Source organism: Cupriavidus sp. MEYA8 (genome assembly GCF_059278825.1).
In genome coordinates this window covers 1,574,172-1,801,902 of sequence record NZ_CM181222.1, presented here as the reverse complement: position 1 = coordinate 1,801,902, position 227,731 = coordinate 1,574,172, and the positions used below count along the sequence as shown (strand labels likewise).

The following is a 227,731-nucleotide window of genomic DNA, read 5'->3' as shown; positions in this document are numbered from 1 at the left end:
CATGTTGTCTGTCTCCACCAATGGATAGAAGTCTTGCTTGCCGGCGTGCCTTTGTGTGCTGGCCTGCGCGCGGCTTCGGGGCAAGGGCTTGCGCCCCGACCCGTCGATGCGTCAATAGCGGATCTGCGCCACCTCGCGCAGCGCGTCGGGCGTGGCCGTGCCGTAGCCGAAGAACTCCAGGTAGGCCGGGATCATCTCGAACAGCATGTCCGTGCCCACCTGCACCTTGCAGCCGCGGGCGAGCGCGGCCTGCAGCAGCGGCGTGTATTCCTGCTTCATCACCACCTCGCCGACCATGGCGCCGGGGGCGATGCGCGCCACGTCGAACGGCAGCGGATCGCCGGGCTGCATGCCCAGCGGCGTGGCATTGACCACCACGTCATATCCGTCCGGGTCGGCCGAGCCGGTGCTGACGCGCAACGCCGGGTAGTGTTCGGCGAGGCGATGCGCCAGGGCGCGCGCCGCCGTCTCGCGGGCGTCGAACAGCGCCAGCTCGGCCACGCCGGCCGCCGCCAGCGAGGCGGCGATCGCGCTGCCCACCCCGCCGCTGCCCGACACAATGGCGCGCGCGCCTTCCAGCCGGCAGCCCTTGCGCAGGATGCCGCGCACAAAGCCCTCGCCGTCGAACTGGCCGCCGACCAGCGTGCCGTCGTCACGCCGCAGCACGGCGTTGCAGGCGCCGGCGATGCGCGCGGCGGGCGTGAGTTCGTCGACCAGCTCGACGGTGGCGACCTTGTGCGGCATGGTCACCAGCGCGCCGCGGATATTGGTCATGCGGAACAGCGCGGGGAACACCGTCGCGTAGTCGTCCGGCTTGACCCCCATCGGGATTACGGCGGCATCGATGCCCTGCCGGTCGAACCAGGGGTTGTAGATCATCGGCGCCTTGAACGACTCCGTCGGATAGCCGATGTGGGGGATTAGCGTGGTCTTGCCGTGGATCATGTGTGCCTGGGTTCCGGTAATTCGCGCTACCCGGACTCCGGCATGCATGGCCTTCTGAGTTGGCCTTGGCGGAGGGACGGGGGCGCGTCGTTGACCGGAGATTAGTGGTCGCCAGGCGCTCCGCCAACCGTCTTTTTCGGCACTTTGGGCGATTAATGAACGACTATGCGCGATCAAGGCATCGAATGCGGGTTTCTACGAGGCCGCTGCGACAGGCGCCAATGCACGGCGAGCCGCGGCGCCGTTGCTACTATCGGTCGTCGCCGCAAGGCCCGGCACCGCCCCCGCAATACCCAGACAGGAGCCAAGACTATGAGCGCCGCACCCGCCTCTTCCTCACACGCCCCGCGCGCAGGGGATGCACAACCATGGGACAACCCGCTCGGCATCCGGGGCTACGAGTTCATCGAGTTCGCATCGCCAGATCCTGCCGCGCTTGGCCGGACGCTGGAACGCCTCGGCTTCGCCGCCATCGCGCGGCATCGCCACAAGGCGGTGAAGCTGTACCGGCAGGGCGAGATGAATTTCATCGTCGATGCCGAGCCGGATTCGTTCGCCACGCGCTATGCGGCGCGTTATGGATTGTCGATCTGTGCGATCGGGATCCGGGTCGACGATGCGGCGGTGGCGTTCGCGCGGGCGCTGGAGGCTGGCGCCTGGCCGTTCGAGGGCGGCACGGTGGGACCGATGGAGCTCAATATTCCCGCCATCCAGGGGATCGGGCAGTCGGTCCTCTATTTCATCGACCGCTGGCGCGGGAAAGAGGGTCGGCCGGGCGATGTCGGCGACATCTCGATCTACGACGTGGATTTCCGGCCGCTGCCGCCGGCCGGCGACATGTCCGACGCCGGCCTTCTGCGCGTCGACCACCTGACCCAGGCAGTCGATCCCGGCCACCTGGAAGAATGGCTGGAGTTCTACCGCAAGGTGCTGGGGTTCCGGAAACTGCGCAGCGCCGGCGAGTCACACGCGCTGGTTTCGCCGTGCGGCAGCATCCGCATCCCCCTATACGAGAAGGGAACGCCGCGGCACGACCAGATGCGGCATTACCTGTCGGATCAGCACGGCGAAGGCATCCAGCACATTGCCCTGGCCAGCGAGGACATTCTTGCCAGCGCCGCGGCACTGGCCAGCCATGGCGTGCAGTTCGTGCAGCCGCCGCCGGCTTACTACGATTCGGTCCCTGCCCGCGTGCCAGGCCATGGGCTGGACCTTGCCGGCCTGCAACGCTACGGCATCCTGATTGATGGCAGTGGCCCTCGCGAGTGCTTCCAGCAAGCCTTCCTGAAACGCGAGGCGGGCGAGTTCTTCTTCGAGATCGTCCAGCGTGACGGTCATCAGGGCTTCGGCGAGGGCAACCTGCCGGTGCTCGAAGCGCTGTCGACACGCTGACGCGCTGCGCCGCCACGTAGGCGCGGCGCCCTCTCTCCTGCCTTCCCCCTGCGCCGGCTCCCATGCCGGCGCTGTCTTGCTTTCCGCTCCTCCAACGCAAACGCTCTAGTGCCTCATCAGGCACTCATAACCGCTTTTTGTCTCATTTTTTCGCTAAATTCATTCCATAAACCAAAACTTCTTATTGACGCCGGCCGATCTTCCACCTACATTTCGACCAACGCATCAATTTTCCGGAACGAACTGTTCCACTTTATAACACCCCAACCAGGAGACACCCGCCATGCGCGACCTCGAAACCACCAAGCAGCCCGCCGTTTCCGGTGGCTCGGCCGCAGCGAAAGACAGCCAGGTTCCGGCTGGCCCGCAGACCATGACCCCGTCCGAAGCCTTCGTCGAAACGATGGTTGCCAACGGTGTAACCGATATGTTCGGCATCATGGGCTCGGCCTTCATGGACGCGATGGACATCTTCGCCCCCGCCGGCATCCGCCTGATCCCGGTGGTGCACGAGCAAGGCGCCGGCCACATGGCCGACGGCTATGCCCGTGTGTCGGGCCGCCACGGCGTGGTCATCGGCCAGAACGGTCCCGGCATCTCCAACTGCGTGACTTCGATCGCCGCCGCCTACTGGGCCCACAGCCCCGTGGTGATCGTCACTCCCGAAGCCGGCACCATGGGCATCGGCCTGGGCGGCTTCCAGGAAGCCAACCAGCTGCCGATGTTCCAGGAGTTCACCAAGTACCAGGGCCACGTCACCAACCCGGCGCGCATGGCCGAGTTCACCGCGCGCTGTTTTGACCGCGCCAAGGCCGAGATGGGGCCGACGCAGCTGAACATCCCGCGCGACCACTTCTACGGCAAGATCACCGCCGAGATTCCGAAGCCGCAGAACCTCGATCGCGGCCCCGGCGGCGAGCAGAGCCTGAATGAAGCGGCCGAACTGCTGGCCAATGCCAGGTTCCCGGTGATCATCTCGGGCGGCGGCGTGGTGATGGCCGATGCAATCGAGGAATGCAAGGCACTGGCCGAGCGCCTGGGCGCGCCGGTGGTCAACAGCTACCTGCACAACGACTCGTTCCCCGCCAGCCACCCGCTGTGGTGCGGCCCGCTGGGCTACCAGGGGTCGAAGGCCGCGATGAAGCTGATCTCGCGCGCCGACGTGGTGATCGCGCTGGGCTCGCGCCTGGGGCCGTTCGGCACGCTGCCGCAGCACGGCATGGACTACTGGCCGAAGAACGCCAAGATCATCCAGATCGATGCCGACCACAAGATGCTGGGCCTGGTGAAGAAGATCTCGGTGGGCATCTGCGGCGACGCCAAGGCTGCCGCCATCGCGCTGACCCAGCGCCTGGCCGGCCGCACGCTGGCCTGCGACGCCACCCGCGACGCACGCGCCACCGATATCTCCAACGAGAAGGCCGCGTGGGAGAAGGAGCTGGACGACTGGACGCATGAGCGCGACCCGTACAGCCTGGACATGATCGAAGAGCAGAAGCAGGAACGCACGCCCAACGGCGGCCACTACCTGCATCCGCGCCAGGTGCTGCGCGAGCTGGAAAAGGCCATGCCGGAAGATGTGATGGTGTCCACCGACATCGGCAACATCAACTCGGTGGCCAACAGCTACCTGCGCTTCGAGAAGCCGCGCAGCTTCTTTGCGGCGATGAGCTGGGGCAACTGCGGCTACGCCTTCCCGACCATCATCGGCGCCAAGGTCGCGGCGCCGCACCGCCCGGCCGTGTCGTACGCCGGTGACGGCGCCTGGGGCATGAGCCTGATGGAAACCATGACCTGCGTGCGCCACAACATCCCGGTGACCGCGGTGGTGTTCCACAACCGCCAGTGGGGCGCGGAGAAGAAGAACCAGGTGGACTTCTACAACCGCCGCTTCGTCGCGGGCGAGCTCGACAACCAGAGCTTCGCCGAAATCGCCAAGGCGATGGGCGCGGAAGGCATCGTGGTGGATCGCCTGGAAGACGTGGGCCCGGCACTGAAGCGCGCCATCGACCTGCAGATGAATCATGGCAAGACCACGATCATCGAGATCATGTGCACGCGTGAACTGGGCGACCCGTTCCGCCGCGATGCGCTGTCGAAGCCGGTGCGTTACCTGGACAAGTACAAGGACTACGTTTGATCCAAGCAGCACCCCTTTCTCTCGCGATGGGGTGCTCCCTCTCCCGCAAGCGGGAGAGGGGAGAACACCAAGGGCATAGCGCGCGGCGCTGGCCCTTTTTTCAGTTTCACCGAGCCAACCACCATGAAACCCATCCTCCGCATCATCGACCGCGCCCGCGCCGCCCCCCGCCGCATCGTGCTGTGCGAGGCCGAAGACCCGCGCATCCTGCAGGCCGCGCAGCGTGCCACGCAGGAAGGCATCGCCCGCATCGTGCTGGTCGGCAACCCGCGCCAGATCAACGCCGCCGCGGCCATCCACGGCATCGCGCTGGACGGCATCACGCTGGTCGATCCGGCCACCTCCGCGCTGACGCCCTCGTTCGCGCAACAGCTCTACGCCTTGCGCCAGAAGAAAGGCATGACGCTGGACGAAGCCAGGCGCGCGGTGCTGGACCCGCTGTGCTTCGCCAACCTGATGGTGCGCCTCGGCCATGCGGACGGGTCGGTCGCGGGGGCGGAACACACCACCGCCGACGTGGTGCGCAACGCGATCCAGCTGATCGGCCTGGCGCCCGGTTTCCGGCTGGTGTCGAGCTTTTTCCTGATGATGCTGTGCGAGCCCTTCCACACGCTCAAGGGCGGGCTGATCTTCTCTGACTGCGGGCTGGTGGTGAATCCCGATGCGGAAGAGCTGTCGGAGATCGCCATGGCCGCGGCCGACAGCGCGCGCGCACTGCTGAACGACGAGCCGCGCGTGGCGATGCTGTCGTTCTCCACCAGCGGCAGCGCGCACCACGCCGCCGTGGACAAGGTGGTGGCCGCGACCGAGCGCGTGCGCGCGCAGCGCCCCGGCCTGGCCATCGATGGCGACGTGCAGCTCGATGCCGCCATCGTCGCCGAGATCGCCGCGCGCAAGGTCGCGCACTCGCAGGTCAACGGCCGCGCCAACGTGCTGGTGTTCCCCAACCTGGAGTCCGGCAATATCGGCTACAAGCTGGCCGAGCGCGTCGGCGGCGCCAAGGCGATCGGGCCGATGCTGCAGGGGCTGAACAAGCCGGCCAACGACCTGTCGCGCGGGTGCGGCGCGGACGATGTGTTCCATGTCATCGCCGTCACCGTGGTCCAGGCGCAGGCCACCGCGGCACAGGCCGGCAAAGGCGAACAGGCGGCGGCATGAAGGCGGAATTGTTGTTGCCGCTGCTGGGGCTGCAAGCCCTGCTCGGCGCGGGTACCTACTTCCAGACGGTGACCGGCTTCGGCCTGGGCATGATCGTGATGGGCGCCACCAGCGGGCTGGGGCTCGCGCCGGTGGCCACCGTCGCGGCCGTGGTCAGCCTGGTGACGCTGGCCAACAGCGCCTGCGCGCTGCCCGGCAAGCTGGAGCATATCGACTGGCGCGCCGTGGGCGCTGCCGCCATCGGCATCCTGCCGTCGGTGCTGGTGGGCGTGCTGGTACTGGAGTACCTGAGTTCCAGCGCCGCCACGCTGCTGCAACTGCTGCTGGGCGCGGTGATCCTGTACGGCGGCCTGAGCGCCGCGTTCAAGCCCGAACCGCTGCCGCAACGCTCAGGCGATGGCAGCTTCTTCGTCAGCGGCGTGTTCGGCGGGCTGCTGAGCGGCATGTTCGGCGTGTCCGGGCCGCCGCTGATCTTCCAGTTCTACCGGCAGCCGATGAAGCCGGTGGAGATCCGCTGCGCGCTGATCCTGGTATTTACCGTCACGTCCAGCGTGCGCACGTTGTTCTCGGCTTGGCAGGGCCAGCTCGATGGCGCGATCTGGCTGCAGGCGGCGCTGGGCGTGCCGGTGGTGGTAATCGCCACGCTGCTGGGGCGGCGCTTTCCGCCGCCGTTCTCGCCGACCACGACGCGGCGGGTTGCGTTTGGGGTGCTGATCGGGATCGGCGTCAGCCTGATGCTGCCTGCGATCTCGGCGTGGGTTCGATGAGGGCGCGGGCAGCGCCCTCCCGGCGCGTTCAGGCGACCGTGCCTGCGGGCTGCGCCAGCGGCGCGGCGTCTTCTTTCTCGCCGCTGCCGCCGGCCTGCCCGAGATCCATACCGGTCGTTTCCGGCAGCAACACGGCGGCAACCACTACCATCGCATAGCCAACCCCGGCGACAATCGCGATCGCGATCGGCAGCGAGGTGTGCCCCGAACTCAGCCACCCGACCGATAGCGGGAACAGCGAGCCGATCACACGGCCGGCGTTGTACGAGACGCCATATCCCGTCGCGCGGATATCGTTGGGATAGGACTCGGAGATGGTCGCGCCGATGCCGGCGAACACGCCCTGCATCAGCACCCCCAGCGGGAAGCCCAGGAACAGCATCGACGTGTTCGACACCGGGATCACCATGTAGACCAGCGCGGCCACGAACGCCCCCGCCGCAAACACGATGTAGGTCAGCCGCCGGCCCCAGCGGTCCGTGGCATAGGCTCCCGCCACGTAGCCGACCAGTGAGCCGATGATGGTGACCGTCAGGTAGCTACTGGTGCCGAACACCGACAGCCCGCGCTCGGTCTTGAGGAAGGTCGGCAGCCACGTGGCAATGGCGTAGTACGCGCCCAGCATGCCGCCCGAAAGCAGGCTGCACAGCAGCGTCTTCGACAGCAGCGGCCCGCGGAACAGGCGGCCGAGCCCGGCCAGCGCGGAGCCTTGCCTGCCCGCCGCGCGGCTCTTCAGGAATATCTCCGGCTCCTCCAGGTTGCGGCGCAGGTAGATCACCACCAGTGCCGGCAGGATGCCGAGGAAGAAGCAGACGCGCCATGCCGTCTCCGCCGGCAGCACGCTGAAGGTGATCGCATACACGATCGCCGCCGCGCCCCAGCCGAAGGAATAGCTGCTCGCGGTAAAGCCCGAGTATTTGCCGCGGTGCGCGGGGTTGCGGATCATCTCCGTCACCAGCACCATGCACAGCGATGACTCGCCGCCGAAGCCCAGCCCCTGGATCATGCGGAACAGCATCAGTTGCTCCGGCGACTGCGCCAGCCCGCACAGGAAGCACGCGCCCGCGAACACGATGATGGTCCAGCGCAGCACGCGCACCCGCCCGTAGCGGTCGGCCAGGATGCCGGCGCCGATCGCGCCGACCAGCGACGACACCAGTGTCCACGTGACGATCGCGCCCGCCGTGGACTTGCTCATGCCCCACTGCCCCAGCAGCGTGGAGATGAGGAAGGAATAGATCATGAAGTCGAACACGTCGACGGCATGCCCCAGGAACGCGCCATAGAATCCCTTGCGCTCCATGCGCGACAAATCACGGAACCAATCGAACATGATTCCCTCCCCTGTGGTGGTGTGATGTGGTGTGGTTGGTGGTGGTGGTCCGCCGGTCAGGCGGCTGGCCGCGGCGGCGGCCGGCAGGCATGGCCCGCTTCCTCCAGCAGGCTGGCAAAACGCAAGGCGGTGAGATCCTGGTAGCGGCCGGCGACGATCTGCACGCCGACCGGCAGGCCGCTGGCGCCTGGCCCCATTGGTGCGATCGGTGTGATCGGCGCAACGGCCGAAGGCAGGCCGCACAGCCCGGAATGGCCGGCCCAGAACAGTTGCGTGGTCATCGGCTGCGGGCGGCCGTTGACGCTGATGGTCCGCTGCCAGGGCTCTCCGGCCTCGTCGATGGGAAATGCCGTGGTGGCCGCGGCCGGGCATAGCAGCACGTCGTAGCCGGTAAAGAAGCGGCGCCAGGCGGCGGCAAAGCGCTCGCGCGCGACCTGCAGGCGCAACCAGTCGCGGTGGCCCAGCGTCGCGCCGGTGTACTGCAGGGTTGCATAGCCATGGTCGCCCGCCGCGGCGGTGGCGCTGCGCGCCAGCGCATCGGCAAACGCGGCGTCGTCCATGTGCACAGAGGTGGTGGCGCGCAACAGCGTCACGTAGACATGCCAGAGCTCGCCGGCGTCGAAGTCCGGCCGCACATGCCAGTCGACGCGGGCGCCCTTGCCGGACAGCCAGTGACCCAGCTGTTCGATCTGCGTTGCAACCTCGGTGTCGGCTTCCGCCTGGGCATGGGTGGGCAGGACGGCAACGCGGAAATCCGCGAGCGTGCAGTGCGGGCATTCCGGCAACTGCAAGCGGTATGGCAATGCCTCGTCACCCGCCGGTCCGGCGATCGCGCGCAGCACCAGTTCCAGGTCGCGAGCGCTGCGGGCCAGCGGGCCGGCGACATTGATGTCCTGCTCGCCGAAACGCGCCGCGCCGGTGCCGTGGCCTGCCAGTGGCACCAGCCCGTGACTAGGCTTGAGCGAGAAGATGCCGCAGTAGTGCGCCGGGTTGCGCAGCGAGGAACCGATGTCGGAACCCACATCGAAGAACGACAAACCCGCGCACACCGCCGCCGCGCTACCGCCGGACGAGCCGCCCGGCGTGCGCGACGGATCGTGCGGATTGCGGGTCGTGCCATAGATGGCGTTGTAGCTCTGCCAGTCGCGCAGCCCGAGCGGGACGTTGGTCTTGCCGAGCAGGACCGCGCCGGCATCGCGCAGCCGTTGCACCACCACGGCATCCCGCTGGGCGACGTGCCCGCGCAAGGGGGGATTGCCGCAGGTGGTCGGCCAGCCGGCGACGTCGAACGATTCCTTGACCGAGAACGGCACGCCGTCGAGGACGCCGCGCGCCTGCCCGGCGCGGCGGCGCCGGTCGCTGTCGCGTGCCGCGGCGCGCGCGGCGCTGAAATCCGGCAGCACCAGCGCATTGATGACGCCGTGCCATCGCTGCCAGGCCGCCTCGCAGGCGTCGACAAGTTCCTCCGATGTAACCGTGCCGCCGGCGAGCCGTTGTGCCACCTCCCATAGCGGCGGAAAGCCGCCGGTCGTCCAGTCGGGCAGGTTCACATCGGCTCCTTGTCGTGATCCGCGCGGCTCGGCACGGGTGGGGGCATTATCAGGGGCTCAGGGACTGCTAATTGTGTTGGTATACTATATTCCGTCTTGCGCGCAGTGCAAGGCGAATGTGCGCGCGGGCACCACGGATGGCAAGCGCCAGGGGATGGACTATCGGGGGAAGTGCGACACGCAGAACGCGTGCCAGAAGGGAAGCGACGGCCACGAGCGGCGCGATGCGCCGCCCGCTCACTCAGGCTGGATCAGCAATGGCCGCGCCGGGGCGCGCGGCCGCCCAGCGCCTGCAGGAAGCGGCCGATATCGCGCAGGCGCAGCGGCACCAGCGGCGAGGCATGGCGCACGGCGTCGCGCGCGGCAAGGTGGTGCAGCAGTTGCTGACCTACGGGTTGCGACAGATAGCGTTGCTCGGGCGACTGCATGGTAAATCCCAATTGACCTTGAATGACTACAGTATACACATTCTTGGTGCAGTGCGTCATGCGCGGGCATGCAACGCCCTGTTGCGGGGCATGCAACGGAAATAGCAATCGCCACGCGGATTGGGAAAATACCGGCCGGCAGCGGATGACAGCCAGGGGCCGCAGCCTTCGCTCAGGCCGCCTGCGCCGCGCCCTGCCCGCCCACCGGCAGGTCGGCCGCCTTGGCGGCGCTGTAGACATGGCGCGCGGCCAGCAGCGCGGCAAGGTCGGCGTCGCCGGCGATCACGGCCTGCAGGATCTGGGCGTGCTCGTCCCAGTTCTGGCGCGCGCGCACCACGTTGGCGGGGCCGAACAGCACGGCGGTGCGCTCGCGCAGCGAGCGCATCATTTCCTGCAGCACGCTGTTCGCGGCGATGGTGCCGAGCACCTCATGAAAGCGGGTATTGAGCGCCAGCAGTTCATCCGCGCGGCCCTGCGCGGCGGCCTCCATGCCCTGGCGCAGCACCGTTTCCAGTTCCGCCACCAGCGCCGGGTCGCGCCGCTGCGCGGCGAGCTTGGCGTTGAGGCCTTCCAGCGTGGCGCGCACCTCCACCATCTCGCGCGCGATCACCGGCGACAGGCTCGCCACCGTGGCGCCGCGGCGCGGCTCGATCAGCACCAGGCCCTCGCTGGCCAGCGCGCGCAGCGCCTCGCGCACGGGAATGCGCGATACGCCCAGTTCCGCCGACAGCTTGTTTTCCACCAGCCGCTCGCCCGGCGCGTACTTGCCGTTCAGGATGCCTTCGCGCACCTTGTCGGTGACAAGGGCAAACAGCGGCGAGTGGCTGGCACCGAGGCTCAGCGGCTCGGCGGGCGCGGCGGGAGACGGAGTGAGGGACATGGGTCGGCAGAGGCGTAGGCGGAAAGGCTGGCGTCATTGTATACCAGCCATCCTTGCATACCGTCATGTCTTAACAAAGGTGCTGGAAGGTAAAGCTGTCCGCGTAGAGGTGGTCAGGACTGGCTCCGTGCGCCAGGAAAGCGGCACGGGCGTCTCGGATCATGTCGGGCGAGCCGCACAGGTAGATGGCGTGCTCGCTCAGGTCGCCCAGGTCGGCCAGCGCCGCGTCGTGCACATAGCCGCGCCTGCCCTGCCAGTCCGTCCCGGCGCGCGACAGCACCGGGACGTACTGGAAGTCATAGAGCCGTTCGCCCCACGCGGGGATGGCGTCGTGCAGGTACAGGTCGTGCGGCTGGCGCATGCCCCAGTACAGCGACACCGGTGGGCAGTCGGGATCGCCCATCAGCGATTCCAGGATCGCCTTGATCGGCGCCAGCCCGGTGCCGGTGGCCACCATCAGCAGCGGCCGGTAGTCGCGGGACCGGTAGAAGAAGTTGCCGAGCGGCAGTTCGACGTCGATTGCATCGCCAGCCCGCATGCGCGGCAGGATGCCGTCGGTAAAGGCGCCGCCCGGAATGCGCCGCACGTGCAGGTCGACCCGCCCGTCCCGCGGCACCGACGCCATCGAAAAGCTGCGCGCGAGCCCGTCGGTACTCACCAGCTTCAGGTATTGGCCGGGGCGATAGTCCAGCGTGCCCGCGTCCGGCACCTCCAGTTCGACGTGCATGACGTCCGCCGACAGCGGGCGCACCGCCTGCACCACCGCGCGGTGCCGCGCGGGCTCGGCGCAGGCCTCGCCCTCACGTGCGGTGCCGATGACGAGGTCGGCCAGCGGCTGTGCCTGGCAAGCGAGCGCGTAACCGGCGGCAGCCTCGTCCGGCGCGAGGCCGAACGGCTCCTCGTCGTAGCGCACCTGCCCGTCGAACAGGCGGATGCGGCAGGTGCCGCAGCCGCCCAGCTGGCAGTCGTGCGGCAAGGCGATGCTGGCGCGCTGCGCGGCCTGCAGCAGCGTCTCGCCGCGCTCGACGAAAAAGACCTGCTGCGTATCGGCGATCTGGATGCGGTACGACATGGAACCTCCGCTAAGACGAACTTGTACTTACTTCTTGATATCGGCCTGCACCAGCACCTTCAGGTCCTGCGGCGCAAGCAGTTCGGCCAGCGCCTGCAGCGCGGCCAGCCCGGCCTGCGTGTCCTGCTCGCCGTTGCCGCCCGACAGGCCGATGCCGCCGATCACCTCGTCGTTGACCACGATCGGGAAGCCGCCGACGAACGCCGCGAACTTGCCTTCGAAGCTCCACTGGATGCCGAAGGCCTCGTTGCCAGGCAGCGCCGGCCCGTTCGGCGGCGTGGTGAACAGGTGGGTGGAGCGCTTGTGGCCCGCGGCGGTGAACGCCTTGTTCCACGCGATCTGCGGCCCGGTGATGCGGGCGCCGTCCATGCGTTCGAGCGCGAGCGGGTAGCCGCCCTCGTCGACCACGCAGATCGACTCCAGCACGCCGATTTCCTCCGAGCGCCGGATCGCGGCGGCAACCATGTGGCGCGCTTCGCGCAGTTCCAGCTTGATGGCTTTCTTCATCGGTAAGACTCCTTGCGACGGCCGGGCTCAGGCGCCCCGGTAGACCGTCTTGACCTGCGTATAGAATTCCAGCCCGGTGCGGCCCGACTCGCGGAAGGTCGAGGTGCTAGACCTCTTGACCCCGCCGAACGGCGCGTTGACCAGGTTGCCCGTGGTGGTGCGGTTGATCTTGACCGTGCCCGCCTCGATGTCGGTGGCGAAGTGGTGGATGTAGCGCGGGTTGCTGGTGACGATGGCCGCGGCCAGCCCGTACTCGGTATCGTTGGCCTTGGCGATGGCGTCGGCGTAGCCGGTAAATCCGATGATGGCGATCACAGGCCCGAAGATCTCCTCGCGCGCGATCCGCATCTGCTGCGTCACGTCGGTGAACACCGTCGGCGCGACGTAATAGCCCTTGTCGAGATCGCCGCCGGTCAGCCGCGTGCCGCCGCACAGCAGCGTCGCCTCGGACTTGCCGATGTCGATATAGCGCAGCACGGTCTCCAGCTGCCTGGCCGAGGCCAGCGGCCCGAGATCCATGCCCGGCGTCATGCCGCTGCCGACCTTGAGCGTTGCGACTTTCGCCAGCAGGCGCTCGGTGTATGCCGCCTTCACGGATTCGGCCACCAGCACGCGGCTGGTGCCGGTGCAGGCTTGCCCCGACAGCGAGAAGCCGCCCTTGATGGTCAGGTCGACGGCGCGATCCAGGTCGGCGTCTTCCATCACGATCAGCGGGTTCTTGCCGCCGAGTTCCATCTGCGTGCGCGTGGTCAGCGGCGCCGCGCGGTGGATCTGCTCGCCGGCGCGCGACGACCCGGTGAACGAGATCGCGCGCACCGCAGGCGCTTCGGTGATGGTTGCGCCGATCTCGGCGGCGCTGCCGGTGATGAAGTTCAGCACGCCCTTGGGCAGCCCGGCCTTGACCAGCGCCTCGGCCAGCCGGTAGCCCGACAGCGGCGCCTCGGACGACGGCTTGAACACCACCGTGTTGCCGGTCACCAGCGCCGGCGCGAGCTTGCGCGCGGGAATCGATACCGGGAAATTCCACGGCGCGATCACCGTCACCACGCCCAGCGGCTCGCGCTGGCTGTAGACGAGTTGGTCAGCGTCGTCGTTGGGAAACACCTCGCCGGTGAAGGTCTGCGCTTCCACGGCATAGAAGCGCAGTGTCTGGGCCGAGCGCAGCACCTCGTCGCGCGCCAGCGCCAGCGCCTTGCCTTCCTCGCGGGTCAGCTCGGCGGCGATGCTGTCGGCGTTGGCTTCAAGGTGCTCCGCCGCGCGGTTGAGGATGGCGGCGCGCTTGCCGACCGGGGTCTTTCTCCAGCCGGCAAAGGCTGCCGCCGCGGCCGCCACGGCCGCCTGCGCGTCGACCGCGGACGACGCCTGGAAGCGGCCCACGAGGTCGGCGGTGTCGGCCGGGTTGACGTTGTCGAAGGTGCGGCCCGACTGGCAGGCCGTCCATTCGCCGTCGATATGGTTCAGGAATACGGTCATCGTCGATCCCGTTGCGTGGCGGCGCTCAGGCTGCCATGTCGAGTTCGGGCAGCGGCAGTTCTTTCTCGACGTAGTCGTGATAGAGCGCGGTGGTGTACAGCAGCCGCATCTGCGCGCCGATCTCGCAGATCTTCAGGCAGCGCTGCTGCAGCTCCGGCGTGTTGGCGTGCTCCAGCACGATCTGGTAGCCGCGCTCGCCGTGGATCTCGTCCGAGACGATATGCAGGTCGAAGAACTCGACCTCTTCGTCGGTGAACTGGTACTTGTCGCGCAGCGTCGGGGTCTGCTTGCGGTAGATCGACGGCACCTGCGATTCCAGCCCCACCACCAGGCCGGCCACCGCCACGATCGGGTCTTCGCGCATGGCCACCGCATAGCACCAGCTCTGCAGGCCGCGCGTGGTGGGCGACATGTTGTCCGGGTCGGTCACGCGCTCGCGCGTGGTGCCGCAGGCTTCGGCAAAGCGGATCAGCAGGTCGGTGTGGCGGTCGCCGCCGATCTCTTCCTCGTACATGTTCGCGAGCAGGAAATCCTTGGCTTCGGTATAGCGGTCCGGCGTGCGGGCGTAGATGTAGCCCAGGTAGTCCGCGAACGGGCCGACGTAGTGGTAGTGGTTCTCGGCCCAGCGCGCGAGATGGGCGCGGGTCAGCTTGCCGCTGGCCCAAGCCACGCTGAACGGCGCCTTGTTGGCGCTCTTGCCTTTGATGGCTTCTTCGAGGGCGGCACGGAAATCTTCGCGGTTCATCAGTTCGGCCATGACGGGGGCTCCTGGTTGGCGATACGGGGCGATTCGGTGGGTTGGATGCCGGGGCCGGCTCGCATGGCGGATCGGCCTCGGCATATTTGTATACTATATACAGTCAATCGGAGACGACAAGGGCTCTGTTGACTAATCACGTCGGTGTTTACCCGGCGCTGGAGCGAGCGACGGCGCTCAGGCGGCGCGGCGCTCTGCCCCGCCCGCGATGCGCGACCAGGCGAAACCAGCCAGCGCCACGTCTTCCAGCCCCACGCCGACCGACTTGTAGATCACGATGTCGTCGTCGCGCTGCCTTGGCGACGCCTTGCCGAGCACGACGTCCGCCAGTTCCACGATCTTGTCCGCCGGCAGCACTTGCGGATCGGCCAGCACGATATCGCCGGCCTCGCGGGTCGATTGCGGCCGCCACTCCACCACGACCGCGGCGGCGCGGCGCAGCGCGGCGTCGTCCAGTTCGCGCGTATGCGGCAGGCTGGAGCCGATGGCGGCCACGAAGGCGCCCGGCCGGATCGACGTGCCGGCGAACAGCGGCGTGGTCGCGCGCGAGGCCGTGACGATGATGTCGGCCTCGGCCACCGCCGCATCGGGCTCGGCCAGCGCCACCGGGATGCCGCACAGCGCCGACAGGCGCTCGGGCATGCCGGCGTCCGCATGCGGATCGGACACCAGGATTCGTTCCAGCCCCAGCGTGGCGCCGAGCTGGCGCGCGTGCTGGGCGCCCTGCGTGCCGGCGCCGAACAAGGCCAGCGTGCGCGCGCCGGGACGGGCCAGCCGCTGCGCCGCCAGCGTGGTGCACGCCGCGGTGCGCAGGCGCGTGATGGCGCCGGCGTCGAACGAAGCCAGCGGCCGGCCGTCTTCGGTCGAGAAGATCAGGATGACAAAGGAAAACTGGCCGTTGATGGTGGTGTAGACCTTGGCCCCGGCCACGCCCTGCTGCGGAATCACCGCCCCCAGCGTGGACAGCTTGACGCCGCCGGCCTCGGTGCGGATGCGCTCCTGCATCGCGGCGTCGCCGCGCCCGAAGCTGGAAAACGCCGCCTCCATGACCTGCCGGGCATCTTCCGGGGTGACGTGGGCATCGATCATCGCGTCTGTGATGTGCTGCATGGAAACTCCGCTGGTTAGGTTGAGCTGGAAAAATTCGGAAGCGCGGCGGGCCCGGCGCCATCAGGCAAATGCCGCGCGGCCGAGCACGCCCAGCGCGCCGGCCGCGCACAGGCCCAGCAGCAGGCGGCGCACCGCAGTGGGAGACACCCGCCCGCGCAGCCGGTTGGACAGCGCGAAACCGGCCAGCAGGAACGGCGCCAGCACCAGCGCCAGCACCAGTTGCGGCAGGCCGAAGCGCCCGGCCAGCGCCAGCATGGCGAGCGACAGCACCGCCCCGCCGGACAGGATGCAGCCCATGGTCGCGCGCAACGGCGCGGGCGCCATGTGCTGCATGACGAGCGCGAACGGCGGCGCGCCGGCCGAGGTGATCGTCCCCATGAAGCCAGACAAGGTGCCCGCCACGACCACGTTGCGGGTGCTAGGCAGCAGGCGCCAGCCGAGCAGGCTCAGCGCCACGGCGGCGAGGATCGACAGCGAGAACAGCAGCGCCAGCGGACCCGGGGCCAGCCACGCGATGGTCAGCACCGCCGCGGCGCCGCCCAGCGCACGGCCGGCCAGTGCAAGGCCGGCGATGTTCCAGACGATGGCCTCGCGCTCGCGCAGGGCGCCCATCAGCGACAGGCAGCAGCCCATCGCCAGCAGCGGCCCCGGCACGAGGTCAGGGAAGAAGATCGCGCCCAGCGGCGCCGACAGCATGGCAAAGCCGATCCCGCCCACACCCTGCAGGCAGGCCCCCGCCAGGATGAGCAGTCCCATCGACAGGTAGGCCGGGACGGACAGGCCGGCGGGGAGCATCGCGAGCAACGGATCGGGCATGGCGGAAACGGTAGTGGCGGGAATAGCCGGACGGCCAGGCTGAGTGGGCGGATTGCCCGGGAACGGGCATGCGTCCTGCTCATCTGGCTCGATTATCCCCCCGAAATCGATACATAACGGTATACAGTCTACATACTGAGGATGTGCCGGGCAACCGGCCCGCCGATGGGATGCACCAATGGGAGGACCGTGAAAGCGGGCGAATTCCCAATAAATGTGCGCCTTAGAGCGATCCGCACCATTCTCGCGTAAGCGTAAGTCCGGATGCGAAATCGCTTGGCGCGAAGACATTATGGAATATAGTATACCGAAACGGGTGCAGCGCAGCCCAGTCCATCCGCCCCACAAACCCTCCGCCCCCAGGGAGTCTTCATGTCACAACAAGTCGTGATCGGTGCCGCGCACTGGATCTATCTGTCAGGGGTAGCAGTCATCGTGCTGACGATGATCCTGCGCGCCAATGTTGTTGTCCCGTCGATCGTCGGCACCGCCCTGGTCGTCTTTGCGCTGACCGGGAGCCCGGTGTCGGCACTGGGCGGGGTGTTTTCCGCGAGCCTGGTTGCCGCCAAGGAGCTGTTCAATATCTTCCTGGTGATTGCATTCATGACGGCGCTGCTCAATGCGCTCAAGACGCTGCGCTCCGACATCCGCATGGTCGAGCCCTTCCGCGTGGTGATGAAGAACGGGCATTCGGCGTTCTTTATCCTGGCGGGCATCACCTACGTCATCTCGCTGTTCTTCTGGCCGACGCCGGCCGTGCCGCTGGTCTCGGCCATCCTGCTGCCCGCCGCGATCGCGGCGGGGCTGCCGCCGCTGGCGGGCGCGATGGCGATCGCCATTGCCGGTCAGGGCATGGCGTTGTCGTCGGACTATGTGATCGGCGTCGCGCCGGGCATCAGCGCCAAGGCCGCCGGTGCGGCGGTCAGCGCCGCGGTGGTGGCCGACCGCGCGCTGGCCCTGTCGATCATCACCGGCTGCATCGCGCTGTGCCTGGCGTACCTGTCGATGCGCAAGCACATCGTGCCGGCTTGCGGCACCCTGCTCGACCGCTGGCAGGCGCAGGCGGGCGGCACCGCCGAAGCGATCGACGGCGGCATCACCTTCGACAAGGCCGAGATCGCCAGGGGCACCGCCCACACCGAACCGCTTGCCACCGACAGCAATATCGAGGCAAGCCTGTCGATGGTGGCAAGGCGCCGGGTGAAGTGGTCGAAATGCTTTGCCATCGTGACGCCGGTTGCCTTCCTCGCGGTGGTCGCCGTGATGGTGCTGCCCAAGCTCGGCACCGGCGTGCAGGATCTGAAGGGCGGCGACGCGGCCGCGCTGGTCGGCGGCGTCGCGGCGGTACTGATGATGCTGGCGACGCTGGCGGCCGAAGGCCCGCGCCGCATGCTCGACGTCTGCCCGGAGCACATCACCGACGGCTTCGTCTTCGCCTTCAAGGCGATGGGCTCGGTGCTGCCGATCGCCGGCTTCTTCTTCGTCGGCGCCGGCGAGACCGCCGCGCAGATCCTCGGCCTGCCGCCGGGCAAGGCGCCGAGCCTGCTGTTCGAGCTGATTCAGGCCTACCAGCACATGATCCCGGACAACCACGTGCTGGTCGCCTTCGGCGTGCTGCTGGTCGGCATGATCACCGGCATCGACGGCTCAGGTTTCGCGGGCCTGCCCCTGACCGGCACGCTGGCCGGCGCGCTGGGGCCGGTGGTCGGCTTCGACCCGGCCACGCTGGCGGCCGTGGGCCAGATGGGCGCGGTCTGGACCGGCGGCGGCACGCTGGTGGCGTGGTCGTCGCTGATCGCGGTGGCAGGCTTCGCCCGGGTGCCGGTGCTGGAAGCGGTGCGCGCGCTGCTGATCCCGGTGCTGATCGGGCTGGGCTGCTCCACCGTGGCGGCGATGGTGTTGTGGTCGTAGGCGCCCGCAAGCATCGCTACCGCTGTTTTTCCTGACTTTTCCCAGACCTGACGATGCCCAAAGTCACCTTCCACAAGCTCGGCGAGACCTTTGTCGACGAGGTCAAGCCCCAGACCAACCTGGTTGTCCGCGCCGGCATCCGGCAGTTCCCCTACCCCAACCTGCGCTACGAGTGCGGCATGGGCAAATGCTCCAAGTGCGCCTGCCGCGTACTCGCCGGGGCCGAGCACCTGCCGCCGCCCAACTGGAAGGAAAAGAAGCAGCTCGGCGAACGGCTCGAGCAGGGTTACCGGCTAGCGTGCCAGCTCTGGATCGAGCATGACATCGAGCTGGCCCAGGACGACCTGCCGGCCCCCGCCGCCCTCGCCACGGCAAGCGCGGGAGCCTGACATGTTCGTGCTGCTCACCAGCCGCCCCGGCCAGTTCCGCACCGAGCCCACCGACGGCATGACCGCCGTCGAGGCATACGACTACGTGTTCTATGGCAAGCGCACTGCACGCTTCGTCATCGCCGAGCTGGCGGCCGATACAGCCGAAAGCAAGGTACGAGTGCAGGAGGAAGCCCCACCCGGCATCGTCAACCTGATATCGACCAAGTTCCTCGACAAGTACGCCACGCTGGAGGCCGCCCGCGCCGCGCTGCGCGAGCTGGCCAGCTTCGGCAGCATGGACATCGCCCTCGTGCCCACGCCGGTCGCCGCCTCCCACACGCACGCTACGCATTCATCGCCATGATCCAGATCACCTTCCTCACCAACCACGGCAAGACGGTCAGCGCGCCGGTGAACAGCAACCTGCTGCGTGTGTCGCTGCGCGAGCGGGGCGGCATCCCGTTCAAGTGCGGCGGCGGCCTGTGCGGCACCTGCAAGTGCCGCATCGACAAAGGCCGCGAGCATACCGACGCGGTCAAGCCGAAGGAAAAGAAACTGCTGACGGAAGAAGAACTCGCAGGGGGCTTCCGGCTGGCTTGCCAGACGTTCATCGAGGGCGATATCGCGGTGTCGTGGCAGCCCAGGGAGGCAGTGCGCGCCTGAATTCAGCGCCGCCGCGCGGCGATCAACCCCGCCACCTCGTCCAGCATCGCCATGTCCACCGGCTGCGTCAGGTCCAGCGCCAGCGTGTGCCGGTAATACGGGCTGAGATCCAGCCCAACCCCCAGCCCCAGCACCTCCACATCACGCAACGCCTCATGCCGCGCCACGACGGCCTTGAGGTGGTTGTCGAGATAACACGCATCGTTGGCCAGCCCTGTGGCGGTGTCCATCGGGCTACCGTCGGACACCACCAGCAGGATGCGGCGCGCCTTGCCGGTGGCGTGGAGCCGGGCGCAGGCCCACTCCACCGCCTCGCCGTCCATGCCTTCGCGGAACAGGTCGGCCTTGAGCAAGGCGGTCATGTCGGTGCGCGCACGGCGCCAGCTGCGCGCGGCATCCTTGAACACCATGTGACAGGTTTCGTTGAGCCGGCCGGGGTGCGCCGGCCGGCCGCGCGCGAGCCAGTCGGCGCGGGCGCGCCCGCCGTTCCAGGCGTTGGTGGTGAAGCCCAGCACCTCGGTGGCCACGCCGGCCTGGTCGAGGGCACGCGCCAGCAGGTCGAGCAGCAAAGTCAGCGGCTCCGCCCGCGCCTTCATCGATCCCGAGCAATCCACCAGGAAGCCCACCACGCAATCGGCGTGCGCCTTGTGCGCTTCGCGGCGGAACAGGCGCCGTTCGGCGGGCGAGCTGACCAGTTGCGCCAGCCGGCGTCCGTCGATGCGGCCGCTTTCCTCGCCGAAGGACCAGCCATCAACGCGCGGCTGCGCCAGCGCGGCGCGCATCTTGCGCGCGAGCCGCGCCACGTTGACGCCCGCGCGGGCGATGCGTGCGTCCAGACGCGTGCGGTACTCATCGAGCAAGGCGCGCCGCACCAGCGTGGCGGCGCGCACTTCGCGGTCGTAGCGCGTGGTGAAGATACGGTAGCCATCGGCTGCGTCGGCCAGCACGCGGCTGTGGCCGCTGTCGGCAAGCGCGAAGGCTTCAGCGGGCGGTTCGTCGAAATCGAGCCACAGCGCAAAGCCCGCGCGTGCCGATGAAACGGCGTTGTCGTCGTCCTCGCCGGCACGCGGCGCTTCGCTGCGGACCATGTCCCCGACGGCACGCGCCAGCGCCAGCGCATGTACGGCAAACGCGGACTGGTCGTGGCGCTGCGCGCGCAGGCCGGCCAGCGCCGTGCCCAGCACGGGAACGATGGCGGCGCGCGTGGCCTCGATCAGGTCTTCGGTCTCTTCCAGCACCGGCTCGCCGCTCAGGCGCGACCACGCCACCTGCGCCACCGTGTAGAGCAGGATGCCGAGATGGCCCTCGGTCAACCCCGAGCGATGGAACGCGCGCGACCACGCCATGAAGCCGTGCCGCAGGTTGGCTGCCACGCCGGCCATGCCGCGCGGCAGGTGGGTCTCGCAGCGCAGCTGCTCGAGCAGCTCGAAGAGCAGGCGCTCGACCGGATCGGCGGGGCAGAGGCTGCGGTGCAGCGCGGCATCGGAATGCGCCTGCCGCAGTGCCGCGCCGTCGGCGGCGCCGCGCAGGCAGGCAGCCGTGTCAGTGCCCGGATCGGTGCGCAGGTGCGGCGCATGCTGCGGCACCGGCCGCATCGCGCGCCAGAGCTGGCCGTCGCGGAAATGCAGCGCCGCATCGCCGGTCAGCGCGCGCACGGCGGCGCCGGAGAGTTCGTCCTGCCGCTGGCGCCGGCGCAGCTGCTGCGCTGCCGACGCCGTGGTCATCGCGCGGACTCCGACGCTGCCGCAACCGCGGCGGGGTCACCGGGCAGTTGCCCGAAGCAGCGCTGGTAATACTCCGCCACCACCGGCCGCTCGGCCTCGTCGCACTTGTTCAGGAAGGTCAGCCGGAACGCCAGGCCCGGATCGCGGAAGATCTGGCAGTTCTCGGCCCAGCTGATCACGGTGCGCGGCGACATCAGCGCCGACAGGTCACCCGCCGCAAACCCGCGCCGCGTCAGCCCCGCCATGGCCACCATGGCGTCGACCAGCGCGCGGCCGGCATCGTTGTCCAGCTCGGGCACGCGCGCGAGCACGATGCCCGCCTCTTCCTCGTGCGGCAGGTAGTCCAGCGTGGCGACCACGTTCCAGCGGTCGATCTGCGCGTGGTTGAGCAGCTGGGTGCCGTGATAGAGCCCGTTGACGTTGCCGAGCCCCACGGTATTGGAGGTGGCGAACAGCCGGAACGACGGATGCGGCCGGATCACGCGGTTCTGGTCGAGCAGCGTGAATTTGCCATCGCGTTCCAGGATGCGCTGGATCACGAACATCACGTCGGGACGGCCCGCGTCGTATTCATCGAAGATCAGCGCCACCGGCCGCTGCAGCGCCCACGGCACGATGCCTTCCTGGAACTCGGTCACCTGGCGCCCGTCGCGCACGACGATGGCGTCCTTGCCGACCAGGTCGAGCCGGCTGATATGCCCGTCCAGGTTGACGCGCACGCACGGCCAGTTGAGCCGCGCCGCCACCTGTTCGATATGGGTGGACTTGCCGCTGCCATGCAGCCCCTGCACCATCACGCGCCGGTCGCGCATGAAGCCGGACAGGATCGCCAGCGTCACCTCCGGGTGGAAGCGGTAGGCCGGGTCGATCTCCGGTACGTGGTCGTCGCGCAGGCTGAAGGCCGGCACCATCAGGCCGGAATCGATGCCGAACACCGCGCGCACCGGAATCATCCGGTCCGGCTTGCCATACTGCTCTTGCGTCACCTCATGCTCCTCGTTGGTCGCCATGCCTGCTATCACATCGGCACCGCGACCAGCGGGGCAACCCCGCGTGACGCCGTGCGCGCTATTCGTCCTCTTCGGCGCTATCCGCGCCGCCATGCCAGCTGCTGGCGCTTTCGGCCTCGATTGCCGCCAGCGCGCTGGCCGCGCGCTGCAGCGCCGGCAACAGCTGCACCACCTTGTCGCGCGCCACGCGCATGACCGGGGCCTGCAGCGCCAGCCCGAGGTTGGACTTGCCGCCGTCCACGGCCGGGACCAGCACGCCGATGCAGACCAGCCCGGGCAGGAACTCCTCGTCATCCAGCGCGTAGCCGTCGCGCTTCACGCGCTCCAGTTCCGCTTCCAGCTGCGCGTGGTCGGTCAGCGTGTTCTGCGTGTACCGCTCCAGCTCCGCATGGGCCAGCAGCCGCTGCCGCTGCGCCGGCGCCAGCTGCGCCAGGAACAGCTTGCCGGTGGCGGAGCAGTGCGCCGGCACGCGCGAACCCGGATGCAGGTAGAAGCGCAGCGGCGCCGCGGTTTCCACGCGGTCCAGGTACAGCACCTCGCCGCCCGAGAACGCGGTCAGGTTGCAGCTCTCGCCCACCTCTTCCACCAGCCGCCGCAGCACCATGTGGCGCGCGCCGTGCGAGGTGCTGTTGAGCAACAGGTTCTCCGCCAGCCGGCGCAGCCGCAGGCCGGTGCCGTATTGCCGCCCGTCGCCGTTGCGCTGGATCAGCCCCGCCGCCTCGAGCTGCTGCAGCATGCGGTGCAGCGTGGGCTTGGGCAGGCCGGTTTCTTCCACCAGCGCCTGCAGGTTGAAGGACTGGTCCTTCTCCGCGATGACTTCGAGCAGGCCGAACAAACGCAGTGCCGGCGTGTCTCCGTCCGGCCTGGCGTCACTTTTGGCGAGGCGCATATCGTTCATGCCTGGCTCCATCATAGGTAAGTTTCATTTTCAGAGTCAAATCATATCAATTATCGAAACTTCTGGTTGACCTTCCGCCGAGGAGGGCCTACATTCCGGTGAAACAATAAGTTTTCGGAACAACTGGTTCCGGATTTTTAAGTAGACACCGGAGACTAGTCGACATGGACGGATAAGCATCCCGTACCCGGGATTGCAAACACTGAACCGACCACGGCCCCGGCTGGCGTTTCCCGCGCCGCCACCTATACAGAAGAGAAGCCGTGGCGCCTGCCAAAAACGCTGGTCTGGCTGCAAGTAGCACCGGCAGCACGCGCAGCACAGGAGACACACCATGATCCAACAACCCGAGTCCGGCAACGGACTATCCCACGGCCTCAAGCAACGCCACATGACCATGATCGCGCTTGGCGGCGTGATCGGCGCCGGCCTTTTTGTCGGCAGCGGCGTCGTCATCAAGTCGGCCGGCCCCGGCGCGGTCCTTTCCTTCCTGATCACCGGCCTGCTGGTCGTGCTGGTCATGCGCATGCTGGGCGAGATGGCGTGCGCGCTGCCCGGCACAGGCGGCTTCTACGAGTATGCGCGCGAAGCCTGGCGCGACCGCCCCAGGGTGGGCAACCTCGCCGGCTTCCTGACCGGCTGGATGTACTGGTACTTCTGGGTCATCGTGGTGGCGCTCGAAGCCGTCGCCGGCGCCGACCTGGTGCGCTACTGGCTGCCGGACGTGCCCAACTGGATCATCAGCCTGGTGCTGCTGGTGATGCTGACGCTGACCAACCTGGTGTCGGTCAAGTCGTTCGGCGAGTTCGAATTCTGGTTCGCCTCGATCAAGGTCGCGGCAATCATCGTGTTCCTGTTCGTCGCAGGCGTGTACGTGCTGGGTCTCGCTCCCGGCGCCCACGGCATGCAGGTGGCCAACCTGACCGCCAACGGCGGCTTCATGCCGAACGGCATCGTGCCGGTGCTGACCGGCGCGGTCGCGGCCACCGGCTTCTACTTCGGCGCCGAGATCGTCACCATCGCCGCCGCCGAGACCGCCGAGCCGCAGAAGGCCGTGGCCAAGGCCACCAGCTCGGTGATCACGCGCGTGCTGGTGTTCTATGTCGGCTCGATCCTGCTAGTGGTATGCCTGGTGCCGTGGAACTCCAACAGCATCGCCACGCCGTACGTCAGCGCGCTGAACGTGATGGGCGTTCCCGCCGCCGCGCAGATCATGAACGCGATCGTGCTGACCGCGGTGCTGTCGGCGCTCAACTCCGGCCTGTACGCTTCGTCGCGCATGCTGTTCGCGCTGACCCGCCGCGGCGATGCGCCGCAGTCGCTGGCCCGCGTCAGCCGCAACGGCGTGCCGGTGCGCGCCATCCTGGTGGCCACGCTGTTCGGCTACGGCGCGGTGGTGATGTCCTATGTCTCGCCCGATACGGTGTTCGCCTTCCTGGTCAACTCGTACGGCACCGTCGCCATCTTCGTCTACATCCTGATCGCGATCTCGCAGCTGCGCCTGCGCTCGCGGCTGGAACGCGAGGCGCCGGGCCTGCTGCGCGTGCGCATGTGGTGCTTCCCGTATCTCACCTATGTCGCGATCCTGGGCATGCTGGGCATCGTGATCGCCATGGCCTTTATCCCCGACCAGCGCACGCCGCTTGCGCTGGGGGTCATCAGCCTGCTGATCCTGCTGATTGCCTACGGTGCGCGGCAACTGTTTCGCCGTGGCGCGGAGCCGGTAGTCCCGCTGGCCGAGATGCCAAGGCCCGATCTTCACAAGTATTGATGTGCCACGCGGCGCGCCAGTGCAGTAAGCTGGCGCGCTGTGTCGTTTGCAGTGTCGTTGTTATTGCCCCCGCACCATGAGCCTCAAGTCTCCCGCCACCATGTGGTTCCAGCTGTTCCAGCAGCACGCCCTGTCCGGACTGAGCCTGCAGGGCAAGATCCGCCAGATGCTGGTGTCGGCGATCCTCGACGAGCAGCTGCCGCAGGGCGAACCGCTGCCGAGCAGCCGCGAGCTGTCCGCGCAGCTGCGCGTGGCGCGCAACACCGTGGTGCTGGCGTACCAGCAGCTGGTCGATGAAGGCTACCTGGTGGCGCGCGAACGCAGCGGCTATTTCGTCAATCCCGGGATCCTTGGCACGCGCGTCAGCGGCGTAGCCTCGCTGCGCGGCGAGCCGGTGCCGGCGCGCGGCGGCGAACCGGACTGGGAGCGGCGCTTCGTGTTCCGCCCCACGCAGCAGCGCAATATCGTCAAGCGCGCCAACTGGCGCGACTACCCGTACCCGTTCATCTACGGCCAGTACGACCCCACGCTGTTCCCCACTGCCGACTGGCGCGAATGCTGCCTGAAGGCGCTCAGCGTGCTCGACATCCACGACTGGGCCCAGGACATGATCCTGCGCGACGACGAGTCGCTGGTGCAGCAGATCCGCACCCGCGTGCTGCCGCGCCGCGGCGTCTGGGCCGGCGCCGACGAGATCGTGGTCACCGTGGGCGCGCAGCAGGCGCTGTACCTGCTGGCCGACCTGCTGGTCAGCCCCGATACGCCGGTCGGCATCGAAGATCCCGGCTATCCGGATGCGCGCAATATCTTCGGCTCGCATACCTCGCACCTGGTACCGCTGGCGGTCGATGGCGACGGACTGGTGCTGTCCGACGCGCAGCGCGCGTGTGACTACGTCTATGTCACGCCCAGCCACCAGTGCCCCACCACCGTGACCATGCCGCTGGCGCGCCGGCAGGCGCTGCTGCGCCAGGCCGAGGAAGCGGACTTCGTGCTGATCGAGGACGACTACGAAAGCGAGAGCCGCTTCGAGGGCGACCCCACGCCCACGCTCAAGAGCCTGGACCGCAGCAACCGCGTGATCTACGTCGGCAGCCTGTCCAAGAGCCTGGCGCCGGGGCTGCGCATCGGCTATGTGGTCGGGCCGGCGCCGCTGATCGCCGAGCTGCGCGCGGCGCGGCGGCTGATGCTGCGGCACCCTTCGGCGTATATCCAGCGCGCGTTCTCGCTGTTCCTGTCGCTGGGCCACTATGACGCGCACCTGCGGCGCCTGTCGGCGGCGCACCGCGAGCGCGCCGAGGCGGTGCTGGCGGCGCTGGCCACGCATATGCCCGATTTCCGTCCGGTGCCGATCGCCGGCGGCGCGTCCTGCTGGATCGAAGGGCCGCCCTGGCTCGACGCCAACGCGCTCGCGCGCCTTGCCGAGCTGCAGGGCGTGCTGATCGAGCCCGGCCGCGTCTTCTTCATGGAGGAGCCGGCGCCTCGCAACGTGTTCCGGCTGGGCTACTCCTCGATCTCGCTGGACCGGATCGAGCCCGGCATCCGCGTGCTGGCGGGTGTCGCGCGTGAACTGCAGGCCACCCCCGGCGGCGCCGGCGCAGCCGTAGCGGACGCCACCGTCACGTCCCGCGCCCGCCCGGCGGCCTGAAACGGACCCGCTCCGGCTGGCCCAAGCGATTGTCCCGAACTGGCGCTACAGCGCCGCGGCCGGCTTCCCTATCCTCGAGTCATGGCCGGTTACCGCAGCGCCTTCTTGCGCGGACCGGTGGACAACACTCAGGAGACCAAGACATGTCCGATCGCAACACCGCCGCCGGCATCGAACTGCTGCAAGCCTTCAATGACGCCTGGAACCGCCATGACCTCGACGCCCTGATGGGCTTCATGGCCGATGACTGCGCCTTCCACGGGGTGGCCGGCAGCGAACTGCTCGGCCGCAGCTTTATCGGCCGCGACGCCGTGCGCGAAGGCTTCCAGCTCGCCTGGCAGACCTTTCCCGACGCGCAATGGGTCGATGGCGAGCATTTCGTCGTGGGCGACCGCGGCGTCAGCGAATCCACCTTCAAGGGCACCCGCGCCGACGGCGCCCGCATCGAGGCGCGCATGGTCGACGTCTTCACCTTCCGCGACGGCAAGATCGCGGTGAAGAACGCCTACCGCAAGGACCGCCCGCCCGTGGTTGCGCCCGTAGTGGCAGCGCAAGCCTGAACGCAGGAGACGCGCCATGGAAGCCGTAGTCCCCCGCAGTTCCCTGGGCGGCGAGCACACGACCGCGCCGTCGCGTCCGTACGACCCCGCCTACGACCCGCTGCATACCCCCACCCCTGGACAGGGCCGCGAGTACGCGCCCACCTACTGGATCGGCACCGCCGGCACGCCGCCCGCCGACGACGGCCCGATCACCCATGACATCGACGTCGACGTGGCCATCATCGGCTCGGGCTTCACCGGCCTGACCTGCGCGATCTTCCTGGCGCAGCAGTACGGCATCAAGGCCACCGTGCTCGAAGCCAACCGCGTCAGCTGGGGCTGCAGCACGCGCAACGGCGGCCAGGCGCAATGCGCGTCGGGGCGCCTCAAGCGTTCGCAGTGGATCCAGCGCTATGGGCTGGACACCGCGCTGCGCCTGCATGAAGAGGTCTGCGACGGCATGGAGACCTTCAAGGGGCTGATCAAGGACATCGACTGCGATCCGCAGCCGGGCGGCCACCTGTATATCGCGCACCGCGACAAGGTGATGCCCGGGCTGGAAAAGGAAGCAAAAATCCTGCGGGAAGTCTTCAACTACGACGCGCGCATCCTCGATGCCAGCACCGTGCGGCGCGAATACGTCGACGACAAGGAAGCCGCGGGCGCCATGCACGAGCCCGAAGGCATCGGCATCCACGCCGGCAAGCTGGCCTTCGGCTACCTGCGCCGCGCGCGCGAGCTGGGCGCCAAGGTGCATCCGTCCAGCCCCGTGACCGGCTGGGAAACGCGCAACGGCGTCCACTACCTGCGCACTCCCGGCGGCATCGTGCGCGCCCGCGCCGTGGGCGTGGCCACCGGCGGCTACACCTCGCAGTCGCTGCACCGCCAGCTCAAGAACCGGCTGTTTCCGATCCTGTCAAACTCGATCGTCACGCGCCCGCTGACCCCCGACGAAATTGCCGCGTGTAACTTCCGCACCACGCAGGTCATCACCGACACGCGCATCCTGCGCCACTACTACCGGCTGATGCCCGACGGCCGCCTGCAGATCGGCAGCCGCAGCGCCATCACCGGCAACGACGCGCCGCAGGACCAGTACAAGCAGAAGCTGATCGCCGACATGTACCGCAAGTTCCCGGCGCTGCGCGGCATCCAGATCGACTACTCGTGGTGGGGCTGGGTCGATGTCAGCCACGACATGATGCCGCGTATCACGCAGCCGGACCCGTCGCAATCGATCTACTACGCGATGGGGTATGGCGGCAATGGCGTGATGTACTCCGCGCAGGCGGGCAAGCGGCTGGCGGCGCTGATCGCCGGCAAGGAGTCGTCGCTGCCGCAGCTGCCGATCTTCCGCTCGCCGCTGCCGTTCCCGAACGTGCTCGAGATGGCGGAGTCGCGGATGTTCGCGCCGTTCCGCCGGATGGGGCAGCGGGCGCTGTATCACTGGTATCACTGGAAGGATGATGTGTTTTGAAGCGGCCACAGCACCGATGATGCCGGTTGCTTCCATCCAAAGGGACCGCTGCTAACTCATTCCTTTCTTGCAGGGATCAGGTCAAGACCATGTTCTTGAGCCGCTTGGACGTGCCTGGTCCCTCATTCATACCGCCGAAGAGTCTCCGGCCCGCTTCCCGGTTGGGCATCTCACTCCGAGACCCCCACTCGCGCGAGGCATACGCAACCAGCGCAGCAGGCATCACATTCTCGCGTTCACTAGCACCGGCGATGCGATGTCCTTGTGATCGTATTTCTAAGGCGCTGAAGCAAGCACTAATCGTACGGTACAAACTTCCCACACGAGCCGGACTGGCATACCCCTCGCAGGGATAACTCGTAGCGTGCGTTGCATCGCGCACGACCCATTGCCACGCGCAACACACAATCTAGCAGTACGACAGAAGGCGCCATAGCGTGCTGCCGAGTCTGCGGCTTTTTTAGATGTCGCTGCAAATTCTGATTTTTCCGATTGAGTTCCGTTGCCAATCCGGATTCATTAGTTACTCAGCAAAAAAACCGACTCAAGGAGCAACGATGCGCTCCCGCTTATTACCCTGTTCGCATACAAGGGGCAGTTATGGTCGACAATCGCTGCGCGCTCCGAAACGGAGACAAGACCAGTACGAACGGCGTGCTTATCGCGACAGGCCGCAGTGTATTCCACCGTGACGCAATCGTAGGTGTAGAAGGCGATCACGCAACATGCCCCGCCTGCAAGGCTGGCGGGCCGGTCATGAACGGCTGCTACCCGGCCTTCGATATTGATGGCAAGCAGGTATTAGTAACAGGAGCGCGTGTCCACTGCAAATGCGCTATCAACCCGATCGTCACTCACTCACGCAGCGATTTCGTCATCGAAGTAAACCGGAGTGGTCGGCAGGCATTACTTCGGCCAGAGGCCTCGCCACTGGCCTCGTCAAAACCGGCTCAGCCTGCCTCGGCCGATTATGACGAACAAGTGCACCTGGTAGATGAAATTACACAGAAACCCTTGGCTGGCGTCGCTTATGTCATTGATGTGTCGGACGGGACCAGCTACAGCGGCCACACCGACGAAGACGGTTTCTGCCAACGCATCATGACAGCAAAGGCTGAAACGCTGACGATTTATACTGGTGACGATGCCGAGCCACGGATGTAACGTATGACCCATACTGCCAAAACCAATACCAAAAAGGGCTCCGTTCATGCGCTAGCCCGCAAGGTACGTCTTTTGTTGTGGGGCGGGGCCTATGCAACAAGTGACAACCATACATTCGAAAGAGCCAAGCGCGAAGTGACAAAGGATTACAAGCAATCCGATAACAATACACTGGAAATCATTGATGTGCAAATCGATTCCGCACAGGAATTCATTGCGACGATAAACAAGCAAAAGGTCAACAGCATTCGATCACTGGACGTATTTACGCATGGCGGGCCGGATCACCTCTATATGGTATCCGTGCGCGAGGAAAATAATGGAGGTTTTAACAATTTTCGCTGGTACCGCTACGCTGTCCACAATGCATCTCTTTCGCGCCCCGATCTTTCGAAAATTCAATTTTCAAATTTCACCAACGAGGCGAAAATCGAGTTCCAGGGATGCCAGACAGCCGCCAATCCAACAGACGAAGACAATATTGCAGCAGATTTCTCGAGACGACTGAAAGAGGCGGGAAAGATCAAGTCGTCCGTAATCGGCCACACGACGAACGCCGTCCCCGGAATTGACGCTGACGACAAACCAAGACAGGACTACAGGCACGACAGCCGAGCGATTTTCAAGGGCGGCCGACTAATAAAACTAACAAAACAAAAAGGCGCAATAGACGAAAAATGGTTGACACAATGAAAATCCCAAAAATAAAAATGCTTCGGTTTTTTTGCGCAATGGCCTGTATCGCGGGCGGTGCATGCGCGATATCAATCTATCCCTTCCCCTTATCTGAGCCGAACATAATTATAGAAACCCGCCACATGTCTTATGCTTGCGGAGAATGTTATGTACAAGAACGAGTTACCCGGGTCCTTGACAAGGATAGCGGAAATTTCATTGACAAACATGATTACGAATCAGAAAGCAATACGCCATTTCGCTACCTCGGATGGGACGTCGTCGTAAATTACAAGAGAAATACCGATGGATTACTGAATTCCCTCGACACCATATCAAGGAACGGCCCATATTGCGCATGGCCAGATTTTAGATTGAGAGGTCAATTCAAGCGCCGCATAATTTATTCGCATTATTTCAGGGGCGATCATTATGATGGGATCTATTTCGATACAGACGACGCGACGGCAATCTATTCATCAAACATGAACTGCCCAGAGGTGAAGCTCCCATAGGGTGCCAACTCCCCGCCGCCACCGCATCAGTTGGCGATCAATCTTGCACGCCTTGTCGGACCACCACCGACACCCAAACCGGACCCCGCCGCCTCCTCACCCCGCATGCCGCCGCAGTATGATGCCCAAGTCTCCCGCCCCGGGAGCATCGCAGCCGCATGGCGGCCGCAGTGCATCAGGAGGCACGCTTGGACCAGCCCCGGCCGTTTCCGTCCGAACCCGCGCGCCCCGGCGACCTGGTCGTCGCCCGGCCCGAAGGGTTGTATTGCCCGCCCGGCGATTTCCATATCGATCCGTGGCGCCCGGTCGAGCGCGCCGTCATTACCCACGCCCACTCCGACCACGCCCGCTTCGGGCATGCGCACTACCTCTGTTCAGAACCAGGCCGCGGCGTGCTGCTGGCGCGCCTGCCCGGCATCCACCTGAACACCCTGCCCTACGGCGAACGCATCACCCACCACGGCGTCACGCTGAGCCTGCATCCGGCCGGGCACGTGCTCGGCTCGGCGCAAGTGCGGCTGGAATATGGCGGCCAGGTCTGGGTGGCCTCCGGCGACTACAAGCTGGAGGCCGACGGCACCTGCGATCCGTTCGAGCCGGTGCCGTGCGATACCTTCATCACCGAAAGCACCTTCGGCCTGCCGATCTACCGCTGGCCGTCGCAGGCAACGCTGATGGCGGAGATCTTCCACTGGTGGCGGGCCAATGTGCAGGCCAGCCGCGCCAGCATCGTCTACGCCTACAGCTTCGGCAAGGCGCAGCGCATCCTGCATGGGCTGCTGCACCATGCCGGCGTCGACGGCCTGCCCGGGCCGGTGATCGTGCACGGCGCGCTGACCACGCTCAACGCGGCCTATGCCGACGCCGGCGTGGCGCTGCCGCCGATGGCGCTGGCGTCCGAACTGCCGCCGCGCAGCCCGCTGCTGCGGCAGGCGCTGGTGGTGGCGCCGCCGTCGGCGCAGCGCTCGCCCTGGCTGCGGCGCTTCGGCGATGCGTCCGATGCCTTTGCCAGCGGCTGGATGCAGCTGCGCGGCACGCGCCGGCGCCGCGGCGTCGATCGCGGCTTTGCGCTGTCCGACCACGCCGACTGGCCGGGGCTGCTACAGGCGATCAGCGCCACCGGCGCGGGCCGCATCATCGTGACCCACGGCAATGTGCCGGTGATGGTGCGCTACCTGAATGAACGCGGCTGGCAGGCGCAGGCGTTCGAGACCGAGTACGGAGACGACGATGAAGCGGTGCGCGTGGAGGCGCAGGCCGAAGCCGTGAGCGAAGCCACCAACGAAGAAGCCGCCCCATGAAGGCCTTCGCCGACCTCTACGCCGCGCTCGACGGCACTACCTCCACCAAGGCCCGGCTCGCAGCATTGGTCGACTACCTGCGCGCCGCCCCGCCGCAGGACGCGGCGTGGGCGGTGTACTTCCTGGCCGGCGGCAAGCCGCGGCAGATCGTGCCGGTGTCGGTGCTGCACGAACTCGCGCGCGAGGCCGCCGGCCTGCCCGACTGGCTGTTCGAGGAGAGCTACCAGGCCGTCGGCGACCTTGCCGAAACCATCGCCCTGCTGCTGCCCGAACCCATGGATGCCGACCACGCCGGCCTGGCCGAATGGGTCGAACAGCGCCTGCTGCCGCTGCGCGGCCTGCCGCCTGAAGACCTGATGCCGCGGCTCGATGCGCTGTGGCGGCCGCTGGACGCGCAAGGCCGGCTGGTGCTGTTCAAGCTGATCACCGGCGCCTTCCGGGTCGGCGTGTCGCGCCTGCTGGTCACGCGCGCGCTGGGCGAGGTGGCGGGCATCGAGCCCAAGCGCGTGGCCGAGCGCATGGTCGGCTACACCGACCTGTCGGCGCGCCCCGATGCCGCGCGCTTCCTCGCCCTGCTGGCGCCGGAGAGCGATGACGACCGCCAGTTGCGCGCCGGCGGCCAGCCCTACCCGTTCTTCCTCGCGCATCCGCTGCAGGCGCCCGTCGAGCAGTTCGGCGACGTGCTCGGCGCGCCTGGCGGCTGGCTGGTCGAGTGGAAATGGGACGGCATCCGCGCGCAATTGGTGTGCCGCGACGGGCAGACCTGGCTGTGGTCGCGCGGCGAGGACCTGATCACCGAGCGCTTCCCGGAGATCATCGACGCCGCGGCGGCGCTGCCCGACGGCACCGTGCTCGACGGCGAGATCGTGATCTGGCAGGACGGCCGCGTGCAGCCGTTCGCGCTGCTGCAGCAGCGCATCGGCCGCAAGACGCTGGGCGCGAAGCTGCTGCGCGATGCGCCAGCGATCCTGATGGCGTACGACCTGCTCGAATGGCAGGGCGAGGACTGGCGCGCGCGGCCGCAGGCGGAACGCCGCGCGCGGCTGGAGCAGGTGGTGGCCGGCCACATCCACCCCGCGCTGGAGCTGAGCCCGCTGGTCGACGCCGGCAGCTGGGAGCACTACGCGCGGCTGCGCGATGCCTCGCGCGACCTGGGCGTGGAAGGCTTCATGCTGAAGGCGGCCGATGCGGCCTATGGCGCCGGCCGCACCAAGGACGTGGGGGTCTGGTGGAAATGGAAGATCGATCCCTATTCGGTCGATGCGGTGCTGATCTACGCGCAGCGCGGGCACGGCCGCCGCGCCAGCCTCTACACCGACTTCACCTTCGCGGTGTGGAACGCGCCGCCGGGAACGCCGGGCCGCGCGCTGGTGCCGTTCGCCAAGGCCTATTCCGGGCTGACCGACCAGGAGATGCGCGCGGTCGACGCCATCATCCGCCGCACCACGGTCGAGAAATTCGGCCCCGTGCGCAGCGTCGAGCCGACGCAGGTGTTCGAACTCGGCTTCGAAGGCATTGCCCGCAGCGGCCGCCACAAGAGCGGCATCGCAGTGCGCTTCCCGCGCATGCTGCGCTGGCGCACCGACAAGCCCATCGAGGAAGCCGACACGCTGGCCACGCTGGAAGCCATGCTGCCTGGCGCTGCCACGCCACGGGAGGATGCCGCATGACCCCGCCGCGTGCCGCGCGCAAGCCGGCGGAGGACGCCACCGAGCCGCTGACCGTCGCGCAGGGCCTGCAGGCACTGTTCGATGCGCGCGGCTGGCAGCCGTTCGCGTTCCAGCGCGAAGTCTGGACCGCGATCGCGCGCGGCCAGAGCGGCCTGCTGCACGCCACCACCGGCACCGGCAAGACCTATGCGGCATGGCTGGGCGCGCTGATGGCATTCGGCACGCCGCGCGCCGCGCTGTCGCACGACAAGCCCGCGCCGCCGCTGACGGTGCTGTGGCTGACACCGATGCGCGCGCTCGCCGCCGACACCACGCGCGCGCTGCAGGCGCCGCTGGCGGAACTCGATCTCGACTGGACCGTGGCGCTGCGCACCGGCGACACCGGCAGCGCCGAGCGTGCCGCGCAGCAACGCCGCCTGCCGACCGCGCTGGTGACCACGCCCGAAAGCCTGACGCTGATGCTGACCCTCGCCGACGCGCACGAAACCCTGCGGCGCGTGCGCATGGTGGTGGTCGACGAATGGCACGAACTGATCGGCAACAAGCGCGGCGTGCAGGCGCAGCTGGCGCTTGCGCGGCTGCGGCAATGGCAGCCGGCGCTGATGGTGTGGGGGCTGTCGGCCACGCTCGGCAACCTGCCGCATGCCGCCGACGTGCTGCTGTGCGGCGTGCCGGAAGACCTGCGCGTGCTGGTGCACGGCCACACCCCCAAGCCCCTCGTCATCGACACGCTGCTGCCCGGCAATGCCAGCCGCTTCCCGTTTGCCGGCCACCTGGGCCTGTCGATGCTGCCGCACGTGGTCGAGGAGCTCGGGCACAGCGGCACCACGCTGGTCTTCCTCAACACCCGCTCGCAGGCCGAGCTGTGGTACCAGGCGCTGCTCGATGCGCGCCCCGACTGGGCAGGACAGATCGCGCTGCACCATGGCTCGCTCGACCGCGCGGTGCGCGAGTGGGTGGAACTGAGCCTTAAGAACGGCGAGCTGCGCGCGGTGGTCTGCACATCGAGCCTGGACCTCGGCGTCGACTTCCTGCCGGTGGAGCGCGTGCTGCAGGTCGGCTCGCCCAAGGGCGTGGCGCGGCTGCTGCAGCGCGCCGGGCGCTCCGGCCACGCGCCGGGCCGCGCGTCGCGCGTGACGGTGGTGCCCACGCACAGCCTGGAACTGGTGGAAGCCGTGGCCGCGCGGCATGCGGTGCAGGCGGGCCGGATCGAGGCGCGCGAGTCGCCCGACAAGCCGCTCGACGTGCTGGTGCAGCACCTGGTGACGGTGGCGCTGGGCGGCGGCTTCCGGCCCGAGGCGCTGCTGGCCGAGGTGCGCGGCGCCTGGGCCTACCGCGGCCTGACCGATGCCGAATGGCAGTGGTGCCTGGACTTCGTGCGCCAGGGCGGCGCCACGCTGTCCGCCTATCCCGATTTCCGCCGCGCGGTGCCCGACGATGAAGGCGTCTGGCGCGTGCCCGACCTCGGGCTGGCGCGGCGCCACCGCATGAGCGTGGGCACCATCGTCAGCGACGCCACCATGCAGGTGCGCTACTGGAGCCGCGCCGGCAGCGGCGGCGCCTCGCTGGGATCGGTGGAGGAAGGCTTTATCGCCCGGCTGGCGCCAGGCGACTGCTTCCTGTTCGGCGGCCGCCTGCTGGAGCTGGTGCGCGTGCAGGAGATGACCGCCTACGTGCGCCGCGCCACCGGCAGGCGCCCGGTGGTGCCGCGCTGGAACGGCGGCAAGATGCCGATGTCGACCGAGCTGGCCGAAGCGGTGATCGACACGCTCGAAGCCGCCGCCGCGGGGCGGCTCGATCCGCGCACCACGCCCGAGCTGCCGCTGATCCAGCCGCTGGTAGACCTGCAGGCGCAGTGGTCGGCGCTGCCCACGCGCCAGACGCTGCTGGCCGAGTCGCTGCACTCGCGCGAGGGCTGGCACCTGTTCCTCTACCCCTTCGCCGGCCGCTCGGTGCACCTCGGGCTGGGCAGCCTGCTGGCATGGCGGCTCGGGCAGAAGGTGCCGGCGACGTTCTCGGTCGCGGTCAACGACTACGGGCTCGAATTGCTCGCCTCAGCGCCGATGGACTGGGGCCACTGGCTGCCGCAGGTGCTGGCCGAGGAGCGCCGGCGCGACCTGGCCGCCGACGTGCTCGGCAGCCTCAATGCGGGCGAGCTGTCGCTGCGGCGCTTTCGCGAGATCGCGCGCGTCGCCGGGCTGATCTTCCAGGGCTATCCGGGCGCGCCCAAGAGCGCGCGGCAGCTGCAGGCGTCGTCGAGCCTGTTCTACGAGGTCTTCCGCAAGCACGATCCCGGCAACCTGCTGCTTGGCCAGGCCGAGCGCGAAGTGCTGATGCAGGAACTGGACGCACACCGGCTCGCTGAAACCCTCGAACGGCTGGCAACGCTCAGGCTAGACCTGCACGCCCTGAAGCGCCCCACGCCGCTGTCGTTCCCGCTGGTGGTGGAATTCCTGCGCGAGAAGCTCAGCACCGAGAAGCTGGCCGACCGCATCGCGCGCATGCTCGCCGAGCTGGAACTGGCCGCTGGCGCCGAGCCCGGCGAAGCCGCCGGCATGCAGGCCGACGCCGTGGCAGAAGCGGCGCGCTTCGGCATGGCCGACCACGCCGGTCCGTCCGGCCGCACGCCGCGCAAGCCGCGTCGCGCGCGCAAGCCCTCCAGACCCTTGCCGCTGCTATGACACCGGATGCCGGCACCCTGCAGGCCAACGGCGCCTGCCCCATTCAGGTGGCGGGAGAAACGCTGTGGCTGCTGCCCGAGCACGCGGCGTGGTGGCCGGCGGCGGGCATGCTGATGGTGGCCGACGTGCACTTCGGCAAGGCCGCGGCATTCCGCGCGCTCGGACAACCCGTGCCGCACGGCACCACCGGCGACAACCTCGGCCTGCTGACGCAGCTGACGCGGCAGTTGCCCATCGAGGAGCTGGTCTTCCTCGGCGACTTCCTGCACGCCCGCGCCGCGCGCACGCCGGCGGTGCTGGCGGCGCTGGACGGCTGGCGCCGCAGCCTGCCTCCGCCGGTGCGCTGCACGCTGGTGCGAGGCAACCATGATGCGCGCGCGGGAGACCCGCCCGCTTCGCTGCAGATCCGCGTAGTGACGGAGCCGGCCGCGGCGGGCCCGTTCGCGCTGTGCCACATGCCCGGGGCATCGCCGCTGGGCTACGTGCTGGCCGGCCACCTGCACCCGGCGTGCCGGCTGCGCGGTGCCGGCGCCGACAGCCTGCGCCTGCCGTGCTTCCTGTTCGGCCCGTGCGGCGCCATCCTGCCCGCCTTCGGCGCCTTCACCGGCCACGCCACGGTGCGGCCGCAGCCGGACGAACGCGTCTACGTGGTCGGCGGCGGCCGTGTCTGGCCGGTTGGCCGCGCGCCTTAGTACAGCGCTCAGAGCAGGCCTCAGAACAGCGTGTAGCCGCCGTCGATGACGAAGGTGTCGCCGGTGTGGTAGGCCGACGCCGGGCTCATCAGGTAGACCGCAATGCCCGCGAAATCGCTGCCCTCGCCCCAGCGGCGCATCGGCACGCGCTTGTGCACCATCTCCTGGAAGGCATCGTTGGCCTGCGCGGCGCCAGTCATCTCGGTCTTGATCCAGCCGGGCAGGATCGAATGCGCGCGGATGCCCTTGCGTGCATATTCGACGGCCAGGCCGCGCATCATCGAGATCACGCCGCCCTTGGTGGCGGCGTAGTGCTCGGTGCGCGGCGCGCCTTCGATGGCCGCGACCGACGCGGTGCTGCACAGCACGCCGCCCTCGCCCTGCACCAGCATCTGCCGCACCGCGGCGCGCAGCGTGAAGAAGGCGCCATCCAGGTTGACGCGCATGGTCTTGCGCCATACCTCGGCCGTCATCGCATCGAACGGCCCCTTGTTGCCGCCGATGCCGGCGTTGGCAAAGCAGCCATCGATCCGCCCCAGCGCCGCTACCGTGCGCTGCATGGCGGCATCGACCGCCTGCTCGTCGCCCACGTCGCACACCTCGGTGTGCACGCGTCGGCCATGCTGCGCCAGCCGGTCGGCGGCCACGGCGTTCTTGTCCGCGTTGGTGCCCCAGATCGCGATGTCCGCGCCGGCCGCGGCCAGGCCCTCGGCGATGCCCAGCCCGATGCCGCCGTTGCCGCCGGTCACCAGGGCCACTTTTCCTGCCAGGTCGAAGGGGTGCTTGCTCATGTCTGTCTCCTCGGATGGTGGGTCGCTGCCTCGACCGGACATTGTTGACCCGTCACGCCACAAAGCTCGTCGTCGGAACCGATGAGTTTGGATGCGCGCCGGCGCACTTCCGGGCCGCTAAGGATTTCCATGATTGACGCTGGCCCGGGCCACCGCTCCGCCCGGCCTGTCGCCATTTCCGGCGCCGCGGCGAGGCTGGCCCCAGCGAATCCGGCCAACTGGTCCTATAGAGCTGGATCGGCGCTCACCTATAAAGCCGAGACCTTCAACCCCTTTCCTTTCGAGGAGCAGAACCATGCGGTGGATCAAGCGACTTGCGACGTATTTCGCCCTGGCAGCAGCACTGGTGCCAGCCGCCCACGCGCAAAGCAAGGATGTGGTCATTGCTTACCAGGACATGGTGGTGCCCTGGCGTTATGCGCAAGACATGAAGGAGCTGGAGAAGCAGACCGGCTACAAGGTCTCGTTCCGCCAGTTCGGCGGCGGCGGCGACGTGATCCGCGCGATGGCGTCGGGCCAGATCGCGATCGGCGAGGCGGGCACTTCGCCGATCGCCTCGGCGCTGTCGCAAGGACTGGACGTGGAGCTGTTCTGGATCCTGGATGACATCAACGCGGCCGAGGCCATGGTCGCGCGCAACGGCAGCAAGATCGCCAGCATCGGCGACCTGAAGGGCAAGCGCGTGGGCGTGCCGTTCGTGTCGACCACGCACTACCACACGCTGGTCGCGCTGGAGCGCGCCAGGGTCAATCCCAAGGACGTGCGCATCGTCAACATGCGCCCGCCCGAGGTCGCGGCCGCGTGGGAGCGCGGCGACATCGACGCGACCTTTATCTGGGATCCGGTGCTGGCCAAGCTCAAGCAGTCGGGAACGGTGCTGACGACCTCCGGGCAGATCGCCGCCGATACCGGCAAGGCGACCTTCGACGGGATGATCGCCAACAAGAAGTTCGCGCGGGAAAACCCGGAGTTCATGGTCAAGCTGGTGCGCGTGCTGGCCGCCGCGGACGACAACTACCGCAAGAACAAGGCGTCATGGACCGCCGATTCGCCGATGGTCAAGGCGGTGGCCAAGGTCTCGGGCGCCAAGGCCGAGACGGTGCCGGCCAGCATGGCGCTGTATGCCTTCCCGACGCTGGAAGAGCAGGTCTCGGAGCGCTGGCTCGGTGGCGGCGCGGCGCGTGCGCTGCAGTCGGCGGCGCAGTTCCTGAAGGAGCAAGGGACCATCCAGACAGTGCTGCCGGACTACAGCAAGGGCGTCAATGCGGAATGGGCCAAACGAGCGCTGCGGTAACGCGCGCGGTGTGTGGAACGGCAACAGCAGCGGAAATCGTCATGAACAAACTTGAAATCGATAACCTCAGCGTGAACTACGGCGCCGCCGGCGGCGCCCGCACGCTGGCCCTGTCGCAGGTCAATCTCACCATGGAGCGCGGCGATTTCGTCGTCGCGCTGGGCGCCTCGGGCTGCGGCAAGACCACGCTGCTGTCGTGCATCGCCGGCTTCATGGAGCCGTCGGAAGGCGAGATCCGGCTGAACGGCAAGGCCGTGCGCGGACCCGGTGCCGAGCGCGGCGTGGTGTTCCAGAAGCATGCGCTGATGCCGTGGCTGAGCGTGGCCGACAACGTGGCGCTGGGCCTGCGCCTGCGCGGCGTGCCGCGCGCCGAACGCCTGCGCATCGCCCGCGAAAAACTGGCCGCGGTGGGACTGGATGCGGCGGCCGCCAAGCCGGTCTACCAGCTCTCCGGCGGCATGCAGCAGCGCGTGGGGATCGCGCGCGCGCTGGCCTGCGATCCGGCCGTGATGCTGATGGACGAGCCGCTGGGCGCGCTCGACGCCCTGACGCGCGAATCGATCCAGGCGCTGATCCTCAGGCTGTGGGCGAAGGAGCAGAAGATCGTGTTCTTCATCACCCACAGCGTGGAAGAGGCGCTGTTCCTGGCGACGCGACTGATCGTGATGACGCCGTCGCCGGGCCGCATCGCGCATACCTATGAACTGCCCTTCGCGCGCCGCTTCATCGAGTGCGGCGATGCCCGCCAGGTCAAGTCCGACCCGGAATTCATCCGCTACCGCGAAGAGATCGTTGACCTGATCCATGCCACCGCCTGAGGAATTCAAGATGCCCGCTTCCGCCCAACGCATCGAACCCGCGCCGCGCGCAGCACCTGCGGCCGTGCCTTCCAGCAAGCCGATGAAAGCCGTGTCGGGCTACCGCCTGCCCGGCGAAGGCTCCAGCTCGCGCATCTCCACCGTAACCGTTGCGAGCCTGCTCGTCCTGTGGTGGGTCGCCAGCCACCTGCGCTGGCTGCCGCCGCTGTTCCTGCCCACGCCGGAATCGATCGTCACCGCCTTCATCGATGCTTGGCAGGGGAACCTGCAAGGCGGCCAGCCGCTGACCGAGCATTTCACCGCGAGCATGGTGCGCGTATTTGGCGCGTTCGGGCTGGCGGTGGTCACGGCGGTGCCGATCGGCGTGCTGATGGGCGTGTCGCGCATCGCGCGCGGCATCTTCGATCCGCCCATCGAGTTCTACCGCCCGCTGCCGCCGCTGGCGTACCTGCCGCTGATCGTGATCTGGTTCGGCATCGACGAGACCTCGAAGGTGCTGCTGATCTTCCTGGCGTGCTTCGCGCCGCTGGCGATGTCGGCGCAGGCGGGGGTGCGGTCGGTGACCATCGAGCAGATCAATGCCGCCTACTCCATGGGCGCCACGCCGTGGCAGGTGGTGCGGCACGTGGTGCTGCCCGCCGCGCTGCCGGACATCCTGACAGGCATGCGGATTGCGATCGGCTTCGGGTGGACCACGCTGGTGGCGGCCGAGATGGTGGCCGCCACCGCCGGGCTCGGGCAGATGGTGCTGAACGCGTCCAACTTCCTGCGTACCGACGTTGTGATCATGGGGATCGTGCTGATCGGGTTGATTGCTTATGTGTTTGATCTGCTGATGAGGAAGATGGCGAAGTGGTTGGTGCCCTGGAAGGGGAGGATGTAAGGGGGGTGGGCATTTTGCTGGCCGCCGGGATTCTGTTCCTGGCGGCTGGCATCTGGCGGTGATTGATACGCCCGGTTCCGCCCGATCAGCCGCTTGCCGAAATGCAGCGCGCCCTGCTCCCCCGCGGCGCGCGTGTGCCCTCAATGCTACGCAACGCCGCCCGGTCCCGTCACTTGTACGAAAGCCCGCCTTTTCGAGCCAGCAAGGCCGGTTACGCACTATCATCGGCACATTCCCAACCGCCAGTTGCCAATCATGGACAAAGCCCGCGTCCTCACCCTCTTCATCGGCGTGGTACGCGCCGGCAGTTTCCAGCGCGCCGCGGTAGAAGCCGGCGTGACCCCGCAGGCCGTCAGCAAGGCGGTGCGCACGCTGGAAGACGACCTCGGCGTGCGCCTGCTGCACCGGACCACGCGCAAGCTCAGCCTCACCACCGAAGGCGCGCGGCTGTTCGAGCTGGCCGCGCCGGGCATGCGCCAGCTGGATGAGGCGCTGGACCAGGTGCGCAGCAGCAAGAGCGACGACGACGGGCTGATCCGGCTGACCGCGCCGCCGTCGGTCGGCAGCCGCGTTCTGGTGCCGCTGGTGCGCGCCTTCCGCGGGCTGCATCCGGGCATCACCTTCGACGTGGTGCTGAGCGACCTCTTCACCGACCTGGTCGAGTCCCGCATCGATATCGGCTTCCGCGCCGGCACCAGTCCCGGCCAGAACCTGGTGGCGCGCCGGCTGTGCGACCTGCCGCTGGTCATCTGCGCCGCTCCCGATTACCTCGCACGGCACGGCGAGCCGGCCACGCTGGACGAACTGCTGCAGCACCAGTGCACCGGCTTCCGCCGCCCGGCCACCGGGCGCATGGTGCCGTGGGAGCTGCAGGTCGACGGCGCGCTGGTCTACCAGGAGGTGCCCGCCGTCGCCAGCTTCAACGACGTGGAAACCGAGGTCGAGGCGGTGCGCGCCGGTATTGGCATCGGCCAGCTGTCCGCCTACATGATCCACGCCGACCTCGTCAGCGGCCGGCTCAAGGCGATCCTGACGGAATTCAGCAGCAGCAATGTCGGGCTGTACATGTACTACCCGCACCGCAGCCAGATGCCGGTGCGGGTACGGCGCTTCATCGATTTCGTAGTGGAAGCGGGGCGCGGCGCGGAGCAATCGCTGTCGCGGCTGGTGGGCCTGGTGCCCTGAGCCTTCCGGCGCGAAGCAGCCCCACCCACACTTCCTTCCAACACCCTTCTCCTGACGCCCTGCGCCGGCCCTTCGTTTGATTTTTTCTCAAGCGAACGCGCCGGAAATGTCGTTTGTCGCACGCGCCGCCAGCGACAACCATTACGCCAAGGCCCACCAACACAGGAGACTGCCGTGTCAGACCAAGCCTATCCGCTCTGGAGTGCGGACCCCCTTCCCCACCTGATCGCCTCGCGCCACCGCGCCACCGGCGAATGGATCTTCCCGGCAGTGCCGGCCAATTCGCCGCTCGCCGCCGAGCATGACCCCGTCGCCATCCGCGGCTCCGGCGTGGTCTACAGCTTCACCGTGATCCATCCCGCGCCCAAGAGCGGCCAGCCGCCGTACGCGCTGGGCTATGTCGATTTCGTCGGCCCGGTGCGCATCTTCGGGCGCCTGCAGGGCAAGGCGCGCCCGGCGATCGGCGACCGCTATGAAGCGCGCCCGGACGCCGAGTTCGGCTATGTCTTCGAGGCCGTCACGGCCTGACCGATCGAAAAAAGGAAAGGGAAAGCAACATGCAGGACATCTACATCCACGGCGGCGCGATGACGCCGTTTGGCCGCCACCCCGGCGTGCTGGCGCCGGAACTGGCGCAACAGGCCATCCTCAAGGCGCTGGCCGACGCCGACGTGCCGCTCGGCCGCATCCAGGCGGTGTATTGCGCCAACGTGATGGGCGGCATGATCCTGGGCCAGCTGATTGTGCGCGACCTGGGGCTGAAGGGCATCCCGGTCTACAACGTCGAGAACGCCTGCGCCAGCGGCGCCACCGGCGTGCACCTGGCGCGGCACGCGCTGCTGGCCGGGCAATACGACACCGTGCTGGTGTTCGGCATCGAGCAACTGACCGCGCTGGGTGGCGGCACCATCCCGCTGCAGCGCAACGACCACAAGACGGACCTCTATGCCAAGGCCGGCATGGTGCTGCCCGCGGTGTATGCGATGCGCGGGACGCGCTTCCTGCACGAGCGCGACGCATCGCCCGCCGACCTGGCGGAAGTGGCGGTCAAGAACCGCTACAACGGCTCGCTCAACCCGTATGCGCAGCAACGCAAGGCCACCACGCTGGAAGAAGTGCTCGGCTCGCGCATGATCGCCGACCCGCTGACGCTGCTGCAGTGCTGCCCGTCGCAGGTCGACGGCGCCGCCGCGGTGGTGCTGAGCACGCGCCGTCCGGCGCAGGCGCGTCCGGTCAAGGTGCTGTCGTCGGTGGTGGTCTCTGGCCTGCGCGAAGAGGCCGATGACGACATCCTAGATGCCGAGATCACCGCGCGTGCCGCGCGCCAGGCGTACGAGCAGGCGGGGCTGGGGCCGCAGGATGTCGACGTGGTCGAGCTGCACGACGCATTCACCATCGCCGAACTGCTTTACTACGAAGCGCTGGGCCTGGCCGAGCCAGGCGAAGCGGTGCCGCTGCTGAAGTCCGGCGCAACCCGCTTGGGCGGCCGCGTGCCGGTCAACCCCAGCGGCGGCCTGCTGGCCAAGGGTCATCCGCTGGGCGCCACCGGCGTGGCACAGATGGTCGAAATCCTTTGGCACCTGCAAGGGCGCGCCGGCGAGCGCCAGGTCGAGAACGCGCGCGTCGGGCTGACGCAATGCACCGGCGGCGGCATCGCGGGTGTCGACCACGCCGCCTCTTCCGTCCACCTGCTGGGAGTCTGACATGGGTACGCAACGATTCGATCCCACGCATGTGGCCGTGGTCACGGGCGCCGCGCGCGGCATCGGCCTGGGCATCGCCACGCAACTGGCGCGGCAGGGGCTGACCGTGGCGCTGCTGGACCGCGATGGCGGTGCGCTGGACGAGGCCGTCGGCACGCTGGCCGCCGCAGGGCTCAATGCCTTCGGCGCCACCGCCGACCTGACCGATTCCACCGCGGTCAACGACGCCTTTGCGCAAGTCGCGGCCCGCGTCGGCCGCGTCGACTACCTGGTCAACAACGCGGGGGCAGTGCGCGACATGCGCTTCCTGAAGATGACCGACGACGACTGGGACCTGGTCATCGATACCAACCTGCGCTCGCAGTTCCTGTGCTGCCGCGCGGCGCTGCCCGGCATGGTCGAGCGCGGCTACGGGCGCGTGGTCAATATCTCGTCGCGGGCTTGGCTGGGCGGCTTCGGGCAGGCCAACTACTCGGCGGCCAAGGGCGGCGTGGTCAGCCTGACGCGCTCGCTGGCGATCGAGTTCGCCGGCAAGGGCATCACCGTCAACGCGGTCGCGCCCGGCATCGTCGATACGCCGCTGTTCCGTGGCTTTGCGCCGGAGGTACAGGCGCGGCTGCAGAAGTCGGTGCCGGTGCAGCGCATCGGCACCGCCGACGATATCGCCAATGCGGTCAGCTTCTTCCTCGATCCGCAATCGTCGTACGTAACCGGCCAGACGCTCTACGTCTGCGGCGGGCGCAGCCTGTCGTCGCCCAGCGTGTAAGGAAGCCATCATGACCATCCAACGCCACATCGAAGGCGCGGTCGCGGTGCTGACCATCGACCGGCCCGACGCGCTCAATGCGCTCGACGTAACCACGCTGCGCGAACTGCGCGCGCACCTGGCCGAGGTGCGCGACCGCGACGACCTGCGCGTCGCGGTGCTGACCGGCGCCGGCACGCGCGCCTTCTGCGCCGGCGCGGACCTCAAGGGCACGCGCACCTCCGCCGCCACCTACCCCGAGGCGCTGTTCCGCGCGCCGGAGCATGCTGCTGACCTTGGGCTCTATATCCGGCTGATGGACCTGACCGACCTCGGCCTCGGCAAGCCGCTGGTCGCGGCGGTCAACGGGCACTGCCTCGGCGCGGGGCTGGAGCTCGCGCTGCAGTGCGACTTGCGGATCGCGTCGACACAGGCGACCTTCGGCCTGCCCGAAGTCGCGGTCGGCTCGATCCCAGCGGTGTCCGGCCTGCACCGGCTGCTCAAGGCGGTGCCCGCGGCGCATGCGATGCAGATGGTGCTGACCGGCGAACGCATCGATGCCGCGCACGCCGCGCGCATCGGCCTGGTCACCGAGACGATGGCGGCCGATGCCCTGCCCGACCGTGCGCTGGCGCTGGCCGCGCGCATCGCCGCCAACGCGCCGCTGGCCGTGCAGGCGGTCAAGAAGCTGTCGCGCCAGACCAGCCACCTCAGCGAGGCCGACGCGCAGCAACTCACCGAACTCTACTGGGGCGTGCTGCGCGATACCGCCGACCGCGCCGAAGGCCGCCAGGCCTTCGCCGAAAAGCGGCAGCCCCACTACACGGGACGCTGAGCGGACCGACAAGAACCACGCAGGAGACACAACCATGGCAGGTATTTCCCGAATCATGCGCGCGGCAATGGCCGGCGTGCTGGCAGTCACGGCGCTGAGCACAGCGGCACAGGCACCCTACCCCACGCAGAAGCCGATCACGCTGGTGGTGCCGTTCGCCCCGGGCGGCGGCAATGACATCCTGGCACGCGCCATCGCACCCAAGATGAGCCAGCTGCTGGGCCAGACCATCGTGATCGAGAACAAGCCCGGCGCCGGCGGCAACCTGGGCGCCGACTACGTCGCGCACGCCGCGCCGGACGGCTACACGCTGGTGATCGCGTCGAGCCAGATCACGATGAACCCGTTCCTCGGCATGAAGGTCCCGTTCCAGGTCGAGCGCGACTTCGAGCCGGTCGGGCGCATCGCGTCGGTGCCGATCATGCTGGTCGCCAATCCCGACCAGCCGTTCCGCACGCTGCAGGAGTTCATCCAGTACACCCGCGCCAACCCGGGCAAGCTCAGCTACAGCAGCCCGGGGCCCGGCACGCCGCAGCACCTGGCGGGCGAGGTCTTCGCCAAGCTAAACAAGACCGAGCTGCTGCACGTGCCCTACCGCGGCACCGGCCCGTCGATCAGCGACCTGATGGGCGGCCAGGTGCAGATCTCGTTCGCCACCTTTGCCTCGTCGATCCAGTTCGTGCGCGCCGGCAAGCTGCGTGCGCTCGGCATCGCCGGCAAGAAGCGCAGCGCGCTGATGCCAGACCTGCCGACCTTTGCCGAGGCCGGCATCGTCGGCTACGACGCGGAGCTGTGGTACAGCCTGCTGGCGCCGGCACGCACGCCGAAGACCGTGGTCGACAAGGTCAATGCCGCGCTGGTGGCCGCGCTGAAGTCGCCCGACGTTGCCGGGCAACTGGAAAAGCAGGGCTTCGAGCCGCAGGCCTCCACGCCGGCCGAGCTGAAGGCGCATATCGGCAAGGAAATGTCGCGCTGGCAGCGCGTGATCCAGGACAACAACATCAAGGTGGCGCTGTGAACGCGCCGATTGAACACCCCATGGTGCCGCCCACAGACAACCCGCTGCTGGACTACCTTGGCATCCGCCTGGCCAGCGTCGGCGACGGCCGCTGCGCCTTCGAGCTCGACATCGAGCCGCGCCACCTGAACCGGCAGGGCAGCGTGCAGGGCGGCGTGATCGCCACGCTGCTCGACGCCGCCTGCGGCTACGCCGGCCTGCCGACGGGCCCCGACGGCGCCCTCGGCCACGCGGTGACGGTAATGCTGGCCATCAGCTACCTCAGCAAGGCCAGCGCGGGCCGGCTGCGCGCCACCGCCACGGTGAGCCGCGCCGGCAAGAGCCTGTACTTTGCCACGGCCGAACTGGCCACCGATGCCGGCGTGCTGGTCGCCACCGCGCAGGGCACGTTCAAACGATCCCGCATCCTTCCGGAGACATGACATGCTGCGCGATGCACTAGACGGCCTGACCGTCATCGACTTCACGCAGATCGGCGCCGGGCCGACCTGCACCATGCTGCTGGCCGACATGGGCGCCAGGGTCATCAAGGTCGAGCCGCCCGGCGGCGAACTGGGCCGCGGGCTCGGCCCCGGCTGGCTGGGCGACGACAGCGCGCTGTTCCACGGCTTCAACCGCAACAAGCTGGGCGTGGCGCTGGACCTGAAATCCCCCGAAGGTCTCGCCGTGGCGCGCCGGATGGCGGCAGAAGCCGACATCGTGGTGGAAAGCATGCGCCCGGGCGTGATGGATCGCCTCGGGCTGGGCCATGCCGAGCTGTCGGCGCTGAACCCGGCGCTGGTCTACTGCTCGATCTCCGCCTATGGCCAGGACGGCCCGTATGCCGGCCGTGCCGGCGTCGACGGCATCATCCAGGCCGATTCGGGGCTGATGAGCCTGATCGGCCTGCCCGACGGCGAGCCGTGCAAGGTGCAGGCGCCGGTGGTCGACGTGATGACCGGCTACGTCGCCTGCGTCGGTATCCTGGGCAAGCTGGCGCAGCGGGCACGCGACGGCCAGGGCGGGCATCTCGACGTCAGCCTGCTCAACGCCGCGCTGGCGCTGCAGCAATCGTCGCTCACCAGCTATTGCGCCGACGGGCGGCTGCCGGAACGGGCGGGCAGTGCCGCGCCCTATTCGGCGCCCAACCAGGCCTTCCGCACCGCCGACGGCTGGATCATGATCGCCGCTTACATGCCCGAGCGCTGGCGCCGGCTGTGCGACGTGCTGGGCCTGCCGGCGCTCGCCGACGACCCGCGCTTCGCCACCTCGCCGCTGCGCGTCGCCAACCGGGCGGCAATGGTCGAGGCGCTGACCAGCGTGTTGGTGACGCGGCCGACCGACGCGTGGCTGGCCGTGCTGCAGGACGCCGACATCCTGTGCGCGCGCGTGGCCACCTATGAAGACCTGATGGCGCACCCGCAGGTGGCGGCCAACCGCATGGTGCAGCGCATCCCGCACGAGACGCTGGGCGAGGTCCGCATGCCAGGCTTCCCGATCAATAGCGTCCAGGAAAACGCGCTGCCCGCGCGGCCGGCGCCGGCGTGCGGACAACATACGCAAACGGTGCTCGCCGGGCTTGGCTTTAGCGCGGCACAGATCGCCGCCTTGCAGGCGCGCGGCGCGGTCCATTGTGCCGATACCATCGAGGCACCGCTCACGGCAACGGCATCATGAACCGCGCCGACATCATCGCCGCGCTCCACGCCCGCCGCAGCGTGCGCGGCTTTCTCGATACGCCGGTACCGCGCGAGACCGTGGCGGCAATCCTGGCCGACGCGGCGCGCAGCCCGAGCGCGTCGAACACCCAGCCATGGCGGGTCTACGCCTGCGCCGGTGCCGTGCGCGACCGGCTCAGCGATGCCCTGCTGGCGCTGCACGACAGCGATGGCGGCGGCCATCGCGAGGAATACGTCTACTACCCGCCGGCGTGGCGCGAGCCCTACCTGGCGCGCCGCCGCACACTGGGCAAGGCGCTGTACGGCCTGCTTGGCATCCCGCGCGGCGACGCCGCCGGCATGGCGCGGCAGTATGCCCGCAACTACGCGTTCTTCGGCGCGCCGGTGGGGTTGTTCTTCACCATCGAGCGCGGGCAGGGACAGGCGGCGTGGCTGGACCTCGGCATGTTCCTGCATGCGGTGATGTTAGCGGCGCTGGGGCACGGCCTGGAAACCTGCGCGCAGCAGGCGTTCGCGCGCTACCACCGGGTCATCCGCGCGCAGCTTGCCATTCCCGACCATGAAATCCTGGTGTGCGGCATGTCGCTCGGACACGCCGATCCCGCCGAGCCGGCCAACCGGCTGCGTACTGCGCGCGAGCCAGTGGAGGGATTTGCCTGCTTCGCCGGCTGGTGACCGGCGAGCGCCGCGCTAGCTTTGCGTCTCGCACTGCGCCAGCAGCCACTCGCGGAACACCGCCATGCTGGCGCTTTCCTTGCGGTCCGCCGGCGTCAGCAGGTAGTAGGTGAAGTCGCCCATGTCGACGCTCTGGCGGAACGGCGCGACCAGCCGCCCGGCCTCCAGGTCTCCCGCGACCAGGAAGCGCTGGGCGATGGCGAAACCCTGCCCTTCCACTGCCGCCGCATAAGCCATGGCGGAACTCTGGAACGTCATGCCACTGCGCGCGTCGACCTGCGCGTCGGCGCGCGCCGCCTTCAGCCAGTGCGCCCAGTCGTCCGGACGCGCAATCGAATGCAGCAGCGTCTGGTGCTGCAGGTCGGCAGGCTTTTTCACCTTCGGGTTGCCGGCCGCAACGCTGGGGCTGCAGACCGGCACCAGGATGTTGGACACCAGCCGGTAGGTATTCACGCCGCTCCACTTGCCGTCGCCTAGGCGGATCGCGCCATCGATGTCTTCCTTGCGGAAATCGACCGGGTCCAGCGAGGCGGTCAGCAGCACCTCGATGCCGGGATTGGCCGCATGGAAGCTCGACAGCCGCGGGATCAGCCAGCGCATGGCGAAAGTAGTGTAGGCGCGCACCTTGAGCTGCTTGCGCCTGGCCCGCTTGCCGAGCCGCCGCGTGGCCTCGCGCAGGTCGTCCATGGCCCGGGTCACGGCGCGGTAGTAGTCCTCGCCGGTGCGGGTCAGCGAAATCTGCCGGTGGCCGCGATGCAGCAGCTGCACGCCCAGGCCTTCTTCCAGCGAGCGGATCTGGCGGCTGACGGCGCCCGGCGTCACGTGCAGCTCTTCCGCAGCGGTGGTGATGCTCAGGTGCCGGGCCGCCGCTTCAAAGGCGCGCAGGGCGTTCAGGGGAGGCAGTTTGTCCATGCCGGCGAGTCTGCCATACGGTTGAGAATTGCTCAATCGACATCGCTCGCATTTATTGACAACTTCTGGTTGTCTTTGAAACGGAATTACACCGCCTAGTGTTGCTGACCGAGCGCGCCTAAATTTGTCTCCGTGGCCCCCGCCATCAGACACCGAAGTCAAACCGAGCAAAGGAGATTCACCATGTCCGCCAACACCACCATCGCTGCCAACACCGCCACCAACGCCACCAACGTCACCAACGCCGCCGGCAAGGTCTGGTTCATCACCGGCGCCTCGCGCGGCTTCGGCCTGGAACTGACCCGCGCCGCGCTGGCCCGCGGCGACCGTGTCGTCGCCACCGCGCGCCGCCCCGAAACGATCACCGGCGCCGTGGGCGCGCATGACAACCTGCTGCCGGTGGCGCTCGACGTCACTAGCGAAGCGCAGGCCATCGCCGCGGCCGAGGCCGCCGTGGCCCGCTTCGGCCGCATCGACGTGCTGGTCAACAATGCCGGCTACGGCCTGCTGGGCGCGGTGGAGGAAGCGTCGGCGCGCGAAGTCGAGCAGCAGTTCGCCACCAACGTCTTCGGCGTGCTCAACGTGACGCGCGCGGTGCTGCCGCAGATGCGCCGCCAGCGCAGTGGGCATGTCGTCAATATCTCGTCGATCGGTGGCTATGCGGCCTATCCCGGCTGGGGCGTCTACGGCGCCACCAAGTTCGCGGTGGAAGGGCTGACCGAAGCGCTCGACGCCGAGCTGGCGCCGCTGGGCGTGCGCGCCACCGTGGTCGAGCCGGGCTTCTTCCGCACCGACTTCCTCGATGCCAGCTCGCTGGTCCGCGTCGGCACCGAGATCGCCGAATACGCCGAAACCGTCGGCGCGATGCGCGGCCACATGGCGTCGGCCAACCACCAGCAGCCCGGCGATCCCGCCAAGCTGGCTGTGGCGCTGCTCGCCCTTGCCGACAGCGACAACCCGCCGGTGCGGCTGCCGCTGGGCTCCGATACGGTGGCCCGCATCGCGGAAAAGAACCGCAAGGTGGAAAGCGAACTGGCGGCATGGCATGCCGTGGCGGTCTCGACCGACCACGCCAGTGCCTGATCTGTTGCGGCGCAGCAGTCTTATTGAATCCTGGATTGCTGCGCTACAGCCATGCGCGAGGCGCGGGTTGCCGGCCGGGCCCAAGCGCCGCATGCACCACTTCACACCCTTGCGCCTATCAGGCTTTGTCCCGATGCCGACACTGGCATATGTCGTTTCCGGCGAATTTCGCCAATAATGCCCTGACAGCCATTGCCGGACGAGAGAGCCACCATGCACGACAGTCCCGATGCCATCCGCACCGTTGCCCTGCTCGGGCATGCGGGGAGCGGCAAGACCTCGCTGGTCGAAGCACTGCTGCACAAGGGGGGTGCGCTGCACACCCCGGGCAGCGTGGAGCGCGGCTCGACCGTCAGCGACAGCGATCCGCTGGAGCGCAAGTACAAGCGCTCGCTCAGTTCCGCCATCACCCACGTCGACTTCCGCGACACCCGCATCTACCTGCTCGACACGCCGGGCTACCCGGATTTCTCCGGCCTGGCGATCAGTGCGCTGGCGGCGGTCGAGACGGCGGCCATCGTCATCAACGCGCAGACCGGGATCGAAATGACCACGCGCCGCGCCATGGCCTGGGCGCAGGCGCGGCAACTGTGCCGGATGATCGTTATCAACGGCATCGACGGCGAGAAGGTCGACCTGCCGGGGCTGCTGGCCGAGATCCAGGAGGCGTTCGGCAAGGAGTGCCTGCCCATCAACCTGCCGGCCGGAAACGGCGGCAAGGTGGTGGACTGCTTCTTCAATCCGGCCGGAGAGTCGGATTTTTTATCGGTGGCGTCGGCGCATGAAGCGCTGATCGACCAGGTGATCGAGATCGATCCGGAGCTGATGGAGGTGTACCTGGAGCAAGGCGAGGCCATCACGCCGGAGCAACTGCACGCGCCGTTCGAGCGTGCGCTGCGCGAAGGCCACCTGGTGCCGATCTGCTTTACCTCGGCCGCCACCGGCGCCGGTATCGCGGAACTGCTCGATGTCTTCGTGCGGCTGCTGCCCAATCCCACCGAAGGCAACCCGCCGCTGTTCTACCGCTCGACCGGCACTGCCGAGGATGGTACCGAGAAACGCAAGGCGGTGCGCGCCGAGCCGGTGCCGGACAAGCACGTGCTGGCGCATGTGTTCAAGGTGGTAGTCGATCCCTATGTCGGCAAGCTGGCGGTGTTCCGCATCCACCAGGGCACGGTCACGCGCGACAGCCAGCTCTATATCGGCGAGGGCCGCCAGCCGTTCAAGGTGGCGCACCTGCTGTTGCTGCAGGGCAAGGAGACGCAGGAAGTGCAGCGCGCCGGCCCGGGCAATATCTGCGCGGTGGCCAAGGTGGATGAACTCGGCTTCGACGCGGTGCTGCACGACGCCACCGAGGATGGCGACATCCACCTGACGCCGCTGGAGTTTCCCACGCCGATCTACGGCCTGGCGATCGAGCCGGCGCGGCGCGGCAACGAGCAGCGGCTGGCCGAGGTGCTGCACAAGCTCAGCGCCGAAGATCCCTGCCTGCGCATCGAGCATCCGGCCGGCACCAACGAGACCGTGGTGTTCGGACTGGGCGAGTTCCATTTGCGCTGCGCGCTGGAGCGTTTGACCGAGCAGTACAAGCTGGAAGTCGCCACGCGGCCGCCGAAGATCGCGTATCGCGAGACCATTGCCGGCAAGGCGGAGGGCCACCACCGCCACAAGAAGCAGACCGGCGGTGCCGGCCAGTTCGGCGAAGTGATGCTGCGCGTGGAGCCGCTGCCGCGCGGCGAAGGCTTCGAGTTCATCGATGCGGTCAAGGGCGGCGCGATTCCCGGCCAGTTCATCCCCGCAGTGGAGAAAGGCATCCGCCAGGTGCTGGAAAGCGGTCCACTGGCCGGTTTTGCGATGCAGGACGTGCGCGTGACCGTGTACGACGGCAAGAGCCACCCGGTCGATTCCAAGGAAGTGGCGTTCGCCACGGCCGGACGCAAGGCGTTTATCGACGCGGTGATGAAGGCGCGCCCCAGCGTGCTGGAGCCGATCGTCGAGATCGAGGTCACGGTGCCGGGCACCGCGATGGGCGATGTCATCGGCGACCTGTCCGCCAAGCGCGGCCAGGTGCATGGCACCCGCACCGGCGCCGCCAACAGCGTGATCGTTGCCGGGCAGGTGCCGCTGTCGGAGCTGAACGACTACCAGTCACGGCTGAACAGCATGACCGGCGGCCACGGCAGCTACACCATCCAGTTCAGCCATTACGACAACGTGCCGCCGGGACAGCAGGAGAAGATGGCGTCCCGCCACAAGGCGCAGCAGGACACCGACTGACCAGCCCGGTGCTGGCCTGGTTTTCAGTGCTGGCTGGCACCGGCCGCGCCGATGCCGGTCATGGCGCGCACGAACTGCGCGCCGTAGCGCTGGCGTTCGGCGCTCCCCCGCGCCGAGCGGTCCAGCACCGACACCAGCCAGGCGGCGGCAAAGGCCAGCGTCATCGAGAACAGCGCCGGGTTGGCATATGGGAAGATCGCCTGCTGGTGCTTGAGGATCCCCACCCATACGGTCGGGCCCAGCACCAGCAGCAGCACCGCCGACACCAGCCCCGCCAGGCTGCCGGCCACCGCACCGCACGTGGTCAGCCCCTTCCAGAACATCGACAGGAACAGCACCGGGAAATTGACCGACGCGGCGATCGCCAGCACCAGCCCGGACAGGAAGGCGATGTTCTGCTTCTCGAACATCACGCCCAGCACCATCGCCAGCAGGCCGATCACCAGCGTGGCGAGCTTCGACACGCGGATCTCGTCTTTCTCGCTGGCCTGCCCGCGGCGGAACACGTTGGCGTAGAGATCGTGCGACACCGCCGACGCGCCCGACAGCGCCAGCCCGGCCACCACCGCCAGGATGGTCGCGAACGCCACCGCCGAGATGAAGCCGAGGAACAGGTCGCCGCCGATCACGTGCGACAGGTGCACGGCCACCATGTTGCTGCCGCCGATCAGCTTGCCGGCCGCGTCCCGATAGGCCGGGTCCGCGCCCACCATCACGATCGCGCCGAAGCCCACCACCAGGATCAGCACGTAGAAGTAGCCGATGAAGCCCGTGGCGTAGAGCACGGACTTGCGCGCTTCCTTCGCATCCGCCACGGTGAAGAAGCGCATCAGGATGTGCGGCAGACCCGCGGTGCCGAACATCATGCCGACGCCGAGCGAGATCGCATCGATCGGGTTGGACACCAGCCCGCCCGGCGACAAGATCGCCGTGCCCTTGTCATGCACCCTGGCCGCGCTGGCGAACATGGCTTCGGGGCTGAAGCCGAAATAGGCCAGTACCATCACCGCCATGAAGGTCACGCCGCCGAGCAGCAGCAGCGCCTTGATGATCTGCACCCAGGTGGTGGCGAGCATGCCGCCGAACATCACGTACAGCACCATCAGCGCGCCGACGATGACCACCGCCGATTCATAGCTGGTGCCGAACAGCAGCTCGATCAGCTTGCCGGCGCCGACCATCTGCGCGACCAGGTACATGATGACCACGGTCAGCGTGCCGCACGCTGCGGTGATGCGCACCGGCTTCTGCGCCAGCCGGTACGAGACCACGTCGGCAAAGGTGTAGCGGCCCAGGTTGCGCAGCCGTTCGGCGACGATGAACAGGATGATCGGCCAGCCCGCCACCACGCCGAGCGCGTAGATCAGGCCGTCGTAGCCCTTGTCGAACATCATGGCCGAGATGCCAAGGAAGGACGCGGCCGACACCATGTCGCCGGCGATCGCCAGGCCGTTCTGGAAGCCGGTGAGGCCGCCGCCGGCCGCATAGAAGTCCGACGCCGAACGCGTGCGCCGCGCGGCCCAGCGGGTGATGCCGAGCGTGAACAGCACGAACAGCATGAACATGACGATGGCGCTCCAGTTCAGCGGCCGCTGCGCGGCCTCGCCCTGGATCGCGGGGGCTGCAGTGGCGGCGCTGGCTGCCAGAACGCACAGGGCGGCGCCGAGGGAAAGGTGTACCGGCTTCATGCTTCGCACTCCTTGCGCACGCGTTCGTTGAGCGGATCCAGGTCGCGGTTGGCGCGGTGGACGTAGATGGCGGTCAGCAGCACGGCGGCAACGATCACTGCAACGCCTACGGGGATGCCCACCGTCATGACGCCCCCGGCGACCGGCGTGCCGAGCGTGGCGGGCGAAAAGGCCAGCAGCAGGATGAAGCCGAAGTAGACCGCCAGCATGACCAGCGTCAGCGACCAGCCCAGGCGCGTGCGGCCGTGGATCAGGCGGATAAAGTCGGGGTGGTTCTGGATGGTTTCCAGTTGTCGCGCGTCCATGGTGTCTCCTTTGGCGCAGGGGGGGTGGTGTGGCGGCTCTGGTGGCTGCCATCAGTTTGGTTCTTGGTTGGGGGCGTCGATCTACCGACGGTTTGCTCCCCTCTCCCGCTTGCGGGAGAGAGGAGCCTATGCCAGCGGTGTGGGTGAAAAGCAGCGCCTCAGATCGCGCCAACCGGCTGCTCGTGTGTAACCTTCGGCCGCATGTCCACCACGCGCCTTGCCTTGCCGACCGTGGTGCGCTCGATCCCTGCAGCCGCCACCACCTGCACCCGCGTGGTCACGCCGACATAGGTCTTGATCTGGTCCTTCAGATCCCGCTCCAGCGCCGCCCGGTCATCCGCCGACAGCGACGCGGAGCGCTCGGGCCGCGCCTCGACCCGCACCTCCAGCTTGTCGAGGTGCCCGTCGCGCGTCACCACCAGCTGGTACTGCGGCGCCAGCGCCGGCGCCTTCAGGATCAGTTCCTCGATCTGCGACGGGAACACGTTGACGCCGCGGATGATCAGCATGTCATCCGAGCGCCCCGTGATCTTGCCGATGCGGCGCATCGAGCGCGACGTCGGCGGCAGCAGGCGCGTCAGGTCGCGCGTGCGGTAGCGGATCACCGGCAGTGCTTCCTTGGTCAGGGAGGTGAACACCAGCTCGCCCTCGGAGCCATCCGGCAACACCTCGCCGGTCACCGGGTCGATGATCTCGGCATAGAAATGGTCTTCCCAGATCACCGGGCCGTCCTTGCTCTCGATGCATTCGCAAGCCACGCCCGGCCCCATCACCTCGGACAGGCCGTAGATGTCCACCGCGTCGATGCCGGCACGCGCCTCGATCTCCGCGCGCATCGCGTCGGTCCAGGGCTCGGCGCCGAAGATGCCGACCTTCAGCGAGCTTTCCGAAGGATCCATGCCCTGGCGCTCCATCTCCTCGATCAGGTTCAGCATGTACGACGGCGTCACCATGATGATGTTGGGCTCGAACTCGCGGATCAGCTGTACCTGTTTCTCGGTCTGTCCGCCCGACATCGGGATCACCGTGCAGCCCGCCTTCTCCGCGCCGTAGTGCGCGCCCAGCCCGCCGGTGAACAGCCCGTAACCATAGCTGACATGGACCAGGTCGCCGGCGCGGCCCCCCGCGGCGCGAATCGAGCGCGCCACCACGCTTGCCCACGTGTCGATGTCCTTCGCGGTATAGCCGACCACGGTCGGCTTGCCGGTGGTGCCGCTCGACGCATGCACGCGCGCCACCTGCTCGCGCGGCACCGCGAACATGCCGAACGGATAGTTGTCGCGCAGGTCCTGCTTGGTCAGGAACGGGAACTTCGACAGGTCGGACAGCGACTTCAAATCGTCCGGGTGCACCCCGGCCGCCTGGAACGCCTTGCGGTAATGCGGCACGTTGTCATAGGCATGGCGCACGCTCCATTTGAGCCGTTGCAGCTGCAGCGCCTGCAGTTCGTCGCGGCTGGCGCGCTCGATCGGCTCCAGCTCATTGGGGTTGGGGTTGCGTTGCACCATTGTCTACTCCATCTCGTTATGATGGCGCCGCGTACGAAGGGGGGCCGGCGCCGGGGTACTGCAGGCCTTGCGATCAGATATGCGAGCGGCTCTGGACCACGCGGAAGCGGTTTGCGACGAAGGCCGCATCCGACAGCGATGCATTGGCCGCGGGGTTGGCGCCGGTAGCGTGGAAATCGCTGAACGCGGCCGACTGGTTGACGAACACGCCGCCGGTCAGGTTAAGCGACAGCGCCACGCCAGCGTCTTCCGCGGCATCGCGGATGGTTTCGGTCACGCCCGCGTCGGTGGTGTATGCGGACAGCGTCAGCGCGCCGTGTGTCTTCGCGCCGCGGTGCGCCAGTTCAATGCTGTGCGCCGTGTTGTCGGTCGCCACGACGAAGGAGATGGGGCCGAACAGTTCCTGCATGATCTTCGCCTCGTCGCTGGCATCGACCTTCAGCACCAGCGGCGTGCGGATGCGCGCGCCCGGAAACTCGGGATGTTCGAGCACACGGCTGTCGGCAACGATCTCGCCCAGCGCGCGCGACGCTTCGATCCGTTCCGCCACGCCGTCGTTCTGGATCGCACCGATCAGTTCGACCGCCCTGGCCGGATCGCTGGTCAGCTTGCCAACGGCCTCGCCGATCGCCGAGGCAACCTGGTCGAAGCTGATGCGCCCTTCCGGCGTGTCGATGCCGTCCTTCGACACATAGATGTTCTGCGGCGCCGTGCACATCTGGCCCGAGTACAGCGACAGCGAGAAAGCGATATTGCGCACCATGCCCTTGAAGTCGGCGGTGGAGTCGATCACGATCTGGTTGACGCCTGCCTTCTCGGTGTACACCTGCGCCTGGTGCGCGTTGCGCTCCAGCCAGTCGCCGTTGGCGGTGCTGCCGGTGAAGTCGATCAGGCGCACTTCCGGGCGCAACGCCAGCTTCGACGCCATGCGCTCGCTCGGGTCGTTGGCCACCAGCGTGACGATGTTCGGGTCGAAGCCGGCTTCTTCCAGCACTTCACGCGCCACCTCGACGGTGATCGCCAGCGGCAGGACCGCGCCCGGGTGCGGCTTGACCACCACCGCATTGCCGGTCGCCAGGCTGGCGAACAGGCCGGGATAGCCGTTCCAGGTCGGGAAGGTGCAGCAGCCGATCACCAGGCCCACGCCGCGCGGCACCACGGTGTAGCGCTTTTCCATGCGCAGCGGCTCGTTCTTGCCCTGCGGCTTCTCCCACGTGGCGAGCTTCGGGATGCGGCGCAGTTCGTCCCAGGCGTAGGCCACGGCTTCCAGGCCGCGGTCCTGCGCGTGCGGGCCGCCGGCCTGGAAGGCCATCATGAAGGCCTGGCCGGTGGTGTGCATGACCGCGTAGGCAATCTCGAAACTGCGGCGGTTCAGGCGCTGCAGGATTTCCAGCGATACGCCCACCCATGCCTCCGGTCCGGCCTTGCGCCATGCGGGCATGCCCCTGGCCACGCCGGCAAAGAGCTGATCGAGATCAGGCCGAGGATAAGTGATGCCCAGTTCCGGGCCATACGGCGAGACTTCCTTGCCGGCCTGGCCGACGGTGCCGGGCTGCGACAACGCGAACGGCTGGTCCAGGCGGGCCTCAAAGGCGGCCTTGCCATCGGCATTGGCGGTCTCGCCATAGACCTTGGGGCTCGGCATTTCAGCGAACGGGCTCCAGTAGCCGCGCGTGGCAATGGCTTGGGTGGCTTGTTCCAGCAGCGCCTGGTGGCGTTCGAAAAACGGGTGGGACACGGCTTGCTCCGGGGGCGAGATTGAATCTGGGTATTGGGAATGGCAGGAAAACGCTTCAGGTTTCCTGGTCGAAATCGATCACCAGCTTGTCGCTGACGGCGTAGCTCTGGCAGCTCAGGATGAAGCCGCGCGCGACTTCGTAGTCTTCCAGCGCGAAGTTGACGTCCATGTCGACCTCGCCTTCGATGCGCTTGCAGCGGCAGGTCGAGCAGACGCCGCCCTTGCAGGAGTACGGCAGCTCGATGCCCTGCGCCAGCGCGGCGTCTAGCACGGTTTCCTTGTTCTTTTCCAGCGTGAAGGAACGGGTGCGGCCGTCCTGGATCACCGTCACCTCGCACTGCTGCTGGCCGACCTGCTTGTGCGCATGCGCGGCGGGCCGCGCCGCGGGGATGCTGGTGGCGAACAGCTCGCGCTTGATGCGGGCCTTGTCGACGCCGTTGTCGAGCAGCGCCTGCGAGACTTCTTCCATCATCGACTGCGGGCCGCAGATAAAGGCGACGTCGATGTCCTGCGGCCTGACCCAGTGCTTGAGCAGCGCGTTGACCTTGCCGCCGTCGATGCGGCCGTTGAACAGGTCGATGTCGAGCTGCTCGCGGCTGAGCACGAACACCAGGTTGAAGCGCTGCAGGTAGGTGTCCTTCAGGTCTTCCAGCTCTTCCTTGAACAGCACCGACGACGAGGCGCGGTTGCCGTAGAACAGCGTGAAGCGGCTGTCCGGCTCCGCCTGCAGCGTGGTCTTGATGATCGACAGCATCGGCGTGATGCCGCTGCCGGCGGCAAAGGCGACGTAGTGCTTCGCGTGCGTGGCGGACAGCGGCACGTGGAAATGGCCGGACGGCGGCATCACTTCCAGCTTCATGCCCGGCTGCAACTGCTCGTTGGCCCAGTTGGAGAACAGCCCGCCGTCGACACGCTTGATCGCCACGCGCAGCTGCGCATCCTGCGCCGCCGAGCAGATCGAGTACGAGCGGCGCACGTCCTCGCCGTCGATACCGGTGCGCAGCGTCAGGTGCTGGCCCTGCACGTAGCGGTAGGCGTCGGCCAGTTCGTCCGGCACGGCGAAGGTCACGGCCACCGCGTCACGGGTTTCGCGCGTGACCGAGGCCACCGTCAGTTCATGGAATTTGCTCATCTCCCCACCTTTCCTTCTCAGTGAGCCTTGAAGTAGTCGAACGGCTCTTTGCAGTCGCCGCAGCGGTACAGCGCCTTGCACGCGGTCGAGCCAAACTGGCTGACCAGCCGCGTATGGCGCGAGCCGCAGTGCGGGCAGGCCACCACCAGGGCCGGCGCCGCTTTCCGGCTGATGCCGCTGATATCGATCACCTGCTGCGCCGGCGGCGCGATGCCATAGCCGGTGAGGCTGGCCTTGCCACGCGGGGTCATCCAGTCGGTGGTCCACGCCGGCGCCAGTTGCGTCCGCACGCGCACCTTGTCCACGCCCTGCGCGGCGAGCGCGCTTTCGATGCCTTCGCGGATCACGGTCATGGCCGGGCAGCCTGAATACGTCGGCGTGATGGTGACGACGCAGGCATCGCCTTCCCACGCCACGTCGCGCACGATGCCGAGATCCACCACGGAAATCACTGGAATCTCAGGGTCCGGCACCGCGTCGAGCCAGGTCCAGACCTGCTCCACGGCGGGACGCGCCAGCGCTTGCGCGGTCATGATGCTCACCACTGCGCGCCGGGATAGGCGCGCTGCAGGAACTGCATCTCGGCCAGCAGGTAGCCGAGGTGTTCGGTATGGCGGCCGTGGCGGCCGCCGCTCTGCGCCCACTGGCTCGCAGGCACGCGCAGCGTGGCTTCCTCCAGCACCTCGCCGACATGACGCTGCCAGGGCTCGGCCAGCGTGGCGGGATCGGGGATCACGCCTGCGCGCGCCAGAGCGGCCTCGGCCGCATCGGCTTCGAACAGTTCGCCGGTGAACATCCACAGGTCGCCGAACGCATCCTGCATGCGGCGGTGGCTTTCTTCGCTGCCATCGCCCAGGCGCACCACGAGGTCGGCGCTGCGGCGCACGTGGTAGGTCACTTCCTTGAGCGACTTCGCGGCGATTTCGGCAATGCGCGCATCGGTTGATCGCTGCAGCGCTTCGAGCTGGAAGTAGTGCCACGTATCGAACAGGAACTGGCGCGCCAGCGTATCGGCATAGCTGCCGTTGGGCTGTTCCGCCAGCAGCAGGTTGCGGAACTGGTGCGCGTCGCGCAGGAAGGCCAGCTGGTCGGCGCTGCGGCCGGCGCCCTCCACTTCGGCGGCATAGCCCAGCCACAGGCGGGTCTGGCCGATCAGGTCGAGCGCGACGTTGGTCAGCGCGATGTCCTCTTCCAGCGCCGGGCCGCGACCGCACCATTCCGACAGGCGCTGGCCGAGCACCAGCGTGGAATCGCCGAGGCGCAGCAAATATTCGAGCTTGTGGTTCGTCATGGTCCGGGCCGCCTCAGATGTGCTTGACCGCTTCCGGCATCGGGAAGAACGTGGGGTGGCGGTAGACCTTGCTGTTGGCGGGCTCGAACAGCGGGCCCTTGTCGCCGGGGCTGCTGGCCATCACGTCGCTGGCCTTGACCACCCAGACGCTGACGCCCTCGTTGCGGCGCGTGTAGACGTCGCGGGCGTTGTTGATCGCCATTTCGCCGTCCGGCGCGTGCAGGCTGCCCACGTGCTTGTGGGCCAGGCCGTGCTGGCTGCGGATAAAGATCTCCCAAAGCGGCCACTCTTTCATGGCAACCTCCTGTGTAAAGCGATTCGATGTGGGGAGCGGCGCGCTGCGCCGCGTGCGATCAGGCGGAAATCAGGCGGCGGCTTGCTGCGCCTGCTTGCCGGCCTGCTTGTCCGCGTGGGCCACCAGCGCGTTGCGGAACCATGCGCCGTCGTCCCAGGCCTTGACGCGGGTGCGCAGGCGCTCGCGGTTGCACGGGCCGTTGCCCTGGATCACGTTGTAGAACTCGGACCAGTCGATCTCGCCGAAGTCATAGTGGCCGCGTTCTTCGTTCCACTTCAGCTTCGGGTCAGGGATGGTCAGGCCCAGGTATTCGGCCTGCGGCACGGTCTGGTCGACCATCTTCTGGCGCAGTTCGTCGTTGGAGAACAGCTTGATGCGCCATTGCATCGATTGCGCGCTGTTGGGCGAATCGCCGTCGGACGGGCCGAACATCATCAGCGCGGGCCACCACCAGCGGTTGAGCGCATCCTGCGCCATCCGCTTCTGCTCGGGCGTGCCGTTGCACAGCTTCAGCAGGATGTCGTAGCCCTGGCGCTGGTGGAACGACTCTTCCTTGCACACGCGCACCATGGCGCGCGCATACGGGCCATACGAGCAGCGGCACAGCGGCACCTGGTTGATGATGGCCGAGCCGTCGACCAGCCAGCCGATCATGCCGATGTCGGCCCAGGACAGCGTGGGGTAGTTGAAGATGCTGGAATACTTGGCCTTGCCCGAATGCAGGTCGCCCAGCATCTGGTCGCGCGACACGCCCAGCGTCTCGGCGGCGCTGTACAGGTACAGGCCGTGACCGGCTTCATCCTGGATCTTGGCCAGCAACACCGCCTTGCGCTCCAGCGTGGGGGCACGGGTCACCCAGTTGCCCTCCGGCAGCTGGCCGACGATTTCCGAGTGCGCGTGCTGGGAGATCTGGCGGACCAGGGTCTTGCGATAGGCCTCGGGCATCCAGTCCTTGGCCTCGATCTTGATGCCGTCATCCACGCGGGACTGGAACGCGCGCTCCTGCGGGTCCATCTCTTCCATCGCGCGGAGCCTTGTTGCTCCTGTCTCCACCAGCTGTGCGTACATGCCTGCTCCGCTTTTGTAAGGGCCTTGTCTGAAGCTTGACGGGCGCTTGATTTGCATCAAGCTCGTCAGTTGCAATGGATGGTAGTGATACAATTTGATTCAAGCAATCGGCGAATGTGTATCACTTTCGAGAACCATCATGGCGCTTTCCCCGGCTCCGGAACTGCCCTCCCCGCGCATTGCCCGGCTGGCACGCGGCCTGAAGCTCGGGGCCAATGCCATGCTGTCGACGCTGTTCGGCGACGTGGTGGCGCCGCGGCCACAGGCGATCTGGCTGGGCAGCCTGATCCGCCTCGCGGCGCCGTTCGGCATCAATGACAGGCTGGTGCGCACGGCCACTTTCCGCCTTGCGGCGGACGACTGGCTGGCCGCGACCCGGATCGGGCGGCGCAGCTACTACGGGCTGTCGGAGGCCGGCCTGCAGCGCATGCTGCACGCCGGCAAGCGCATTTATGCCGGCGAGGCGCCTGCCTGGGACGGCCGCTGGACCATGGTGCTGGTGCGCGGTGACGTACGCGCCACCATCCGGCAGAAGCTGAAGCGCGAATTGCTGTGGGAAGGCTTCGGCGCCATCGCGCCGGGCGTGCTGGCGCACCCCAACGCGGACCTGGCCTCGCTGCGCGAGATCGTCCAGGCGGCGCGCGCGCAGGAGTATGTGGCAGTGATGGAGGCGAGCAGCCTGGAGGCGTTCTCGCTGCGCCCGCTGCAGGCGCTGATGCACCAGACCTTCAAGCTGGGCGATGTGGCGCACGCGTGGCAGGCGCTGCTGCGGCGGTTTTCACCGCTGGCGGACGAAGCGGCAGACTTGCCGCCGGTGGATGCCTTCTTTGTCCGGACGCTGCTGGTCCATGAATACCGGCGCGTGCTGCTGCGCGACCCGAACCTGCCGGAGGCGCTGCTGCCGCAGGACTGGCCGGGGCGGACGGCGCGGGGGATGTGTAGTGGGATGTATGGGGCGTTGCTGGAGGCGAGCGAGAAGTACCTGCATGAGGTGGTGGAGGTGGCGGAGGGCGGGTTGGCCGATGCGTCCAACGAATTGCGCAAGCGGTTCAAGCATGCCTGACATCCCGGCGAAGGCCGCCGGTTTGCTCCCCCGCAAGCGGGCGAGGGGAGCCTGTGCGAGCGGCGATGGCGCTATCTGCGACGCCTCGCCTTCAGTACGTCTCCAGATGCAACCGCCCTTCTCGCTTCAGCCCTTCAGCCAGCGCTTCCCAATGCAGGCCCGCCTGCTGCGCCACATCGCGCAAGGCCAGCACCACGCCCTCCTCCATGCTCTTCAGCCCGCAGACATAGAAGTACGTATCCGCTGAAGCCAGTAGCGCCACGAGGTCGGCCGCGCGTTCGCGCATCAGGTCCTGCACATAGCGCTTGGGCTGCCCCGGCGTGCGCGAAAACGCCAGGTTGATGTCGATGAAATCCTTCGGCAGGTTCTGCAGCGGCCCGAAGTACGGCAGCTCTTCCTTGCTGCGCGCGCCGAAGAACAGCATCAGCTTGCCGCCATCGAACTTGCCGGCCTTGCGCAGCCGCCGGCGCCATTCGGTCATCGCCCGCATCGGCGCGCTGCCGGTGCCCGTGCAGATCATCACGATGTTCGAGCGCGGATGGTTGGGCATCAGGAAGCTGGCGCCGAACGGCCCGATCACTTCCACCTTGTCGCCCACCTTCAGGTCGCACATGTAGTTCGAGCCGACGCCGCGCACGGGGTTGCCGTCGTGGTCCTGCAGCACGCGCTTGATTGTCAGCGACAGGTTGTTGTAGCCCGGCCGCTCGCCGTTGCGCGCGCTGGCGATGGAGTACTGGCGCGCGTGGTGCGGGCGGCCGCCGGCGTCGGTGCCCGGGGGCACGATGCCGATCGACTGCCCTTCGAGCACCGGGAACGGCGTCGCGCCGAAATCCAGCACGATGTGGTGCGTGTCGTATTCACGGCCGACTTCGGTCACGCGCACGTTGCCGGTCACCGTGGCGGTGATGGTCTTGTGCGCGGACTTGGCGCCATAGAGGTTGGTGTAGGCATGCGCGGCGGACCAGGGGGGCACGGTGGCGCCGTAGCGCGCGCTGTTGAAGGTATCTTCGCCGGTGCCGGCGAGCGGCGACGTGGCGGGAATCTCCGGAGCGGCGGTCTGCGTTCCGGCGCCGGGGGCCAGGTCGGCCAGTTGCTCGGGCGAAAGCTCTGCGGGCAGCGTGTCCCAGGTCAGCTGTTCTTCGATGCTGTAGGCGCGCAGTTTCGGCATGTCGCGCCAGTTGTCGATCGAGCCGGTCGGACACGGGGCAATGCAGGCCATGCACAGGTTGCACTTGTCGGCGTCGACCACGTAGTTGCGCGAGTCATGGGTGATCGCGCCCACCGGGCAGGTGGCTTCGCAGGTGTTGCAGCGGATGCAGATCTCGGGATCGATCAGGTGCTGCTTGATGACTTGAATTTCTGCCATGTCCATGGCGGTCTCCAGAATCAGAGTGCTTCGCGGGCACTGCGCTTGAGCTTGCCGAGGCCCGCCGCGGACGCTCCCCTCTCCCGCGCAGTGGGAGAGGGGAGCAAACCGAACGCGGTTGATGACGCCGTGGCTCAGTTAAACCGCACGTACTCGAAATCCACCGGCTGGCGATTGATGCCCATGACCGGCGGCGCGATCCAGTTGGCGAACTTGCCGGGCTCGACCACGCGGCCCATCAGGCTGGCGACGAAAGCGCGGTCGCCTTCGGTGGGCAGCCACTGGTCGCGGAAATCGCGCCATTCGGCGTCGGAGACCACGCGGCCGTCGGGCGATACCTTCACACCGGCGAGCGCGCCGATATTGCGGTGGAAGGCCTTGTGCGGCACCTTCAGGCGGAACGGGATGCCGGCCTTCTCGATCACCTTGTTCCAGCGCTCGACGCCGGCCATGCTGTCCTTGATGTAGTCGTCGCGCAGCACCTCGTTGAGCGCGTTCAGCATCGGCACTTCCTTCTCGGTCAGCTGGCCGTTCTGCGCCTGCAGGATGCGGTAGGTCTGGCCCTTGAGCACGTGGTCGTCCATGCGCTTGCCTTCTTCGTAGCGGCCCTTCAGGCCGGTGCTGTAGAAGGTGGCGGCGTTGCTCGACTCATCGGCGCCGAACAGGTCGATGGTGACGCTGTAGTGGAAGTTCAGGTAGCGCTGGATGGTCGGCAGGTCGATCACGCCGGCGGCGCGCAGCTTTGCCGGGTCGTCGGTCTTCAGCTCGTTCATCACCTGGCAGGTGCGCTGGATCACGCGCGACACGCCGCTCTCGCCGACGAACATGTGGTGCGCTTCCTCGGTCAGCATGAACCTGGTGGTCCGTGCCAGCGGGTCGAAGGCGCTCTCGGCCAGCGCGCACAGCTGGAACTTGCCGTCGCGGTCGGTGAAGTAGGTGAACATGAAGAACGACAGCCAGTCGGGCGTCTGTTCGTTGAACGCCTGCAGGATGCGCGGGTTGTCCTGCTGGCCGCTGCGGCGCTCCAGTAGCGCTTCGCCTTCTTCGCGGCCGTCGCGGCCGAAGTATTTGTGCAGCAGGTAGACCATGGCCCACAGGTGGCGGCCCTCTTCCACGTTCACCTGGAACAGGTTGCGCAGGTCGTACATGCTGGGGGCGGTCAGGCCCAGGTGGCGCTGCTGCTCCACCGATGCCGGCTCGGTATCGCCTTGCGTCACGATGATGCGGCGCAGGTTGGCGCGATATTCCCCGGGAATGTCCTGCCACGCGTCTTCGCCCTTGTGATCGCCGAAGTGGATCTTGCGGTTGGCCTCGGCCGGGTTCAGGAAGATGCCCCAGCGATAGTCCGGCATCTTGACGTGGCCGAAGTGGGCCCAGCCCTGCGGATCGACGCTGATCGCGGTGCGCAGGTAGATGTCATGGGTGTGCGACCCTTCCGGGCCCATGTCGTTCCACCAGCTCAGGTAGTTGGGCTGCCACTGCTCGAGCGCGCGCTGCAGGGTGCGGTCTTCGCTCAGGTTGACGTTGTTGGGGATCTTGTCGCTGTAGTTGATGCCGGACATGGTGGTCTCCTGGGGAGGACGATTCGGTTGTCGTTGGGTTCGCGGTGGGTGCGGGATCAGACGCGGTTCCAGTCGAAGGCGGCCTTGTCGCCCTTGCCGTAGACCTTGAGCGCCCCCTTGTCGCCGACGGCGTTGGGGCGCTGGAAGATCCAGTTCTGCCACGCGGTCAGGCGGCCGAAGATGCGGGTAAACATGTTTTCCTGGCCATTGAAGCGCAGGTTGGCCTCCATGCCGGTGAGCGCGTCGGGCGACATCGCCACGCGCTCTTCCAGCGCGATGCGGACTTCGTCGGTCCAGTCGATATCGTCGGGGTTGGCGGTGACCAGTCCCAGCGCCCAGGCGGCGTCGGCATCGAGCGGCTGGCCGGCCTTTGCGCGCACGGCATCGAGCGCGGGCTGTTCGTCGTAGAAGCGCCGTCCCAGTCGGCTCTGGCCGGTGGCCATCGGGTACAGGCCGAAATTGACTTCGGCCGCGGTAATCTTCGGCGCGCGCGCCTCGTCGTCGGGCAGCGCCAGGTGGTAGCTGCGGTCGCAGGCCAGCGCCAGTTCCAGGAAGGTGCCGGCAAAGCAGGAGCCCGGCTCGATCAGCGCGAACAGGCTGCGCGACGACACGTCAAGGCGGCTCAGCGTGCGGCGCAGCAGGCCGATGGTCTCGCGCACGAACCAGTGGTCCTTGTGCGCCAGCAGCGTTGCGTCGTTGGCCAGCACCGCGGCGGCGTCGCCGCTGGTCTTGATCAGCCAGGTGCCGATGTCCAGCTCATTGGTGCGCATCGACAGGATCGCGTCTTCCAGTTCGCGCGCCAGTTGCAGCGGGTACCAGCTGGCGCCGGCAGCGACAATCGCTTCAATATCCTGCGGCTGCGCACCGGTGGGCGCCTTCACCGTGAAGGTGGCGGTGCGGCCGGCGCGGTCGATCTCGACCGTCACATGCGTGTAGCGCAGCGCATCGGCTTCGATGGTCCGCTCGATCGGCGCGAGCGCGACGCCCTGCGCATCGGCCGGGCGGTCGCTCTGCGCTGCCAGCGCCAGCGCGCGCTCCTGCACCTTCTGCGCGAACACCGCCGGCTTGGCGATATCGTCGACCAGCCGCCAGTCCTTGGCGCGCTGGCCGCGCACGCCTTCGGTGGTGGTGCAGAAAATATCGGCGAGGTCGTGGCGCACGTGGCGCTTGTCGGTCACGCGGGTCAGGCCGCCGGTGCCCGGCAGCACGCCCAGCAGCGGCACTTCCGGCAGGCTCACCGCGGACGAGCGGTCGTCCACCAGCAGGATCTCGTCGCAGGCGAGCGCCAGTTCATAGCCGCCGCCGGCGCAGGCGCCGTTGACCGCGGCCAGGAACTTCAGGCCGCTGTATTGCGACGAGTCTTCGATGCCGTTGCGGGTCTCGTTGGTGAACTTGCAGAAGTTGACCTTCCACGCATGGCTGCTGACGCCGAGCATGAAGATATTGGCGCCCGAGCAGAACACCTTGTCCTTGCCGCTGGTGACGACCACGGTGCGCACTTCGGGGTGTTCGAAGCGGATGCGGTTGAGCGCATCGTTCAGCTCGATATCGACGCCGAGGTCGTAGCTGTTCAGCTTGAGCTTGTAGCCCGGACGCAGGCCGGCGTTCTCGTCGATATCCACCGCCAGCGTGGCGACAGGGCCTTCGAACTTCAGCTTCAGGTGCTTGTACTGGGCGGGGGTGGTCTGGTACTCGACGCGGGGGGCGGTGGTCACGGCGGTGTCTCCTCGGTGGAACTGCACCATAGTGCATGAACTGGAATCTGGTGAGGCGAACTATAGTTCATCGCTCAGATTTTATGCAAGCACTATTGTGCAGATTTTTAGGAGGGACGGAAAACGCACCCGACCGGCTTGCTCCCTGCAGGCGGGAGAGGGGCACGCAGTCGGAAATTGCGGGGATTACACCCCGGGTGACGGGCGAACCCTCAGCCCGGCATCTGCAACGCCGAGCGCACCAGCTCGCGCAGCGCCGCGAAGGTTGGCTCCAGCGGCTGCGCGCTGGTATTCAGCGAGAACTCCGCCTTGGAATAGAACGCGGCGCGGCCGGCCAGGATGTGGCGCAGGTCTTCCATCGCCTCCCTGCTCGCGGCCATCGGGCGGAAGTCGCCCTGCGCCCGCACCCGCTCCATATGGTCTTCCGCGTCGGCCTGCAGCCAGACCGTGGTGCAGTGGGCCAGCAGCAGGTTGAAGGTGGCCGGGTCGGACACCAGGCCGCCCGGCGTGGCGATGACGGCTTCGGGATAGATCTGGATGGCCTCTTCCACCGCCCGGCGCTCGTAGCGGCGGTAGGCATTCATGCCGTACAGCCCCTGGATCTCGGCAATGCTGCAGCCGGCGAACTTCTCGATTTCGCGGCTCAGTTCGACGAACGGGAAATCCAGGTCCTCGGCCAGCATGCCGCCCAGCGTGGTCTTGCCGGCGCCGCGCAGGCCGATCAGCGCCACGCGCGGGCTGCGCGCCGCCTGCGCGGCATTCTCGCCGCCGGTGCCGAGCATCTCGCCCACGGCGATGCGCACGCGCCGCAGCGTGGCTTCGTCGCGGTGCTCCAGCAACTCGCGCAGCAGGATCCATTCCGGCGAGGACGTGGTGACGTCGCCCAGCAGCCCGGCCAGCGAGCACTGCAGCGCGTCGGCAATGTGCTGCAGCACCAGGATCGACGCGTTGCCGCTGCCATATTCCAGGTTGGCCAGGTGCCGCTCCGACACCCCGGCCGCCTGCGCCGCCGCCTTGCGCGTCAGGCCGCGGCGCGCGCGCAGGTCGCGCACGCGCTCGCCCAGCGCCACCAGGAAGGGGTTTTTCTCGGCGCCGTTGGCGGCCGCCGCGCCTGAATCATCTTGCAGGCGTTCATCCCGGGTTAACCCAGATTCATGCAATATAGTGCTTGACATGATTTCTCGGTGGTCCTATTTTTCATACATGCACAATAATGCATGAAGCCTTCGATAGCAATGGCTGAATCAGACGGAGCCCCCTGGATGTCCCTCACCCTCTCTCCAAAGCATTTCCGCGAGCAGATTGCGCAACTTACCGCGCAGCTTGCCGGCCGGCCGCTCGATACCGCGCTGGACGCGTGGCTCAATGCCGAGCACGGCGCCGGCAGCGCTACCTACCAACAACTGAAGGCGAGCTGCGAGGCCGGCGTGGCCGAAGGCTGGTTGTGCGACCGCGAAGGCGGCGGCATCCGTTACGGCCGCATCTTCAAGCCCGCCGACGACCTGCACGGATTTTCAGTCGATGTGGTCGACATGCAGGACATTGCCGGTCCGCACCATACGCATCCCAATGGCGAGATCGACCTGATCATGCCGCTGGACGGCAGCAATGCGCAATTCGACGGCCGCCCCGCCGGCTGGCTGGTATGCCCGGCGGGCAGCGCGCACCGCCCCACTGTCAGCAACGGCCGCGCGCTGGTGCTCTACCTGCTGCCGGAAGGCCTGATCGACTTCACCCGCGACTCCACCCGCTAAGGACCGCCATGACCGAACTGCTTTCCAACTACCTCGGCGGCAAGTGGCAGGCCGGCAGCGGTGCCGGCACGCCGCTGTTCGATCCCGTGCTGGGCGATGAACTGGTGCGGGTCGATGCGGCCGGCCTGGATCTCGCCGCCGGCTTTGCCTTCGCGCGCGAACAGGGCGGTGCCGCGCTGCGCGCGCTGACCTACCGACAGCGCGCCGCGCTGCTGGCCGACATCGTCAAGGTGCTGCAGGCCAACCGCGATGCCTATTACGAGATTGCCACAGCGAACAGCGGCACCGTGAAGAACGACTCCGCGGTCGATATCGATGGCGGCATCTTTACGCTGGGCACCTATGCCAAGCTGGGTGATGCGCTCGGCGACCGCCGCTTCCTGCCCGACGGCGAGGCCGCGCGACTGGGCAAGGATCCGCTGTTCCAGTCGCAGCACGTGCTGGTGCCGACGCGCGGCGTGGCGCTGTTTATCAATGCCTTCAACTTCCCGGGCTGGGGACTGTGGGAGAAGGCTGCGCCCGCGCTGCTGGCCGGCGTGCCGGTCATCGCCAAGCCCGCCACCGCCACGGCCTGGCTGACGCAGCGCATGGTGCGCGACGTGGTCGAGGCCGGCGTGCTGCCGGCGGGCGCGCTGTCGGTCGTCTGCGGCAGCTCGGCGGGATTGCTGGACCAGTTGCAGCCGTTCGACGTGGTGTCGTTCACCGGCTCGGCCGATACCGCGGCGGTGATCCGCTCGCATCCGGCCATCGCGCAACGCTCGGTGCGCGTGAATATCGAGGCGGACAGCATCAACAGCGCGGTGCTGCTGCCGCAGGCGGGGCCGGACACCGCCGCGTTCGAGCTGCTGGTGAAAGAAGTGGTGCGCGAGATGACGGTCAAGTCCGGGCAGAAGTGCACTGCGATCCGCCGCGTGTTCGTGCCCGAGGCGCTCTACGGGCAGGCCGCCGAAGCGATCGGCGCGCGGCTTTCGAAAGTCATCGTCGGCAATCCACGCAACGACTCGGTGCGCATGGGCGCGCTGGTCAGCCGCGCGCAGTTCGATGCGGTCACCGCGGCGCTGGCGGCATTGCGCCGGCACGCGCAGGTGCTGCACGACGGCACGCGGCAGCCGCTGGTCGACGCCGATCCGGCCGTGGCCTGCTGCCTCGGGCCGACGCTGCTCGGCGCCAGCGATGCCGATGCGGCCGCGGCGGTGCATGACACCGAAGTATTTGGCCCGGTCGCCACGCTTCTGCCCTATCGCGATACCCCGCATGCGCTCGCACTGGTGCGCCGCGGCCAGGGTTCGCTGGTGGCCTCGCTCTATGGCAGCGATGCCGCTGCGCTCGGCGCCGCCGCGGTCGAACTGGCCGACAGCCACGGCCGCGTGCATGTGATCTCTCCCGACGTCGCGCAGCTGCACACCGGCCACGGCAACGTGATGCCGCAATCGCTGCATGGCGGCCCCGGCCGCGCCGGCGGCGGCGAGGAGCTGGGCGGCCTGCGCGCGCTGCATTTCTACCATCGCCGCAGCGCGATCCAGGCCAGCACCGAGGTACTTGGCACGCTGGCCTGAGCGCCGGTTCCACACGCCTTCACCCCTCCTTCACCGCGCCGTCCTCGCATGGCGGCGCGCAGCACACCGTACACCAGTAACGGGGAGACAAGCATGACCGCCACCACCGCAGACGTCCCGGTGCAGCCGCCGGGCGCGTCCTTCAACTTTGCCGCGCACCTGCTGGCGTGCAATGCCGGGCGCCCGGACAAGACCGCTTATATCGATGACGATGGCCGGCTTACCTACGGCGAGCTGGCGCAGCAGGCGCGGCGCCTGGCCGCCGCGCTGCTCGGCGCCGGCGTGCGCCGCGAGGAACGCGTGCTGCTGCTGATGCACGACTGCACCGACTGGCCCGTGAGCTTTTTGGGTGCGATGTACGCCGGTGTCGTGCCGGTGGCGGTCAACACGCTGCTGACCGCGGATGACTACGTCTACATGCTGCAGCACAGCCGCGCGCAGGCGGTACTGGTGTCGGCGGCGCTGCTGCCGGTGCTGCGGGACGCGCTGGCGGTGCCCGGGCATGAGGTGGGCAAGGTGTTCGTGTCGCGCGCGCAAGGGCAGTTGCCCGAGGGCATGGTGCCGCTCGACACGGTGCTCGCCGCGCAAACCCCGCTCGCCGCGCCCGCCGCGACCAGTTGCGACGATCCGGGCTTCTGGCTGTATTCGTCAGGCTCGACCGGACAGCCCAAGGGCGTGGTGCACAGCCACGGCAACCCGTACTGGACCGCCGCGCTCTATGCCGGCCCGGTGCTGGGCCTGCGCGAGGACGACATCTGCTTCTCCGCGGCCAAGCTGTATTTCGCCTACGGCCTCGGCAATGGCCTGAGCTTTCCGTTGAGCGTTGGCGCAACGGTGGTGCTGATGGCCGAGCGGCCCACGCCCGAGGCCACCTTCCGCCGCTGGCTGGAACACAAACCCACGGTGTTCTTCGGCGCGCCCACCGGCTACGCCGGCATGCTGGCCAACCCCGCGCTGCCCGCGCGCGCCGACGTGGCGCTGCGGCTGTGCTCGTCGGCCGGCGAAGCGTTGCCCGCCGAGATCGGCCAGCGCTTCACCGCGCATTTCGGCTGCGAGATCATCGACGGCATCGGCTCCACCGAGATGCTGCATATCTTTCTTTCCAACCGCCCCGGTCAGGTGCGCTACGGCACCACGGGCTGGCCGGTGACGGGCTACGCCATCGAGCTGCGCGACGAATGCGGCCAGCCCGTTGCCGACGGCGAGATCGGCGATCTCTATATCCAGGGCCCCAGCGCCGCGATGATGTACTGGGCCGACCGCGAGAAATCGCGCGAGACCTTCCGCGGCGGCTGGACCAAGAGCGGCGACAAGTACGTGCGCAACGCGGACGGCAGCTACAGCTACGCCGGCCGCAGCGACGACATGCTCAAGGTCAGCGGCATCTACGTCTCGCCGTTTGAGGTCGAGGCCACGCTGGTGCAGCATCCCGCCGTGCTGGAGGCCGCGGTGATCGGCGTGCCGGACCAGGAAGGGCTGGTCAAGACCAAGGCCTTCGTGGTGCTGAAGGCCGGCGCGCAGCTGGGCGACGGCGAGCTGAAGGCCTTCGTCAAGGAGCGGCTGGCCGCGTACAAATACCCGCGTGCGATCGAATTCGTCGACACGCTGCCCAAGACCGCCACGGGCAAGATCCAGCGCTTCGTGCTGCGCGAGCGCGAACTGAAGGCCGCCGCAGAGCGCGCCATAGCAGTGGCGTAAGCACGCGCCATCCCACCCTACCGGAGACAACCATGCGTCAGATCGATGTCCACCAGCTGGCCGACGAGGCCCGCTTCAACCGCTTCCATGCGCAAATCCTGTTCTGGTGCGCGCTCATCATCATCTTCGACGGCTATGACCTGGCCGTCGCCGGCATCGCGCTGCCGTCGATCATGAAGGAGATGGGCGTCACCGCGACCAGCGCTGGCTTCATGGTCAGTTCCGCGCTGTTCGGCATGATGTTCGGCGCGATCTTCCTCGGTACCATTGCCGACCGTATCGGCCGCCGGCGCGCCATCGCCATCTGCATCGGGCTGTTCAGCGTGTTCACCGCGGCCGCGGGCCTTGCCAGCGATCCGGTCGCGTTCAGCGTCACGCGCTTCCTGGCGGGGCTGGGTATCGGCGGCGTGATGCCCAACGTGGTGGCGCAGATGACCGAGTACTCGCCGCGCAAGCTGCGCGGCACGCTGGTGACGCTGATGTTCAGCGGCTATTCGGTCGGCGGCATGCTGGCCGCGCTGCTGGGCAAGGGGCTGATCGAAAGCTATGGCTGGCAGTCGGTGTTCCTGGCCGCGGGGCTGCCGGTGCTGCTGGTTCCGCTGGTGCTGCGCGCGCTGCCGGAGTCGATGCCCTACCTGATCCGCACCAGGCAGACCGCCACGCTGCAGGGCGTGGTAGCACGGCTGGTGCCATCGCACCGCCCGCAGGCCGGCGACGTCTTCACGCTGCCCGCCGACGACAAGTCAGGCAGCGCGCCGATCCGCCGCCTGTTCCAGGACGGCCGCGGCTTCAGCACGGCCATGTTCTGGGTGGCGTTCTTCATGTGCCTGTTCATGGTGTATGCGCTCAGCTCGTGGCTGACCAAGCTGATGGCCGCCGCCGGCTACAGCCTGGGCTCCGCGCTGACCTTCGTGCTGGTGCTGAACTTCGGAGCGATGATCGGCGCCGTGGGCGGCGGCTGGCTGGCCGACCGCCTGCCGATCAAGCATGTGCTGATCGGCATGTACGCGCTGGCAGCGATCTCGATCACGCTGCTGGGCTACCCGATGCCGACCGCCGCGCTGTTCGTGGTGGTGGGACTGGCCGGTGCCTCGACCATCGGCACGCAGATCGTCACCTATGCCTATGCCGGCCAGTTCTACCCCATGGCGGTGCGCGGCACGGGCATCGGCTGGGCCTCGGGCGTGGGCCGCAGCGGCGCGATCCTGGCGCCGATCGTGATCGGCGTGCTGGTGGGGATGTCGCTGCCGCTGCAGCAGAACTTCATGGCGATCGCGATCCCGGCGGTGATCGCGGTGCTGGCGGTGTCGCTGATCGACCACCGCCGGTCGGCCTCGGCGCAGGGCGAGGTCGATCGGGAGCCAGTGGGGGGCGCGGTGAAGCAGGCTTGAGTGTTATCTCGCCCGTCGGCACATCCACGGGCATACCCACGGCCTGCCCTCTCCCCCCTGCCCCTCTCCCCTGCCCTCTCCCGCAAGCGGGAGGGGAGCAAACCGGCAGTCCTGCAGGCAATGCGGATTATTTCCCGCCCTTCACCGTCGTATATGCCGTGATCAGGTTGCGGTAATCGGGGATATGGTTCGAGAACAGCGTGCCCAGTCCCTCGATATCGTTGCGCCAGTCGCGGTGCAGCTCGCAGGCCACGCCGAACCACGTCATCAGCTGCGCGCCGGCCTCCGACATGCGGCGCCACGCGGAATCGCGCGTGATTTCGTTGAAGGTGCCGGAGGCATCGGTCACGACAAAGACGTCGAAGCCTTCCTCGATCGCCGAGAGCGCCGGGAATGCCACGCACACCTCCGTGACCACGCCCGCGATCAGCAGCTGCTTCTTGCCGGTGGCGCGCACCGCCGCGACAAAGTCTTCGTTGTCCCAGGCATTGATCTGGCCCGGCCGCGGGATGAACGGCGCGTCGGGGAACATCTGCTTCAGCTCGGGCACCAGCGGACCGTTGGGGCCGTCTTCGAAGCTGGTGGTCAGGATGGTCGGCAGCTTGAAATACTTGGCCAGGTCGGCCAATGCCAGCACGTTGTTCTTGAATTTGTCGGGTTCGATATCCCGGACCAGCGACAGCAGGCCGGCCTGGTGGTCGACCATCAGGACAGCTGCCTGGCTCTTGTCCAGGCGCTTGTAGGTCTTGCTCATGGCGTGCTCCTGTGAAAACGGGCACGGCCGGAGGATTTCTCACCGGCCGCTTCCGTGGGTAAAAGCCTTGCCTGTGCGAACAATGTCAGCGTTGGGAGTCCAGCACCTCGTGCTTCTTCTCGACGTCCTGCGCCTTCATGTAGCTCTCGATCAGCAACTGGTAGGCGGGGAAGATCTTAGTATAGACCTCGGCCCATTGCTGCGCGTCCGGGCGGTTCCAGCTCTGCCGCAACTCGGAGGCGACCGCGGCGGTATCCATCGGCACCACGCCGGCCTGGACGATGCGCGCCAGCGTGATTTCCTGCGCCATCTTGGAATAGGTGCCGGAGGCATCGACCACGGCGAACACCCTGTAGCCGTCGGCGACCGCGCTGATCGACGGGAACGCCATGCAAACGCTGGTGATGGTGCCGGCGATGATCAGCGTCTTCTTGCCGGTTTCCTTCACCGCGGCAACGAAGTCGGGGTTGTCCCACGCGTTGATCTCGCCCTTGCGCGCGACATACCGGGCATGCGGGGCGTTCTCGTGGATCTCGGGAATCAGCGGGCCGTTGGGGCCTTGCGGCACCGAGGCCGTGGTGATGACGGGCAGCTTGCACAGCGTTGCCATCCTGGCCAGCGCGGCGGCGCGCAGGCGCAGCTCGGGCATCGGCATGTCGCCCACGGTCTGGAACAGGCCGCTCTGGTGGTCGATCAGCAGCATGGCCGTATCGGCGGGATCGATTGCGGGGCGCTTGCCATTGAAATTGGCGGGGGTGGTCATCTCGCTTTCTCCTTGCACAGTGGACTGGGATACGGTGGCCGTGGCGCCGACGCCGTGGAACCGACCGTGTGGCAAGAGCATAGGTCTTGGCAGATTGCCCCGGTAGGCTTGAAAATCCGCCCTCAGCGTCCTACTGGCAGGACGACAGGAGCCGCCGTTGCATCCGGACCTCAACGACCTGTATTACTTTGCGCAGGTAGTCGACCACCAGGGCTTTGCTCCGGCGGGGCGCGAGCTAGGGATCCCCAAGTCCAAGCTGAGCCGGCGCGTGGCCATGCTGGAAGAGCGGCTGGGCGTGCGCCTGATCCAGCGCTCCACGCGCCGCTTTTCCGTGACCGAACTGGGGCAGACCTACTACGCGCATTGCAAGGCGATGCTGGTCGAGGCGGAGGCCGCCGAGAGTGTGATCGAGCGCACTCGCGCCGAACCCAGCGGCCTGGTGCGCATGACTTGCCCGGTGGCGCTGCTGCATACCCGCGTGGGCGAAATGATTGCGGATTTCATGGCCGCCAACCCTAAGGTCACGGTGCACCTGGAGGCCACCAACCGCCGCGTGGACGTGGTCGCCGAAGGCGTGGACCTGGCTATCCGCGTGCGCGTGCCGCCGCTGGACGACGGCGACCTGGTCATGCGGGTGCTGGCCGAGCGTGCCTGGTGCATCCTCGCCAGCCCCAGGCTGGTGGAGGGCCGGCCCCCGCTGCTGACGCCGGCCGACCTGAACCCGCTGTCGACGCTGGACCTGGGTCCGCCGCGCCCCACGCATGTGTGGGCGCTGCACGGCCCCGACGGCGCCAGCGCCGAACTGCACCACAAGCCCCGGCTGGTCACCGACGACATGATCATGCTGCGCACCGCCGCGGTGGCCGGCGCCGGGCTGGTGCAACTGCCGGTGATGATGGTCAGCGACGAACTGCGCGAGGGCCGCCTGGTCCGGGTGCTGCCCGGCTGGTCGATCAAGGGCGGCGTGATCCACGCGGTGTTCCCGTCGCGGCGGGGACTGCTTCCCTCAGTGCGCGAGCTGATCGATTTCCTGTCGCAGCGGTTCGCGCAGATCAGCGAAACCTGAGCGTCTGGCAGGGCGCGCGCCACGTGCGCTGTCCGGCATGCGGGAACGGCCCGCGCCAGAAGTGGTATCATTCGGTTTCGTTCGCACGGATCGGCAACGCCCGACGCCAGTGCGCCCGCCGCAGGACCATCCCACAAAAAGTACATCGGCGGTGGCCGGGCCCGATCCCGGCATTCCCAGGGCGGCAACGCCCCTCACCCTATCCGACCGGCGGCACGCCCGCTCCGCAACCGGTGCGCCCCTCGCAGCGCACCGGTTGCGCAGGCATGGTCCACTCCCGCCAGACTCCCTGCCTGCGCCGCGCGCGGGCCCCGACGCTGGCCTACAGCAACGGCGAACGGTCGCCAATCCTGCGCCGCCTGCATCGGACCGATGCACCGCGCCGCGCGCGGCCGCGCCTCTTGAACGGACAACACATTGAAGCCACACAACCACCACCACAACCAACGCCTCGACAACCGACTCAGCCAGGACCCGTACACCGTTTCGGTTTATCCGATCCAGCAGGAACCCGGCCTCTGGTTCGCGACCTACATGATTGCCGAATACCGCAACGGCGCCGAGCGCATCGTCGCCAACGTGGCCATGCGCCACGACACGCACCGCACCGAAGCCCGTGCGTGCCTGGCCGCGCGGCGTGCCGGGGAACGCGCCGCGGCGCGGCTGCGCCTGCGGTAACCACCGATCTTCCGGCCTACGGGCCGTCACAACGGCGTGCGCCATCCCGGCGCCGCTCTCGCAAGGAGCCTCTTTGGCAAAAGAAGAACTGGTGGAATTTGGCGGCAAGGTATCCGAGGTGCTGCCGGACAATCGCTTCCGCGTCGTGCTGGAAAACGGGTTCGAGGTCTGGGCCTATTCGTCCGGCCGCCTGAAGAAGAACCGCATCCGCGTGCTGGCCGGCGACCGCGTCACGCTGGAAATGTCGCCGTACGACCTGACCAAGGGACGCATCAACTATCGACACAAGTCGTAGGCCGCGTTTTCCGCCATGGCATGTGCCGCACCGGCGCATGCCACCCCAACACGTCATTTCATCGCATAGGAGAACCGACCATGTCGACCATCGAAGAATGGGAAGCCCTGCACCTGACGCCGGAAGGCTGGCAGGCAGGCACCTACCGGCACTCACCGTGGCAGGAGGTACAGATCGCGCCGCCGGCCGCCGGCGTACTGACGGTCAGGCGCCACGTGACCGCGACCTATTGCGGCCCGTCGCGCGCGGTGGAAGACCGCACGCCCGAAATCGCCGACATGGCGCTGATCGAAGCGCTGCTGGAGCGCCACGGCGCCCCGGTGTTCAAGATCTGACAGGAATCGCGCCGTGTTGCCGCGTGCCGGCACGAGCGGCCTGAGCGCCCCTGAGCGTCGCCTCAGCCCACTACGCGCACATGCGGCCGTCCGGCCCGGACGCCGCTGCCGACCGGCCTCAGTTCGCCGTCCCACGGCGCAGCGCCGAGGTCCAGCACATAGTCGCCTTCCCGCGCCTTGTCATGCAGCTGGTCGCGTACCACCTGGCCGATGGCCAGCCGGCACAGCGCTTCGCCGCTGGCGCCAAGCTGGTCCGGCAATGCATCGGCTTCGGCCAGCACGGCGAATGCGCGCCGCCCGACCCCGACAAAGCTGGTGAAAAGCACACCGGTGGGCCGCTGCGCATCGATGAAGCAGACCGCAACGTGGTAGGTGATGCCCTTGCCCTCGCCGGGCAACGTGCACAGAAAACCGGATGATCCCGAACGTATGTCCATGTACGAATTCCCTGCTGGCTGACGGATGCTGCCGCGCACGCTGGCGCCGGCGGCATCGTGCCGCGTTGATGCGGAGGAGTATTCTTATTGCGCCATGACCAGCGACACCCCAGGCACCGTGCCGTTGATGATGTCCTCGGCATAGCGCAGTGCACCGCGGCGCGCGCCGCCCACGTTGTCCCAGGGGGCGGCATCCAGGCGGAACGTGCGTGCCTGCGCGCTTTCAGGCGATTCGCCGGCGAGGCAGATAACCACCGCGGCATCGAAGGAGCGGTCGGGCCTGGGCTCCGGCCACACCCGCGCGACGGCATGCTTGTACACCAGGGGATAGACGTCGTATCCCTTGTAAGTCGCAGCTGGATAAACATCCATGTCGGCCTCCGGCGGTTGGTGGTGTTCCCCTCACTCTACGCCTGTTGCAACGTCAAGAGTGGCTTTATTTCATGCCGGTACAAGATAGCGCCACACAAAACAAAAAAGCTCCGCGCTGGCGGAGCTTCTTGACTGAACCGGCGCCGAGGCGCTCAGTGCAATGGCAGTCGTTCAGACTCAGATCGGCTCGATCTTGGTCGCGGCCGGGCCCTTCTGGCCAACGCCGGCGACGTAGCGAACCTTCTGGCCTTCTTGCAGCGACTTGAAACCGCTGCCCTGGATTTCGGAGAAGTGCGCGAACAGGTCGTTGCCGCCTGCTTCAGGCGTAATGAAGCCAAAACCCTTCGAATCGTTGAACCACTTAACGGTACCGGTTTCCATGCTGGATTCCTCAAAAAGTATTTCCTGCCTGGCAAAAGCGCCGGCAAGGCATGACGATCAAGGAAGTAACTTGGAGAGAAAGTGGCGCCGTGTGGGCAAGCACCTGGACTTCGAGATTGCTGCTTGAAAGACCTGCATCCACCCTTATACAGGTGCCGCTACCCAGGGTCAATGCACTTCGGCAGATCGGCAGGAAATTGCGGCAATAAGCGCCGCATGCGCTGGCTGCGGGCCGCGCTGTCCGTGCATGCTACAGTGCCGCATCAAACGGACAAGAACGGATGACACTCTGCACTGCCTGCCAGGCCATCGAACGCCACCGCCGCGGCGCCCCCGGGCACGCCGCGCTGCGCATTACCGATACCCAACGTATCAAGCCGCCCGGGTCAGCCGCGATCACCATCAGCACCTTTGTGTGCCAGGACTGCGGCGCGCGCTGGACTTACCGCGACCAGAAAAAGGGCACGGAACAAGGCTGGGAAGTACAACAGGACACTTAGCCCGGAAAAGAAAAAACCCCGGGGACCTCGTCCCCGGGGTTGCGGCGCTGCTCCGGCCCGTCATGCGGGCCGGCATCCATCAGGCCGTGACCGACGCCAGCGCGGCGTTCAGCGTCTGGCTCGGGCGCATCGCTGCGCTGAGCTTGGCTGCGTCCGGCTGGTAGTAGCCGCCGATGTCGACCGGCTTGCCTTGCACCGCGGCCAGCTCGGCCACGATGTTCTGCTCGTTGTCGGTCAGCGTCTTGGCCAGCGGCGCGAACTTGGCGGCCAGGTCCGCGTCGTCCGACTGGGCGGCCAGTTCCTGGGCCCAGTACATCGCCAGGTAGAACTGGCTGCCGCGGTTGTCCAGCTGGCCGGTCTTGGGCGACGGGCTCTTGTTGTTGTCGAGCAGCTTGCCGGTGGCGGCATCCAGCGTCTTGGCCAGGATCTTGGCGCGGGCATTGCCGGTCTTGATGCCGACGTCTTCCAGCGACACCGCCAGCGCCAGGAACTCGCCCAGCGAATCCCAGCGCAGGTGGTTCTCTTCCACCAGCTGCTTGACGTGCTTCGGAGCCGAGCCGCCGGCGCCGGTTTCATACATGCCGCCGCCGGCCATCAGCGGAACGATCGACAGCATCTTGGCGCTGGTGCCCAGTTCCATGATCGGGAACAGGTCGGTCAGGTAGTCGCGCAGGATGTTGCCGGTCACCGAGATGGTGTCCAGGCCGCGGATCACGCGCTCCAGCGTGTAGCGCATGGCGCGCACCTGCGACATGATCTGGATGTCCAGGCCGTTGGTGTCGTAGTCCTTCAGGTAGGCCTCGACCTTCTTGATCAGCTCGGCCTCGTGCGGACGGTACGGGTCCAGCCAGAACACGGCCGGCATGCCCGAGTTGCGCGCGCGCGTGACGGCCAGCTTGACCCAGTCGCGGATCGGCGCGTCCTTGACCTGGCACATGCGCCAGATGTCGCCCTGCTCGACGTTCTGCGTCAGCAGCACTTCATTGGTGGCCAGGTCGACGATATTGGCAACGCCGTCTTCGGTGATCTCGAAGGTCTTGTCGTGCGAGCCGTATTCCTCGGCCTTCTGCGCCATCAGGCCGACGTTCGGCACCGTGCCCATGGTGGTCGGGTCGAAGTTGCCGTTGGTCTTGCAGAAGTTGATGATCTCCTGATAGATCCTGGCAAAGGTGCTTTCCGGGATCACGGCCTTGGTGTCCTTCGGACGGCCGTCGGCACCCCACATCTTGCCGCCGATGCGGATCATGGCCGGCATCGAGGCATCGACGATCACGTCGTTCGGTGCGTGCAGGTTCGAGATGCCCTTGGCCGAATCCACCATCGCCAGTTCCGGGCGATGCTCGTGGCAGGCGTGCAGGTCGCGGATGATCTCTTCGCGCTTGGAGCTGGGCAGCGACTCGATCTTCTCGTACAGGTTGACCAGGCCGTTGTTGACGTTCACGCCCAGTTCGTCGAACAGCGCGCCGTGCTTGGCGAAGGCTTCCTTGTAGAAGATCTTGACGGCGTGGCCGAACACGATCGGGTGCGACACCTTCATCATGGTCGCCTTGACGTGCAGCGACAGCATCACGCCGGTCTTGCGCGCGTCTTCGAACTGCTCTTCATAGAAGGCGCACAGGGCCTTCTTGCTCATGAACATGCTGTCGATGATCTCGCCGTCCTGCAGCGAAACCTTGGGCTTGAGCACGATGGTCTTGCCGCTCTTGGTGATCAGCTCCATCTTGACGTCGCGGGCCTTGTCCAGCGTCAGCGACTTTTCGCCATGGTAGAAGTCGCCGTGCTTCATGTGGGCCACGTGCGTGCGCGAGGCCATGCTCCACTCGCCCATGCTGTGCGGGTGCTTGCGCGCGTAGTTCTTGACCGCGGCCGGGGCGCGGCGGTCGGAGTTGCCTTCGCGCAGGACCGGGTTCACGGCCGAGCCCAGGCACTTGGAATAGCGCTTCTGGATGGCCTTCTCTTCGTCGGTCTTCGGGTCTTCCGGATAGTCCGGCACCTTGTAGCCCTTGCCCTGCAGCTCGCGGATGGCGCTGACCAGCTGGTGCACCGAGGCGCTGATGTTGGGCAGCTTGATGATGTTGGTGTCCGGCTGCTGCGTCAGCTTGCCCAGCTCGGCCAGGTTGTCCGGCACGCGCTGTGCTTCGGTCAGGAATTCGGGGAACTCGCCCAGGATACGGGCGGCCACCGAGATGTCGCTGGTGGTGACGTTGATGCCGGCCGGCTTGGTGAAGGTCTGGATAATCGGGAGGAACGCACTGGTCGCCAGCAGCGGAGCTTCGTCGGTCAGCGTGTAGATGATGGTGGGTTGCTGGGTACTCATTGCTTCTCTCAGATCCTCTATCGGTGGGTGGGACTTCTGCCTGCCGGGTCACGGCCAGGGCGACAAACTAGGCGAAAGATGGAATTTTGCCTCAGTTTGCTTTCAGTAGTCTGAAAACCAGCGCATTTTGCGCGGCAATCGGGCAGAAAATCAGGCCGGCGCCGGTCCGGTGGCGCCTGGTTTCGCCCGTTGCACCCGAACGGTGCCAGCCCGGCGCCCGAATTGACATTTCGGGACAAGCTGGGGTCAGGCCACCGATGCCCCAGGTGCGCCCGACGGATCACAGAGTTGTCAAACTTGGCGCCGACAATGTCGTCTTTTGTCCTCTCAACGCCAAGGAACCGATCATGTCCCGACCTTTGCCTGCCCTGCCGCTGGCCCGGCTCGCCGTGGCCGCAGCGCTGCTGGGCGCCCTGCCGGCGTGGGCCGATGCGCCCGAAGCCTTCCCCGCCACGCTCGCCGGCCATGCGGTGCTGCCCGCGCAAACCCTGCTGGCGGCGCCCAAGGACGCCCCGGCGGATTTGCAGGTCAGCGGCAAGTTCACCACCGCGCAGCGCACCGAGGCGCTGGGCTCGATCGAAGGCAAGTCCAGCGGCCGGCCGACCGGCGTCTCGCTGCCGTTCCGCGGCCAGCCGGCCCAGGGGCACTCCGGCATCAAGCGCATGGCCGACGGCAGCTTCTGGCTGCTGACCGACAACGGCGCGGGCGCCAAGGCCAACTCGCCTGACTTCATGCTGTACCTGAACCAGTACAAGGTGGATTTCGGCACCGGCCAGTTCCGGCGGCTGAAGACGATCTTCCTGCACGATCCGGACAAGAAGGTGCCATTCCGCATCGTCCACGAGGGCACGAAGCAGCGCTACCTGACCGGCTCGGACTTCGACACCGAGAGCTTCCAGTTCGCGGGCGGCGCCATCTGGATCGGCGACGAGTTCGGTCCGTTCCTGATCAAGGCCGACATGAGCGGCAAGGTGCTGGCGGTGTTCGAAACCATGGCCGGCGGCAAGCTGGTGCGCTCGCCCGACCATCCGGCGGTGACCACGCCCGGCGCGCCGGACGCCGGCATCAAGTTCCAGGTAAAGCGCTCGAAGGGCTTCGAGGGCATGGCATCGTCGCCCGACGGCAGCAAGCTGTATGCGCTGCTGGAAGGCGCCCTGTGGAACGAGGACGCCAGGGCCTATGAGAGCGAGGGCGGCAAGCCGTACCTGCGCGTGCTGGAATTCGACGTGAAGCAGCAGGCCTGGACCGGCCGCCACTGGAAGTACGTGCTGGAAGGCGCCAGCCACGCCATCGGTGACTTCAACATGATCGACGCCAGCCACGGCCTGATCATCGAGCGCGACAACGGCGAGGGCACGCCGGACAAGGCCTGCCCGGCCGGGCAGAAGCGGCCGGATTGCTTCGACGATGTGGCGAAGTTCAAGCGGGTCTACAAGGTCGAGCTGACCGACGCCAATGCCGGCGGACCGGTGCGCAAGGTCGGCTACATCGACATGCTGCGCATTGCCGATCCGCGCAAGCTGGCGCGCAAGCCGCTGACCGATGGCGTGCTGGCGTTCCCGTTCTTTACCATCGAGAACGTCGAGTTGGTCGATGCCACGCATATCGTGGTCGGCAACGACAACAACCTGCCCTTCAGCAGCAGCCGCGAACCGAATCGCGCGGATGACAATGAGCTGGTGTTGCTGGAGGTGGGGGAGTTTTTGAAGGCGCGGTAAGGCCAGCGCCGGGGGGGAGTGCTCCCCTCTCCCCCGCCCCCCTCCCAGGGGGAGAGGGGGGAAAACCAGCGGATCACCGTCAGGCCACCAGCCTGAACGTCGCCACCGCCTCCTTCAACCGCTGCGCCTGTTCCTCCAGCGAACCCGCCGCCGCAGCCGCCTCTTCCACCAGCGCCGCGTTCTGCTGCGTCACCGTGTCCATCTGCGTCACGGCCTGGTTCACCTGCTCGATCCCCGAACTCTGCTCGGCCGACGCCGCGCTGATCTCGCCCATGATGTCGGTCACGCGCTTGACCGCCGCGACGATCTCTTCCATGGTCTGGCCCGACTGCGTCACCAGCATGGAGCCCTTCTCGACGCGATCCACCGAATCCCCGATCAGCGCCTTGATCTCCTTGGCCGCGGTCGCGCTGCGCTGCGCCAGGCTGCGCACTTCGCCCGCCACCACGGCAAAGCCGCGGCCCTGCTCCCCGGCACGCGCCGCTTCCACCGCCGCGTTCAGCGCCAGGATATTGGTCTGGAAGGCAATGCCTTCGATCACGGCGATGATGTCGACCACCTTCTTCGACGCGCCGTTGATCTCTTCCATGGTCTCGGCCACCTTGCCCGCGACTGCGCCGCCCTTCTCGGCGATATCCGAGGCATTGACCGCCAGCGTGCTCGCCTGGCGCGCATTGTCCGCGTTCTGGCGCACAATGCTGGTCAGTTCTTCCATGCTGGCCGCGGTCTGCTGCAGCGACGAAGCCTGCTCCTCGGTGCGCTGCGACAGGTCGGTGTTGCCGGCCGCGATCTGGCTGGTGCCCGACACGATCGACTCGGTGCCCGCGCGCACCTGGCGCACGATGCGCAGGATATTGGCGTTCATGTCGGCCAATGCCTGCAGCAACTGGCCGGTCTCGTCGCGGCTGTCGACGTCGATGCGGCTGGTGAGGTCGCCGGAAGCCACGGTGCGGGCCACCGCCACGGCGCGGTGCAGCGGGCGCGTGATGCCGCTGGTCAGCCACACCGAGAATGCGATGCCGATCGCCAGCACCACCACGCCCAGCCCGATCAGGCTGTTGCGCGCGTTGACGTAGATATCGTTGATCTCGCGCGCGGTGGCGTCGATGCTGGTGCGCTGGATGTCGAGCAGCTTCTGGATCTCGGCCAGGTAGGCGTCGCCGGCGGGGACGAATTCCTTCTCCAGCACCTGGTTGGCCTCTTCGGTCAGGCCTTCCTGCTTGAGTTTGGTGATCTTGTCGCGGCCGTTGTTATACGGGTCGCGCACGCTCAGGATCTTCTGGAACGCTGCCTTTTCCTGCTCGGAGCTGAGCATCGGCTGCAGCTTGTCGCGCAGCTGCGCGATGCCTTCGATCGACGCCTTGGTCTCGGCGGCAAAGAACTGGCCCAGCGAAGGGTCGGCGCTGCGCGCCACCGCGGTGGTGCGGCGCACGCTGGTGTGCATGAGCCGGTACCAGTCGCTGACCAGCCGCTCCTTGGTCAGCGGCTGCTGCATCATCGCGTGGGTGCGCTCTGCCACCTGCTGCAGGCGCATCATGCCGAATACCGTCATGAGCGCCGACAGCAGCAATACCACCCCAAAACCGATGCCGAGGCGGACCCCGATTCCTAGATTCTTCATGTCTTCTACCTGATTAGGACTGGTTACGGCGAAGTGCCGGCGCCCGGTGGGCGCTGCGTTCTCCGCTCTTGTCGTCCGCGGGCGGGCCCGACGGGCCGGCGCAGGCGCGGGCTATGGATGGCAACGGCATGGGGGACCGAAACTTTAGGGTCTTCCTCGATTGACGGCTAGAAGTGTGCGGATTCCGGCTATAGTGGAGTGAAATCCGGCGCAGGGCCGTCCCGCGGCCCGCTCCACCCCTGCTCACACTTCCCCCACCAGGAGATCCAGCATGGCCACGCCTCCCAATCCTTTTGCCGATTTCACCAAGCTGATGGAACAGTTCCGCGTGCCGGGCCTCGACATGAACGCCGTGATCGAGGCGCGCCGCAAGGATATCGAGGCCCTGACCGAGGCCAACAAGCTGGCCTACGAGGGCATGCAGGCCGTGATGCAAAAGCAGCAGGAAATCTTCATGCAGACCATGCAGCAACTGCAGGCCGCGGCGCAGCAGTACGGCACCACGGGCAATCCGGCCGAGGCCATGGCCAAGCATGGCGAGCTGGTGCAGCAGGCGCTGCAGCGGGCGTTCGAAAACATGCGCGAGCTGGCCGAGACCGCGCAGAAGGCGCAGGCCGAGGCGCTGACCGTGATCGGCAAGCGCGCCGAGCAGAACGTCAAGGAGGCCGGCGCACTGTTCCAGCAGCCCGGGAAAAAGGGCTAGCGGCCGGCCCTGGTATCGGACGGCCCACTATCCCAGAGCCTGGCTCCGGTGGGCCTCCGTCGTGCCGACGGCCGGCATTGCACCGGCCGCGTCCGGGTCAGATCGTCAGATCACCCCTTGCGCCAGCATGGCATCCGCCACCTTGACGAAGCCGGCAATGTTCGCCCCTTCCACGTAGTTGATATACCCACCCGCCTTCTGCCCGTGGTGGATGCAGTTCTGGTGGATGTCCTTCATGATCGCGTGCAGCTTCTCGTCGACCTCGGCGTGGTGCCACGACAGGCGCATCGCGTTCTGCGACATCTCCAGGCCGGAGGTCGCCACGCCGCCGGCGTTGCTGGCCTTGCCCGGCGCGTAGAGGATCTTCGCGTCGACGAAGCGGTCCACCGCTTCCAGCGTCGACGGCATGTTGGCGCCTTCGGCCACGCAGATCACGCCGTTGCCGAGCAGGGTTTCGGCATCGTTGCCGTCGAGCTCGTTCTGCGTTGCGCACGGCAGCGCGACGTCGGCGGGCACGTGCCACGGGGTGCGGCCGGCTTCGAAGCGCATGCCGTGGCGGTCGGCAAAGTCGAGCAGGCGGCCGCGTTCTTCGTTCTTGAAGGCCATGACTTCGGCCAGCTGCGCCGTGGTCATGCCTTGCGGGTAGTGCAGCACACCGCCGGAGTCTGACAGGGTCAGCACCTTGGCGCCCAGCTCGATCGCCTTCTCGGCAGCGTATTGCGCCACGTTGCCCGAGCCGGAGATCAGCACGCGCAGGCCGTCGAACTCGCGGCCGCGGCGGTGCAGCATCTCCTGGGCGAAGTAGACAGTGCCGTAGCCGGTCGCTTCCGGGCGCATCAGGCTGCCGCCGTAGGCCAGGCCCTTGCCGGTAAAGACGCAGGCGGACTGGTTCGACAGCTTCTTCATCATGCCGGCCATGAAGCCGACTTCACGCGCGCCCACGCCGATGTCGCCGGCCGGGATATCGGTGTCGGGGCCGAGGTGGCGGTACAGCTCGGTCACCAGCGCCTGGCAGAAGCGCATCACTTCGCCGTCGGACTTGCCCTTGGGATCGAAGTCCGAGCCGCCCTTGCCGCCGCCCATGGGCAGCGTGGTGAGCGCGTTCTTGAAGGTCTGCTCGAAGCCCAGGAACTTCAGCACCGACAGGTTCACGGTCGGGTGGAAGCGCATGCCGCCCTTGTACGGGCCGATCGCCGAGCTGTGCTGGACGCGGAAGGCGCGGTTGACCTGCACCTGGTTGCGGTCATCGGTCCAGGCCACGCGGAACTGGATCACGCGCTCGGGCTCGACCAGGCGCTCGAGCAGGGCCTGGTCGGCGTAGCGCGGATTGCGCTCGACGAACGGCCAGAGCGTCATCATCACTTCCTTCACGGCCTGGAGGAATTCAGGTTGATTGGGGTCGCGGCGGGCGACCCCCGCCAGGAATGCGTCGAGGGAAGGAACGTTCACGATGTCTCTGCTGTGCTGGTGCTGTGTCTGGTCTGACGGCCCTGCCGGCTGGTGCCGGTCTCTGGAGCCGTTTGGCGTTGCGCCGGGGGGAAGGTGGGTGGCCTCCAATTGTCCAGACATTGACGGCATGCCGTGCCTGTCTGGCAACCCGAAACTGTAGCACCAGCATGGGGCATGTGGCAGTCAAAACACCTGTGACTGCCACGTGAAGGCTACATTTTGGTGCGAACAGCGGGGCTTTTCGTTCGATCAGCGCACAGATGCGATCGAAAAACGACTTGCCGCGCGGCTAGGCAATTAGCAGCTTGGCGCCGCGCTCCTTCAGCGCCGCCCCGATTTCCGGCTCGGGCGCCATGTCCGTGATCAGCCAGGCAGCCAGGTCGAAGTGCTTGATCGTCACGCCGGTGTTGCGGCCGAACTTGGTGTAGTCGGCTACCACGCATGGGGTGTCGGCAGCCATCAGCATGCGGCTGCGCAGTTCGGCCGCGGCGCGCGAGAAGTCGCAGATCTCGCCGCGGGGCGTGACGCCGCCGATGCCGATAAAGGCAAAGTCGGTGTGGTAGCGCGACAGCTGCTCGATGGTGTCCCAGCCGTGGGTCGCGTCTTCATTGTCCTGCAGCTCGCCACCAAGCACGATCACGCGGTTGCCGTTGCGCCGGCCCAGCAGCTGGGCGATGGCAAGGTCGTTGGTGTAGACCAGCAGGTTGTGGTGGCCGTGCAGCGCCTGCGCCACCGCATGGGTGGTGGTGCCATAGTCCAGGATCAGCGATGCACCGTCGCGCACCAGTTCCGCGGCGCGCACGCCGATGGCGCGCTTGCCTTCGGCATTGACCGCGGCGCGGGCCTGGGTGTCGGGCTCGGTGCGGTCCGAGGCCAGCGCGCCGCCGTGGGTCAGCACCAGCAGGCCGCGGCCGGCGAGCGTGTTCAGGTCGCGCCGGATGGTCTCGCGCGAGACGTCGAGCTCGGCCACCAGCTCGCTGATGGCCAGGGCGCCGGTGGCGGAGAGCTGGTCGAGGATGTATTTCTGCCGTTGTTCGGCGAGCACGGGGACTCCGGGAGCGTGTTTAGCTGAGCGGTGATTCTAGCGCGGGTGTGATTGGCATAGTGGCAGCCAACTACCGCGGACCTGCTCGCTCTCCCGCTTGCGTGAGAGCGAGCAGGTCCGCGGTCGAATCAACGCGCTTGATACTTCACGCCCACGGCAACGTCACCGTCTTTAAATTGGTAAAGCTCTTGGCCGCTTCCTGCACGCCTTCCTTGTAGCCCAGCCCCGAATCCTTGATGCCGCCGAAAGGCGTTAGCTCGATGCGGTAGCCCGGCACTTCCCACAGGTTCACCGTGCCGACATGCAGCGAGTTGGCGATCTTCGTGAACGCCTCGATATCGTTGGTGCAGACCCCCGACGACAGGCCGAACGCCGTGCCGTTGGAAATCCGGATCGCATCATTGATATCGCGGAAGGTGATGATGGGCGATACCGGCCCGAAGGTCTCCTCGCGCACCACCGTCATCGCCGGGTCGACGCGGTCGATCACCGTCGGCGCGTAGCTGGCGCCGATGCGCTGGTTGCCGGCCAGCAACCGCGCGCCCTGCGCCACCGCCTCGTTGACGCGCGCCTCGAACAGCATGGCGGCCTCTTCGTCGATCACCGTGCCCATGTCGACGCCACGGTCCATCGGGTTGCCATACGTCCACGCGCGGGTCTTCTCCACCACCATTTCGGTGAAGCGCGCCGCGACCGCCTGGTGCACCAGCATGCGCTTGACCGCGGTGCAGCGCTGGCCCGAGTTCTTGTACGAGCCCTGCACCGCGAGGTCGGAGGCGCGCTCGAGGTCGGCGTCGGCCAGCACGATCAGCGGATCGTTGCCGCCCAGCTCCAGCACCACGCGCTTGTAGCCGGCCTTGCTGGCGATGTACTTGCCGATGGCCACGCCGCCGGTGAAGGTGACGAGGTCGACGGCCGGATGGGTGATCAGCTCATCGGCGATCTCGCGCGGGTCGCCGGTGACCACCTGCAGCATCTGCGGCGGCAGCCCGGCCTCGTACAGCAGGTCGGCAAGGTAGTACGCCGACAGCGGCACCTTTTCCGACGGCTTCAGCACCATGCGGTTGTTGGTCGCAATCGACGGCGCCACCTTGTGCGCCACCTGGTTCATCGGGTGGTTGAACGGCGTGATGGCGCAGATCACGCCGAGCAGCGGCTCGCGCTGGGTCAGCACGCGGCGCTTCTTGCCGTGCGGGGTCAGGTCGCAGGAGAACAGCTGGCCGTCGTCGCGCAGCGCCTCGGTGGCGGCGAAGCCGAGCACGTCGGCCACGCGGCCGATCTCGTACAGCGAGTCCTTCTTGGACAGGCCGGACTCCAGCGTGATCAGGTCCGACGCTTCCTCGGTGCGCTCGCGCAGCAGCGCGGCGGCGCGGTTCAGGATGGCGGCGCGCTCGTAGCGGGTCAGCTTGGAACGGTACGCCTGCGCCACGCCGAAGGCGCGGCGCACGTCGTCGAGCGTGGCCTTGGGCACGGTGCCCACCAGCGTGCCGTCATACGGGTTGCGCACCTCGATCACGCGCTCGCGCACGATCTTCTGGCCATCGATGCGCAGCGCCTCCGCGCGGAAGTGCGGGCTGACGGTGCCTGCAGGGAAATGGGGGGCATTCATGGGATTTCTCCGGTCAGTACGGGAGCAACGGCCCGCTGCGGGCCGCGGTGCAGCTCTCAGTGCAGGTCTCAGTGCAGGTGATTGAGCGCCACGTCGAAGATGTCGAAATTGCGCATCACGGTCTTGCCCGGGATGCCGGCCGTCGGACGGTTGAACACCAGCGGCACGGTCTGCTCCGAGACGCCGCCGTGCGAGCGCAGCGGCGCATCGAGCCCGGACAGGTCGTGGCGGCTGCGGCTGGTGCCCAGCACCACGTGCTTGTCGCTAGTCACCACCAGGTCGCCCACGCGGTCGGACGGCAACTCGAAGCGCGCGCAGGCTTCGGTGTTGTCGAGCACGCTTTCCACGCCCGGCAGGTCGGACAGCCGGGCCTTGAGCGCGTCGCGGTCGGCGCCTTCGGGCAGGTAGACGGTGGCGTACGAGCCGAGCGCGCCGTGGTGGACCACATAGGGATCCGTGATCGGCAGGATCACGCGCGCCCCGCCCTCGTCAACGCCGCGGCCAAGCCATGCATCCAGATGGTCCTGCAGGTAGATCACGTTGGGCGCCTTGGTGGCATCGTCGTGCTTGGCGTTCATGCCGTGGTCGGCCGTCAGCGCCACCACGCAGCCGAGTTCATCCAGGCGCGCGAGGTACTTGTCCATCATCGCGTAGAAGGCGTTGGCGCCGTCCGAGCCGGGTGCGAACTTGTGCTGGATGTAGTCGGTGGTGGACAGGTACATCAGGTCGGGGCGGCGCGTTTCCATCAGCCGCACGCCGGCGGCAAAGACAAACTCGGACAGCTCGGCGCTGTAGACATCGGGCACCGGCATGCCGACCAGTTCCAGCACGCCGTCGATGCCGTTCTCCGCCACCGTGGCCTGGTCGGCCTTCTCGGACGAAAAGCAGATGCCGCGCATGCCGTGGCCGAGCAGGCGGCGCAGCTTGTCCTTGGCGGTCACCACCGCGACGCTGGCGCCGGCGCCGGCAAACGCGGCCAGGATGGTGCCCGCGCGCAGGTACTTGGGGTCGTTCATCATCACTTCCTCGCCGCGGCCGTCATTGGCGCTGCGGTCGAAGAAATAGTTGCCGCAGATGCCGTGCACCGCGGGCGGCGCGCCGGTGACGATGGAAAGGTTGTTCGGGTTGGTGAAGGTGGGCACCACGCAAGCGCCGCGGAACGACGAGCCGCTGGCGAGCAGTTGCTTGACGTAAGGCGCGCTGCCGCTGGCGGCTGCGGCCTCAAGGTAGTCGAACTCGCAGCCGTCGACGCAGACCACCACGACGGGCTGCTGCATCCAGCGGTAGCAGCGCTGGTTGACGGTAATGGTGCGGGCGGGAACGTTGGTATCGGGCATGGTGGCGGTCCGGTGTGCGAGTGTTTGGGAATCGATGGTTGTGGTCGTCAGTCGGCCGCACCGGTGCCGGCGGTACCGGCGGTATCGGGATCGACAGCGGCATGCATGCGCGCGCGTCCGCGCTCGACGTGCTCGCGCATCAGCCGCGCCGCCAGCTCGCCGTCGCGCGCGGCGATGGCCGAGACGATGGCGCGGTGCTCGCGGGTGGAATCGGGCATGGCCGCGTTGCTGCCCGACAGCGCCTCGCGCCGGAACAGCGTCAGCTCCTTGACCAGGCGCCGGTAGGTGTCGAGCAGCTTGCCGTTGCCGGCCAGCTCGACCATGCGGTCGTGGAAGGCAAAGTTCAGGCGCGCGTATTCGTCCAGGTCGCGGGCAGCGCTGGCGGCGCCCAGCGCCTCGACCAGCGCGCGCAGTTCGCGCAAGCCTTCCGCCGTGATGCGGGCCGCCAGTTGCCGGCCGACGAATTCATCGAGCACCGCGCGAAGTTCATAGATCTCGTCGGCTTCCCGCACCGAGATGGCACGCACGAACACGCCGCGGTTCTTTTCGGTGCGCAGCAGGCCGGCCTGCTCCAGCGCGCGGAACGCTTCACGCACCGGGCCGCGCGAAACGTTGAGCTGGCCCGCGACTTCGACCTCGTTGAGCTTGGCTCCCGGCGGCAGTTCGCCGGACATGATCCGCAGCTCCAGTTCGCGCTGGACCAGCGTGGTCAGCGACTGGCTCTGCAGGATGGTGATTTCGCTCGCCAGCGGGACTTGGCGTGACATGAAAAACTCCCGTTTGTGACGGATTCAGCAATATCGAAAATCCTTGTTGCGATTAAAGCAAGCGGTTTGTATATTGTCAACAATCAAGACATCGGTGGCACCAACAGGGTGACGCAAAAGCTGGAAATAGCCGGGCACATGTCTTGCGAGTGTTGTAGAACAAGGGTTTCAAGGTGATACATGGCTGTGAAACGCCGCGCCACACGTTGCAACATATTCACCAAAATGACACATATCTCCACCTACAATGCCGGAAAACGGAGGCCTCGTGAAACTGTCCATCAAGTCCGCCCTGCACACCGCCGCCGCCCTGCTCGCACTGGGCGCCGCCAGCACCGCGCTGGCGCAGAAAACCACCCTGACCGTCTACACCGCGTGGGAAATCGAAACGCTGAAGCCATACGCCGAAGGCTTCGCCAAGGTCGCGCCCGACATCGAGCTGAAGTACGTGCGCGACTCCACCGGCGTCATCACTGCCAAGGCACTCGCTGAAAAGGCCAATCCGCAAGCGGACGTGATCGCCGGCCTGGCCGCATCCAGCCTGGAGCTGCTCAAGCAGGAAGGCATGCTGATGCCCTACGCCCCCAAGGGCTTCGAAAAACTGACGCGCCATTACAGCGACCAGGCCACGCCGCCGTCGTGGGTGGGCCTCGATGTGTGGGGCGCGACGGTCTGCTTCAACACGATCGAAGCCAGGAAGCGCAACCTGCCCCGCCCGGAAAGCTGGAAGGACCTGGCCAAGCCGGTCTACAAGGGCGCCATCGTGATGCCCAGCCCGGCGTCGTCCGGCACCGGCTTCCTCGACGTGACCGCATGGCTGCAGCTGTTCGGCGAGCAGGAGGGATGGAAGTACATGGACGCGCTGCACGAGAACATCGCCCAGTACACGCACAGCGGCTCCAAGCCGTGCAAGCAGGCGGGCGCGGGCGAGTTCCCGATCGGCATCTCGTTCGAGCTGCGCGCGCACAAGACGCTGGCCTCGGGCGCGCCGATCGAGATGATCTTCCCGAAGGAAGGGCTGGGCTATGACATCGAGGCCGCCGGCATCGTCAAGGGGACCAAGAAGCAGGAGGCCGCGCAGCGCTACCTGGACTGGCTGGCGAGCAAGGAAGCGGCGCAGCTGTTCGCCAGGGACTGGGCCATCGTGACCTACCCGGGTGTGGCCCGGAAGGTCGAGACCATCCCTGCGAACTACGAGCAGATGCTGGTCAAGAATGATTTCAGCTACATCGCCAAGAACCGCGAGCGCGTGCTGAACGAATGGCAGAAGCGGTACGCCGGCAAGTCGGAAAAGCAGTAATCCGGGAACGCCTGGGCCCGGCGCGCGAGCGCCGGACTACTGCCACGACAACATCGCCGAGGATCCCACGCCATGCATTCCCCAACCTCCACGGCTGAGACCTATCTCAGCCTGAAAGGCATCCACAAGCGCTTCGGCAGCGGCGCCAGCCCTTTTGTCGCGCTGCATCACATCGACCTGGACGTGCGCCAGGGCGAGCTGCTGTGCTTCCTCGGCCCGTCCGGCTGCGGCAAGACCACGCTGCTGCGCATCATCGCCGGACTGGAATCGCAGAACGCCGGCACCATCCACCAGGGCGGGCGCGACATCTCCACGCTGCCGCCGATGGAGCGCGACTACGGCATCGTGTTCCAGTCGTATGCGCTGTTTCCCAACCTGACCGTGGCGGACAACGTCGCCTACGGCCTGGTCAACCGGCGCATGCCGCGCGACCAGCGCCGCGCGCGCGTCGATGAACTGCTGACGCTGGTGAGCCTGCCCGACCGCGGCAGCCAGTACCCCGCGCAGCTCTCCGGCGGCCAGCAGCAGCGCGTGGCGATCGCGCGTGCGCTCGCCACCTCGCCCGGCCTGCTGCTGCTGGACGAACCCCTGTCCGCGCTCGACGCACGCGTGCGCGTGCGGCTGCGCAGCGAGATCCGCGCGCTGCAGCAGCGCCTGAACATCACCACCATCCTGGTCACGCACGACCAGGAAGAGGCGCTGTCGATGGCGGACCGCATCGTGGTCATGAACCAGGGCGTGATCGAGCAGGTCGGCACGCCGGCGCAGGTCTACCAGCGACCGGCCACGCCCTTTGCGGCGGACTTCGTCGGCAAGACCAACATGCTGGGCGCGCGCGTGGGCAGCGACGGCGCGCTGCATCTTGGCGGCGTGCGCATGCACTGCCACGCACCGGCCGGCTGCGGCGCGGAGGAAGCGGTGCAGGTGTTCTTCCGGCCGGAAGACGTCTGCGTACGCGGCGTCGAGCAGCACGGGCCCAATGTGCTGGAGGCCACCGTAGACAAGATCGAGTTCCTGGGCGCGTTCTCGCGCCTGACGCTGCGACTGCCCGATGCCGCGTCGGGCACGCTGTGCGCCGACCTCTCGCTGAATGACCTGCACGAACTGCGCCCGAATACCGGCGACCGCCTGCGCCTGGCCATCCCCGCCGACCGCCTTCGTATCTTCCGCCACGCATGCGCCTGAGCCTCTCGACGGCGCCGGCCACTGCGCCGGCTACCGATACCGCCCCGGGCGCCGTGCCGGCCGGGATTTCCAGTCCCGGCACGAGGCCTTCCCTGCCGGCGCCACCCGCGTTCGTTGCCACCTCGGTGCGTGCGCACTGGAGCGACCGGCTCGCGCACCTGCTGCTGGCACTGGCCGCAGTCGCCCTGCTCTGCTTCGTGCTGGCTCCGATCGCGATGATCCTGGCCAAGAGCGTGCAGAACCGCGACGGCTCGCTGGCGGGGATCGCACATTTCCGCGCCTACTTCGAATCGCCGGCGCTGCTGCGCTCGGTGTGGAACAGCCTGTGGGTCTCGGCGCTGGCCACCTGCATCACCGTGCCGCTGGCCTTTACCTTTGCCTACGCGCTGACGCGCAGCCGCATTGCCTGCAAGGGGCTGCTGCGCAACCTGGCGCTGATCCCGCTGCTGGCACCGTCGCTGCTGGCAGCCATTTCCTTTATCTTCTGGTTCGGCAACCAGGGGTTGCTCAAGCCGTGGATGGGCAGCACGCAGATCTACGGGCCGCTGGGGATCGTCGCCTCGCTGGTGTTCGCCACGTTTCCGCATGCGCTGATGATCCTGGTCACGGCGCTGTCGCTGACCGACGCGCGGCTGTACGAGGCGGCCGACGCGCTGGGCACCTCGACCGTGCGCAAGTTCTTCACCATCACCGTGCCGGGCGCGCGCTATGGCCTGGTCAGCGCGGCGATGGTGGTGTTCACCTATGCGATCTCCGACTTCGGCATCCCCAAGGTGATCGGCGGCAACTTCCATATGCTGGCCACCGATATCTACAAGCTGGTGATCGGCATGCAGGACTTCTCGCAGGGCGCGGTGGTGTCGCTGATGCTGCTGGTACCGGTGGCGGTCACCTACTGCGTCGACGCGCGCGTGCAGAAGCGCCAGATGGCGCTGATGTCGGCCCGCTCGGTGCCCTACGTTCCGCGCCGCAGCCGCCGCTTCGACCTCGCCATGGCATCGTTCTGCTGGCTGACGGCGGCGCTGATGGTGGCGGTGATGGGCATGGCGATCTATGCGTCCTTCGTCAAGCTGTGGCCGTACAACTTCTCGCTGTCGCTGAACCACTACCGCGTCGGGCTGGTCGAGGGCGGCGTGGTCGATTCCTACCTGAACAGCGTGCGCATGGCCGCGCTGGCCGCGGTGATCGGCCCGGTGTTTATCTTCGCCACCGCCTACCTGCTGGAGAAGACGCGCGGGCTGGACTGGCTGCGCGGCTTCGTGCGGCTGATGGCGGTGCTGCCGATGGGCGTGCCGGGACTGGTGCTGGGGCTGGGCTACATCTTCTTCTTCGTGCCGCAGGCCAACCCGCTGCATGGCCTGTACCAGACGCTGGGCATCCTGGTGCTGGTGACGATCGTGCACTACTACGCGTCGTGCCACCTGACCGCGGTGACCGCGCTCAAGCAGCTCGACAGCGAGTTCGAGGCCGTGTCCGCATCGCTGAAGGTGCCCTTCTACAAGACCTTCTTCAAAGTCACTGTGCCGGCCTGCCTGCCCGCCATCCTGGAGATCTCGCGCTACCTGTTCATCAACGCCATGACCACGGTGTCGGCGGTGGTGTTCCTCTACGGCGCCGACACCAAGCTGGCCTCGGTCGAGATCGTCAACCTGGACGAGTCCGGCGACATCGGCCCGGCGGCGGCCATGGCCACGCTGGTGGTGGTGACCTCCGCGCTGGCCTGCCTGCTCTATTACCTGCTGCAACGCGTGCTCGACCGCAAGACCCAGGCATGGCGCCAGGGCCAGGCAAGCGACTGAACTCTTCCAATACGCAATTTCTCCTTCCCCAATCTCCTTCACAACGAGGAGTTCCCAATGATCCGCGGCAACGACCCGATCCTTCTGACCCCCGGCCCACTCACCACCTCGCTCGCGACCAAGCAGGCCATGCTGCGCGACTGGGGATCGTGGGATGCCAGCTTCAACAGCATCACGCGCAGCCTGTGCGATGACCTCGTGCGCATCGTCCACGGCGAAGGCACCCATGTGTGCGTGCCGATGCAGGGCAGCGGCACCTTTTCCGTGGAAGCCGCCATTGCCAACGTGGTGCCCCGCGACGGCAAGGTACTGGTGCCGCAGAACGGGGCGTACTGCCAGCGCATCCTGAAGATCTGCAAGGTGCTGGGCCGCGCCGGCGTGGAACTGCCGCTCCCCGAAGACCAGCCGGCCACGGCCGCGCTGATCGAGCAGGCGCTCGCACGCGACCCGTCGATCACGCACGTGGCGCAGGTGCATTGCGAGACCGGCGCCGGCGTGCTGAACCCGCTGCCGGAGATTGCAGCGCTGTGCCAGCGGCTTGGCAAGGGACTGATCGTCGATGCGATGAGTTCGTTCGGCGCGATCGAGATCGACGCGCGCACCATGCCGTTCGATGCGCTGGTGGCTGCCACCGGCAAGTGCATCGAGGGCGTGCCGGGCATGGGGTTCGTGCTGGTGCGCAAGGATGTGCTGGAAGCCAGCCAGGGCAACAGCCATTCGCTGGCGCTCGATCTGTACGACCAGTACGTCTACATGCAGAAGACCACGCAGTGGCGCTTCACGCCGCCCACGCACGTGGTGGCGGCGTTCCGCGCGGCGCTGGACCAGTTCCTGGAAGAAGGCGGGCAGCCAGTGCGCGGGGCGCGCTATCGCAAGAATTGCGATGCGTTGATCCGAGGCATGGGCGAGCTCGGCTTCCGGCCGTTCCTGCCTGCGGCGGTGCAGGCGCCGATCATCGTCACCTTCCATGCGCCGGCGGATGCGCGCTATGACTTCAAGACGTTCTATGGCAAGGTGCGCGAGCGCGGGTACATCCTGTATCCGGGCAAGCTGACGCAGGTGGAGACGTTCCGGGTTGGCTGCATTGGCGCGATCGACGACAACGAAATGCGCAATGTGGTGACGGCGGTTGGCGAGGTGCTGCGAGAAATGGGGATTGACATGCAGGCACCGCTGGCGCAGGCGGCATGATCGGTTTTACCTCCCAACGCTAGCAGCAGGCTCCCCTCTCCCGGCCCCTCTCCCGCGCGCGGGAGAGGGGCCGGGAGAGGGGAGCAAACCCCGGGTCCAGACACACTTCCGATGCCCCTCCCCACCGACTTCCACGGCGTCGCCTTTGCCGCCGTGATGCTGTCCGCGCTGATGCACGCGTCCTGGAACGCCATCGTCAAGATCGGCGGCGACCGCCTGTCGTCGATGGCGCTGATCGACACCTTCTGCCTGCTGGTGGCGATTCCCTTCCTGTTCCTCGTACCCATGCCAGCGCCGCAGGCCTGGCCCTTCCTGCTGGCCACGGTGGCGCTGGAAGTGGTCTACAAGCTGGCGCTGGTGGCCGCCTACAACCGTGGCGACTTCAGCCAGGCCTATCCGCTGATGCGCGGCTCGGCGCCGATGATGGTGGCGGTCCTGTTGTTGCTGACCGGCACCGAGCGGCTCGGCCCCGGCGGCTATGCCGGCATCGCCCTGATTTGCTGCGGCCTGGTCAGCCTGGTGCGCTGGCGCCGGCAGTCGCCGGACCTGCTCGGCTTTGCGCTGCTGGCCGGCGCGTGCCTGGCCGGTGGGACCGTGATCGACGGCACGGCGGTCAAGCGCTACGGCGAAGTCTTCACCTACATCGTCTGGCTGCAGGCGATGTCGCACATCTTCATGCCCGCCTACGCGCTGAACCGGCGCGGCAGCGCACTACTGACGCTGCTGCGCGCGGAATGGAAGCGCGCCTGGATCGGCGGCATCAACCGCGTGGGCTCGTACGCGCTGATGCTGTGGGCGATGACGCTGGCGCCGGTGACCAAGCTGGCGGCGCTGCGTGAATCGAGCGTGATCTTTGCCGCGCTACTGGGTCATTTCCTGCTGCGCGAACCGTTCGATCGCCGGCGGCTGATCGCGACCGGGCTGGTGCTGGCCGGCATCCTGACGCTGCAGCTGGCACGCTAGACGCCACACGCGGGCGGGGTGGGCGCCCCGCGCCGCGCCCGGGCCATTCGCACCCCACCCCGCCTTCGGCGCAACCCGCTGTTTTTCCACGAAAGCCGCCGCGTCCGCCGGGTCCGCGGCGCCCCACCCCCGCTCCCGCCTCCCCCCCCTCCTCCCCCGCCGTGCCGCCGGTTGCAAGGCCTGGCCGGCCTGGCCCGCTTGTTGCACATTGGGTTGGCCAACCCGCCCCACCCGCGACAGCCACGATATGGTCGACAGCTCGGTCTCAGGCCTTGACCCCAGTGCAGCCGCCGTGGCGCTGCAGGTGGTCCGGTATGTGCGCCGCAATCCGCGGGCCGCCGATACCTGCAACGGCATTGCCCGCTGGTGGCTGCCGGCCGGCGCGCAGGCCGACCCTGCGGTGGTACTGCGGGCGCTGGAGGCGCTTGTGCGAGACGGGATGCTGCAGGCGAGGCGCTTGCCCTCGGGAGACTTCCTCTACAGCGCCGCCGCCGCTTTCGGCAACGGCAACGACAGCGCGCCGCGCAACGGGAACTGAGCGATGAAGACAGCGATACGCGATGCCTGCCAGAGCCTGCGCCGCCATATCGAGCAGGCGCTGCGCGACGACCCGGACTTGTCGCCGTACTTCGATCCGGCCGACCCGATGCCGGACGCGATCGGCACCATGATCGTCTCGCTGGACACGCCGCAAGAGCTGGAAGAGCGCGATCGCGAAGGCCTGTCGCTGTGGCTCTACCTGGTCCAGCGCGAGGAATTCACGCTCAACCGCCCGCCCCGGCGCAGCGCCGCCGACCGCATCGAACATCGCCCGCTGCCGCTGCGCCTGCATTTCCTGGTCACGCCCCAGGTCGCGGATGAGCGCGAAGACGCCACCGACCTCGAGCACCTGATCCTGGGCAAGATCCTGCAGCTTTTCCACGACGACGCCAGCCTGAGCGGCGCGCGCCTGGCCGGCACGCTGGCCGGCTCCGGGCTGGAGTTCTTCGTGCGGCTGGAGCCGCTGTCGCTGGAGGAGATCACGCGCGTCTGGGACGCGCTCGACAAGCCCTACCAGCTTTGCGTGTCGTTCGAGATGAGCATCGTGCCGATCGCCTCGGGCCACGATCCGGAGCGGGTCACGCCGGTGGACTCGGTGCTGTCCGAACACGGCATCGCCAGCGTGCAGGAGCCGGCATGATGGACTGCCGCCCGGAAACCATCGGCGCCGCCACCTGGCACCTTTGCCCCGACCCGCTGCAGCCGGCGGGCGCAAGATTGCGCGCACTGGTACAGGCGCGGCTGATCGATGAGATCACGCAGCGGCCGGTGCAGGCCAGCCGGGTCGGCACGACCGACCGGCGCCTGGCCTTGCACGTGGCCCAGCGCATCACGCGCGATGGCCTGGCGGGTCTCGCCGGCTGGCCGGCCAGCGTCTTCCCGGCCCTGGCATCGGGCGCTGCCGCGATACCAATGCGGATCGAAGCCCACGGCTACCTGCCACTCGACCTCGACGGCACGCTCGGCCCGTTCCCCGCCTTCCCCGGCGACTTCACGGCGCTGGACCACGGCGATGTCTTCCTGCACCGGACCGGGGTCGCCTGCAAAGGCCGCGTCGTGCGGCGCGACACGGCGGCCAACTTGCCCCTGCCCGGCGCGACGGTGGAGATCGACGGCGTATGGCCGACCTATCCGCCCGCTGGCGTGATGCCTGCCGCGGTGATGGAACCGGCCAACCTGGTAGCGCTGTCGCCTGGGCTTTACCGCAGCCATGCGGTGGCCGCACTGGCGCGCTGCGACCTGGTCGAAGACCTGCCGCAGGCCAAGCGCCTGCTCCAGCCCGCCGCGCCGGGCGCGCGCCGGCTGCGGCTGGACAATCGCGACACACTGGCGCCCGGCATGCCGCTGGTGATCGACGCCGGCGATGCCGAACGCCGGGAAGTGATCGGCATCCATGCGGTCGATACCAGCCTGTCCGCCGACCAGCCGGCCTGGGTTGAACTCGACTACCCGCTCAGGCACCTGCACCGGCGCCAGGCGCAGGCAGTGCCCGCCAGCATCCCCGCCACGCACGACCCGCGCAACCTGTCGCGCGCGGCGCAGGCGGGCGACCCATGCGCCTTCCTGGCGGCGGCCGCGCCGTGGCCGGCGTTGTCGCTGGTGCAGGTCGACGACGGCGCCAACCCGCCCGAATACCAGCGCATCGAGCACTACGCCACCGCCGCCGACGCCGACGGCTATTTCCGCCTGCCGCGCATCTCGCGGCTGGCCCTGTTCCGGCTGCGCGCCACGCACCCCGCGCCGCCGCAACCGCTGCTGCTGACCATCGAGCCCGACTACGGGCTGGCCGAGCAGGTCCTGCCGGTGGCTTTCGAATGACGCGAATGAACTACGCCCTCCTGTTCCGTCCCGCAACCGCATAGGGGAACCAATATGCCCGAATATCTCGCACCCGGCGTCTACGTCGAGGAAACCCAGGCGAGCAACAAGCCGATCGAGGGGGTCAGCACCAGCACCACCGGGCTGGTCGGCGTGACCGAGCGCGGCCCGCTGAACGTGCCGCAGCTGGTCACCAGCTTCGGCGAGTTCCAGCGGCTGTTCGGCGGCATGCTGCCAGCGGACGAGTTCACCGGGCCGGGCGCACGCGTGCACAGCTACCTGCCACATGCGGTCGAGGGCTTTTTCCTCAACGGCGGCAAGCGCGCCTGGGTCACGCGCGTGCTGCCGGAGCAGGCCGAGCGCGCGCGGCGCGACCTGTTCCACCTCGACCTGGCCAATGCGGCCATCGGCGGCAGCGTACTGCTGCGCCCGGCACTGCAGGACACCGGCACGGCCATCAACCTGCCGCGCCTGTACGTGCTCGATCCCGGCAACTTCGGCGTCGGCGACTGGGTGCGCGTGGGTGACGGCAGCCGCGCCGACTACCGCCAGGTGCAGGCGCTGGGTGCGGCGCCGGCCCATACCGCGCTGACGCTGCCGCTGTATTTCTCGCACGCGGCCGGCGCGCCGACGCGCGATATCGCCGTCACCGTGAACGCCACGCTCAGCCCCTTCACGCTGCGCGACGACACCCGCGCCGGCGCCACCGAAGTGGTGCTCAGCGGCACCGCCGCGCTGATCACCACACTGCTGCCGCTGACGCACCAGCTGCTGCAGGTCGATGGTGCCGAGTACGTGTTTGCCGCCGCGGTGGTCGGGCTAAGTACGACCGAGGCCCGCGTGCTGCTGGAAACCCCGCTGCGGCTGCCGCATGCGCGCGGCGCGCAGGTCGACGGCCTCGACATCCCGGCCGGCGCCAACGTCAACCTGGACGTGGCGGCCAGCGCCGGCGGCCTGCTGCTGTTCGGGCCCGGCTTCAGCACCGCGGGCAACCTGGTGGTGGTCGGCGTGGGCAGCGCGCAGGAAGAAGTGCAGCGCGTCGGCACGCTGGCGCAGCTGCCGCTGGACGTGCCCGCCTACGCGCCTTACCCGGCCGGCACCATCGGCCAGCTGGTCACGCTGGACGACGACGCGCGCACGGTCGTGGACCTGCCGACCAATGTGGTGGTGCCGCTCGATACCGTGGCCGGCATGAGCGCCGGCATGACCTTCACCTTCGGCGCCAACAACCAGGTGGTGGCGGCGGTCAACCAGGCCCTCGGCCTGGTGCGCCTGGCCGCGCCGCTGCCAGGCCCGGCGCTGGCCGCCGGCGATGCCGTGCAGGTGGGCGCGATAGCGGCCAGCGTGGTGGCCTATCCGACCGAACGCGTGGTGCCGCTCGACAGCGTCAACGGCGTCGAGACCGGCATGACCTTCGACAATGCCGGCGATACCGCGCTGGTTGCGACCGTGCTGCCCGACCTGCGCGCGGTGGTGCTGGCGACCGCGCTGGCGGCGGCGCCTGCCGCCGGCACCGCGGTCACGGTCGGCGGCAATGCCAATACGGCGCAGTCCCTGCTGCGCCCCGACGTGATCCCGCTGGACGATGTCGACGGCCTGGCGCCCGGCATGTCGATCACCATCGGCGCCGATACCGGCACCATCAGCGCCGTCAACACCACGGTGGGCGCGGTCGCGCTTCAGGCCCCGCTGCCCGCGGCGCCCGCCGCAGGCGCCACCGCCAGCTTCGCGCTGCGCCACACCACCCAGGCCGCCGGCGCCGGCGCCGCGACGCTGGCGCTGGACAACCGCCTCGGCCTCGATGCCGGCGACGTGCTGCGCATCGGTGCATCTCCGGACGAGGAATACGTGACCATCGCGCGCATGCTGGGCGAGCGCGGCGTCTCGCCCGACGCCGGCGTGGTCCAGCTGGCGCACCCGCTGAGCGGGGGCCATGCCAGCGGCGTCGAGGTCGCGCGCCAGGACGTGGTGGTCGACACCACGCGCCAGCCGGCCACGCTGGTGCTGTCGCCCGCCGACGGCAGCGATCAATTGCTGGTTGGCGACGGCACCACCTATGGTGCGGTGCTGCCGGAAGTGGTCCGCTTCACCACCGCGGACGGCATTGCCTACTTCCACCGCCTCCACGGCGCCGCGGCCAATGCCAGCCCGCTGGAGATCGAACTGGACGACCGCCTCGACTTCAGCCACGCCGCGGGCGCGGTGGTGGCCGAGCGCAACCGGCTGTTCGCGGTGCAGGCGCTGGACGCCGGCGGCTGGGGCGACCGGCTGATGGTCGCCGCGGCGGACGAGGCCAGCAGCCTCGCGGCCAACGCCAATGTGCTGGCCGCCAACCCGCCGCCGGGGCCGGGCATGTTCTCGTCGCTGCAACTGGCCACGCTGACCGGCATCGAGCCCGGCACCATCCTGGAGCTGCTCGCACCCGACGGCGCGCCGGTGGCCGGCGCCCCGCTGCTGAAGGCGCGCGCGGTAGACCGCGCCAGCCGGCTGGTGCTGCTGGACCCGCCCGGGCTGCAGGCAGCACATATGAACGCCGTCAACAACGCGCTGATGGCCGGCCTCAACGCCCGTGTGCGCTCGCGCGAGTGGAGCCTGACGGTGCTGCTGCGCCAGCGCCCCGACCCCGCCGTACCCACGCGCAACGACAACCTGCTGGACCAGGAGAGCTTCCGCCAGCTGTCGATGGACCCGCGCCACAGCCGCTATTTCGAGCGCGTGATCGGCGCCACCTTCACGCCGGGAGCGCCCGCCGACGACGCCGGCAACCCGCTGCGGCGCTGGGACCGGCGCTCCGAAGGGGCGTCGCAATATATTCGCGTGCTGGACCTGGAGCCGGTGATCGCCAACCGCACCGCGATCCGGCTCGGGCCGGAGGCCTTGCTGGACGTGCTGCCTTCCGGCCTGGTGCGCCCCGCGCGCCTGCCGCTGTCCGGCGGCAGCGATGCCGTGCCGCTGATGGGTGATCCCATGTACGCCGGCACCGACAACAACGAGCCCGACCTGCGCACCGGCCTGCAGGCACTGAAAAACCCGCAGAACATCTCGCTGGTCGCGATTCCCGGCCAGACCACCGCGGCCCTGCAGCAGGCGCTGATCGACCAGTGCGAGGCGATGCGCTACCGCTTCGCCGTGCTCGACGGCCCGCCGCCCGACAACGACACGCTGGCCGACGTGCAGGACCTGCGCAGCCGCTACGACTCGCGCTACGCCGCGGTCTACCACCCGTGGCTGACCATTCCCGACCCGTTCCCGCAGAGCCTGGCCAACCTGCGGCAGGTGCCGATTCCCCCGTCCGGACACATGCTCGGCATCTATGCCCGCGTGGACAACGAGCGCGGGGTGCACAAGGCGCCGGCCAATGAAGTCGTGCGCGGCATCAGCGGGCTGACGCGCTACTTCAGCAAGGGCGAGCAGGACATCCTCAACCCGTATCCGGCCAATATCAACGTGGTGCGCGACTTCCGGCCCAACAACCGCGGCCTGCGCGTGTGGGGCGCGCGCTGCATCACCTCCGAGAGCGAGTTCAAGTACCTGAACGTGCGCCGCCTGCTGATCTTCCTGGAAGACTCGATCGACCGCGGCATGCAGTGGGTGGTGTTCGAGCCCAACGCCGAAGAGCTGTGGGCGCGCGTGCGGCGCAGCATCACCAACTTCCTGACCACGGTGTGGCGCAACGGCGCGCTGGAAGGCACCACGCCCGAGCAAGGCTTCTTCGTCAAGTGCGACCGCACCACCATGACCCGCGACGACATCGACAACGGGCGCCTGATCGTGGTGATCGGGGTGGCGCCGGTCAAGCCGGCCGAGTACGTGATCATCCGCATCGGCCTGTGGACGGCCGACGCGGAGCAATAAGCGAACAATGAGCGAAAGCCGAGGAGCAAGGCCATGGCCGCCACCGACATCCGCATCGATCCCTTCCCGGTCTTCAACTTCCGCGTCGAGCTGGACGGACTGATCGTGGCCTCGTTCAGCGAGGTCAGCGGCCTGACCGCCGACGGCGACGCGATCGACTACCGCGAGGGCAAGGACCCCACCAACAACGTGCGCAAGCTGCAGGGGCTGCGCAAGTACACGCCGCTGATGTTCAAGCGCGGCTACGTGCAGGACGACACGCTGTGGCAGTGGTACCGCCATATCGCCGACGGCGCCAACGAGCGCCGCAACGGCAGCGTGATCCTGATGAACGAGGCCCACCGCGACGTGCTGAGCTGGAACTTCGTCAACGCGTGGATCAACAAGATCGAGGGGCCCAGCCTGACCGCCACCGGCAACCAGGTGGCCGTGGAAAGCATGGAGCTGCACCACGAGGGCCTGACCATCGAGATCATCAGCACCGCGCCCTGAACGGAACCGCAACCCCAGCACCGGAGACCGCCATGCGCCACGGCATGCCCGCCGTCAGCATCGAACGGACCGACGCCGCCAGCGACGGGCCGGTGGTGCTGCGCACCGACATCGCCGCGTTTATCGGGCTGGCCGAGCGCGGCCCGCTCGATACGCCGGTGGCAGTGGAATCGTGGCGGCAGTTCCAGGCGCACTTCGGGCGCCCGTTCGGCAGCGCCTACCTGGCGTGGGCGGTGCGCGGCTTCTTCGACAACGACGGCCTGCGCTGCTGGGTCGTGCGCGTGGCCGCGCGGCAGTTTGGCGACGATGGCAACGAGGCCGCGCCGGGCGGCGGCGCACGCAGCGCCGGCGTGCTGCTGGCGGACACCGCGGGCGTGCCGCGCTGGCGGCTGTCGGCCACCTCTCCCGGCAGCTGGGGCAACGAACTCAGCATAGCGTGGCGCCGCGAGCGGCCGCTGACGCAGCGCGCCTTGTCGGCCGACAGCACCAGTGCACGGCTGGCCGCCGTGGCCGGCTTTGCACCCGGTGAGCTGGTGCGGCTGGCGCAGCCGGCGGCGAGCGCGCATCGCGTGCTGGTGCATGTCGACGCGGCGGCGGGCAAGCTCTACTGGGTCCATCCCGATCCGCGCCAGCGCGGCGCCGACCAGCTCGCCTGGAGCGCGCTGGACCCTGCCCAGCCGCTCATGGTGGAGCGTGTCGCCTACACGCTCGACGTCTGGCGGCGCGACGCCTTTGCCGCGCAATACCCCGACCTGCACCCGTCGCCGCGGCACCCGCGCTACTTCGGCACCGTGCTGGCGCCGGCATATGGCAGCGGGGCCGAACGGCTGCGCCTGCCGCCGGTGAATCCCGGCGCCCTGCCCGTGCCGCCCGGACTGGTCGAGATCGCTGGCCTTGCCCCCGCGCTGCCGCCGTTGCCCCTGGCGGCAGCGTCCGGCGAGCGGCTGCCGCTTGCGTCCGGCGCCGACGGCCTGGCCGCGCTGACCGCCAGCGACTTCCTCGGAGAGCCGTACTCGCCGCGCGACAGCGACTTCGCCCGACTACGCAAGGCGCGCGGCCTGCAGGCGCTGGCGGAGATCGACGAAATCTCGCTGGTGGCCGCGCCCGACATCCTGATCCGGCCGCAGCCGGACCCCGACTACGAGCCGCTGCCGCCTGATGCCGCCAATCCCTGCCTCGCCTGCCCGCCGCCCGCGCCGCCGCGCCGCGTGCACCAGCCGCGCGCCGTCGCCGAGCTGCCGCCGGTCTTTGCCGAGGCCGACATCCTGCGCGTGCAGGCCGCGCTGATCGCCGACTGCGATGCGCGTGGCGACCGCTTTGCCGTGCTGTCCGCGCCGTTCGAGCGCGCCACCAGCCGCGCCCGCGGTATCCGCGCGCTGGCCGAATGGCGCCGCATGCTGGTCGAGCAGCAGCCCGCCCGCGCCGCCGCGCTGTACGCGCCGTGGCTGGCGGTGGCCGAGAACGACGGCGCCGCGCCACCCGTTGCCGGCAGCGTCGCCGGCGTCAGGATCGTGCCTGCCTGCGGCCACGTTGCCGGTGCCATCGCCAGTACCGACCTGGCGCTCGGCGTGATGCGGGCGCCGGCCAATGTGCCGGTGCAGCGCGTGGTCGACGTGCACAGCGCGGTCAACGATGCCCAGCATGGCGAACTCAACGATGCCGGCGTCAACGTGCTGCGCGCCGAATTCGGCCGCGCGCCGATGCTGCTGGGCGCGCGCACCGTCAGCGACGAACCGGAATGGCGCTATGTCAGCACCGTGCGCATGCTGATCGCGCTCAGGCGGGCCTGCGACATCGCGCTGCGCTGGGCCGTGTTCGAGCCCAACGACGCGCCCACGCGCGCCGCCGTGGCCACCACGCTGATCGCCATCCTGACGCTGTTCTGGCAGCGCGGCGCCTTTGCCGGCGCCACCGCGGCGGAATCGTTCTTCGTGCGCTGCCAGGAGGACCCCACCGAAGACACCACCAACGCCGACGCGCGCGAGCACGGCCAGCTGATCGCGCTGGTCGGCATCGCGCCGGTGGCGCCGGCCGAGTTCATCGTGCTGCGCGTGGGCAGGCAGGACAACCTGCCGGTGTTTTCGCTGTTCGAACGCAAGGAGTTCGCATGAGCCTCGCCACCCGCCGCGACCCGCTGCTCGGCTTCAACTTCCTGGTCACGCTGTATGACTCGACCGCTTCCACCGGTTCGGCGGTGACACGGATCGCCCTGTCGCCGCTGATGCCTGCGCCGGTGGCCGGCTTCAGCGAATGCAGCGGACTGGAGATGACGATGGAAACCGACGACTACATGGAGGGCGGTCTCAACGGCACCGTGCTCAAGTTCCCCAAGCGCATCCGCAACACCGAGATCGTGCTGCGCCACGGCGTGACCAGGAGCACCGAGCTGTTCGACTGGTTCTACGCCTTCACGGCGGGCGCCGGCAAGCGCAAGGACGGCCTGATCACGCTGTGCGACGCGCGCCACAAGCCGCACACGGTATGGGGCTTCCGCCGCGGCCTGCCGACCAGGTACAGCGGGCCGCAACTCAATGCCCAGCAGAGCGCGGTGGCGGTCGAAGCCGTCACCATCACCCACGAAGGCCTCTACCAGCTGGGCGGCGCGGCCGCGCTGGCCGGCGCCATCGGCGAGGCCGCCGGAGCCATCGGGAGCCTGTTTTGAGCGACGTCATCATCGAAAGCGTGGTCAGCCGCGTGCGCATCGTCGACGGTGCCGGCGGGTTGTCCGAGCAGACCGTGCGCAGCATCGTCGCGGCGATCCTGCCCGCGGTACAGCAGATGCTGGCGCATCAGCGCCAGGTGTCCAGCGAGACTTCGACCGGCAATGGATACCTCGACTGGATGGAAGGCGAGACCGGTTCCGGCGGACCTGACGGAGCAACGCCATGACGATACCGGCCAAGGGCAAGTTCAAGGTGCGGGTGGGGCCCAAGCCTTCCGACACCATCAGCTACCCGGTGCAGTTCAACCCCACCGAGCTGCAGTTCGACAAGCAGGTGCAGATGGCGGAGATCGGCATTCCCGGGCTGGATGCGCCATTGCAGCAGTTCGTGCGCGGCAATGCCGAGAAGCTGACGCTGGAGCTGTTCTGCGACAGCACCGACAAGGGCATGGGCATCGGCGCGCAGTCGGTGACGAAAGAAGCCGACAAGTACTACCAGCTGGTCAAGATGATCCCGGCGCTGCATGCGCCGCCGGTGGTCACCTTCATCTGGAACGACCAGTTTCCCGGCAACGAGGTCGGCAAGGCCTGGGGCGGCAGCCAGCGGCGCACCAGCTTCACCGGCGTGGCCGAGAGCGTGCGCAGCCGCTTCACGTTGTTCAGCCCCGAAGGCATCCCGCTGCGCGCCACGGTCAACCTGGTGTTGCGCGAGTGGCGCCCGATCGAGCAGCAGCTCGGCAAGCAGAACCCGAGCTCGCCCGACCGCAGCCACGCCCACGTGCTGCGCCGTGGCGACACCCTCAGCGCGGTCGCGGGCGACTACTACGAGCGCGCCGGCGAGTGGCGCGCCATTGCCGACGAGAACGGCATCGAGGACCCGCGCCGGCTGGCGGCGGGATTGCGGCTGACGGTGCCGTCGATCCGCTAGGGGCGATGCCATGGGCGCGAGCGAATACCTGACCCTTGCCGGCGAATCCGCCCGCAGCGAAATGGGTGGCCTGCGCGTGCCGCGCTTCGAGCTGACCATCGACGGCGTGCGGCCGGAGAACAGCGTGCTGCGCGACATCGTCGACATCACCTACCGCGACAACATCGACCAGATCGACGGCTTCGAGCTGACCGTCGGCAACTGGGATCCGGCGCGGCGCCGCTACAAGTACATCGGCTCGGAAGACAGCAAGAGCGCGGCCGATGCCACGCTGCATGAGCTGGAGACGCTGTTCGAGCCCTGCTCCAAGGTGGTCCGCATCAGGATGGGCTACGCCAGCGAACTGGTGGAGATGCTGACCGGCAACTTCACCACCATGGAGCCGACCTTCTCCACCGGCGGCCCGCACACGCTGGCGGTGCGCGGCCTGAACCGGCTGCACCGGCTGCGGCGCAAGCGCTATGACGGCAACTGGCACGACACCACCGACAGCGCCATCGCCCGCAGCTTCGACGGCCTGACGGACCCCGACTGGCGCAACAGCGGCCAGGACGCACGCCGCATCCCGATGCCGATCCGCACCGACCCCGACAACGAACCGCCGCTGGTCTTCGTCGGCCAGAAGAATGAATACGACATCGATTTCCTGTGGCGGCGCGCGCGGCTGCGCGGCTACGTGGTAACGATCGAGCAGGACCCTGCCGACGGCAGCGACAGGCTCTACTTTGGCCCGTCCACCAAGGGCGGGCCCAGGCCCTACCGGCTCGACTGGGGTGCCGGCCTGGTGGACCTGAAGGCCACCCTGACCACCGCCAACCAGGTCAAGAAGGTGACTGTGCGCGGCTGGGACCGCGCCGGCCAGCGCGCCATCGAGGAAACCGCCGACCTGGAAGACCCGCGCTTCCTGCGGCGCAACCCGCGCCTGCTGGAGATCGTCAGGCAGTGCGACCCGCGCGAGGAACGCGTGGTCACGCGCCCGGTATCGACCCGCAACGAGGCCCGGCGGCTCGCGCTCGACATCCTCACCGGCCACGCGCAGGAACTGGTGAAGGTGCAGGCCAGCGTGGTCGGCCTGCCGCGGCTGCGCGCCGGCTCGCACGTCAGCATCCAGGGCATCGGCGCGCGGCTCTCGGGCGAGTTCTTCGTCACCGAGACCACGCACACGATCAACACCAGCGGCTATGTCACCCGCTTCACCGCGCGCCGGGAAGACCCGGACACCGGGTTGCAACTCGCCCCCGGAGGAGGCACACCATGAACCGCAGCGAACGCAGTGCAGGCATCGTCATCGGCAAGGTGATCGCGGTACGCGACCCGGAGCGCCTGGGCCGCATCCAGGTCAACTACCCGTGGCTGTCCGGACCGGAGCAGCGCTGGGTGCCGGTGGCCGCGCCGATGGCCGGCGGCGACCGCGGCGCGTTCTTCATGCCTGAGGTGGACGACGAGGTGATCCTCGCCTTCGACCAGGGCATGTGGGACCACCCCTATGTGATCGGCTTCCTGTGGAACCCGCGGCAGCGGCCGCCGTCCTCCGACGAGCGCCAGCGCATGATCCGCTCGCGCAACGGGCATGCGCTGCGCATGGTCGACTCCACGCCGGTGGCCGGCAACAAGGGCGCGCTGATCATCGAGGACGCGCACGGCAATACCGTGGTGATGACCAACACGCATATCAGCATCAACACGCGCGGCGCGCTGGCGATCAACGCGGTCGGCAGCATCACCATCAACGACCGGCTGGTGCGGCCCGCCGGCGGGCCGATCTGAAGGCTGGCCCTGCCGGCTGGCCCTACCGACGCAGACCACACCGCGAGGCAAGCATGGACGTCCCGATCGAGGTACCGCTGCCCGAATCCCTGCAGAAGGCGCTGCAGAAGCCGGTCTGCATCCCGCTGCCCAAGCCCGGCAGCGCGCAGATCCAGCTGCCCACCGGCGGCACGCTCAAGGGAATCGTCGATATCACCAAGGGCATTCCGGACGACTGCTCGCTCAACTTCTCGCTGGTGCTGCAACTGGCGCCGGTGATGGCGAGCATCGAATGCCTGGTCAAGGTGCTCAAGCTGATCAAGCCGCTGATCGACGTGGTCAAGGCGCTGGGCCCGCCCGACCCGCCCACGCTGATCAAGGTGGTGCCGGAGTTCCTGCAGGCGGCCGAGGCGGTGCTGCCCTGCCTGGCGGTGCCAACGCCCGTGGTGATGATCCCGTTCGTGCGCGACGTGCTGCTGCTCATCATCAAGCTGCTCAGGTGCATCATCGGCCAGCTCAAGAGCGTCCTGGCGCTGATGGGCGGTCTGGCGCTGCAGATCTCGTCGGCGCAGGCCGAGGGCAACAGCGAGCTGATGGCCGCGCTGGAATGCGCGCAGGCCAACGCCAATGCCTCGGCCCAGCACATGATGTCGGCAATCGACCCGGTGCTGGTGCTGCTGTCGCTGGCCGAGCCCTTCATGGGCATTGCCGGGGTCGATCCTATCAAGACGCCGACCATCGGCGCGGCCGAGGACATCGAGAGCCTGCAGAACGTGGTCACCACGCTCGACGAGCTGACCAAGGCGCTGCAGCTCGTCGCCGACGCGCTGGGAGGCTGAGATGGCACAGGACTTCCTCGGCACCGGCTTTGCCTTCCCGCTCTCGGTCACGCCGCGCGGCAAGCTGGCGCTGGCGCGCGCCGGGCAGCGCATCGAAGAATCGATCTACCTGATCCTGGGCACGCGGCTGGGCGAGCGCCTGATGATGCCGGCGTTCGGCTGCGCCATCCACGACCTGCTGTTCGCGCCCAACGACCCCATCACGCGCACCGAGGCGGTCGACGCGGTGCGCGAGGCGCTGGCGCTGTGGGAGGCGCGCATCGACGTGCTGGCCGTGACGGCCGACTTCGACCCCGCGCAGCCCAGCCTGCTGCTGATCCGCGTCGACTACCGCATCCGCGCCAACAACGCGCTGGCCAACCTGGTGTACCCGTTCTACATCAACGAATCCTACGTCTAGGGCCAGGATCATGCCGCTCAGGAACGAATACCCGGTGATCGACGACAGGCGCTACGCCGACCTGGTGGCCGAGGCGCGGGCGCGCATCCCGCGCTACACGTCGGAGTGGGACGACGTCAACGACAACGAGCCCGGCATGGCGGTGGTGCAGCTGATGGCCTGGATGAGCGACCTGCTGCTGGCGCGGCTGGGACGCGTGCCCAAGCTGAACTACCTGAAGTTCCTGGAGCTGCTCGGCATCGAGCTGCTGCCGGCGCGGCCGGCGCGCGCCGAGCTGAGCTTCCCGGTGCAGGCGACCTACGCCGAGCCGACGCTGATCGTGCCGCTGCACACGCAGGTCGCTGCCGAGGTGCCGGGCGAAGACCGGCCCGTGGTGTTCGAGACCGAGAAGGCACTGGTCGCGCTCAGCGCCCGGCTCGATGCGGTGCAGGTCGACCTCGGCCTGCAGACCACCGACGTCAGCGCCGCCAACGCGGAGGTCCAGGCCGGCTTCCTCGCCTTCGGGCCGGCGGTACGGACAGGCAATGCGCTGATGCTGGGATTCGACTCCCCGCTGGACTTCCCCAGCGTGCCGATCGACCTGGCGGTGTGGATCGCCCGGCGCGATGCGCGCGCGCCCTTCTATGTCGACAGCCCGCTGGCCACCGCGCCGCCGGCGACGCTCGCGTGGGAATACTGGAACGGCAAGGACTGGTACCCGCTCGACACGCTGCGCGACGACACCGCCGCCTTCACCCGCAGCGGCCATGTGCTGCTCGGCGCCGCGCCCCGCAACGGCCCGCAGCGCGCGGTGCTGGGCAAGGTGGCCGCGCCGCGCTACTGGCTGCGCGCGCGGCTGGCCGGCGGCGCCTACCAGCGCCCGCCGCGGCTGCTGGCGGTGCGCACCAACACGGTCCCGGCGATCGCCGCGCAATCGGTCGATGCCGAGATCGCCGGGCGCAGCACCGGCATGCCCGACCAGGTGTTCCAGCTCGCCCAGCACCCGGTGCTGGCCGGCAGCCTGGCGCTTGAAGTCGACGAAGGCGACGGCTTGCAGCCGTGGCAGGAGGTGGCGGACTTCCTGGCATCCGGGCCGGACGACGCGCACTACGTGCTCAACCGCACCACCGGCGAGATCCGCTTCCACGGCATCGGCGGCCGCATCCCGGTGGCCAACCCGAACCGCCCCGCCAATATCGTCGCGCGGCGCTACCGCGTGGGCGGCGGCGCGCACGGCAATGTCGGTGCCGGGCTGATCGCCACGCTGCGCGGCAGCCTGCCGGGCATCGACACCGAGGGCGTCGGCAACCTGTTCCCGGCCTTCGGCGGTGCCGATGAAGAGACGCTGGAGGCCGCGCGCGAACGTGCCGCGGCCACGCTGAAGAGCCACGAGCGCGCCGTCACCCGCGACGACTTCGAGCTGCATGCGCGGCAGGTCGGCGGCGTAGCGCGCGCGCGGGCGCTGCCGCTGTTCCATCCGTCCTTCCCCAATGTGGAAGTGCCCGGCGTGGTCAGCGTGGTGGTCGTGCCCGAGGCCAGCAACCCGCAGCAGCCGCTGGACGACCCCGCGCCGCAGCCCACCGAAGGCCTGCTGCGCGAGGTCTGCGCGCAGCTGGACCAGCGCCGCCTGGCCACCACCGAACTCTATGTGCTGGCACCGGCCTACCGGCTGCTCCGGCTCTCCGCCACGCTCACCGTGGCCGGCGCTGCCGACCTGGCCGCGGTCAAGCAGGCCGCGCTGCTGGCGCTGCGGCGCTACTTCCATCCGCTGGTCGGCGGCGAAGACAGCAAGCCGGATGCCGACGGCAGCGGCTGGCCGTTCGGCGGCGACATCAACTACTCGCGCGTGGTGCAGCGGCTGCTGCTGGCCGGCGTGATCAGCGTGGACGACCTGCTGTTCCGGCTCGACGACACCGACTACCCGGCCTGCACCAATGTCCCGGTCGGCGGCGGCGCGCTGTTGCGGCTGGCCGACGACTCCCTGGCGCTCAGCGTCCGCTACGAGGCCAGCGAGGTGGATGCATGACCCAGCCCTGCACCTTGCCCGCCGCCACGGCACCGGCGGGGCCAGCCTCGCACGCGCCCTACCTGCCACCGGTACCGCGCCCGCCGCACGATCCCCTGACGCTGGTGCTCAACGGACAACTCGGCTGGCAGGCGCTGCCCGGCAAGCCGCCGGCCGTGCCGGCCGCCACCATCGGCCCGCTGGGTCAATGCGGCGCGCTGACGCTGCTGCCGCTGCCGGGTTCCGGCCGCACGCTGCCGGAAGCCAGCGGCAGCTTTGGCGGGCTGGTGCTGCCACGGCATATGGCGCTGGCCACGCTCGGGCCTTGCCAGCAGGCGCTGTTGCTGTTCGATGCCACGGGCCGGCGCCTGCTGCGCTTCGACCCATGCGCCTGCGTGTTCACCGACGCCTTCTGCCTGCGCCCGCAGGATCCTCGGCTGCCCTCGGGCCCGGCCACTCTGGCCGCGAGCTGCGGGCGTCTCTACCTGGCCGATCCTGCCACGCGCCGCGTGGTCGTGCTCAACGCAGCCACCGGCGCGGCACGCGGCGTGTGGCGCGCACCGCTGGCCACGCCACCGTGCGATGCCGGCAGCCGGCTCGACGACTGGCAGCCCGCGGCGCTGGCGGTGGCGCCCAACGGCGATATCTGGGTCGGCGACCGCATGCACGGCCTGCTGCTGCGCTTTGCCGCGTCCGGCTGCGTACTGGAGCGCCATAACGGCTTCGGCGCCGTCGCCGCGCTGGCCCCCACCTGCGACGGCAGCCTGCTGGTCGCCACGGATGGCGCCGAGGCGGTGGTGTTCTACGATCCCGCCACGCGCAGGCGTCTCGATCCGCCGCTGCGCCCGGCCGACCTCGCCGGCGCCTTCGCGCCGCTGCCGCTGACGGTGCATGCCGACGGCTCGGTCGACCTGTCCGCGCTATGCAGCCCGCCATGCGCCGCGCCGTGCGTGTTCGACCCGTCCGGCACGCTGCTGGACGCGCCGCCCGACGATCCACCCGATGCCTGGCCCTCCACCGGCACGTGGCACTCGCAGGCGCTCGACAGCGGCATCTCGGAGTGCATGTGGGACCGCATCGTCCTTGGCGCCACGCTGCCCGCGCATACCCGGCTTGCCATCGACGTGCTCACCGCCGAAACCGCGCTGCAAGCGTCAGACCTGTTCGAGAGCGGCGACTGGCAGCCCGCGCTGGCGCTGCATCCCGAGCCTGAAGGCGCCACCGCCTTCGACGGCATCGACTACATGCTGCGGGCCCGCCCCGGCCGCTTCCTGTGGCTGCGTTTGCGGCTGGACGGCAACGGCGCGGCGACGCCGTCGCTGGCCTGCGTGGCGATCGATTTCCCGCGCATCAGCTGGCGCCGCTACCTGCCGGCGATCTTCGGCGCCGAGCCGGTCAGCGCCGAATTCACGGACCGCTGGCTGGCGCTGTTCGACCGCCAGTTCCGCGACATCGAACGGCAGATCGACACACAGGCGCGCTTGTTCGACCCGAATTCGGCGCCTGCCGGCGGGCACCAGGATTTCCTCGGCTTCCTGGCCGGCTGGCTCGGCCTGGGCAGCGGCCTGTCGGCGCTGCCGCTGGCCCGGCAGCGCGCGTTCATCAAGCATGCGGCGCGGGCATTTGCCTGGCGCGGCACGCCGCGCGGGCTGACGCACACGCTCTACCTCTTTCTCGGCCTGCAGCGCTGGTGCGGATACAGCGCCGGCGCGGCGCCCTGCGTACCGTGCGCCAGCGACATTCCCGAACGCTTCCGCTGGCGCCCACCGCGGCTGCTGCTGGAGCACTACATCCTGCGGCGCTGGCTGTTCCTGGGATTCGGCCGGCTGTCCGACAACGCGCGCCTGTGGGGCGAGCGCATCGTCAACCGCAGCCGGCTGGGCGCGGGCGCGCCGCCGGCGGCGATGCCAGGCTGCCCGCTGCCGGGCCGTGCCGGCAGCGAAGGCGGCGATGACTGCGAGCCGTGCGTCGGTGCCGTCCATGCCGGCCGGCACGGCGCCGCCAGCCCGGACGAAAGCGCGCGTCTCGGCGTCACCCAGCTCAAGACCGCGCAGGACCCGTGGCGCGATCCCTTCCATGTCTATGCGCACAAGCTGTCGGTGTTTGTGCCCGCGGCGTGCGTGCGCGATCCGGCGCTGGCACGCGCGCTGGCACAACTGCTCAAGGCCGAGGTGCCGGCCCACGTGCAAGCCACGCTGGTGCCGGTGGAGCCGCGCTTCCGCATCGGCGTGCAGGCCATGCTGGGGCTGGATGCCGTGATCGGCTACCGCGCCGCGCCGGCCGCGCTGGATGCGATGCGGCTGGGACGCGGCACCGTGCTGGGCGGCGCCGACCGCGACGGCGGCGCGCGCGCCTTGCGTGTGGGCACGCGGCGCGTGGGGATGGACACCACCATGCAGTAATGGCTGTAGCTGGCCACCAGAGCGGATCAACGACAGCTGCCAAACGACGAGAGGTCTGAATTATGGGCAACGCAATGCATACCCCGACTGGCTGCTGCGACGCACCCTGCCCCGGCTGCGAGGTGCAGACCCCGCTGCGCAACCACTACTTCTTCGGCAAGCTGATGGACGTGCCGGACTTCGACGTGGAACAGGCCTACGTGGTGGAGAAATTCCGCCGCCACCATGCACGGTTGCACGGCACCGGCGTGATCTGCGGACTGGAAGTGGCAGCACACCCGAACCCTGCCTGCCGCGACCGCTACGTGGTGGTCAGGCCCGGCGCGGCGCTCGACTGCTGCGGCAACGAGATCCTGGTGATCGACGAGGAAACGCTGGACATCACCTGCTTCCCGGCGGTCCGTGCGCTGACCGAGCAGCCCGACAACGCGGACCACCTGTTGCTGCTATGCATCCGCTACCGCGAATGCCCCACCGAGGAAGTGCCTGTGCTGTACGACGAATGCGGCTGCGACGACTCCCGCTGCGCGCCGAATCGCATCCTGGAAAGCTACGAGTTTGACGTGCTGGTTGACCCGGAGCTGCCGGCGGTACCGCCCGCGCAGCCGCAGCCGCCCACGCTGACGTGGCAGGCCAGCGTCACGCTGGCCGGCGCGCGCGCGGTGGCGCTGCATGAGGCGAGCCAGCGCGCCTATCTTGCGGCGGACTTGTCGGGCGGCGGTGGCACGGTGCAGCAGTTGTGGCTGTCGAACCAGGCGTATATCGCCACCCACAATTTCACCACCGCCGTGTCCGGCATCGCCGTGAGCGGCGACGGCACGCTGCTGGTGGCGCTGGTCGCCGGCGCCACCGCGGCGGACCCGGCACGGCTGGCGCTGCTGGATACCACATCCGCCGGCGATTTCGCCGGTGCCGAAGACGCAACGCTCGACCTGCCGGGCACGGCTGGTGCCACGCAGGCCTGGGTAACGGCGATCGGTCCCAACCGCGTGGCCGCGCTCGTGGTCGGCGGCGGCGACAGCCTGCTATTCACGGTCGATCTCGCGCCGGGCACGCTGACGGCCGTGCTCGACGCCACGCTGAGCGGCTTTGCCGCCACCGCCTGGGTGCTTGGCAGCGACGGCAAGACGCTGTACCTGGCGCAGGCCAATGGCGCGATGCAATCGGTCGACCTGGCCGCGGCAGCACTGACGCCGGCCGCGCTTGGCCTGTCCGGCACCAGCGTCAGTGCGCTGGCCACGGTCAAGACCGATGCCCTCGACCTGCTCGCCTGGACCGACCAGGCCGGCCAGCGCATCGCATTGTCCAAGCCGGACGGCACGCTGCTGCACCAGGATCCGCTGCCCGCGCCTCCCGTGGCGCTGGTCGCCGAAGCGGCCGGCCGCTTCGGCTATGTGCTGATGCAGCCCGCCACCGGCAACAGCCGCATCGTCGCGGTAGACCTGCGCCGCATGCAGCAGGGCCAGCCGGCGCTGCTGTCCAACGCACTGGAAATCGGCCCGGGCGGCGACGCGCTGGCGCTCGCCGGCGAGCGGCTGTGGGCAGTGTATGACGACGGCGCCGCGATCGCCGCCATCGAAGCTACCCATTGCGAGGACTTCCTGGATCCGCATCCCTGCCCGGCCTGCCCCGCGCCGGACTGCGTGACGCTGGCCACGATCGCCCGATACCGCCCGTCGCGCAAGCTCGAAGACCCGACCGTGCCGCCCAGCGACCCGCTCGCCGACACGGCGGCCAATATCGCCCGCCTCGACATGCTGACGTGGCGCGCGGACGTGCCCAGCGTGGCCGACCTGGCGCTGGCGGTGCGCTGCATGCTGGAGCACTGCTGCGGCGGCACCAGCGCCAAGGGCGAGCAGGGCGACCCTGGCCTGCCCGGACAACAGGGTGAGAAAGGCGAAAAGGGGGATAAGGGCGACAAGGGCGACCCCGGCGATCAGGGCGAGCCAGGCAAGCCCGGCGACGGCCTGGACTGGGCCCTGCCCCACATCTGCGACATCAACTGGAAGCATGCCGAGCGAATCCCCTTCGACGCCATCGCCAGGGGACTGGTGGTGGCGTTCGACACGCCGGTGATGGCCGGGGACCTGCATGCCGACTCGATTCACCTGCAGGTGCAGCACGAGGGCCGCCTGGTCGAACTGCCACTGCAATGCTGGTGCGACCTGCCACTGTCGCGCGAAGACCTGGAACCCGGCCGGCTGGAACGCGACTGCGATGCGCAGACCCAGTTCGACCCCGGCGTCGACGCCAACGGCATGGCCACCGCGGTGCGCATCGGCCAGCAGGTCCTGCCAAAGCTGTTTGGGGCCATGCAGGGCAAGCCGGTCAAGCTGCGGCTGCTGGTCAACGGAGACTTTATCCGCGGGCTGCACCATGACACCAAGCAGCTGCGCGCGCTCGACGCCGACCACATCCCCAAGCTGGTCCCGCCGTCGCCGCCCAATCCGCCGCAGCCCGGCGCAGTGCCGGAGTGGCTGCAGCCTCAGGACGAACGCGTCAGCGGCGACGGCATCGAGGGCGGCACCTTCGAAAGCTGGTTCACCATAGAGCAACGATAGGGAGCACCAGGCCATGAACACCGTGAACGACCTCTATCGCAAACGGCAGGGGCAGAGCCCCACCGCCTGCCCGCCCGAACCCTGCGTCTGCGGCACTTGCAGCATGCTGGAATGCCTGTGCCGGCCGCGCTTCTTCGCCGGCCAGGTGCTGACCGCCGACGACCTCAACCGGCTCGACGGCTATATCCGCGGCAAGCACCGGCTGCACAACCGGCAGCTGCACGGCTGGGGCGTGGTCAACGGGCTGGAAGTCACCTGCAACCCGTGCGGCGACGGCGTCGCGGTCGGCTGCGGCTATGCGCTCAGCCCCTGCGGCGACGACATCGTGGTGTGCGAGGCGGTCAGCGTCGATGTGTGCGAGCTGATCCGCCGCTGCAAGGACGCGGAGCACCGCTGGCAGCAGTGCGAGCCGATGAAGCATCCGCCGCCGCAGCAGTGCGATGCCGGCGAGGAGGAGTGGATCCTGGCGATCCGCTACGCCGAGGCGCCGGCGCGCGGGGTCAAGCCGCTGCGACCAGCGCCGGACTGCACCGCCAACAGCTGTGCCTGCGGCGGCAATGGCGGCAAGTGCGGCTGTGGCGGTGCCTGCGGCGGCATGAAGTGCGGCTGCAACGGCGCCACGCTGGCCAGGCCGCGCGGCGCGCCGGTGCAGTGCGAGCCCACCGTGATCTGCGAGGGCTTTGCCTTCGAGGTCTACCGCAAGCCGCCCGACAAGGCCCCGGACCCGGTCGGGACCAGCGACAGCACCGTCGGGGGCGCGGCTGGCAACAACCAGGCCTTCAACCCGGACTCCGAACTGATGCAGCGCTTCCGCTGCTGCGTCGAGCTGCTGGTCACGCAGATGCCCAAGCTGCCCGGCGCGCTCAAGGTCCCCGCCACCGCCGCCGAAGCGCTGGCGTGGTACCAGTGGCTCGGCGCGGCGCGCATGCAGCTGCGGCGCTATTTCGGCAGCCACGGCAGCTACAACTGCGACCTGATGGCACAGTTCAATGCCATCTCCTACCCCGCCGCGGGCACGCTCGCCAATGCGGGCGCCATCTACCTGGCGGTGGTGCTGCTGATGATCGTGTGGCTGGACGCCATGCTCGCCTGCTTCTGCTCGGCGCTGCTGCCGCCGTGCCCGGCGCCGACGCGCGAGGTGCGCGTGCCGCTGGCGTCGCTGCATGTCGCCGGCGGCTGCGGGGCCCAGTCCTGCCGCGTGCTGCGCGTGTGCAACTGGACCGTGCACCGCAAGTTCGCCACCACCTTCCCGTCGCTGCAGTACTGGCTCGGCATCCTGCCATTCGGGAAGCAGTTGCGGCAGTTGCTGGAGAACCTGTGCTGCTTCGATATCGGCGGCATCCTGCCCGACAACCGCCTGCAGGACAGCGCGGCGGGCGCGCAGCCCGGGCTCTTCGCGATGCGCGCGGAGGTGGTGCCCGATATAGCCCCGAACATGGCGCCTGACAACGCGGCCGGGAATGGCAACGGCAATGGCAACGGCAGCGGCAGCGCCGACATCAAGCTGGCCGATGCGGCCTACCAGCGCGCCAACGACCTGCTGAACCCGGCCGTGGCCGAACCCGAACGCATCGCCGGCGCCACCGGGCTGCTGCGCGCCGCGCTGGCGCGCACCGGCAAGACGCTGGAGTTCAGCACGCTGGCCGAGAGCATGATGGGGCCCGGCAGCCCCGGCAATGGCCGGGACCGGCTGTCCCCCGCGGAGACGGCCAACCTGCCCCAGTTCGTGATCGCCAACCAACTGATGCGTCCGAGCGTCGCGGCCGCGATCGCACCGCTGCTCGACGCCGCGCTGGGCCTGTCGCTGCGCGCCACGGCCTTTGCCGGGGCAGCGCCGGAGACGGCCGCCCCCGATGCCATGGCCATCCTGCGCGCCGACATGGACGCGTTGCGCGACAGCGTCAAGGCGCAGGCCGCCGAGATCGAACGGCTCAAGGCAGCGGCCAGACCTGCGCCCAAGCCCGCGCCTGCCACCAAGCGCGGCGGCCGCAAACCCGGCTAGGAGGAGTGCGCCATGACCACCGAATTTGCCGAGCGTCCGCGCTTCTTCGAGGGCCAGTATCTCGGCGCCGAGGACCTGCAGGCGCTGCTGCGCTACTTCAGCACACAGCTGGCGCGCCACCACCTGGGCAGCCACAGCTGGGGCATCGCCTCCGGCATCGAGCTGGTCTACCAGGATTCGCCGCAGGGCGCGGTCGAGGCTTACCTGACGCCGGGGCTGGCCACCGACGGCTATGGCCGCGCCATCGTGGTGGCCGAGCCCTTCCCGCTCGACGCCGGCCTGTTCGCGGGGCAGCCAGCCGGGCTGGTCAACGTATGGATCCGCTATGACGAGGCCGCCGGCCAGGGCGTGCGCCCCGGCTTCGAGGTATGCGGCGCCACCGATGCCTATGCCCGCGTGGTGGAGTCCTTCCTGGTCGAGGTCGGCGAGCGCAAGACCATCGAAACCCGCCAGGGCGGCGTGGCGCTGGGCGACGACAGCTACGGCGACGCGCGCGAGGCGCCGGGTGCGCTGCTGCCGCTGCAGCCGCTCGCGCCGGATGGTTCGGTGCCGGCGCAGCGCTTTCCCGGCGACGACGATCCCAGCCTGTGGCTGATCCCGGTCGGGCGCGTGCTGTGGCAAGGCGGCACGCTACAGAAACCGACGCCCGCCAGCGCCACCCAGTCGCGCCTGTTCCGCCGGCATTCCGGCTGGATCGGCGAGGCGCTGCACGGCACCGGCGGCCTGCTGCGGCTGCGCGGCCGCTGGATCCCGCGCGCGGGCGCCACGCCGGTCGAGCAACTGTGCGAGGCCGACCAGCTCGCCGCCGCCGACCTGGTGTTCTGCGCCAGCGACCCCGACACGCCGCACTTCCGCGAACCGGTCTGGCTCGACGCCGACACGCGCGCGCGCGGCCACCTGCGCTACTACGGCACGCGCGCCGAGTGGGTCGATGCCGGCGGCACCGACTACCTGGCACAGGGCACCGTCACCGCGCTCCAGCGCGCCGCGCCCAGTGCCGTCGACGGGGTCGACCTGCGGGTGCTGCTGGGGCAGCCGCAAGGCAGCGCCGGCCCGACCCGGCTCACCCTCGGCGCCGCCACCCCGACCGGCACCGATCCCTGCGCGATCGGATTCAGCTATACCGCCGGCGTGGCGATCCAGCACGACGGCCGTGTCGGCATCGGCAGCACCGACAAGGCGCTGGCCTTGCCGCTGACAATACGCGCGCTCGCGGCCAATGGCGGCCTGGTCGGGCTGGAAGGCACCGGCGGCGCGCTGGCGTGGCAGATCAACATGGGCCCGGCAAAGAACGGCCTGAACGTGACCCAGTCGGATCCGACGCTGAGCAACCTGTTTATCGAGGCGGCCAGCGGCAACGTCGGCATCGGCACGCTGACGCCGGGCGCACGGCTCGACATCCAGGGCGTGCCGTCGCCGCAGGGCAATGCGGTGGGCAACGGCAAGTGGCTGCAGATGGGCAGCAGCACCGCCCCCGATGCCGGCCAGGCCTGGTTCCAGTACGGCCCGCAACTGGCGCCGCTGCTGGTGCTGAGCGACTTCGACGATCCGCCCCGGGTGCAGTTCCAGCAGGTCGGCAACGGTAACGAGGCGGCCGCGCAATTCTCCAGCTGGATCGGCCAGGCCCGTGGCAACTCGTCCGACCTGGCATTGTTCGGCGGCAGCGTCGGCATCGGCACGCTGACGCCGTCGCGCACGCTGCACGTGCTCGGCAGCGAGATCCACAGCGGCGGCGGCGGCGCCGGGTTTTCGTTCGAGAACCGCGAGACCGGCGCCTTTGTCGGCAACCCCGGCAACGGCGAGCGCTGGGTCTGGTACGCCAGCGGCGGCAATGCGCGGCTGTGGAGCAACGGCGACAAGCTGACCGTGACCCCGGCCGGGCGCATGGGCCTGGGCACCGCTGCGCCCGCCAGCACGCTGGAAGTGCGCGGCGCGATCCGGCTCGGCGACAACGGCGACTACTTCGCGGTAGGCGGCCTGGCCGAGATGCGCATTGTGGCCGGGCAGGCCAGCGCGGGTGGCGGCTCCGCCGGCACAGGGTGGAGCGCGACGCGCACCGGCACAGGCCAGTACACCGTGAGCTTCGCGCCGGCCTTCACCGCGACGCCGGTCATCGTCGCCAGCCTGGTCGACTCGGCCAACGACGACCAGGTCTGCACCGTGCGCAACGTCGGCCCCGGCGGCTTCACGCTGATCGCCCGCGACGTCACGCCGCCGTCGGAAGGCAGCTTCGTCGACAACGCCTTCCACTTCGTCGCCTACGGGCCCCGCACCTGAAAGGAGCCGCCATGGACCACGCCACCGCCAATGCGCCCGCGGCATCCGCCGCGCCCATCGAACGCAGCCTGCTGCAGGCGCGCCTGGCCACGCTGCGCGGCGAATACAGCGCGGGCCAGCGCCTGCTGGCCGAGGCCGAGGCGCGCGCCGCCACGTTGCGCGAGCAGCTGCTGCGCATCGGCGGCGCCGCGCAGGTGCTGGAAGAACTGCTGGCCGTCGATGCGCATCCGCCTGCAGCGGCCGTCACTGCGCAGGCTTAGCCATGGCCCACCTGCGTATCCGCCAGTGGCACAACGCATATGCGGTGCCTGCCGCGCACCCCGCGCCGGCCGCGCTCGGCCACCAGCTCGACGCGCTGGCGCCGCAGCTGGCGCAGGCGCTGGCGGATCAGCTCGACGCACTCGGGCTGGATGACGACGCCGTGGTGCTGCTGCCGCGGCTGGAGATCGCCTGCGAGATCGATACCGCGTGCCCCGCCGGGCAGATCGTGCGGCACTGGTCGCGCCAGCTGGCGCTGGCCTTTGCGCGCGCGCTGGCGGATCCAGCCGGCGACGCCATCAGGATGCCCTCGCGCGCGGCTTACCATGCGCGCTTTATCGAACGGCTGCTGCGCGGCGACGGCTGGGACAGCTGGCTCTTCCACCGCTTCGCCGGCCTGCGCATGCTGCCGGCGGGCGCGGCCATCCGCACCCTGCTGACGGAAGACGCCGCCACGGGACGCGCCACGCTGGCGCTGCTGGACAGGGCAAGCTGGCCCATGCTGCTGGCGGCGCTGGGCGAGCGCGAGGCGGTGCGCATCCTGTCCCGCTGGCACGAACAGGAGAGCGAGGCCACCGACGTGGGCCCGTTGGAGCCTGCCGCCAGCGCATGGCGGCAGGCGTCGCCCGGCCGCGTCGCGCCCGCGCTGCTGGCACTGTGGCTGCTCGCGCATGGCGGCGCGGCGCAGCCGGCTGGCATCGGCGCGCTGTGCTGGCTGGCGGCGTTGCTGTCGATGCCTGAGGACATGCCTGCCACCGTGCTGGCGCGTCTTGCCGCGCACGGCGTCATCGATGGCAAACCTGTCTGCGCCACGGATCCCGACTGGCTGGTGCTGCTCGCCACCACGCCGCAGCCTGTGCGTGCGGCAATGGCATCGCTGGCGGCACAGGCCAGGCAGGTGCAGCAAGAGCGCGCGCCATCCACACCCGATGCCGCTGCGGAACCGCTTGACGCGCCATTCGGCGGCCTCGCGTGGCTGCTGCCTGCCCTGCATGACCTGTTCGACGGCGGCTGGGCCAGCGCACTGCCCGCGCCGCCGGCCGGGGCCGGCAGCGCGCGCGACGTTGCCGCGCTGCTGGCGCTGGCGATCGCCGCCGGCCATCGTGGCGAACGGGTGTGGCGCGACCCGTTCTGGCGCACCTTCCTGCAGGTGGCGCCAGCCTTTTCACTGCCAGCGCTGCACGACTGGCTGGCCGCCACGGACGCCGAAGCGCCGGCCCTGGCACTCGCCGCCTCGTTGCGCCGCTGTGCCTTCACCGGCGTCGCGCGGCTGCGGGTGCCAGCCGGCGCGATCCGCACCGAGGTATGGATCGAACCCGGCAGCGCCTGCCGCCTGCATGCCACGACGCCACCGGCTGGCCTGGCCGAGTCCGCGCCGCTGCCGCTCGCCATGCGGCTGCGCCTGACACGGTTGCTGCGCCAGGATCTTGCGCTGCTGGGTGCCAGCCCGGTGCTGGCGGCGCTGCCGCCGGCCTGGCGGGACATCTTCGCCACGCTGGCGCAGGCCGCGCTGCGGCGCATCGCCTTCCGCATTCCGGGCGCGGCCTGTTGCACCTTGCCGTACCTGTTCGCCAACGTGCTCGATACACGCGGCGAGGCCCACCGCGGCGGTGCCGGCGCCGCAACCGGGACCGCCTGGACCCTCTCGCTGCGGCGCCCGCCGCTGCACGTGCTGCTGAGCCTGAACGGCATGGCGCGGCTGCGCGTGGCCTGGCCGGGCCGGCGCGAGCTGAGCCTGCACTGCACGGAGTGAACGCATGCGCCGCGATCTCGACCCGCTCATCGCCGGTGGCCGGCAAGCACCGATGCCGGCGCCATGGCCGCAGGCGCATCCCTTCGGCAACGAACGGCTGTGGCTGGACTGCCTGGTCGAGCGCGAGATCCTGCGCCTGCGCGCACGCTACGAACTGTCGCTCGACGAACTGCGCGGCCTCTACATCTCCGACCGCCAGGTCGATGCGCTGCTGCGCCAGCAGGCCGGGCAGCTCGGCCAACCCGATGCCGATCCCGCCGGCGCGCTGACGCGCCAGGCCGCGCAGTGGCGCGAGCATTTCAACGCGGGCTCGCCGCTGGCGCTGCTGGGCGAGCGGCTGGCGCTGGCGCCGGACGATCTGGAGTTGCTGTTCGTGGTGCTCGCGCCTGAACTCGACCTGCGCTACGAAACGCTCTACGCCTACCTGAACAACGACATCGCGCGCAAGGTCGCCACCGTCGACATGGTGTGCCGGCTGCTCGGCGCCGACGTGGTCCCGCATGACGCCGCCGCGCTGCGCGGCCGCGTCCGCGCGCTGGCCGCGGCCGGCATCCTGGTGCTGGCCGACAGTGACGAACAACGCAGCACGCTCGGGCAAAGCCTGGCGCTGGCGCCGCCGGTCGCGCAATTCCTGCTCGGCATCCCGCCCGCCGCGCAGGAGACGGCAGACGCGGACGAACCCTGGCTGGAAGCCGTAGCCGACGCCGTCGGCGCGCCAACCGCCTGCAGCGAGTTGATCGCCTGCCGCAGCGACGACCCCGAACGCCAGGCCGGCTGGGCGCGCCGCCTGCTGGCCCTCCGCGGCCGCCACGCGCTGCACCTGGCGCCGCACGCCCTGCTGGCCGGCACATCGCCGCTGCTGGCCGCCCGGCTCGCGCACGCCGCGCTGGTGCTGCATGATGCCGCCGGCACCAGCCGCGACGCCGCCGCGGACGAACGCCTGGCCGCCGCGCTGCGGCGCACGCTCGACGGCGGCCTCGACGTGCTGTGGCTGGTGCCGCCGAACTGGCGCCCCCTGCCCGCGCTGTCGCGCCTGCCGCTGACCACCTTCACGCTGCCGGCCGCCACCGGCGCCGAGCGCGCACGGGAATGGGCCGATGCCATCCGCGACGCCCGGCTGGCCGATGCGGGACAGCCGGCCGCGAGCCTGGCCGACACGCTCGCCGCCCGCTTCTCGCTGTCCGGCACCCGCATCCGGCAGGCGGTGCGCGCCGCGCAGGCATTGTGGGCGGCCGACCCGGCCATCGCCAGCGGCCACGAGGCCCTCGACCGCGCCGCGCGCCAGCTCGCCGCGCAGGGGCTGGCACAGGTGGCCGAGCTGGCCACGCGCCCGCACCGCTGGCCGCAACTGGTGCTGCCCGCCACCACGCTGCAGCTGCTGCATGAAATCGGCGCCGCCATCGCCTGCCGCGAGCAGGTGTTCCGCGACTGGAACATGCAGGGCCGCACCGGCCGCAGCGCGGGACTGATGCTGCTGTTCGCCGGCGCCTCCGGCACCGGCAAGACCATGGCCGCCTCGGTGCTGGCCAACCACGCCGGGCTGGACCTGTTCCGCGTCGACCTGGCCAGCGTGGTGTCGAAGTACATCGGCGAGACCGAGAAAAACCTGGAGCGCATCTTCAGCGCGGCGCAGGATGCCGACGCGATCCTGCTGTTCGACGAGGCCGACGCCCTGCTCGGCAAGCGCGCCGAGGTCAGGGACGCGCACGACCGCTACGCCAATATCGAGGTGGCCTACCTGCTGCAGCGCATGGAAACACACGACGGCGTGGTGATCCTGGCCAGCAACCTGCCCAAGAACCTCGACCCTGCCTTTGCGCGGCGCATGCACTACACGGTGGAGTTCGGCCGCCCCAACGCAGTGTTGCGCGAGCAGCTCTGGCGCGGCATGTTCCCGGCCGAGGTGCCGCTGGCGGGCGATATTGACTATGCCTTTATCGCCGAGCAGTTCGAGCTGACCGGCGGGGACATCCAGGCCATTGCGCTGGAAGCCGCGTTCCTGGCGGCCGGCGAAGGCAGTGCGGTGGGCATGGCGCAGCTGATGCGGGCGCTGTCGCGGCGGCAGACCAAGCATGGCGACGCGGGCACGGCAGCGCGTTTTCGCGCGCACCAGGACGCCGCCGAACACAGGCGTGCCTGACGGCGGTAGCCATGAAGACACGCGACAGCCGCAAGGCCGCGCCGCATCCCGACGCCAGCCGGACCAGGCAGCCGGACGGTAGCGCAGGTGCGGGCAAGGGTGCAGGCCATCACGGCCCGGCCCCGCTGGCGGTGCTCGGCAACCAGGCAGTGCAACACTTGCTGGCCCCGCCGCCAGTCAGCGCCACCGTCAGCGCGACCGCCATCCCCGCAGCCAGCGCGGCCCGGCCGGATGACGGGCTCGAGGCCGCCGCGGCACAGGCATCAACGGTATCCGGCCAGCCGCTGCCTGCAGCGATGCGCAATGCCGCCGAGGGAACGCTGGGACTGTCGCTCGGCCATGTCCGCCTGCATCACGGCAGCGCCGCCGCCGAACTGACGGCGGGCAGCCGCGCGGATGCGCTGACCTGGCGCAATCACGTCTTTGTCCGGCCCGAACAGTGGGCACCGGATACCCGGGCCGGCCGCGCCCTGCTCGGGCACGAGCTGGTGCATGTCGCGCAAAACCAGGCGTTCGGCCCTGGGCGCCTGCGCAGCCTGAGCCGCCACGACGATGCCGCCGAACGCGAGGCGCATGCGCTGGGCCCGCGCGTCCTGGACGGTGCGCGCGGCGCGGCGCGCCCGGCCAGCGGTCAGGTCGCCGCCATCGGCCGGCAGGAGACCAGCACGCCGGACACGCCGTCCAGCATGCCGCCGCCAGCATTCTGCTCATCCGACGACGCAAGCGGGGGGACGGTCGCCACGTCCTCGTCCTCGTCATCGTCATCGACCTCGCCGGCATCCTCCGCGGTCCCGTCGGCGCCTGCCGCGTTCGATCCGGCCAATGCCGATGTGCGCACGCTGACCAATGCCGACCTGATCGCTCGCGATCTGGAGGCGTCCACGTTCCTCGCGCAAGCCACCGCCACCAGCCCGCGAACCGCCGGCTGGCAACGGCTGCAGCGCGCGATCGCGGCGGAGCGGACACGGCGCATCGCGCGCGGCTTTGTGTTCCTGGCTGAACGGACCGACACCACGCCTGCGGCGCTCTACCAGATGCGCGGCAGCGCGGCGCCCGGCATCATCGAGATTGTCACTACCAACGCCGCGGCGGCGATGGGCGCTGCGGATGTCACGCTGGGCGGCGCAATCATGACGCAGCGGCAAGTGCGCGCCTACGTGGCGACCCTGGGCTACCGCACCATCAGCGGTCCGCAGGCTGACGGGATGATCGCCAACCGCGCCGACCTGATCCAGCGCGCGATCGCCGCCGAGCGGCAACGTGGCCTGTCGCTGCCGACGCAGGGCGGGATCGGCCGTACGCCGTTTCTCGACTACCGCCTGGCAGGGGGGTTTCATCCCTATGGCCCGGGCACGGCCCCGGGACAGCTGCCGCTGGGCCTGGCCGACGCCAATTTCCGCGGGCGCATCGGCGAGATCGGCATGGGCAGCGACTGGCGCACCGGCTGGGGCACCGGCCTGCAGGACCTGAACCGCGTATCCTGGGTCGATGTGACCGGCCGCACGCAGACCGGCAACTTCCCCGTGGTGGATTTCGGTCCGGGCGAGGGACGGGTACCGCGCATCCTGGATATCCAGCCGATCTCCGTGACCACCAGCGGTGCCGCGGACTACGACACGCGGCAGCAGCAATACACCATGAAGATCGAGGCGCTGCTGGACGTGGCAGGCCGGCGCGCGACCTCGCCCGCCAGCACGGACCTGGTGCTGCGCCACCTTCAGCAGGCGAGCGGCGATGCCACGCTGGCGCCCGGCACGGCCGCGTACCAGCAGGCGCAGGCGCGCTTCCTGTCTGACACCATGTTTGCCGTGCCCGACGCCGACCTGGCCAGCCTGCGCAGCGCCATTGCCAACCCCAACGCCGCGCCGCCCGGGGGGGCCAACCGGATGATCGCGCGCCCCGGCGGCTTGCGCGCGCTGTACACCGACGCGCTGCGCGCTGCGCCGGTCCGGCTCACGCTGCGCGATGGCAGCACGGTGATGTGCAGCAGCCTGGCTGAACTGGCGGCACGCGCGCCGGCGGCATCCAGCTTTAGCGTGGCGGGATCAAGCCTGTCCTACCCGCCGAACCAGCGTATCTCCACCGCCGAGTTCAACCGGGCCATGGCCGAGCTGGGCCGCACCGCCGCCAGCCGCATCGTGCCGATCGGCAGCGCGCCGGCCATGGCTGCCGCCGCGGACGCGGCACGCCCGCCCCCCGTCGGCCCCACCATTGCCACGCCGACTCGCATCCTGGAGATCGACAGCCACGATCTTGGCTACATCGGCGAGCGCATCGGCCAGGGCCTGGCGGACGCGCGCACGGCCGGCGCGCCAGGCAGCGGCGGCGCCCGCTGGACCACCGCGGCGCAAGCCGACCCGGTGCTTTCGGCCGTGCGTGCCATGACCGGCAATCCGTCCCTGCAGCGCGGCACGCCGGAATTCGACGCGGCGCGCCAGCAGGTCCTCGGCAACGCCCTGCTGGCGATCAATGCCGACGATGTGCGCGCCTTCCAGGCGACGCTGCACAGCGACGCGGCCTGGGACGGCCGGCTGCGCACCAGCTTCGGCGCCGCCATGGCGGACAGTCCCGTCACCGTCACGACCGCTTCCGGCCCGCGCACGTTCCACTCCCCCGCGGAACTGGACGCGGCGCGCGCGTCCATGACGCCGGAGCAGTACAACCAGGCGCGCGCGCAGGCGCAGGGCCTGGTCGCCGGCCGCGTCACCGGCAGCGGCGTGACCACCGCCCAGCTCAACCGGCTGGAGGGATTCCGCGACGTCGCAACCGTGGCGCTGGGCGACCAGGCCGGCACGGTGCTGCAGCCGGATGTGCTGTCCCACGTCCGGCTCGGCTCTGCCCGGGCTACCGCCGAGAGCTTTGGCCGGGGCGGCCTCGGCGGCATGATCGTCGGTGTGGTGACCACCGCCGGCACGATCTACGTCGACACCCAGGAACACCCTGACTGGGCGCAGGAACTGGCGCTGGCCGGCGGCCGCGATTTTGCGCTGTCGGGCACCCAGTCGGCACTGGAGAGCCGGCTGACGTACTACATGGCACAGCGCGCCATCGCCACTGGCGCACCGCTGAGCGGGCTGGCCCGCTTTGGCGCGCGCGCCGGGCCTACTGCGCTGTTCTCGGGCGGCATCGAGATCTACAACATCAGCCAGGAACAGCGCCCGCATAGCGGGCTCGAGGTCACCACGCGGGTCGGCCGCGCGGTGGGCATCGCCATCGTCTCGATGGAAATCGGGGCGGCGGCAGGCTCTGTCGTGCCGGGCGCCGGCACCGCGGCCGGTGCGGTGGTGGGCTTCATCGTCGGCGCGATTGCGGGCGGCGTCTCCGCCTACATCCTCGACCAGGTGGTGCCGGGCAGCGCGGAATCCTGGAATGCCGACGCCGCGGCCGCCGAGGCGCGCCGCGCACGGGAAGCCGAAGCGCTGCGGCAAGCCATGGCGCCGCGCGTGGTCGCCACCATCGGCGAAACCACCACGCTCGAGCCGATGATGTCATCGTCGGAGATCTCCACGGAAGAGCAGCAGGCCATCGCCCGCTGGGTCACGCTGCTGACCATGGCGCGGCGCGAGCCTCCGCCCGCGGCCGGGAGCGGGCCATGAGCCCGACCTCACGCAAGCCGCCCGCGCCGGTCCGTGACGCCGACTGCCCCGATGCGCCTGCCAGGGGAAGCGGCCGCGCGCACGGGAGGCGCGAGCCGCAACGGCAAGCGGGGAATCTGGCGATGCAGGCGCTTTGCGCGCGCGGTGCGATCCGTGCCAAGCCGGTGCTTGGCGTCGCGTCCGACACCGCCGAGCTGCAGGCCGACCAGATGGCCGAAGCCGCCGTCAGCGGCGCGCAGCCTGTCCCCGCAGGCTGTACCTGCACATCGGGCGAGCCCCCCTGTTCCGCGTGCCAGGCCAGCGCCGGCGCCACCTTGCGGCGCAAGCCGCGCGGCCGGGACTGGCTGGCCGAGACCCCGGACCTCGCGCCGGGTCCCGGGCGTGCGCTGGATGACGGCACGCGCCGCTTCTTCGAGAGCCGCTACCAGGCAGACTTGTCGGCAGTGCGCGTTCATGACACTGCGCAGGCGGCCGCCAGCGCTGCACGGCTGGATGCGCACGCGTTCGCCATCGGCTCGAGCATCGTCTTTGGTGCCGGCGAGTACCAGCCACACACCAGCGCAGGCAAACGGCTGATCGGGCACGAACTGGCCCATGTACTGCAGGACGACGCGCAAGCCGGGCCCACGCTGCGGCGCGATCCCCTGTCTTCATCCACATCGTCCGCATCCACCGGTTCCGCGTCCTCCCTGCTAAGCCTGGCCCCCGCCGACGACGCGTCCCAGGTCTGCAGGGCCGAGGAGCCGGCCGAGCCGCAGATGTGCATGGCGGCGCCGGATCCTGCCAACCCGACCGTCCTAGACCTCACCGGCTCGCTGGACGAGCGTGTCGCGTCGTTCAAGGAGCTCGTAAAGACCACGGCAATCCACCGGCTGCTGTCGAACAAACGCAATCTCGGCATGTGGGCAGTCCTGGTCGAGGACATGATCCCCAGCGAGGACATCGCCGCGCTGGGCATGACGCAATCCGGCGCGTCGCGGCCCTACTTCGAGCTTCAGGACATGCGCGACCCGCAGATGCGGGAGCTGCGCGCGCGGCAGGCCTTTGGCCAGTTCCGCGCCTGCACCGGTTGCCATCTGGAAACCCAGATCTCCGCGTCGCGCACCGAACGCGAGGCACTGAGCCCCTATGGCTGGGCCACGCCCAACGAAATGCGCGCCGGTATCCGCCCGCCTTCGCGCTTCGAAACACTGGCCCGCTTCAGCAGCCCGCCGGACCTGGCCGGGCCTTATGGGCTTGCGCCGGCGGCGCATCCGGCCATGGAACTCGCGCGGCCGGGCCTGTACCGGCCGCCGGCCGGCACTGCCGAAGCCGAGCTGCACCAGCTGTTCCCCGATCCCGAGGCAACCCGGCAGGCGCTGGCACGGGTCGGGCCGATCATCGGCGCGCTTGGACCATCGGGCTACAAGGTGCTGCCCGAAGGGATGCTCAACACGTTGCGCACCGGCACCGCGCAGGATATCCGCGGGCAGATCCTGTCGGCGATCACCACGCGCAAGGGCAACTACGACGAACTGATGGCCAAGATCCGGGCCAACGAAGTTGGCTATGAGCACTTCGGCCCGGTCATCAGAAGCCTGTTGCCTCTCGCCGACGAGACGGTCCGTACCGCCATCCAGGACGAGATGGACAGCAACGCGTTCTGGGACAAGGTTGAATCCGTGGTGGTCGCGGCGCTGTCGGCGCTGGCATTGCTGCTGACCATCTTCCCGCCCACCTCCGCCGCGGGCATTGCGTTCTTTGCCGCGCTGGAGATCTCGCTTGGCTACTACAGCGTGCAAAAGGGCCAGGAAGCCATGCGCATTGGTTCCGCCTACCGGCTGGGTATCGGCGCACACGATGTCTTCACGCCTGAGCAGCAGCAGGCTGGCGACGCGATGGTGCTAAACGGCTTCGTCAGCGTGGCCACCGGTTACCTGGGCATGTTCAGCGGTGCCCTGCGCGCCGGCACCGCCATGCCGCGCGCGGCGCCGCTGACACAGGGTGGACTGGCGCTGTCGGGCCGTGGCGCCACCGCCGCACGCACCCTCGAACACGGCGAGTATGTCATCACCATCGGCGAGGACGGCGCCATGTTCGTGACCGTTGCCTCGCGTCCGGACCTGGTGATCATGGTGCGGGGAGAAACCGCAACCTTGTACCAACTGCTCGAAGGCGGCGGCATGCGGGTGGCCGCCAGTGCCACCGTGCCATCGCGCGGCGCCGGCAGTGCGCCGTTGATGCTGGAGGCCGGCAGCGGCACCGGGGCGGCAAGCACGGCGCTGGTCCCGGTGGGCCCGCAAGCGCTGGTGCCGTTCTCGCCCACGGCGCCGGGGTCGACGCTGGCGCCGCTGTCGACGGGCAGCCAGCCGGCGCGTGTGCTGATCACGCCGCCGCCGCGCGAGCCGCTGATGCTCGGGCCGGGCAATGCCACCACGTACACCTGGGACGAGATCAGCCGCATGCGCCAGCCCATGCTGTGGCAAGAGCGCGAGACATACCTGCAGCAAGTGTACGGCGCGCCGGGACAACAGCACTTCCCGGTGCCGAATACCGGCGGGCGCTACGTGGACGTACCCGTGCCGCAGGCCGGCGGCGGCGTGCTGGCGGGCGAGGCAAAATCGTACACGCGCTGGATCGGCGTGCCCGGACAGCGCGGCGGGATTCCGAACCAGGTCGAACTCACCGACCGCATCCGCGAACAGATCCAGCGCGATGTCTGGCTGCGCAACAACGTCCCGGGCTATGATCCACGCTGGATGTTCACCGACGCCCCGCCCTCTGCAGCGTTGCGGCAGGCGCTGCGGGACGAGGGCATCGTCTTTATCGAGTACAGCTTTTGACCGAGCCCGCCCAACCCCTCCCTTCGCTGGCCGCCCGCCGCGCCTGGCTGGACACGCTCAAGGCGCGCCAGCGCGACATGCTGGACGAACTCGCGCAGGTCGCCGGCATCGTGCCCCACAGCGCCCTGTCGGACGACCCGCAGGGCCAGTTCGCGCGGCTCGCGGCCTTTGTCGATCGCACCGACCTGCAGGCGGCGACGGACGACGCGCGCACCTGGCTGCTGAACCGGCTCGGCCTTTACCTGGCGCACTACGTGATGGCCCGCCACGGCGGCCAGCTCACGGTGCAGGACAATCCGCAGCAGCGCTTCTATCTTGCCTTTGTGGTCACCGGCATGGACGCGCCGGTGCCGGCCGGGGCCAGGCTTGACCCGTTCGCGCTCGCATACGACGCGATCCACGCACTGCCGCGCATCCCGCTCGGCACGCTGCTTGCCACCGCCGAACACGAGCTGGCCTGAATCGGCCCCCTGAATCGGCCCGTATCGCAAGCGCGCCTGCAAGCCGGCTAGGAGAACTCGGCCCGATCGATGCCGTGCTTCTTCAGCAACCTTCCGAAGACCCGTCGCTCCTTGCCCGCCTCACGCGCCGCCGCTGACACGTTGCCGTGGCTGCGCGCCAGCGCCGAGCGCAGGTAGGCCGCCTCGAATGCCGCCAGGGCCTGGTCGCGCGCCTCCTTGAATGGCTGCATGCCGGGCGCAGCCTCGCTGGCCAGGTCGACCGTGCAGGGCGTCGCCGGGCAGCCTTCGGCATGCACCACGCGCCCGTCGCACGACAGCAGGCAGCGCTGCACGAAGTTCTCCAGCTCACGCACGTTGCCCCGCCACGGCTGTGCCAGCATCCACGCCAGCGAGGCCTGGTCGAACCGGCAGCCGGGCCAGCCATAGCGGGCACAGAAGCGCGACGCAAACAGCTCGACCAGCGGCGGGATGTCTTCGGGACGCTCCCTCAGGCTGGGCATGCGCACGTTGGCCACGTTGAGCCGATAGAGCAGGTCTTCGCGGAACCAGCCATCCTGGGCGCCCTGCTTCAGCTCGCGGTTGGTGGCGGCGACGATGCGCACGTCGGCCTTGCGGCTGTGCGGGGCACCCAGCGGCCGGTAGCGGAAGTCCTGCAGGAAGCGCAGCAGCGACGCCTGGCTGCGCAGGGACAGCGCATGGATTTCGTCGAAGAAGAGCGTGCCCCCTTCTGCCTGCGCGACCAGGCCGGCGGCATCGCGGCGCGCATCGGTATAGGCGCCGCGCACGTGGCCGAAGAGTTCGCCTTCGAACAGCGTTTCGGGCAACGCGCCGCAATCCACGGGGACGAAGGGCCGGTCGCGGCGCCCGCCGCGATAGTGCAGGCTGCGCGCCACCAGCTCCTTGCCGGTGCCGGTCTCGCCCAGGATCAGCACGGGCACGTCGACGCGGGCCAGCCGGGCCACCACCGCCATCGCCTCCCGGAACACCTGGCTGGATCCCAGCAACCCGCCGGGGTCCTCGCCGTCCGGCATGACGCCGTCCTCCCCTGCCTGCGCGATGCCGGCAGGCGCGAATTCTTGCTTCGGAGACATCTTTCCCTCCCCCCGGCGCCGGCAGCGCAGCGACAAGCATCGCGCGTCACGGGCCCAAATGCCTCACCCGGCGCCTTTGTGCAGGGCAGCAGCAAGCGGCGGGATGGCTACACACTAGCCCATGGCGGCCGAAACGCAATTAAGTTTGCCGCAGATCAGCTTTCACACGGCATTTGCAGCTTGTATTCAAGGATTTAGGCGTTTCGCAGGGCGACGCGAAAGCGCATTTTTGTTGCCTTTTGTGTTGTTTATTGGCATTTTGTGGAATAACATCAAGCCTCGATCCGCGCCCCTCGAGTCCCGCCATGCCTATCCCCCTCCCCGCCCAAACCCGCGTCGTCATCATCGGCGGCGGCATCATCGGCTGCAGCGTCGCCTACCACCTGACGAAGCTGGGCTGGAAGGATGTGGTGCTGCTCGAGCAGGGCCAGCTGTCGTGCGGCACCACCTGGCACGCCGCCGGGCTGGTCGGCCAGCTGCGCTCGCAGGAAAGCATGACGAAGCTGATCCGCTACTCCACGCAGCTCTACAGCGAACTGGAAGCGGAAACCGGCCTCGGCACCGGCTGGAAACAATGCGGCTCCCTGTCCGTGGCGCGCACCGCCGAGCGCATGACGCAGCTGCGCCGCACCGCGGCGGTGGCGCGCGCCTATGGCGTGGCGTGCGAGGTCATCTCCCCTTCGCAGGCCGGCGAGCTGTGGCCGGCGATGCGTACCGACGACCTGCGCGGCGCGGTCTGGCTGCCCGGCGACGGCAAGGCCAATCCCACCGACCTGACGCAGGCGCTGGCGCGCGGCGCGCGCAGCCGCGCCGCCATCATCGCGCAGGACACGAAGATCACCGCGATCCATAGCGCCGACGGCCGCGCCACCGGCGTCAGCTGGCGCAACAAGAACGGGGACGAGGGGCGGCTGCAGGCCGAGATCGTGGTCAACTGCGCCGGCCAGTGGGCGCGGCAGGTAGGCCTGATGTGCGGCGTGACCGTGCCGCTGCATTCGGCCGAGCACTACTACATCGTCACCGGGCGCATCGCCGGCGTGCACCCCGACCTGCCGGTGATGCGCGACCCGGACGGCTTCATCTACTTCAAGGAGGAAGTCGGCGGGCTGGTGATGGGCGGCTTCGAGCCTGACGCCAAGCCTTGGGGCATGCAGGGCATTCCCGAGCCGTTCGAGTTCCAGCTGCTGCCCGACGACTGGGACCAGTTCCAGGTCCTGATGGAAAACGCGCTGGTGCGCGTGCCCGCGCTCGAAACGGCGCAGGTCAAGCAGTTCTACAACGGCCCGGAATCCTTCACGCCGGACAACAACTTCATCCTCGGCGAGGCGCCGGAGCTGCGCAATTTCTACGTCGGCGCGGGCTTCAACTCGATGGGCATCGCCTCCGCCGGCGGCGCCGGCATGGCGCTGGCGGAATGGATCGTGGCGGGCGAACCCACCATGGACCTGTGGCCCGTCGATATCCGCCGCTTCGCCGGCTTCAACGGCAACCAGAACTGGCTGCACGACCGCGTCAAGGAAACGCTCGGCCTGCACTACGCGATGCCGTGGCCGAACCGTGAGCTGGAGACCGCGCGCCCGTTCCGCCGCTCGCCGCTGTACGCGCACCTGCGCGATGCCGGCGCGAGTTTCGGCAGCAAGATGGGCTGGGAGCGGCCCAGCTTCTTCGCGCCGCCGGGCGCATCGCCGCGGATCGAATATGCCTTCGGCCGGCAGAACTGGCTGCCGTGGAGCGGTGCCGAGCACCGTGCCTGCCGCGAAGGCGTGGCGCTCTTCGACATGAGCTCGTTCTCCAAGTACCTGGTCAAGGGTATCGATGCCGAGGCGGTGCTGCAGTACGTGATGAGCAACGACGTGGCGGTGCCGCCGGGGCAGGCCGTCTATACCGCGATGCTCAACCAACGCGGCACCTATGAGTCCGACCTGACCGTGACGCGGCTGGCGCACGACCAGTACCTGGTGGTGACCGGGTCGGCGCAGGCCACGCGCGACTTCAGCTATATCGAGCGGCTGATCCCGTCCGACAAGCGCTGCGTGATCGTCGACATCACCGGCCAGTACGCGGTGCTGGCGGTGATGGGGCCGCGCTCGCGCGAGCTGCTGCAAAAGGTGTCGCGCGCGGACTTCTCCAACGAAGGCTTCCCCTTCGGCAGTTCGCGCGAGATCGACCTCGGCTATGCCACCGTGCGCGCGACCCGCCTGACCTACGTGGGCGAGCTGGGCTGGGAACTGTACGTGCCGGTGGAATTCGCGGTTGGCGTCTACGAGACGCTGCATGAAGCCGGGCGCACGCTCGGGCTGGTCAATGCCGGCTACTACGCCATCGAATCGCTGCGGCTCGAAAAGGGCTACCGCGCGTGGGGCCGCGAGCTGTCGCCGTCGGTCAACCCGTTCGAGGCGGGACTGTCGTTCTCCTGCAAGCTGGCCAGCGGCATCGACTTCCGCGGCCGGCAAGCGCTGCTGCAACTGCGGCAGGCGGGCGCGCCCACGCGGCGCATGGTGGTCGTGACGATGGATGGCGCGAGCGACGCCATGCTGTGGGGCGCAGAGGCCGTGCTGCGCACCGGCCCCGACGGCAGCGTGCGCGCAGTGGGATCGCTCAGTTCTGCCGCATTCGGCCACACGCTGGGCTGCCCGGTCGGCATGGCCTTGCTGGCGCGCGAGGATGGGCCGGCCGATGCGGCGTGGCTTGAAGCCGGCACGTACCACGTCGACCTGGCCGGCGAACTGCTGCCCGCACGCGTACACCTGCGCGCGCCCTACGATCCGGCATCCGCGCGCCCGAAGGCTTGAACAGGGCCGGGGGAACAAGGGCGACCTGCTGCGACGAGAATAGGTGTTCCAATCTGGAACAACCGCTGTCACGCGCTGGCACACCGCCGCCGGCGCGTGACACATTCCTGGCTCATTTCCGCGGATATTCCTCCCAATTCCCCCGCGTTTCCGTCTTATCGCGCCCCGGCACACCTCTTGCGATCTGCTCCCGTGCGCACGGTCCCACGCCGTGACGACACGACACAAATCCTTCGAACGGAGCGAGACATGAACATGGCGGAAATCGCCCAGCTGGGCGTCAGCAACCCCTACAAGCAGCAGTACGAAAACTACATCGGCGGCCAGTGGGTGCCGCCCGCCGGCGGCGAGTACTTCGAGTCGGTCACGCCGATCACCGGCAAGCCGTTCACGCGCGTGCCGCGCTCCAACCAGCAGGACGTCGATGCCGCGCTCGATGCCGCGCACGCCGCCAGGGCGGCATGGGGACGCACCTCCACCACCGAGCGCGCCAACATCCTGAACCGCATCGCCGACCGCATCGAGGCCAACCTGACGCTGCTGGCGGTGGCCGAGACCATCGACAACGGCAAGCCCGTGCGCGAGACCACCGCCGCCGACCTGCCGCTGGCGGTCGACCACTTCCGCTACTTTGCCGGCTGCATCCGCTCGCAGGAAGGCGGCATCTCCGAGATCGACGGCGACACTATCGCCTACCACTTCCATGAGCCGCTGGGCGTGGTCGGCCAGATCATCCCGTGGAACTTCCCGCTGCTGATGGCCACCTGGAAGCTGGCGCCGGCGCTGGCCGCCGGCAACTGCGTGGTGCTCAAGCCGGCCGAGCAGACGCCCGCGTCGATCCTGGTGCTGATGGAGGTGATCGGCGACCTGCTGCCGCCCGGCGTGGTCAACGTGATCAATGGCTTCGGGCTGGAGGCGGGCAAGCCGCTGGCATCGAGCCCGCGCATCAGCAAGGTGGCCTTCACCGGCGAAACCACCACCGGCCGGCTGATCATGCAATACGCGTCGCAGAACCTCATCCCGGTGACGCTGGAGCTGGGCGGCAAGTCGCCCAACATCTTCTTCGAAGACGTGCTGGCCGCCGACGACGCTTACTTCGACAAGGCGCTCGAAGGCTTTGCCATGTTCGCGCTGAACCAGGGCGAGGTCTGCACCTGCCCGTCGCGCGCGCTGATCCAGGAATCGATCTACGAGCGCTTCATGGAACGCGCGCTCAAGCGCGTGGCGGCGATCCGCCAGGGCCATCCGCTCGACCGGGGCACCATGATCGGTGCGCAGGCATCGGCGGAACAGCTCGAGAAGATCCTGTCGTACATCGACCTGGGCCGCAAGGAAGGCGCGCAGTGCCTGGCGGGCGGCGAGCGCAATGCGCTGGACGGCGACCTGGCGGGTGGCTACTACGTCAAGCCGACCGTGTTCGCGGGGCACAACAAGATGCGCATCTTCCAGGAAGAGATCTTCGGGCCGGTGGTGTCGGTCACTACCTTCAAGGATGAGGAAGAGGCGCTCGCCATCGCCAACGACACGCTCTACGGCCTCGGCGCCGGCGTGTGGACGCGTGACGGCGCGCGCGCATTCCGCATGGGCCGCGGCATCCAGGCGGGCCGCGTGTGGACCAACTGCTACCACGCTTATCCCGCGCATGCCGCATTCGGGGGATACAAGCAGTCCGGCATCGGCCGCGAGAACCATCGCATGATGCTTGACCACTACCAGCAGACCAAGAACCTGCTGGTCAGCTACAGCCCCAACGCACTCGGGTTTTTCTGACGACGCTCAAGGCATGGCGCAATGGCCGCCTATTGCGGCCCTGCCCGTGCCATGATCCGGTTGTGCCCCGCGGACGCGGGGCCATCCCGGACAAGGAGTCATTGAAGGAGTCGAGATGCCTGCAACCATGAAAGCTGCCGTGGTGCGCGAATTCGGCGCGCCGCTCACGATCGACGAAGTTCCTGTTCCCCAACCCGGCCCCGGCCAGATCCAGGTAAAGATCGAGGCCTCCGGTGTCTGCCATACCGACCTGCACGCCGCCGACGGCGACTGGCCGGTCAAACCCACCCTGCCCTTTATCCCCGGCCACGAAGGCGTCGGCTACGTTTCCGCCGTGGGCAGCGGCGTGACCCGCGTGAAAGAAGGCGACCGCGTCGGCGTGCCCTGGCTCTACAGCGCCTGCGGCTATTGCGAACACTGCCTGCAAGGCTGGGAAACGCTGTGCGAGAAGCAGCAGAACACCGGCTATTCCGTCAACGGCGGCTACGGCGAATATGTCGTCGCCGATCCCAACTACGTGGGCCTGCTGCCCGACAAGGTCGGCTTTGTAGAGATTGCGCCGATCCTGTGCGCGGGCGTGACGGTCTACAAGGGTCTGAAGGTGACCGATACGCGGCCGGGCCAGTGGGTGGTGATTTCCGGCATCGGCGGCCTCGGCCACGTGGCCGTGCAGTACGCGCGTGCCATGGGTCTGCGCGTGGCCGCGGTCGATATCGATGACGGCAAGCTCGCGCTGGCGCGCAAGCTCGGCGCCGAAGCCACCGTCAACGCACGCACCACCGATCCCGCCGCGTGGCTGCAGAAGGAAATCGGCGGCGCGCATGGCGTGCTGGTCACCGCGGTGTCGCCGATTGCATTTTCGCAGGCGATCGGCATGGTGCGCCGCGGCGGCACTATCGCGCTCAACGGGCTGCCGCCGGGCGAGTTCGGCACGCCGATCTTCGACGTGGTGCTCAAGGGCATCACCATCCGCGGCTCGATCGTCGGCACGCGCAGCGACCTGCAGGAATCGCTGGACTTTGCCGCGCATGGCGACGTGAAGGCGACGGTGTCCACCGCGAAGCTCGACGACATCAACAATGTGTTCGGGCGCCTGCGCGACGGCAAGATCGAAGGCCGGGTCGTGCTGGACTTCAACGCCTGACGAGGAGTGGGGTCATGCCGGCTTCCGCATCTGCCGTCCCGTCCGTCGCCCGCGTGGTGGCAACGCCCGCCGCGCTGGCGCTGATCGCGCAGCTGGCCGCGCGGCATGGCCCGCTGATGTTCCACCAGTCCGGCGGCTGCTGCGACGGCAGCGCGCCGATGTGCTACCCCGACGGCGAGCTGCTGGTCGGCCCGGCCGATGTCCGGCTGGGCGAGATCGGCGGCGCGCCGTTCTACATGACGCGCGCGCAGTTCGAGTACTGGCAGCACACGCGGCTGGTGATCGACGTGGTGCCGGGCGCGGGCGGGATGTTTTCGCTGGAGGGGCGGACGGGTCAGCGGTTCCTGACGCGGTCGGAGTTGTTCAGCGATGAAGAGGCGGCGTGGCTGGCGGCGCAGCCGGCTCCGTGATGCGTCTCAGGTATCGCCCAGGTCTTTCAAGCGCCTGTAGATCGTGTTGCGCGACACACCCAGTTCGCGCGCAGCGTGGCTGACATTGCCCTTGTGCCGTGCCAGCGCCTCGCGGATGACCCCGACCTCCCAGCCACGCAAGTCGCGAGCATGGCTTTCACGTGAGGCAGGTGCTGCCGCGGCGGTCGCGGACGGCGCCCCTTCCACCGGCCCGCCGCACTCCTGCTCAAACCCCTCCGGCAGGTGCTCACACCCGATCTCCGCCTCGCCCTCGGCCAGTATCGCCGCCGTGCGCAACACATTGGCGAGCTGCCGGATATTCCCCGGCCACGGATGGCTGCGCAGCGACGCCAGCACCTGCGCGCTGACCTGGACCGGTGATCCGGGCCCGGCCTCTTCCCGCTGCCGTTGCAGGATCCGCTCCACCAGCACCGGCAGGTCGCTGCGCTCGCACAGCGCCGGCAGCGTCACCACCAGTGCATTGATGCGGTAATACAGGTCTTCGCGGAAGGTGCCGTCGGCGATCATGGCGCGCAGGTCGCGGTGGGTGGCGCAGACCACGCGCACATCGACCGGCACCGCGTGCGACGCGCCCAGCGGCGTCACCGCGCGCTCCTGCAGCACGCGCATCAGCCGCACCTGCTGCGCCAGCGGCATGTCGCCGATTTCATCGAGGAACAGCGTGCCGCCATGCGCCTGCGCCAGCTTGCCGGCGCAGCCGCGGCGGCGCGCGCCGGTGAAGGCGCCTTCTTCATAGCCGAACAGCTCGGCTTCGATCAGCGTTTCGGGGATGGCCGCGCAATTGACGGCGACAAAGGGACCCCTGGCGCGCGGCGAAGCGGCGTGGATGGCGCGCGCCAGCCACTCCTTGCCGGCGCCGGTGCGGCCCTGGACCAGGATCGGGATATCGCGGCCGCTGACCTTGCGCACGCGGCGCAATACGGCCGCCACGGCGGCGTCGCCGGTGTCGAGCGCGGCCAGCGCGGGCGGCAGCGGCTCGTCCGGCAGCGGCTGGCGCACGCTGACCGGCACGGCGCGGTATTCGATGCGCGCGAACACCTGCACGCGGCTGGGCAGCGTCAGCACGTGCAGCGTTCCGGCCGCGCGCGCCTGCATCGCCATGCGCACCGGCTGGCCGAACAGCTCGGCAAAGCCTGACAGCGCCAGCGCGTGCGGCGCCAGCCCGAGCTGGAACAGCCCGCTGCGGTTGGCGGCCAGGAAGGCGCCGTCGGGCGTGAATGCCGCCATGCCCTCGAACAGCGTGCCGACGAATTCCGGCCGCGCATGGAAGCGCACCAGCACGGCTTCGGGGAAATGGTTGGCGAACAGGTGGTTCTCGATCATCTGCGCCGACATCCGCACCAGCGCCATGGTGTGGCGATGGAAGCCGCGGTGGTCGCCGCTGACGTCGAGCGCGCCCAGGATCTCGCCGGTGGGGCCGGCAATCGGCGCGCACGAGCAGGTGAGCTGGTGGTTGGCCTGCAGGAAGTGCTCGCCGGCGTGGACGATGGTGGGGCGCGCCTCGGCCAGCGCGGTGCCGATGGCGTTGGTGCCCTTGCTGGGTTCTGACCATGACACGCCCGGCGCCAGCGCCACGCGGCGGGCGCGCGCGACGAAATCGCCGTCGCCCAGGCTGTGCAGGATCACGCCGCTGCTGTCGGTCAGCAGCACCATGCTGTCGGTGTTGGCGATCTGCGCGTGCAGGGTTTCCATCACCGGCAGCGCGTGGCGGTACAGGTCGCGGCTGGCGTCGACCAGCTCTCCCAGGGCGCGTGCGGCAAGGGCCTCGTAGCCCGGCGCGTGGCCGGCATCGAGCCCGAAGCCGGCCGAGCGCGCATGCGCGCGCGCGATCAGCGCGGCGCGATCGGTGTCATCCGGATTTGCGCCTGCTTCGGCGCCGTGGCGCTGGACGCCGGAAAGCGCTAGGTCTGCGGCGGGATCTGCAGCGGGATGGGCGGCACGGTGCATGACGGCGGGTCTCCAGTGGCGGCTGGCGGCTCGCGTGGCGGCCGCTGCCTTGCCGTCCCCTTGCACACATCGTGCAGGCCGCGCAGGCGGACGCTGCGGCAGGCCGGGCGGCTGTTGTCCGGCAACCTTATCACAGCGGACTGGCCGTGTACGGGATCCGCGCCGCCCAGGGCGCTGGGTCAGCGTTTTTCGTCGAGCAGGTCGTTCAGGATCTCGTCGAACGCCGCCTGGGCGTCTTCCAGCGCCTGCAGCGCCGCATCGAAGGTCTGCAGCGCGAGCTTGGATGGCTTGCCGCTGCCTTGCGGCGGATAGTGACCCTGCAGCGCGGTGAATGCCACCTGTACCTGGCGCGTGGCCGCGACCACGCGCTCCATGGCCTGCGCCTCTTCGGCGCGGAACTGCTCGTCTTTCTGCTCGCTCATGTGGTTTGCTCCCTGGGCGCGCCGTCGGCCGGGATGCCGGTGGGGGTGGGCGCGCGTGTGCGTGTATGAGGCATATCGTACAAGAACTGCGCGGCCCGGCTTGCGCCGCGCGGCCGCGCCTGTCAAAAATGAGGTAGGCTGCGCAGCTTGGGCGGCATGGCCGGCGCCCCCCGGCGCCACGCCCGCCGCGCACCTGAAGACTTGCCATGCGATTCAAGACCCGCCACGCGCTGGCCGCCGCGCTGATGACTGCCAGCGGCTTCGCCTGCTACTGGACCTACCTGACGCTGAACCAGGACCGCCTGCTGTTCGACGCGCGCCGGCGTCCGCCGCGCGACCTGCCGGACGGCATCATCGGGTATTCGCACAGGATTCCCGGCGGGGTGGTGCGTGGCTACATCTACCAGGCGCCCGGCGACAGCGTGGGCGACCTGCTGTTCTACCTGCCCGGACGCGGCGAGGATGTGCTGGAAACGCTGCAATTCGCACGCTGGCTGCCGGCAGGCATGGCCTTCGCCACCTATGACTACCGCGGACTGGGCCATTCCGACGGCCGTCCGTCCGAGGCAGGGGCCGTCGCCGATGCCAGCCAGTTCCTGCTGCATGTCCGGCGCGTGTTTCCCGACACCCGCGTGCACGTGGTCGGGCGCAGCCTCGGCACCGGCGTCGCGATCCAGCTGGCCGACCTGCAGGAATTCGAGAGCCTGCAGCTGATCACGCCCTACGACTCAATGCTGGAACTGGTGCGCAAGCGCTTCCCGCTGGTGCCGCTGCGGCAGCTGATGCGCCACCATTTCGATTCGATCTCGCACTGCAAAAAGGTCGTGCAGAGCACCAAGGTGCTGCTGGCGGAGTCGGACGAGGTCGTGCCACATGCCTGCTCGGAGCGGCTGATGGCAGCATGGCCCGGGCCGGTCGCGCTGCAGACCATGCCCGGCACGGACCACTTCACCATCATCGAACAGCAGCAGACCTGGCTGTCGCTGTTCGAGTTCGCGCGCCAGCACAGCGAGGCCCGGCTGCGCATGGCCGAAGCCGCGCCGGCGCAGCCGGAACCGGACAACGCCGCCGCTACCGCGCCGGCGCTCCATGCCGTGCCCGACGCCATGCCGGACGCCATCGCCCCGCCCGCCGAGCGGGACGACGACGGCAGCCCGCTGCCGCTGGCAGCCACCCGATGACCGCCCCGCCGGTTCGGCGACCCGGAGCAGGTAGCGGAGCAGGTAGAATGCGCGCATGAAAAAAATCGCAGTCAAGGCAGGCGGCGCCATACTGGCGCTGGCTGCGGCCGCCAGCCTGCTCGCCGGCTTTGCCGCGGTGCTGAGCCTGCGGCAGCTTCCACCGGTCGACGCCCTGCGCGACTATCGCCCCGATGTCCCGCTGCGGATCTACACCAGCGACAACGTGCAGATCGGCGAATTCGGCAGCGAGCACCGCGAATTCATCCCCTTCGAGCAGATTCCCCCGCGCATGGTCCAGGCCCTGCTGGCGGCCGAGGACGACCAGTTCTACCAGCACGAGGGCGTCGACATCCCCGGGCTGTTCCGCGCCGCGCTGGCCAACCTCGGCCAGGGCTACGCACAGGGCGCGTCGACCATCACCATGCAGGTCGCGCGCAATTTCTACCTGTCGCGCGAGAAGACGCTGGCGCGCAAGTGGTATGAAATGCTGCTGGCATGGCGCATCGACCAGTCGCTGCCCAAGGACCGCATCCTCGAGCTGTACATGAACCAGGTCTACCTGGGCGAGCATGCCTATGGCTTCGGCAGCGCGGCGCATGCGTATTTCGGCAAGCCGCTGGCGGCGCTGTCGCTGGCCGAGAGCGCGATGCTGGCGGGGCTGCCCAAGGCGCCGTCGACCATGAACCCGGTGGCCAACCTGCCGCGCGCCAAGCGCCGCCAGGAATACGTGCTGGGCCGCATGCTGGCGCTGGGCATGATCAGCCAGGACGACTACCGCGCGGCCCGCGCCGAGCGCCTGGCCATCTCCGGCGAAACGCCGGGCAGCTTCGCCGGCCATGCCGAATACGTGGCCGAACTGGCGCGCCAGCTGGCGCGCGAGCGCTTTGGCGACGAGGCCTACACGCGCGGACTGAACGTCTACACCACGGTGTCGTCGGTGCGGCAGACGCTGGCCCACGATGCCGTGAGCGGCGGACTGCAGCGCTATGCGCGCCGCCACCGCAAGGCCGTGCCTGAGCTGGCGCAGGGGCCGCAGGCGGCGCTGGTGTCGCTCGACGCCAGTACCGGCGCGATCGAGGCGATGGTGGGTGGCGCGGACTTCGGGACCAGCCGCTTCAACCACGCCACGCAGGCGCTGCGGCAGCCGGGCTCGACCTTCAAGCCCTTCGTTTATGCCGCCGCGCTGGAACGCGGCGTGTCGCCGGGCACGGTCATCAACGATACGCCGCTGGCCAATTCGTCGCGCTGGCAGCCGACCAACGACGACGGCCGCTTTGTCGGCCCCGTCACCGTGCGCCAGGCGCTGGCCGAATCGCGCAACCTGCCGGCAATCCGCACGCTGCAGGCGATCGGCATCCCCTATGCGGTGGAGTTCGCCAGCCGCTTCGGCTTCTCGCCCAGGCGGCTGCCGCGCTACCTGCCGCTGGCGCTGGGCACCGGCACCACCTCGCCGCTGCGCCTGGCCGCGGCCTACGGCGTGTTCGCCAACGGCGGCCAGCGCGTGGAGCCCTACCTGATCGAGCGCATCACCGACAGCGAGGGCAACGTGCTGTTTGAAGCAAGCCACACCAGCGCCAATGGCGCCGCGGCGCCGACGCGCGTGATCAGCGCGCGCAATGCCTTCGTAATGGACAGCCTGCTGCGCAGCGTGGTCGACGAAGGCACCGGCGCGGGCGTGCGCCGCTACCTGCGCCGCGACGACGTGGCCGGCAAGACCGGCACCACCAACGAAGCCATGGACGGCTGGTTCGCCGGCTACGCCGGCGGCGTGGTCACGGTGGCGTGGATGGGCTACGACGACAACCGCAGCCTGGGCGAGCATGAGTTCGGCGCCACCACGGCGCTGCCGGTGTGGGCAGCGTACATGGAAGGGCGGCTGGCCGGCGTCCCCGAGGCGCAGCCGGATGCCCCGGCCGGCCTGGTGCGCGCGAACAACGACTGGGTGTATGCGGAATATGCGGACGGCAGCCGTGGCATCGCCTCGCTCGGCTTCCCGCTGCCGCCGGCGGATGCGCCGGTGACGCCGGCAGCCGATCCGGTCGTGGCGCCGGTGGCAAGCAACGCCGCCAGCCCGGCCACCCCGGCCAGTCCCGCCACATCCCCGGCGCCGCCGGCCGCGGGCACGCAGCTTCCCGCCACCGCCATGCCGGCGCCCGCCGCCGTGGCCGCGCCCGGCGTTTCCATCAGCCGGGACGGCCTGTAAACTCCTCGCTTTCCCGCCGCCTCACCCCACTTCGAGCCCATCCCGATGTCCAGCCACAGCCCGCTGCTGATCTGGTCGGTCGCCGCGCTGACCACCGCCGGCGTCCTGTTCCGCCCCTTCCGCCTGCCCGAGGCATTCTGGGCCGCCGCCGGCGCCCTGCTGCTGTGCGCCACCGGACTGCTGGCGCTGCCCGACGCATTCGCCGCGGTCATGCGTGGCTACGACGTCTACCTGTTCCTGGCCGGCATGATGCTGATCTCCGAACTGGCCCGCAAGACCGGCCTGTTCGACCACGTCGCCGCGCTGGCGGTGCGCCAGGCGCGCGGCTCGGCGCTGCGGCTGTTCCTGCTGGTATATGGCTTCGGCACGCTGGTTACGGCATTCATGTCGAACGATGCCACCGCGGTGGTGCTCACGCCCGCGGTGCTGGCCGCCACGCGTGCGGCGCGCGTGCGCCATCCGCTGCCCTACCTGTACGCGTGCGCGTTCATCGCCAACGCGGCCAGCTTCGTGCTGCCGATCTCGAATCCTGCCAACCTGGTGATCTTCGGCGAGCGCATGCCGCCGCTGGCGGGATGGCTGGCGAGCTTCGCGCTGCCGTCGCTGGCCGCGATACTGGCGACGCTGGCCGCGCTGTGGTGGACCCAGCGCCATGCGTTGGCCGAGCCGATCGGCAGCGACGTCCCGGTGCCGCCGCTGTCGCTGCAGGCCTGGCTGACCGCGCTGGGCATCGTGCTGACCGGCATCACGCTGCTGGTGGCGTCGCTGCGCGGCAGTGAGCTGGGCTGGCCCACCTGCGCCGCGGGCGTGGCCACGCTGCTGCTGGTCTGCGCCACCCGGCGCGACCTGCTGCTGCCGGCGCTGGGCGAAGTCTCGTGGAGCGTGCTGCCGATGGTGGCCGGCCTGTTCGTGCTGGTGGCCGCGCTGGAACAGACGTCGGTGATCGGCTACCTGGCCGATGCGGTCGCGGCCGCCTCGCGCGATGGCGGTGCGCTGGCGCTGCTGGCGGTGGGCGGGCTGGTGACGCTGGCGGGCAATATCGCCAACAACCTGCCGGCGGGGCTGATCGCGGCGTCGGCGCTGTCCGCGGGCGATGCGTCGCACGCGGTCACCGGCGCGGTGCTGATCGGCATCGACCTGGGCCCGAACCTGTCGGTGACCGGCTCGCTGGCCACGCTGCTGTGGCTCACCGCGCTGCGCCGCGAGGGGCATATGGTCAGCGCCGGCCAGTTCCTGCGCCTGGGCGCGATCGTCATGCCGGCCGCGATGGTCCCGGCGCTGGCGCTGCTGCTCTGGTAGGTGTTGCGGGGCGCCTGAACGGGTCCGGCACGCTGCCGCGCGCCTCAGCCGGTGGTGGTACGCCCGCCGGTCGGCACGCGTGCGCCCACGGCGATCGGCCGCCGCAAGCCGGGCTTGCCCGCACGGGCCGCGCTGGCGTGATGCTCCGCCACACCCGTTTCCACCGGCGTTGCCGGCAGCGGTACCGTCACGACATGGATCAGCATCAGGCTGCTGCACGGAAAGGCGATCGGCAAGGTCACGTTGTTCCCGACAAAAAGTAAGGCCGCAACTTGCGGTACGCCCGCCATCGAGGTGGCGGGCGGCTCATGTTTGCGGACATTATGTGCGTTTGTCGGCGTCGCGCGGGACGACGACGAGCGTTGTCACGAACTATTCACGGAGGCACGCGGGAGTGTGCGCTATGCGGCGCGTCCGGCAGTGGGCAACGGTCCTCGGGACGCGCGGCAGCGTAGGTTGTCGGGCCACCGCATCTGCCATATAGTGAATCCGGCACACCCGCCGGCGCCCATGCCGGAACACTCCGGGACCACTCCGGAATCCATCCGCAACCACCACGCTACCCATGAACAGCAAGGACGCGGCACGCCGCGCGCATGATCTCCACCCGGCCGACGCGGCGGCCGGCGACCCGGCCTCCTCCGTCTCGGAGCGGATCCGCGCGCGCCTGCTGGCGGCGCAGGAACGCTACCACGCCAACGACAATATCGCCCGCTATATCGAGCCGGGCGAGCTGGAGCAGCTGCAGGCCGAGGTCCAGTCCCGCATCGAAGGCGTGCTGCGCGCACTGGTAATCGACGTCGACAACGACCACAACACGCAGGAAACCGCGCGGCGCGTGGCCAAGATGTACCTGAAGGAAATCTTCGCCGGCCGCTACGCGAAGCCCCCGGCAGTGACCGAGTTTCCCAACGTCGGCCAGCTCAACGAGCTGATGATCGTGGGCCCGCTGCGCGTGCGCAGTGCCTGCTCGCACCACTTGTGCCCGATCCTCGGCAAGCTGTGGATCGGGGTCATGCCCAACCAGCATTCCAACCTGATCGGCCTGTCCAAGTACGCGCGGCTGGCGGAGTGGATCATGTGCCGGCCGCAGATCCAGGAAGAAGCCGTGGCGCAGGTGGCCGACCTGCTGCAGGAAAAGATGAATCCCGACGGCCTTGCCATCGTGATGGAGGCCGAGCACTTCTGCATGCACTGGCGCGGCGTGCGCGACACCGACGCCAAGATGACCAACAGCGTGATGCGCGGCTCCTTCCTGAAGGACGACAGCCTGCGGCGCGAATTCCTCACGCTGCTGAACAACAACCGCGGCTAGGTGCCCCGTCTCCGCACCAGCCTCCGCCCCTTCCCCATTACGGAACCGCCACGACCATGCTAGTCCGCCTGATCTATGCCAGCCGTGCCCGCCAGGCCATCGACACGGCCCTGCTCGATGCGATCCTGGCCACCAGCCTGGAACGCAACCCGCGCCACGGCATCACCGGCGTGCTGTGCCACGGCAACGGCATCTTCCTGCAGGCGCTCGAAGGCGACCGGCAGGAGGTCTCGCAGCTGTTCCAGTCGATCACGCGCGATCCGCGCCACCAGGACGTGACGCTGCTGCATTTCGAGGAGACCTGCACGCGCGACTTTGCCGGCTGGGCCATGGGGCAGGTCAACGCGGCGCGCATCAACACCGCGACGCTGCTGAAGTTCTCGGCACACGCCGAACTCGATCCGTTCCGGACCAGCGGCGCGGCCTCGCTGGCACTGCTCAAGGAACTGATTGCCGGCGCCTCGGTAGTGTCGCGCCTGGGCGAGCGCGGCCGGCACTGAGCCGCGCTGCCAGCGGTGTCTTGCGCCCCTCGGCGCTCTTCTCCCGGCGCTCCCGCGCTACGCCGCCACGCGCCCGAACAGGCCGCATTCGAGATCGCTCTCGAATTCCTCGACCCAGGCCGAACCCGGCCCGGCCTCATAGACGCTGACCGCGTCCGTGCCCAGCCGCTTCACGCTGACGCGGCGTCCCTCGCCGCCGCCCTCGTCCGTGATCTGGAACGCCTCGGTTGCAATCCCGACATGCATGCAAACCTGCGTTACCTGTTGCTGCTCGTCGGCGGGAAACTGGGAAAACGGTCTCGTGGCCATGGCATCCTCCGTCAAGGTTGAGATCGCCGCTTGCGCGCAGCGCGAACGCGCGTGGCGGTGCATGCGCCACGCATAAAAAACCACTCGGCATCCCGCCGGCTTTGTCCGGCGGCATGCACGCCAGCGCCCCGCTGCGGCCTCGCGGCGGAGCGCAAATCTCCTGGGACGTTGCTGTTACGGCTCAGCTCTTGCGCTGGGTCACTGCCACGAACGGGGCCGGCGCGTGCTGGACGGACTGGCTGCCGCATTTCGGGCAATTCGGATGGGCAGAGACATGTTCCGCGAGATGCTCGGTTTTCTCGAACACATGACCGCACTTCTCGCAGCGGTATTGATAGACGGGCATGGCAAATTCCCCCACGCGGCACGCGCCGCAAGCGCCACCCGGCGCGAGCCGGGCCTGCGCGGCATGATGGCCGCGGGCGCGTGTCAGGTTCATTCTAGGACAGCGTGCGCGGGCCAACGTGAAAGTTCGATGGCTGCTGCTGCCGGCGCGCCGGCATATGTCGCCGGCAATCCACTTCCTCGGTAAGGACACTGCTGCGCCATGCGTTGATGTCCCGCAAATGCCATTGCGCGCGATCCGCGGAAAAATCGCGCAGCCTTCGCGCAGTTCGCCGTCAATGCATGTGGGGTTCAGGCCGTACCCTTGTATTCCACCTGCCCGTCCGTACGACCGCAGTGACCGCGAACTAGCCGAATTGCGATTCAGGGGCGCCGGGAACATAGCCAGAATGCGGATTTTGGGTGACGCCGCGGCGCCTGCAGGGGCCCCGGCCAGGCAAGCGCCAAGAACCCGGAGGACTAGAAAACGATGTACGACCGAATCATCCGTGTCGCCCTGGCGGACGACCATCCGCTGGTCATGGTCGCGCTGCAGGACTGCCTGCAGCGCACGCCCAACTTCCAGGTCACCAGCAACTGCGGCAACGGCACGGAACTGCTGGCCGCGCTCGACCGCGAGCCCGCCGACATTGCCATCACCGACTTCTGCATGGGCCGGGGCGATGCCTCGTCGGACGGCTTCAACCTGCTGAACCGGCTCGCGCGCCGCCATCCGCTGACCCGCATCGTAGTGGTCAGTGCCCAGGCCAATGCCGCCATCATCCGCCGCGCCATGAAGCTGGGCGCGCGCGCCTACGTCAGCAAGGAAGACCCGATCGATGAAGTGGTGCGGGCCTGCCTCCAGGTTGTCGCCTGCGATGGTCGCTACCACTCGCCTGCGGCGCAGGCCATCCTTGACAGCGCCGCGCTCGCCGCGGCGCCGGCGACCGAACTGACGCTGCGCGAACTGGAGGTGGTCAGGCTTTATGCGCAGGGGATCCAGCTCGCGGACATCGCCGGCAAGCTCGGGCGCTCGGTCAGCACCATTTCCAGCCAGAAGACTGTTGCCATGCGCAAGCTCGGGGTGCAGACCAACACCGGCCTGATCCGCTACGCGTATGAAAACGGCCTTATCTGAACCCCTGGCAACGTAGACCCGCGCCGATGCAGCCATCCCTGGAACGCACGCGCGAATCGCTGGCCAGCGCCTTTGACGCCCTGGCCGAGCAATCCCGCCGGCAGCAGCAGCGCTATGCGGCCACCATCGCTGTACTGGTCGCCATGGTGGTGTTCTCGGGCCTGCTGCTGGCCGGGCTGGCTGCCGCCAGGCACCTCGACTACCGGCGCGGCCACGCGGCGCAATACGTCGCGTCGCTGACGCAGCTGCTGCAGAACGAGTCCTCGTTCCTGCGCCGCAGCGTGCTGACGCTGCGCTACCAGCGCGATACGCCAGCCCCGGATCCGGTCCGCGATCCCGCGTTCGAGTCGTTTCTGCGCACCGGCGCGGCCAGCGTCCATGTCGAGGCGGTGCACAAGGACTACCACCTGCTCGCTGCCGAGGCCACGCGCCAGGCCTGGGGAGCCAGGCTGCCTTCGGAGTTCGCCCGCCTGCGCCAGCTGGCCATGGCGACCATGGCCACACAGCAGGCGTTCAACCTCGACCACGACGCCTTCGCGGTGTCGCTGGACGAGGACAGTGCCGTCGTCATCCGCCAGCCGGAATCCGGGGCGCGCGCACCGATGGCGCTCGACCCCACCCTGATCCCGCTGCTGCGCACGCGCCTGAACGAAGCCTTGCTGGACCGCACTGGCCATGCCGTCCCGGCCCCCGACCGGCAGGTGTGGCTGGGGCCGCTGCGGCATCCGGTCGACGACAGCGCGATCATGGCGCTGGCCAGCGCCGCCTACGCGGGCGATATCCCCACCACGCTGGTCGCTGCCTGCATCCCGGCCCAGGGATTTCTCGCGGCACTGCAACGGCCATCCGACCCGGCGCTGCTGGTGCTGCTCAACGAATCCGACGACATTATCGACATCTCGCCGCGCGACGGCATGATCCCCGCGGAGACCTTGCACAGCCTGACCGGGCGCGCTCGCGACCGGCCACAGGATTCGCTGCAATACACCGGCTCGGGCGTGCTGCTGGTGCAACCGCTGCAGGCCGGCCTTGGCCGGCTGGTCTATTTCCTGCCGTACCGGTTGCTGGCGGACGCATTGGCCCCCGAGCTGGCCGGCATTGTCGCCGCCATCCTGGTGCTGGTGGGCGGCATTGTCCTCACCGCGCGCTACTGGAGCCGGAACCTGCTGCGGCGCATGCATGCCGATGCGTCGCGCGCGCTGGAAAGCGAGCTGATGAACCACATTCTCGTCAGTGCCACGCCGGTTGGCCTGTGCATCGTGCGGCGGCGCGACTACGCCGTGCTGATGTCAAACCAGCAGGCCGATACCTTGCTGCAGCGGCAACCGTGCGGGCCCATGCCGCAGCCGCTGGTGGAGGCCTTCGGCAGGCAGCCGCGCGATGGCGGCAAGAGGCCGGACGCGATCGCCAGCTTCACGGTCGCAACGCCAGCGATGGCACCGTCCGCCGATGCCGGGCGCTTCCTGCAGGTCACCTATGCGCCTGCACGCTACCGCGACGACGACGTGCTGTTCTGCGCAGTGCACGACTGCACCGCGCAACAGGCGCTGCAGGACCAGTTGCGCTCGGCGCAGCAGGCAACCGAGTCGATGATGCGCGCGCGCTCGACCTTCTTCGCCGCCATGAGCCACGAGATCCGCACGCCGCTCAATGCGCTGCTGGGCAACCTGGAACTGCTTGCGCGCAGCCCCGGGCTGGAGCCGCATGCGCCCAGGCTGAAGGTCCTCGACACGGCGGCCGAAGCGCTGCGGCGCATCGTCAACGACGTGCTGGATTTTTCCAAGATCGATGCCGGCAAGCTCGAACTGGTCGAGGAACCGTTCCGCCCCGTCGACGCGCTGGAGAGCGTGGCGCTGGCCTATGCGCCGATGACGGCCGGGCGCCCGCTGCACTTGAGCCTGCACCTGTCGCCGTCGCTCGACGTGGACATCACCGGCGACCGTACACGCCTGGTGCAGGTGATCAACAACCTCCTCAGCAATGCCTTCAAGTTCACCACCAGCGGCCGCATCGCCCTCAGCGGCGAGCTGGTGGCGAATGAACACGGCGTGCCGCAACTGGTCTGCCGCGTCAGCGATTCGGGCATCGGCATGCCGCCCGCGCTGATGGAGCGGGCATTCCAGCCGTTCGTGCAGGGCGATGGCGCCGGTGCCAGCCGCTACGGCGGCACCGGCCTCGGGCTGTCGATCTGCGCGCGCCTGTGCGAACTGATGGGCGGCAGCATCGCGGTGGCCAGCGTGCCTGACGTGGGCAGCGCCTTCACGGTGACCATCCCGGCCCGCGGCGTGCAGGCGGTACCGGCGGCGGCCGGGGCTGCAGCGCGGCGCGGAAACGGGCGCGGAAACGGGCCCGGACACGGGCGCGGCCACGTCATGGTGCTGTGCCAGGACGCGCGCACCGCCGCAAGCCTGGACGCGTGGCTGCAGTCTGCCGGCTGGCACACCAGCGTGCTGGCGTCCGTCGAGGCAGCCCGGGAATATCAGGCCTTCACGCCGGTCCGGGCCATCGTGGCCAGCGACGATTTCACGCTGGCATCACTGGACGCGCTGCGCGAAACGGTGCCCGCCACCGTGGCGTGGGTCACGCCGGACGGCCCCCATCGGCCGCAACAGCGGGCGCCCGGCATCCTGGAAGTCACCGCGTTCAGCCACCGCGCGCTGCTGGCGTGCGTAGCCGAGGCTTGCGAGAACGCTGCCGCGGGCGTGGCATTGCATGCCGGCGAAGGCGGCAACGCGGCCGGGGCAGCAACGCCTTCCGCTGACGCGGCCGCAACCGTGCCGACCATCCTGGTGGCAGAAGACAATGCGCTGAACCAGGCCCTGATCGCCGAACAGCTGCAGGCGCTCGGCTGCCAGCCGATCGTCGTAAGCCACGGCAGGCAGGCGCTGGCCGTGCTGGAGACCACGCCGGTCGACGCCGTGCTGACCGACATCCGGATGCCCGGCATGGATGGCTATGAACTGCTCGAAGCGGTACGCGCCCGGCATGCCGGCGTGCCGGTGCTGGCGTTCAGCGCGTTCGCGCGCAGCGAGTGGTTGGCCGACTGGCGCCAGCGCGGGTTCGCCGGCTATGTGTCCAAGCCGGCGTCGCTGCAGGACCTGCAGGCATGCCTGCGCAACCTGCCCGGTCGCGGCCGGGCACAAGCCGCCCCACCCGCCGGCGCCGGCACGGATCCCGCCGCCGCCGACCGCGAGCGCTATGAAGCCATGCTGCGCTCCCAGCTGCGGCAGGACCTGCCCGAGCTGGAACGCATCATCGCGCAGTGCGAGCTGCCTGCGCTGCGTTGCTGGACGCACTCCGTGGCCGGCGCCTTCATGATCGTGCGGCGTAACTCGATCGTGCGCGAGTGCCGGGCACTGGAAGCGCTGTGCGCCGCGGCCGGAGGCTGGACACCCGCGATCGCCGCGGCGGCGGCGGCGCTGCGCGAAAGGCTGCGCGGCTATATGCAGGACACCGCCGTGGCAGCCTGAGCGTTGCGCGCGGGACGCCTACCACAATTCGCGGATTTGCGAGGACCGCGACGCCGGACGATAATGGGCGAGGCCGCGCCAGCGGCCAGCCATCCGGGTCTTCATGCGGTTTTTCCGCGGCCCGGCATTGTCTCCAATGTCTTTCCCGATGCAGCCAGAACAAGGCCTCCCCCAGCCGCAACGCACCTGGGCGATCCTCACCGTTTTCTTTGGCCTGATCATGGCCGTGCTCGATGGCTCGATCGCTAACATCGCCCTGCCCTCCATCTCGCGCGAACTGCACGCGGAGCCGTCGAGCACCATCTGGGTCGTCAACGCGTACCAGCTCACGGTGACCGTGTGCCTGCTGCCGCTGTCGTCGCTGGGCGACATCCTCGGCTACAAGCGTGTGTACCGTGCCGGGCTCGCAACCTTCCTGGTCGGCTCGCTGCTGTGCGCGCTCTCGGTCAACCTGCCGATGCTGGTGGCGGCGCGCGTGCTGCAGGGCATCGGCGGCGCCGGCATCATGAGCGTCAATACCGCGCTGGTGCGCTTTATCTACCCGCCCACGAAGCTGGGCCGCGGCATCGGGCTGAACGCGCTGGTGGTGGGCGTGACCATTGCGGTGGCGCCTTCGCTGGGGGCGATCATCCTGGCGGTAGCCAGCTGGCAGTGGCTGTTCGCGGTGAACGTGCCGGTGGCCATCCTGGCGCTGGTGCTGAGCCGGCGCGCGCTGCCGGCAACGCCGCCGCAGCCGCGCGAGTTCGACTATCCCAGCGCGCTGCTGTCGGCACTGGTGTTCGGGCTGTTTATCCTGGGCGTGGACGGGCTCGGCCATGCAGCCTGGCGCGCGGCCGGCGTCGCGGGGCTTGCCGCGGCGATCGTGCTGGGATGGCTGCTGGTGCGGCGCCAGCGCGGCCGCGCCGCGCCGCTGGTGCCGGTGGACCTGTTTGCCAGCCGGGCCTTCGCGCTGGCGGTGGGCACCTCGTTCTGCTCGTTCATGACGCAGATGCTGTCCTTCGTGGCGCTGCCCTTCTACCTCGAATACCAGCTTGGCCGCTCGCTGCAGGAGACCGGGCTGCTGATCACGCCGTGGCCGACGATGGTGGCGGTGATGGCGGCGCTGTCGGGGCGGCTGTCGGACCGCTACCCGGCCAGCATCCTCGCCGGCCTCGGGCTGGCCATGCTGGCCGGCGGGCTGGTAGGGCTGGCAACGCTGGGAGCGGATGCAAGCAGCCTCGACATAGCGTGGCGCATGGCGCTGTGCGGTATGGGCTTCGGCTTCTTCCAGTCACCTAACAACCGCGCCATGATCGGCGCCACGCCGCCGGCACGCAGCGGCGGCGCCAGCGGCGCGCAGGCGACCACGCGGCTGCTGGGCCAGACCACCGGCACGGCGCTGGTGGCACTGCTGTTCAGCCTGGCGCCGGACGGCGCCGCGCGCATCGCGCTGTATGTGGCGGCGGCGGTCGCAACCGTCGGCGCCCTCATCAGCCTGAGCCGGCTGCGCGATCCCAGCGGCGAAGGCAATGCGCAGGCGGCGGCGGAGCCGGACGCCTGAAGCGGGCCGCCGGGCCCGCGCGCTTACACCGCGATGCCGCCGAACTCCTGCATCACCTTGTCATGCAGGCGCCGCATGCCGCGCAGCCAGCGGTCGTAGTCCTGGCCCTTGCGGCGGTAGTACTCCAGCACTTCCGGGTGCGGCAGGATCAGGAAGCGCTCGTGGGCCACGCCTTCCAGGGTCGCCGCGGCCACGTGCTCGGCGGTAACCGAGCCCTCCTGCAGGAAGCCCTTGCGCTCACCGTTCTCGCCGAACAGCATATTGGTCTGCACGCCCTGCGGGCAGATGCAGCTGACCTTGATGCCGCGGTCGCCATAGGTGATCGACAGCCATTCGGCAAACCCGATCGCCGCGTGCTTGGTCACCGCGTAGGGGGCTGAGCCGATCTGCGACAGCAGCCCTGCCGCCGATACCGTATTGACGAAATAGCCGTCGCCGCGCTCGAGCATCTGCGGCAGCACCGCGCGCGCCGCGTGGATATGCGCCATCACGTTGATTTCCCAGATGCGCTGCCATTCGTCGGCACCCGCGTCGAGGCCCTTGCGCAGGATGATGCCGGCGTTGGAGCAGAACACATCGACCTGTCCGAAGCGGCGCGTGGCCTCGTCGGCCAGTGCCTGCACCGCGGCGGCATCGGCAACGTCCACCGCTTGCGCGAACACCTGGCACGACGGCACTGCCTGCTGGACTTCGCCGGCGACCTTGGCGGCGCCGGCCTCGTTCAGGTCGGCCACGGCCACGCCACGTGCACCGGCCTGGGCAAACGCCAGCGCCAGCGCGCGGCCAATGCCGGTGGCCGCGCCGGTCACCACTACGGTCTTGTTACGTATGTCCATGCGCTATCTCCTCATCGATCCTTGTTGATATGGTCTGCCACCGCGTCATTCGTTGGCGGCTCGCTGGCCGGCGGGACATGCGCCCGCCTCGGGCCCATCCGCTGGCAGGCGCATCGAAGCGCGCGCGCCGCCGGGCTGCCACAGGCGCGCCTGCAACGTCTCGGCCAGGTCGCGGATGCGCGGGCCGAGATTGCCTTCCAGGATCTCCGGCGACAGCCGCGCCGCGGAGCCGCCGATATTCATCGCCAGCACTTCGCTGCTGCCCGCGAGCCGCAGCGGCGCCGCGGCGCCGCTGACGGTGCGGTCCCATTCCGCGTGCGCCACGCAGAAGCCGCGGCGGGCGTAGTCGTGCAGCGCGCGCTCGATGCCGCTGCGCATGGCAGCCCAGCGCGCGCCGTAGTGGCGCGCCAGCTCGGCCAGTGCCGCTTCGCGCTGGCCGGGGTCGAGCCCTGCCAGCCAGGCGCGCCCGATCGCCGAGGTGGCCATCGGCAGGCGCGCACCCGGCGCCAGCCGGATCACCAGCGCGCCGCGCGGCTGGCAGCTTTCCAGGTAGACCATGGCGTGCCGGTCCGGCATCGCCAGCGCCACGGTGCAGTCGGTGGCAAAGGACAGCGACTGCATCAGCGGCTGCGCGATCTCGCGGATGCCCGCGCCCGCGATGTAGCGATGGCCGAGCACCATCGCGCCCTGCCCCAGCCGGTATTTCTCCGTGCCCTCGATATAGGTCAGGTAGCCGAGCGTGGCGAGCGTGTAAGTCAGCCGCGACACGGTCGGCCGCGGGATGCCGGTGCGGCGCGACAATTCGGCATTGCCGAGGTAATCGTCCTGCGGCCCGAAGGCCCGCAGCAGTTCCATGCCGCGCGCCAGCGCCGTGACGAAATTGCGGTCCTCGCAACCGGAGTTCGCCTGCGCGTCGACCGGCGCAAGCGCGTGGGCGGCATCGGGCGGCGGAGTCGGGATGGTGGTGGAGCGCTTCATCGGGCAGGCGGCTACGGCGTGCGGCAACGGCAAAGGACTCTTGATAGCAGTTCCCGGCCGAAGCTGGCATCGGTATGTAGCGAAATCATGTGCGCGAGAGACGGCGTTCATGGGCACGAATCCGCACGTTCGCGCGACCATTGCCGTTGACCGCGGGAGCAAAAGCCTGCCGAGCCGCCGGACAAACTAGGACCGCGCCAACACCAGCATGCCGTAGAACAGCATGGCCAGGAACAGCGTTTCCAGGACCATCAGCGCCACGGGCTTCCACCCTACGGACAGAATGTCCTTGAGGTGAGTCTTCATGCCGATTGCGACCATGGCCATGACCAGGCACCACTGCGACGCGAACTGCCCCGCCTTAACCAGTCCCGCAGGCAGCCAGCCGGTGCTGTTGATCGCCACCAGTACCGCAAACGCCACGGCAAACCACGGCAGCAGCGGCGGACGCGGCCCCTTTCCGGCTTCTCCCTGCGCCCGCTGATGCCGCTGCGACAACCACGCGGCCAGCGCGATCACCGGCAGCAGCATGGCCACCCGCATCAGCTTGACCAGCGTGGCCGCATCGCCGGCTTCGTGCGAGATGCTGTAACCGGCCCCAACCACCTGGGCCACGTCATGGATGGTCCCGCCGATAAAGGCTCCGGCCTGCAGGGAAGGCAAGGCCAGCAGTTGCGCGATCATCGGATACACCACCATCGCCATCGTCGACAGCGCGCTGACGGAGATCACCGTGAACAGCGTCGCGCGCTCCTTTAGCGGATGCTGGGGCATGGCCGCCGACAGGGCCAACGCCGCGGAAGCCCCGCAGATTGCCACGGCGCCGCCGGTGAGCAAGCCGAAGAAGGTCTGGAATCCCATCAACCGGGCCAGCACGATGCCGCACAGTATGGTCAGCGCCACCGCCAGTATGACCATGGCAACCGAGTGCCAACCCAGTGCCGCCACCTGCGACGCCGTGATGCGCAACCCCAGCAAGGCCACGCCCAGCCGAAGCACCTGCTTGGCGCTGAAGTCGATGCCTGCGGCGCCGGAGGATTCCCGGGACAGGAAGTTCAGCGCCATGCCTAACAGCAGGGCGAACAGCATTACCGGCGCCTGGTAATGCGCGGCGAGCGACATGGCTGCCACGGTTACCACCGCGCTGATGACCATGCCGGGCAGGTAGCCGCGGAAGGTGCCCAGCCAGCCCGGATTCAGAAATCTTTCGGACATGAATGTCTCTCCGATGTCCGCCATCGTTGCAAACCGGAAAACGCACGCGGACACACTCTGCAATTTCCCATCCGGCAAGCATGGTGCAGCGAACCGGTTTCCGCCATGCAAAGGATGCCAGCGGCTTTGCATTACATGCCACCGTTACTGGTGAGCGATCCCTGCAGCACCTCGCTTCGGGCTGATGGCGGCGCAGATGCCGAAGGTACCGCAGGCTGCCGCCATACCTCCGGGTGTAATTTCCGCACCATGCGCCGCTATCGTCGGTGTGGATCTTTGCCTACAGTAGATGCGGCGGCAGTTGGCGAGTGCCGGCGGCGCCGCCTTCGCCGTCAGGTCGCGCCCCCGGGATGCCTGCCCGCCCGGGAGCCGCAGGCTCGATGCTGTCGCACCCGGCACGGGGGGCGGGGGCTTCGTCGCAGACCTTCGCCGCGGGCAGTTGCAGCCGGGTGCAAGCCAGTGTTGACTACTTCCCTCGACCCCCACGCCGCCGAAGTGCGGCCGCGCCTGCTCGATACCGTCGACCGCGTATGCGAGATGTGCTTCGGCCTGTTCATGGCCCTGACCTTCGTTGGCGCGGTGTCGGCCGTCGGCGCGCCGGCGGATGCCCCACGCACGATGTTCTTCACTGCGCTGGGCTGCAACCTGGCCTGGGGGCTGGCCGATGCCGTGATGTACCTGGTGCGCACGCTGACCGAGCGCGGGCGCAGGCTGTCGCTGGTCAAGGCGGTTCGCAATGCCGGCGACCCGGGCGACGCCATCGCGCGCCTGCGTGATGCGCTTTCGCCCGCCTTGCGCACGCTGGTCGACGATGCCGAGCTGGAAGCGATGCGGGGCCGCATCGCCCGCACCGTCGATCTGCCCGCGCGCCCGGCGTTGGGCACACAGGATCTGCTGGCAGCTGCCGGGATCTTCCTGCTGGTCGTGCTTGCCACCTTCCCGGTGGCCCTGCCGTTTATCGTGTTTGCGGACGTCTCCACGGCGCTGCTGGTATCGCGCGTGCTGACCATCCTGATGCTGTTCGGGGCCGGCATCGCGCTTGGGCGCTATGCCGGCTTCGGCGGATGGATAGCGGGTGCGGCGATGACGCTGGTCGGCGTTGCACTGACCGTGGCCATCATCGCGCTTGGAGGCTGACCATGGAGGCCGGGGGTATGGCTGCACCACCCGCAACACGACCCGCAACACGACTGGCCGCACGCTGGCTGGTGCTGGCCGCGGCAACCGCGCCGCTGCCCTTGCATGCCGCCGAAGACAGCGTCGCGCCCGCGACCGCGGAGGCGCCGGCGTGGAGCGGCGGAGTCTCAGCTTACCTCAATCTGCCGCGCGGCAGCGAAGCCTATGTCACGGGCATCGCCATCGCCAAGCGCGGCGCCTTGCACCTGGAGGCGCGCAGCAACTACGAAGGCATGGATGCGTACTCGTTCTTCGTCGGCTACAACCTTGGCTGGGGTGACGCCTTGCGGCTGGATTTCACGCCGATCCTGGGTGTGGTCACCGGCAGCACGCACAGCGTCGTGGGCGGGTTCGAGGCCACGCTGACCGGCCGCTATGCCGATGCCTATATCGAGTTCGAGTACGTGCCGGACGCCGAGCCGTCCGGGTACGCCTATGCATGGAGCGAGCTAGCCTGGCGCCCTCGGGACTGGCTGCGGCTGGGCCTGGCGGCCCAGCGCACGCGTGTGCCTGACAATGGCCGCAATTTGCAGCGCGGCGTGTTTGCGCAAGTGAAGGGCAAGCATGTCTCCGGTGCGGTCTACTGGTTCAACCCCGCCGCGCACGACCAGATCGCCGTGGTCTCGATCGGGCTGAGCTTCTGACGCTGGCGAGCGCAGCACGTACGTTTGAGTACGGTTTGATCCGGATGCGTGCGCTTGGACTTACAGCGCAAGCGTCACCACGCGCAGCGTGGCATCGTCCGGACAGGCCACGTCGGCAAAGCCAAATTGCCTGGCCAGTCGCCGCATGCCGGTATTCGACGACAAGACATAGCCTTCCATGCTCCGATAGCCGCGGCTCCGGGCAATGTCGATCAGGGTGCCCAGCAGCCGGCTGGCCAGCCCAAGCCTGTGCCAGTCATCGGCGACCGTTACCGCGAACTCGCAGGTATTGCTGCCCGGTGCCGCAGCGTAGCGCGCGCCACCCACGATGGACGACGCCTTGCCTTCCGTGGCAAGCGCCACCAGCGCAAACTCGCGCTCGACCGAGGGGTGCGTCGCATGTTCGAGCATCGCTTCCGGCAGCTGCTGCATGGCAGCCATGAATCTGGCGTAGCGCGCATCGGCCGACAGCCTGTTGAATGCCGCCAGCAGCCCGACCTTGTCGTCTTCGGTTATCTCCCGCACAAGCACTTGCCGTCCATCGCGCAGCGGCACGTTGATGGGCACGAAGCTTGTCGCTGCAGGCTTGTCTTGCATGGCAACGTTGTGGGTGGAAAAGAAAGCGGGTTCGCTGGACGGCAGCTCCGAATTGCCATGCATCAATACTTGATGTCCCTGGCTGTCTCGCGGCCTTGCTGCTTTGTCTGCCGCTTGTCCTGCCGGCAACCGGCATTGCTTTGCTGGTCCGCGGCACGACAGTCTTGCTTGGTCTGCCTGGAGTCCTGACGTGTTTCCTGGCGAACGTCACGACCGGCACGGCGCTGTTGCGCTTGCTCGGTCGCCCATGCAACGCTGGCAAACGCAACATTGGCAAGGACCAGCGATGCCGCCAGGGAAGCCAGCCGCAGCGGGTAGGAATGGAACATGGCGCCTCCTTGATGGATCGGCCTTGTGTCGTCAATCCACTTTAGTTTCCGCAGGAGAGCTTGGCTAGCTGGCGCGGTCTGGCATCGCCCCCGTCATCCGTCCGACCGGCGTGCGGGCACTGCGAGGACCTCCCTGGTATGCCTGGCAATCATCAGTTCCTCGTTGGTCGGGATGACCCAGACCGGAACCTTTCCGGACGCCGGGCTGATGCGCGGTCCGTCGCCCGCGTTCGCCGCGGCATCGACGCTCACGCCGAGCCATGCCGCGAGCTGGCATACGCGCTCGCGGATCGGCGCAGCATGCTCGCCGATGCCTGCGGTGAACACCAGCGCGTCCAGCCCCTGCGCGGCGGCGGCCAGCGAGCCAAGCTCCCTGGCGATGCGGTAGGTGTACAACTCGACGGCAAAGCGGGCCTGCGCATCGTCGCTGGCGAGCAGCGCGCGCATGTCGCTCGACAAGCCGGAGACGCCAAGCAGGCCGGACTTGCGGTAAATCAGGTCCTCGATGGCGTGGGCATCCATGCCGAGTTCGCTGATCAGGTACAGGATCACGCCCGGATCGAGGCTGCCGCAGCGGGTTCCCATCGGCAGCCCGTCCACCGCGGTAAAGCCCATGGTGCTGGCCACGCTGCGCCCTCCGACCAGCGCGCACATGCTGCTGCCGTTGCCGAGGTGCGCCACAACCGTGCGGCCCGCGGCGGCGCGCGCATCGACACTCGGCAGGACGCTTGCGATGTACTCGTAGGACAGCCCGTGAAAGCCGTAGCGCCTGACGCCCCTGTCGGTAATCTCCGCCGGCAACGCGAAGGCCTGTGCCACTTCCGGCTGCGCCCGGTGGAAGGCGGTATCGAAGCAGGCGACCTGCGGCAGTTCCGGACGCCGCTCGGCGAGGATGCGGATCGGCTTGAGGTTGTGGGGCTGGTGCAAGGGGGCAAGCGGGCAAAGCGTATCCAGCTCGGCCAGCAGCGCATCGGTCACCCTGGCCGGCTGGGTGAAGCGCACGCCGCCATGCACCACCCGGTGCCCCACCGCGCTCAGCGCATGCCCTTCGCCGTGGCTGCGCAGGAAGTCCGCCAGGAAGGCGATGGCACCCTCGTGCCCGAGCTCGGTGCCGGCCTCCCAGCGCTTTGCCTCGATCTCGGCCCCTGCCGCGTCGGTGGCGCGGAATGCCGGCGCCGTATAGAGGCCTTCGAGGCTGCCGCGCAAGACAAGTCTCAGGGCATCGTCATGGGTATCGTAGGCGCAGTACTTGATGCTCGACGAACCCGCATTCAGGACCAGGATCAGTTCGGCCATGGCATCACCCCGCCACCTGGCCGGACTCGCGGCGCGCCCTGGCCACCAGCGCGGCCACCGCGCACGACGCCAGCCGGGTCGTGACGGAGTCGGCGCGGCTGGTCAGGATGATGGGCACGCGCGCGCCCAGCACGATGCCCGCGGCGTCGGCGCCGGCCAGGAAGGTCAGGCTCTTGGCCAGCATGTTGCCGGCGTCCAGGTCCGGCACCAGCAGCACATTGGCGCGCCCGGCCACCGGTGAGTCGATCTTCTTGATCCGCGCGGCATCCAGGTTGATGGCGTTGTCCAGGGCGAGCGGCCCGTCGACGACGGCACCGGTGATCTGGTGGCGGTCGACCATCTTGCATAACGCGGCCGCATCCAGCGTGGACGGCACCTTGGGGTTGACCGTCTCCATGGCCGAAAGAATCGCCACGCGCACCTCCTCGACCCGCAAGGCATGGGCCAGGTCGATCGCGTTCTGCAGGATGTCGGCCTTCTCGGCCAGCGTGGGGGCGATGTTGACGGCCGCGTCGGTGACGATCAGCGCGTCCTCGTGCCCGGGCACGTCCATCACAAAGCAGTGGCTGATACGCCGCGCGGTGCGCAAGCCGGTGTCGCCCTTGACCACGGCTCCCATCAGCTCGTCGGTGTGCAGGCTGCCCTTCATCAGGGCCTCGGCCTTGCTCTCGCGCACCAGCTGCACGGCGGCAGCCGCCGCCGCATGGCTGTGCGCGGCATCGACGATCGGGTACTCGCGGATGTCGATGCCGGCTTCACGGGCGGCGTCCTCGATGCGGGCGCGCGGGCCGACCAGGATCGGCGCGATCAGACCCAGCCGGGCGGCCTCCACGGCGCCTTCCAGCGAAGACTTGTCGCACGGATGCGCCACTGCGGTCGGCGTGGGCGGCATGGTCTTGCAGTAGTCGATCAGACGCTGGTACTTCTCATGCTTGGCATTCACGGTTTGCTCCTGCGTCGGGTTCATCGGTTTCAGTCGCCTGCGATGCAGCTCCACGGCGCGCTAGGAAGCGCGCTTGATCGGAACGGCCGCGCCGCGCGCGCGTTCTGGCCGGCTGCCGAGCACGGTGCGGATCCGCTCAAGCATTGCCGCCTGCTCGTCGGTGGGCGTGGCGCCAAGCACGCGCTCATCGGTACGCAGTTTGTCCGCCAGCGCCTGCAGCCGCTGGCGGTCGGCCTGATGCCTGAGCAAGGCGGGCAGCGTCGCGAGCGCCTCCTCGGGCGCGTAGCGCGTGATCAGTTCCTGCCGGCCGCGGATCTTGCGCCAGGCGTCCGGCTCCAGTTCCGGTAGCAGATCCGCATAGTCCGTGACCAGTTCCTTGCGCAACTCCAGCCTGGACAGCGGCAGGGGCTCGCCCTTGCGGCTCAGCAGGCAGGCCAGCCGGGCGATGGCTTCCGCGTACCCGCCTTGCCCGGCCGCGGCTAGCGCCGCCTTGACTTCCGGCAGCTCCCGCGGGTCGGTCGCCGCCGGTGTGCCCGCGTGCGCATCGGGCTCGCTCCTTGGCTGGAACGGGAACAGGTTGGCATACACATTGAAGAAGGTGTACTCGGTCATCGCATCGCGCACGGCGCGGTATGCGTCCAGTCCGGCGCTGAGCAATTCCGCGCCTGCCTGTTCCTGCCGCCGCAGCGGATGGTCCGGTTCCAGCGCCTGCCGGTTGGCCTTGATCGCCTCGGCGGCAGGCTTCAGCCATGCCATCCACGGGTTCAGGTCCGAGAACAGCCAGTTCTGCATGCGCAGCGGATGGAATTCGCGCAGCACCCGCGCTGTCATCTCGTTGGACACCGCCTGGACATAAGGCTGCGCAAACAGCTCGTAGGCGCGCTGCGTAAAGTCCGACAGGTTGGCGACGGTCTGGAATGGCCGCTCGTCGACGCGCTCAAAGCGGTTGAGCCGGCTGGCGATGTCCTCGAGCGAATGCTCCTCGAACTCGACCTCGTACTCCACGCCATCGCTGCCCTTGCGCTCATGGATGACCATGCCGTAGAGCCCCGGCGGCAGCAGTTCGATACTCTTGAGCACCGAGACGATCTGCGCGTGCTCCTTCTGCGCCACCTTGCCGGAAACGAAGATGCCGAGATGGCCGACGCTCCGGTGCATCATGCCAACGATCACCTGGCCGCGGCTCTTGATCTCCTCGGTACTGCCGTAGATGTCCACCACCCAGTTGAATGCCTGCTGCGGCGGGGTGATGTTGTCGCCCATCGACGCAAACAGCACGATGGGCGAGCGGATTTCGCGCAGGTCGAACGCCTTGCCGCCGGCGTTCTTGACGTCACCGCTCCAGAGCTTGTTGCCGACGAACAGATTGCGCGTGATCCATTCGATCTCCTCGCGGTTCATCAGGTAGTAGCCGCCCCACCAGCGTTCGAACTCCAGGAAGCGCGGCGGCTCGGTATCGGCCTTCCGGTACAGGTTGTAGTACTTGTCCCAGAGACTGTTGGCAGGATTCAGGTTCTCGAAATTCTGGACCAGCCAGGCGCCATCGAACTTGCCGTTGCCAAGGTCCGCCGTGAACGAGGCCAGCCAGGTGCCGCCAAGGAGCCCGCCGGAATAGCGCATCGGGTTGTCGCCTTCGCCCTCGCTCCAGGCACCGCTCCAGTACGACATCGGCGCGCCGTTGATGACGATCGGCCCGGTGTCGTCGGGATCCGAGGCGCCCAGCATCATCGCGGCCCAGCCCCCCTGGCAATTGCCGATGATGGCCGGCTTGGGGCTGTCCGGATGCAGCGCGCGCACCTTCCTGATGAACTGCTGCTCGGCCTCGCACACATCCAGCAGGGTCTGTCCCGGCTCGGGATCGCGGAAGAAGATGACGAAATACACGGGATGGCCGGCACGCATCGCCACGCCGACCTGCGAGTCGTCCTTGAAGCCGCCGATGCCCGGCCCATGGCCGGCGCGCGGATCAATGATGACGTAGGGCCGGCGGCTGTCATCGATCGTCACGCCATCGGGCGCCGTTATCTTCAGCAGCGCATAGTTGACGGGCCGCTCGAACTGGCGCCCGTCCATGATGGTCTCGTAGCCGAAATGCAGGACCGGCTTGAGGCCCTGCATGGTATTTTCGACAAAGTTGTTGCCCCGTTGCCTGAGCGTGTCCCAGAACAGGATGGCACGCTGCATGCTGTCGACGGCATAGGCATAGCCGCCCATCGGATCCATGTCGGCCATCGGCGTGGACGGAGCGCTCCCCGGAGCTCCAACGGCTTGCTGCACGCGGCCGCTATAGGCCTCCTGCGCATTCTTCAGACGCTTTTGCAGCACCATGCCGGTCTTGAGGCCAACTTCACGCGCGTGAACCAGTTGCTTTGCTGCATCCATGCCGTTCTCCACCAGACATTCTGTGACAGGGAGGCCAGGGGGCGGGGGTCGGTCCACCGTGGCGGTACGCCCCGACCGCCCCGACCGCGGACGCCAGGAAACGGCCCGCATGACCGGCGGGCCTGTCCTGGAGCAATTCGGTGCTTTTCGGTACTGCTACTTGGCTGCGGCCGGTTGCACGGACACAGCAATGGCCTCGGTATAGACCGCTTCGACCCGGTCACCCTTCTTGATGCCCTTGAGACGTTCCGGATCCTCGACCAGCAGGTCCACGGTGCGTCCCTTCGGCCCCTTCAGGGTGACGGTCTTGGCGCTGGTATTGACCGCCACAACGTCGGCGGTGACGGTCACTTCGCGGCCGACTGTGCCGCCCGGCTTGGCGCCCGGCGCCGCACGGTCCGAGATCTCGCGCTCGGTCATGGCAAGCGGCCCCTTGCCCTTCTTGAGGCTCATGGTCAGGGCTTCCTTGTACTCGATCGCGACGGTATCGCCGACCTTGAGCTGCTCGAAGTTCCGCGCCTCCGGCCCCACCACCAGATCCGTGACCTTGCCGTCGGCGGATTTCAGCGAGACCGTTCGCGTCGGCGCATCGATCTTGACGATCGTGGCATTGAGCTTCGCCGTGCCGGTCGCGGTCGCCTGTCCGGGCGACTGCGTGACATCCACGCGGGTTTCGGGCTGCGCCCAGACAGAAGCGGTCGCCGCGACCATGACCGCCGCAGCCAGTAGAGTCATTCGTTTCATGCTATCCCCTCTGATCAGACTTGCCTTGCGCCCATTCGGGCTTCCTATGCCGCCTTTCGCCTCGGTTGAAGCGCTCACTCACTACCAGGGCGGAAATCCTGTGACTGTTGGAGAACATGCCGTGGAGGCGCCTCGCAACCTGTACTTGCAGCTTGACAGGGCGTCACTGTCCGGCCCGGGATCCCGCCCGAAGGCGTGCCCGTCGTGGGTGACGATGAAAAGGCTTTTGATGCGGGTATCCGTGGATAAGGTCGCTCCGAACTCTAACGTCAGTCGTGGTCGCAACTGAACTGAATCTTTTCGGAAGACGACATGAGAAAAATTTCGGTCACGGGCGGCCGGATGCATGAACACTCCTGCGCTGCGTGCGCTATGCTGAACTGGCGCGGCGCGTGCCCCGCCGCCTCCCAGGAGAACGATCATGGGTTATCGCCTCCCCACCTGCGTGGCCGCCGCCGTGGCGAGCCTGGTGCTGGGCGCCTGCGCCTCCCTCCAGCCCCTCCAGACGGCAGAACGCATGCTCGGCGCTCCGCAGAATGCCGTGCGCGATACGTTCGGCACTCCCACCGAAACCTACCAGCTCGCCGACGGCACCACCCGCTGGATCTATTCGAAGCAGCCGCTCGGCTTCGAGGTCTACGCGGCAGACTTTGACGGAAACGGCAAGCTGACAAGGTTCAGGCAGATGCTCACCGAGAAGGAAATCTACGAAGCGCGCCCGGGCGTCTGGACCAAGCAGGATATTGCCGAGCGCTTTGGCCATCCGCGCGAGCCCATCCAGTTCTACCCGCTGATGAAGCGGGAAGCCTGGTCCTACCGGCTCTACGCAGGTGCCTACATGCCGGCACATTTCAGCGCCTACTTTGACGAACGCGGCGTTCTCGACCGGACCATGATCATCCTCGACGCGATCGGCGGCGACGCGCGCGACAGCAGCAAATAGGCCGGCCGCGGGCAGGCCGCCTGCGCGCAGGCCCATGGCGTCGCACCACACTCGCCGATGACAATTGCGCCGGACAGGTCGGGGCGCGGCCTGTCCGGTTCCGCATGTCAGCCATCGACGAACGAGACGAACTCGTCCAGCTCCAGCTTGCAAAGCTCCATGTTGTTTTCGGGGATGCTGTTGTCCGCATAGCCGAGTGACATCCCGGCCACGACCATCTCCCCGTCGGGAATGGCGAGTCCTTCACGAAGCACCGGCGATTGCAGCGACCAGATCTGCTGCGGGCAGGTGTCCAGCCCCCGCGCGCGAGCGGCCAGCATGAGGTTCTGCAGGAAACAGCCGTAGCAGATGAAGCTGGCCCATTCCAGGCGCCGGTCCATGGTGAAGATCAGTCCCACTGGCGCATCGAAGAACCAGAACTGCCGTTCGACGTCGCGCCGGCGCCCGGCGATATCGCTCCTGTGCACGCCCTGCGCGTCGCCCAGCATCCCGCGAAACGTGTTGAAGCGCGACGCAAATGGCGCCGGCAATTCCTTTGGGAAGAAAGGGTAATCGGGCACCAGTCCCTCGGGATCGGCGCGATACGCCTCGACCGCGGCACCGGCGATTTTCTCGCGCGCCTTTCCGGTCAGCACATAGCAGCGCCAGGGCTGCGTGTTGCTCGAACTCGGCGCGTATTTCGCGACCGACAGGATGTCCCTGACAGTCTCCATCGGCACCGGCCGGTCAAGGAAGCCGCGCTTGCTGTGGCGTCCGCGGATCAGCGCTTCCGTCATCTGCATTGTCTCCATCTTCATGTCTCCGTTCTTGTGGTGGGGGTCGCTACGGTGGAAAAGATCATAGACACGTCCCCTGCCTTGTGAAGATGGCAATGCTTGAATGCTTCGTTCGGCAGCAGCGAACGACGGCGCGCGACCGCGCAGGCCCGGCGTCCAAATTCCTGAACGCTTCGTTCCCCGATCCCGCGCGCACGCGCGCACGCGATTCGCCTATCTTCCTACACGGGATCGGAGCCCCGATCGCATATGAAAACATGGGGAGACGTGGAATGAACCAGTTGAAATGCCTGCCGCAGGAAGAGATTGCCTGGGGACACGACGTGCTGAAGACCGTCGCTGCCTCCATGGAGAACTACGACATCCGCCGTCCGATCACGTTCACGGTCGAATTCCTTGAGGCATTGAACCGCGAGCACCTGCAGCCTGTCATCGGCGACGGCGTGGGCACCTTCACCGGCCTGCCGCCGCATGTGCCCGATTTCGCCGTACGCGACGGGCTGCGTGCCTGCATCGAGGCCGATGCGGCATCGATCATCGCCCTCGGCGGCGGCTCCGTGCTCGACGCCGCAAAGGCAGTCTCGTACCAGCATTTCCAGCAGACGGGCCGCTACCTGCCGATTGCGGCGATTCCGACGACCTTGTCGGGCTCGGAGTTCTCCCACTACTTCGGCGTGACGGAAACGGACGGCCCGCAGAAGTTCAAGCGCAGCTATGCGGTGCGCGAAACGACACCGCGGCTGGTGGTGCTCGATCCCCGCATGATCGTCGACACGCCACGCATGCTGCTGCTGAGTTCGGCCATCAAGGGGATCGACCATGCGGTGGAAGGCATGCGCCGGGTCGACGTGGATCACCCTCACGCCATCCTGGCCGCCAGGGGCGTGGAGCGTTTCCTTGCCGTGCTGGAGAAGTGGCCGCGCAAGCTCGAAACGCGCGAGGCCATCGCGGGCGGACTCGTGTCGACCGACGACCTGCTGCAGCTTCAGCTCGCCGCGTGGCAGTGCTACTTCTATCCCGCTTCGGTCATCTACGGCCTGAGCCATCGCATCGGCCACATCCTCGGCGGGACCTTCGGGGTACCGCACAGCGTGACTTCGTGCATTGCGCTGGCGCCCGTCATCCGCGCCTGCGCCGGCGCCTATGGCCGCAAGCTCGAGATCTTCGCCACGGAACGCGGCAGCCGCCCGCCCGCCGCATTTCTCGCCGACCGCATCGAGGCAGCCGTGGATGCATTGCAATTGCCCAGCCGGCTCCGCGACCTCGATTTCGATCGGGCTAAGCTTCCCGAGATCGCGGCCCTGCTCAGGCAGAACTATCCTTCCGAAGTCGGCGACCTTGGCGACCTTGGCGACAATGCCGGCACCAGGCTGGATGCGCTGCTGGAGAGCCTGTGGTAATGACCGGCCAGCCATCCTACAGCTTCCCGCATCCCGCGGGCCTGCGCCACGCGCTTGCGGCCCTGGCCAGCCGGCGGATCACGGCGACGGGCCTGACCGAAGAGGCGCTCCTCCGCGCGCAAGCCAGCAAGCAATCGCTCAACGCGTTCGCCGCCATTGACCAGGACCGCGCGCTGCAGGCCGCGGCGGAGAGCGACCGCCGCTACGGCGAAGGCAGCCAGCGTCCGCTGGAAGGGCTGCCCATCGCCATCAAGGACCTGATCGACACGAAGGGCATCGAAACACTGTATGGATCTGCCGCCTACCGCGGCAATGTTCCCGCTGCCGATGCCGACATCGTGAAGACACTGACCGGATGCGGCGCCATCGTCATCGGCAAGACCACCACCCACGAATTTGCGTGGGGCGTGACGACCGCCAGCCCGAGCTTCGGCGACACCCTGAATCCCCTCGACCATTCCCGCATTCCCGGCGGCTCCAGCGGCGGCGCCGCGGCGGCGATCGCGCATGGCGCGGTCATGGCGGGCGTGGGCACCGATACCGGCGGCTCGGTCCGTATCCCGGCCGCGCTGTGCGGTGTCGTCGGCTTCAAGCCGACGCTCGGCACGCTGTCCACGCGCGGCGTGTTTCCGCTGGCGGCCACCTGCGACCACGTCGGCCTGCTGGGCGGACAGGTCGATGACGTGCTGGTGCTCGCCGATGCCGCTGGCATCGACATCCGCCGCAGCGATGCCACGCCTTCCGCCCGCCTCGGCATCGTCAGGCAGATCGCGCCGGTGCCGCTGAGTCCTGAGGTCGCCAGCGCATTCGACCAGGCGGTGGAACAACTGGCGCAGCGATTCAGCTGCGTCGACCTCGGCGAGACCCGCCGGTTCGACGCCATGTTCGATATGGTGTTCGATGCCTTTGCGGCCATCGTTCTTATCGAGGGCGGAATCGAGCATTTCCGACGCCACGACTGGGATCGCATCGCCACGCACTACAACCCGGAAACGGTCGACAGACTCAGGCGTGCACAGGCCATGGACCTGCGCGCCTATGCGTCGGCCCACCAGTCGAGGCGGCATTTCACGGCCCGGCTGCATGAAGCGATGTCGACACTCGACTATCTCGTGCTGCCGACCTGCCCCTGCACCGCCCCGCCCCGCGATGCCGGCACGGTCGACATCGGCAACTGGACCGGCACCGTCCGCGAGGCCCTGATGACCTACACCGCGCCGTTCAACGTCGCGGGATTTCCCGCCATCTCGATTCCGCTGCCGTCCCGCGTCGGCGGCCTTCCAGCCGCATTGCAGGTCGTCGGCAGGCCCGGCGGCGACGGCGCGCTGCTGCAGGTCGCGCAGCAGATCGAGTCGATGCTGGGGACCGTCTCCGTTGCACAAGACTTGCCTGACCACACCACCACGAGGAGACCAGAATGAAAGATTCCGTCAAGCCCGCATCCCGGGCACCGGCAGAAACGCCAGCCGGGCGCACGCCATACAGTGACTGGTTGCAGACAGACGTGCTCCACTCGCTGCAGCACCCGGTCAGCGATCATCCCGGCGAGCACGCCTGGATCGTATCGGCGCAGGTGTCCGAGCTCTACTGGATGCTGATCATCAGGGAAATCCAGGCCGCGCAGGCGCAATTGCGTGCCGATGACCTGGCCGGCGCATGCCGCACGCTGCGGCGCGTGGTTGCCCACCACGAGCCGCTCAATGCCACCTGGCGCTCCATCGCGTGGATGACGCCGGTCGACCTGCTGGCCATCCTGTCCTGCGTCGGGCCGAAGTTTGGCAAGGACACCGCACTGCAGGGCTGGACGTTCCGGCAGATGGTCTACCTGCTCGGCATCAAGCAGGGGGAGCACCTGCAGCACTTCCTGCCGCAGCCCCGGCGCTGGGAGCAGCTCAGCAAGGCGCTGGCAGAGCCGAGCCTGTATGACGACGTGCTCGCCCACCTGAGCCGCAAGGGCTTCGCCGTGCCGGCGCTGGCACTCGACCGCGATTTCAGCGTGCCCTACGCGCCGGACAAGGCGGTCGAAAACGTCTGGCGCGACGTCTACGCCGACCCGGACCAGCACCGCGAACTGCAGCAACTCGGCGAGACGCTGGCCGATATTGCGGAGGGATTCTCCGCATGGAAGCACCTGCACCTGATGGCCACGCGCCGGACCTTCGGCGCCCGGCCGGCCTACTTCGGCACCGAGGGCATTGCCTGGCTGCTGCCGACCATGAACGAGATCCCGTTCCCTGAACTCTGGTCCGCGCGCGGCTTCATCGGCGATCCGCCCGCGGTGTGTCCGCACGCGCGCGGACAGGCCGGCGCCCGGGCTGCGGAGTGACGTGACTAACCATCAGCTGGAAGAAACCCATGCGCAATGACTTGTTGAGAAACCTGGCAGCCGGTGCCCGCGCTGCCATCGCCGATCCTGCGCGGATCTCCATCGTGGGAAGCGATGCAAACCCGCGCTTTGAGCTGTTCCACGCGGCCAGTTCGCTGTGCTCGCAGAAGGTCCGCACGGTGCTGTCCGAGAAGCAGTTGCCATACCGGTCGAACGACATGATGATCCTGAGTTCGATGGGTCCGGACGGCGTCGTTCCCGCGGAGCACTATCACCCGCCCTATGTACGCCTGCGGCTGATGGCCGGACTGGAAATCGGGCGGGAGTTCGTCAGCGGCTATAGCGGGCGCCCTTCCGTGGATACCGACGGCTTCGATCCGTGCGCGGTGCCATTGCTCGTCGACTACGAAGCCTCCCGCGTGATCGCGGATTCCCGGCGGATCTGCTGCTATCTCGACGCGGTATCGCGCGCGCCCGTCCAGCTCTTGCCGGACGATGCCGAGGCGCGTGCCGCGGTGATGCGCCAGGTGAGCATCGTCGACCAGATGCCGAACGGCGCCCTGCTATATGGCTTTCATCCCGACACCGACCGGCGGCCAGACGCGCTCAAGACGGTCATGGAAGCGGTCTACGACCACAAGATCGCAGCGCTCGAGGCCATGCTGGCCGGCAATGGCGACGACGCTGAACTCGTTGCCGCCTATCGCGCCAAGCTCGCGAAGGAGCGCGGTGGCCGGGCGGTCCGCCGCGATGCCGCATTCCAGCGTGCCGCGCACCATCACGTCGAAGGCGTGTTGAAGGAGCTGGACCGCACGCTGGGGGCCGCACCGGCCCTGTATGTTGCGGGACACGCGTTCTCCCTTGGAGATGTGCTGTGGGGTGTCAACCTGGTGCGGCTGGCGTACCTGGGGCTCGCGCCGATGTGGCACGACCTGCCCAACGTTGCCCGCTATGTCGAAACCCTGGTCAAGCGGCCTTCGCTCTGCAGGGAGGCGGTCCGCGCCACGATCGACTCGCTGCCGCCATCGCGACAGATGGATGCCTTGGGAACCTGCATGGAGACGGCGCCGGCCTGAGCGGTAGCCAGCTTGTCATCGGGCTGTGCCGATGAAGCAATCGGGCGGAGACTCCGAGTCTCCGCCTTTTTTTACGATCAGGCTTTTACTTTCAGGCTGCCACGGGCTCCGGCTGGACGTGCAGGGCACGGGCGACAGTCGTCACCCTGCGGCCCTGGTACCGTGCAACGTCGAGGTGATCGTCGTCGGGCTTCACGGTGTCACGGTGCGAGACGTGCGTCGCGCCGTAGGGGGTGCCGGCCTTGAACATCGCCGCGTCGGCATAGCCCAGCGGCACGATGATCAGGCCCAGGTGGGCCATGGGCGTGTAGGCCGCCAGCAGCGTGGCTTCATTGCCGCCGTGGCGCGAGGACGTCGTGCCGAACACCGAGCCCACCTTGCCGTTGAGCTTGCCCGCGAACCACAGGCCGCCGAGCCCGTCGATATAGGCCTTGAGTTCGGTCGAGATGGTCCCGAACCGCGTCGGCGTGCCGAACACGATGGCGTCGGCCCACTCGGCATCGGCTTCGGTCGGCGCGTCGTATTTCGCGTTCATCTCCGTGGCGTTCTCGAGCCAGCCCGGCGCCTGCCGCATGACGTCGGGGCCGACGACCTCCCGCGCGCGCCGCATGCGGACTTCGGCGCCGGTATCGAGGGCCCCCTCGGCGACAGCCTTGGCCAGCATCTCGGTGGAGCTGTTGCGTGAATAGAAAACGATCAGTACCTTTGGCTTGCGCATATCGATCCCCAGCAACGTCATGCGGAAATGGGCTCGAGCCGGCCCAGCAGCTCATCCTTGCGATCCACCAGCCAGGGCGGAAGCTGGAACTCCTCGCCAAAATGGCCGGGCTCTTCATCGATCGCGAAGCCGATGTCGGTGGTCGTGGCCTCGAACATCACGCCGCCGGGCATCTTGAAGTACATCGAGCGGAAATAGTTGCGGTGCACCGATTCGGAGGTGTCGATGTAGCCCAGCGCAAACAGCTTCTCCTTCAGGATCGCCTGCTGTTCGACGTTGTCCACGGCGAACGCCACATGGTGGATCGTACCCTCGCCGTAGATCGACGAGCCCTGGTGCCGGTCCGGCTCATGCTGGAACTCGACGACCGTGCCCGGGCCGCCGGTGTACGTCTCGAAGCGGTAGTAGGGTCCCGACTGGCCAACGTGGCGGAAGCCGATCGCTTCGCTCATGAAGCGGATCGATTCGGCGACATCGCGCAGCGACAGCGTGATGCTGTGCACGCCGCGGATGGCATGGGCCTCGGGGATATCGCTGGCCACGCAGGCCGGACGCGGGTCCAGATCCGTTTCGACGAGATCGAACTCGATGCCGCACGGATGCTGGAACCGCTGGCGGCGCTCGCCGAAGCGCTCGACGATCTCGCTGTCATACGGCACGTTCATGGCATCGAAGCGGCTGCGCCAGAACTCGAGCGAGCCCGTGGGCACCGAGTAGTTGATGACCCGCACCTGGCCCGATCCCTGGCGCGCCATGACCCCGCGCTGGCGGAACGGGAACGACGTCACCAGGGTCCCCGGATCGCCATTCGCGTTGCCGTAGTAGAGGTGGTAGATGGGATCTTCACCGTCGAGAAGCACGGTCTTCTTCACGAGGCTCTGCCCGAGCAGCTTGACGTAGAAGTCCACATCCTCCTGCGCGTGCCGCACGCCGGCGGTCAGGTGATGAAATCCCTTGAGCATTGTCATTGTCCTCTCCAGTTTGAAATAAGCATGTAGAAACAGCGCAGAGCCGCTCCTGCGCAACAGCTTATGTCGCCGGATTCCGCTTGGGCAGCCGTCACGGGTTGTACGCAGGGTTCGGCAAACTTGGACAATGGCGCCCGGTGCGGCGCGGTGCGCCCGGTGGGCACCAAGGCTTGCCCGGATGGCAGTGGGCGCCGGCGCTGGAGTATGATCGGGCGTCACCCACTCGCCCCCTCAGCAAACCCGCCGGCATTGGAATGGCCGGCCAATCCCCATGCCATGCTCGATCTGAAGGACGTCTATTACTTCGTGCAGGTGGTCGACCGCGGCGGATTCACCGCGGCCGGCGAGGCGCTCCGGCTTCCGAAGTCCACGCTGAGCCACCGCGTCAAGGAACTGGAAGCCTCGCTGGGCGTGCGGCTCATCAACCGGACCTCGCGCCAGTTCGCGATGACGGAAGTGGGCCAGGAGTTCTACCAGTACGCCATGGCGCTGATGCGCAGTGCCGAGCTTGCCGAAGAAGCCATGCGCCAGCGGCTGGCGGAGCCGAGTGGCGTGATCCGCGTGACGGTGGCTGTGGACATCGCCCAGTTCGCGCTGCGCCACGTGCTGCCGACCTTCCTCTCCGACCACCCCAAGGTGAGAATCGACGAAACCGCCACGGACAGGATCGTGGACATCGTCGGCGAGGGCTTCGACCTGGCGATCCGCGGTCATGTCGGCCAGCTGCAGGACTCCAACCTGGTCCAGCATCCGCTGGCCAGGACGCCGTGGTATCTCTTCGCCGGGCCCGACTATCTCGAACGGACGTCGGTGCCGACGCAGCCCGAGGAACTGGCGTCTCACTCTATCATCGCCATGGCGGGCAAGGGCGCGTCGCAATGGCAATTGCAGGGGCCGGACAAGCGCGTGGCCACCGTGCCGTTTGAACCGAGGTTCCTGAGCAACAGCCTGATCTCGCTGAAAGAAGCGGCGTGCGCGAACGTCGGCATCACCGCGCTGCCGGTGTACGCCTGCCAGGCCGAGCTGAAGGCAGGCGGGCTGCGGCAGATACTGCCGGAATGGATCGCCGCGGACGCCCGTATCACCGCCCTCATTCCCTATCGCACGGGCCTGCTGCCGGCGGTCCGCACACTGGTGGACTATCTCGCCGTGGTGCTGCCGGAGGTGACGGCGTTCGACCGGCACTGAGCCCGCCCGGAACGCAGCAACGCCGCAACGCCGAACGCCGGAACGCTAGCCGGCGGCGCGCTCCGACTTCTTCGCCAGCTCCAGGCACGCTCAAACCGCTCGAACAGGAAATCGATGAAGACGCGCAGCTTCGCGGGCTGGTGGCGGCGGCATTGGTATGCCACGTTTATCGTCAGCCTGGGAAGCTGCCGGTCCGCCAGCACCGCCACCGGCCGGCCGGCCACGATGTCTTCGTAGATGATGTGCCTCACCCACGCCGCGTGCCGCGAGACTATCGCGCCGCGGTCGATTCGCGCTCGAATTCGCGGATCACCGGGTTGCCAAGGATGGCATCCCTTCCCGCTTCGATCAGGCGATCGACGTCACTCTCGGGCAGGCGAAGCCTCGTCGGCAGCTCGTTCAGACTTGCAGCACGCTCCTTGTCGAGGGACTCAAACGAGATCCGCGTGACCAAGAATTCCACTTCGTTGCAACGCCAGCCTGGGCGGCGTGCGGCGATCTCCTGCAGCCGGGAATTCGGCATCCCGCACCGATACGCCACGAGGTCGTCGCGCCACTGCTGCATCATTTGATGGATGGGCGATCCGGCCAGCATGCCGTCCGGCGCCACGATAGTGGTCAGGTATTCGAGCCGTTCAACTGCTCGCACGTCGGCTGTGCATCGGACTGCGGACATCGACCATCTAGCGCGTTCAAAGCCTCGTTGCGCTCCTGTGATGACGGAGCCAGAACGACAATCGCGAGGTCAAGCGGCACCACCCGATAAACGAGCGTTAGTCCAGAGCCGCCCGAGTTTCACGAAGAATCTCTTCTGACAGTTCAGGATCATCCACCGCCCGAGCCAGAATGAGCGCGCCGACGATGCTTGAAAGGGTATGAATCGCATCGCGACGAGCATTCTTCTTTTTTGTCTTTGCACCAGGCTCAGTGAAGCCTTTGAGCATACCCTCGACATGCTGTGTGAAGGCCGGTTGAGCCGCAGGTTCACGCGCAATCTCGCCAGCCAATCCTGCCATCATGCATCCGTTGCCTCTGTCGTCGCGGTGTTGCTCGGTGAGATATCCGTCAACGTATTGAGCCCGCTGCTCACCGCGAGCCCCGCGTTCTCTCATGGACGCGAGCGCTTTGGCCGATGTGTCTTCGATACTCTTCGCGATCAGATCCTCTTTTGACTCGAAGTGATTGTAGAAGGCGCCATGTGTAAGGCCGGTCGCCTTCATGATCTCGCTGAGGCTGACTCCGGAAAATCCGTGTTCGCGAAACAAAATGGATGCCTGTTCCAGGATCCGGGCATGCTTCTCTGCCGTCTCTTCTGGCGGGTAACGCATTGCGTCCTCCGAAAACTGCGAAAAAATTGGTTGACGGCAAACAGTATAACCATCATGCTTGGCAAACGGAAGCATGATGGTCATCATGTTTGACGGGTCGCATTTCAAGCGACCCTGGGCACGTGCGCGCCCCCTAACATGATGATCATACTGCTTAGTCTTGCGGACACGGCGCACAAGCTTTGGCCGCGCTTCCTTAGTCTCCGGAGATCCATATGAAGAAGTTTCTCGTTACAGGTTCCACTGGCGTTACAGGCACTCCTACCGTTCGCCTCCTGCTCGAAAACGGCCACAAGGTGATGGCTTTCGTTCGTCGTGAAGACGTCCGTTCCGAGGCGATGAAGGAACTGGGCGCGGAAATCGTGACCGGCGATATGCTGAAGATCGAAGATGTCCGTCGTGCGATGAAGGGTGTTGATGGAGTCTACTTCTGCTATCCACTGACACAAGGCGCGGTAGAAGCTACGGCGATCCTCGCCCAGGCTGCAACCGAGCACAGTGTGAAGCAGATCGTGTACATGTCGCACCGACAGTCGCGCCCGCACGCGCGCAGCCCGGCAACGATGAGTCACTGGCTTTCCGAGCAGATCCTCGACCGCTCGGGCATTCCGACAGCACATCTTCGCGTCAATTTCTTCGCCGAATGGATCTTGTACACAGCCGCTGAGATTCGCGCCGGCCGCTATCTGACGCCGTTCGATCCGGAGAGCCGCTTCGTGCCCATCGCCGCTGTCGATATCGCACGAGTGGTTGGAAAGATTCTTGAGAATCCCGAGGCGTTCGGCAGGACGATCATTCCGGTCACAGGCTCGGTCGAAGTCAGCCACATCGAACTCACGGGCATTCTCGCGAGGACGCTCGGAAAGGAGATTCGCTTCGAGCAGGTGTCGCCGGACGAATTCGTAAAGGCCATTGGCCTGGACGGCGATCCTTCCTTTGCTGCCCATTTCAAGGCGGTCAAGGTCGATCAGCAGGAGCAATTGCTTGCCGGTGTCGACAAGAGCGCGGCGGAGATCGTCGGTCAGCCGCTGACGACGCCCGAACAGTTCATCGAAGAGCATCGCCATCTCTTGGCGTAAATGTCACCGCCGAGTCGCTAGTTGCCCCTGGCGCATGCGCACCCCTGGGCGGGTGCGCCGACGTCGGAGACCGGCCACTCAGAGTCGTTCGGCAGAACCGCTTTCTGACTCGAATGCGCCTCCGGGAAGCCATCTCCCATCGCCATTCACGAAAGTAGGAGATTGGCTGACATCGCTGTGAGCTTCCCTGACCTACTACTGAAGCACCATGACACAACGAAGTTCGGAGACAGCAATGAGAAAGCTAGCCTTCCTTGCCGCCCTTTCGTTAGCCGTTGCAGCTTGGGCGCAGGGCGGTCGCTACGGTTCCCCTCCAACACCCGGGACTGACACTGGCCGGCGCGCGGAGCCGTCTGTGCAGGCAGCCAGCGGTGTCTCTGGCGAGCGCGCAAAAACGAACGGCAAGGCTGACCGCGATATGGGGCGTGCCGCCGGCCAGGGCGCGTCCGCGGCAGCAACGCCTGGCCACCCCGCGTCGTCGCCCAGGAGTCGGCCTTGATGCCCTGTTGGCGGCACTCGAGCTGGCCTCGTTGCGCCGAAATGCAGTGCGCTGGATATCCTTGACTACAAGGGCGCAAGGGCACAAAGGCTCAAGGGGGGCCGTCGAAGGCATCAAAGCGTATATCGGGCGCGTCGGTATTATGCCGCGACGGCACCACCCTCCCGAAACGCACGGAACGCGCCTGTAGCGCGGTAGTTTCGGCCACGGAGGTGTGGTGCGCGCGGCCGGCGGCATCACGCCACTCGACACGGCTTATATCGGCGTTGTCGTCGGCAACATACATCGAGCGCAGCATTGCGAAGCCTGACATGTCAGCCGCCGCGGACTTGTTGGAGGATCGATAGCTCGGCTCGAATGTCACATCGAGCGCGGTGCGCTCGCGGCTCACTTCGATCAATCGCACGCTGGCCTCGCCGCCTGCGATGAAGCGCAGTCGAATGGTTCGCCCCTTGGGGTCGATATCGATATCGGCGATCTCCACAACGGGTCTGCCAGCCTCCGTTATCGGGCCAATCAGAAACGATGAGCCGTATGAATTGCTGCTAGCGGGTGCTGCCGGCAATGGCTTGGCCCGCCAGTACCCGTCGGGGGGGTACAACACCAGCACTTGCGTCTCGCGCAATTTTCCAGCGTGCGAGTGCTTTACATAAAACTGCAGCAGATGGAACTCCTGATACACGCTGCCCCACACCGCCACTGGCACAGACCGTGTCCGCCAGAACGTCTCGTAGGTATTGCCTTCGATGGCGAGATCAGGCCCGTCGTAGATTCGCACCTTACGTGGCTCGAAGCGACGGCCCGGATCCGCGCGGGGCGAATTTTCGCCGAAGTCGCAGTTGGAGAAGTCCGGCGGCGGATAACGGAGCTCGCGAACCTTGCCGAGATATGGCGGATGTAGCGCCTCTACGCGGAAACGCTGGATTGCCGGCGAACTCAGTACGAACGAGACGTTGTCCTCCTCGGTGCATTGGGTCGGCGCGGTGAAGTTCCGCACCTCGATGGTCACGGGTGCGGCGCTTGCTGATCGGGGAGCGCCAGGAACCAGCGAATAGACAGCCGCGATTACGGCGGCAAAAAGATTGGCTTGCCATGACCTGGGGAATCCGTCGGATTTTGACATGTAAGCATCGTAGGCGTTGGCGCAGGCTGCAATGAGACTATCGCGCCGTGGTCATTGGCGCTCGAATTCGCGGATCACCGCGTATCTCCATGGCGCACGACCTCCGGATGACGCATGAGCAGCTTCGGAGAACGCGGCGTATTCGAGTGGATACCTCTCTATGCGGTCAGTGTAGGACTGGGTGCTACTGTGGCGTGCAGGTCTCCCGGCTCTTGATGGACGGGCGATCCGGCATGCGCGGCGCGCTCGTGCAGGTGGGCGGTATCCGTGCGGTCGATCATGAGACTAAGCAACTCTGGTCTGTTGTAGTGTCCCGCCGAGTCCATCAATACCTTGCGCCGGTCGATCAAAGAGAAATCAAGATCGGCGACGACCTCACCCTCACCCGAGCGGATAGGTTCGCCCAACAGCATGCCGTCCGGCGCCACGATAGTGGTCAGGCAACCGCCGGAAATCGGCTCGATGTCGCACCCCGTATCCCTAATGATTTGCGCCTGCTGGTCAGGGTCCAGCCACGCTGTTGCGTTCACGACGAAGCAGCCGGACTCAAGCGCATGCTGCCGGATATTGATTTCCATCCTTTTGGCAAACCCTTCGCCGAAGGCTGACCCCGGATACATGGCCGAATGGATCTGCTCGCCGTCGGCGATCATCGCGTAGCGCGCGAGCGGATTGTTGTGCTCAAAGCATGCGAGCTGGCCGATTCGTCCGACCTTGCTGTCGACCGCGCGAAGGCCCGATCCGTCGCCCTGCCCCCAGATCATGCGTTCGAAATAGGTGGGCGTGATCTTGCGGCGGCGCTGGATCAGGGTCCCGTCCGCGTCGAAGAGCAACTGCGTGTTGTAGATGGTGCCTCCGTCACGCTCATTTACACCAATGGACACCACCATGCCGGCCTTGCGGGCCGCCTCGGCGATCGCGTGGGTGGCCGGGGACGGCACCGTCACGGACTGCTCGAGCAACCTGAGATGCTCATTTCCGGCAAGAAGCTGAAGGCCCGTCTGGACCGCTGAAAAATACGGGTAGTACGGCACCACGGTTTCCGGAAACGTGGCGAACTGCACCCCCTTCTCACCAAGCTCCCGGATCTTCCGCACGACTTTATCCACGGTTGCCTCACGGCTGTAAAGCACGGGGCTGATCTGGACTGCTGCTGCTTTGATGACTGTCATTTGAAAAATTTCCTTTGAATGGGACGCGGCATCGTAGTGCCGCATCGAAGTTGGATAGGTGTATCCAGTGCCGAGCGTCGATGTGGCTGCCTCCGGCTCACGGTGGGTCCGTCTCAGAACCCGCTGGGTCCGGGCAGGCGACCAAGGACTTGTTCGACTCGGCGCGACAAGGCAAGCAGCTCACGGCCAGCTGCCGCATCGAGCTCGAGCCCGAGTGGAAGGCCTTCAGAGTTCAGTGCCATCGGGATGCTGATACCCGGCGGTCCGAAGCAATTGGATGGCTTTGACAGATACAGGATAGGGGCCTAGGCTTTAGCTCAAATGACCAACTTCCCTCCTTTTAGGCCAACATGAAACGCGTCGGACTCGTGGTGTTCCCCGGCTTCCAGATCCTCGACATCGTGCCGGTCTCCGTGTTCGAGCTGGCTAACGCTGCTGCACCCAGGGCGGCTTATGACATCCATGTCGTCTCCGAATCTGGCGGTGCGGTGAAGAGCTCGATGGGCACGGCCGTCCAGACCGTTGCGCTGGATCCGAACATCTATGACACAATCATCATGGCCGGCGCGACCACGCCTCAGCCGTCATCGCCCAGGCTCCGAAAGCTGCTCGCGCGTGCTCTCGAGCCCACCCGGCGCATGGCCGGCATTTGCACCGGCGCCTTCGTCCTGGCCGAGGCCGGCATCCTGGAGGGCCGGCGGGTGACAACGCATTGGGCACATGCGCGTGAGCTTCAGCGGCGCTATCCGTCGATCCGGGTCGAAGAGGATCGGATCTTCATACGCGACGGCACCATCTGGACCTCGGCCGGCATGACCGCCTGCATCGACCTCGCGCTGGCGCTGGTGGAGGGCGACCTGGGCAGCGACGTGTCGAGAGCGGTCGCAAGACAGCTGGTCGTACACCATCGGCGCTCGGGTGGGCAGTCGCAGTTCTCGACACTGTCGGAGCTGGAATCCAGGTCCGATCGCATCCAGGCGGCACTGACCTACGCCAAGAACCACCTGCGCGAAGACCTGTCGGTGGAGCGGCTCGCCCATGCCGTCCACATGAGCCCACGCCACTTCAGCCGAGAGTTCCGCTTGAACACCGGTCAACCTCCTGCGCGCGCCGTCGAGCGGCTGCGCGCGGAAACGGCTCGCATTCTTGTCGAGGCGGATCGGCTCACCATCGAGCGCATCGCGAGTGAAACCGGCTTCTCCGATCCGGAGCGAATGAGGCGGGCGTTCCTGCGCGTCTTCGGCCAACCGCCTCAGGCGTTGAAGCGGGCGGCCCGCTCGCGGCTTGCAGCGGATTCGGCTCAGCTCTAGTGCTAGTGCGAGTGCGCTTTCGCGCCCTCAGGCACGGTGAACGCCAGTGTCACTATCTGTCCGGGGAACACGCTGCTTAAAGAATCTCGAACAGCACGTTGACGTTGCCGCGAAGGGAGCGCGAGTATGGGCAGGTCTGGTGAGCGGTTTCCACCAACTGCCTTTTCACAGAGCCCAAATGAGAACGCGCGGGAGATACACAAATCTACAAATCCCCGCCAACCCTCGTATCGGTGCGCTTGCCGGTCTGGTCGTGCCGGCCGCCGCCCAGGGCCTTGTACAGGTTGACTTCACTGGAGAGTTGCTCGAGCCGGGCTTCGATCAGCAATTGTTGCGCGTTGTAAAGCGAGCGCTGCGCGTCCAGCACGGCAAGGTAGCTGTCGACACCCGTGCGGTAGCGCCGGTCGGCCAGGCCATAGGCGTCCTGGGCAGCTTCCACGAAACGGACCTGGGCCTGGAGCTGGCCGGTGTAGGTGCCCCGCGCCGCCAGCCCATCGGCCACCTCGCGGAAGGCGGTCTGCACCGTTCGCTCGTACTGGGCGACGTTGACATCCTTCTGGATGGTGGCGTAGTCCAGACTGGCCCGCAGGCTGCCGGCGGTAAACAGCGGCAGATTGATGCGCGGCTGGAACAACCACGTGCCGGAGCCGGCCCCGAACAGGCCGGAAAGCTGGCTGCTGGCGGTGCCCGCCGATGCGGTCAGGCTGATGCTGGGGAAGAACGCCGCCCGCGCGGCGCCGATATCGGCGTTGGCGGAGCGCAGCCGGTGCTCGGCCGCGAGCACGTCCGGACGGTTTTGCAGCAGGTCTGAGGGCAGCCCGGCCGGCACATCGGCGAACAGCTTCTGCTCCAGCGGCAGGCCTTCCGGCAGGTCCGCTGGCAGGTTCGTGCCGAGCAGCAGCACCAGCGCATTCTCATCCTGGGCAACCAGCCGGGTGTAACGCGCAAGGCTCGCACGGGCGGTTTCCACGGCGGTCTGCGCCTGGCGCAGGTCCAGCCGGGAAGCGATCCCTTCCTCGTAACTGCGCCGGGTCAGGCCATAGCTGCGCTCATAGTTGGCCAGGGTTTCCCGGGTCAGCCGCAGCAGGGTTTCATCGGCGCGCTGGGTCAGGTAGGCGCTGGCAACGCCCGCCACCAGCGAGATCTGCGCACTGCGGCGTACCTCTTCGCTGGCGAAATACTGTTCGAGCGCGGCTTCGCTGAGGCTGCGCAGGCGGCCGAACAGGTCGATCTCCCACGCCGTGGTGCCCAGCGACACGCCGTACTGGCTGCTGATCAGGCGCTGTCCGGTGGCGGACAGGTCGGCGGGAATGCGCTGGCGCGTGCCCTGTGCGGCCGCGCCGATGGCGGGAAACAGGTCGGCGCGCTGGATGCGGTACTGTGCCCCGAACGCCTCCACGTTAAGGACGGCCACGCGCAGGTCACGGTTGTTCTCCAGCGCCAGTTCGATGAGACGGCGCAGGCGCGCATCGGCGAAGAATTCGCGCCAGCCCAGCTCGACCGCGGGCACCTGGCCGGCTTCGGCGGCGGCATCGGCGGGCAGGTAGGCCGGGCCCTGCGGGTACGCTGCCGCCACCGGCGAGGCCGGGCGCTCATACGTGGGAATCAGGCTGCAGCCGGCCAGCATGGCCATGGCGGCAGCGCAAGACAAGGTCTTCTTCATTCGAGCGCGCCTTTTTCCACGGAGGCGCCATGCGGCTGCGGCCTGCGCTTGCGTCCGAACATGGAGGTGACAGCAACAAAGAACAGCGGCACCCAGAAGATCGCCAGCACCGTGGCAGTGATCATGCCGCCGATCACGCCGGTGCCGATGGCGTGCTGGCTGCCGGCACCGGCCCCGGTCGACACGGCCAGCGGGAACACGCCGAGCATGAAGGCCAGCGAAGTCATCACGATGGGGCGCAGGCGCAAGCGGCACGCCTCCACGGCGGCCTCGACCAGCCCCTTGCCCTGCTCGTACTCGCTCTTGGCGAATTCCACGATCAGGATGGCGTTCTTGGCTGAAAGGCCGATGGTGGTCAGCAGGCCCACCTGGAAGAAAACGTCATTCGACAAGCCGCGCCCCAGCGTGGCAAGCAGTGCGCCGATCACGCCGAGCGGCACCACCAGCATCACCGAGAACGGGATCGACCAGCTTTCGTACAGCGCAGCCAGGCACAGGAACACCACCAGCAGCGAGAGCGCATAGAGCGCCGGAGCCTGCGAGCCCGACAGCCGTTCCTCGTAGGACAGGCCAGTCCAGGCATAACCCACGCCTGGCGGCATCTGCTTCATGATCTCCTCGATCGCGCTCATGGCCTCGCCGGAACTGCGCCCCGGCGCAGGCTCGCCGAGCACTTCCACCGCGGCCACGCCGTTGTAGCGCTGCAGCTTGGGCGAGCCATAGCCCCACTTGCCGTCGGCAAAGGCTGAGAACGGCACCATTTCGCCCTTGTCATTGCGTACAAACCATTTGTCGATATCGTTCGGGTTCATGCGGGAATCCGGGCGGCCCTGCACGTAGACGCGCTTGACCCGGCCGCGGTCGATAAAATCGTTGACGTAGCTGGAACCCCAGGCGATCGACACCGTGCTGTTGATGTCAGCCAGCGAAACGCCGAACGCGCGCGCCTTCTCGTCGTCGATCACCAACTGGTACTGCGGCTGGTCATTCAGGCCATTGGGACGCACGCGCTGCAGCACCGGGCTTTGCGCGGCCAGCGCCAGGAACTTGTCACGCGCGTTCATCAGCGCCACGTGGCCAATGCCGGCCTGGTCCTGCAGGTAGAGGTCAAAACCGGTGGCATTGCCCAGCTCCTGCACCGCGGGCGGGGCGAACGCGAACGACATCGAATCGCGAAAACTCATGAACTTGCGCTGTGCGCGCGCGGCCAGGTCGAATACGCTGGTGCTGTCCCCGCTGCGCTGCGCCCATGGCTTGAGCAGAATGAATGCCAGGCCCGAGTTCTGGCCGCGGCCGGCAAAGTTGAAGCCGTTGACGGTAAACAGCGATGCCACCACGCCGCCCTCTTCCTTGAGCAGGTACTCGCGCATCTGGTCGAGCACCTTCTGCGTGCGCTCGGCGGTGGCGCCGGCAGGCGTCTGCACCTGGGCGTACAGCACGCCCTGGTCTTCTTCGGGCAGGAATGAAGTGGGGATGCGCGTGAACAGGAAGCCCATCACCACCAGGATGGCCACGTAGATCAGCAGGAACGGCAGGCGGCGCTTCAGGATGCCCGACACGCTGCGTTCGTAGCGCTGGGTGGTCGCGCTGAACCTGCGGTTGAACCAGCCAAAGAAGCCGCCCTTGTTCTCGCCATGATCGCCCTTTTCGATGGGCTGGAGCATGGTGGCGCACAGGGCCGGCGTCAGGATCAGCGCGACCAGCACCGACAGCACCATGGACGAGACAATGGTGATGGAGAACTGCCGGTAGATCACGCCGGTCGAACCGCCGAAGAACGCCATCGGCAGGAACACCGCCGAGAGCACCATGGCAATGCCCACCAGCGCGCCCTGGATCTGGCCCATCGAGCGCCGCGCGGCCTCCCTGGGCGGCAGGCCTTCCTCGGCCATCACGCGTTCGACGTTCTCGACCACGACGATGGCGTCATCCACCAGCAGCCCGATGGCCAGCACCATGCCGAACATGGTCAGCGTGTTGATGGTGTAGCCGAACGCCGCCAGCACGCCAAAGGTGCCCAGCAGCACCACCGGCACGGCGATGGTGGGAATCAGCGTGGCGCGCACGTTCTGCAGGAACAGGTACATCACCAGGAACACCAGCACGATGGCTTCCATCAGCGTCTTCACCACTTCCTGGATGGAGCCTGCGATTACCGGCGAGGTGTCATACGGAAAGACCACCTTCATCCCGGGCGGGAAGAACGGCTCCAGGCCATCCAGCGTCGTGCGGATGGCGCGCACGGTTTCCAGCGCGTTGGCCCCCGCGGCCAGCCGCACGGCAATGCCCGAGGCCGCCTGGCCGTTGTATTGGGCGTTGATGTTGTAGTCCTGCCCGCCCAGGCCCACCTCGGCCACGTCCTTCAGGCGTACCTGGGAGCCGTCCGGATTGACCTTGAGCAGGATGTTGCCGAACTGCTCGCTGGTCTGCAGCCGGGTCTTGCCGATCACGCTTGCGTTGAGCTGCTGGCCCCGCACCGCCGGCAGGCCGCCCAGCTGGCCCGAGGCCACCTGAACGTTCTGCGCCCTGATCGCGTTGCTCACGTCCAGCGGCGTGAGCTGGAAGCTATTGAGCCGGGCCGGGTCAATCCATACCCGCATGGCATACTGCGCGCCGAACACCTGGAAGTCGCCCACGCCGTAGGAGCGCGACAGCGGGTCCTGAAGGCTCGAGACAATGTAGTTCGACAGGTCTTCGCGCGTCACCTTGGGATCAGTGGAAATCAGGCCCACGATGACCAGGAAGTTGCGCACCGACTTGGTCACGCGGATGCCTTGCTGCTGCACTTCCTGCGGCAGCAGAGGCTGCGCCAGCGCCAGCTTGTTCTGCACCTGCACCTGGGCAATATCCGGATTGGTGCCCTGCTCGAAGGTCACCGTGATCGTCATGTTGCCGTCGGCGTTGCTTTCGGAGGAGATATAGCGCAGGCGGTCCAGGCCGTTGAGCTGTTGCTCGATCACCTGCACCACGGTGTCCTGCACCGTCTCGGCGGAGGCGCCGGGGTAGTTGACCGAGATGGCGATGGTGGGCGGCGCGATGGCCGGATACTGGCTGATGGGCAGCGCACGGATCGACAGCACGCCGGCCAGCATGATGACCAGCGCGATCACCCACGCAAAGATGGGCCGGTCGATAAAGAAGTTGGACATGGCTACTCCCTCGCCCGGGCGGTGCGCTCAGCGCTTGGCTGCGGATGGGGCCGATGGTGCGGATGGTGCGGATGCACCCGCCACCGGCGCACCCGCCCCGCTCCCGGCCTGGGCTACGCGCACTTTTGCCCCGGGCCGCACGAACTGCAGGCCCTCCACGATGACGCGGTCGCCGGCACCGAGCCCATCGGACACCAGCCACTTGTCGCCAACGGCGCGCTCGGTGCGGATCTGGCGCAGTTCCACCTCGTCCCTGGCATTGACCACCAGCGCCGTCGCCTGGCCCTTGAGATCGCGCGTCACGCCCTGCTGCGGCACGAGCAGCGCATCGGTCTTGACGCCTTCACGCAGGCGGGCATGGACAAACATGCCCGGCAGCAGCTCATGGCGCGGGTTGGGAAACACCGCGCGCAGCGTCACCGAGCCGGTGCCCTGGTCCACGGCCACTTCAGAGAACTCCAGGCGGCCGGTTTCGGGATAGCGGGTACCGTCTTCGAGCACCAGGCTGACCTGGGCCGCGTTGGTGCCGGCACTCTGCAGCGCACCATTGGCCAGTTCGCGCCGCAGCCGCAGCAGCGACGAAGAGGCCTGGGTCACGTCGACGTAGATCGGGTCGAGCTGCTGCACCACTGACAGCGCGGTAGCCTGGCCGTTGGTCACCAACGCACCCTCGGTCACATTCGAGCGTCCGATGCGGCCGGAGATCGGCGCCAGCACCCTGGTATAGCGCAGGTTGATTTCTGCGCGGTCCACCGCTGCCTGCGCCTGCAGCCAGGCAGCCCTGGCCTCGTCATACTGCTGCTTGCTGACCGCCTCGTCACCGACCAGGCGCCCGTAGCGCTCCGCCAGCAGGCGGGCGGATTCCAGCGTCGCCCTCGCGCTCTTGTAGGTGGCCTCGTAGGTAGATGCGTCGATCTGGTAGAGCTGCTGGCCCTGCGTGACGTCGCTGCCTTCCTTGAACAGGCGGCGCAAGATGATGCCATCCACTTGCGGCCTGACCTCGGCAATGCGGAACGCCGTGGTGCGCCCCGGCAGCTGGGTATCCAGCGTCAGTTGCTCGGTCTTGAGCGTGACCACGCTCACTTGCGGTGGCGGCGGGCCCGCGGCCTCCTTCTTGTTGCCGCATCCGGCAAGCATTGATATGGCGATGGCCAGTGTGACCGGAACCCGGGCGCTGCAGCCGCGTGATCGTTGCATTGCGATGTCCCGCTAGGAATGAAGCCGAGTCTGTCGCTGGCGAACCGGTTAGCCGGCGAAGAGTTCCAGGTGACGCAAACGCCATGCCCGCAATTGGTCCAGCGGCAGCGTCGGTTGCTGGCATAGCCAACGAAGTCTAGCGCGACTCGAAGAATTGGTTCGGCCGATTATCGGCCGCTCGTATTTTCAATCACTTACGCGGTGGCCTGACAGATGATGGGCCTGGTCGTAACGGGACCGATCCCGCAAACGGCCAAGCCCTTTGAACTGGGACATTTGTGAGAGCCCCTTACCGCAGAAATCCTCCGGCAACGGGGGCGCAGCAGGCGGCCGGAGCATCAAGGCACGCGCGGTGAGCTCAACTGGCATGACCTGTGCCAGACGCTGAACGCGTAGTGTCGTCAAATAGCAGAAGGGGCAAAGAAAATCGGTCCAGATATCGATTTTCAACGGACGCTGGCCCTTGGAAATGGCATTCATGATGTTCCCTTTGTCGTGGGCGACGTTAAGCGCGATAGAACCGGAGCTCACGGAGAATTGCTCGCTTCAGTCACGGAACATGTGCGTGGCATGTATTACGTCAGGATTGCTCCGCCTGCCAACGTGCCAGCGCCGTGCGCAGCAGGGAAGCCGACGCTGCCAGCAGCACGAGGTCCTTCAGCAGGAACTGGCCGATCGGCGCGGAGATCGCCGGAAACCCGCCGGCAGTCGGCTCGGCAACGCCGGGGGTGGTGACAAAGAACGTCAGCGTGATGGCGTACGTCGCGCATGACATGGCTGCACCCAGTACCGCCACCCTGTGATGGAATGCGCCGACGGCCAGTGTCACCGCGGTGGACAGTTCCATCACGCCAATGACAGCGCTGGCGCCACGTACACCGAATGCGTCGATAAGCCAGGCCATGAAGGGGCTATTCGCGATGAACGGCGCAATGCCCTGCGCTTCATAGCCGGTGAACTTCATCCCGCCGAACCAGAGAAAGACGACAACCAGCGACCAGCGCAGCAACGCCTCGTGGTTGTTGGTGGCTTCGCTGGTGCGCGTTGTGGCGACGGATGTGATGGGTTGCATATTTACTCCTCAACGGATAGGTGGTGTGGTGGAGGAGCACGCCCCGGTGGCGCAGGCCTCCTTTCCTGTCATTGCGAGGACGCGCATGCGCGCGTTCCGGCGGCCGGCTCCAGCTGTGCCGGAGCCTGCGATTCAAAAAAACCTTTGTCCCAGGAACGTATCAGGCGCGTCCCTTACGTGGGTTCAGTCGTGGGTTCAGTCGTGGGTTCAGTCGTGGGTTCAGTCGTGGGTTCAGTCGTGGGTTCAGTCGTGGGTTCAGTCGTGGGTTCAGTCGCGGAACAGGTGCGTGGCATGCGTGACTGCACCGCCCGCCCGGATTGCAGCGGCCACGAGCGCGGCTTCCGCAAGTTGCGCATTGGTAGCGCCGGCATCGTGGGCGGCCTTGGTATGCAGGGCGATGCAATACGGGCACTGCGTCGTCAGCGCCACGGCCACCGCAATAATCTGTTTCTGCTGCACCGAAAGCGCGCCATCTGCAAAAGCTGCGTGGTCAAATGCACGGAAGCCCTTCATCGCTTCAGGAGCGTTTTCGTCCAGCTTCTTCAAACGGGCAAGATCCTTCATATCGAACATCGAAAACTCCATCAAGGTTGGGATTGGAGTAGGTATGATAGGAAGGGCAAGGTTCCACTTGGTCTTAGTTTGGTTTCAATTCGTCCAATGATGGCATCCGCCCCTTCCGCACATCGTGTGCTCGAACATTTCCTTGCCACGCTCGGCATTGGCCTCACGCACATCACACGGGGCAACATCCGCGATGGGTTGGGGCGTGCGTTTCGAAGCATGCGAGACGGCAAGCCTCCACTACTGCCTGGACGGGCGATAGCACGAGCAGCGTAGATGTGCCATGTGACAGGACGCGTCCGTCCATTGCCAGCACGCGAGCTTCCGCAGTGATGATTTGACGGCACTGGCTGGCAACGCGGCCTTCGGCGCGGACCCTGCCCGTGTCAGGCTTGATCGGTCTGGAGAAACTGCCCTTTGTCTCGACAGTGGTGTAACCAACGCCGGCGGGAAGAAGGGAGTTGGCCGCACAGCCAGTGGCGCTGTCAATGAGCGTCAGGGGCCATCCGCCGTGCACCGAGCCCATTGGATTGAGCAGCCGTGACGACGGCTCGCCTTCGAACGCGGCGAATCCGTCGCGCTTGCTGGCGCTTAGAATCACAGCGGCGTTGGATGAGGCGCTGGCGCCGTCTGGCCTGACCAGTACTCAATTTGGATTGATGTGCCTGATGATGTGCCTGATTGCGTCGGCAACAGACGACACGCTGGCCGCATTGGCGCAACGGGCCGGGCTGAATCAATCGACCATGTCAAGGAACGCGGATCAACTTGTCGGCACGGGGATGGTGGAAGTTGTCATGGCGGAAGCCGGTCGCCGCCGCCGCGCGGTTTGGCTGACAGAGGCGTGCGCCTTGACATTGCAACAGGCTCTCGCGCTGTGGCAGCCAGCGCACCGCGCGTTGCTTCGGAAGCTGGGTTTAGAGGCGCACAACATCGTGGGCGCCGTCGCAGCAAGGCTGGAGGAGTAGCGTCGAGCCCTGCCTCGCCTCGGCGGCCTGGCACAGGCTTAGCTGACGCCCAGAGTCACCGCTGACTCATTGGTGCGCCTGGTCCACGACGGACGCGCATGATACCGGCTGCCACGTTGCGCCCGGCCTATTTGGCCGGTGCCACCAGCGGTGCGCCCTTCTTCACGATGTAGGTCGCCAGTTCCGATGCCGTGCCGCTGCCGACATTGCGCGCCGAGTGGGGCGTACCGGCGGGAATGAACAGGGATTCACCGGTCTTGAGCGTGACAGGCGGATTGTTGCCGAGCTGGTACTCCAGCGTCCCCTGCAGCACGTACGCAATCTCCTCGCCTGGATGGGAATGCATTGGCGCGAACGCGCCGGGATCGAGGTCAACGCGGACCTGTACCCCCTCGCGACCCGGCACGCTGAGATCGTGCTGAACGAGATCGGTGCGATGGACGCCTGCCATCTGAGCTTGCGCCGTCTGCAGCAACAAGCCGCTGCCGACGAAGAGCATGGCCGCAGCCATCATTCGGGTCGATTTCATCTGCTGACTCCTGTGTCCTGATTGACATTAACGATGAGATTGCATTTCGCCCAGGGGATGGGCGACGACGTGCAGGCAACGTGCGGTCCTGGCAGCAAGCCATGTGGTCCGGGAACCCCCAATGCGAACCCGCACCAATCCCCTGCACATGGCACATTGAAAGATGGCCATGTATCTGGCCTGTGTCTGCGCACGTTTGCCAATGTATCTTCATGTAATCAGGACTCGGATGGATACCTCCGCACACAAAGCCAAGCCACGACGTCGTGCCGCGGCTCCGTACTTTCAAGCACCGTCCCATCAAGGACGACCTGGGTTGACCTGGGGACGCTGTCCCCGTCGCCTGGCCTGGGGTGACCGCGACTGGCTCCGTGCGAGGCGTTCCCATCATCGGAACGCCTCCTTCCAGTACGCTTCAACATGCCTGACCACGCCGGCCGGAAGCGCGACATAATGCTCGGCCGCGGCGTCTGCCTGCCCCTCCGACAGCGCCCACCGGAAGAACGCGATTGCGTCGTTGGTCTCGGCAGCGTTGCCGTTCGCCTTGGAAATCAGGACGAATACGACCCCGGTGATAGGCCAGGCCTGAGGGCCCGAAGCATCTGTCAGCACCTGATAGAAATCCGCCTTCGGATTCCACTCTGCCGCGGTCACCGCCGCGCTGAAGGTTTCGCGCGATGGCTGCACATAGATGCCGTCCCGGTTCTTGACGGCGGCATAGGCGAGCTTGCGCTGCAATGCGTAGGTCAGCTCGACATAGCCAATGGAGCCCTTCACATTGCGAATGTAGGTTGCAACGCCATCGTTGCCATTTGCCCCGACGCCGACGGGCCATTTCACCGTCGTTCCGGCGCCCACGCGTTCTCCCCATTGCGGGCTGACCTTGGTGAGGTAATCCGTCCAGTTGAAGGTGGTCCCCGAACTGTCGTTGCGATGGACGACCACGATCTTCAGGTCCGGCAGCGCCAGGCCAGGGTTTTCCGCGGCAATCGCCCGGTCATTCCAGTTGACGATCCTTCCCTGGTAGATATCCGTCAGCAACGCGCCGGTCGTGCGCAGCTGCCCCGGGCCAACACCATCCAGGTTGAGCACCGGGACAACGCCACCGACCACGATCGGAAACTGCACCAGGCCCGCCGCGCGCAGATCCTCGGGCTTGAGCGGCATGTCGGTGGCGCCGAAGGTCACCCGGGCAGCGCGAATCTGGCGAATCCCGTTTCCCGAGCCCGTGGGTTGATAGTTAACCTGATGGCCGGTTCGGGCGTAGTACGTTGCCGCCCATTTGGACATCAAGGGATAAACAAAGGTGGAACCCGCGCCGGTGATATCGCCGGCGCGTGCCAGTAAAACGGTGCCGAGCAGGAGCAACAGAATCGCAACTTGGCGGATCGCTGGCAGAATCCGCAATCCGCAATCTGGCGCTGGCTTCATGATTGTTCTCCCGCTTCTTCGCCCACGTTTCTGTGCTTGCGCAATTCAGGCTAGCAGATGGCGAGAGACATGACGACAGTAGTCGTGACACCCTGCGGGAAAAAAAACGACTCACTCCATGGACCGTTGCCCGCCAGACGGTGGCAAGCAGTCCATTTATCTCTGCCCCAAAATTGTTTGTGACTGTCATGTTTCTGACATCAGTTGCCAGTGCGCCGACGCATCGACATTGGATCTGCGCAATGGCAGATGAAATCGCCAATGGCGGGCATTTCGCGGCATGGGAGCGATATGGTTGAACACGTAGCGGATGAACGGCAATGGCGTCAGTCGAAACGTGATACCGCGGTACGCTCGCCCGCCGGCAATATGTCGCCATGGACCAGGGCGACAGCGTCGGCTCCGGCCGGGAAGCGCAGCTGCCGGGACCGGTCATTTGCCGCCCGCCACACGGCTTCGGCCACATCGGATGCTTTGGTCACCCTGGCAGGCTGCGCGAATCCGGCCAGCACGGACATCGCATACGCGCCGTACGCTTCGGGGATCATGCCGGCCATGCGCGGCCCTGCGTTTTCCGTGAAGCGGGTGTCCGGGCAATAGCCGGGCTCGACCAGCTTGGCGCGGATGCCGAACTCGCCAAGTTCATGGGCCAGCGAAGCGGTGAAACCTTCGATGGCGGTTTTGCTCGCGGTATAAGCGGCCACGAGCGGCATCGGCGCCAGCGTCGCGCTCGAGGTCACGTTGACGATCACGCCGGCACGGCGCTCGCGCAAGCGCGGCAGCATGGCCTGCGTCAGGGCCATCACGCCGAAGGTATTGGTTTCGAATACCTCGCGCACCGTCGTCATCGGCGTCGCCTCGAAGGCGCCGAACAGGCCCACGCCGGCATTGTTGACGAGCACGTCGATGGGCCCGCACACGGCCAGCGCGGCGTCGATGCTTTCGGCACGGGTCACGTCAAGCGCCAGCAGGCGCAGGCGCTCCGACCGGGGCAACAGGTCTTCACGCGGCGAGCGCATGGTTGCGATGACGTGCCAACCCTGGGACAGGAAATGGTGCGCGGTGGCAAGGCCGTAGCCGGACGAGCAGCCGGTGATCAGGACGGTCTTCATGGTGTTGCTCCTTGTTCGATTGCGATGGCATAACGATAGGGAAGCCTGGCCGGACCATCTATAATCAGACGTCCATATAACTTTCGCATTCGTCCAGACATCATGGATCCGCTGTCTGAAGTGATCGCACTGCTCCGGCCGCGTACGGTGTTTTCCAAGGGCATCAGCGGTGCGGGCCGGTGGAGCGTGCGCTACACGGCGTTCGGCCACCCCAGCTTCTGCGCCGTGCTGGAGGGCGGTTGCGTGCTCGGCGTCGACGGCCAGCAACCCGTCACGCTGCAGGCCGGCGATTTCGTGCTGCTGCCTGCGACGCCCGGCTTCACCATGTCAGGCGCCGAGCCGGCGACGCCGGTGCTGATCGACCCGACGGCGCTCCCGGAGCCCACGGAGGACATGCGCCACGGCACGCCTGACGGGCCACCGGACTTGCGCATGCTGGGCGGCTACTTCCTGTTCGACTCGCCCGATGCCGCGTTGCTGGTGTCGCTGCTGCCCGGCATGGTCCATATCCGCGACGCAGAGCACCTGTCGGTGCTGGTGCGACTCGTCGGCAGGGAAGCGTCGGCGCAACGCCCGGGGCACAGCCTGGTGCTGACGCGCCTGGTGGAGATCCTCCTGGTCGAGGCGTTGCGCTGCGCGCCCGGTGACCCCGCGCCGGCCGGCCTGCTCCGCGGGCTCGCCGACGAACGGCTCGCGGTGGCGCTGAACCACATGCACGCTGACCCCGCGTACACATGGACGGTGGCGGAACTGGCCGCGAAGGCAGCGCTCTCCCGCTCGGGATTCTTTGAGCGGTTCACGCGGGCGGTCGGCCTGCCGCCCATGGAATACCTGGTTGCCTGGCGCATGGCGCTGGCAAAGGACATGCTGCGCAGGCAAGACGTTGCGCTTGCGCAGGTCGCCGAACGGGTCGGCTATGGATCCGCCAGCGCCTTCAGCACGGCGTTCAGCCGACACGTCGGACAGTCGCCGAGCCAGTTCGCACGGCAATCCACGCAGGCGGCGGCCTGACGACTTTGGTGCGCCAGGGCCGCCGCGGTCGCTATCCCTTGTTCGACAGCCGCCCGGCGGTGCGGCTCAGCGCCACGCCAACCTGGATGACCGCCTTTTCCGCCCCCTTGTCCCGGAGGCCGGTCTCGCCTTCGAAGGCCTCGTGCGCCGTGCCCAGCGCGAATGCGTCGGGAATGACCACTACGCCCAGCTTGTCGAGCACGGTGCGCAGCGCCAGCTGCGAGCGCAGGCCGCCCAGCGGCCCCGGCGACGCCGAAAGCAGCGCGGCGGCCTTGCCGGCCAGCAGCGCGACGCCGGAGGTGCCGTCCTCCTGGGGCCGGCTGACCCAGTCCAAGGCGTTCTTCAGCATTGCCGTGTAGCCGCCGTTGTACTCCGGCGTGGCAATCAGCAACGCATCGTGGCCGGCGAATTCGCGCTGCAGGCGGCGCGCTTCGGCCGGCACGCCCTGCTCCGCCTCGTCATCGCCGTCGTAGAGCGGCAGCGCATAGTCCGCCAGCCGGATGGATGTCACCACCGCGCCCGCGTCGCGCGCGCCATACGCCGCGATGTCGAGCAGCTTCTGGTTAAGCGAGCCGCGACGCGAACTTCCGCTTACTGCAAGGATCCTGATACTCACTCGAATGCTCCGGAGCAAAGGTTGAAGTCATGCGGCGGGCGCCGCGCGGTACTCGATCTCGCCGCCAGGCAGGAAATACATCATCAGCGCCTTGCCCGTGACCGTCGGGAAGTGCTCGCTCATCGGCGGGAACACGCGCCAGCCCGCGCCATGCCCGCAGAACTGCGCGCCCGGTTCAAGCGGGACGATCATGTTGATCTCGCCCCGGGTGTGGCAGTGGTACTGGCCCATAACGTCGCGCAACAGCCCGCTTTCCACGCTCATGCCGGCAGTTTCCGGCGAGGGCTCGGCGATCCTGCCGCGCCGGTAGGTGGCACCCTCGATCTCGACATAGCCCGCCCAGCCCTCCTCCACGCCGAGCTGCAGCAGGCGGCACAGCTCCTGGTAAGGGCGAGTACCCGCGCCATATTCGCGGTTCAGATAGGCCTCGAGGTCCTGATCGAGCGGGCGCGAGCGAATCTCGTCGCACAGCTGACGCACCCATTGCAGCAACTCTTCCTTGTGCGGACCGTGCGGCAGCATCTGGCGCTCCTTCTCTGAATCCATCATTCGTCTCCGCTGCCGTCGGCAGGCAAGTTGAAGAACCTGGCGGCATTGCCGCCGAGGATAAGGCGCCTGGCCCGCTCGCCCAGGTGCGGGTGATTCTCCACCAGGGCCCCGATCTTCTGCTCGCCAAGCGGATAGGGATAGTCCGAGCCGAGCAGGACCCGTTCCTCGCCCATCACGTCCACAAGCAGGCGCAGCGCGCCTGCGTCGAATACCGCGCTGTCCACCGAGAACCGGTCCACGTACGACGACGGCAGGTTCGGACAGTCTTCGCGCACGATATCCCGATGCAGCCAGGCGTTGTCGACCCGCCCGAGCAGGAAGGCGAAGCTGCCGCCGCCATGCGCGAAGCACAGCTTGAGCGAGCGCGGGATACGCTCGAACGCGCCGGACAGGATAAGCGAGAGGATGCCCAGCTGGGTCTCGGCCGGCATGGCCACGAGCCAGGGCAGCATCCACCGCTTCATGCGCCCGTCGGTCATCATGTCCCACGGATGGACCAGCACGGGAATGCCTTCCTGCGCGCAATGGCAGAGAAAGCGGACCAGCGCTTCGTCATCGAGGTCCCGCGAACCGACGTGGTTGCCGATCTGCACGCCGCGATGCCCGGCCGCGACGGCACGCGAGGCTTCGCGGCAAGCGAGCTCGATATCCTGCAGCGGCACCTGCGCCAGGGCCATCAGCCGGTCCGGCGCCACCGAGCAGAGCTCCAGCGCCTTGTCGTTCATCCGTTGGGCCCACTGCAGCGCCGCCGGGGCGTCGTAGCGGTAGCCGAACATCACCGGCGTCGCGCACATCAGCTGCGCGTCGATGCCCTGTTCGTCCATCTGTTCAAGGCGCCGCACCGGGTCCCACAGGGGCCGGCTCACCGGCCGGAAGGGCCGCCCGTCCAGCATGATCATGCCGGACTCGCCATCCTCCGCCACGGCAAGCCACGGCACGCCGGGCTGGTCGGCGCGCTCCGCCTCTTCCCGCGAGATCGTGGGGAAGAAGTGGGCGTGCATGTCGATTCGCAATGTCATGGCTTGCTATGCCTCTTCCAGGTTCTGCGCTACCATCTGCCCCACGGTCAGGCAGGTCGTGAACTCGACCTCGCCGACACCATTCACCACCGCCTGCACATGGCTGCCCGGCAGGAGCGGATGCGCGGCCGTGGCGGCGCCCGCCATAATCAGCGTGCCGGCCGGCAGGACCGTTTCCGACGCGCTCGCCAGCCGCGACGCTTCGACCACGGCCCGCAGCGGGTGCCCGAGGATGGCGCCGGTGGAGCCAATCTGCACATCACGCCCGTCCACGCGCAGGATCACGCCCGCATTGCGCAGGCCGTCGACGTCCCTGGCCCAGTTGCCGACGACAAGGCCCGCGCTGGAGCAGTTGTCGGCGACCACGTCCGCGAGCGTGAAACGGAAGTCCTGGTAGCGCGAATCAATGATCTCCATCGCCGGCGCCACGGCTTCCAGGTAGTCTTTGGCCTCCAGCGCGGTCAGCGGCCGCTCGATGGCGCGCCGCGTGAGAAAGCACACTTCGGGCTCGACCCGCGGATGGATAAAGCGGCGCAGGTCGACGCGGCCGCCGTCGTCCTCCAGCATGGTGTCCGTCAGCCAGCCCCAGATCAGGCTGTCGACGCCCATCTGCACCATCTTGGCCCGGCTGGTGAACCCGAGCTTGATGCCGACGCGCCGTTCGCCCCGCTGCACCCGCCGCTCGATCGACGCACGCTGGATCCGATAGGCATCCGGCACCGGGAAGTCTTCGGTGGCGGTGAGCTGGTTGATGGCCCTGGCGTGCAACGCCGCGTCATCCAGCAGGCGCGCCGCAGCTTCGATATCGATCATGCTGCCCTCGCTTGTCGTTCGCCGCGCCGGACCAGGTCGAGCGCAACGTCAATGATCATGTCCTCCTGGCCGCCGACCATCCTCCTGCGGCCCAGTTCGACCAGCACGTCGAACGCGGACAGGCCGTACCGCTGCGCCGCGGCCTCCGCATGGCGCAGGAAACTCGAGTACACGCCGGCGTAGCCAAGCGCCAGCGTCTCCCGGTCGACGCGCACCGGCCGCTCCTGCAGCGGGCGGACGATATCGTCCGCCGAATCGATCAGCTTCTTAACATCGCAGCCGTGGTGCAGTCCCTGGCGGTCGATCGCGGCAATGAACACTTCGAGCGGCGCATTGCCGGCCCCGGCTCCCATGCCGGTCAGCGAGGCATCGATGCGATCGCAGCCTTCCTCGATGGCGACCATGGAATTGGCGACACCGAGCGCAAGGTTGTGGTGCGCATGCATACCCGTCTGCGTAGCGGGATCGAGCACGTCCTTGAGCGCGCGGAAGCGCTCGGCAACGTCGCGCATGTTCAGCGCCCCGCCCGAGTCCACCACGTAGATGCACTGCGCGCCGTAGCTTTCCATCTTCTTCGCCTGCTGCGCGAGCAGTTGTGGCGTCGTCATGTGGCTCATCATCAGGAAGCCGACGGTGTCCATCCCCAGCGAGCGGGCGTATTCGATGTGCTGGCGCGAGATATCGGCCTCGGTGCAGTGCGTCGCCACCCGGACCACGCGGGCGCCCGCGTCATGCGCCTCGCGCAGGTCGTGCAGCGTGCCGATGCCCGGAATCAGCAGGGTCGCCACCTGCGCCCGCCTGACCACGGCTGCCACCGCGGCGACCCACTCGATATCGGTGTGCGCGCCGAACCCGTAGTTGAAGCTCGATCCGGCGAGCCCATCCCCGTGCGCGACCTCGATGCTGTCGACGCCGGCGTCGTCGAGTGCCTGCGCGATGGCAATGGCCTGCGGCAGCGTGTATTGATGGCGCACGGCATGCATGCCGTCGCGCAGCGTCACGTCCGAGACATAGATCTTCTTGCTCATGGCGGTCATCGTCTTCTCCTTCAGGCAGCGACCCAGGCAGCGAGCCGCCTGGCGGCAATCTGGTCGGCGGTGCGCAAGGCGGCCGAGGTCATGATGTCGAGATTGCCGGCATATGCGGGCAGGTAATGCGCCGCGCCTTCGACTTCCAGCAACACGCTGACCTTGAGGCCGGTCGACGATGCGCCGTGCTTAGCGAACTGGCGCGGCAGCGCGACGCGGTCAAACTGCACCGCCTGCTTCAGGCGGTAGCCGGGCACGTAGGCGGCCACCTTCGCCACCTGGGCATGGATCGATGCCTCGATCCGCGCCGTGTCCGCATCGGCGTCGACCAGGCAGTAGACGGTATCGCGCATCAGCAGCGGCGGCTCGGCCGGATTCAGGATGATGATGGCCTTGCCGACCGTCGCCCCGCCGATGACCTCGATGGCGCGCGACGTGGTTTCCGTGAACTCGTCGATATTCGCGCGCGTGCCCGGGCCGGCCGACCGGCTCGCGATCGATGCCACGATCTCGGCATAGTGGACCGGGGTGACGTCCGAGACCGCGCGGACGATGGGAATCGTCGCCTGGCCGCCGCACGTCACCATATTGACGTTCTCCGAATCGAGGTTCGCGTCGAGATTGACCGACGGCACGACGAACGGGCCGAGCGCGGCCGGGGTCAGGTCGATCACCGTGACGCCGTGCCGAGCCAGCACCAAGGCGTGCCGCGCATGCGCGCCGGCCGAGGTCGCATCGAAAGCGATGCGGATGTCGCGAAACCCGGGCATGGCGACCAGGCCGTCGAGACCGTCGGCCGTGGTGGCCACGCCCATCCGCGCGGCGCGCGCCAGGCCGTCCGATTCCGGATCGATGCCGACCATGACAGCCATGCTGAGATGTTCGGCATGGCGCAGGACCTTGATCATCAGGTCCGTGCCGATGTTGCCCGAGCCGATGATGGCGACGGGGACTCTGGTTTTGTCATTCACGATTGGATTTCCGGTTGCTTCGAGAAAGCGGCGCGCACCTCGCCCAGGCCTTCGATGCGCGCGCTGAATACATCGCCCGGCACCACCGCTGCCATCGGGCCCAATGCGCCGGTCAGCACCACATCGCCGGCGCGCAGCGGCTCGCCCATCCGGGCCATGGTGTCGGCGAGCCAGATCGCCGCGTTCAGCGGATTGCCCAGGCACGCGGCACCGGCTCCCACGCTGACCTGCTCGCCATTGCGCTCCATCAGCATTCCGCACCTGACCAGGTCGAGCGCTTCCAGCCTGACTGGCTGCGAGCCCAGGACGAAGCATCCGCTGGACGCGTTGTCGGCGACGGTGTCGAGCAGGCGGATGTCCCAGTTCGCGATCCGGCTGCCGACCACCTCGATGGCCGGCAGCGCAAATGCCGTGGCACGAATGATGTCCGCCACCGTATGCCGCGCATGCGGCAGGTCGCGCTCCAGCACCAGCGCAATCTCGGCTTCGACCTTGGGCTGGTGGGTCCGCGAGAACGGGATTTCCTCGCCATCGCCGAACGCCATGCCGTCCAGCAGCGTGCCGAAATCCGGCGCATTCACGCCGAGCTGCGCCTGCACGCTGCGCGACGTCAGGCCGATCTTCCGCCCGACGCGGCGCGCGCCCGCCAGCACCCGGTGCGCAACGTTGATCTGCTGGATGCGGTAGGCGTTCTCCAGCGGGTTACCGTCGATCGCCGCGATCGCCTCGCGCACCGGCGGCACGGGCGCGAACGGCAGCCCGTCATGGGCCTTCCTGAGGGCATCGGCAATGGCCTGCCGGGCTGTGTCATGTGCCGCGCTCATGCCACCCTCACACAGATATTGGTCAGTTCGGAATAGAAGTCCATCGAATGGCGCCCGCCTTCACGGCCGAAGCCGGACAGCTTGGTGCCGCCGAACGGCGTGCGCAGGTCGCGCGCATACCAGGCGTTGACCCAGACGATGCCGGTCTCGATGCGCTGCGCGACGCGGTGGCCGCGCGCCAGGTGCGTGGTCCAGACGCTTGCCGCCAGGCCATAGTTGCTATGGTTGACGCGCGCCACCACTTCGTCCTCGGCGTCGAACGGCGCGATATGGCATACCGGGCCGAACACTTCCTCGTTGACGCAGCGCGCGCTGTCCGGTAGCCCGGTCCAGATCGTCGGCTGCACGAAGGCGCCGTTGTCGCAGGCATCGCCGAAGCGCGGCACGTCGCCGCCTGTGACAACGGTGGCGCCCTCCTCCACGGCGAGCCGCAGATAGCCCAGCACCTTGTCGCGGTGCGCGGCGGAGATCATCGGGCCGGTCGTCACCCCGGACACATACGGCGATCCGATCCGCAGGGCCTCGGTCCGCGTCTTGAGTTCCGCGACGAAGCGCTCGAAGATCGGGCGCTCGACATAGACGCGCTCCGTGCACATGCACACCTGCCCCGCGTTGGTGAAGCTGGAGCGCAGCACGCCTTCCACGGCGGCATCGAAGTCGGCGTCCGCAAAGACGATGGCCGCGTTCTTTCCGCCCAGTTCGAAGGAGATGTTCTTCACGCCATCGGCCACCGCCTTCATGATCGTGCTGCCGGTGCGCGACTCGCCGGTGAAGGTGATGGCATCGATGTCCGGGTGCCGGGTCAGCCATTCGCCGGCAGCGCTGGGCCCGTGGCCGTGAACCAGGTTGAAGACGCCGTTGGGCAGGCCGCTGTCGCGGATCACTTCGGCCAGCAGCGTCGCACTGGTGGGGGCTTCTTCCGAGGGCTTGGCCACCACGGAATTGCCCATCGCCAGTGCCGGCGCCACCTTCCACGTCAGCAGCAGCAGCGGCAGGTTCCATGGGGAAATCACCCCGACCACGCCCAGCGGCTTGCGCGTGACGTAGTTGAGCAGCTGCGTGCCATCGGCACCGGCAGACTCGAAGCACTCGCTGTGCGCGGTGCTCACCAGGTCCGCAAAGGTGCGGAAATTCGCGATGCCGCGCGCGATATCCAGCTCCCGGGCCTGCGCGATCGGGCGTCCCGTATCGGCCACTTCCGCGGCCACGAACTCGTCGAAGCGTTGCTGGATACCGTCCGCGATGCGGTGCAAGGCTGCCGCGCGCTGCGCCGTGGTGAACTGGCGCCAGGGCCCGCGCTGGGCCCGGCGCGCGGCCTGCACGGCGGCATCGACCGCGTCGGCGTCGGCCTCCGCCACGCGCGACAGCTCACGCCCGTCGATCGGGCTCAGCTTGGCGAACGAGCCCGCAGACGCCACGAACTCTCCATCAATGAAATGCCGCAGCTGTCGGGGCAATCCCTCTGCGACCTCGGCGTAGTACTCCATGGGTTCTCCTGCACATTGTTGGTGAAAGCAAGTGTAGGAGTGCCCGTTTGCCTTGGATAATCAATCCTTGGCGGGTTGATATAAGGGCGTGGAATAGTGAGACGCCGACACAGCGCGGATGGCGGCCGCAACGGGGACGCGCATCAGAAGATGTGCTTGATGCCCAGCATCGCGCCAAGCTGGTTGCCGCCCGCGGTCGGCGGTGCGGCCGGCGTACCGCCCGAACTGACCGACAGTGCAAGGTGCCCGCCGTTGTCGATGAAGCCGGCGGTGCCGTAGACCGTGGTGCGTCTGGACAACGCGTAATTCGCCCTTGCTGCATATAGCCAGGCCTTGTTGGCACTGTGGTGATAGCGCAGGAAAAGGACCTCTGCGTCGACGCTGAAGGCCGGCGTCACCGTATACGAGGCGCCGCCGTACCAGAGATCGCTGCGCGGCGTGGCAGGGTTGGCGTCGTTGTCCCGCCGGATCCAGCCGCCGCCGAGCTTTGCCTTGCCGATATTGGCGTACCCGCTCAGTGAAAGCCGGTCGTCCTTCATGCCGCTGCTGCCCAGCCCGGCGCCGGCCCTCGCCGCGCCACGCAGCGAATCGTAGGCAACGGCCATGCCCCATGCGCTGGTGTTGTAGCCGATCAACGCCGACCACTCCCGGCACGCACGGCGGTCGGCAGGGTTCTCTCCTGCGCAGGGGGCGCCGGCCGGCGCGGCATCCCGGCCCAGGCTGTAGGTGGCGCCGAGCGTCACGCCACCAAACGTTCCCTTGTAGGAAATCGCATTGTCGGCGCGCGGATTGGCGAGGTAGCTGTCCAGCGAGGATGAGCCAAACGTGTTCGGCCCGAGCATGTCGGCATCGAGCGTCGCCCAGAACAGCATGGTGTACTGTCGCCCGAGCGCCAACTGGCCCCAGCGCCCGTTCAGGCCGACCCACGCCTGCCGCCCGAACAGGCGCCCGGCCTGGTTGGACACGCCGGAATCCGGCGCGAAGCCGGATTCCAGGACGAATGCAGACTTGAGGCCGCCGCCCAGGTCTTCGGTCCCTCTCAGGCCCCAGCGCGATGGCACGGTTCCCGAGAGATTGTTCATTCTGACGAGCGCGCTGTTGTTGGCACCGGTGTGGTTGAGAACCTCCACGCCGGTGTCGACGACACCGTACAACGTCACGGATTGAGCAAGGGCGATGGTTGGCAAACTCATCGCGCCAGCCCAGATGGCTCGGCCTGGCTTCACGTCTCCTCCTTCTTTGTATTGCGGCAGTTGGTTCTGGTAATTCACGGAAAGCGGACAAAGCGGTCCACTCGAGCCTGCGTGGCGCAGGCTCGGTCAGTCGGGGTTATCGCGTTGTCTTGAGGGGTCTGGGCAGCGCTGCTGAGGCCGGATCCGCGCAGTCAGGACGCCTTGTCGGTGCCGGAGACCTCTTTCAGGCATTCGATAAAGACCTCGCACGCCGGCGTGAGCGCCTTGTTGGCCCGCACCGAGTAGCCCACCGTGCCGAACGCGCCGAGTTCAGGAATCGACAGCGTCCGCAGGAGCCCGGCCTGCACGAACTGCCTGGCCGCGACCCGCGGCATCACCGCGATGCGGTTCGTCGTCAGCAGCAGCCCGAGGTTGGTCAGGACGGACATGGATTCCACCAGGTCGCGCGGCAGCTCGATGCCGGCGTTGCGGAACATCCGTTCAACGGCGTAGCGCAACGGAGAGTCCGGCGTGGGAAGGATCCATGGATGCTGGTCCAGCTCGTGCAACGATGTCACGGACTGGCCAACGGCGTCATTGGCGCTGCCGACCACCACGTCCAGCAAATCCTCGAACAGCACCTGGTGCGTCAGCGGAAAGGCATCCGAGATCGGCAGCTCCAGTTCAGGCAACCTGCCGACGACGATGTCGACCTCGCCGGTGGCCAGTGCCGGGAACAGCTGTGCGGTCGGCCCTTCGCGCACCGTGACGATGATGTTCGGCGCCCGCTCCTTCAGCCTGGCGATCGTGGAAGGCAGCAGGTGCGCCGATGCGGCGATCATCGTACCGACCACCACCCGGCCCGCGCTGCCGAAACGGAACTGGTCGAGCTCCTCGGTCATGTAGCGGAACTCGGCCAGCAGCGACTTCACCCGCCGCGCCAGCACCAGCCCCAGTTCGGTCGGCACCACGCCGCGATTGGAGCGGGCAAAGAGGGTGCCGTCGACACAGCCCTCCAGCTCCTGGATGATCTTGGTGACCGCCGGCTGGGTGAGTCCCATGTCGTTGGCGGCATGGAGGATGGAACCGGTCTCGATGACGCGGTCGAACACCAGCAGCTGGCTCAGCTTCAGATTCCGGCTCAGCCGGATCTGCGTTAGCGGATGAATGTGCATGGCAGGATCACCCCCGGGGCGGCACTCACTCTCTGGCAACGCCCACCGTCGGCAGGTAGGTCGGCACCGCAATCCGGCGACGGTCGGACGAGCGGCAGTAGTTTGGCCCGCCCAGGCGCCCCACCGGGTAGAACCGGTCGACCCTGATACGGAGCTTCTCGTCGTCGAACAGGTCGTCGCGGATATACATCGACACGATCTCGCCGAAGACGATGGCGCGCTGCGTCGAAAACTCGAAGACCTTGAACAGCCGGCATTCCCACGCCACCGGCGCCTCGCGGATCCGCGGCACCGCGACCGCCTCCGAAGTCGCGAGCGACAAACCCACCGCCTCGGCCTCGCAGACATGCGCCGGATAGTCGCTGCCGCACATCACCGCGCGCTCGACGATGGGCTCGTCGACCATGTTGACGACGAATTCGCGCCGATCGAGGATGTTCCTGAGCGTGTCCTTGACCTCGCCGGGCCGGTGGCTCTCGTCGCCGTAGTGATCGACCGCGATCGCAAACAAAGGCGGGTCCTCGCCCATGTAGTTGAAGGCACTGTATGGCGCCGCGTTGCAGACGCCGTCGCTGCCGAGGCTGGTGACCAGCGCAATGGGGCGCGGCCCCACGCTGCCGGTAATCAGCCAGTACTTTTGCCTGGCCGACAGGCCCGACATGGCAATAGTTGTCATTGGTGGTCCCGTTTGCAAACCCTTATCAACGCACCGGCGAACGCACCGGCGCTGCGCCGCGGCCCGGATGGATGGCGCCGCAATGGCTGCAGCGCCGCTTGTCTTCGGAAGCATAGAAAGCCGCGAACAGCGGCGGCAGGTCATCGACGATGCTCCTGAGCTGGACCTCCGCCCGGCAGACCAGGCCGTCGCAGCTGTCGCAATACCATTCAAAGCCGTCGACGGCCCCGGCCGGACGCTGGCGCTCGATGACCAGGCACACGCTGTCCTCCTCGGGCCGCTGCGGCGAATGGCGAACGTGCGGCGGCAGCAGGAAGACGTCTCCTTCCCGCAGGTCGACCCGCTCGCGCCTGCCTTCCACCATCAGGTTCAGGTACGCGTTTCCCCTGAGCTGGTAGAAAAATTCCTCGAACGGGTCGTCGTGATAGTCGGTACGCAGATTCGGGCCGCCGACCGCGGTCACGATCAGGTCCGCGTCCTGCCATACCTGCTGGTTGCCCACGGGAGGCTTGAGGAGATGCCGGTGCGCGTCGATCCAATGGTTAAAGTTGAATGGCGCTCCGTACTTCAGCATAGTGTTCTCCATGTCATGGCTCGTGGGTCTGCGCTGCCTCGGCGCGGGGCGCGTAGGCAACGGCCTTGATCTCGATGGTCAGCAACGGATGCGGCAACTGGTGGACGGCGACGGTCGTCCGCGCCGGCCCGGCTTCGTCGAAATACTCCGCATACACCTCGTTATAGCCGCCAAAGTCATTCATATTCACCAGAAATGTGGTGATCTCGACCAGATTGGCCAGGTCTGCGCCCTCCGCCCGCAGGATGTCGCGGATGTTCTCGATCACGGCTCGGGTCTGCGCCCGGATATCGACGCGGGACGTACCCATTTCGTCCACGGCCGCCCCGACGAAGCTGTTGTCGGGACGCCTTGAACTGGTGCCGGAAACGAACAGGAAATCGCCGGCGCGCACCACGTGGGGAAACCGCCCCCGGGGCGTGGCCTTGCCTTGCACCAGCCGCGCCTGAGCAGACTGCTTCATATCAATGCTCCATTTACTTTCAGGTTGAGCGGGACACTGCCTGTGTGTCACCGGTTCACGTCGACGTCCTTGGTCTCCTTCAGCAGGAACATGCCGAGGACGACCGAGATGCCGCCTACCGCAATCGCGTACCACAACCCGCCCAGCACGCTGCCTGACTTGACCGCCAGCACCGTGGACATGAACGGCGCCAGGCCGCCGAAGTAACCCGCACCGATGTTGTAGGGGATCGAGATCGAGGTGTAGCGCACCGCCGCCGGGAACAGCTCCACGTAGTACGCGGACATCGGCCCATAGGCCATCGCGCCCCAGATCATCAGCAGGAACAGCAGCAGGTACATCATGGGCCGGTTGATTGCCGCTTCATCGGCCGCCGGGGGATAGCCCGCGGCAACGAGCGCGTCCCGATAGGCCTTCTCATCGAAGCCGGCCACCGGCTTGTCGCCGATATACGTCACCAGCGGCTCGCCGGCCAGGCCAGGCTCCACGCGGTAGGACAGGCCCGCCTGCGTCAGGAAGTCGCGCGCCTTGTCGCACGCGGTCTGAGTGCTGGAGAAAATGCTGTCCGAGCAGTCCGAAGACGCCACGCGGATGGTGACGGACTGCTGGAACTGCGCGAGGGCGGGATTCACCGCCTTGCCGAGTTGCGAGAAGATCGGCAGGAAGGTCAGCACTGCCATGCCGCAGCCGATCAGCACGATCCATTTCCGGCCGACCTTGTCCGACAGCCAGCCGAAGAACACGTAGAGCGGCAGCGAGAAGACCAGCGCGACGACGAGATAGCTGTACGCCTGGCTGGACGGCACCTTCAGCGTCGACGTCAGGAAATACAGGACATAGAAGTTGCACGTGTACCAGACCACGCCGACCGCGGCCTGCGCGCCGAACAGGACCGCCAGCATCCGCCGCACGTTCTGGCCGACCATGAGGCTGTCGCGCAGCGGTGCGCTCGATGTGCGGTTTTCTGCCTTCATGCGCTGGAACACCGGCGACTCGGAAAGGGTCGTGCGGATGTAGGTCGATACGGCAAGCAGCAGCACCGACGCCAGGAACGGCACGCGCCAACCCCAGACTGCGAAGTCCTCCGCGGAAATCCACAGCTGGCAGAGCTGCGTCACGGCCAGCGAAAGCAGGAAGCCGAATGTCGCCGTGGTCTGGAGCCAGCCGGTGGCATAGCCCCGCCGGCCGGATGGCGTATGTTCGGCGATGTAGGCCGCGGCTCCGCCATACTCTCCACCCAGCGCGAGCCCCTGCAGCAGGCGCAGCACGATCAGGATGGCCGGCGAAGCCCATCCCAGGGTTTCATAGGACGGCAGCAAGCCGATGCCCGCCGTCGAAATGCCCATCAGCACGACCGTGGCAAGAAAGGTTGCCTTGCGCCCGGCCTTGTCGCCGAACCGTCCGAATACGACGGCACCTAGCGGCCGGATAATGAAGCCGATGCCGAATGTCGCCAGCGATGCGAGATAGCTGGCGGTTGAATTTCCGGCGGGAAAAAAGTGCGACGAAAAGAATATCGCCAGGCTTCCATAAAGGAAGAAGTCATACCACTCGAGTACGGTGCCGACGCACGCGCCTACGACCACCTTCGCCTCTTCGCGCTTCGACGCGCCGTGCGCTCGCACATTCGCTGCTAGTTCGCTGCTCATCCAGTCTCTCCTCCGTCCATCGGCTTACGGGCTACGAAGCGCCGTTGCTGCCGTCGAAGAGGAGTCTAAGAGCCGCGCCGGTCAGGCCATAATCAATCCTCAGGTCATTGCTATTCCATGCCGGAATAGCAGCGCCGCAAGCCAGACCACAGCGTGGAAAGCGGCGCGCGCAAGCTTTCGCGGCGCCTGCTCGCCAGGTGATTCGCATCTCACCCGGGGAGGCTCGCCTGAACCCGGTGCACGGCGATTCCCTCGATCGGGTCGAGCGGTTCGCGCCAGGGGGCACGGCCAATCGCATCCCGCGTGTCCTGGTACCCGGCCGCCCAGCGGCGTTCGATGCCGTGCGTGGAGAAGTCGATATCGCGGTTCATATCGTTGCCGTCGAGTTGCGGTGCATCCAGCTCGACCACATGCATGGTGGTTCCGCAACCCCAGTCGAGCAGTTCCTGCACGGCGGGCTGCGCGCGCTCGCTTTCCGGAATGTGCTTGCCCAGTTCGCGGATCACGTGCCGCAGGCGGTGTATCTGCCGCTGCCGCTCAAGGTGGCATTCCGCGCGGCTGGAGTACTGGATGTCGCGCAGCCGGCTCATTACCTGCCAGATCGAGGTCGGGTCCGGGCCGCTGGCCGGCCACAACTGCACGGCGAAGATCAGCGAACTGCGGCGGGGACGGTCATCCAGGACAGCTTCCAGCGGCGTGTTCGAATAGATGCCGCCGTCCCAGTATGCCTCGCCGTCCACCTGCACCGAGGGAAACCCCGGCGGAAACGCTGCCGAGGCCATCACGTGCGCGACCTTCAGTGGCGCGTCGCGGTTGGTGAAATAGCGCATGCGGCCATTGCGCACGCCGACCGTGCCAACGGTCAGCCGCGTGTTCCCGGCGTTCAGGTAATCGAAGTCGATCAGGTTGCCCAGCGTCGCGCGCAGCGGCTCGGTGGAGTAGAAGGCCGACTGGGCAAGGCCGACCGTGGCGCGCAGCCCCAGCCACCAGGCGGCGGGACTTGGCGTGAAAAACGACGGAATGCCATGGGTGGTAATCGACAGCACCCGCGCCCAGTTTTCCCATTCGCGGAAGTGGCCGCTTGCCTCGCCGGCGCCGCGGTAGGCAATGCCATCCCAGAACCGCTTGAGCCGGGAAAGCCGCTCGGCTGGCGGGTTGCCGGCGATAATGGCCCCATTGATCGCCCCGATCGACGTACCGATCACCCACCGCGGCTCGAGGCCGGCCTCATGCATGGCCTGGTAAACGCCGACCTGGTAGGCGCCAAGCGCGCCGCCACCTTGCAGGACCAGCACGACCTGCCCGGGCAGTTCCGCGAGCGCTTCCGCTGGCGCGGAGACGGATACTTTTGCTGTCTCGCCCATTGCATTCCTTCCTGTCGTGGCACAGGGGCACGACTGTTCGGAAGTATCGTCCTACGTCCGGGGCCAGGCAACCGCGGCGCACTGGCGGCCACGCTGCCCGAACTGCTGCAGGCCCGGGGCGTGAGCTGGCGCATCTACCAGGCCCCGAACAAGAACTGGGGCGGACTGTTGCACGGCGGACTGGCATTCAAGAGCTTCCGCGAATCGGCGCGAGCCGATGCGTGCGAGGCCCTGCCGTCCTCAGACGATATTGATCTCGACATCAATATTGCCGCGCGTCGCCTTGGAGTACGGGCAAAGCTGGTGTGCGGCCGCGGCCAGGGACTGCGCGACCTCCCGGTCAATCCCGGGCAAGCTCACATTGAGCCGTGCCGCCAGGAAGTAGCCATCACCGGCCTGGCCAAGATCCACTTCAGCGTCAACGGCCGCGTCGGCCGGAACCGTGACTTTCGCCACCTGTGCCGCCTTGGCGATTGCGCCGAGGAAGCAGGCCGACCAGCCGGCGCCCAGGAGCTGTTCCGGATTGGTACCGGCGCCGTTGCTGCCGGGCCCTGACAGATCGACGGCCAGACGGCCGTCGGTGCTGCGGGAGTTGCCGTTGCGGCCGCCGACGGTATGGGTCTTGCCGGTGTAAATGACTTTATCGAACTGGTTGATCATTTCGGGGTATTTCAGTTAAGGATGTTGATCGCCACGCGGGGTTGAGCGTCGTCCGGGGTGGCGGCTACCGGCGACGCGATAATCAGGGCAAGTGGATCTTCATGCCGCCGCGATGCGCCAGGTGCGCGGTCCGCTTTCGTGGACACTGTTGCCGCCGGCGTCCACGGCAACGACAACGGGCAGGTTCTCCACATCGAACTCGTAGATGGCTTCCATGCCGAGATCGCCAAACGCCAGGATGCGGGAGGACCGGACCGCCTTGGAGATCAGATAGGCGGCCCCACCGGTTGCCGCCAGATAGACGCAGCCGTTCTTCACGATGGCGCTGATCGCATCCGGCCCGCGCTCGGCCTTGCCGATCATGCCGAGCAAGCCGGTGGATGGCAGCATGCGCCCGGCAAATTTGTCCATCCGCGTTGACGTGGTGGGGCCGCAAGGGCCTACTACTTCGTCACGCACGGGATCAACGGGCCCGACGTAGTAGATCATCCGATTGCGGAAGTCCACCGGCAAGGGCTCGCCACGCGCGAGCATCTCGTCGATCCGCTTGTGCGCGGCGTCGCGCCCGGTCAGCATGCGCCCCGACAGCAGCAGCGTCTCGCCGGCGCGCCAGGTGCGGGTTTCCTCCCGGGTCAGGGTGTTCAGATCGACCCGGCGGCTCGCCGTGCCGTCAGGCAAAGGCAGATCCGGCCAGAGGTCGGGCCAGCGATCCGGCGAGAGCGGCGTCAGCATGACCGGGCCGCTGCCATCGAGTTCGAAGCGCGCATGGCGCGTTGCCGCGCAGTTCGGCACGATGGCGACAGGCATGCTTGCCGCATGCGTGGGGTAGGTCGCAATCCTGACATCGAGCACGGTGGTCAACCCGCCGAGCCCCTGCGCCCCGATGCCGAGCGCATTGATGCGGTCATGGATCTCGATTCGCAGCGCCTCCAGTGCGTTGCGCGGGCCCCGGACCTTGAGATCGAGCATGTCGAGCGGCTCGGTCAGGCTCTGCTTGGCCAGCAGCATGGCCTTCTCGGCCGTGCCGCCGACGCCGATGCCGAGCATGCCGGGAGGACACCAGCCGGCCCCCATCGACGGCACCATGCTGACGATCCAGTCTGCGACCGAATCGCTGGGCATCAGCACCGCGAACTTGCTCTTGTTCTCGCTGCCTCCGCCCTTTGCCATCACGTCGACCACGACGGTGTTGCCTGGCACCAGCTCGACGTGGACGACCGCCGGGGTGTTGTCGCCGGTATTGCGCCGCGCGAACAACGGGTCTTCGACGATGCTGGCACGCAGCGTATTGTCGGGATCGAGATACGCACGACGCACACCAACATTGGCCGCATCGACGATGCCCGACGGGAAGCCGGCGAGCCGGACGTCCATGCCGACGCGCAGGAAGATATTGACGATGCCCGTATCCTGGCAGATCGGACGCCGTCCTTCCGCGCACATCCGCGAGTTGATCAGGATCTGCGCAATCGCCTGCTTGGCCGGCTCGCTGGCCTCGCGTTCATAGGCTGCGGCAAGGTGCCGGATATAGTCGGGAGGGTGATGGTGACTGATGAACTGCAGCGCCGCGGCAATGCTGTCGACAAAGTCTCCATAGGAAACGATGGTGGTCATGATGCCGGCCACCCCGCCTCAGCAACGCTGCTCGCGGAACAGGCCGAGCTTTTCCTGCGCGACGCGGTCCGAATACGAGAACAGCACCAGGTCCTGGCTGGCATGCAGCGTGTAGCGGCTCCAGCCCGGCACCACCACCACGTCGTGCGGCGCAATCTCCAGCTGCTGATCGCCGATCGTGACATGGCCACTACCTTCCACGCAGACGAAGACGATGCTGTCGGTCGAGCGGTACGGCAACGTCGCGAAGCCGGACGGCAGCAACCGGATCATGGTGGCGATGGTCGGCATGGCCCAGCCGCCGTCCACCGGATTGGTGTAGCGCATGAGGTAGCCCGCGTGCGGATCGGGAGCACCGGCGCGTGGCAACGCGAACAACGCCTCGCGCGTACGCGCGTAGGGATAGTTGAAGACCGGGGAGTTCATCGTGGACGCCTGGTAGCCCACCGGCATCAGACCTGTGCCATAGCGCGCGAGTGCGTCGCCTGCAGGGCGCGTGACCGGCGCTTCGCCGGATTTGAATTCCTCGCGGAAGCCGCCGTTGAAGAGCGACACGATAGGAATATCGAGTCCGTCCAGCCAGACCATCGGCGCGTTGCCCTCGTGGCCGTGATGGTGCCATGTCCACGCCGGCGTGATGACGAAATCGCCGGGTTCCATATAGGTTTTCTCGCCGTCCACGGCGGTGTAGGCGCCCGAACCTTCGACGATGAAGCGCAATGCCGATTGGGTATGGCGATGCGCGGGCGCGACTTCGCCCGGCAGGATGAGCTGCAGGCCGGCGTACATCGTTCTGGTGATGCACGAAGTGCCGGGCAGGCCCGGATTCTCCATCAGCAGCACGCGCCGTTCAGCTTCCTCGGCCGAGATCAGGCTCGCCGATTCCATCAGGTACGGGCGGGCCGTTGCATATGCCCAGCGGTGCGCCACGCCCGCCGGTGTGGGTTCCGATGGAATCAGCTTGCGCAGCCGGGTCCAGAGGGCCGCCATCGCATGCGGTTCCAGCTCGCGGTAGAACGCGTCGCGCCGGCTCAACACATCAGGCGTGGGATTGGTTGTCATGATCGGATGCCTCCTGCATCGGTATCAGTGGGCGGCTATGTAATCGGGCTGGGCACTCGGCGCCGCCACGCGGAAGGCCTCGTGACGCATGCAGTGCTCGTAGGCAAGGCGCACGCGCGGGAACGGGTCGAGGCTGAACCCCGCACGCTGCGCATTGGCAACTTGCGGTACCAGGCAGCAGTCGGCCAGGGTCGGGGCGTCGCCGACGCACCAGCCGCCGTCCGCGGGCAGCCACGGTTCCAGTGCGCTGAAGCCCGCGGTGAGCCAATGGGCGACCCATTCGGACTTGTCGGCGTCGGCAATGCCAAGGCGGGCGCTAAGGTACTTCTGCACACGCATGTTGTTCAGCGGGTGCAGGTCGCAGGCGATGGTCAGCGCCAGCTCCAGCACGCGTGTGCGAGCCTGGCCGTCGGCGGGAACCAGCAGCGGCACGGGGCACTTGCGATCGAGATAGTCGATGATCGCCAGGGATTGCGTGATGGTCTGCCCGCCATCCTGGATCGTCGGCACCAGCCGGTTCGGATTGAGCGCCTGGTACCCGGGCCGGTCCTGCTCGCCGGCGCGCAGATTCACGCCGATATGGTCCCAGGGAAGGCCCTTCAGTGCCATGGCGATGCGCACCCGGTACGCCGCCGAACTGTTGAAGAAGTTGTACAGATCCATGCTCGTACCGCCTTCAGGCTACGCGCACTTCGACGTCGGTGAGCCCGGCGATGCCGCCACGCATGACCTCGCCGCTGCGCACCGGCCCGATGCCTTCCGGCGTGCCGGTGAAGATGAGGTCGCCGGGCTGCAGTGTGAAGAACGTCGACAGGTTTGCGACGATCTCGGGCACCGACCAGATCAGCTTGTCCAGGTCACTGCGCTGGCGGTCCTGTCCGTCGACCTGCAGCCAGATCTCTGCGGCTGCCGGATGGCCGACTTCGCTGGCAGGATGCAGCAGTGAAACCGGCGCGGACTGGTCGAAGCTCTTGCCGAGTTCCCACGGGCGGCCCCGGTCGCGCGCCGCGATCTGCAGGTCGCGCCGCGTCATGTCGATGCCGACCCCGTAGCCCCAGATATGCGCATTGGCCTGCTCGACCGGTATATCCCGTCCCGCGCGGCCGATCGCCACCACCAGTTCGATCTCGAAGTGGAACTGCCCGGTCGCCGGCGGATAGGCGATCTGCGCGCCGGCGCCCGCGGGGGCTACCACGATCGCATCGGCAGGCTTGCAGAAGAAGAACGGCGGCTCGCGGCTCGGGTCCATGCCCATCTCGCGTACGTGCGCGGCGTAGTTGCGGCCAACGCAGTAGATGCGGCGCACGGGAAACAGTCCGTCGCCACCGGACACGGGAATCGTGACGGCGGGAATGGGCGGAACGACAAAGGTCATGCGGAACTCCAGGTTTGGGATCTGCAAGGTCAGATCCCGGGTCGATCAGGGGATGAGGGAAGTGGCCGTCATACGGTCAGGCAGGTCTCGGCCTTCCAGCCGTAGAGCCATTCCAGAGAGTCATAGAAGCGCTCCGGCGAACGGCTCTTCCACAGGGAATTGCGCACCAGGCGCTCCACGCCCGACGCGTGGCACAGCCGGCCGAACTCGCGGGTCGACAGGACGACGCGCGCGGTACGGGTGATGCGTGCGTCCTGGTACACGGAAAAGGCGCGCGGCAGGTCGCCGTCGCACGTGCGTACCGCGGCCCCGAGCGTGACGGCGTCCTCGACGGCCATGCATGCGCCCTGCGCCAGGTATTGCAGCAGCGGATGCGCGGCGTCGCCGAGCAGCGTGATGCGGCCGTGCGTCCATTGACCGATGGGTTCGCGGTCTGCGGTGGCCCAGCGGCGCCAGGTCGGCGGCAGGGAGAGCAGGCTCAGCGGACGGGCATCGATGCCCTGGAAGTACGAAAGCACCTCCTCCTGGCTGCCCTCGCTGACGCCCCAGGTCTCCTGCTGGCGGCTGTGGAACGTCACCACGAGGTTGTACTGCTCGCCGGCGCGGACCGGGTAATGCACGACGTGGCAGTTCGGCCCGACCCAGAGCACCGGTGCGTTCCATTGCATGTCGCGCGGGAAATGCCCGGCATCGATCACCGCGCGGTACACCACGTGCCCCGATACGCGCGGCGGGTCGCCGACCAGTTGCTGGCGGATGGCGGACTTCACGCCGTCGGCGCCGACCAGGGCACAGCCGTGGTAGCTGTTGCCCTGTTCGTCGAATGCGGTAACGCCGTCCGCCGACTGCCGGACCTCGATGATGCGCGTTGCGGTGACGAACTCGATCCGGTCGGTCTCGCGCACACCCTCGAGCAGCGAATTGTGGACGTCGGCACGGTGCGTGACCGCGTACGGATTGCCAAAGCGCTTGCGGAAGGCTTCGCCGACCGGGATGTCGGCAACGGTCTTCCCGTCGATCGCATCGATCATCATCATGTGATCGGTGTAGACCGCATGGCTGCGCGTGCGCTCGCCCACGCCAAGCGCGTCAAAGGCGGCGAAGGCATTGGGGCCGAACTGCACGCCCGCGCCGATTTCGCCGATGACGCTGGCCTGCTCCAGCACCTTGACATGGCAGCCCTCGCGCGCCAGCGCGAGCGCCGCCGCAAGCCCGCCGATGCCGCCACCGACGACGAGCACGGGGGATGACTGAGTAGTAATACGCATGACACTCCTTATTTCTGCGGGCGGCATCGGCCACGAAAAGCCGTGACAGGCGCCCCATGCAACGGCGATGAATGAATCAGGTGGCTAGTGGCCGTCCAGTGCAGCGGGCAGCGCGGCGTTCTGCACCGACGCGTCCCCCTGTGCCCTCGGCGCGGCGCGCACCACCCGCAGCACGAGAATCGCGGCAGCGGCAATGGCGGCAGGAACGGCGCTGCACACGAAGATGGCCTTGATGCCGAATCCGCTCGCGAGCAAGGCGCCGACGACAAGCGGCCCGCTAACCTGGCCCATGCGGCCCAGCGCCATGGCCCAGCCCACGCCGGTGGCGCGCATCCCGCTCGGGTAGCTCAGCACGGCCAGGCCCAGCAGCCCTGAACTGCCGGCGCCCAGGAAGATGCCGGACAGCGTGGCCGCGAGCCCCAGCGCGGGCAGCGACCCGGTGGCGTAACCGAGCACGGACACGCTGAGCGCACCGAGCAGGAACAGCGGCGGCAGCGTCAGGTACGGACCGAAGCGGTCCACCAGGCGGCCACCCGCGGCGGTACCAGCCACACTACCGAGATTGATCAGGGCGACCACGAGCGCGGCATCGTGCTCGCCGACGCCCTCGCCGCGCAGCAGCGCAGGCGTCCACAGCACCAGCACGATCAACAGCACAAAGCACATGAAGAATCCGGTCCAGAGCAGCAGCGTGGCAACGAGCCGCCCTCCCGACAGCAGTTCCCGGAATGGCAGGCCACGCACGCGTTCCTCGGCATCGACATAGGTGACCTGGCGATCGGACGCTGACGGCTGGCCCGCGATGCGCGCGACGATGGCGCGTACCGCCTCCTGGCCGTCCTTGCGGCGCAGCAGGAACGGGAGCGATTCAGGCAGGCCCACGATGACCAGCAGCGCCAGCCCCAGCGGCAGCGCGCCGCCGAGATAGAACAGCGCGGGCCAGCCGTAGTGCGGCACGATGTACGAGCTGGCGAGCGCGCCCACGGCACCACCGAGCGGAAAGCCGGCATAGAGCACGCCGGTCATCATGCCGCGCATGGGCCGCGGCGTGTATTCGGCAGACAGCGCCAGCAGGTTCGGAATCGCGCCGCCAAGGCCGAGGCCGGCGAGGAACCGCACCAGCAGCAGTTCCGGCAGCGTGGACGCATGCGGCGTCAGCAGCGAAAACACCGAGAAGACCACGATCGCCGCCGCCAGCAGCCAGCGGCGGCCAAAGCGGTCCGCCAGCGGGCCCAGCAGGAAGGCGCCAAGCATGGCGCCCAGCAGGCCCGCGGAGAAGACCTGCCCGAACAGTGCGATGGCAATGTCGAGCGAGGAAGACATGGCCTTCGCCGCAAAGCCGATCGCCTGGGTATCGAAACCATCCATCAGCACGATAAGGAAGCAGACGATGAAGATGCGAAGCCGATAGGCACCTAGAGGCCGTGCGTCGATGACCGACGCAATGCTGGTTGGGGGCGTGTACATGGGTCTCCTTGTTTGCGCGGTCTGTTGTTTGATTGAGGCCTGACCCGGTCAGGCCCGATCCGGCCGGCCGTTGCGCCGCGCTGCGGGCAAACCGGATGACGGAAGTCTCGTTCCTCGCCTATCATTCGGCAATCAAATGAACGGAATGACGGTCATGAACGAAATGGATAATTTCGATATGAACCTGCTGCGCGTGTTCGATGCGCTGTGGCGGCATGGTCACCTGGGCCGCGCGGCCGAGGAGATCGGCGTGAGCCAGCCGGCCATGTCGCACGCGTTGCAGCGGATGCGCGACCAGCTCGGCGATCCGCTGTTCCTGAAGGTCCGCACCGGCATGCAGCCGTCGCCGCGCGCCGTAGTGCTGGCACCCGTGGTGCAGGGCGTGTTATCCGAGGTGCGGGAGCATCTGCTGACGGCGCCGCGCTTCGATCCCGCGCAGGCGCGGCGGACCTTCACGCTGGCGCTGTCCGACGTCGGCGAAGCGGCATTCCTGCCGCGCCTGCTGGCCCGGCTCATGAAAGAGGCGCCGCATGTGGACGTGCGCACGGTATCGGCGCGGCACACGGACATCATGGATCAGCTCGAACGCGGCAGGATCGACCTGGCCATCGGCTACTATCCGGACCTCGGCGGCTCGGATGTATTCCAGCAGCGCCTGTTCCGGCACGGGTTCGTGTGCCTGGCGCGCAAGAATCACCCGGTGGCACGCGGACGCATGACCGCGGAACAGTTCCGTGAACTGCCGCATGCGGTGATCCAGAGCGAAAGCCGCAGCCAGGAGCTGGTCGAGTCGTATCTGCGCCAGCATGGCATCGCGCGGCGCGAGATGCTGCGTTCCCCGCATTTCCTCAGCATTCCGCTCGTGGTCGCATCGACCGACCTGGTCGTCACGGTGCCGCTGCCGGTGGGCGAGCTGTTCGCGCGCATCGCCGATGTACAGGTCCTCGAGCCACCGTTCCCGATTCCCGCCTTTGATCTCAGGCAGCATTGGCACCGCTGTCAGCATGACGACCCGGGCAATCGCTGGCTGCGCTCGGTCACCCAGGAACTGTTCGGCGAATCTCCTGGCGAGTAGCGCGCCCGTGCATCGCATCCATTAAAGGCAACGAGGGCGATCATCGGATCGCCCTCGTTCATGATTGCCTGCGCGTTCGTCGCGAAATGCCGATCGACAGACAGTCCTCCAGGAGAATCAGGAACGCGCCGCATGGCAACGTGCCAGCGCCGTGCGCAGCAGGACGACAACCAGCGACCAGCACAGCAACGCCTCGTGGTTGTGGACGGCTTCGCTGGTGCGCGTCGTGGCGGCGGATGTGATGGGTTGCACATTTACTCCTCAACGGATAGGTGGTGTGGTGGAGGAGCACGCGCCGGTGGCGCAGGCCACCGCAATGATCTGTTTCTGCTGCACCGAAAGCGCGCCGTCTGCAAAAGCCGCGTGGTCCAATGCACGGAAGCTCTTCATCGCTTCAGGAGCGTTTTCGTCCAGCTTCCTCAAACGAGGCACGATCCTTCATATCGAGCATGGAAAACTCCATCAAGGTTGGGATTGGAGTACGTATGATAGGAAGGGCAAGGTTCCGCCTGGTCTTAGTTTGGTTTCAATTCGTCCAATGATGGCATCCGCCCCTTCCGCACATCGTGTGCTCGAACATTTCCTTGCCACACTGGACATCGGTGTCACGCACATCACACGGTGCGACATCCGCGACGGGTGGAGCGTGCGCTTCGAAGCGTGTGAAACAGCCAGCCTCCACTACTGCCTGGACGGCCGCGGCACGCTCGACGCAGGCAATGGCCACCGCGTCGCGTTGCAGCCGCACAGTTTCGTCCTGATGCCTCCCGGCGTCTCCTACCGGCTCGAATGCGTGTCCGAGTCGCCGGCTATGTCAGTGGATCGGGCAAGGCTTGGCTCATGGTCCGCGCGCGAAACGGCGCCGACGCTGAAGGTGGGCGAAGCGGCAGCGGGGATCGAGTTGGCGTGCGGGGAGTTGCGCTTTGCGACGGACACCGCCGATCCCTTCAGGATGCTGCGGCATCCGATCGTGACGCGCTTCGATGGCCCAGCGGGGCTGAGAGACCAGTTCGTCATGCTGCTGGCGGAATCCGCGCAGCCCGGACTGGGATCGAGGGTGCTGATCGAGGCATTGCTCAAGCAATGCCTGGTCATGCTGCTGCGGCGTCAGATGGAAAGCGATAACGCGCAGCTGTCGTGGACGGCGGCCGTTGCCGATCCCCGGCTGCTGCTCGCGCTGGAAAAGCTCTTTGAACAACCCGAAGCACCACTGTCGGTGCAGCGATTGGCCGATCTGGCGGGAATGAGCCGTTCAGCGTTCGCTTCGCACTTCGAACGGGCGTTCGGCCAGACGCCGATGGCCATGCTGCGAACGGTGCGGCTGCACAAGGCCGCGGAATTGCTGGCGACCACGACGCTGCAGATTTCCCAGGTGGCGCACGCCGTGGGTTTCTCCAGTCGCAGCAATTTCTCGCAGGCGTTCCACAAACAGCATGGTGTGGACCCAAGCGGATTCCGGCAGCGAACGGCGCCTCGTCGGCGCGTGGGTGGCGACTGATTCCGGTTGCGGATTCAACCGATCGCGGCGTGCTGTGCAAGTACTGTCGCCGGCTGTGCCAGCGACTACTCTGTACTTACGCACGGACCGGCATCGGCTCGTGCGTCGACGAAACTCCTCCTCCAAAAAGGAAGGACAACAATCATGCGTTCCCCCCTGAGACATGCGTCCGTCGCCGCGTCCGCCCTGGCACTCTGCGTGACGGCTTTTGCACAAGGCGCACCGGATCCCATCCGCCCCCCGGCAATCCTTCCACTCGAATCCGAGCAGGCGCCCAGGCTGGTCCCGTATCCGCCGCTGGCCGAACCGTTGGCCCGCGGTGTCGTCATCGTGCAGTTCCGGACCGAACACTTCCGTGTCATGCCGGTGTTCGGCAAGACCGCCACACAGGTATCGCCGCGCATCGGGCATCTTCATGTGACGGTCGACGACTCGCACATTACCTGGGCCCACACCAACGAGGATCCCGTCATCGTAGTGGGGCTGCCCCCGGGGGCCCACAAGCTTCGGCTCGAACTGGCCGATCCCAGCCACAAGATCCTGGCCACGGAGACCATTGCCTTCACCTTGCCTGACCCGAAGGCGCCGGCGGCGCTCAAGCATTGATCTCTGATTGTTGCTTCTGGAAGCCCTAGATCGGGTACTGCGGCGCTTCGCCCTGAATGGTCATCCACTGCCACTGGGTAAATTCCTCCCAGTTGGCCGCTCCGCCGATGCTGGTACCGTTGCCAGACGCGCCCACGCCGCCGACCGGGTTGATGGCCTCGTCGTTGACGGTCTGGTCATTGATATGCAGCATGCCAGTGCGCAGGCGCTCCCCCATGCGCAATGCCCTGCCGACATTACTGGAGACGATGCCCATCGACAGCCCGTACTCGGTACGGTTGGCCAGCGCAATCGCATCTTCATCCGTGTCGAACGGCACCACCACGGCCACCGGCCCGAATATCTCTTCGCTGAAGGCAGGACTATCCGGTGTGACGTCGCTGAGCACGGTCGGCTCGAAGAACAGGTCGCGATACCCGCCGCCGGTTGCGATGCGGGCACCGGAACGCTGTGCGTCGCTGACGATCCTGGCAACGTTATCGCGCTGGCTTTCATTGATCAGCGGCCCTAGCGCGACGTCGCCTTCAGCGGGATCCCCGACGGTCAGGCTCGCGGCCTTGGCCGCCAGCTTCCCGACGAACCGGTCGTGGATGGCACGCTGCACCAGCACGCGCCCGGTGGCCATGCAGACCTGGCCCTGGTGCAGGAAGGTGCCCCATGCGGTGTTTGCAACCGCGAGATCGAGATCGGCATCATCGAGGACGATCAGCGAATTCTTGCCGCCCAGCTCCAGCGAGACTTTCTTCAGGTGCCGGCCCGCGGCCTCCCCGACCTTGCGGCCCGCGGCCGTGGAACCGGTGAACTGAATCATCGCCACATTCGGATCGGCCGTCAGCGCCGCACCGGCGGCACCATCGCCCGGCAGCACGTGCAGCGCGCCAGCCGGCAGGCCGGCGAGTTCAAACAGCCGCGCGACCACGAAGCCACCGGACACCGCCGTGCGCGGATCGGGCTTGAGCACCACCGCGTTGCCCAGCGCCAGCGCCGGCGCAACGGCCCGCATCGCCAGGTAGAGCGGGAAATTGAACGGCGAGATGACGCCAACTACGCCAAGCGGCCGCCGGCGTGCCAGCGACAGCCGCCCGGGCACGGAAGGCAATACCTCTCCGGCTGAGCGCGATGGCAGCCCTGCGGCTTCCTGCAGAACCTTGATGGTGATCGTGGTCTCGAACGCCGCCTTCGCTCGCGTGGAGCCGCCTTCGCGCACGATCCAGCCGACGATCTCGTCGAAATGTGTCTCGGCAACTCGCACAGCCCTGCGCAGCACACATGCGCGTTCTTCATAGTGCAGGCTGGCCCAGCCCGGCTGCGCCTTCGCCGCGGCCTCGGCCGAACTGGCAATCGTCGAGATATCGGCCATGCCGATACGGCCCAGTTCCCGGCCCGTAGCGGGCTCGATCACGCCGGTCGCGAAGCTGCCAGCCTGCCAGCGCCCGGTAAAGAGCTGGCCGGTCCAGATGTTCTTGTCGAGCAGGCCGGGGGAATGCGTAAGGTTCATCAAAGCTCCAGTTCCTGTGGTGTGGGGATCAAGAGCAAGTATAGACGTAAACAACGAGTAAAGCAGTCGCTGTTTAGTCACGCATCGCTGGCAGGTCAGATGTGACGAGTTTGAAAAAGCCGGCGAAAAAAAGCCCCTCAAGCGATGAGGAGCCTCAAGGCAATGCCGGTGACCTGAACGCGCGGACCTCAGGCGTTCTTGCGTGAACCCCCGCGCGTGGGCGCAGCTCTTTCGCCCCGCCGGTTGGCCGCACGATCCGACAGCCAGTTGACAACCTGCACCCCGTAGCTGGCCGGCGTCTTGTCATTGACGCGCTGAGAAAGGTCGGCCAGGGTATGCCGTTTCAGTTCCGCTCGCATCGCCTTCTCCGCCGCCTGCATGACGGCGTGAATCGAACAAACGCCACGTGTCGCCCAACCCGGTGCGTCGTCATTGAAGACGGCACAGCGGCCGCGGATCTCGAGGCAGTCGAACAGCGGCTTCTCGCCGTCGATCGCGACCACGACATCGTGAACGGTAATGTGGTTGGCAGGCCGCGCGAGCCGGAATCCGCCCTTGATGCCCTCCGTGGCGACTACCAGCTTGGCCTTGGCCAGCCTGGTGAACAGCTTGGCCAGGAAGTCGTGTGGAACGCCCTGAAGCTCAGCCAGGTCACGGACACTCGCCTCTTCCACAGCCGCCGGCGACCGCGTCAGGTACAGCAGGCAGTGGATGCTGTATTCAACGCCTGTACTGATTTGGGACATAGCATACTAGGACTTTGTATATCGTAGTTGAAATGCTATACAACTTCTGCGGGAACCGCAAGGCGCGCCGTCAGGATTGTTGCCGCTGGCTCCATCCGCCCCCGAGGCTGCGCACCAGCGACACCGTCGCCGCGGCACGCAAGCCTGCCACCGCATTAGCATCGCGCTGCGACTGCAGCACGGTGCGGTCGGCGTCGATCACGGTCAGGTAGTCAACGGCACCGGCATCGTAGCGGCTGCGCGAAATGCGCTGCGCCCGTTTCGCGCCGGCCAGGGCGCCGTCGAGCGCCGTGGCCTGCTGGCTGAGCCAGCGCACATCGGCCAGGCTGTCCTCCACCTCACGGAACGCCGACAGCACGGTCTGCCGGTAGCGCGCCACGCTCTCCTCGTGCGCGGCGCGGGTGCCAGCCAGGTTTGATCGGTTGCGGCCACCGTCGAGCACGGTCTGCGCCACCGTCGAACCGACCAGCGGGCCCAGCAGCCACGTGCGCGACGACCACTGGAACAGGTTCGACAGGTCCGAAGACTCGAAGCCGAACAGCGCCGTGAGCGAGATGCGCGGGAAAAACGCCGCGCGGGCGATGCCGATGCGCGCATTGGCTGCTGCCATCTGGCGCTCCGCCGCCGCAATATCGGGCCGGCGCTCGAGCAGTTCCGACGGCAGCCCCGCCGGCACGGCCACCGGAGCGGTATCGAACGGCCGGGCGGCGAGTCCGAACTGCGCGGGCGCCACGCCGGTCAGTACGGCCAGCGCGTGTTCCTGGTTGGCTCGGCGGCGTTCGATGCCGGCCAGGTCGGAGCGCGCCGTGCCCAGTTCGCTTTCGGCGCGGGCCGGATCCAGGTTGGTGGTCTCCCCTGCTTCGTAGCGCTTGCGCAGCAGCGACAGCGCGCCCTCACGCAGCCTGATCGTCGCATTGAGCAGCTCACGGTCACTGTCCAGCGTGCGCAGCGCGAAGTAGGCCTGCGCCACGTCGGCCTGCAGCGCCAGCTGCACCGACCGGTACAGCTCCTCAGCACCCCGCTCGTCGGCGCGCGCGGCGTTCACGCTGCTGGCCACGCGGCCAAACAGGTCAAGCTCATAGCTGGCGAACGCACGGGCCTTGAGCACCGTCCGGGGCGCCACGCGCGCGCCATCGGGCAGCCCCTGCGAGGCGGCCGACGACTGGGAGCGCGTCGGGTCCAGGCCCACGCTCAGTTGCGGGTACCGGTCCGCCTCGGTGGCGCCGGTGAACGCACGCGCCTGCTTCAGGCGCGCCGCCGCCGCGGCCAGCTCCTGGTTGTGAGTGTTGGCCGCGTCGATCAGCCGGTCCAGATCGGCATCGCCAAACAGCTTCCACCACTCACCGCGCTGCTGGCCTTCGGCGGGCGTGGCGGTCTTCCATTGCGCGCTCTCGGCCTGCGCGGCTTCAGCTTCCTTGAAGGCCGGCACGGTGACGGTCTCCGGCACCTTGTAGGTCGGCGCCAGCGAGCAGCCGGCCAGGATCAGCGCGGCCGCTAGTGTGGCGATTCGGGGCAACTGCGTTGTGATGTGGGCAATCATTTGTGTTTCCTTGACTGTTCTGTGCTCCGGCGGCTTCAACGCCGCCGAGGTAGCTCCCCTCTCCCGCTTGCGGGAGAGGGAAGCAAACATGCGTTATTCAGCCGATGCCACAGCATGGTGTTCGACTTGCGCCGTCTGCGCGCGGCGCTGGCCACGGGTGGCCAGCAAACGCAACGCCACATAGAACACCGGCGTCAAAAACAGACCGAAGAAGGTCACGCCGAGCATGCCCGCGAACACCGCCACGCCCATTGCCTGGCGCATCTCCGAGCCGGCACCGCTGGACACCACCAACGGAACCACGCCCATGATGAAAGCGAACGACGTCATCAGGATCGGGCGCAGGCGCAGGCGGCTGGCCTCGATCGCGGCCTCGACCACGGTGCGGCCGTGATGCTCCAGCTCCCGCGCGAACTCCACGATCAGGATCGCGTTCTTGGCCGATAGCCCCACCAGCACGATGAAGCCGATCTGCGTGAAGATGTTGTTGTCGCCTTGCGTCAGCCATACGCCCGTCATGGCGGCGAGCAGGCTGGTCGGCACGATCAGGATCACGGCCAGCGGCAGCGTCAGGCTTTCATACTGGGCGGCCAGCACCAGGAAAACCAGCAGCACGCACAGCGGGAAGATCCACACACCCGCATTGCCAGCCAGGATGTCCTGATAGGTCAGCTCGGTCCATTCGAAGCCGATTCCCTTCGGCAGGGTTTCGGCGGCGATGCGCTCGGCGGCAGCCTGCGCCTGGCCCGACGAAAAGCCCGGCGCCGGGCCGCCATTCAGGTCGGCGGCGGTGAAGCCGTTGTAGCGGATCACGCTGTCCGGGCCAAAGCCCTGCCTGACCTGCACCAGCGACGACAGCGGCACCATCTCGCCGCTGGCGCTGCGCGCCTTCAGCTGCAGGATGTCCTCGGCATGCTGGCGGTACTGCGCATCCGCCTGCACCTTGACCTGATAGGTCCGGCCGAACTTGTTGAAGTCGTTGACGTAGGCGGAACCGAGGTAGGTCTGCAGCGTATCGAACACATCGGTCACCGGCACGCCGAGCTGCTTGGCCTTGGTACGGTCCAGCTGCACATCAAGCTGCGGCACGTTCACCTGGTAGTTGCTGAAGATGCCGGCAAGCTCAGGCGTGGCGCGCGCCTTGGTCATGAACGCGTTGGTGGCGTCGAACAGTGCGTCATAGCCCAGTGCGGCGCGGTCCTCGATCATCAGCTTGAAACCGCCGATCGTGCCCAGGCCCTGAACCGGCGGCGGCGGGAACACGGCAATAAACGCGTCCTGGATCGCGGCATACTTCTTGTTCAGGTCCGCGGCAATGGCCTTGCCCGACAGCTCCTTGCTCTTGCGCATTTCGAACGGGTCCAGCGTGACAAAGACGATGCCGGCGCTCGGACTGTTGGTGAAGCCGTTGATCGACAGGCCCGGGTAGGCAACGGCCGATTCCACGCCCGGATGCTTGAGCGCGATCTCCGACATGCGGCGCATCACGTCCTCGGTGCGGTCCAGCGTGGCGCCGTCCGGCAGCTTGGCAAAGCTGACCAGGTACTGCTTGTCCTGCGCCGGCACAAAGCCCTTCGGCACCAGCTGGAACACGCCCCAGGCGGCCACCAGCATCACCGCGTAGACGCCGAAGACCGAGCCCTTGCGGCGGATCACACCCTTCACGCCACGGCCATAGCTTTCGGAGCTGCGGCCGAAAAAGCGGTTGAAGCGGACGAAGAACTTGCCGAAGACCTTGTCCATGCCACGCGTCAGCCAGTCCTTGGGGGCGTCATGACTCTTCAGCAGCAGGGCCGATAGCGCGGGTGACAGCGTGAGCGAGTTGAAGGCCGAGATGATGGTCGAGATCGAAATCGTCAGCGCGAACTGCTTGTAGAACTGGCCGGTCAGGCCGGTCATGAAGGCCAGCGGCACGAACACGGCGATCAGCGTCAGCGCGATGGCGATGATCGGGCCGCTCACCTCGCGCATGGCCTTGTAGGTGGCGTCCTTCGGCGACAAGCCTTCCTCGATATTGCGCTCGACGTTCTCCACCACCACGATCGCATCGTCCACCACGATGCCGATGGCCAGCACCAGCCCGAACAGCGATAGCGCGTTGATCGAGAAGCCGAACGCATGCATCAGTCCGAAGGTGCCGACGATCGACACCGGC

General features: G+C 67.7%; 200 protein-coding genes and 2 pseudogenes (2 of these 202 only partly in view). 100 read left to right on the top strand and 102 right to left on the bottom strand.

What is annotated here, in order from left to right:
• Together AC5WJ1_RS25330 and AC5WJ1_RS25325 are read right to left on the bottom strand one after the other, a co-directional pair.
• Window positions 1-3: the 5' portion of an MFS transporter gene (locus AC5WJ1_RS25330; RefSeq protein WP_135702954.1), read on the bottom strand. Its footprint begins 1,326 nt before the window's first position; only the first 3 of its 1,329 coding nucleotides appear in the window; its start codon is at window positions 1-3; the stop codon falls past the left edge of the window.
• Between the two features lie 108 nt (window positions 4-111).
• Window positions 112-945, bottom strand: a complete 834-nt coding sequence (locus tag AC5WJ1_RS25325) for a shikimate dehydrogenase family protein (RefSeq protein WP_135702955.1) — start codon at window positions 943-945, stop codon at window positions 112-114.
• 312 nt (window positions 946-1,257) lie between these two features.
• On the opposite strand from AC5WJ1_RS25325, the gene AC5WJ1_RS25320 reads away from it, so the two are divergent.
• From AC5WJ1_RS25320 to AC5WJ1_RS25305, 4 genes are all read left to right on the top strand, one after another.
• Entirely contained in the window at window positions 1,258-2,337 is a 1,080-nt protein-coding gene (locus tag AC5WJ1_RS25320) for a 4-hydroxyphenylpyruvate dioxygenase family protein (RefSeq protein WP_494476981.1), read from the top strand.
• 373 nt (window positions 2,338-2,710) lie between these two features.
• The gene (gene xsc / locus AC5WJ1_RS25315) at window positions 2,711-4,477 is read left to right on the top strand and encodes a sulfoacetaldehyde acetyltransferase (RefSeq protein WP_133094722.1); all 1,767 of its coding nucleotides are present in this window, start codon (window positions 2,711-2,713) and stop codon (window positions 4,475-4,477) included.
• 123 nt (window positions 4,478-4,600) lie between these two features.
• Window positions 4,601-5,635 (top strand): phosphate acetyltransferase, encoded by a 1,035-nt coding sequence (gene pta / locus AC5WJ1_RS25310; RefSeq protein WP_494476655.1) that lies wholly within the window; start codon window positions 4,601-4,603, stop codon window positions 5,633-5,635.
• Window positions 5,632-6,402 carry a sulfite exporter TauE/SafE family protein gene (locus tag AC5WJ1_RS25305; protein WP_135702957.1) on the top strand — a complete coding sequence of 257 codons (771 nt, stop codon included), beginning with the start codon at window positions 5,632-5,634 and terminating at the stop codon, window positions 6,400-6,402. Before pta ends, AC5WJ1_RS25305 begins: the two co-directional genes overlap by 4 nt.
• Window positions 6,403-6,430: 28 nt before the next feature.
• On the opposite strand, the gene AC5WJ1_RS25300 is transcribed toward AC5WJ1_RS25305, so the two are convergent.
• The 10 genes from AC5WJ1_RS25300 to AC5WJ1_RS25255 all read right to left on the bottom strand — a co-directional run bounded on the left by AC5WJ1_RS25300 (window position 6,431) and on the right by AC5WJ1_RS25255 (window position 16,328).
• On the bottom strand, window positions 6,431-7,735 hold the full coding sequence (locus AC5WJ1_RS25300; protein WP_133094322.1) for an MFS transporter: 1,305 nt from the start codon (window positions 7,733-7,735) through the stop codon (window positions 6,431-6,433).
• A 56-nt stretch (window positions 7,736-7,791) separates the two neighbouring features.
• The gene (locus AC5WJ1_RS25295; protein ID WP_494476654.1) at window positions 7,792-9,285 is read right to left on the bottom strand and encodes an amidase; all 1,494 of its coding nucleotides are present in this window, start codon (window positions 9,283-9,285) and stop codon (window positions 7,792-7,794) included.
• Between the two features lie 251 nt (window positions 9,286-9,536).
• Complete coding sequence (locus AC5WJ1_RS25290; protein WP_165971459.1) at window positions 9,537-9,713, bottom strand: hypothetical protein; 177 nt, start codon at window positions 9,711-9,713, stop codon at window positions 9,537-9,539.
• A 172-nt stretch (window positions 9,714-9,885) separates the two neighbouring features.
• Window positions 9,886-10,593: a GntR family transcriptional regulator gene (locus tag AC5WJ1_RS25285; RefSeq protein ID WP_135702959.1), complete on the bottom strand. Its 708-nt coding sequence runs from the start codon at window positions 10,591-10,593 to the stop codon at window positions 9,886-9,888.
• Between the two features lie 70 nt (window positions 10,594-10,663).
• The gene (locus tag AC5WJ1_RS25280; protein ID WP_133094319.1) at window positions 10,664-11,665 is read right to left on the bottom strand and encodes a 2Fe-2S iron-sulfur cluster-binding protein; all 1,002 of its coding nucleotides are present in this window, start codon (window positions 11,663-11,665) and stop codon (window positions 10,664-10,666) included.
• A 27-nt stretch (window positions 11,666-11,692) separates the two neighbouring features.
• Window positions 11,693-12,172, bottom strand: coding sequence for a GlcG/HbpS family heme-binding protein (locus tag AC5WJ1_RS25275; RefSeq protein ID WP_013953475.1), 480 nt, complete (start codon window positions 12,170-12,172; stop codon window positions 11,693-11,695).
• A 27-nt stretch (window positions 12,173-12,199) separates the two neighbouring features.
• Complete coding sequence (locus AC5WJ1_RS25270; RefSeq protein ID WP_434034511.1) at window positions 12,200-13,645, bottom strand: aldehyde dehydrogenase family protein; 1,446 nt, start codon at window positions 13,643-13,645, stop codon at window positions 12,200-12,202.
• Window positions 13,646-13,670: 25 nt separating this feature from the next.
• On the bottom strand, window positions 13,671-14,402 hold the full coding sequence (locus AC5WJ1_RS25265; RefSeq protein WP_133094317.1) for an iron-containing redox enzyme family protein: 732 nt from the start codon (window positions 14,400-14,402) through the stop codon (window positions 13,671-13,673).
• Between the two features lie 177 nt (window positions 14,403-14,579).
• Complete coding sequence (locus AC5WJ1_RS25260; protein WP_494476653.1) at window positions 14,580-15,512, bottom strand: ornithine cyclodeaminase family protein; 933 nt, start codon at window positions 15,510-15,512, stop codon at window positions 14,580-14,582.
• Between the two features lie 60 nt (window positions 15,513-15,572).
• On the bottom strand, window positions 15,573-16,328 hold the full coding sequence (locus tag AC5WJ1_RS25255) for a sulfite exporter TauE/SafE family protein (RefSeq protein WP_371703797.1): 756 nt from the start codon (window positions 16,326-16,328) through the stop codon (window positions 15,573-15,575).
• 372 nt (window positions 16,329-16,700) lie between these two features.
• Here AC5WJ1_RS25255 and AC5WJ1_RS25250 point away from each other — a divergent pair, with 372 nt between their 5' ends.
• From AC5WJ1_RS25250 to AC5WJ1_RS25235, 4 genes are read left to right on the top strand one after another with little or no spacing between them, the layout of a single operon-like run.
• Entirely contained in the window at window positions 16,701-18,239 is a 1,539-nt protein-coding gene (locus AC5WJ1_RS25250) for a hypothetical protein (RefSeq protein WP_133094315.1), read from the top strand.
• 53 nt (window positions 18,240-18,292) lie between these two features.
• Window positions 18,293-18,628, top strand: coding sequence for a 2Fe-2S iron-sulfur cluster-binding protein (locus AC5WJ1_RS25245; protein WP_135702961.1), 336 nt, complete (start codon window positions 18,293-18,295; stop codon window positions 18,626-18,628).
• A gap of 1 nt (window position 18,629) precedes the next feature.
• On the top strand, window positions 18,630-18,974 hold the full coding sequence (locus AC5WJ1_RS25240) for a ferredoxin (protein ID WP_494476652.1): 345 nt from the start codon (window positions 18,630-18,632) through the stop codon (window positions 18,972-18,974).
• Window positions 18,971-19,273 carry a 2Fe-2S iron-sulfur cluster-binding protein gene (locus AC5WJ1_RS25235; protein ID WP_133094312.1) on the top strand — a complete coding sequence of 101 codons (303 nt, stop codon included), beginning with the start codon at window positions 18,971-18,973 and terminating at the stop codon, window positions 19,271-19,273. Before AC5WJ1_RS25240 ends, AC5WJ1_RS25235 begins: the two co-directional genes overlap by 4 nt.
• A 2-nt stretch (window positions 19,274-19,275) precedes the next feature.
• Here the strand turns inward: AC5WJ1_RS25235 and AC5WJ1_RS25230 are convergent, their stop codons facing one another.
• Genes AC5WJ1_RS25230 through AC5WJ1_RS25220 form a run of 3 tightly spaced genes read right to left on the bottom strand, consistent with a single transcriptional unit; the run spans window position 19,276 to window position 22,905 of the window.
• Window positions 19,276-20,997: a cobaltochelatase CobT-related protein gene (locus AC5WJ1_RS25230; protein ID WP_494476651.1), complete on the bottom strand. Its 1,722-nt coding sequence runs from the start codon at window positions 20,995-20,997 to the stop codon at window positions 19,276-19,278.
• Window positions 20,994-22,007: an AAA family ATPase gene (locus AC5WJ1_RS25225; protein WP_135702964.1), complete on the bottom strand. Its 1,014-nt coding sequence runs from the start codon at window positions 22,005-22,007 to the stop codon at window positions 20,994-20,996. The genes AC5WJ1_RS25230 and AC5WJ1_RS25225 overlap by 4 nt, the downstream gene beginning before the upstream one ends.
• Before the next feature lie 58 nt (window positions 22,008-22,065).
• On the bottom strand, window positions 22,066-22,905 hold the full coding sequence (locus tag AC5WJ1_RS25220; RefSeq protein WP_195427056.1) for an IclR family transcriptional regulator: 840 nt from the start codon (window positions 22,903-22,905) through the stop codon (window positions 22,066-22,068).
• A gap of 334 nt (window positions 22,906-23,239) precedes the next feature.
• On the opposite strand from AC5WJ1_RS25220, the gene AC5WJ1_RS25215 reads away from it, so the two are divergent.
• The 7 genes and pseudogenes from AC5WJ1_RS25215 to AC5WJ1_RS25185 form a co-directional block, all read left to right on the top strand.
• Entirely contained in the window at window positions 23,240-24,676 is a 1,437-nt protein-coding gene (locus tag AC5WJ1_RS25215) for an amino acid permease (protein ID WP_135702966.1), read from the top strand.
• A 76-nt stretch (window positions 24,677-24,752) separates the two neighbouring features.
• Window positions 24,753-26,324, top strand: a complete 1,572-nt coding sequence (gene pdxR, locus AC5WJ1_RS25210; RefSeq protein WP_494476650.1) for a MocR-like pyridoxine biosynthesis transcription factor PdxR — start codon at window positions 24,753-24,755, stop codon at window positions 26,322-26,324.
• A 143-nt stretch (window positions 26,325-26,467) separates the two neighbouring features.
• Window positions 26,468-26,884 carry a nuclear transport factor 2 family protein gene (locus AC5WJ1_RS25205; RefSeq protein ID WP_135702968.1) on the top strand — a complete coding sequence of 139 codons (417 nt, stop codon included), beginning with the start codon at window positions 26,468-26,470 and terminating at the stop codon, window positions 26,882-26,884.
• A gap of 16 nt (window positions 26,885-26,900) precedes the next feature.
• Entirely contained in the window at window positions 26,901-28,343 is a 1,443-nt protein-coding gene (locus tag AC5WJ1_RS25200) for an NAD(P)/FAD-dependent oxidoreductase (RefSeq protein WP_133094305.1), read from the top strand.
• Between the two features lie 600 nt (window positions 28,344-28,943).
• Window positions 28,944-29,507: a PAAR domain-containing protein gene (locus AC5WJ1_RS25195; protein ID WP_434034505.1), complete on the top strand. Its 564-nt coding sequence runs from the start codon at window positions 28,944-28,946 to the stop codon at window positions 29,505-29,507.
• Window positions 29,508-29,510: 3 nt separating this feature from the next.
• Complete coding sequence (locus AC5WJ1_RS25190) at window positions 29,511-30,200, top strand: hypothetical protein (RefSeq protein WP_494476649.1); 690 nt, start codon at window positions 29,511-29,513, stop codon at window positions 30,198-30,200.
• A gap of 655 nt (window positions 30,201-30,855) precedes the next feature.
• Window positions 30,856-31,914 (top strand): annotated as a pseudogene (locus AC5WJ1_RS25185) (ligase-associated DNA damage response exonuclease); the annotation flags it as partial.
• Between the two features lie 22 nt (window positions 31,915-31,936).
• Here AC5WJ1_RS25185 and AC5WJ1_RS25180 read toward each other — a convergent pair.
• A pseudogene (locus tag AC5WJ1_RS25180) lies at window positions 31,937-31,996 on the bottom strand (hypothetical protein); the annotation flags it as partial.
• On the opposite strand from AC5WJ1_RS25180, the gene AC5WJ1_RS25175 reads away from it, so the two are divergent.
• Genes AC5WJ1_RS25175 through pdeM form a run of 3 tightly spaced genes read left to right on the top strand, consistent with a single transcriptional unit; the run spans window position 31,995 to window position 37,041 of the window.
• The gene (locus AC5WJ1_RS25175; RefSeq protein WP_494476648.1) at window positions 31,995-33,668 is read left to right on the top strand and encodes an ATP-dependent DNA ligase; all 1,674 of its coding nucleotides are present in this window, start codon (window positions 31,995-31,997) and stop codon (window positions 33,666-33,668) included. The pseudogene AC5WJ1_RS25180 and the gene AC5WJ1_RS25175 sit on opposite strands and share 2 nt — an antisense overlap.
• Window positions 33,665-36,349, top strand: a complete 2,685-nt coding sequence (locus AC5WJ1_RS25170; protein ID WP_494476647.1) for a ligase-associated DNA damage response DEXH box helicase — start codon at window positions 33,665-33,667, stop codon at window positions 36,347-36,349. Before AC5WJ1_RS25175 ends, AC5WJ1_RS25170 begins: the two co-directional genes overlap by 4 nt.
• Window positions 36,346-37,041, top strand: coding sequence for a ligase-associated DNA damage response endonuclease PdeM (gene pdeM, locus AC5WJ1_RS25165; protein ID WP_135702972.1), 696 nt, complete (start codon window positions 36,346-36,348; stop codon window positions 37,039-37,041). The genes AC5WJ1_RS25170 and pdeM overlap by 4 nt, the downstream gene beginning before the upstream one ends.
• A 20-nt stretch (window positions 37,042-37,061) precedes the next feature.
• Here pdeM and AC5WJ1_RS25160 read toward each other — a convergent pair whose 3' ends face one another.
• Window positions 37,062-37,832, bottom strand: coding sequence for an SDR family NAD(P)-dependent oxidoreductase (locus tag AC5WJ1_RS25160; RefSeq protein ID WP_133094300.1), 771 nt, complete (start codon window positions 37,830-37,832; stop codon window positions 37,062-37,064).
• 295 nt (window positions 37,833-38,127) lie between these two features.
• Between AC5WJ1_RS25160 and tauA the strand changes: the two genes are divergently transcribed.
• The 12 genes from tauA to AC5WJ1_RS25100 all read left to right on the top strand — a co-directional run bounded on the left by tauA (window position 38,128) and on the right by AC5WJ1_RS25100 (window position 48,646).
• Complete coding sequence (gene tauA / locus AC5WJ1_RS25155; RefSeq protein WP_133094299.1) at window positions 38,128-39,126, top strand: taurine ABC transporter substrate-binding protein; 999 nt, start codon at window positions 38,128-38,130, stop codon at window positions 39,124-39,126.
• Between the two features lie 41 nt (window positions 39,127-39,167).
• Entirely contained in the window at window positions 39,168-39,944 is a 777-nt protein-coding gene (locus tag AC5WJ1_RS25150; protein ID WP_133094298.1) for a taurine ABC transporter ATP-binding protein, read from the top strand.
• A 10-nt stretch (window positions 39,945-39,954) separates the two neighbouring features.
• Complete coding sequence (locus AC5WJ1_RS25145; protein WP_133094297.1) at window positions 39,955-40,827, top strand: ABC transporter permease subunit; 873 nt, start codon at window positions 39,955-39,957, stop codon at window positions 40,825-40,827.
• A 255-nt stretch (window positions 40,828-41,082) separates the two neighbouring features.
• Entirely contained in the window at window positions 41,083-42,012 is a 930-nt protein-coding gene (locus AC5WJ1_RS25140; RefSeq protein WP_135702975.1) for a LysR family transcriptional regulator, read from the top strand.
• A 174-nt stretch (window positions 42,013-42,186) separates the two neighbouring features.
• Window positions 42,187-42,540 (top strand): Zn-ribbon domain-containing OB-fold protein, encoded by a 354-nt coding sequence (locus AC5WJ1_RS25135; protein ID WP_135702976.1) that lies wholly within the window; start codon window positions 42,187-42,189, stop codon window positions 42,538-42,540.
• A 29-nt stretch (window positions 42,541-42,569) separates the two neighbouring features.
• Complete coding sequence (locus AC5WJ1_RS25130; protein WP_135702977.1) at window positions 42,570-43,715, top strand: thiolase family protein; 1,146 nt, start codon at window positions 42,570-42,572, stop codon at window positions 43,713-43,715.
• 1 nt (window position 43,716) lies between these two features.
• Complete coding sequence (locus AC5WJ1_RS25125; RefSeq protein WP_494476646.1) at window positions 43,717-44,481, top strand: SDR family oxidoreductase; 765 nt, start codon at window positions 43,717-43,719, stop codon at window positions 44,479-44,481.
• 10 nt (window positions 44,482-44,491) lie between these two features.
• Complete coding sequence (locus tag AC5WJ1_RS25120) at window positions 44,492-45,295, top strand: enoyl-CoA hydratase/isomerase family protein (protein WP_494476645.1); 804 nt, start codon at window positions 44,492-44,494, stop codon at window positions 45,293-45,295.
• 34 nt (window positions 45,296-45,329) lie between these two features.
• Window positions 45,330-46,313: a tripartite tricarboxylate transporter substrate binding protein gene (locus AC5WJ1_RS25115; protein WP_195427030.1), complete on the top strand. Its 984-nt coding sequence runs from the start codon at window positions 45,330-45,332 to the stop codon at window positions 46,311-46,313.
• 20 nt (window positions 46,314-46,333) lie between these two features.
• Complete coding sequence (locus AC5WJ1_RS25110) at window positions 46,334-46,735, top strand: PaaI family thioesterase (protein ID WP_133094717.1); 402 nt, start codon at window positions 46,334-46,336, stop codon at window positions 46,733-46,735.
• A 1-nt stretch (window position 46,736) separates the two neighbouring features.
• Complete coding sequence (locus AC5WJ1_RS25105) at window positions 46,737-47,969, top strand: CaiB/BaiF CoA transferase family protein (RefSeq protein WP_494476644.1); 1,233 nt, start codon at window positions 46,737-46,739, stop codon at window positions 47,967-47,969.
• Window positions 47,966-48,646, top strand: coding sequence for a nitroreductase (locus AC5WJ1_RS25100; protein WP_133094290.1), 681 nt, complete (start codon window positions 47,966-47,968; stop codon window positions 48,644-48,646). The genes AC5WJ1_RS25105 and AC5WJ1_RS25100 overlap by 4 nt, the downstream gene beginning before the upstream one ends.
• A 15-nt stretch (window positions 48,647-48,661) precedes the next feature.
• On the opposite strand, the gene gcvA is transcribed toward AC5WJ1_RS25100, so the two are convergent.
• Window positions 48,662-49,558: a transcriptional regulator GcvA gene (gene gcvA / locus AC5WJ1_RS25095; RefSeq protein ID WP_135702982.1), complete on the bottom strand. Its 897-nt coding sequence runs from the start codon at window positions 49,556-49,558 to the stop codon at window positions 48,662-48,664.
• 183 nt (window positions 49,559-49,741) lie between these two features.
• On the opposite strand from gcvA, the gene AC5WJ1_RS25090 reads away from it, so the two are divergent.
• Both AC5WJ1_RS25090 and fusA read left to right on the top strand, forming a co-directional pair.
• Complete coding sequence (locus tag AC5WJ1_RS25090; protein ID WP_135702983.1) at window positions 49,742-50,641, top strand: oxidoreductase; 900 nt, start codon at window positions 49,742-49,744, stop codon at window positions 50,639-50,641.
• A gap of 213 nt (window positions 50,642-50,854) precedes the next feature.
• Window positions 50,855-52,918, top strand: coding sequence for an elongation factor G (gene fusA, locus AC5WJ1_RS25085; protein ID WP_133094287.1), 2,064 nt, complete (start codon window positions 50,855-50,857; stop codon window positions 52,916-52,918).
• 23 nt (window positions 52,919-52,941) lie between these two features.
• On the opposite strand, the gene AC5WJ1_RS25080 is transcribed toward fusA, so the two are convergent.
• From AC5WJ1_RS25080 to paaA, 9 genes are all read right to left on the bottom strand, one after another.
• Window positions 52,942-54,606 (bottom strand): cation acetate symporter, encoded by a 1,665-nt coding sequence (locus tag AC5WJ1_RS25080; RefSeq protein WP_494476643.1) that lies wholly within the window; start codon window positions 54,604-54,606, stop codon window positions 52,942-52,944.
• Window positions 54,603-54,911, bottom strand: a complete 309-nt coding sequence (locus AC5WJ1_RS25075) for a DUF485 domain-containing protein (RefSeq protein WP_135702985.1) — start codon at window positions 54,909-54,911, stop codon at window positions 54,603-54,605. Before AC5WJ1_RS25075 ends, AC5WJ1_RS25080 begins: the two co-directional genes overlap by 4 nt.
• 158 nt (window positions 54,912-55,069) lie before the next feature.
• Window positions 55,070-56,419, bottom strand: a complete 1,350-nt coding sequence (gene paaK, locus AC5WJ1_RS25070; RefSeq protein ID WP_135702986.1) for a phenylacetate--CoA ligase PaaK — start codon at window positions 56,417-56,419, stop codon at window positions 55,070-55,072.
• 73 nt (window positions 56,420-56,492) lie between these two features.
• Entirely contained in the window at window positions 56,493-58,157 is a 1,665-nt protein-coding gene (gene paaN / locus AC5WJ1_RS25065; RefSeq protein ID WP_494476642.1) for a phenylacetic acid degradation protein PaaN, read from the bottom strand.
• Between the two features lie 55 nt (window positions 58,158-58,212).
• Window positions 58,213-59,289, bottom strand: a complete 1,077-nt coding sequence (paaE, locus tag AC5WJ1_RS25060; RefSeq protein WP_135702988.1) for a 1,2-phenylacetyl-CoA epoxidase subunit PaaE — start codon at window positions 59,287-59,289, stop codon at window positions 58,213-58,215.
• 17 nt (window positions 59,290-59,306) lie between these two features.
• Window positions 59,307-59,822, bottom strand: a complete 516-nt coding sequence (paaD, locus tag AC5WJ1_RS25055) for a 1,2-phenylacetyl-CoA epoxidase subunit PaaD (protein WP_133094281.1) — start codon at window positions 59,820-59,822, stop codon at window positions 59,307-59,309.
• Between the two features lie 5 nt (window positions 59,823-59,827).
• On the bottom strand, window positions 59,828-60,580 hold the full coding sequence (gene paaC / locus AC5WJ1_RS25050; RefSeq protein WP_434034495.1) for a 1,2-phenylacetyl-CoA epoxidase subunit PaaC: 753 nt from the start codon (window positions 60,578-60,580) through the stop codon (window positions 59,828-59,830).
• A gap of 13 nt (window positions 60,581-60,593) precedes the next feature.
• Entirely contained in the window at window positions 60,594-60,875 is a 282-nt protein-coding gene (gene paaB / locus AC5WJ1_RS25045) for a 1,2-phenylacetyl-CoA epoxidase subunit PaaB (RefSeq protein WP_029044895.1), read from the bottom strand.
• Window positions 60,876-60,944: 69 nt separating this feature from the next.
• Window positions 60,945-61,943 carry a 1,2-phenylacetyl-CoA epoxidase subunit PaaA gene (gene paaA, locus AC5WJ1_RS25040; RefSeq protein WP_135702990.1) on the bottom strand — a complete coding sequence of 333 codons (999 nt, stop codon included), beginning with the start codon at window positions 61,941-61,943 and terminating at the stop codon, window positions 60,945-60,947.
• Window positions 61,944-62,082: 139 nt separating this feature from the next.
• Between paaA and paaX the strand changes: the two genes are divergently transcribed.
• Window positions 62,083-63,006 carry a phenylacetic acid degradation operon negative regulatory protein PaaX gene (paaX, locus tag AC5WJ1_RS25035; protein WP_133094278.1) on the top strand — a complete coding sequence of 308 codons (924 nt, stop codon included), beginning with the start codon at window positions 62,083-62,085 and terminating at the stop codon, window positions 63,004-63,006.
• Between the two features lie 91 nt (window positions 63,007-63,097).
• Here paaX and boxA read toward each other — a convergent pair whose 3' ends face one another.
• The 4 genes from boxA to AC5WJ1_RS25015 form a co-directional block, all read right to left on the bottom strand.
• On the bottom strand, window positions 63,098-64,378 hold the full coding sequence (boxA, locus tag AC5WJ1_RS25030; RefSeq protein ID WP_135702991.1) for a benzoyl-CoA 2,3-epoxidase subunit BoxA: 1,281 nt from the start codon (window positions 64,376-64,378) through the stop codon (window positions 63,098-63,100).
• A gap of 128 nt (window positions 64,379-64,506) precedes the next feature.
• Window positions 64,507-65,934: a benzoyl-CoA 2,3-epoxidase subunit BoxB gene (gene boxB / locus AC5WJ1_RS25025; RefSeq protein ID WP_195427006.1), complete on the bottom strand. Its 1,428-nt coding sequence runs from the start codon at window positions 65,932-65,934 to the stop codon at window positions 64,507-64,509.
• 56 nt (window positions 65,935-65,990) lie between these two features.
• Entirely contained in the window at window positions 65,991-67,649 is a 1,659-nt protein-coding gene (gene boxC, locus AC5WJ1_RS25020) for a 2,3-epoxybenzoyl-CoA dihydrolase (RefSeq protein ID WP_494476641.1), read from the bottom strand.
• Window positions 67,650-67,861: 212 nt separating this feature from the next.
• A complete protein-coding gene (locus tag AC5WJ1_RS25015) occupies window positions 67,862-68,824 on the bottom strand; it encodes a helix-turn-helix transcriptional regulator (RefSeq protein ID WP_135702994.1) in 963 nt (320 codons plus the stop codon).
• 87 nt (window positions 68,825-68,911) lie between these two features.
• Here AC5WJ1_RS25015 and AC5WJ1_RS25010 point away from each other — a divergent pair, with 87 nt between their 5' ends.
• The 4 genes from AC5WJ1_RS25010 to AC5WJ1_RS24995 all read left to right on the top strand — a co-directional run bounded on the left by AC5WJ1_RS25010 (window position 68,912) and on the right by AC5WJ1_RS24995 (window position 74,048).
• Complete coding sequence (locus AC5WJ1_RS25010; RefSeq protein WP_135702995.1) at window positions 68,912-69,403, top strand: DUF4863 family protein; 492 nt, start codon at window positions 68,912-68,914, stop codon at window positions 69,401-69,403.
• Between the two features lie 8 nt (window positions 69,404-69,411).
• A complete protein-coding gene (locus tag AC5WJ1_RS25005) occupies window positions 69,412-70,959 on the top strand; it encodes a 3,4-dehydroadipyl-CoA semialdehyde dehydrogenase (protein ID WP_195427000.1) in 1,548 nt (515 codons plus the stop codon).
• Between the two features lie 93 nt (window positions 70,960-71,052).
• Complete coding sequence (locus AC5WJ1_RS25000) at window positions 71,053-72,657, top strand: benzoate-CoA ligase family protein (RefSeq protein ID WP_135702997.1); 1,605 nt, start codon at window positions 71,053-71,055, stop codon at window positions 72,655-72,657.
• Between the two features lie 32 nt (window positions 72,658-72,689).
• Entirely contained in the window at window positions 72,690-74,048 is a 1,359-nt protein-coding gene (locus tag AC5WJ1_RS24995) for an MFS transporter (protein WP_494476640.1), read from the top strand.
• 127 nt (window positions 74,049-74,175) lie between these two features.
• On the opposite strand, the gene ycaC is transcribed toward AC5WJ1_RS24995, so the two are convergent.
• Together ycaC and AC5WJ1_RS24985 are read right to left on the bottom strand one after the other, a co-directional pair.
• Window positions 74,176-74,802: an isochorismate family cysteine hydrolase YcaC gene (gene ycaC / locus AC5WJ1_RS24990; RefSeq protein ID WP_135702999.1), complete on the bottom strand. Its 627-nt coding sequence runs from the start codon at window positions 74,800-74,802 to the stop codon at window positions 74,176-74,178.
• An 85-nt stretch (window positions 74,803-74,887) separates the two neighbouring features.
• Window positions 74,888-75,565, bottom strand: coding sequence for an isochorismatase family protein (locus tag AC5WJ1_RS24985; RefSeq protein WP_494476639.1), 678 nt, complete (start codon window positions 75,563-75,565; stop codon window positions 74,888-74,890).
• Window positions 75,566-75,722: 157 nt separating this feature from the next.
• Between AC5WJ1_RS24985 and AC5WJ1_RS24980 the strand changes: the two genes are divergently transcribed.
• From AC5WJ1_RS24980 to AC5WJ1_RS24965, 4 genes are all read left to right on the top strand, one after another.
• Window positions 75,723-76,631 carry a LysR family transcriptional regulator gene (locus AC5WJ1_RS24980; protein ID WP_494476638.1) on the top strand — a complete coding sequence of 303 codons (909 nt, stop codon included), beginning with the start codon at window positions 75,723-75,725 and terminating at the stop codon, window positions 76,629-76,631.
• A 417-nt stretch (window positions 76,632-77,048) separates the two neighbouring features.
• On the top strand, window positions 77,049-77,309 hold the full coding sequence (locus AC5WJ1_RS24975) for an isochorismatase (protein WP_135703002.1): 261 nt from the start codon (window positions 77,049-77,051) through the stop codon (window positions 77,307-77,309).
• 73 nt (window positions 77,310-77,382) lie between these two features.
• The gene (gene infA, locus AC5WJ1_RS24970) at window positions 77,383-77,604 is read left to right on the top strand and encodes a translation initiation factor IF-1 (RefSeq protein ID WP_133094266.1); all 222 of its coding nucleotides are present in this window, start codon (window positions 77,383-77,385) and stop codon (window positions 77,602-77,604) included.
• An 80-nt stretch (window positions 77,605-77,684) separates the two neighbouring features.
• Entirely contained in the window at window positions 77,685-77,939 is a 255-nt protein-coding gene (locus AC5WJ1_RS24965; RefSeq protein ID WP_135703003.1) for a translation initiation factor 1, read from the top strand.
• Window positions 77,940-78,001: 62 nt separating this feature from the next.
• Here AC5WJ1_RS24965 and AC5WJ1_RS24960 read toward each other — a convergent pair whose 3' ends face one another.
• The 3 genes from AC5WJ1_RS24960 to AC5WJ1_RS24950 form a co-directional block, all read right to left on the bottom strand.
• On the bottom strand, window positions 78,002-78,376 hold the full coding sequence (locus AC5WJ1_RS24960; RefSeq protein ID WP_135703004.1) for a hypothetical protein: 375 nt from the start codon (window positions 78,374-78,376) through the stop codon (window positions 78,002-78,004).
• Between the two features lie 84 nt (window positions 78,377-78,460).
• Complete coding sequence (locus AC5WJ1_RS24955) at window positions 78,461-78,748, bottom strand: hypothetical protein (RefSeq protein ID WP_133094263.1); 288 nt, start codon at window positions 78,746-78,748, stop codon at window positions 78,461-78,463.
• Window positions 78,749-78,925: 177 nt separating this feature from the next.
• Complete coding sequence (locus tag AC5WJ1_RS24950; RefSeq protein ID WP_135703005.1) at window positions 78,926-79,129, bottom strand: cold-shock protein; 204 nt, start codon at window positions 79,127-79,129, stop codon at window positions 78,926-78,928.
• 281 nt (window positions 79,130-79,410) lie between these two features.
• Here AC5WJ1_RS24950 and AC5WJ1_RS24945 point away from each other — a divergent pair, with 281 nt between their 5' ends.
• Entirely contained in the window at window positions 79,411-79,629 is a 219-nt protein-coding gene (locus AC5WJ1_RS24945) for a hypothetical protein (RefSeq protein WP_135703006.1), read from the top strand.
• Between the two features lie 79 nt (window positions 79,630-79,708).
• Here the strand turns inward: AC5WJ1_RS24945 and AC5WJ1_RS24940 are convergent, their stop codons facing one another.
• Window positions 79,709-81,946, bottom strand: coding sequence for an NADP-dependent isocitrate dehydrogenase (locus tag AC5WJ1_RS24940; RefSeq protein ID WP_494476637.1), 2,238 nt, complete (start codon window positions 81,944-81,946; stop codon window positions 79,709-79,711).
• A 347-nt stretch (window positions 81,947-82,293) separates the two neighbouring features.
• Between AC5WJ1_RS24940 and AC5WJ1_RS24935 the strand changes: the two genes are divergently transcribed.
• Window positions 82,294-83,664 carry an esterase-like activity of phytase family protein gene (locus AC5WJ1_RS24935; RefSeq protein ID WP_494476636.1) on the top strand — a complete coding sequence of 457 codons (1,371 nt, stop codon included), beginning with the start codon at window positions 82,294-82,296 and terminating at the stop codon, window positions 83,662-83,664.
• A gap of 79 nt (window positions 83,665-83,743) precedes the next feature.
• Here AC5WJ1_RS24935 and AC5WJ1_RS24930 read toward each other — a convergent pair whose 3' ends face one another.
• Entirely contained in the window at window positions 83,744-85,285 is a 1,542-nt protein-coding gene (locus tag AC5WJ1_RS24930) for a methyl-accepting chemotaxis protein (RefSeq protein WP_133094259.1), read from the bottom strand.
• Between the two features lie 271 nt (window positions 85,286-85,556).
• Here AC5WJ1_RS24930 and AC5WJ1_RS24925 point away from each other — a divergent pair, with 271 nt between their 5' ends.
• Window positions 85,557-85,988: a phasin family protein gene (locus tag AC5WJ1_RS24925; protein ID WP_133094258.1), complete on the top strand. Its 432-nt coding sequence runs from the start codon at window positions 85,557-85,559 to the stop codon at window positions 85,986-85,988.
• 105 nt (window positions 85,989-86,093) lie between these two features.
• Here AC5WJ1_RS24925 and gdhA read toward each other — a convergent pair whose 3' ends face one another.
• The 5 genes from gdhA to AC5WJ1_RS24900 all read right to left on the bottom strand — a co-directional run bounded on the left by gdhA (window position 86,094) and on the right by AC5WJ1_RS24900 (window position 92,195).
• A complete protein-coding gene (gene gdhA / locus AC5WJ1_RS24920; RefSeq protein ID WP_135703009.1) occupies window positions 86,094-87,437 on the bottom strand; it encodes an NADP-specific glutamate dehydrogenase in 1,344 nt (447 codons plus the stop codon).
• A 289-nt stretch (window positions 87,438-87,726) separates the two neighbouring features.
• Complete coding sequence (locus AC5WJ1_RS24915) at window positions 87,727-88,482, bottom strand: DeoR/GlpR family DNA-binding transcription regulator (RefSeq protein WP_133094256.1); 756 nt, start codon at window positions 88,480-88,482, stop codon at window positions 87,727-87,729.
• Between the two features lie 145 nt (window positions 88,483-88,627).
• Window positions 88,628-90,091 (bottom strand): phosphonoacetaldehyde dehydrogenase, encoded by a 1,464-nt coding sequence (phnY, locus tag AC5WJ1_RS24910; protein WP_135703010.1) that lies wholly within the window; start codon window positions 90,089-90,091, stop codon window positions 88,628-88,630.
• Window positions 90,092-90,159: 68 nt separating this feature from the next.
• Complete coding sequence (phnA, locus tag AC5WJ1_RS24905) at window positions 90,160-91,428, bottom strand: phosphonoacetate hydrolase (protein ID WP_135703011.1); 1,269 nt, start codon at window positions 91,426-91,428, stop codon at window positions 90,160-90,162.
• Window positions 91,429-91,475: 47 nt separating this feature from the next.
• The gene (locus tag AC5WJ1_RS24900) at window positions 91,476-92,195 is read right to left on the bottom strand and encodes a phosphonate utilization associated transcriptional regulator (RefSeq protein WP_135703012.1); all 720 of its coding nucleotides are present in this window, start codon (window positions 92,193-92,195) and stop codon (window positions 91,476-91,478) included.
• A 247-nt stretch (window positions 92,196-92,442) separates the two neighbouring features.
• Here AC5WJ1_RS24900 and AC5WJ1_RS24895 point away from each other — a divergent pair, with 247 nt between their 5' ends.
• The 29 genes from AC5WJ1_RS24895 (at window position 92,443) to AC5WJ1_RS24755 (ending at window position 134,169) form a co-directional block, all read left to right on the top strand.
• Window positions 92,443-93,495 (top strand): putative 2-aminoethylphosphonate ABC transporter substrate-binding protein, encoded by a 1,053-nt coding sequence (locus tag AC5WJ1_RS24895; protein ID WP_431189865.1) that lies wholly within the window; start codon window positions 92,443-92,445, stop codon window positions 93,493-93,495.
• Window positions 93,496-93,567: 72 nt separating this feature from the next.
• On the top strand, window positions 93,568-94,680 hold the full coding sequence (locus AC5WJ1_RS24890; protein ID WP_135703014.1) for a putative 2-aminoethylphosphonate ABC transporter ATP-binding protein: 1,113 nt from the start codon (window positions 93,568-93,570) through the stop codon (window positions 94,678-94,680).
• On the top strand, window positions 94,671-96,479 hold the full coding sequence (locus AC5WJ1_RS24885) for a putative 2-aminoethylphosphonate ABC transporter permease subunit (protein ID WP_195426984.1): 1,809 nt from the start codon (window positions 94,671-94,673) through the stop codon (window positions 96,477-96,479). Before AC5WJ1_RS24890 ends, AC5WJ1_RS24885 begins: the two co-directional genes overlap by 10 nt.
• Window positions 96,480-96,536: 57 nt before the next feature.
• The gene (locus tag AC5WJ1_RS24880) at window positions 96,537-97,670 is read left to right on the top strand and encodes a 2-aminoethylphosphonate--pyruvate transaminase (RefSeq protein ID WP_135703016.1); all 1,134 of its coding nucleotides are present in this window, start codon (window positions 96,537-96,539) and stop codon (window positions 97,668-97,670) included.
• 111 nt (window positions 97,671-97,781) lie between these two features.
• Window positions 97,782-98,633, top strand: a complete 852-nt coding sequence (locus AC5WJ1_RS24875; protein ID WP_135703017.1) for an EamA family transporter — start codon at window positions 97,782-97,784, stop codon at window positions 98,631-98,633.
• A gap of 292 nt (window positions 98,634-98,925) precedes the next feature.
• The gene (locus tag AC5WJ1_RS24870) at window positions 98,926-99,171 is read left to right on the top strand and encodes a hypothetical protein (RefSeq protein WP_135703018.1); all 246 of its coding nucleotides are present in this window, start codon (window positions 98,926-98,928) and stop codon (window positions 99,169-99,171) included.
• Between the two features lie 3 nt (window positions 99,172-99,174).
• Window positions 99,175-99,813 (top strand): Pvc16 family protein, encoded by a 639-nt coding sequence (locus AC5WJ1_RS24865; protein ID WP_133095679.1) that lies wholly within the window; start codon window positions 99,175-99,177, stop codon window positions 99,811-99,813.
• A complete protein-coding gene (locus AC5WJ1_RS24860; protein WP_135703019.1) occupies window positions 99,810-100,991 on the top strand; it encodes a hypothetical protein in 1,182 nt (393 codons plus the stop codon). Before AC5WJ1_RS24865 ends, AC5WJ1_RS24860 begins: the two co-directional genes overlap by 4 nt.
• Window positions 100,992-101,045: 54 nt before the next feature.
• The gene (locus AC5WJ1_RS24855; protein WP_494476635.1) at window positions 101,046-104,846 is read left to right on the top strand and encodes a phage tail sheath C-terminal domain-containing protein; all 3,801 of its coding nucleotides are present in this window, start codon (window positions 101,046-101,048) and stop codon (window positions 104,844-104,846) included.
• A 33-nt stretch (window positions 104,847-104,879) separates the two neighbouring features.
• Window positions 104,880-105,338, top strand: a complete 459-nt coding sequence (locus AC5WJ1_RS24850; protein ID WP_133095682.1) for a phage tail protein — start codon at window positions 104,880-104,882, stop codon at window positions 105,336-105,338.
• Between the two features lie 32 nt (window positions 105,339-105,370).
• Complete coding sequence (locus tag AC5WJ1_RS24845) at window positions 105,371-107,449, top strand: phage tail sheath C-terminal domain-containing protein (RefSeq protein ID WP_195426977.1); 2,079 nt, start codon at window positions 105,371-105,373, stop codon at window positions 107,447-107,449.
• A complete protein-coding gene (locus tag AC5WJ1_RS24840) occupies window positions 107,446-108,000 on the top strand; it encodes a phage tail protein (protein WP_133095684.1) in 555 nt (184 codons plus the stop codon). Before AC5WJ1_RS24845 ends, AC5WJ1_RS24840 begins: the two co-directional genes overlap by 4 nt.
• On the top strand, window positions 107,997-108,227 hold the full coding sequence (locus AC5WJ1_RS24835) for a hypothetical protein (RefSeq protein WP_133095685.1): 231 nt from the start codon (window positions 107,997-107,999) through the stop codon (window positions 108,225-108,227). Before AC5WJ1_RS24840 ends, AC5WJ1_RS24835 begins: the two co-directional genes overlap by 4 nt.
• Window positions 108,224-108,928, top strand: a complete 705-nt coding sequence (locus AC5WJ1_RS24830) for a CIS tube protein (protein ID WP_434034483.1) — start codon at window positions 108,224-108,226, stop codon at window positions 108,926-108,928. The genes AC5WJ1_RS24835 and AC5WJ1_RS24830 overlap by 4 nt, the downstream gene beginning before the upstream one ends.
• Before the next feature lie 10 nt (window positions 108,929-108,938).
• Window positions 108,939-110,186, top strand: a complete 1,248-nt coding sequence (locus tag AC5WJ1_RS24825) for a phage late control D family protein (protein ID WP_135703023.1) — start codon at window positions 108,939-108,941, stop codon at window positions 110,184-110,186.
• Window positions 110,183-110,695, top strand: coding sequence for a phage baseplate assembly protein V (locus AC5WJ1_RS24820; protein ID WP_135703024.1), 513 nt, complete (start codon window positions 110,183-110,185; stop codon window positions 110,693-110,695). Before AC5WJ1_RS24825 ends, AC5WJ1_RS24820 begins: the two co-directional genes overlap by 4 nt.
• A 53-nt stretch (window positions 110,696-110,748) precedes the next feature.
• Complete coding sequence (locus AC5WJ1_RS24815) at window positions 110,749-111,513, top strand: hypothetical protein (protein WP_135703025.1); 765 nt, start codon at window positions 110,749-110,751, stop codon at window positions 111,511-111,513.
• Between the two features lies 1 nt (window position 111,514).
• Entirely contained in the window at window positions 111,515-111,913 is a 399-nt protein-coding gene (locus AC5WJ1_RS24810; RefSeq protein WP_434034482.1) for a GPW/gp25 family protein, read from the top strand.
• A 10-nt stretch (window positions 111,914-111,923) separates the two neighbouring features.
• Window positions 111,924-113,918 carry a putative baseplate assembly protein gene (locus AC5WJ1_RS24805; protein ID WP_195426975.1) on the top strand — a complete coding sequence of 665 codons (1,995 nt, stop codon included), beginning with the start codon at window positions 111,924-111,926 and terminating at the stop codon, window positions 113,916-113,918.
• A complete protein-coding gene (locus AC5WJ1_RS24800; RefSeq protein WP_494476634.1) occupies window positions 113,915-116,299 on the top strand; it encodes a hypothetical protein in 2,385 nt (794 codons plus the stop codon). The genes AC5WJ1_RS24805 and AC5WJ1_RS24800 overlap by 4 nt, the downstream gene beginning before the upstream one ends.
• Window positions 116,300-116,373: 74 nt before the next feature.
• Window positions 116,374-118,860, top strand: coding sequence for a hypothetical protein (locus AC5WJ1_RS24795; protein WP_434034480.1), 2,487 nt, complete (start codon window positions 116,374-116,376; stop codon window positions 118,858-118,860).
• 13 nt (window positions 118,861-118,873) lie between these two features.
• Window positions 118,874-120,862 (top strand): hypothetical protein, encoded by a 1,989-nt coding sequence (locus AC5WJ1_RS24790; RefSeq protein WP_494476633.1) that lies wholly within the window; start codon window positions 118,874-118,876, stop codon window positions 120,860-120,862.
• A gap of 12 nt (window positions 120,863-120,874) precedes the next feature.
• Complete coding sequence (locus AC5WJ1_RS24785; protein ID WP_494476632.1) at window positions 120,875-123,139, top strand: hypothetical protein; 2,265 nt, start codon at window positions 120,875-120,877, stop codon at window positions 123,137-123,139.
• Between the two features lie 11 nt (window positions 123,140-123,150).
• Window positions 123,151-123,399 (top strand): hypothetical protein, encoded by a 249-nt coding sequence (locus AC5WJ1_RS24780; protein WP_494476631.1) that lies wholly within the window; start codon window positions 123,151-123,153, stop codon window positions 123,397-123,399.
• 2 nt (window positions 123,400-123,401) lie between these two features.
• Complete coding sequence (locus AC5WJ1_RS24775; RefSeq protein WP_494476630.1) at window positions 123,402-125,150, top strand: hypothetical protein; 1,749 nt, start codon at window positions 123,402-123,404, stop codon at window positions 125,148-125,150.
• Window positions 125,151-125,154: 4 nt separating this feature from the next.
• On the top strand, window positions 125,155-127,290 hold the full coding sequence (locus AC5WJ1_RS24770; RefSeq protein ID WP_494476629.1) for an ATP-binding protein: 2,136 nt from the start codon (window positions 125,155-125,157) through the stop codon (window positions 127,288-127,290).
• 11 nt (window positions 127,291-127,301) lie between these two features.
• On the top strand, window positions 127,302-130,886 hold the full coding sequence (locus AC5WJ1_RS24765; RefSeq protein WP_494476628.1) for an eCIS core domain-containing protein: 3,585 nt from the start codon (window positions 127,302-127,304) through the stop codon (window positions 130,884-130,886).
• Window positions 130,883-133,708 carry an eCIS core domain-containing protein gene (locus tag AC5WJ1_RS24760; RefSeq protein ID WP_494476627.1) on the top strand — a complete coding sequence of 942 codons (2,826 nt, stop codon included), beginning with the start codon at window positions 130,883-130,885 and terminating at the stop codon, window positions 133,706-133,708. The genes AC5WJ1_RS24765 and AC5WJ1_RS24760 overlap by 4 nt, the downstream gene beginning before the upstream one ends.
• Window positions 133,705-134,169 (top strand): hypothetical protein, encoded by a 465-nt coding sequence (locus AC5WJ1_RS24755; RefSeq protein WP_133095701.1) that lies wholly within the window; start codon window positions 133,705-133,707, stop codon window positions 134,167-134,169. The genes AC5WJ1_RS24760 and AC5WJ1_RS24755 overlap by 4 nt, the downstream gene beginning before the upstream one ends.
• A 47-nt stretch (window positions 134,170-134,216) precedes the next feature.
• Here the strand turns inward: AC5WJ1_RS24755 and AC5WJ1_RS24750 are convergent, their stop codons facing one another.
• Window positions 134,217-135,260 (bottom strand): sigma-54 interaction domain-containing protein, encoded by a 1,044-nt coding sequence (locus AC5WJ1_RS24750; RefSeq protein ID WP_240745821.1) that lies wholly within the window; start codon window positions 135,258-135,260, stop codon window positions 134,217-134,219.
• Between the two features lie 305 nt (window positions 135,261-135,565).
• Here AC5WJ1_RS24750 and AC5WJ1_RS24745 point away from each other — a divergent pair, with 305 nt between their 5' ends.
• From AC5WJ1_RS24745 to AC5WJ1_RS24730, 4 genes are all read left to right on the top strand, one after another.
• Window positions 135,566-138,052, top strand: a complete 2,487-nt coding sequence (locus AC5WJ1_RS24745) for a GcvT family protein (RefSeq protein WP_494476626.1) — start codon at window positions 135,566-135,568, stop codon at window positions 138,050-138,052.
• Window positions 138,053-138,301: 249 nt separating this feature from the next.
• Window positions 138,302-139,822: an aldehyde dehydrogenase gene (gene adh / locus AC5WJ1_RS24740; protein ID WP_494476625.1), complete on the top strand. Its 1,521-nt coding sequence runs from the start codon at window positions 138,302-138,304 to the stop codon at window positions 139,820-139,822.
• A 115-nt stretch (window positions 139,823-139,937) separates the two neighbouring features.
• Window positions 139,938-140,966: an alcohol dehydrogenase AdhP gene (adhP, locus tag AC5WJ1_RS24735; protein WP_133095703.1), complete on the top strand. Its 1,029-nt coding sequence runs from the start codon at window positions 139,938-139,940 to the stop codon at window positions 140,964-140,966.
• A gap of 14 nt (window positions 140,967-140,980) precedes the next feature.
• Window positions 140,981-141,376, top strand: a complete 396-nt coding sequence (locus AC5WJ1_RS24730; RefSeq protein ID WP_133095704.1) for a DUF779 domain-containing protein — start codon at window positions 140,981-140,983, stop codon at window positions 141,374-141,376.
• A 6-nt stretch (window positions 141,377-141,382) separates the two neighbouring features.
• Here AC5WJ1_RS24730 and AC5WJ1_RS24725 read toward each other — a convergent pair whose 3' ends face one another.
• Together AC5WJ1_RS24725 and AC5WJ1_RS24720 are read right to left on the bottom strand one after the other, a co-directional pair.
• Window positions 141,383-143,344: a sigma-54-dependent Fis family transcriptional regulator gene (locus AC5WJ1_RS24725; protein ID WP_494476624.1), complete on the bottom strand. Its 1,962-nt coding sequence runs from the start codon at window positions 143,342-143,344 to the stop codon at window positions 141,383-141,385.
• 179 nt (window positions 143,345-143,523) lie between these two features.
• Window positions 143,524-143,766 (bottom strand): hypothetical protein, encoded by a 243-nt coding sequence (locus AC5WJ1_RS24720; RefSeq protein ID WP_133095706.1) that lies wholly within the window; start codon window positions 143,764-143,766, stop codon window positions 143,524-143,526.
• Between the two features lie 206 nt (window positions 143,767-143,972).
• On the opposite strand from AC5WJ1_RS24720, the gene AC5WJ1_RS24715 reads away from it, so the two are divergent.
• Genes AC5WJ1_RS24715 through AC5WJ1_RS24705 form a run of 3 tightly spaced genes read left to right on the top strand, consistent with a single transcriptional unit; the run spans window position 143,973 to window position 148,449 of the window.
• A complete protein-coding gene (locus AC5WJ1_RS24715) occupies window positions 143,973-144,947 on the top strand; it encodes an alpha/beta hydrolase (protein WP_494476623.1) in 975 nt (324 codons plus the stop codon).
• Window positions 144,948-145,002: 55 nt separating this feature from the next.
• On the top strand, window positions 145,003-147,150 hold the full coding sequence (locus AC5WJ1_RS24710; RefSeq protein WP_494476622.1) for a penicillin-binding protein 1A: 2,148 nt from the start codon (window positions 145,003-145,005) through the stop codon (window positions 147,148-147,150).
• A 45-nt stretch (window positions 147,151-147,195) separates the two neighbouring features.
• Window positions 147,196-148,449: an arsenic transporter gene (locus AC5WJ1_RS24705; protein ID WP_133095709.1), complete on the top strand. Its 1,254-nt coding sequence runs from the start codon at window positions 147,196-147,198 to the stop codon at window positions 148,447-148,449.
• A gap of 44 nt (window positions 148,450-148,493) precedes the next feature.
• On the opposite strand, the gene AC5WJ1_RS24700 is transcribed toward AC5WJ1_RS24705, so the two are convergent.
• Window positions 148,494-148,691, bottom strand: coding sequence for an arsenite efflux pump ArsB (locus AC5WJ1_RS24700; protein WP_240745822.1), 198 nt, complete (start codon window positions 148,689-148,691; stop codon window positions 148,494-148,496).
• Between the two features lie 323 nt (window positions 148,692-149,014).
• Between AC5WJ1_RS24700 and folE the strand changes: the two genes are divergently transcribed.
• Entirely contained in the window at window positions 149,015-149,764 is a 750-nt protein-coding gene (gene folE, locus AC5WJ1_RS24695; protein WP_133095710.1) for a GTP cyclohydrolase I, read from the top strand.
• Between the two features lie 56 nt (window positions 149,765-149,820).
• On the top strand, window positions 149,821-150,264 hold the full coding sequence (locus AC5WJ1_RS24690) for a BLUF domain-containing protein (protein WP_133095711.1): 444 nt from the start codon (window positions 149,821-149,823) through the stop codon (window positions 150,262-150,264).
• 57 nt (window positions 150,265-150,321) lie between these two features.
• Here AC5WJ1_RS24690 and AC5WJ1_RS24685 read toward each other — a convergent pair whose 3' ends face one another.
• Both AC5WJ1_RS24685 and AC5WJ1_RS24680 read right to left on the bottom strand, forming a co-directional pair.
• The gene (locus tag AC5WJ1_RS24685) at window positions 150,322-150,573 is read right to left on the bottom strand and encodes a hypothetical protein (protein ID WP_135703042.1); all 252 of its coding nucleotides are present in this window, start codon (window positions 150,571-150,573) and stop codon (window positions 150,322-150,324) included.
• 181 nt (window positions 150,574-150,754) lie between these two features.
• Window positions 150,755-151,012 (bottom strand): FmdB family zinc ribbon protein, encoded by a 258-nt coding sequence (locus tag AC5WJ1_RS24680; protein WP_371704464.1) that lies wholly within the window; start codon window positions 151,010-151,012, stop codon window positions 150,755-150,757.
• A 375-nt stretch (window positions 151,013-151,387) separates the two neighbouring features.
• On the opposite strand from AC5WJ1_RS24680, the gene AC5WJ1_RS24675 reads away from it, so the two are divergent.
• The 3 genes from AC5WJ1_RS24675 (at window position 151,388) to AC5WJ1_RS24665 (ending at window position 157,045) form a co-directional block, all read left to right on the top strand.
• Window positions 151,388-152,035 (top strand): response regulator, encoded by a 648-nt coding sequence (locus tag AC5WJ1_RS24675; protein ID WP_135703043.1) that lies wholly within the window; start codon window positions 151,388-151,390, stop codon window positions 152,033-152,035.
• Between the two features lie 26 nt (window positions 152,036-152,061).
• Window positions 152,062-155,505: an ATP-binding protein gene (locus AC5WJ1_RS24670; RefSeq protein WP_195426940.1), complete on the top strand. Its 3,444-nt coding sequence runs from the start codon at window positions 152,062-152,064 to the stop codon at window positions 155,503-155,505.
• A gap of 148 nt (window positions 155,506-155,653) precedes the next feature.
• Window positions 155,654-157,045 carry an MFS transporter gene (locus AC5WJ1_RS24665; RefSeq protein WP_133096023.1) on the top strand — a complete coding sequence of 464 codons (1,392 nt, stop codon included), beginning with the start codon at window positions 155,654-155,656 and terminating at the stop codon, window positions 157,043-157,045.
• A 23-nt stretch (window positions 157,046-157,068) separates the two neighbouring features.
• On the opposite strand, the gene AC5WJ1_RS24660 is transcribed toward AC5WJ1_RS24665, so the two are convergent.
• The 3 genes from AC5WJ1_RS24660 to AC5WJ1_RS24650 form a co-directional block, all read right to left on the bottom strand.
• Window positions 157,069-157,881 carry an SDR family oxidoreductase gene (locus AC5WJ1_RS24660; RefSeq protein WP_133095715.1) on the bottom strand — a complete coding sequence of 271 codons (813 nt, stop codon included), beginning with the start codon at window positions 157,879-157,881 and terminating at the stop codon, window positions 157,069-157,071.
• Between the two features lie 45 nt (window positions 157,882-157,926).
• Entirely contained in the window at window positions 157,927-158,859 is a 933-nt protein-coding gene (locus tag AC5WJ1_RS24655) for an IclR family transcriptional regulator (RefSeq protein ID WP_240745823.1), read from the bottom strand.
• A 186-nt stretch (window positions 158,860-159,045) separates the two neighbouring features.
• Complete coding sequence (locus tag AC5WJ1_RS24650; RefSeq protein WP_135703045.1) at window positions 159,046-160,074, bottom strand: YeiH family protein; 1,029 nt, start codon at window positions 160,072-160,074, stop codon at window positions 159,046-159,048.
• A 459-nt stretch (window positions 160,075-160,533) separates the two neighbouring features.
• Between AC5WJ1_RS24650 and AC5WJ1_RS24645 the strand changes: the two genes are divergently transcribed.
• Together AC5WJ1_RS24645 and AC5WJ1_RS24640 are read left to right on the top strand one after the other, a co-directional pair.
• Window positions 160,534-161,211, top strand: a complete 678-nt coding sequence (locus tag AC5WJ1_RS24645; protein ID WP_135703046.1) for a hypothetical protein — start codon at window positions 160,534-160,536, stop codon at window positions 161,209-161,211.
• Window positions 161,212-161,228: 17 nt separating this feature from the next.
• Window positions 161,229-161,894: a hypothetical protein gene (locus AC5WJ1_RS24640; RefSeq protein ID WP_255519635.1), complete on the top strand. Its 666-nt coding sequence runs from the start codon at window positions 161,229-161,231 to the stop codon at window positions 161,892-161,894.
• Window positions 161,895-161,954: 60 nt separating this feature from the next.
• Here AC5WJ1_RS24640 and AC5WJ1_RS24635 read toward each other — a convergent pair whose 3' ends face one another.
• The 6 genes from AC5WJ1_RS24635 to AC5WJ1_RS24610 all read right to left on the bottom strand — a co-directional run bounded on the left by AC5WJ1_RS24635 (window position 161,955) and on the right by AC5WJ1_RS24610 (window position 168,185).
• Window positions 161,955-162,491 carry a GNAT family N-acetyltransferase gene (locus AC5WJ1_RS24635; RefSeq protein ID WP_494476621.1) on the bottom strand — a complete coding sequence of 179 codons (537 nt, stop codon included), beginning with the start codon at window positions 162,489-162,491 and terminating at the stop codon, window positions 161,955-161,957.
• Between the two features lie 62 nt (window positions 162,492-162,553).
• A complete protein-coding gene (locus AC5WJ1_RS24630) occupies window positions 162,554-162,820 on the bottom strand; it encodes a hypothetical protein (protein ID WP_133095719.1) in 267 nt (88 codons plus the stop codon).
• Between the two features lie 93 nt (window positions 162,821-162,913).
• Window positions 162,914-164,116 (bottom strand): acetate/propionate family kinase, encoded by a 1,203-nt coding sequence (locus AC5WJ1_RS24625; protein WP_135703048.1) that lies wholly within the window; start codon window positions 164,114-164,116, stop codon window positions 162,914-162,916.
• 4 nt (window positions 164,117-164,120) lie between these two features.
• A complete protein-coding gene (locus AC5WJ1_RS24620; protein ID WP_218959454.1) occupies window positions 164,121-165,083 on the bottom strand; it encodes a phosphate acetyltransferase in 963 nt (320 codons plus the stop codon).
• A 36-nt stretch (window positions 165,084-165,119) separates the two neighbouring features.
• Entirely contained in the window at window positions 165,120-167,441 is a 2,322-nt protein-coding gene (locus AC5WJ1_RS24615) for a DUF3141 domain-containing protein (RefSeq protein ID WP_135703049.1), read from the bottom strand.
• 156 nt (window positions 167,442-167,597) lie between these two features.
• Window positions 167,598-168,185, bottom strand: a complete 588-nt coding sequence (locus tag AC5WJ1_RS24610; RefSeq protein WP_135703050.1) for a hypothetical protein — start codon at window positions 168,183-168,185, stop codon at window positions 167,598-167,600.
• A 421-nt stretch (window positions 168,186-168,606) separates the two neighbouring features.
• Here AC5WJ1_RS24610 and AC5WJ1_RS24605 point away from each other — a divergent pair, with 421 nt between their 5' ends.
• The gene (locus AC5WJ1_RS24605) at window positions 168,607-169,128 is read left to right on the top strand and encodes a hypothetical protein (protein ID WP_133095724.1); all 522 of its coding nucleotides are present in this window, start codon (window positions 168,607-168,609) and stop codon (window positions 169,126-169,128) included.
• A 107-nt stretch (window positions 169,129-169,235) separates the two neighbouring features.
• Here the strand turns inward: AC5WJ1_RS24605 and AC5WJ1_RS24600 are convergent, their stop codons facing one another.
• Window positions 169,236-169,919: a nitroreductase gene (locus AC5WJ1_RS24600; RefSeq protein ID WP_494476980.1), complete on the bottom strand. Its 684-nt coding sequence runs from the start codon at window positions 169,917-169,919 to the stop codon at window positions 169,236-169,238.
• 257 nt (window positions 169,920-170,176) lie between these two features.
• On the opposite strand from AC5WJ1_RS24600, the gene AC5WJ1_RS24595 reads away from it, so the two are divergent.
• From AC5WJ1_RS24595 to AC5WJ1_RS24580, 4 genes are all read left to right on the top strand, one after another.
• Window positions 170,177-171,304 carry an iron-containing alcohol dehydrogenase gene (locus AC5WJ1_RS24595; protein ID WP_494476620.1) on the top strand — a complete coding sequence of 376 codons (1,128 nt, stop codon included), beginning with the start codon at window positions 170,177-170,179 and terminating at the stop codon, window positions 171,302-171,304.
• The gene (locus AC5WJ1_RS24590; protein ID WP_494476619.1) at window positions 171,304-172,725 is read left to right on the top strand and encodes an amidase; all 1,422 of its coding nucleotides are present in this window, start codon (window positions 171,304-171,306) and stop codon (window positions 172,723-172,725) included. Before AC5WJ1_RS24595 ends, AC5WJ1_RS24590 begins: the two co-directional genes overlap by 1 nt.
• Window positions 172,722-173,630: a tryptophan 2,3-dioxygenase gene (locus AC5WJ1_RS24585; protein WP_135703053.1), complete on the top strand. Its 909-nt coding sequence runs from the start codon at window positions 172,722-172,724 to the stop codon at window positions 173,628-173,630. Before AC5WJ1_RS24590 ends, AC5WJ1_RS24585 begins: the two co-directional genes overlap by 4 nt.
• A 104-nt stretch (window positions 173,631-173,734) precedes the next feature.
• A complete protein-coding gene (locus AC5WJ1_RS24580) occupies window positions 173,735-174,706 on the top strand; it encodes a glutathione S-transferase family protein (protein ID WP_494476618.1) in 972 nt (323 codons plus the stop codon).
• 91 nt (window positions 174,707-174,797) lie between these two features.
• Here AC5WJ1_RS24580 and wrbA read toward each other — a convergent pair whose 3' ends face one another.
• Window positions 174,798-175,424 carry an NAD(P)H:quinone oxidoreductase gene (gene wrbA / locus AC5WJ1_RS24575; protein ID WP_135703055.1) on the bottom strand — a complete coding sequence of 209 codons (627 nt, stop codon included), beginning with the start codon at window positions 175,422-175,424 and terminating at the stop codon, window positions 174,798-174,800.
• A gap of 17 nt (window positions 175,425-175,441) precedes the next feature.
• Window positions 175,442-176,392, bottom strand: a complete 951-nt coding sequence (locus AC5WJ1_RS24570) for a ring-cleaving dioxygenase (protein WP_135703056.1) — start codon at window positions 176,390-176,392, stop codon at window positions 175,442-175,444.
• A 276-nt stretch (window positions 176,393-176,668) separates the two neighbouring features.
• Here AC5WJ1_RS24570 and AC5WJ1_RS24565 point away from each other — a divergent pair, with 276 nt between their 5' ends.
• Window positions 176,669-177,580, top strand: a complete 912-nt coding sequence (locus AC5WJ1_RS24565) for a LysR substrate-binding domain-containing protein (protein WP_133095731.1) — start codon at window positions 176,669-176,671, stop codon at window positions 177,578-177,580.
• A gap of 271 nt (window positions 177,581-177,851) precedes the next feature.
• Here the strand turns inward: AC5WJ1_RS24565 and AC5WJ1_RS24560 are convergent, their stop codons facing one another.
• Window positions 177,852-178,229, bottom strand: coding sequence for a hypothetical protein (locus tag AC5WJ1_RS24560; RefSeq protein WP_255519633.1), 378 nt, complete (start codon window positions 178,227-178,229; stop codon window positions 177,852-177,854).
• A gap of 124 nt (window positions 178,230-178,353) precedes the next feature.
• Window positions 178,354-178,995 (bottom strand): TetR/AcrR family transcriptional regulator, encoded by a 642-nt coding sequence (locus tag AC5WJ1_RS24555; RefSeq protein ID WP_494476617.1) that lies wholly within the window; start codon window positions 178,993-178,995, stop codon window positions 178,354-178,356.
• A gap of 128 nt (window positions 178,996-179,123) precedes the next feature.
• Here AC5WJ1_RS24555 and AC5WJ1_RS24550 point away from each other — a divergent pair, with 128 nt between their 5' ends.
• Window positions 179,124-179,987, top strand: coding sequence for an NmrA family NAD(P)-binding protein (locus AC5WJ1_RS24550; RefSeq protein WP_135703057.1), 864 nt, complete (start codon window positions 179,124-179,126; stop codon window positions 179,985-179,987).
• Window positions 179,988-180,577: 590 nt separating this feature from the next.
• On the opposite strand, the gene AC5WJ1_RS24545 is transcribed toward AC5WJ1_RS24550, so the two are convergent.
• Complete coding sequence (locus AC5WJ1_RS24545) at window positions 180,578-181,609, bottom strand: hypothetical protein (protein WP_240745826.1); 1,032 nt, start codon at window positions 181,607-181,609, stop codon at window positions 180,578-180,580.
• A gap of 158 nt (window positions 181,610-181,767) precedes the next feature.
• Entirely contained in the window at window positions 181,768-182,781 is a 1,014-nt protein-coding gene (locus AC5WJ1_RS24540; protein WP_135703058.1) for a carbon-nitrogen hydrolase family protein, read from the bottom strand.
• Window positions 182,782-183,131: 350 nt separating this feature from the next.
• Between AC5WJ1_RS24540 and AC5WJ1_RS24535 the strand changes: the two genes are divergently transcribed.
• Window positions 183,132-184,091 (top strand): GlxA family transcriptional regulator, encoded by a 960-nt coding sequence (locus AC5WJ1_RS24535; RefSeq protein ID WP_133095736.1) that lies wholly within the window; start codon window positions 183,132-183,134, stop codon window positions 184,089-184,091.
• Between the two features lie 205 nt (window positions 184,092-184,296).
• On the opposite strand, the gene AC5WJ1_RS24530 is transcribed toward AC5WJ1_RS24535, so the two are convergent.
• The 7 genes from AC5WJ1_RS24530 to AC5WJ1_RS24500 all read right to left on the bottom strand — a co-directional run bounded on the left by AC5WJ1_RS24530 (window position 184,297) and on the right by AC5WJ1_RS24500 (window position 192,262).
• Window positions 184,297-185,754 (bottom strand): AdeC/AdeK/OprM family multidrug efflux complex outer membrane factor, encoded by a 1,458-nt coding sequence (locus AC5WJ1_RS24530; RefSeq protein ID WP_494476616.1) that lies wholly within the window; start codon window positions 185,752-185,754, stop codon window positions 184,297-184,299.
• Window positions 185,751-188,903: an efflux RND transporter permease subunit gene (locus AC5WJ1_RS24525; RefSeq protein WP_494476615.1), complete on the bottom strand. Its 3,153-nt coding sequence runs from the start codon at window positions 188,901-188,903 to the stop codon at window positions 185,751-185,753. Before AC5WJ1_RS24525 ends, AC5WJ1_RS24530 begins: the two co-directional genes overlap by 4 nt.
• Before the next feature lie 27 nt (window positions 188,904-188,930).
• Window positions 188,931-190,100, bottom strand: coding sequence for an efflux RND transporter periplasmic adaptor subunit (locus AC5WJ1_RS24520; protein WP_133095739.1), 1,170 nt, complete (start codon window positions 190,098-190,100; stop codon window positions 188,931-188,933).
• 186 nt (window positions 190,101-190,286) lie between these two features.
• Window positions 190,287-190,580, bottom strand: coding sequence for a DsbA family protein (locus AC5WJ1_RS24515; RefSeq protein WP_135703062.1), 294 nt, complete (start codon window positions 190,578-190,580; stop codon window positions 190,287-190,289).
• A 100-nt stretch (window positions 190,581-190,680) separates the two neighbouring features.
• Window positions 190,681-191,172, bottom strand: a complete 492-nt coding sequence (locus tag AC5WJ1_RS24510; protein WP_135703063.1) for a YkgB family protein — start codon at window positions 191,170-191,172, stop codon at window positions 190,681-190,683.
• Window positions 191,173-191,439: 267 nt separating this feature from the next.
• Entirely contained in the window at window positions 191,440-191,745 is a 306-nt protein-coding gene (locus AC5WJ1_RS24505) for a carboxymuconolactone decarboxylase family protein (RefSeq protein ID WP_494476614.1), read from the bottom strand.
• 163 nt (window positions 191,746-191,908) lie between these two features.
• Window positions 191,909-192,262 (bottom strand): PaaI family thioesterase, encoded by a 354-nt coding sequence (locus tag AC5WJ1_RS24500; protein WP_494476613.1) that lies wholly within the window; start codon window positions 192,260-192,262, stop codon window positions 191,909-191,911.
• A gap of 4 nt (window positions 192,263-192,266) precedes the next feature.
• On the opposite strand from AC5WJ1_RS24500, the gene AC5WJ1_RS24495 reads away from it, so the two are divergent.
• Window positions 192,267-192,704: a MarR family winged helix-turn-helix transcriptional regulator gene (locus AC5WJ1_RS24495; RefSeq protein ID WP_494476612.1), complete on the top strand. Its 438-nt coding sequence runs from the start codon at window positions 192,267-192,269 to the stop codon at window positions 192,702-192,704.
• Window positions 192,705-192,831: 127 nt separating this feature from the next.
• Here AC5WJ1_RS24495 and AC5WJ1_RS24490 read toward each other — a convergent pair whose 3' ends face one another.
• From AC5WJ1_RS24490 to AC5WJ1_RS24480, 3 genes are all read right to left on the bottom strand, one after another.
• Window positions 192,832-193,233 (bottom strand): cupin domain-containing protein, encoded by a 402-nt coding sequence (locus AC5WJ1_RS24490; protein WP_133095743.1) that lies wholly within the window; start codon window positions 193,231-193,233, stop codon window positions 192,832-192,834.
• Window positions 193,234-193,620: 387 nt separating this feature from the next.
• Window positions 193,621-194,664: a phosphate ABC transporter substrate-binding protein PstS gene (pstS, locus tag AC5WJ1_RS24485; protein WP_195426920.1), complete on the bottom strand. Its 1,044-nt coding sequence runs from the start codon at window positions 194,662-194,664 to the stop codon at window positions 193,621-193,623.
• Between the two features lie 326 nt (window positions 194,665-194,990).
• Window positions 194,991-195,776 carry an SDR family oxidoreductase gene (locus tag AC5WJ1_RS24480; RefSeq protein ID WP_494476611.1) on the bottom strand — a complete coding sequence of 262 codons (786 nt, stop codon included), beginning with the start codon at window positions 195,774-195,776 and terminating at the stop codon, window positions 194,991-194,993.
• A 99-nt stretch (window positions 195,777-195,875) separates the two neighbouring features.
• Here AC5WJ1_RS24480 and AC5WJ1_RS24475 point away from each other — a divergent pair, with 99 nt between their 5' ends.
• Entirely contained in the window at window positions 195,876-196,787 is a 912-nt protein-coding gene (locus tag AC5WJ1_RS24475; protein ID WP_494476979.1) for an AraC family transcriptional regulator, read from the top strand.
• Window positions 196,788-196,818: 31 nt separating this feature from the next.
• On the opposite strand, the gene AC5WJ1_RS24470 is transcribed toward AC5WJ1_RS24475, so the two are convergent.
• The 22 genes from AC5WJ1_RS24470 to AC5WJ1_RS24365 form a co-directional block, all read right to left on the bottom strand.
• Window positions 196,819-197,403 carry an NADPH-dependent FMN reductase gene (locus AC5WJ1_RS24470; RefSeq protein WP_135703068.1) on the bottom strand — a complete coding sequence of 195 codons (585 nt, stop codon included), beginning with the start codon at window positions 197,401-197,403 and terminating at the stop codon, window positions 196,819-196,821.
• A 27-nt stretch (window positions 197,404-197,430) separates the two neighbouring features.
• On the bottom strand, window positions 197,431-197,952 hold the full coding sequence (locus tag AC5WJ1_RS24465) for a 4-hydroxylaminobenzoate lyase (RefSeq protein ID WP_240745828.1): 522 nt from the start codon (window positions 197,950-197,952) through the stop codon (window positions 197,431-197,433).
• Window positions 197,949-198,971 (bottom strand): amidohydrolase family protein, encoded by a 1,023-nt coding sequence (locus AC5WJ1_RS24460; protein WP_133095748.1) that lies wholly within the window; start codon window positions 198,969-198,971, stop codon window positions 197,949-197,951. Before AC5WJ1_RS24460 ends, AC5WJ1_RS24465 begins: the two co-directional genes overlap by 4 nt.
• 6 nt (window positions 198,972-198,977) lie before the next feature.
• Window positions 198,978-199,784 (bottom strand): 2-keto-4-pentenoate hydratase, encoded by an 807-nt coding sequence (locus tag AC5WJ1_RS24455; protein WP_195426915.1) that lies wholly within the window; start codon window positions 199,782-199,784, stop codon window positions 198,978-198,980.
• Window positions 199,781-200,821 carry a 4-hydroxy-2-oxovalerate aldolase gene (gene dmpG / locus AC5WJ1_RS24450; RefSeq protein ID WP_494476610.1) on the bottom strand — a complete coding sequence of 347 codons (1,041 nt, stop codon included), beginning with the start codon at window positions 200,819-200,821 and terminating at the stop codon, window positions 199,781-199,783. The genes AC5WJ1_RS24455 and dmpG overlap by 4 nt, the downstream gene beginning before the upstream one ends.
• Window positions 200,822-200,832: 11 nt before the next feature.
• Entirely contained in the window at window positions 200,833-201,783 is a 951-nt protein-coding gene (locus AC5WJ1_RS24445; RefSeq protein WP_133095751.1) for an acetaldehyde dehydrogenase (acetylating), read from the bottom strand.
• Window positions 201,780-202,607, bottom strand: a complete 828-nt coding sequence (gene mhpD / locus AC5WJ1_RS24440; protein WP_135703071.1) for a 2-keto-4-pentenoate hydratase — start codon at window positions 202,605-202,607, stop codon at window positions 201,780-201,782. The genes AC5WJ1_RS24445 and mhpD overlap by 4 nt, the downstream gene beginning before the upstream one ends.
• Window positions 202,604-204,094: a 2-hydroxymuconic semialdehyde dehydrogenase gene (locus AC5WJ1_RS24435; RefSeq protein ID WP_135703072.1), complete on the bottom strand. Its 1,491-nt coding sequence runs from the start codon at window positions 204,092-204,094 to the stop codon at window positions 202,604-202,606. Before AC5WJ1_RS24435 ends, mhpD begins: the two co-directional genes overlap by 4 nt.
• A gap of 143 nt (window positions 204,095-204,237) precedes the next feature.
• Window positions 204,238-205,320, bottom strand: a complete 1,083-nt coding sequence (locus AC5WJ1_RS24430) for a porin (protein WP_494476978.1) — start codon at window positions 205,318-205,320, stop codon at window positions 204,238-204,240.
• Window positions 205,321-205,478: 158 nt separating this feature from the next.
• A complete protein-coding gene (locus AC5WJ1_RS24425; RefSeq protein WP_135703073.1) occupies window positions 205,479-206,441 on the bottom strand; it encodes a LysR family transcriptional regulator in 963 nt (320 codons plus the stop codon).
• A gap of 25 nt (window positions 206,442-206,466) precedes the next feature.
• Entirely contained in the window at window positions 206,467-207,117 is a 651-nt protein-coding gene (locus AC5WJ1_RS24420) for a flavin reductase family protein (protein ID WP_135703074.1), read from the bottom strand.
• 25 nt (window positions 207,118-207,142) lie between these two features.
• A complete protein-coding gene (locus AC5WJ1_RS24415) occupies window positions 207,143-207,691 on the bottom strand; it encodes a 3-hydroxyanthranilate 3,4-dioxygenase (RefSeq protein WP_135703075.1) in 549 nt (182 codons plus the stop codon).
• A gap of 13 nt (window positions 207,692-207,704) precedes the next feature.
• Window positions 207,705-208,154, bottom strand: coding sequence for a RidA family protein (locus AC5WJ1_RS24410; RefSeq protein ID WP_135703076.1), 450 nt, complete (start codon window positions 208,152-208,154; stop codon window positions 207,705-207,707).
• A 47-nt stretch (window positions 208,155-208,201) separates the two neighbouring features.
• Window positions 208,202-209,803, bottom strand: a complete 1,602-nt coding sequence (locus AC5WJ1_RS24405) for an MFS transporter (protein ID WP_494476609.1) — start codon at window positions 209,801-209,803, stop codon at window positions 208,202-208,204.
• 209 nt (window positions 209,804-210,012) lie between these two features.
• A complete protein-coding gene (locus tag AC5WJ1_RS24400) occupies window positions 210,013-211,167 on the bottom strand; it encodes a patatin-like phospholipase family protein (RefSeq protein WP_135703078.1) in 1,155 nt (384 codons plus the stop codon).
• A 240-nt stretch (window positions 211,168-211,407) separates the two neighbouring features.
• Window positions 211,408-211,827: an organic hydroperoxide resistance protein gene (locus tag AC5WJ1_RS24395; protein WP_133095759.1), complete on the bottom strand. Its 420-nt coding sequence runs from the start codon at window positions 211,825-211,827 to the stop codon at window positions 211,408-211,410.
• A gap of 99 nt (window positions 211,828-211,926) precedes the next feature.
• A complete protein-coding gene (locus tag AC5WJ1_RS24390; protein WP_135703079.1) occupies window positions 211,927-213,441 on the bottom strand; it encodes a fumarate hydratase in 1,515 nt (504 codons plus the stop codon).
• A gap of 18 nt (window positions 213,442-213,459) precedes the next feature.
• Entirely contained in the window at window positions 213,460-214,503 is a 1,044-nt protein-coding gene (gtdA, locus tag AC5WJ1_RS24385; protein WP_135703080.1) for a gentisate 1,2-dioxygenase, read from the bottom strand.
• A 24-nt stretch (window positions 214,504-214,527) separates the two neighbouring features.
• Window positions 214,528-215,166 carry a maleylacetoacetate isomerase gene (gene maiA / locus AC5WJ1_RS24380; protein ID WP_195426893.1) on the bottom strand — a complete coding sequence of 213 codons (639 nt, stop codon included), beginning with the start codon at window positions 215,164-215,166 and terminating at the stop codon, window positions 214,528-214,530.
• 13 nt (window positions 215,167-215,179) lie between these two features.
• On the bottom strand, window positions 215,180-215,878 hold the full coding sequence (locus AC5WJ1_RS24375) for a fumarylacetoacetate hydrolase family protein (RefSeq protein WP_135703082.1): 699 nt from the start codon (window positions 215,876-215,878) through the stop codon (window positions 215,180-215,182).
• 68 nt (window positions 215,879-215,946) lie between these two features.
• Complete coding sequence (locus AC5WJ1_RS24370; RefSeq protein ID WP_494476608.1) at window positions 215,947-217,146, bottom strand: 3-hydroxybenzoate 6-monooxygenase; 1,200 nt, start codon at window positions 217,144-217,146, stop codon at window positions 215,947-215,949.
• Between the two features lie 84 nt (window positions 217,147-217,230).
• Entirely contained in the window at window positions 217,231-218,613 is a 1,383-nt protein-coding gene (locus AC5WJ1_RS24365) for an MFS transporter (protein WP_494476607.1), read from the bottom strand.
• A 70-nt stretch (window positions 218,614-218,683) separates the two neighbouring features.
• Here AC5WJ1_RS24365 and AC5WJ1_RS24360 point away from each other — a divergent pair, with 70 nt between their 5' ends.
• Window positions 218,684-219,688, top strand: a complete 1,005-nt coding sequence (locus AC5WJ1_RS24360; protein WP_434034454.1) for a LysR family transcriptional regulator — start codon at window positions 218,684-218,686, stop codon at window positions 219,686-219,688.
• Between the two features lie 117 nt (window positions 219,689-219,805).
• Here the strand turns inward: AC5WJ1_RS24360 and AC5WJ1_RS24355 are convergent, their stop codons facing one another.
• Window positions 219,806-219,940: a hypothetical protein gene (locus AC5WJ1_RS24355; RefSeq protein ID WP_255519627.1), complete on the bottom strand. Its 135-nt coding sequence runs from the start codon at window positions 219,938-219,940 to the stop codon at window positions 219,806-219,808.
• A gap of 46 nt (window positions 219,941-219,986) precedes the next feature.
• Between AC5WJ1_RS24355 and AC5WJ1_RS24350 the strand changes: the two genes are divergently transcribed.
• Both AC5WJ1_RS24350 and AC5WJ1_RS24345 read left to right on the top strand, forming a co-directional pair.
• A complete protein-coding gene (locus AC5WJ1_RS24350; protein ID WP_240745830.1) occupies window positions 219,987-221,186 on the top strand; it encodes an AraC family transcriptional regulator in 1,200 nt (399 codons plus the stop codon).
• Between the two features lie 144 nt (window positions 221,187-221,330).
• Window positions 221,331-221,792, top strand: coding sequence for a DUF6130 family protein (locus AC5WJ1_RS24345; protein WP_135703085.1), 462 nt, complete (start codon window positions 221,331-221,333; stop codon window positions 221,790-221,792).
• A gap of 25 nt (window positions 221,793-221,817) precedes the next feature.
• On the opposite strand, the gene AC5WJ1_RS24340 is transcribed toward AC5WJ1_RS24345, so the two are convergent.
• The 4 genes from AC5WJ1_RS24340 to AC5WJ1_RS24325 all read right to left on the bottom strand — a co-directional run.
• Complete coding sequence (locus AC5WJ1_RS24340) at window positions 221,818-223,290, bottom strand: benzaldehyde dehydrogenase (RefSeq protein ID WP_434034450.1); 1,473 nt, start codon at window positions 223,288-223,290, stop codon at window positions 221,818-221,820.
• A 188-nt stretch (window positions 223,291-223,478) separates the two neighbouring features.
• Window positions 223,479-224,036: an RrF2 family transcriptional regulator gene (locus AC5WJ1_RS24335; protein WP_494476606.1), complete on the bottom strand. Its 558-nt coding sequence runs from the start codon at window positions 224,034-224,036 to the stop codon at window positions 223,479-223,481.
• Window positions 224,037-224,106: 70 nt separating this feature from the next.
• A complete protein-coding gene (locus AC5WJ1_RS24330) occupies window positions 224,107-225,576 on the bottom strand; it encodes an efflux transporter outer membrane subunit (protein ID WP_135703088.1) in 1,470 nt (489 codons plus the stop codon).
• Between the two features lie 93 nt (window positions 225,577-225,669).
• Window positions 225,670-227,731: the 3' portion of an efflux RND transporter permease subunit gene (locus tag AC5WJ1_RS24325; RefSeq protein WP_494476605.1), read on the bottom strand. It continues 1,124 nt past the right edge of the window; the window shows 2,062 of its 3,186 coding nt (coding positions 1,125-3,186); the start codon falls outside the window, past its right edge — the gene reads right to left on this strand; the stop codon is at window positions 225,670-225,672.

Bases quoted from the DNA above. Each gene is read 5' to 3' on its own strand.
- AC5WJ1_RS24810 (WP_434034482.1), top strand. From the start codon at position 111,515: ATGGCACAGGACTTCCTCGGCACCGGCTTTGCCTTCCCGCTCTCGGTC.
- AC5WJ1_RS24655 (WP_240745823.1), bottom strand. From the start codon at position 158,859: ATGAAGCGCTCCACCACCATCCCGACTCCGCCGCCCGATGCCGCCCAC.
- AC5WJ1_RS24960 (WP_135703004.1), bottom strand. From the start codon at position 78,376: ATGGACATACGTTCGGGATCATCCGGTTTTCTGTGCACGTTGCCCGGC.
- AC5WJ1_RS24730 (WP_133095704.1), top strand. From the start codon at position 140,981: ATGCCGGCTTCCGCATCTGCCGTCCCGTCCGTCGCCCGCGTGGTGGCA.
- AC5WJ1_RS25305 (WP_135702957.1), top strand. From the start codon at position 5,632: ATGAAGGCGGAATTGTTGTTGCCGCTGCTGGGGCTGCAAGCCCTGCTC.
- gtdA (WP_135703080.1), bottom strand. From the start codon at position 214,503: ATGACAACCAATCCCACGCCTGATGTGTTGAGCCGGCGCGACGCGTTC.
- AC5WJ1_RS24875 (WP_135703017.1), top strand. From the start codon at position 97,782: ATGCCCCTCCCCACCGACTTCCACGGCGTCGCCTTTGCCGCCGTGATG.
- AC5WJ1_RS24330 (WP_135703088.1), bottom strand. From the start codon at position 225,576: ATGATTGCCCACATCACAACGCAGTTGCCCCGAATCGCCACACTAGCG.
- AC5WJ1_RS24420 (WP_135703074.1), bottom strand. From the start codon at position 207,117: ATGACAACTATTGCCATGTCGGGCCTGTCGGCCAGGCAAAAGTACTGG.
- AC5WJ1_RS24935 (WP_494476636.1), top strand. From the start codon at position 82,294: ATGTCCCGACCTTTGCCTGCCCTGCCGCTGGCCCGGCTCGCCGTGGCC.
- AC5WJ1_RS24710 (WP_494476622.1), top strand. From the start codon at position 145,003: ATGAAAAAAATCGCAGTCAAGGCAGGCGGCGCCATACTGGCGCTGGCT.
- AC5WJ1_RS25130 (WP_135702977.1), top strand. From the start codon at position 42,570: ATGCAGGACATCTACATCCACGGCGGCGCGATGACGCCGTTTGGCCGC.
- AC5WJ1_RS25140 (WP_135702975.1), top strand. From the start codon at position 41,083: ATGGACAAAGCCCGCGTCCTCACCCTCTTCATCGGCGTGGTACGCGCC.
- fusA (WP_133094287.1), top strand. From the start codon at position 50,855: ATGCACGACAGTCCCGATGCCATCCGCACCGTTGCCCTGCTCGGGCAT.
- pdeM (WP_135702972.1), top strand. From the start codon at position 36,346: ATGACACCGGATGCCGGCACCCTGCAGGCCAACGGCGCCTGCCCCATT.
- AC5WJ1_RS24965 (WP_135703003.1), top strand. From the start codon at position 77,685: ATGTCGACCATCGAAGAATGGGAAGCCCTGCACCTGACGCCGGAAGGC.
- boxB (WP_195427006.1), bottom strand. From the start codon at position 65,934: ATGTCCGGCATCAACTACAGCGACAAGATCCCCAACAACGTCAACCTG.
- AC5WJ1_RS24900 (WP_135703012.1), bottom strand. From the start codon at position 92,195: ATGTCACGCCAAGTCCCGCTGGCGAGCGAAATCACCATCCTGCAGAGC.
- AC5WJ1_RS25100 (WP_133094290.1), top strand. From the start codon at position 47,966: ATGAACCGCGCCGACATCATCGCCGCGCTCCACGCCCGCCGCAGCGTG.
- AC5WJ1_RS24500 (WP_494476613.1), bottom strand. From the start codon at position 192,262: ATGGGCTCGGTGCACGGCGGATGGCCCCTGACGCTCATTGACAGCGCC.
- pta (WP_494476655.1), top strand. From the start codon at position 4,601: ATGAAACCCATCCTCCGCATCATCGACCGCGCCCGCGCCGCCCCCCGC.
- AC5WJ1_RS24460 (WP_133095748.1), bottom strand. From the start codon at position 198,971: ATGACATTGCGAATCGACATGCACGCCCACTTCTTCCCCACGATCTCG.
- AC5WJ1_RS24370 (WP_494476608.1), bottom strand. From the start codon at position 217,146: ATGCGTATTACTACTCAGTCATCCCCCGTGCTCGTCGTCGGTGGCGGC.
- AC5WJ1_RS24725 (WP_494476624.1), bottom strand. From the start codon at position 143,344: ATGCACCGTGCCGCCCATCCCGCTGCAGATCCCGCCGCAGACCTAGCG.
- AC5WJ1_RS24585 (WP_135703053.1), top strand. From the start codon at position 172,722: ATGAAAGATTCCGTCAAGCCCGCATCCCGGGCACCGGCAGAAACGCCA.
- AC5WJ1_RS24830 (WP_434034483.1), top strand. From the start codon at position 108,224: ATGACGATACCGGCCAAGGGCAAGTTCAAGGTGCGGGTGGGGCCCAAG.
- pdxR (WP_494476650.1), top strand. From the start codon at position 24,753: ATGAGCCTCAAGTCTCCCGCCACCATGTGGTTCCAGCTGTTCCAGCAG.
- AC5WJ1_RS24515 (WP_135703062.1), bottom strand. From the start codon at position 190,580: ATGAATGCCATTTCCAAGGGCCAGCGTCCGTTGAAAATCGATATCTGG.
- AC5WJ1_RS24705 (WP_133095709.1), top strand. From the start codon at position 147,196: ATGTCCAGCCACAGCCCGCTGCTGATCTGGTCGGTCGCCGCGCTGACC.
- AC5WJ1_RS24800 (WP_494476634.1), top strand. From the start codon at position 113,915: ATGACCCAGCCCTGCACCTTGCCCGCCGCCACGGCACCGGCGGGGCCA.
- paaK (WP_135702986.1), bottom strand. From the start codon at position 56,419: ATGGTGCAACGCAACCCCAACCCCAATGAGCTGGAGCCGATCGAGCGC.
- AC5WJ1_RS25325 (WP_135702955.1), bottom strand. From the start codon at position 945: ATGATCCACGGCAAGACCACGCTAATCCCCCACATCGGCTATCCGACG.
- paaX (WP_133094278.1), top strand. From the start codon at position 62,083: ATGGCGCTTTCCCCGGCTCCGGAACTGCCCTCCCCGCGCATTGCCCGG.
- AC5WJ1_RS24840 (WP_133095684.1), top strand. From the start codon at position 107,446: ATGAGCCTCGCCACCCGCCGCGACCCGCTGCTCGGCTTCAACTTCCTG.
- AC5WJ1_RS24940 (WP_494476637.1), bottom strand. From the start codon at position 81,946: ATGAGTACCCAGCAACCCACCATCATCTACACGCTGACCGACGAAGCT.
- AC5WJ1_RS24390 (WP_135703079.1), bottom strand. From the start codon at position 213,441: ATGACCACCATCGTTTCCTATGGAGACTTTGTCGACAGCATTGCCGCG.
- AC5WJ1_RS24765 (WP_494476628.1), top strand. From the start codon at position 127,302: ATGAAGACACGCGACAGCCGCAAGGCCGCGCCGCATCCCGACGCCAGC.
- AC5WJ1_RS24855 (WP_494476635.1), top strand. From the start codon at position 101,046: ATGCCCGAATATCTCGCACCCGGCGTCTACGTCGAGGAAACCCAGGCG.
- paaA (WP_135702990.1), bottom strand. From the start codon at position 61,943: ATGTACGCACAGCTGGTGGAGACAGGAGCAACAAGGCTCCGCGCGATG.
- AC5WJ1_RS24490 (WP_133095743.1), bottom strand. From the start codon at position 193,233: ATGAAATCGACCCGAATGATGGCTGCGGCCATGCTCTTCGTCGGCAGC.
- phnY (WP_135703010.1), bottom strand. From the start codon at position 90,091: ATGAATGCCCCCCATTTCCCTGCAGGCACCGTCAGCCCGCACTTCCGC.
- AC5WJ1_RS24750 (WP_240745821.1), bottom strand. From the start codon at position 135,260: ATGTCTCCGAAGCAAGAATTCGCGCCTGCCGGCATCGCGCAGGCAGGG.
- AC5WJ1_RS24820 (WP_135703024.1), top strand. From the start codon at position 110,183: ATGAACCGCAGCGAACGCAGTGCAGGCATCGTCATCGGCAAGGTGATC.
- boxA (WP_135702991.1), bottom strand. From the start codon at position 64,378: ATGGACATGGCAGAAATTCAAGTCATCAAGCAGCACCTGATCGATCCC.
- AC5WJ1_RS24785 (WP_494476632.1), top strand. From the start codon at position 120,875: ATGACCACCGAATTTGCCGAGCGTCCGCGCTTCTTCGAGGGCCAGTAT.
- paaD (WP_133094281.1), bottom strand. From the start codon at position 59,822: ATGACCGCGCAAGCGCTGGCGCGTCCCGCCGTGGAGCAGGTCTGGACC.
- AC5WJ1_RS24665 (WP_133096023.1), top strand. From the start codon at position 155,654: ATGCAGCCAGAACAAGGCCTCCCCCAGCCGCAACGCACCTGGGCGATC.
- AC5WJ1_RS25225 (WP_135702964.1), bottom strand. From the start codon at position 22,007: ATGGCGACCAACGAGGAGCATGAGGTGACGCAAGAGCAGTATGGCAAG.
- AC5WJ1_RS24865 (WP_133095679.1), top strand. From the start codon at position 99,175: ATGAAGACAGCGATACGCGATGCCTGCCAGAGCCTGCGCCGCCATATC.
- AC5WJ1_RS24775 (WP_494476630.1), top strand. From the start codon at position 123,402: ATGGCCCACCTGCGTATCCGCCAGTGGCACAACGCATATGCGGTGCCT.
- AC5WJ1_RS24565 (WP_133095731.1), top strand. From the start codon at position 176,669: ATGCTCGATCTGAAGGACGTCTATTACTTCGTGCAGGTGGTCGACCGC.
- AC5WJ1_RS24895 (WP_431189865.1), top strand. From the start codon at position 92,443: ATGCCGGAAAACGGAGGCCTCGTGAAACTGTCCATCAAGTCCGCCCTG.
- AC5WJ1_RS24535 (WP_133095736.1), top strand. From the start codon at position 183,132: ATGAAACGCGTCGGACTCGTGGTGTTCCCCGGCTTCCAGATCCTCGAC.
- AC5WJ1_RS24520 (WP_133095739.1), bottom strand. From the start codon at position 190,100: ATGCAACGATCACGCGGCTGCAGCGCCCGGGTTCCGGTCACACTGGCC.
- AC5WJ1_RS25125 (WP_494476646.1), top strand. From the start codon at position 43,717: ATGGGTACGCAACGATTCGATCCCACGCATGTGGCCGTGGTCACGGGC.
- xsc (WP_133094722.1), top strand. From the start codon at position 2,711: ATGACCCCGTCCGAAGCCTTCGTCGAAACGATGGTTGCCAACGGTGTA.
- AC5WJ1_RS25090 (WP_135702983.1), top strand. From the start codon at position 49,742: ATGTCCGCCAACACCACCATCGCTGCCAACACCGCCACCAACGCCACC.
- AC5WJ1_RS25275 (WP_013953475.1), bottom strand. From the start codon at position 12,172: ATGAAGAAAGCCATCAAGCTGGAACTGCGCGAAGCGCGCCACATGGTT.
- AC5WJ1_RS24780 (WP_494476631.1), top strand. From the start codon at position 123,151: ATGGACCACGCCACCGCCAATGCGCCCGCGGCATCCGCCGCGCCCATC.
- AC5WJ1_RS24720 (WP_133095706.1), bottom strand. From the start codon at position 143,766: ATGAGCGAGCAGAAAGACGAGCAGTTCCGCGCCGAAGAGGCGCAGGCC.
- AC5WJ1_RS24550 (WP_135703057.1), top strand. From the start codon at position 179,124: ATGAAGAAGTTTCTCGTTACAGGTTCCACTGGCGTTACAGGCACTCCT.
- AC5WJ1_RS24365 (WP_494476607.1), bottom strand. From the start codon at position 218,613: ATGTACACGCCCCCAACCAGCATTGCGTCGGTCATCGACGCACGGCCT.
- AC5WJ1_RS25145 (WP_133094297.1), top strand. From the start codon at position 39,955: ATGCCCGCTTCCGCCCAACGCATCGAACCCGCGCCGCGCGCAGCACCT.
- AC5WJ1_RS24890 (WP_135703014.1), top strand. From the start codon at position 93,568: ATGCATTCCCCAACCTCCACGGCTGAGACCTATCTCAGCCTGAAAGGC.
- AC5WJ1_RS24610 (WP_135703050.1), bottom strand. From the start codon at position 168,185: ATGAAACGAATGACTCTACTGGCTGCGGCGGTCATGGTCGCGGCGACC.
- AC5WJ1_RS24605 (WP_133095724.1), top strand. From the start codon at position 168,607: ATGGGTTATCGCCTCCCCACCTGCGTGGCCGCCGCCGTGGCGAGCCTG.
- AC5WJ1_RS24770 (WP_494476629.1), top strand. From the start codon at position 125,155: ATGCGCCGCGATCTCGACCCGCTCATCGCCGGTGGCCGGCAAGCACCG.
- AC5WJ1_RS24400 (WP_135703078.1), bottom strand. From the start codon at position 211,167: ATGGGCGAGACAGCAAAAGTATCCGTCTCCGCGCCAGCGGAAGCGCTC.
- tauA (WP_133094299.1), top strand. From the start codon at position 38,128: ATGCGGTGGATCAAGCGACTTGCGACGTATTTCGCCCTGGCAGCAGCA.
- AC5WJ1_RS25190 (WP_494476649.1), top strand. From the start codon at position 29,511: ATGACCCATACTGCCAAAACCAATACCAAAAAGGGCTCCGTTCATGCG.
- AC5WJ1_RS25200 (WP_133094305.1), top strand. From the start codon at position 26,901: ATGGAAGCCGTAGTCCCCCGCAGTTCCCTGGGCGGCGAGCACACGACC.
- AC5WJ1_RS24410 (WP_135703076.1), bottom strand. From the start codon at position 208,154: ATGAAGCAGTCTGCTCAGGCGCGGCTGGTGCAAGGCAAGGCCACGCCC.
- AC5WJ1_RS24615 (WP_135703049.1), bottom strand. From the start codon at position 167,441: ATGGATGCAGCAAAGCAACTGGTTCACGCGCGTGAAGTTGGCCTCAAG.
- AC5WJ1_RS24650 (WP_135703045.1), bottom strand. From the start codon at position 160,074: ATGTCCGAAAGATTTCTGAATCCGGGCTGGCTGGGCACCTTCCGCGGC.
- AC5WJ1_RS25250 (WP_133094315.1), top strand. From the start codon at position 16,701: ATGTCACAACAAGTCGTGATCGGTGCCGCGCACTGGATCTATCTGTCA.
- AC5WJ1_RS24985 (WP_494476639.1), bottom strand. From the start codon at position 75,565: ATGACCACCCCCGCCAATTTCAATGGCAAGCGCCCCGCAATCGATCCC.
- AC5WJ1_RS25195 (WP_434034505.1), top strand. From the start codon at position 28,944: ATGGTCGACAATCGCTGCGCGCTCCGAAACGGAGACAAGACCAGTACG.
- AC5WJ1_RS25215 (WP_135702966.1), top strand. From the start codon at position 23,240: ATGATCCAACAACCCGAGTCCGGCAACGGACTATCCCACGGCCTCAAG.
- AC5WJ1_RS24930 (WP_133094259.1), bottom strand. From the start codon at position 85,285: ATGAAGAATCTAGGAATCGGGGTCCGCCTCGGCATCGGTTTTGGGGTG.
- mhpD (WP_135703071.1), bottom strand. From the start codon at position 202,607: ATGAGCGCGGCACATGACACAGCCCGGCAGGCCATTGCCGATGCCCTC.
- folE (WP_133095710.1), top strand. From the start codon at position 149,015: ATGAACAGCAAGGACGCGGCACGCCGCGCGCATGATCTCCACCCGGCC.
- AC5WJ1_RS25290 (WP_165971459.1), bottom strand. From the start codon at position 9,713: ATGCAGTCGCCCGAGCAACGCTATCTGTCGCAACCCGTAGGTCAGCAA.
- AC5WJ1_RS24945 (WP_135703006.1), top strand. From the start codon at position 79,411: ATGACACTCTGCACTGCCTGCCAGGCCATCGAACGCCACCGCCGCGGC.
- adhP (WP_133095703.1), top strand. From the start codon at position 139,938: ATGCCTGCAACCATGAAAGCTGCCGTGGTGCGCGAATTCGGCGCGCCG.
- AC5WJ1_RS24395 (WP_133095759.1), bottom strand. From the start codon at position 211,827: ATGATCAACCAGTTCGATAAAGTCATTTACACCGGCAAGACCCATACC.
- AC5WJ1_RS24675 (WP_135703043.1), top strand. From the start codon at position 151,388: ATGTACGACCGAATCATCCGTGTCGCCCTGGCGGACGACCATCCGCTG.
- AC5WJ1_RS25010 (WP_135702995.1), top strand. From the start codon at position 68,912: ATGTCCCTCACCCTCTCTCCAAAGCATTTCCGCGAGCAGATTGCGCAA.
- AC5WJ1_RS24815 (WP_135703025.1), top strand. From the start codon at position 110,749: ATGGACGTCCCGATCGAGGTACCGCTGCCCGAATCCCTGCAGAAGGCG.
- AC5WJ1_RS24685 (WP_135703042.1), bottom strand. From the start codon at position 150,573: ATGGCCACGAGACCGTTTTCCCAGTTTCCCGCCGACGAGCAGCAACAG.
- AC5WJ1_RS24340 (WP_434034450.1), bottom strand. From the start codon at position 223,290: ATGAACCTTACGCATTCCCCCGGCCTGCTCGACAAGAACATCTGGACC.
- AC5WJ1_RS24925 (WP_133094258.1), top strand. From the start codon at position 85,557: ATGGCCACGCCTCCCAATCCTTTTGCCGATTTCACCAAGCTGATGGAA.
- wrbA (WP_135703055.1), bottom strand. From the start codon at position 175,424: ATGCGCAAGCCAAAGGTACTGATCGTTTTCTATTCACGCAACAGCTCC.
- AC5WJ1_RS24955 (WP_133094263.1), bottom strand. From the start codon at position 78,748: ATGGATGTTTATCCAGCTGCGACTTACAAGGGATACGACGTCTATCCC.
- AC5WJ1_RS24540 (WP_135703058.1), bottom strand. From the start codon at position 182,781: ATGACAGTCATCAAAGCAGCAGCAGTCCAGATCAGCCCCGTGCTTTAC.
- AC5WJ1_RS25280 (WP_133094319.1), bottom strand. From the start codon at position 11,665: ATGTCGTACCGCATCCAGATCGCCGATACGCAGCAGGTCTTTTTCGTC.
- adh (WP_494476625.1), top strand. From the start codon at position 138,302: ATGAACATGGCGGAAATCGCCCAGCTGGGCGTCAGCAACCCCTACAAG.
- AC5WJ1_RS24845 (WP_195426977.1), top strand. From the start codon at position 105,371: ATGCGCCACGGCATGCCCGCCGTCAGCATCGAACGGACCGACGCCGCC.
- AC5WJ1_RS24950 (WP_135703005.1), bottom strand. From the start codon at position 79,129: ATGGAAACCGGTACCGTTAAGTGGTTCAACGATTCGAAGGGTTTTGGC.
- AC5WJ1_RS25245 (WP_135702961.1), top strand. From the start codon at position 18,293: ATGCCCAAAGTCACCTTCCACAAGCTCGGCGAGACCTTTGTCGACGAG.
- AC5WJ1_RS24545 (WP_240745826.1), bottom strand. From the start codon at position 181,609: ATGTCAAAATCCGACGGATTCCCCAGGTCATGGCAAGCCAATCTTTTT.
- maiA (WP_195426893.1), bottom strand. From the start codon at position 215,166: ATGGATCTGTACAACTTCTTCAACAGTTCGGCGGCGTACCGGGTGCGC.
- AC5WJ1_RS24630 (WP_133095719.1), bottom strand. From the start codon at position 162,820: ATGTTCCATTCCTACCCGCTGCGGCTGGCTTCCCTGGCGGCATCGCTG.
- AC5WJ1_RS25160 (WP_133094300.1), bottom strand. From the start codon at position 37,832: ATGAGCAAGCACCCCTTCGACCTGGCAGGAAAAGTGGCCCTGGTGACC.
- AC5WJ1_RS25005 (WP_195427000.1), top strand. From the start codon at position 69,412: ATGACCGAACTGCTTTCCAACTACCTCGGCGGCAAGTGGCAGGCCGGC.
- AC5WJ1_RS25080 (WP_494476643.1), bottom strand. From the start codon at position 54,606: ATGAAGCCGGTACACCTTTCCCTCGGCGCCGCCCTGTGCGTTCTGGCA.
- AC5WJ1_RS25170 (WP_494476647.1), top strand. From the start codon at position 33,665: ATGACCCCGCCGCGTGCCGCGCGCAAGCCGGCGGAGGACGCCACCGAG.
- AC5WJ1_RS25110 (WP_133094717.1), top strand. From the start codon at position 46,334: ATGGTGCCGCCCACAGACAACCCGCTGCTGGACTACCTTGGCATCCGC.
- AC5WJ1_RS24570 (WP_135703056.1), bottom strand. From the start codon at position 176,392: ATGACAATGCTCAAGGGATTTCATCACCTGACCGCCGGCGTGCGGCAC.
- AC5WJ1_RS24335 (WP_494476606.1), bottom strand. From the start codon at position 224,036: ATGTCCCAAATCAGTACAGGCGTTGAATACAGCATCCACTGCCTGCTG.
- AC5WJ1_RS25265 (WP_133094317.1), bottom strand. From the start codon at position 14,402: ATGGCCGAACTGATGAACCGCGAAGATTTCCGTGCCGCCCTCGAAGAA.
- AC5WJ1_RS24480 (WP_494476611.1), bottom strand. From the start codon at position 195,776: ATGAAGACCGTCCTGATCACCGGCTGCTCGTCCGGCTACGGCCTTGCC.
- AC5WJ1_RS25105 (WP_494476644.1), top strand. From the start codon at position 46,737: ATGCTGCGCGATGCACTAGACGGCCTGACCGTCATCGACTTCACGCAG.
- AC5WJ1_RS24805 (WP_195426975.1), top strand. From the start codon at position 111,924: ATGCCGCTCAGGAACGAATACCCGGTGATCGACGACAGGCGCTACGCC.
- AC5WJ1_RS24690 (WP_133095711.1), top strand. From the start codon at position 149,821: ATGCTAGTCCGCCTGATCTATGCCAGCCGTGCCCGCCAGGCCATCGAC.
- AC5WJ1_RS24510 (WP_135703063.1), bottom strand. From the start codon at position 191,172: ATGCAACCCATCACATCCGTCGCCACAACGCGCACCAGCGAAGCCACC.
- pstS (WP_195426920.1), bottom strand. From the start codon at position 194,664: ATGAAGCCAGCGCCAGATTGCGGATTGCGGATTCTGCCAGCGATCCGC.
- AC5WJ1_RS24505 (WP_494476614.1), bottom strand. From the start codon at position 191,745: ATGTTCGATATGAAGGATCTTGCCCGTTTGAAGAAGCTGGACGAAAAC.
- AC5WJ1_RS25000 (WP_135702997.1), top strand. From the start codon at position 71,053: ATGACCGCCACCACCGCAGACGTCCCGGTGCAGCCGCCGGGCGCGTCC.
- paaB (WP_029044895.1), bottom strand. From the start codon at position 60,875: ATGAAAGAGTGGCCGCTTTGGGAGATCTTTATCCGCAGCCAGCACGGC.
- AC5WJ1_RS25120 (WP_494476645.1), top strand. From the start codon at position 44,492: ATGACCATCCAACGCCACATCGAAGGCGCGGTCGCGGTGCTGACCATC.
- AC5WJ1_RS24795 (WP_434034480.1), top strand. From the start codon at position 116,374: ATGCATACCCCGACTGGCTGCTGCGACGCACCCTGCCCCGGCTGCGAG.
- AC5WJ1_RS24860 (WP_135703019.1), top strand. From the start codon at position 99,810: ATGATGGACTGCCGCCCGGAAACCATCGGCGCCGCCACCTGGCACCTT.
- AC5WJ1_RS25285 (WP_135702959.1), bottom strand. From the start codon at position 10,593: ATGTCCCTCACTCCGTCTCCCGCCGCGCCCGCCGAGCCGCTGAGCCTC.
- AC5WJ1_RS25150 (WP_133094298.1), top strand. From the start codon at position 39,168: ATGAACAAACTTGAAATCGATAACCTCAGCGTGAACTACGGCGCCGCC.
- ycaC (WP_135702999.1), bottom strand. From the start codon at position 74,802: ATGAGCAAGACCTACAAGCGCCTGGACAAGAGCCAGGCAGCTGTCCTG.
- AC5WJ1_RS25115 (WP_195427030.1), top strand. From the start codon at position 45,330: ATGGCAGGTATTTCCCGAATCATGCGCGCGGCAATGGCCGGCGTGCTG.
- AC5WJ1_RS24345 (WP_135703085.1), top strand. From the start codon at position 221,331: ATGCGTTCCCCCCTGAGACATGCGTCCGTCGCCGCGTCCGCCCTGGCA.
- AC5WJ1_RS25075 (WP_135702985.1), bottom strand. From the start codon at position 54,911: ATGGACGCGCGACAACTGGAAACCATCCAGAACCACCCCGACTTTATC.
- AC5WJ1_RS24525 (WP_494476615.1), bottom strand. From the start codon at position 188,903: ATGTCCAACTTCTTTATCGACCGGCCCATCTTTGCGTGGGTGATCGCG.
- AC5WJ1_RS24715 (WP_494476623.1), top strand. From the start codon at position 143,973: ATGCGATTCAAGACCCGCCACGCGCTGGCCGCCGCGCTGATGACTGCC.
- AC5WJ1_RS24995 (WP_494476640.1), top strand. From the start codon at position 72,690: ATGCGTCAGATCGATGTCCACCAGCTGGCCGACGAGGCCCGCTTCAAC.
- AC5WJ1_RS24375 (WP_135703082.1), bottom strand. From the start codon at position 215,878: ATGACCTTTGTCGTTCCGCCCATTCCCGCCGTCACGATTCCCGTGTCC.
- paaE (WP_135702988.1), bottom strand. From the start codon at position 59,289: ATGAGCAAATTCCATGAACTGACGGTGGCCTCGGTCACGCGCGAAACC.
- AC5WJ1_RS24825 (WP_135703023.1), top strand. From the start codon at position 108,939: ATGGGCGCGAGCGAATACCTGACCCTTGCCGGCGAATCCGCCCGCAGC.
- AC5WJ1_RS24425 (WP_135703073.1), bottom strand. From the start codon at position 206,441: ATGCACATTCATCCGCTAACGCAGATCCGGCTGAGCCGGAATCTGAAG.
- AC5WJ1_RS25240 (WP_494476652.1), top strand. From the start codon at position 18,630: ATGTTCGTGCTGCTCACCAGCCGCCCCGGCCAGTTCCGCACCGAGCCC.
- AC5WJ1_RS24640 (WP_255519635.1), top strand. From the start codon at position 161,229: ATGGCTGCACCACCCGCAACACGACCCGCAACACGACTGGCCGCACGC.
- AC5WJ1_RS24885 (WP_195426984.1), top strand. From the start codon at position 94,671: ATGCGCCTGAGCCTCTCGACGGCGCCGGCCACTGCGCCGGCTACCGAT.
- AC5WJ1_RS24660 (WP_133095715.1), bottom strand. From the start codon at position 157,881: ATGGACATACGTAACAAGACCGTAGTGGTGACCGGCGCGGCCACCGGC.
- AC5WJ1_RS24625 (WP_135703048.1), bottom strand. From the start codon at position 164,116: ATGGCCGAACTGATCCTGGTCCTGAATGCGGGTTCGTCGAGCATCAAG.
- AC5WJ1_RS25300 (WP_133094322.1), bottom strand. From the start codon at position 7,735: ATGTTCGATTGGTTCCGTGATTTGTCGCGCATGGAGCGCAAGGGATTC.
- AC5WJ1_RS25235 (WP_133094312.1), top strand. From the start codon at position 18,971: ATGATCCAGATCACCTTCCTCACCAACCACGGCAAGACGGTCAGCGCG.
- gcvA (WP_135702982.1), bottom strand. From the start codon at position 49,558: ATGGACAAACTGCCTCCCCTGAACGCCCTGCGCGCCTTTGAAGCGGCG.
- phnA (WP_135703011.1), bottom strand. From the start codon at position 91,428: ATGCCCGATACCAACGTTCCCGCCCGCACCATTACCGTCAACCAGCGC.
- paaC (WP_434034495.1), bottom strand. From the start codon at position 60,580: ATGACGAACCACAAGCTCGAATATTTGCTGCGCCTCGGCGATTCCACG.
- AC5WJ1_RS24745 (WP_494476626.1), top strand. From the start codon at position 135,566: ATGCCTATCCCCCTCCCCGCCCAAACCCGCGTCGTCATCATCGGCGGC.
- AC5WJ1_RS24600 (WP_494476980.1), bottom strand. From the start codon at position 169,919: ATGGAGACAATGCAGATGACGGAAGCGCTGATCCGCGGACGCCACAGC.
- AC5WJ1_RS24880 (WP_135703016.1), top strand. From the start codon at position 96,537: ATGATCCGCGGCAACGACCCGATCCTTCTGACCCCCGGCCCACTCACC.
- AC5WJ1_RS24670 (WP_195426940.1), top strand. From the start codon at position 152,062: ATGCAGCCATCCCTGGAACGCACGCGCGAATCGCTGGCCAGCGCCTTT.
- AC5WJ1_RS25320 (WP_494476981.1), top strand. From the start codon at position 1,258: ATGAGCGCCGCACCCGCCTCTTCCTCACACGCCCCGCGCGCAGGGGAT.
- AC5WJ1_RS24760 (WP_494476627.1), top strand. From the start codon at position 130,883: ATGAGCCCGACCTCACGCAAGCCGCCCGCGCCGGTCCGTGACGCCGAC.
- AC5WJ1_RS25015 (WP_135702994.1), bottom strand. From the start codon at position 68,824: ATGTCAAGCACTATATTGCATGAATCTGGGTTAACCCGGGATGAACGC.
- AC5WJ1_RS25175 (WP_494476648.1), top strand. From the start codon at position 31,995: ATGAAGGCCTTCGCCGACCTCTACGCCGCGCTCGACGGCACTACCTCC.
- AC5WJ1_RS24595 (WP_494476620.1), top strand. From the start codon at position 170,177: ATGAACCAGTTGAAATGCCTGCCGCAGGAAGAGATTGCCTGGGGACAC.
- AC5WJ1_RS25205 (WP_135702968.1), top strand. From the start codon at position 26,468: ATGTCCGATCGCAACACCGCCGCCGGCATCGAACTGCTGCAAGCCTTC.
- AC5WJ1_RS25220 (WP_195427056.1), bottom strand. From the start codon at position 22,905: ATGAACGATATGCGCCTCGCCAAAAGTGACGCCAGGCCGGACGGAGAC.
- AC5WJ1_RS25230 (WP_494476651.1), bottom strand. From the start codon at position 20,997: ATGACCACGGCGTCGGCAGCGCAGCAGCTGCGCCGGCGCCAGCGGCAG.
- AC5WJ1_RS24435 (WP_135703072.1), bottom strand. From the start codon at position 204,094: ATGGAGTACTACGCCGAGGTCGCAGAGGGATTGCCCCGACAGCTGCGG.
- AC5WJ1_RS24635 (WP_494476621.1), bottom strand. From the start codon at position 162,491: ATGCAAGACAAGCCTGCAGCGACAAGCTTCGTGCCCATCAACGTGCCG.
- AC5WJ1_RS25270 (WP_434034511.1), bottom strand. From the start codon at position 13,645: ATGACCGTATTCCTGAACCATATCGACGGCGAATGGACGGCCTGCCAG.
- AC5WJ1_RS24530 (WP_494476616.1), bottom strand. From the start codon at position 185,754: ATGAAGAAGACCTTGTCTTGCGCTGCCGCCATGGCCATGCTGGCCGGC.
- AC5WJ1_RS24465 (WP_240745828.1), bottom strand. From the start codon at position 197,952: ATGATGGATTCAGAGAAGGAGCGCCAGATGCTGCCGCACGGTCCGCAC.
- AC5WJ1_RS24590 (WP_494476619.1), top strand. From the start codon at position 171,304: ATGACCGGCCAGCCATCCTACAGCTTCCCGCATCCCGCGGGCCTGCGC.
- AC5WJ1_RS24790 (WP_494476633.1), top strand. From the start codon at position 118,874: ATGAACACCGTGAACGACCTCTATCGCAAACGGCAGGGGCAGAGCCCC.
- AC5WJ1_RS24405 (WP_494476609.1), bottom strand. From the start codon at position 209,803: ATGAGCAGCGAACTAGCAGCGAATGTGCGAGCGCACGGCGCGTCGAAG.
- AC5WJ1_RS25260 (WP_494476653.1), bottom strand. From the start codon at position 15,512: ATGCAGCACATCACAGACGCGATGATCGATGCCCACGTCACCCCGGAA.
- AC5WJ1_RS25255 (WP_371703797.1), bottom strand. From the start codon at position 16,328: ATGCCCGATCCGTTGCTCGCGATGCTCCCCGCCGGCCTGTCCGTCCCG.
- AC5WJ1_RS24555 (WP_494476617.1), bottom strand. From the start codon at position 178,995: ATGATGACCATCATGCTTCCGTTTGCCAAGCATGATGGTTATACTGTT.
- AC5WJ1_RS24680 (WP_371704464.1), bottom strand. From the start codon at position 151,012: ATGAACCTGACACGCGCCCGCGGCCATCATGCCGCGCAGGCCCGGCTC.
- AC5WJ1_RS24455 (WP_195426915.1), bottom strand. From the start codon at position 199,784: ATGATCGATATCGAAGCTGCGGCGCGCCTGCTGGATGACGCGGCGTTG.
- AC5WJ1_RS24850 (WP_133095682.1), top strand. From the start codon at position 104,880: ATGGCCGCCACCGACATCCGCATCGATCCCTTCCCGGTCTTCAACTTC.
- dmpG (WP_494476610.1), bottom strand. From the start codon at position 200,821: ATGACCGCCATGAGCAAGAAGATCTATGTCTCGGACGTGACGCTGCGC.
- AC5WJ1_RS24620 (WP_218959454.1), bottom strand. From the start codon at position 165,083: ATGAACCCGACGCAGGAGCAAACCGTGAATGCCAAGCATGAGAAGTAC.
- AC5WJ1_RS24415 (WP_135703075.1), bottom strand. From the start codon at position 207,691: ATGCTGAAGTACGGAGCGCCATTCAACTTTAACCATTGGATCGACGCG.